This is a genomic window from Streptomyces sp. NBC_00090 (assembly GCF_045160815.1).
Lineage (GTDB): Bacteria > Actinomycetota > Actinomycetes > Streptomycetales > Streptomycetaceae > Streptomyces.
In genome coordinates, this window is the sequence record NZ_CP108224.1 from 227470 (window position 1) to 455268 (window position 227799).

The following is a 227799-nucleotide window of genomic DNA, read 5'->3' on the forward strand; positions in this document are numbered from 1 at the left end:
GTACGGCGCAGGTGGAGCGCGCGCTCGGGCAGACCCGGGACTTCCTCACCGCGTCCAACCTGGACCCGGGGGTACTGCGGGGTGAGCACCCGGCGCGCGCGATCGCGCTGATCAATCCTCATCAGAAGGACGTCCAGGGCTTCCTGGCGACCGCGTTCCGCGCACCGAGCGAGGACGACGATCCCCTGCTGCTCTTCAGCCGGTTCGACGCGTCGCACGCGCGGCTCGTCGGAGACGTCGTCAAGACCCGGGGCCGGATCACGTACCGGGAGGGCGAGCGCGGCGCCCTGCGGGTGACCGCCGACGTGACGTACGTGTATCCGGTCGTGCGGGCGGGCGCGGGCGGCGACGAGGTCACGCGCACGATCGTGCGGCGCGAGACGGTGCTGAACTGGGACGACCCCTCGAAGGTGATCACCGAGCCCGGGACGTTCTCGCTCGTCTCGTACAAGGTCGACATGACGAACGGCGGCTGCGACGGCCACACCGGCTACCTCACCCCGGAGTTCGGCAGCGGACAGGAGCCGTCCACCGGCGAGACCGTCGACCCCTACGACCGCAGCACCTCGATGCCGGACGGGACACAGACCGCCGACGGAGGCTGCCGGACGGCGACGCGGTCGTAGAGGACCGCCGCGGCGTCGCCGGTACGACGCCGGCGCCGATCCGCCGCGCGTGTCCGGGGGCAGCGACTGAGAGGAGATCTCCGACGTGACGGAGGACGGGGTGTCAGGAGTGGGTTCGGACGGCGACGCGGCCGCCCGTGACTGGAGCAGGCGGTTGGGCTGGGCGTTCGGCCTCGTCGCGGACGATCCCGCTGTGCGGGCGGCGGCGCTGGCGCGTCTGGGCAGGGCGAGTCGCAATGCCGAGGACGCTCTCGACCGGTGGAACGAGCTGTGGCAGCTGACGTTGCCGCTGGGCCCGCAGGAGCAGTATCAGGAGCCGGCCTTCCGGCGTGCGCGTGACGTGTACTCGGTGGCCTGCGGGCACTGCCTCCCCCAGGGGTTGTGGAGCACGCACCCGGGCGTCGACATCACGGCCTGGCCGGGCCTGCCGTACGGGCTCCTCTTCCTGGAGTGGGAAGCGCGCTACCCGCGGGAGTGGACCCGGCATGCCAAGGCCTGGAGTGCGAAGCAGTCACTCATCCGCAAACTGGCGGTCCCCGGCCACGACGAGACGGTCAGGACGAAGCTCACCGACCTCGTCGAGCTCGTCGTCCTGCGGGCGTACCGCTGCAAGGACCGCGAGTACGTCCGGGTGGCTCGGGCGGTCGACGGCGAGGATCTGCGTCGCAGGCTCGGCGCGGCAGCCGAAGCGACGGATCCCTGGGCGCGGGTCCACGCCGGCTACGTCCTCTGGCTGCTCGACCGGCCAGAGGTGCCGAACACCCGCCATGTCTGGCGGACATGGCTCGCGGCGGGCCCGCATTGATGGCCTGAACTGGACGCGTCCGCCGCCGGGCAGCGGGGAACGATCACCGACATGCGTCGAGGGAGGGGTACGTGAGGCGATCGACCTCGGAAGAGGCCTGGGGTTGCGTGGAGGAGTTCGTCGCCCTGTCCTCGGCACTCAGCGGTTTCGGCGTGACCGAGCTGGAGAAGACGGGCATGGCCGACGCGTACGCGGATTTCGTCGCGGCCCGGGTGGGAGCCGGTCCGTGCCGTGCTCTGCTCACCGCGCCGGTCACCGCAGGGGATCTGCCCGAGAGACTCTCCGAGGAGCTCCTGGAACTCGCCAGATCGATCACCCAGCTCTGGTACACGGGCAGTTGGACGGAGTCCGCGGGCTCCGCGCCCACGGTGGTCTCCGCCCGCGCCTACGCCGAGGGGCTGGTGTGGCGGACCCTCGGCGGGCACGCGCCCGGCACCGGCCGGCCCGGCTACGGCAGCTGGTCCGAGCCGCCCGACGGAGAAGCCGTAGGGCCCGTCGCAGGAACCGTCCTATCCGTCCCAGGACCAGTCCGAGGACCCGTCCCAGGCCCAATCCGAGGACCCGTCCCACGAGCCGTCCGATGAGTACCCGGGACGGGTCCGCCGCGCACCCGCCGTACGACGTGATCGTCGTCGGCGCCGGCATCGCCGGTTCGCTCGTCGCCCGCCGGCTGGGTGAGCAGGGGCGGCGGGTGCTCGTCCTGGAGGCCGGGCCCGCGGCGACCGACCCCGAGGCCGGGCACCGGGAAGCGCTGCACACGTACCTCACCGCCGGGGCCAAGGTGCCCGGCTCCCCGTACGTCCCGAGCCCCGAGGCGGCCTGGCCCGAGGTCACCGACCTGACCGGCCTCTCCTCGGGCGGGTTCGCGGCCGAGGGCCACCTGATCCAGCGGGGCCCCCTCCCGTACGCCAGCGGGTACGTACGCGTCAACGGCGGCACCGGGAACGTGTGGACGGGCCTGACGCCGAGAATGCACCCGGAGGACTTCCGCACGGCGGAGTTCGGCTACGGCCGCAGCTGGCCGATCGGCTACCAGGAACTGGAGCCCCACTACCGGGCCGCCGAGTACGAGATCGGGGTCGCGGCCGACGTCGACGAACAGCGCGAGCACGTCGGGCTGCCGTTCCCCGAGGAGTACGCCTTTCCCATGCGGGCGCTGCCCGCCAGCCACCTCGACAGGGTCCTCGCGGCTCGTCTGGACGGGCGCCGGCTCTCCGACCCTGCCACCGGGGATCCGGTCGTGCTCCGCGTCACCGGCACTCCGCACGGCCGCAACAGCGCGCCCGACCCCCGGTACGACGGCGGCGCCGGGTTCGTCCCGGTGGGCGCGTACGGCCGGCCCGATCCCGACAGCCGCTGCCGGGGCAGCGCCAGCTGCATCCCCCTCTGTCCCAGCCACGCCAAGTACACCCCGCTGAAGACCCAGGCCCGCTGGAGCGACACGGTGACGCTGGTCGACCGGGCCGTGGTCCACCGCGTGCTCGTCGACGGCAACGGCCGTGCCACCGGGGTCGAGTACCTCGCCTGGAGCACCGGCTCCGGGACCGGGTCCACGTCCGGCTCCCGCCCCGTGACCCGGCACACGGTCTCCGCCGACGTCGTCGTCCTCGCCGCGCACGCCGTCGAGAACGCCCGGCTGCTGCTCATGTCCGGCCTCGCCAACCGCAGCGACCAGGTCGGCCGCAATCTGATGGACCATCCGGTGCTGCTCACCTGGGGGCTCCTGCCCGAGCCGGTCGGCCCGTACCGGGGCCCCGGCTCGACCTCCGGGCTCGAAGGGTTCCGCTTCGGCCCCGCCCGGCGCGCCCGCGCCCCGTTCCGCGTCGAGATCGGCAACTGGGGCTGGGTGTGGGCCAGAGGGCCCGTCGACGGGGATGTCGCCGAGCTCCTCCGCACCGGGGGCGAGCGCGGCCGGGGCCTCTTCGGTACGGCGCTGCGGACCGCCGTCCGGGACCGGGTCGGCCGTCAGTTCGCCCTCCAGTTCGAGATGGAGCAGGAGGCGGATCCGTCCAACCGCATCACCCTCGACCCACACCGCCGCGACGCGCTCGGACTCCCCCGCCCGGTGGTCTCGTACGACCTCTCGACCCACGTCAAGGAGGGCATGGCCGCCGCGAGGCAGGTCTCCGAGCGGATCTTCGCCCTCCTCGGCGCCGAGGACCACACCGATCACCCGGCCGGTCCGGCGTGGCCGGGCCGCTTCGAGCACCGGGGCACGAGCTACGCCTACCGGGGAGCAGGCCACGGCGCCGGCACCCACATCATGGGCGACTCCCCCGCCACCTCCGTCGTCGACTCCGACCAGCGCTGCTGGGACCACCCGGGTCTGTACGCCGTGGGCTGCGGCAGCATGCCCTCGGTCGCCACCTCCAACCCGACCCTGACCATGGCCGCCCTGGCGCTGCGCAGCGCCGGGGCCATCGTCCGCGAGCTGACCGCCCGTGACAGGCCCGCCGTCATCACCCCTGGAGCCGCCCCGTGACCCCGCTGCCACTGCCGCCCGTCCCCGCGCCGTACCAACTGCCCTTCCATTACGGGGCGCTGCACCAGATCGGGGTGGACTACCTCGTGGAGCCCGAGCCGGTTCGGGACCTGCTGGCCAAGCACCATCCGGCCCTCAGAGCGGCCGAGTTCGACGGACGGGCCGTCGTGTCCCTCAACTACCAGCTCTACTTCGCCCAGTACGCCTTCGGCGGCGGCATGACCCAGGAGATCGAGTTCAACGTCATCGCCCACCCTGCGTCGGAGGCCCACCGGCTGCCCCGGCTCTCCTACGAGGAGTACGCGCACGGGTTCGACCAGACGCGGCTCCTGGGCATCGCCCGCATCCACGTCCTGTGCGACAACCCGCTCGCCATCGACGCGGGGCGGCGGCTCTTCGCCGAGCCCAAGCACCCCGGCTGGTTCGAGACGACGATGCCCTCCCCCAACGGCCCGCCCGGTGACTCCTGGTCCGTCCGCTGCCGCAGGGCGACGGCGGGTCCGGAGGCCTCGGACTCCGTGGTCCGTCACGACGCGGACGTCTTCACCCTCACCGCGGATCTCACCGGCCTGCCCTCGGCCCCGGCCAACAACGCCCCGGTCACCGGCTACGGCACCGACGCCGAGGGGCGCGCCCTGGCCGGGCCGATGAACCTCTACCAGCCCTACCGCCACCACACGCTCGACACCGCCGCCGACGCCGGCCGGATCCGTCTCACCGTCCACGACGACACGACGGACCTCGGACAGGATCTGACCGCCCTGGTCGGCACCCGCCCCGCGGCCGGTGCCTGGACCTTCCAGTCCCCGCCGGTGGCCGCCCACAACCGCCCCTACTACCTGCCGGGACCGCGCTGAGGAGCCGCCGGGTCGCGCGACTTCAGGTCAGCAGGCTGTTCGGGTGCGAGGATCGGCGCGCCGTCGAGAGGAGGGCGTGGATCCGGGGACCGGCCTCGTCCATGCCCGTGACGGGGGTGGGGAAGGGCAGTCGGACGTCCCGGTGGCCCACGGGGTATTCGAGGCGCAGGGTGATTCCGTAGCGGTCCATGGCGACCGGGAGGGCGCGGACCATCCGCCGGTCGGGGCGCGGCCGGACGAGGCGCAGCAGCAGGGGCACGAGTTCGCTGTGGCTGTCGACGAGGTGGGTCAGCATGCCCGCCTCACCGGTGGCGATGGGGTCGACGTCCGCCGCGTGGAGCTCGTCCAGGGTGATGTACGTGCGCCCGTCGGCGTCTTCGAGCAGTGCCTGGCCGAACTCCATGCAGGTGGATTCGGCGGCGTCGTGGGTGTAGCCCGCGCCCAGCAGCCCGGTCAGCGTGACGCGCGCCCGCAGTCGTTCGCGTACGGCGGTGGGGGCGATGTCGGTGAGTTCCAGGCGCACGGGGATGCGCGCGCCCTGTCCGCCGTGGACGCCCTCGGACGGGTCGTGCAGGTGGATGTGGCCCATGGGCCCGGTTCCGTCAAGGAGATGGACCTCCCGGCGGTGTCCGTCGGTCACGACCGTCATCGAGTGGGCCGAGGCCAGGATCGATCGCACGCGGTCCGCGGGCGTGGGCTGTGTGACGTGGGTGCTGAAGGGGCGCATCCGAGCTCTCCAGGGACGGGGGAAGGAGATACCCAAGTCGCTACTTAGGCAAGCCTAACCTAACCCATTCGGAGAGTCCTTGGAAGCCGGAGGGCCGGGCCCGTCGGGTGACGGGCCCGGCCCCCTCGGGTGGCACGGTCGGTCGGACGCGGCCGGTCAGACGCGGTCGGCCGCGATCAGGAGGTACTGGAAGGAGCCGTCCTTGTACGACTCGATGAACGCCTCCTCGATGCCGGTGACCAGGGACGAGGTGGCCCGCAGCTCCCAGTAGGGCAGGGTCGCGGCCGTCAGGTCGACGACGGCCTGCGGGACGAGACGGTTGTCGGCCATGGCGCGCAGGTACTCGCGGCGGGAGTGGATGTTGCACTCGAAGTGCGCGTTGATCTGCGAGACCCACTTCGAGGGCTGGCCGTACTTCGGGTTCCAGCAGCCGGTGATGGTCACGTAGCGGCCGCCGACCTCGAGGAAGCGGGAGTGCTCGGCGAAGAGGTCGTCCAGGTCGACGTACATGCTCGACTCGTTGTTCCACGAGGCGGCGATGCTGCCCTTCTCGAACGGGGTGTCGAGCATGTTGCAGACGCGGGCGCGGACGTGGTCGTCGATGCCGAGCTCCTTCGCGCGCCTGTTGCCGAACTCGGCCTGCGTGGAGGAGAGGGTGACGCCCTCGACCTTGCAGCCGAAGCGCTGGTGGGCCATGACGCTCGAACCGCCTCGGCCGCAGCCCGCGTCGACGAGGGTGTCGTCCTGCCCGATGGGGCCGAGGTGGTCGAGGAGGACCTCGGCCTGCGCCGACTCGAGGCGGTGGAGCTCGGCGATCAGCTTCTTCTCGTACTCGCTGTCCTCGGTGTCACCGAGGGACGCGTGGTCGACCTCGCCGATGCCGTAGTGGTGGTGGTAGAGCCCGTCGACGTCGCCGAGGCGCAGGTTCACGGGCCTGGCCTCCTGGTTCCAGTAGCGGGCGATGTCGCTCTGGTAGGGCGACGCCGGAGCCGGAACGAACGCGGAGGTGGCGGTGGTGAGCTCGGTGCTGGTCACAGTGTGGTCCATTTCTTACCAGAAATCGGGCAGGCTGTAGCGGTAGGTGTTGGTCTGGTGCCAGTAGTGGTTGCCGTCGACCCACACGGCCACTCCCCGCAGGAAGCGCAGCACGCTGGGGACGGGACAGGCCTCGGCCAGGGCGGCGGCTTCGGCCTCGAAGTCGCGCATGAGGTCGTTGTGGACCTCGACCGCCTTGAGGTAGGCGTCCTTCTCGGAGAGCTTCTCCCGTTCGGCGATCACCACGGGCAGGTTCAAGTGCCGGCCGGGGCTGGCGAGTTCCTTGGTGTACGAGTACAGGTCGTTGACGATGGTGCTGGCGTTCCCGGCGAGCGCGAGCACCCGCTGCATGGCGGGCTGGGCATGCAGGTCCGTCGGCAGTTCGTAGCCGCCGACGGTGTCGGTAATGGTGGGACACGGCCGGAAGTTGTTGTACTGCCGCATCACCAGGTACTCCCACACCTCGGGCGTGTGGTCGGTCTGGGCCCAGGCGGCCTCCGCGAGATAGCCCATGTGGAGACGGGCCATGTCGTGGCGGAACCGGTCGGCCTGGGAGGGGGTGGACTGCCGGACGAAGTACTCCATGGCCGAGCGGTACGCGCGCCGCGGGGCGTCCTCGTGGAGCGACTCCGCCCACCGCGGCTGGTACTCCGTCGTCGTGTGCACGGGGTCCAGGGCGGTGTGTGCGAGGAGAAGACGCCCGCCGAGGCCGATGGGCGACCCCCCGTGGTCCTCGCAGTAGATGTCGTCGACCGCGTTCTCGGCGACCATCAGCCGCGTGGCGACCATCAGATGGTCGACGGTCGGGGCGTCCGGGTGGCAGGCCACCATGTAGCGCCCGACGGAGAAGCCGTCGAACTGCCCCTCCCAGTCCTCGGGGAAGAGGTCGACCTCGTCCACCGCCCAGTCCTTGATCCGGCGGCTGACCTCCTCCACGCGCACCGGGTCGGGCTCCGGCACCGGGTGGTAGTGGAGACCCGGGATGTGCAGCGCCTCGGCCGGTGCCTCCGCCGGCGCCTCGGGCGCCGTGACGACGGGCGGTTCCGCGCGCCGGACCAGACTCAGCCCCGCTGTGCCGAGGCCGCTGGGGCCGCTCAGGATCCGGCCGAGGTCGGGCCCCGGCTCCCCCGCCGCGGCGGGGGCGGGGACGGTGGACGGCGCGGTGTCGGCGGCTTCGACGCCGACGGCGCCGGCCTGGGCGAGGACGTGGGCCCCGAAGTGGGCCGCTGCGGTGGGCAGGCTCGACTGCAGAGGGGAAAGCCCGGGCTCGGGCATCCGTGGCTCCTTGAAGGGGGTGGGGTGGTCCGTCCCGGATCCTGGGCGCGCTCGCCCGGCCCGGGAGGTTCCGGGCTGTCGTGTCGGCCGGTCGGGGGCGGCTCCGGTGGGAGTCAGCCGCGCCTGCGGGCGATCTGGACGTTCTCCAGTACGCCGAGCGCGTTGGGCACCAGGATGGCGGCGGAGTAGTACGTGGTGACCAGGTACGACATGATCGCCTGCTCGCTGATGCCCATGAAGCGGACGGAGAGGCCCGGTTCGTACTCCTCCGGCAGACCGGTCTGGCGGAGCCCGATGACGCCCTGGTTGTCCTCGCCGATGCGCATGGCAAGGATCGAGCTGGTGTTCTCCTTGCTGATGGGGATCTTGTTGCAGGGCAGGATCGGGACCCCGCGCCAGGCCGGGACCTGGTGCCCGTCGAGCTCGACCGTGTCCGGGTAGAGCCCGTGGGCGTTCCACTCGCGGCCGATCGCGGCGATCGTCCGGGGGTGGGCCAGGAAGAGCTTGGTGCCGCGACGGCGGCAGAGCAGCTCGTCGAGGTCGTCCGGGGTGGGCGGACCCGAGTGGGTCTGGATCCGCTGCTTGAAGTCGGCGTTGTGGAGGAGGCCGAACTCCCGGTTGTTGATCAGCTCGTGCTCCTGGCGCTCGCGCAGCGCCTCGATGGTGAGCCTGAGCTGTTCCTCCGTCTGGTTCATCGGCCCGTTGTAGAGGTCGGCGACCCGGGTGTGGACCTTCAGGACGGTCTGCGCGACGGAGAGTTCGTACTCTCGCGGCTTGAGCTCGTAGTCGACGAAGGCGCCGGGCAGGTCGACCTCGCCGGTGTGGCCGGCCGACATCGCGATCTCGGCCTCACCGTGACGGTTCTGCCGCTGCAGGGGCAGCGAGCTGAACTCCTCGATGTGCGCCTGGAGGCTCGGCGCCGCGGACAGCACGGAGGCGAAGTCGGCGCGGGACAGGGTGAGGAGGGTGCCGGAGGTCTCGGCTGTGGCGGTGTAGTCCCACCTGGCGTCGGCGTCCAGAAGGGCATTCTCGCCGAAGCGGTCACCGTCGGCGAGAACGGCGACGGCGACCTCGTCGCCGTACTTGCCGACGGAGGTCTGGTTGATCCGGCCGTGGGCGATCAGATGGATCTGCTCGGCGGGGGCACCGCGGTCGACCAGCACCTCACCGGCGCGGAAGTCGCGCTGGACGCACCTGTCGGCGATCGCGGTGAGCACCTCGTCGTCCTCGAAGCCGCGGAGCAGGGCCAGTTCGCCGAGCTCGCGGGGGATCACGCGGACGCGGGAACCGTCCTGGACGAAGTCGACGCGGCCGTCGCCGACGGTGTAGCTCAGTCGGCGGTTCACCCGATAGGCGCCACCCTTCGTCTCCACCCAGGGGAGCATCCGGAGGAGCCAGCGGGAGCTGATCTCCTGCATCTGCGGGGTGGACTTGGTCGTGGTGGCGAGGTTGCGGGCAGCCGCGGTGCTCAGGCTGGACTGCCTGGGCGGCGCCACCTGCGCTTCCGGGCCGGTCTCAACGGTCATCGGGCGGGCTCTCCTTCGCGTGGAGGGCGATCGGCGTACGGATGACCGACCGCCGAAAGCGGGAAAAGAGGGTGAATCTCCTGGAATTCGTCCAGATCCCGGGGAACAGTAACGGTCGGTAAGACCAGCTCACCGCATGAGTTCGGAGGCATTACCTCGAAGCAGTGATCTTGCTTCGCGCGGGGTTTAGCGGGGCGACCGACGACATTCGCGCCATCCGTCGGCGCGCGCACCCGGCGCGTGGTGCGACGGTGCCGCCGCCTCCATACGTATCCGGCCAAGTTCGCCGCGGAACGCGAAGGCCCTCCGGCTCCGGGTGGTCGGAGCTGGAGGGCGGGGAGGGAGTACGGGGGCGGGGTTTACGCGCGGCCGGCGGCCAGGTCCATCAGGCGGGCGAGGACGCGGCCGCCCGAGGCGACGACGCCGTCGTGCTCCCACTCGTTGGTGACCCAGACGCGGGCGGCGCCGATCCGGCGCGCCGTGCGCAGGGAGATGCCCGCGTCGACGTACATGTCGTCGTGGTAGACGATCGCGGCGAGCGGGACCTCGTTGGCCGCGAGGCGGCTCGGGTCGTACAGGGGCGGCCAGTCGACGCGCGCGGCCAGCAGGTCGGCGGCGTCCGCGAAGGGGCGCAGCCCCGCGATCTCCCGGAACATCCAGGGGTACATCATCTCCCCGGTGAGCAGGAGGGGGTCGGCGTCCTCGGCGAACTCGGGGAAGGCGGCCAGGGCGCGGGCGGCCGCCCAGTCGGTCGGGCCGGACCCCTGCCCGTACAGGGTCTCCTGCATGACGGCGAAGAGCGGGTTGTCGGTGAAGCCGGTCAGGTTCATCACCTGGTGGAGGAAGGTGTCGCTCAACTCGCCGTCCGCGTCGAGCGATTCGTCGAGGAGCCAGTGGACGCGCTCGAAGCCGTCGCCCATGCCGAGCGCGAGTCCGAGCGTGCGCAGGCGGTGCGGGGTGAGCCGGTCGCCGTTCGGGAGGCGGACGTCGCCGGCCGCGAGGAGGTCGGCGATCTTCCGCAGGCGCGGGGCGTCCTCGGGGTAGCGGGCGTAGAGGTCGAGGACCCGGTCGCGGACGCGGGGGTAGGTGTGGGCGTACACGTCGTCGGCGGTGGCGTCGAGGCCGGGCAGGCCGCCGGTGACGTAGCAGGCCCGCAGGCCTTCGGGGGCTCGGGAGAGGTAGGTGAGGGTGATGAAGCCGCCGTAGCTCTGCCCGAGGGTCTCCCAGGGGGTGTCGCCGCAGAGTTGACGGCGTATCAGTTCCGCGTCGGCGACGATCGCGTCGGCCCGGAAGTGGGCGAGGTATCCGGCGAGACGGTCGGGCGAGGCGAACCGGGCGGCGGAGCGGGCGGTGACGGGGGTGGAGCGGCCGGTGCCGCGCTGGTCGAGGAGCAGCACCCGGTGGGTCGTGAGCGCCTGGGCCAGCCAGCCGGGTGAACCGGCCGAGGGGCGGGGCGACTTGCCGCCGGGTCCGCCCTGGAGGTAGAGCAGCCAGGGGAGTTCCTCGCCCGCGCGGGACGGGTCGGCGACCTCGCGGGCGAAGAGCTCGATGGTGGGGCCGTCGGGTGCCCGGTGGTCCAGGGGGACGGTGAAGGTGTGGTCGACGGTCGCGTACGCGGGGTTCATGGGTTCCTTCCACGGCCGCGGACGGCCGGTCGGATGTGACATTGCATCGATGGGTGGCCGTCGTCCGCCCGTCGAGAGGAGCCCACACCCGTCGGCCGGTGCTACTTCTCCCCGGCGGACCTGTCGCCCTTGGCCCACAGGGAGCGGACGTGGCCCAGGTGGCGGGTCATGCACTTCTCCGCGCCCTTGGCGTCGCCGGCGAGCATCAGGTCGAGCAGTTCCAGGTGCTCCTCGGCCGACGGGATGAGGTTGCCGCTCCGGTCCAGGGCGGTGAGCCCGTAGAGGCGGGAGCGCTTGCGCAGGTCGCCGACGGTCTCGACGAGGCGTTCGTTGCCCGCGAGGCCGAGCAGGGTGAGGTGGAACAGCCGGTCCGCCTCCAGGTAGCCGATGAGGTCGTGCTCGCGGGCCGCGCGCACGATGGACTCGGCGACCGGCCGCAGCGCTTCGAGGTCCTCGCGGGCGGCGATGCGGGTGACCCTGCCGACCATCGGGATCTCGATGAGCGCGCGGATCTCGGTGTACTGGTCGAGGTCGCGCTCGTCGACCTCGGTGACCCGGAACCCCTTGTTGCGGACGGGCTCGACCAGTCCCTCGCGGGCCAGGTCGAGCATCGCCTCGCGGACCGGGGTGGCCGAGATGCCGAAGTCCTCGGCGAGGGTCGGCGCCGAGTACACCACCCCGGGCCGCAGCTCGCCCGAAATCAGGGCGGCTCGCAGGGCATGGGCGACCTGGTCGCGCAGCCGCTCCCGGGAGGCGTTGAGGTCGCGGTGGGTCAGGTGCCCCATGACGGTGGTGATCCCTTCGTTCCGGTTGACATCACCACCGTACGATGTCACGCCCCGGAGCCCGCGGGTGCCAGGGTGTACGTCCGGCCGGACGTGTAGAACTCCAGGGCGGCCCTGCCCTGCTCGCGGGGCCCGTGGCTGGACTGCTTGGAGCCGCCGAACGGCAGGTGGAAGTCGACGCCGGTGGACGGGGCGTTGATCCGGATCATGCCGGTGTCGAGCAGGTCGAGGCCGTTGAGCGCCGTGTTCAGGTCGGCCGTGTGGACCGAGGTGACCAGACCGTACGGGACGGAGTTGGTGATCCGGATCGCGTGGGCGAGGTCGTCGGCCGCGAGCAGGGACGCGACGGGGCCGAAGACCTCTTCGCGCAGCAGCCGGTGCCCCGGGGCGACCTTCTCGACCAGGGTCGGGGCCGCGTACCAGCCGGACCTGTCGGGCGCGGTGCCGCCCGCGAGGACGGACAGTCCCCGGCAGGCCTCGGCGACCTGGTCCCTGGCGTACTCGTGGATGAGCGGCCCGCAGACGGTGGACGGGTCGGCGGGGTCGCCGACGGGGACGGCCCGCAGCGCTTCGGAGAGCGCCTCGCGCAGCGGGTCGATCGCGGCGCCGACCGCGACGACGCGGCTGGTGGCGGTGCACTTCTGACCCGCGAACCCGGCGATGGAGGCGGCGATGTGGGCCGCCGCCTGCGCGATGTCGGCGTCCGGCAGGACGAGGGCCGCGTTGAGGCCGCCCATCTCGGCCTGTACGGGAATGCCCCGGGCGGTCGCGGCCCGGGCCACGGCCCTGCCGACGGGGGTGGAGCCGGTGAAGGAGACGACGTCGACGGCGGAGACGAGCGCGTTGCCCTCGGTCGCGCCGCCGGGCAGGACGGTGAACACCGACTCGGGGAGGGCCTGCCGCACGATCTCCGCCAGGCGCAGGGCGCAGGCGGTGGCCTCGGGGGCCGGCTTGAGGACGACGGTGTTTCCCGCCGCGAGGGCCGGGGCGGCCTTCCAGGTCGGGATGGCGAAGGGGAAGTTCCAGGGCGTGACGAGCCCGGCCACGCCGTGCGGGCGGCGCCGGGTCAGGAGCAGCCCGGGACCCGCCGCGGTCTCGTGGACGGTGCCGGTGGCCTCGAACGGCGCCTGGGCGTAGTAGCGCCAGATCGCGACGGTGCGGGCCACCTCGGCCCTGGCCTCGGCGAGCGGCTTGCCGACCTCGCGTACGGCGAGCGCGGCCAGTTCGTCGGCGGCGGCCTCGATGCCGGTGGCGACGGTGCCCAGGGCGGCCGAGCGGGTGGCGGCTCCGGCGAGCAGCCAGCCGGGCTGGGCGGCGCGGGCCCGCTCGACGGTGTCGACGGCGGCGAAGGCACCGGGGGCCGGGATCCGCAGGAGTTCGTCGGCCGGGTCGGCCGGGTTGTGGGAGGTGACGGTGGGAAGGACGTCGGTCACAGGAGGAAGCCTCCGGGGAAGGGGTCGTGCGGGTCGAGGAAGTACTGCGCGGTGCCGGTGAGCCAGGCGCGGCCGGTGACCGTCGGGACGACGGCGGGGAAGCCGCCGACCTCCGTCTCGGCGGTGAGCCGGCCGGTGAAGCGGGTCCCGATGAAGGACTCGTTGACGAAGTCGCGGCCGAGCGGGAGCTCGCCCCTGGCGTGCAGTTGGGCCATGCGGGCCGAGGTGCCGGTGCCGCACGGGGAGCGGTCGAACCAGCCGGGGTGGATGGCCATCGCGTGCCGCGAGGAGAGGGCGTCGGAGCCCGGTGCGGCGAGGTAGACGTGCTTGAGGCCCGCGATCTCCGGCCGCGTGGGGTGCACGGGCCGGTCGGGCGAGGCGTTGACGGCGTCCATGACGGCGAGTCCGGCGGCGAGCAGTTCGTCCTTGCGGTCGCGGTCGAACGGCAGCCCCAGGTCGTCGAGGGAGACGAAGGCGTAGAAGTTGCCGCCGAAGGCCAGGTCGTAGGTGACCGTGCCGTGTCCGGGGACGCCCACCTTGCGGTCGAGGCCCACGCTGAAGGAGGGCACGTTGGTGAGCGTGACCGCCTTCGCGGCGCCGTCCTCCACCTGGACGTCGACGCTGACGAGTCCGGCCGGGGTGTCGAGGCGGACGGTGGTGACGGGTTCGACGACCGGCACCATGCCGGTCTCGACGAGGACGGTGGCGACGCCGATGGTGCCGTGTCCGCACATCGGCAGCAGCCCGGACACCTCGATGTAGAGGACTCCGTAGTCGGCGTCGGGTCGGGTGGGCGGCTGGAGGATGGCGCCGCTCATCGCCGCGTGGCCGCGCGGCTCGAACATCAGGAGCGTACGGAGGTGGTCCAGGTGCTCGATGAAGTGCAGCCGCCGCTCGGCCATCGTGGCACCGGGGATGACCCCGACGCCGCCGGTGATCACCCGGGTGGGCATGCCCTCGGTGTGCGAGTCGACGGCGTGGAAGACATGACGCGTACGCACGGAGTTCCTTTCGGTGGACGGGGTGGACGGGTGGGATGACCGTCGGCGGTCGCCGTCAGCGGTGGCCGTCGGGTGTCGGCGTCGACGGTGACCGTCAGCGGTGGGCGGGGGACCTCGCCGTCAGCGGTGGCCGTTGGCGACGGCCTTCTCGGTGGCGGTGCGCACTCCGGCCTCGATCGCTCCGGTGAGCGGGTGGCGCGGCGGACGGGTCGGGCCGCCCTGACGGCCGGCGATGGCCATGGAGAGCTTGATGGACTGGACGAACTCGGTCTTCGAGTCCCAGCGCAGCAGCGAGTGCAGGGACTTGTACAGCGGCACGGCGGTGTCCAGGTCTCCCGCGACGGCGGCGTGGTAGAGCTCGGCGCAGCTGGCGGGGAAGGCGTTGGGGTAGCCGGCGATCCAGCCGACAGCGCCTGCCAGGGCCAGCTCGAGGAGGACGTCGTCGGCGCCGATGAGCAGGTCCAGCTCCGGGGCGAGTTCGGCGATCTCGTACGCCCTGCGGACGTCCCCGCTGAACTCCTTGACGGCGACGATGCTGCCGTCGCCGTGCAGGCGCGCCAGCAGGTCGGGGGTGAGGTCGACCTTGGTGTCGATCGGGTTGTTGTAGGCGACGATCGGGATTCCGGCGCCGGCAACCTCCGCGTAGTGGGCGCGTACGGCCTCCGGGTCGGCGCGGTAGGCGTTGGGCGGCAGCAGCAGGACCGAGCCGCAGCCCGCCTCGGCCGCCTGCTCCGCCCAGCGGCGGGACTCGGCGCTCCCGTACGCGGCGACGCCCGGCATGACCCTCGCGCCGTCGCCGGCTGCCGCGACGGCGGTACGGACGACCTGGGCACGCTCCTCGTCGGTGAGGGTCTGGTACTCGCCGAGGGAGCCGTTCGGCACGACGCCGTCGCAGCCGTTGGCGACCAGCCAGGCCACGTGCTCGGCGTACGCGTCGTAGTCGACGGACAGGTCGTCGCGGAAGGGGAGGGTGGTGGCGACCATGATGCCGCGCCAGGGGCGGTCGGTGTTCCAGGTGGTGGTCATGTCGACGAACCTTTCAATAGTGTGTGACATTTTACAGAGTCCCGAGAAGAGAGGCCCTCCTGGGCCTCTCCCCCGTAACGGCGTTCGGAACTAGGGGACTTCGGGGTGCGATTCGATCGAGTCGATCGAATCGTCCGGCTCGCCGAGCGCGGCGAGTGTCGAGAGCGGGACGGGCACGGCGAACGGGCGCCGCTCCGCGGGCGGTTCGGCCGCGCCGTCGCGGGCCGCGAGGCAGGCCACGGCCGTCCCGCACATCCGCCCCTGACACCACCCCATGCCGGCCCGCGTGAGGAGCTTGACGGTCCGGGCGTCGCGCGCCCCGAGCTCGGCGGCCGCCTCGCGCACACGCCCCGCGGACACCTCCTCGCAGCGGCACACGTCCGTCTCGTCGTCCAGCCACGCGGGCCATCCGGGGCCCGGGGCGTGCGCCGCGGACATCACGTCGGCGAAGGCGCGCATCCGGTCCCGGCGGCGCCGGAGCTCGACGACCCGCCCCGCACCCGCGGTGCGGCCGAGGAGCCGATCGGCGATCGCCCGCCCGGCCAGCTCCCCTTCGGTACGGGCGAGTTCGGCGCCTCCCACACCGCCGGTCTCACCCGCCGCCCACAGCCCGGCCACCGAGGTCTCCTGGAGGTCGTCCAGGGCGAGCCCGAGGGTTCCGTCGGGCAGCGCACGGGTGGCGCAGCCGACGGCGGTGGCCAGCTCGATCTGCGGGACGAGACCGTGCCCGACGGCCAGCGCGTCGCAGACGATCCTGCGTCCCGTCCCCCGCACGGGCCGCCACTCGCCGTCCAGGCGGCTGACGGTGACGGCCTCCACCCGGTCGGTGCCGTGCACCGCGGTGACCGCGCTGCGCGGCAGCACCCGCACACGGTGCCTGAGCAGCGCGGCCCCGTGCACCAGGGCCTCGACCGCCTTCGCCGGGTTGGTCACGAGCGCGCGGGGGCTGCGGGCGTACCGCAGATAGCCGGCCGCCTCGACCACGGCGGGTACCCGCGCACCGGCCGCGGCGAGGGACGAGGCGACGGCGAGCAGCAGGGGGCCGCTGCCGGCCACGACGATGCGGCGGCCGGGCAGCACGAGCCCGGACTTGAGCATCGCCTGCGCTCCCCCGGCGCCGACGACGCCGGGCAGGGTCCAGCCGGGAAAGGGCAGCTGGCGCTCGTACGCGCCGGTGGCGAGCAGCAGCGCCCGGGCCCTGATCCGGGCGGGCCGCTCCGTGGTTCCGTCGGCGCCGGTGACCGCGTGCACGGTCCAGGTCCCGTCGGCCTCCCGCACGGTGGACCACACGTGGTGCCCGGACAGGTGGGTTACGGCGCTCGCGCCCAGCCGCCGACGCAGGTCGGAGAAGGCCGACCAGTCGTGGTGCAGGGCTTCGGGCCGTACCGCCCCGAGGGTGGGCGCCGGGTGCCGGTAGAACTGCCCGCCGGACTGGGTGGAGGAGTCCAGCAGCGCGACGGAGAGTCCGAGTTCGGAGGCGATGACGGCGCCGGCGAGCCCGGCGGAGCCCGCACCCACGACCGCGAGGTCGTACGGCTCGCTCGATCCGCGCGAGCCGTGCGCTCCGTGCGAGCCCTGCGAGCCCTGCGAGCCCTGCGCTCCGCGCGCTCCGTCGGCCTCAGACGGCGAGACGGTCATGGCCGTGTCCCTCCTGGGTGGTGATCGCGTCGCCGGGGCGGGCGGGGACCAGACAGGCGCGGCGGTTGGGCTCGCCGTTGACGGTGGCGAGGCAGTCGTAGCACTGGCCGATGCCGCAGAACGCGCCGCGCGGCCGCCCTCCTTCACGGGTGGTGCGCCAGGCCAGGATGCCGGCGCCCCAGAGGGCGGCGGCGACGGTCTGGCCGGGCAGGGCGGTGACGCTCCGGCCGTCGAAGGTGATCTCGAACGGCGGATCGGGCTGTGCCCCGACCAGGCCGGCGGGGGTGCGGGCCACGGGCCCTCCTCTCATGACGGTGACGGTACTGGGCACGCCTCAGCGCGCGGGCTCGGCGGGCCGGTCGGGCGCGGCGAACCGGTCGGGTCGGAACGGGGCGATGTCTAGGGGGAGTTCACCGCCGGACAGACAGGCGGCGATGATCAGCCCCGTCACCGGCGCGAGGCCGATCCCCGCTCCTTCGTGGCCGCAGGCGTGCAGCAGCCCGTGGACGCGCGGGTCGGGTCCGATCGCGGGCAAATGGTCCGGCAGGTACGGGCGGAAGCCGAGGTAGGTGCGCATGGCCCGTACGGTGCCGAGGACCGGGAACAGGGTGGTGGCTCCGGCGGCGAGGCGGCGCAGGACCTCGATGGAGAGGGTCCGGTCGAAGCCGACCCGTTCCCGGCTGGCGCCGATCAGGACCGGCCCGGCCGGGGTGCCCTCGACGACCGCCGAGGTCTGGAGCGCGGCGGAGCCGCTGGCCACGTCGGCCACGTAGTCGGCGGCGTACACCTTGTGGCGCACCACGCGCGGCAGCGGTTCGGTGACGAGGACGAAGCCCCTGCGGGGCAGCACGGGCAGGTGTACGCCCGCGAGTTCGGCGAGTGCGCCGCCCCAGGTTCCGGCGGCGTTGACGACGTACGGCGCGTGGAGTTCGCCCTTCGCGGTCCGCACGCCGCGGATCTCCCCGGCCGCGCCGATGAGCAGGCCGGTGACCTCCTCGCCCAGGCGCAGCCGGACGCGGTCGCCGCCGGCGCGCAGGAGCTGCGCGGCGGCGTGGGCGGGCATCACCTGGGCGTCCTGGGGGTAGCGGTAGCCACCCGCCAGTTCCGGAGCGAGGTGGGGCTCCAGGTCGTGGAGCCGGTCCCCGGGGACCTCCTGGGCGGTGACGCCCGCCTTCTCCTGCCGGGCCGCGAACTCCCGCAGGGCCCGCATCCCGGCCTCGTTCGCCGCGACGACGAGGCCGCCCTTGGCTTCGTACTCGACCTGCGGTGGGAGCACATCGGCGAGTTCCCGCCACAACGAGGTGGCATGCAGGGCGAGTTCGAGCTCGGGTCCCGGTTCCTTGTCGGAGACCAGGAGGTTTCCCTCGCCGGCTCCCGTCGTTCCGCCTGCGACGGAACCGCGGTCGACGACGGTGACGGTGAGGCCGGCAAGGGCGGCGTAGTAGGCGCAGGCCGCGCCGACGACGCCGGCGCCGACGACGATGACATCCGAGGGTTTTCTCGTGGGCACGGCAGTAATATTTCACATGGCACTGCGCTTGCCAAGACCACGAAACGGAGCATTTCACTCACTCTGCGCTCCTCCGAGCATCGCCCGGACACGGATGAGTAACGGAGTCCCCGATGGGTTGTCAGTGCAATTTCACATTACTATGTTACAGGTCACATTCCAGCCATCGGGCTGTCCGACCGCTCTCTCGGAGTGACCTTCATGAACAAGCGCACGTACACCCTGGCCACCGCTCTGGTGACGGCCCTCGCCCTCGGTGCGACCGGCTGTGCCGACGGCAAGAAGTCCGACGGCGGCCGGGAGCGCGGCAAGAACCCCGCGATCGCCAACAACGGCGCGATCGTCGGCGGCACCCCGCAGAAGGGCGGCACTCTGACCATCCTCTCCAACCAGGACTTCACCCACCTCGACCCGGCCCGCAACTGGGTGGTGGGCGACATGGACTTCGGCACGCGCCTGCTCTACCGCACCCTCCTCACGTACAAGGCCGAGCCCGGCGCGAAGGGCGGGGAGCTCACGACCGACCTCGCCGAGGACCTCGGCGTCTCCTCCAACGGCGCCAAGACCTGGACCTTCAAGCTGAAGCCCGGCCTGAAGTACGAGGACGGCACCCCGATCACCGCCCAGGACGTCAAGTACAACGTCGAGCGGTCCTTCTCCCCCGACCTGCCCGGCGGCCCCGACTACGCGGCCCGCTACCTCGTCGGCGCCGAGGGCTACCAGGGCCCCGCGCAGGGTAAGCACCTCGCCTCCGTGAAGACCCCGGACGACCGCACGATCGTCTTCGAGCTCCGCAAGCCCTTCGCCGAGTTCCCCTACGCGACCGCGCTGCCCACCTTCAGCCCCGTGCCCCGGTCCCAGGACAAGGGCCCGCAGTACGACAACCGGCCCTTCTCCTCCGGCCCGTACAAGATCGAGTCGTACGCCCGGGACAAGCAGATGGTCCTCGTGCGCAACACCCACTGGAGCGCCGCCACGGACACCGTGCGCAAGGCCTACCCGGACCGGATCGTCGTCACCATGGGCCTCAAGGCCAACCAGGTCGACGACCGCCTCATCGCCTCCGCCGGCGCCGACGCCTCCTCCGTCGCCTGGGCCTCGCTCCGCCCCGAGTCCACGCCCAAGGTGCTCACCAAGCCGGACGTCAGGGCACGTCTCCTCGCCGAGTCGACCAGCTGTACCGAGATGGTCCAGATGCACACCGGCCGCGCGCCGTTCGACAACGTCAAGGTGCGCCAGGCCGTGCAGTACGCCCTCGACCGCGAGGCACTCGTCACCGCCACCGGCGGCCCCGCGCTCAACGACCCGGCCACCGCGCTCATGCCCGGCCTGCTCTTCCCCGGCGGCAAGCAGCCCGACACCCTGAAGATCCCGCTCACCGGCGACGTCGAGAAGGCGAAGCAGCTCCTCAAGGAGGCGGGCAAGGCCGGCGGCTTCTCCACCAGCGTCACCGTCTCCACCGGCGACAAGGCCATCGGCGAGGCGATCCAGCAGTCCCTGGGCCGCGCCGGGATCAAGGTCACCATCGAGACCGTCGACCCGTCCGCCTTCTACGACACGATCGGCGACACCAAGAACCGCACGGACCTCGCCTACACCGGCTGGTGCCCGGACTTCCCCTCCGGCTCGACCTTCCTGCCCTTCGTCTTCGACGGCCGCTACATCAAGGAGAAGGGCAACTCCGGCAACCACTCCCTCTTCCGTGACGACGCCACGATGAAGCGCATGGACGAGATCGCCGCGATGACCGACGCCCAGCAGTCGAACAAGGCGTGGCAGGACCTCGACGCCCAGATCCTCATCAAGGCCCCCACCGCTCCCGCCGTCATCGAGCGCAAGCCGCTGCTGATCGGCACCAACGTCGCCGGCGCCTTCGGCCACACCTCCTTCGGCGGACAGATCGACTACGCGACGGTCGGCCTCAAGTCCCCCGCGAAGAGCGCGAACTGAAGGAAGCCGCTCCGATGAACACCGCACCCACCGCTTCCCCTCCGAGCACCACCTCGCCTCCGGCCGCCGCGGCCCCCGCCGTACGGTCGGGCAGCGGTCCCTGGCAGCTGGTCCGCGCGGAACTGCGCCGCCGTACGTCCGTGAAACTCTCGCTCGTCGTGGTCGCGTTCTTCGCGCTCATGACCGTGGCCGCCCCGCTGATCGGCTCGCTGGGCGGCTGGGGACCCGAGGAGTTCGACAAGAGCGCCGTCGATCCGTACCTGGGCGGCCTGCCCATCGGACCGCTCGGCGGCGTCTCGGCCGAGCACTGGCTCGGCGTCGAACCCGTCACCGGCCGCGACCTGTTCGCCAGGGTCGTGCACGGCGCCCAGGTCTCCCTGCTCATCGCCTTCTCGGCGACCGCGATCGTCGTCGTCGCCGGGACGGCGGCCGGCATCGCCGCCGGCTACTTCGGCGGCCGCACCGACACGGTGCTGTCCCGGCTGATGGACCTCACCATGTCCTTCCCCTCCCTCATCTTCATGATCGCGATGATGTCGGTGGCCAGGGACGTCAACCGGATCGTGCTGATGACGGCCGTCATCGGGCTCTTCGGCTGGCCCGGCATCGCCCGGGTCGTCCGCGGCCAGACCCTGTCGCTCAAACACCGCGAGTACGTCGACGCCGCCCGCGTCGGCGGCTCCGGCCCCTGGCGGATCCTCGCCCGCGACATCCTGCCGGGCGTCGCCGGGCCGGTCATCGCGTACACCACGCTCATCGTCCCGGGGATGATCGCCACCGAGGCGGCCCTCAGCTATCTGGGCGTCGGCGTCCGCCCGCCCACCCCGTCCTGGGGCCAGATGATCGCCGAGAGCGTCGCCTACTACGACACGGATCCCATGTACTTCGCCGTCCCGAGCCTCTGTCTCTTCCTCACCGTGCTCGCGTTCACCCTGCTCGGCGACGCGCTGCGCGACATCCTCGACCCGAGAGGCAGCGGTACGTGATCCTCTTCCTCGGCCGCCGGCTCCTCGGCGTGCTCGGCGTGCTCCTCGCCATCGCCGCCGTCACCTTCACCATCTTCTACGTCCTTCCCTCCGACCCCGCCGCCGCGGCCTGCGGCAAGTCGTGCAGCGCCGACCGGCTGGAGGCGATCCGCGCCAACATGGGCCTCGACGCCCCGCTGTGGCGGCAGTTCACCGACTTCGTCACCGGCATCTTCACCGGCCGCACGATGGGCACCGGCCAGTACGCCCTCCAGTGCGACTTCCCGTGCCTGGGCTACTCGTACGAGAACAGCCAGAGCGTCTGGGACCTGCTCGTGGACCGGCTGCCCGTCTCCGCCTCGCTCGCCCTGGGCGCCGCCGCCATCTGGCTGGTCCTCGGGCTCTCCGCGGGGGTCACCGCAGCCCTCCACAAGGACACCCTCACCGACCGCGCCCTGATGGTCGGCGCGGTCGCCGCCGCCTCACTGCCCGTCTACTTCACGTCGGTGCTGCTGATCTTCGGACTGATCCGGGTCTCCGGGCTCCTGCCCTACCCGCAGTACGTGCCCTTCGGCGACGACCCGCTCTCCTGGGCCACCAACCTGCTGCTCCCCTGGCTCGCGCTCGCGATCCTGTACGCCGCGATGTACGCGCGGCAGAGCCGCAGCTCGATGATCGAGTCCATGGCGGAGCCGTACATCCGCACCGCCCGCGCCAAGGGCCTGCCGCGCCGCACGGTCGTCGTCAAGCACGGCCTGCGCGCGGGCATGACCCCCATCCTGACCATCTTCGGGATGGACCTCGGCGGGCTGCTCGCCGGCGCCGTGATCACCGAGTCCATCTTCGGCCTTCCCGGCATCGGACGCCTCTTCTACGGCGCCCTGTCCACCGGGGACCAGCCGGTCATCCTCGGGGTCACCCTGCTCGCCGCCACCTTCATCGTCGTCGCCAACCTGGCCGTCGACCTGCTGTACGCCGTCGTCGACCCGCGAGTGAGGTACTGATGGCCGTCTCCACCCCAGGCCCCGCCTCCCTGCTTTCGGTACGCGACCTCACGGTCACCTTCCCGACGAAGCGCGGCCCCGTCCGGGCCGTCGACTCCCTCGCCTTCGACGTGCTGCCCGGCCGGACCCTCGGCATCGTCGGCGAGTCCGGCTCCGGCAAGTCCGTGACCTCGCTCGCCGTCATGGGCCTGCACACCGGCGCCGAGGTCACCGGCTCCGTCACCCTCGACGGACGCGAGCTGATCGGCCTCTCCGACCGCGAGCTCAACGGGCTGCGCGGCCGGCGGATGGCCATGATCTTCCAGGACCCGCTCTCCAGCCTGCACCCCTACTACACCGTCGGGGAGCAGATCGCCGAGCACCACCGGGTCCACTTCGGCTCCCGCCGCTCGGCCGCCCGCGAACGGGCCGTCGAGGCCCTCGGCGAGGTCGGCATCCCCGAACCGCGCCGCCGGGCCGGCGAGTACCCCCACCAGTTCTCCGGCGGCATGCGCCAGCGGGTGATGATCGCGATGGCGCTGTCCTGCGAACCCGACCTCCTCATCGCCGACGAACCCACCACCGCGCTCGACGTCACCGTCCAGGCCCAGATCCTGGAGCTGATCGCCCGGATCCAGCAGGAGCGCGGACTCGCCGTCGTCATGATCACGCACGATCTGGGCGTGGTCGCCCGGGTGGCCCACGACGTCCTGGTCATGTACGGCGGGCGGGCCGCCGAACACGCCACGGTGGACGCCCTCTTCGCGTCCCCGGCCCACCCCTACACCCGGGGCCTGCTGGACTCGCTGCCCCGGCTCGACGACGAGGACGACGCCCCGCTGCGCGCGATACCGGGCAGCCCGCCGTCCCTGCTCGAACCGGCACCGGGCTGCGCCTTCGCACCCCGCTGCCCCCGCGCGGCCGCCGGCTCCGAGGAGGAGCGGGCGCGCTGCGCGGGCGAACGCCCGCTGCTCATCGGCCCGGAGGGGCACCCGGCCGCCTGCCACTTCCCCGCGTACGAAGGCGTCGCCTCATGACCACGACCACCACCGCGACCTCGGGCACGGGCACGGGCACGAGTCCGACGTCCCCACCTCTCCTCCGCGTGCGGGACCTCACGATGACCTTCCCGGGGCGCCGGGCCCGCTCGGCACCCGTCCGGGCCGTCGACGGCATCGGCTTCGACGTGGCGGCCGGCGAGACCCTGGGCCTCGTCGGCGAGTCCGGCTGCGGCAAGTCCACCACCGGCCGCATGATCGTCCGGCTCCTGGAGCCGACCGCCGGCTCCGTCTCGTACGACGGACGCGACATCAGCCATCTGTCCCAGCGGGAGCTCAAGCCGCTCCGCCGCGATCTGCAGATGGTCTTCCAGGACCCGCATTCCTCGCTGAACCCCCGGCAGACGGTGGCCAGGATCATCTCCGACCCGCTGTTGGTACAGGGGAGTTCGGCGTCCGACGCCCGCAAGCGGGCCGTGGAGCTGATGGACCTGGTCGGGCTCATCCCGGAGCACATCGACCGCTATCCGCACGAGTTCTCCGGCGGTCAGGCGCAGCGCATCGGCATCGCCCGCTCCCTGGCCACCAGCCCCCGGCTCGTCGTCGCCGACGAACCCGTCTCCGCGCTCGACGTCTCCGTCCAGGCGCAGATCGTCAATCTGATGGAGCGGCTCCAGCGCGAACTGGGGCTCGCCTACCTCTTCATCGCCCACGACCTGTCGGTCGTCAAGCGGGTCTGCGACCGGGTCGCCGTGATGTACCTCGGCCGGATCGTGGAGATCGGTGTGAAGGAGCGGGTGTACGCGGCGCCCGCTCACCCCTACACGCGGGCGCTGCTGTCGGCCGTACCGCTGCCCGATCCGGCGGCCGAGCGGGCCCGGGAGCGGATCACGCTGCTCGGTGACCCACCGAGCCCGGCCGCTCCCCCGCCGGGCTGCACCTTCCACCCGCGCTGTCCCAAGGCGCAGGAGATCTGCCGGACGGAGGCACCGCTGCTGCGGATCGCCGCCCCGGGCGAGGCCGGTGAGGTCGCCTGCCACTTCCCCGAGGTCGCCTGAGCATGCCGAACGCCCCGGTCCCGCGTGTGCGGGGCCGGGGCGTTCGGCGTGTTCAGAGGGCGAGGGCGGCCGTGTACAGGGCGCCAGCGACGGCGAGGTCCTCCCAGGCCATGCCCACGCTCTTGAAGAAGCGCGGGCGCTCGGGCGAGGGCGTGCGGAGGCCGTTGACCAGCTCGGCGAGGTTGCCCGCGATGTGGTCCTCCTCGATGGCTCCCTCGGCCGTCGGGACGAGCAGGTCGCCGGCCTCGCGCAGCGCGGCGGCGCGTGCCTCGACGTACACCTCGGCCCGGGCCACGAGCGCGGTGTCGGTCTCACGGGCCTCCGGCTCGTGGGAGCCGACCGCGACGACGGTGGCGCAGGGAGCCACGAGGGTTCCGTCGAAGAGCGGTTCACGGGCCGTGGTGCAGCAGACGACGAGGTCGGCCCCGGCCACGTCGTCGGGGGTGCCGGTGCGGGCGAGGGCGCCGAGCGTCCGCGCGTATCCGGCGAGTGCGCGCGCGCCGACCTGGTTCCGCCCGACGACGACCACCTCGGAGAGCTCGCGTACGGCGAGGACGGCCTCCAGATGTCCGTACGCCTGGGGTCCGGTGCCGAAGAGGACCAGGCGCAGCCGCCTGTCGTCCGGCGTGAGGTGGCGTACGGCGAGCGCGGAGACGGCCGGCGTGCGCAGCTCGGTGAGGGCCGCGCCGTCGAGCAGGGCGAGCGGCCGCAGGTCCGCGCCGTCGAGCAGCAGGTAGGAGCCGGTGATGCGGGGCAGGCCGGCGGCCGGGTTGCCGGGGGCGACGCCGGCGATCTTCACGCCGACGTGGGAGCCGGTGGCCGCGGGCATGAGGAGGAGTTCACCGGCCGGGACGGGGAGGGCGGTGCGGGGCGGTCCGGCCTCGGGGTCGAGCCCTTCGCGCAGGACCTCGGAGAGGACGTCGGTCGCCGCCGCCGGGCCGAGCAGGCGGGCCATGGTGGCGGCGTCGATCTGGAGCAGCCCGGTCACAGGAGGAACCCCGTCCCCAGGTCGTCGTGGGGGTCGAGGAGGAAGGTGTGCGTGCCGGTGCGGTACGCCGGGCCGGTGACCTCGGTGATCCCCCCGGGCAGCAGACGGCCGGTGAACACGGTGCCGGCCACGGACTCGTGCGTCAGGGTGTCCCCCGGGGCGAGGCGTCCGTCCGCGGCGAGCAGGGTGAGACGTGCGGAGGTGCCGGACCCGCAGGGCGAGCGGTCGATCTGCCCGTCGGCGAAGACGGTGACGTTGCGCTGGCGGGGGCCGGCGGAGGTGCCGGGGCCGCTCGCGGGGCCCGCGATGTCTGGGCAGGTCGCGGTGCCGGCGATGTCTGGGCCGGCCGCGGCATCGGGGTCGTCGGTGTCGGGGTCGTCGGTGTCGGGCAGGTCCTCGTACAGGATGACCCCGTACACGCCGGAGAGGCGCGGGTCGCCGGCGTGCCGGGTCGCCGGGTGCCCGGCGAGGGCGGCGCGGATCTCCTGTCCGGCGCGGACGAGCGCGGGGAGGGAAGCCTTGGTGGTGTCGAGGCCGAGGTCGCGGGCGGCGACGGAGGCGTAGCAGGCGCCGGAGTGGGCGAGGTCGACCTCGACGGCTCCGAAGGAGGTCGTGACCGGGACCTTGCGCGCGCTGATGTGGGTCGGGATGTTGCGGAAGGTGACGCCGGTGGTACGGCCGCCGGCGCGGTGCACGGTCGCGGTGACGCGCCCCGAGGGCACGTCGATCCGGACGACGGCGTCGCCGTCGTGGGGGGCCGGGACGCGTCCGGTGTCGACGGCCCAGGCGCCGAGCGCCATGGTGCCGTGGCCGCACGCGGTGGAGTACCCGTCCTTGTGCCAGAAGAGCACGCCGAAGTGGGCGCCGTCGTCGTCGGGCGGTACGACGAAGCCGCCGTACATGCCCGCGTGTCCACGGGGTTCCTGGACGAGGAGGCGGCGCAGGTCGTCGAGCGGTCCCGGGCGCGGGTCCATGGCCGTACCGCCGGGGCCGAGGGCGGTGGCACGGCGTTCGGAGACGGTGTCGCCGGGGATCGGGGGAAGGTCCGCGTCGACGATCCTGAAGGGTTCGCCCGCGGCGTGGTAGTCGGTGGTGCGGACGGAGTGCGGGGTGGTGCTCACGAAGTACGGCCTCCGGTAAACGGGTTCGGGGGAACGTGCGGTGACGGCCTCCGGGGAGGACCGCCGGGAAACGGAAGCCGGGCCGGCCCCTCCCCCGTGGGTGAGGCCGGCCCGGACAACGGGGGGATCAGGTGCGCAGGGGGCCCTCACAGCTGAAGCTCGACGTGCCCGCGACCTTGCTGGACCAGATCTCGATCGGTCCGAAGGAACAGTTCATGTCGGCCAGGTTGTTCGAGGCGGCGCCCGCGCGGTCGAGGATGAAGTAGTCGACCGTCTCGGACATGTCCTTGAAGTTCTGGTCCTCGCTGGCCCAGTTGGACAGGTTGGCGGTGATCCGGCCGGTGCAGGTGAACCGGCGCTTGCCCGGGTCGCCGTTCTCGACGCAGTCGGGGGTGTTGTAGGTGGCGGCGGCGAAGGTGGACTTCACGTTCGCGAGCGCCGAGTCGCGCAGCTGCGCGTTGGGCGTGTAGACGGTGTTCGGCACGAAGAGCTGGTCGACCTTGGCGATCTGCGTGTCGAGGAAGCGGTCGTACTCGCGCTGGATGTTGGCGTCGGAGCCCATCCGGACGCGCCACGCGTCGTACGCCTGGACGTCGTTGGCCCGCAGGTGCCGGTACATCTCGCGGAGGAAGGAGGGCCGCTCGGTCCAGAGGTACTCGAAGAAGGTGCCCGCGTAGCTGTAGAAGCGGAAACCGTCGCCCGCGTAGGTGGCGTTGACGATCTGGCTGACGTTCATGCGGGGGCCGCCGCCGGCGGTGTCGCTGATGACGCTGCGGACGAGCGACTTGCGGACGGCGATGCCGTTGTCGCGGGTGGCTCCGTCGAAGAACTCGGCCGTGCCCTCGTCCATGAAGGTGGTGCGGTCGTTCTGGTACCACGGGCCCTCGCCGAAGGAGCCGTGGACGGCGTAGCGGCCGTTGAGGTAGTGGGTGTACTCGTGGCGGAAGAGCTCCTCGAGGGTGAGGGAGGAGTCCTGCGGGACGCGCCGCTGGTAGGTGTAGAAGGTGGCGCCGCGCTCGATGTAGATGCCGCCGTTGTTGGTGTCCATCCCGGTCAGGACCGGGTGGTAGTTCTCGTAGTCGGCGCGGGAGGCGTAGAGCACGATGTTCAGGGTGGTGTTGGCGTCGCCGGTGAGCGGCTGCTCGGTGCCGAGGACGCGGTGGAACTGCGCCTTGACGAGCTTGCTCGCGTAGTAGAGCTGGTCGACGGTGGCCCGGTCGAGCCCGGTGCGGACCTTGATGGCCCCGTTGTCGTAGGTGTAGGTGTACGGGAAGATCTGCTTCTCGATGTCCTCCTTGCACACGCCGTACGGCTTGCACGCCTCGTAGAAGTTGAGCCACGAGACGACCTTCGCCCACTGCGGGCTGCCGCTGCCGAAGGTGCTCACGACCGTGCCGAACACGCCGCCGAGTTCGGCGACGATCTCCGTCTTGAGGGCCTCGACCTGGCCGAAGCGGCCGTACTCGCTGAGGGCGTCACGGGCCACCCAGGCGTTCGCGGTCCCCTTCAGGTGCCCGTAGCCGGCGAAGGCCTTGAAGGCCGCGCGGTACGAGGGGTCGGCGGCGACGGCCGCGTGGAAGCCGGAGTCCTGGTTGCCCGGGTAGACGCCGAGGTAGTTCACGGAGAGTGCGGCGAGCGCGGCCCCGGCCCAGGCGGCGTCCTGGTTGGTGGCGGTGTGGGACGGGTCCATGGTGGCGAGGACCCGCTTGATCAGGCCGAGCTGGTGCTGGCGGAGGCCGGGGCCGCTCGCGGCGTAGAGGGCCTCGCGCAGGGTGTTCGCGTTGCTCTTCGTGACGTCGAAGGTGCGCGCGGCGTTGCCGAAGGCGGTGACGGCCTGGGTCATCGCGTTCACGGTGGGCGCGTCGGTGACGTCGATCTCACCGCGCGAGAAGTCGTGGTACACGACGGCGTGCAGGTAGGTGAACATCTCCTCCAGGTGGGAGGAGTTACGGCCGTCGTGGGAGGCGGCCAGGCTCGATATGCGACGGGCGACGGCCTGGACGTGGGCGTCGGACATGACGGGCGTGAGCCGGGCGTCCCAGGTCCAGATGAGGCCGTTCAGACAGCCCTCGGCGGTGACCGCGGGGTCGGCGAGGAAGTCGGCGAACTGCTCGGGAGCGAGACCCCTGATCCCGTCGAGCGTGCAGGGCACTCCCGCGGCGGTGGTGCCGGCGGCCGCGGAGAAGGTCCGCGCGGTGGCGGTGGTGGCTGCGGCCTTGGTCTTGGCCTTGCCTGCGACGCGGCCGGCGGCGAGACCGCCCGGGGCCGGCGCGGGGCCGAAGGTCTTGCCGGGAGCGGTGGCGAGGTGCTCGACCTCGTCGAAGGGATTGACCGCGGTCTCGGCCTGCGGGCCTGCCGCGCCGAGCACCGGCGGCGCCGGGGCGGGCTGGTTGTCGGCACCCGCGGCGGAGACGGCGGACTGGCCGGCGGAGGCCAGGAGGGTCACCGCGACCGCGGAGGCAAGCAGGGACGAGCGCACACGCCTGTGGAGAGACAACAGAACTCCTGCTGGTGAGGGGGGTCAGTGCGGGGATGGGGACAGGAACTGCCGTGGTTCGCACGGCGTATGACCGAGGTTCATCAGGCCGTGTGCGCTGTAACATAGTAATGTGAAATTGCACTGACAACCCCTCTGGCACCACCACTTCACCCGCGGGCCCTGATCGCCTCGCGTAAGTAGGGCAATCACCAGCAATCAGGGCGGGCTTCCGCCCCGCCGCCCTGCCTCACCGGGGAATGACGTCGGCTCGCCTACTGAATGCTGAGCCTGTGAGGGTGGGCCGGGTCGGCTGGGCATGTGAAGACATGGAGGGTGCCCCAGCGGCCCACCGTCACGTGAGTGGGAGTACAGGCACCCTCGGCGTCCATGGTCGCCCGGTCCTCCGCCGGGGCCCAGCTCCGATTACCGCCGTCCCACTCGGAGCTCGCGACGGCGAGCAGCGGCTCGCCCCCGCTTCAGCGACTTCAGCACCTCGTGCTCCGCTTCCGTCGGCCCCGGGCGTTCCCCGGGTGCCGTCGTGCGTCCCCACGCCTCGGCCAGGATCCGTCGCCGCAGCCGGACATCCTCAACCCGCTCGCCGCTCCGCCGCTTGTGGGGCTCCGCGCACATCGGCCACGGCTCGTCCGCCGGCCACAGCAACGGCCCCTCCGACGGAACTGTCCAGCACGCCGGGAGACCCGGGCCGGGGGTGCAGGCGCGTGGCCGTCGACCGGTACCCGGCCAGTTCGGGGAAGAGCGCCTCCATGTCGACGGGACGTCGAGGCGTCGTACGCGGCATTCACGTCCTCTGGAGGTCGGGAAGGGTACCCGCGACGACACCGTCGCGAAGGCTTCGGGAACTTCAGGAGGGAGCGCCCTGGACGCTGCGTCCCGTGGCGGAGCCGAAGCCCAGCCAGGTGTGCCGGTTGCCCCACCAGCACCAGCCGATCTTGGGGGCGTTGCGCCGCTCGCGGCCGTCGCGCCCCGTGCCGTTGCTGATCCAGATCGCCGGGGTGCGCGCGTCCAGGGCGCCGTTCGCCTTGCGCAGCCGGGAGCCGATGGTCATGAAGCAGCGGTTGCGCTCCAGGGCGGCCGGCTGCTGGAGCACCCAGTGGATGCCCTCGGTGAGGATCAGCGGGGTGCGGTCCTCCTTGGTGAGGGCGGGCAGGGCCTCGTCCGGGCTCCAGTTGGCCATGTGGTCGCCGCGGTCGATGCCGGTGACGACGTACAGCGGGGCGTCGGGCAGCTCGACGGCGCGGGGCGCGAACTCGTCGACGTCCGGCATGTCGACGACGACGAAGCCGGGCTTGCCGTCGCGGCGGAGCAGCGGCGCGAGGGCCGACGCGGGGACGCGGTCCGGGTGGACGGCGAGCAGAGCGTCGCCGTGGCCGTCTCCGTCGCCTTCTCCGCTGCCACTCCCGCTGGCGATGCCCTCGGCGAAGGCGCGGAGTTCCTCGGCGGTCAACCCCGCGAGCTCGTGCACCCCGAGCTCGATCAGGCGTTCCGCCTGAGCGGCGAGCGACGGCAGGGGGGCCACGGTGGGGGTGGACGACGTGTCGGTCAAGGCACTCCTCGGTACGCGGGATGGGTCGGTGATCAGAAGGCCCAACGGGAGGACCTGCCGTTATGTTCCCGGCGGGCCGGCTCCGCTGCCCGGCTCGCTCCGGTACGCCGGTACGCCGGTACGCCGGTGAAGTCCACGACACTCGCACCGTCCGCTCGACATCACGGTGCTCGTCCCGGAGCGGTGGGCGTACGCCTGTACGGCGGCCCGGTCGCAGCCACGTCCGGGCGCGCCGGGACCGCCGTCAGGTACCGGTGTCAGGGAAGGGTGGCGGCCAGGGCGAGGCGAGTGGCGCGCTGGACGCGGTACGCGGCGAGGTCGTCGGCGACCTCTGCGGCGACCCGCTCCTGGTAGGCCGTCTCGATCGCGGCCTTGAAGCCCACCAGGTTCACTCGTTGCTTGCAGGCGACGTCCCGAACGGCGGCGGCGATCGCCTCGGGTCCTCCGAGGTCGTCACCGAGGCCGAGCTTCTCCACCACCAGGTACGGGGTGGCGATGCCCGGGTAGCCCGCGTACGTCATGCAGCGCGACCACTGGCGATCGACCCACTGCGTCCGGGAGTCCGCCTTGGAGCGGGCATGCGCCTCCGAAGCGAGCTCGAACGGGAACAGGGGGTCGATACTCGTCCGCTTCGGGACGTAGAGCGTGCGGTAGCCCTCGCCGAGACAGCCGCCGACGGGGACACTCCGGCCGCCGACCGGGACTCCGCTGTCCTGTTCCCGGGCCTCCTCCTCGGAAAGCGGATCCAGCATCGGGGGCGTGTCGGCGGGCCGGTGGCCGTACAGGGCGGTGAACGCGTCCTCGCTCAGCTCCGGCTCCTCCGGGCGCGGCGGTCGGGGCGTGCCCGCGGTCGAGTCGTAGCCGTGCGCGGCGGCGAAGGCCGGGTCGGCGAGGCCGAAGAGATAGCGGTGCCGGTCCTCGGGGCCGGAGACCGCGGGCGGATCCTGCGGTGCGTACGTCACGCCGTAGCGGGCCATGCACTGCGTGGTCAGCCGGTTCTGGGCGACGGCGGTCAGGCGGCGCTCGGCGTCCGAGTCCGTCACGCCGTCGAAGGGGAGCTCCAGGGAGGCCGTGGGCGGATTGACGAGGATCGCCCCGAGGGCGGGCTCGTCGCGGTGACCGCCGGCGGGCGTACCGCCGCCGTCCCGGGCGACGGCGGGGGCGGCCGGCAGCCAGGCCAGTAACGCGGCTGTCAGTACACCGGTCATGGCTGCCGCCGCGCGGCGGTGTCGGGCGGAATGCATGGTGTGCTCCTCGTCGTGGGTGTGGGTGCGTCGCGCCGTCGGACGGGAGTCTTCGGATCATGTGCGGGGCGGGCAAGCCCATATGGGGCGTTCCGACGAGCTGTGACAGAACGGACTCACTGGGCACCCGGCGTCGGCTCGACGCTTTCGTGCGGCGTGGCACGATGAGTCGCATGACTCCCCTGACCGCCTCCGCCGCTCCGAAGGGCGACCGGCGACCCGTCCGATGAAGTGGCTCGACGAAGCCGTGGCCGCCGGCCATGCCACGACGCCCGCCCATCCCTCCCGTATCGCGATCCTCGACGCGCTACGCGCCGACCGCGTCGGCCCCGTCGCCCTCCGCCTGCTGCGACTCGCTCACGCCGACGACGTGTTCGTACGCCGTGAGGTCATGGACCTCCTGTCGCCCGCCTGGGGAACGCCTCCCTGGCCCGAGGCCGCCGAGGCCGCGCTCGCCCGGCTCGCCGACTCCGACGAGGAGGTGCGGCGCCGGGCCGCATGGCTCGTCGTACGTGGCGGAGGCCGTGCTGTGGCGCTCACCGCCCTCGGTGAGCTCACCGACCCCTTCGTGCGCACCGCGCTGGCCGGCCTGCTCGGCGGCTCCTTGGCCCACCTGCGCGACGACCCCCTGGCGTCCGTGCGGTTCCTGGCCCACCTGGATGCCCTGAAGGACGCACCGGTCGCGCGGTGGGCGGCGCTCGACGGGGCGCTGTTCGCCGACAGCCGGGAGGCGGCGCGTCATCTGGACGACGTCGGACGGCGTTGGGGCGAGGTCCTGTTCGCGCTGGGGCGTGAGCGTCACGTGTACGCCGTGGTGGCGCGGCTCCTGGGTGACCCCGGGACCCGGGACGTCGGCGCGGACCTGGCCCGGGAGGCGTGTCACGGCTGGCGGGCGGCCCCGGTGGAGCTCCTGCCGCTGCTCGTCCGGCATGGTGGAGCGGAGTCGAGCCCGGCCCTGGCCGCGGCCCTCACGACCGCCTCCCTCTCGGAGGCGGCCCGGCGCACGCACGGTGCGCTCGTGGCCGGGCACTCCCCCACGCCCGGTCGCGTGACCCGTCGGTCCTCCTCGGCTGCGAGCCCGCCGTCGTACGACAGCGCCACCGCCGCGGCGGTCCTGCGCGCCAGGCCCGTGGACACGGGCCGCCTTCGCCAGGCACCGCAACTGTTCGGCGCACTGCTGGACGCGGGCCCGTTGACCTTCCGTCAGGCCGCCCAGCTGTACAACCTCACCTTCAAACGGCCAGGGATCATGCAGGCGGCATGCGCCCCGCAGTGGCTGCGGCACGCCGGTCCCACCGCTCTCCCCCGGCTCCTCGCCCTCATGACACCGCATCTCGACGACTACACGATGGGCGAGTACTACGCGCAGGGCCTGGCCCGGATGGGCCGCCACGCGCTGCCCGCGATGCCGGCGCTGACAGCGGTGATCGACCGCCGCACCCGGATCCCCGTGCACGACTCCACCCGGGACGCCGAGACGATGCTGGACGAGCGGCTGCTCGCGGCCGCGATCGCCGCCCGCCGCACCATCCTCACGGATGCGGCCGCACTGCCCCCGGACGCGACGGCACCGGCGTCACGGTGATGGTCACGGTCGTGGCGCGGGGTCAGTCGGTGGGAGTGGACCAGACGGTGGGCGTGCGTCAGACGGTGGGAGTGGGTCAGTCGGTGGGAGTGGGCCAGGGGACGTCGGTTTCGACGGCGGCGGTGTAGTCGAAGCCGGGGACGGAGAAGCCGTAGAGGCGGCGGACCTCGTCACTGAACCAACCGAGGTCGGCGAGTTCGGTGATGGTGTCGCTGGTGGCGGTGGACCAGCGTTCGGCCACGGCGTCCTGCACGGCGGGGTCGAGTTCCCAGGTGTCGAGACGGACCCGGCCCTCGTCGTCGAGGTCGAGGGGGCGGGCACCGGTCAGCTGGTCCCACAGCTCCACCAGTTGACCGATCGGGGCCACCATGGCGTCGCCGAGCACGCCCCGCAGCAGCCCGACGTACAGGGCGATGCCGGGGATGGCGGTGGAGGACTGCGTGACGGCAGCGGCGTTGACCGAGGTCACGGCCCGGCCGCCAAGGGTCTTGCCGAGGCGCTCGTCCAACGTGCGTGCCGTGGCTTCCAGATGGGACTTCGCGGCGCCGATGGTGCCCTGCCGGTAGATCGCGGCGGTGAGCGGCGAGCCGATGTAGGACAGGGCGGCGGTGGTGAAGCCGTCCGCGAGCAGCGACCGGTCGGCCAGGAACGTGATCCACCGTTCCCAGTCGGTGCCGCCCATCACCGCCACGGTCTGATCGATGTCGTCGCCCTCGGCCGGCGCGGTGGTGACCTCCTTCACCTCCGGGGCACCGTGCTCGTCGAAGACGAGGGTCTTGGTGGTGTACGGCGAGCCGATCGGCTTGAGGACCGAGGCGTACACGTCGCCGGTGTCCGGGTCGGTGCGGCGAGGCGCGGCCACCGAGTAGATCAGGTAGTCGAGTCGTCCCCCGAACCGCTCGGCGAGGAGGTCGGCGACCTGCTCCTTCACCGTGTCGCTGAACGCGTCGCCGTTGAGGAACACCATGTCCCGCCCGTGCTGTCGGGCGAGCCGGGCGGTGGCGGCGGTGCGGTACCAGCCGGCCGTTCCGGTGCGCCGCGCGGGTGCCTTCTCGAAGCACACGCCGATGCCACGGATACCGACACGGGCCAGGCCCGCGATCGTAGCGGCCAGGCCGTACCCGGAGGACGAGCCGATGACGAGAGCCACCGGCCCTTCGTCACCGGCGGTGGCCGGGGCGGGGGCAGGGACAGCGAGCGGGGCGGGGACGGCCTGCCACATCTCGTCCACCAGCTGTCGGCAGCCGCCGGGGTGGGAGTCGAGGAAGAGGAAGCCCCGGTTCTTGGGCGCGATGACGCGTTCGCTCACGGTGTGGTGCCCCAGATGTCGTCACGGACAAGGACGCGGTGGCCGCCTCGGCCACCGCGTCCTGCAAGTCTGCGGCCGCGCGGATGATCAAGGTAATCCTGACCGGCACAACGATGCCCGGCCGGGCTTGGAGGGTTCCCACTGTTCTGTCCGGCCGATCACGTGCGGAGCCGGAGGAGGGTTGCGGCCACGGTCGCGGTTGCGTTCTACGCGGCACGGCCCCTCCTCGGACACGTCCTTAGGAGACGAAGCCCACGACGCCGAAGCCGGGGCGCGCCTCGACGTGGCGGAGCCAGCCCATGACGTCCATGACGGCGTCGACCACCTCGGGCTCCAGCGGCGGGGCGTGGCCCGCGCGCTTGGTCTGTTCGAACTGGCCCAGGGCCTCCAGGCACCGGTCGTGCGTCCACTCGCCGCAGCGCGGCAGGTCGGAGTACGGGACGGAATCGGGGAAGCCGCCGTAGTAGCCGAACTCGGCCACCGAGACCGCGGTGATGCGGAGCGCGCGCAGACCCTCGTCGACCAGCTCGAGCCAGTCGCCCCGGAACGGGCTGAAGCAGGAGTTGTCGAGGAAGGAACCGGTCAGCGAGCACAGGCGCTTGTAGGCGTAGGCGTACTGGAAGGCGTACTGGCCGTTCTCGGGGAACGGGCCGCCGTACACCACCGTCCGGAGCGCCTCGAAGGCGGTGGGGGCGCCCTTCTCTATCTCGGAGGAGAACCAACTGTCGTCGGAAGCCAGGTCGTCGCCGAAGCTGTCGCGGATCACCTGGAGGAGCTGGTCGTCGCACGAACCGACGAAGTCGCGCGCGGCCTTGGGGTCGAGCAGGTACACACTCAGGGAGGAACTCATGTGATCACGTTAACCAGCGGCACTGACAGTCGTGATCAAGGGCTCGGGCTCGGGGCTCAGGGCTCGGGCTCTGGGCCGGGGCTCGGGGCGGTTCGCTCCGGCGGTAGCCCGTGGGTGTAGCCCCACGGGTGTACCGGCGGTCGATCGGCTTGCAGCCGGGGGCCGATGGCAGGGCGTGCGGTGATCCGTAGCGTTCGGGGTGTCGGGGTCGCGGCAAGTCCGGTCGCGACCAGGCATCACGAAGAGAGAAGTCGATGAAGCGCATACTCCTCGCCGGTTTAGCGGTCGCCGTCTCCCTGACCGTCGGCGTCAGCGTCGGTACCGCACAGGCGGAACCACCGACCTCGCGAGCGACCGCGTCCTCCCTTTCGCTGCCCGAGCCCACGGGCCGGCACCCCGTCGGGCTGACCACGTTGCACCTGAGGGACGAGAGCCGGGCCGACCCGTGGGTGCCCTCGGTGGACCGGGAGTTGATGGTCTCTCTCTGGTACCCGGCCGCGAAGCCGTCGGCCGCCCCCGCGCCGTACATGACCGCCGCGGAGTCCGCCGAGTACACCGCGTCCACGGGGCTCGGCCTGCCGCCGGACCTCTTCACCACCGTCACGACCCACGCGACCCTCGGGGCCGAGCCGGTCCGGTTGCGGGGCGGGCTGCCTCTCGTCGTCCTGTCACCGGGTTTCGGCATGCCGCGCGCCACGTTGAGCGGGCTCGCCGAGGAACTCGCCAGCCGCGGCTACACCGTCGCGGGAATCGGGCACAACTACGAGGCCCATGGCATCGGTTTCCCCGACGGCCGCACGACCCCGTGCGTGGCGTGCGAGAACCCCGACTTCCCGAGGGTCGGGGCCGTACGCGCCGAGGACGTCTCCTTCGTGCTCGACGAGCTCACCGGGAAGTTCACCGGGGAGCCCCCGGCCGGCAGGACTCCGGGGAAGCGCGGTCCGCTCATCGACGAGCGCCGCATCGCCATGGTCGGGCACTCGGCCGGCGGTTTCAGCACGATCCCGGCCATGCTGGGCGATGCCCGCATCAGGGCCGCGGTGAACATGGACGGCAACTTCCGCTTCCCCAACGACACTCCGCTGAACCGACCGGTGCTCATGCTCGGCAAGCCCAGTCACGTACCCGGCGGGCAGGACCCGTCGTGGGACGAGACCTGGAGCGAGCTCACCGGGTGGAAGCGCTGGCTGAGCGTCGACGGCACCGATCACCTCTCCTTCACCGATCTCGCGCCCCTCGCCAAGCAGCTCGGCAGGCCGCTCCAGGAGCTCGACGGCGACCGGGTCGACACGCTCACGCGCGCGTACGTCGGCGCCTTCGTCGACACGCACCTGCGGGGCCGCGACGCCCGGCTGCTGGACGGACCGTCCGCACGCTTCCCGGAAGTCCGTTTCCATCAGCCGTAGCGGCGAGGGGCGGAGAGATCCGGGATGCGGCCGGTACCGGCCTCCGGCACCATGAGCCGGATGGAACGCTCTCTCCACGTGCCCGAACTCACCGCCGACGGCGGGTTCGGGCTCCGGCCCTGGCGCCTCTCGGACATCCACCTCGTCCGTGAGGCGTCGGAGGACGACTACATCCCGCTGACCACGACGGTGCCCAGTCCGTGGTCCGAAGCGGCGGCGGTCGCGTTCGTGGAGCGTCAGTGGGGCCGGGCGAGCACGGGGGCCGGGTATCCGTTCGTCATCGTGGACGCCGACGGACGGCCCGTCGGCAACGTGGGGCTGTGGCTCAAGGACCTGGCGCAGGGCCGCGCCTCCCTGGGCTACTGGGTCGTCGGCTCGGCGCGCGGCCGGGGTGCCGCCGCGTTCGCGGTGCGGGCCGTGGCCGGCTGGGCCCTGAGGGACCTGGGGATCCCCCGGCTCGAACTGTACGTCGAGCCGTGGAACACGGCTTCCGTGCGCACCGCCGAGCGGGCGGGCTTCCAGCGGGAGGGGCTGCTGCGGGGATGGCAGGCGGTCGGGACCGAGCGCCGGGACATGTTCATGTACGCGCTGCTGAGCGGCGATCTGTGATCGCGCGGGTACGTGAGCCCGGCCTGATCGGCAAGACACCCCCTATGCGGTTTCTTCAAATGATCCTGCCTGGTGCTCGCCCCGGGGAGTCCATGACGAACGACCACGGCGTTATCGGCCGTCCAGGAAGCCGCGTCGGTCGCGGCGCCGTAGAGGTACCCGGCTCCGCGCGGGTTCTCCGTGCGCTTGAGCAGGCCGTTGGGTCCGAGCGTCAGGACGTAGTCCCCGGCCGGGTTGACGTCGGGGTTCATGGTCTCCCCCACGATCACCGGGCGGCCGGAGCCGTCGAAGGCGATGTCGAACAATTGGCCCGTCTCGGCGGGCGTGCGGACGGTGGACCAGGCGCGGCCGTCGAAACGCACGACGACGGGACGGCGCCACAGGTTCTCGTCCCGCATGTGACCGACGGCCCAGATGTCGTTCGCCGACCGCCGCTCGATGCCGTCGAACATGGCGCCGTCGAGCCCGCTCGGCAGCTTCTGCTTCGTCCACGACGTGCCGTCGAACCGCGAGACGCCGTCGCCGATGGCGAGGGCGACAGCGGTGGCCGCACGGGGCAGGGAAAGGCTCATGACGGGATTCCTCGCAGGGAGTTGGCTTCCTGGTCCTCTTCACGGAGCCGTCCGGGCGCGTGCGCTTGCCGGGTGCCGTCTGCCGAGCCGGGGCGCGGCCCGTGTCCGTCGGCTCGGCCGGTGCCCCGACGGCCTCACCGCCGCTCTGGCTACGGGCAGTTCTCGCCGAACTTGACGGCCATGAGTTCGACGGGCTGTCCGTTCAGCGCGGCGCGTCGTGCGACGTGAGCCCGTGGAAGCCGAGCTCCTGCGCCCTGTCCTGCGCGGACCGCAGTCCCATGCCCACGAAGTTCGGCACGCTCGCCTGGTCCGTGTCGGGTCGCCCGGTGCCCGGTCCGGACGACGCGGGCCCCCTCGTCGGCGTGCCGGTGGCGGGCCCCTCCGAGTCGTCGGCCGGCTGACATGCGACGGCTCCGCCGAGCAGAGCGCAGAGCAGGGTCGCGGTGAGAACGCGGGTACGCAGGTCCCCCAGGGCTGCCGGGTACGGGCCGGTCACGCCAGCCGCACCGAGAACACCGCGTGAACGGTTCGCGCCAGACCGTGACGGGGTCGAACCGCGCGGCGGGCGATCCCCGATGAACCGGTACGGGCTTGAGTCCGCCGCCCCGACCCGCTCCAGGGCGCGGGGGCGGCGACCGCACGTCCCCTTGGCCCGTCAGCGCGCAGGGGGCGGCGCGCCGGCCCAGGTGGCCGACGCGCCGCCCCCGTCGTCCTCTTCCCGCCGGTCAGCGGGTGCGGAGGTCCTGGCGGAGGGCGTCCAGGACCTCGGCCGCCTCGGGGTGGCCCGCCCGGTGGCAGCGGGCCGAGGCCGCGGTCAGACGGGTGATGGCCTCGGCGGCGCGGTCGAGGCCGTTGCCCTCGATCAGGGCTGCGATGCGGACCGCCTCGGCCCGCGGGAGTTCGCCCCGTTCGCCGCCCTCGTCGTGCGCGGCGATCGCGGCCTCGGCCTCCGGGAGTGCCTCGTCGAAGCGGTCCGCCTCGGCGAGGACCCGGGCGCGGCGGTAGTGGTTCTCGCCGCGTTCGTACCAGACGGCGAAGTCCTCCTCGCCGGAGGGCAGGGCGGCGAGGACCGCGTCGGCGCGGGCCAGGTGCTCCAGCGCCGTGTCGGTGCCCTCGCTGTCGCGGGTCTGGAGGGTGAGGCGGGCGAACTCCCGCATCATCAGGGTGATGAGCGGGGGGTTGGGCGCCTCGGCGTGGGCGGCGAGGGCGCGTTCGTACGCGGTGTCCGCCGCCTCCCAGCGCTCGGCGAGGGCGAGGGTGGTCGCCGCCTCGGCCGCCACCAGGGTGAGGACGCCGCCCCGGTCCTCCTCGGGCCAGCCCGCGACGGTGTCGGCGAGGCGGAGCAGCTCCTCGGCTGCCGGGAGGTACTCCTCCAGGTCGCGCAGGCCGCGGCCGAGGGTCAGGCGCCCCTGGGCGAGCATGCGTCCGTCGACGGTGGGCGGCGCGTCGACGAGGGCGGACTCGAGGACGGCGACCGCGTCGGCCTGCCGGCCGGACCGGGCGAGGACGTCGGCGAGCTGGAGGCGCGCCTCGATGGCGCTTCCGGCGTCGTCCGCCTGGTCGAAGCGGGCCGCGGCCTCGGAGAGGTGGCGTACGGCTCCGTTGGCGTCGTCGAGGTGCGTGGCGGCGTGGCCGAGCAGCAGGTACGTCGGGCCGAGCGGGAAGGTCGGGTCGTCGTGGGCGACGGCGTCCGCGATCGCGGAGTGGAGCAGGTCCGTCGCCTCCTGCGGCCGGTCCTGGGCGAGCAGCAGCTGAGCGAGATGGAGGGACGGGCGCGGCCGGCGCCAGGGCCGGTCGGCGGATTCGATCTCCTGGAGCGCTGCGCGGAGTTCCTGTTCGGCGTCGGCCAGGGCGCCGCGGCGGGCCAGCAGCTCGGCGCGGAACTGGCGGGCGTTGGCGGCCTGGTGGGAGTAGCCGAGGCGGGCCGCCTCGGAGCAGAGGGTGTCGACGCTGCGCTCGAACCGAACGGTGAGGGTGTCGACGTCGCCCGTCCCCTCCTGGTCCTCCTGGCCCTCCTGGCCCTCCTGGTCCTCCTCCATGCGGGAGAGAGCGGCGTACAGCTCCTGGTGGGCGGTAAAGGCCACCGAGTAGTGGAGGGAGAGATAGCTGAGGATGCGCTCGGCGCGCAGGTCGGTGCCGAAGGCTGCCTCCGCCTCTCCGAGGGGCTCGCTGTCGAAGGGGGTCGCGGCGAGCAGCTTGTCCGCCTCGCGGAGCATCTCGTCGAGCTCGGTCCGGATCGAGGTGCGGTCGGGTGCGGTCCCGTCGGCGTCGCCGTCGCGGGAGCCCGGGGCTGCCGTCCACGCCCGGGAGCGGGCCTTCGCCGCGAGCGCGTGCCAGGGCATGTCCAGTTGCGTGAAGTGCCGCACGGCCGTGTCGAGTTCGGCGGTACCGTCGATGTGGCGGTCCTTGAACCAGAGCTGCTGCGCTCTGTGTTCGGCGAGTTCCGCGGCCAGGAGGTCTTCGGGGCCGAGGGTGTCGTCGTACGCCTCGGTGGCGTCGGCGAGCCGTTCGGCGATGCGTGTCCAGAGCCTGTCGTCGCCGGGGTGGCCGTCACGTGCCAGGCGGCGGGCCTCGCGCACCAGGGTGGCGAAGTCGTCGGGGATGCCGGTCCGTGCGGGAGCCGGGGTGGCGGGCGCGGCGCCGGCCGACGCGGTGCGGGCCACGGTCGCGCGCAGGCCGAGCGGGAGGGGCTCGTCGAGCAGCGGGGCGAGGGCGAGCCGGGCCCGGCGACGATCGCCGACGGCCGTGGTGCCGTTGCGGGTGTCGAAGGCGGCGGCGAGGGGTTCGGCCTCGGCGCGCACGTGCGTGAGGAGTTCGGCGGCGGTCCAGGCTCGGCCCGGCGGGCCGGCGACGGCGGTGTCGTCATGTCCGGAATCGACGAGCCGGGCGAGGAACACCTCCGTGCCGGTGAGGAAGTGCAGGTGGTCGAGCGGGGCGCCCTTCGCCTCGAAGAGGGGGCGGTTCTCCGCCAGGATCTCCAGGCCGCGGCCCTCGTTGCGGGAGTGGGCGCAGAATTCCAGGTGGTAGCCGACCTCGGCCTGCATGCCGGTGGTGCCGCGCACCTTGCGGTAGCCGGTGAGGTGGTGGGAGCGCGCCTCGTCGGCGCGTCCCGCGCGCAGCAGCGGGAGCAGCGCCCGCGCCTGGCTCATCTGGGGTTCCTCGCTGCATCCCTGCTCGCGGTCGAGGACCGGCTGCCAGACGGCGAGGGCGGCGGTGTCGTCGCCCTCGGCCAGGTGGTGCCAGGCGTGGTGCCGGGTCTCGCAGGCCTCGCAGTCGCTGAGTTCGGTGCGGGAGCGGGTGGCCCAGAGGTCGTAAGCGTCCACGACGCCGGTGCCGGTGTGGTGCGCGAGGTGGTAACGCATGGCCGCCACGGGCTGCACGGCGTGGTCGGCGGCCTCATACCGGCTGCGCATCTGGTCGATCCAGCCGCCGATCGATGCCAGGGGCATCTCGGGCACCTGGAGGAGCGAGGTGGTCACCCACTTGAAGCGCCAGAAGACCTGGTGGGCCTCGTAAGGGCTGAAGGACTCGGGGGTGGTGTCCCACAGCTTGAGGATGCGGGCGAAGACGACGGGCGACTTGCGGTGCTCGCCGGTGAACTCGTAGGCCGTCATGAGTTCCAGGAGCGCGGTGACGAGCACATCGGGCTTCTCGAAGGCCTCAGCGGTCTCGACGAGTTCCTCGGCGGTGACGGTGCGCGCCAGTCCGTGGGGGCGCTCGTGGTTCTCGCGGAGCGCCTCGACGACGGCCTCGGGGGTGTCCAGCATCTACATTTCCTTCCGGGGCTCGGAGCCGGGGGCCGTCTCGCCGGGCTGGTGCATGGCGTGGGTGAGCAGGCCGATGAAGGCCCGGTTGAGCAGGGCGCTCTCGCTGGCGCGCAGGGGGCGTCGGCTGAGCAGTAGCGCCTGGCCGTAGAGGGCTTCGGCGGTGGTGACCGCGAGTCCGCGTTCGGCGATGGTGAGGGCCTGGCGGACCAGCGGGTTGAGGTGGTTCAGGACGAGCTGGGCGCGCGGGGTCTCCTCGCGGAGGGAGCCGAGGATGTCGGCCCACAGGCCGTCGCTGTCGGCGGCGAGGCTCGACCGGGTGCGTTCGTGCCGGGCGTCGCGGTTGTCGAGCAGCAGGGCGGGGGCGGTGACGGGCTGGAAGTCGCGCAGGACGACGTCGCAGTCGTGGACGCCGATGGTCTCGCGGGCGATCGCGAGGAAGGCGGCGGCCCGCAGTTCGGCGCCGGGATCGACGGCGTCGAGGTGGGCGGTGACGGTGGTCGGGTCGAGGTCGGTCACCGTGGTGCCGGGCCTGATCTCGGGGAGGCGGTGGACGAGGTCGCGGTCGTAGGTGTAGCCGCCGTTGACGACCCCGAGTCCGGCGGCCGAGGCGATCGGCGCGACCTGACGGAACTCCTCGACGCTTCGGGTCACGAGGAGCGTGGGGTGGGTCCGCGCGAACTCCTCCAGGGTGACGTTCCCGTCGGTGGTCTCGAACGGCAGCCAGGGCAGCACGATACGCAGCAGCTCGTCGTCGTGGCGGGCGAGCGCCTTGACCGCGAGGTGGTGGGTGTCGATGAAGCGGTGCAGGAGAGCGGGGTCACGGGCCGCGAGTCCGGTGAGCCACTCGCGGATCCGGTCGCCGAGGGCGTCCCGTACGGCGGACAGCGTGCCGTCCTCGTACAGCGACTCGCGAGAGGCGGTCGGCCGCAGGCTGGTGGTGTCGACGACACAGCGGACGAAGAACGCCCATTCGGGGAGCAGTTCGGGAGCCTGGTCGGTGAGGAGCATGCCCTTGAGGTGGACGCGGTGCCCGGCGCGCTGAGCCGGGCTGACCGCCGTCGGCAGGACGTAGGCGACACCGCGTAGTCCGGCGGCCGGCAGGTCCAGCTCGATGGTGTCGAGCGGGGCGAAGTCGAAGAGCTCGCGGCAGTACGCGGTGTACGCCTCCCGCTTGGCGAGCGGGGAGCGGTGCGTCTGCTCCCACGGCGGCGCCGCGTTGATCCGGTGGCTCTCGCCGCGCGGGTCGATGACGGTGACGTCGTGGCGCAGGAGTCCGCCGTAGTGCCGGGCGAGGGAGACGACCTGCTGGGGGCTGGTCCATTCGGCGTTGTCGGCACGCGGGACGAGCTTCACGGTCGTGCCGGGCTCGGGGAGCGTCGCGGACGGCAGGGTGCGGATGGTGTACCGGCCGTCGGAGTGGCCGCGCCATTCAACGGTGGGCGCGGCCGGGTCGGCGGCGGAGCGGCTCAGTACGGTGATCTCGTCGGCGACGACGAAGCAGGCCAGCAGGCCGATGCCGAACTGGCCGATGAACTCGCCGCGGGCCGCGTCGAGGCCCGCGCCGTCGAGAGCGCCGCCGACGGTCCGCTTGGAGCTGCGTCCGATGGTGGCGAGGAACCGGTGCACGTCGGCCTCGGACAGGCCGATGCCGGTGTCCGTGATGGTCAGCGTCTCTCCGGTGCGCACGGTGATCGCGCCGGCGGCGCCGGGCGTGAGGGCCTGCCGGGCGGTGATGGCGTCGACGGCGTTCTGCAGCAGCTCGCGCAGATAGACGCGGGGGCTGGAGTAGAGGTGGTGGGAGAGCAGGTCGACCAGGCCCCGCAGATCCACTTGGAAGGTGTGGTCGGTCGGGGAGGTCTCGGGAGTCTGGGACTGGGACACCTGGGGCGGTCCTTCGGTGCGTGCCCGCCCGCTCCTGGGAGTGGGTGGGGCGTGATCGGGTGTGTCGGAGGGGCGGGTGGAGCGGCGGGGCGGGCTTGAGGGGTGGGGTGGGCGCGGCTCGGGGTTCGGGCCGTGGATGATCCGGACCTCGTCTGGTACGCGGCTGGGGACCGTTGCTCGGGACGGGCCGGACTCGGACCGTGCCCGGTTTCCGGATTCGACCCGTGCGTGGGTCGCGACCCCGTGCGTGGGTCCGGACTCGCCCCGTGCGTGGGTCCCGACCCCGTGCGTGGGTCCGGACTCGACCCGTGCTCGGGTCTGGACTCGGCCCGTGGGTGGATCCGGACGCGGCCGGTGCCCCGCGCGGGAGCGTCGTACCCGAACGGCGTGCGTGGCGAGGGTCCGTGGACGGGCCCCGGGCTTCCGGACAACGGGCCGTGGGAGGGCTGACATCCGCCGCACCCGGCCTCTGTCCCGGTCCCGACAGGTCCCTGCCAGTCCCGAGGTCCGTGCCGGTCCCGCTCCGGTCAGCCTCCGGTGTAGGCGCGGTACTCCTTGAACGCCTTCGCCGGGTCGGAGCCGTTGAGGTAGTTCCAGGGGAACTCGGTGACCCGCCCCTCCGTGGCCCGGAAGCACTCTCGCGCGGAGGCGACGTCGCCTGCCAGCGAGAACGCCATGGCGAAGGTGTTGTAGACCTGGAGCCAGCCGCGTCCCCGTACGAAGTCCGGGTGGCGGATCGAGTGGTCTGCGGCCTCGCGGAGCGAGGCGACCACCTCGGGGCGCCCGATGTAGCGGGAGTCGGGGCCGGAGTCGAGGGCGAGCCAGTGCTCCAGGTGCGCGACCGCGACCAGCTGACCGAGGAGCGTCCCCCCGGGCGCGGCGAACGCCGACGCACGGGCGAACGCGTGCATCTCCTCGTGGGAGCCGCCCCACTTCTCGCAGACCTGCTGCAACCGCTGCTGGTGCGCGCCCAGGTGGTGGGGGTCGCGGCGGACGGCCGCCTCGAAGCGACGCCGTGCCACGTCCCGCTCGACCTGGAGTCCCCGGCCCGTGACCTGGAGGGCATACCAGGGCGAGGTCCAGCCGGGTTGGCGCTCGGCGACCTCGTAGAGCCAGGTCTCGGCCGTGGCCAGCCGGTCGTGGAAGAGCTGGAACTGCTCGCGGGACACGTGCGAGGCACGGGCGCCGGTCCTGGCCTCCCACGCCCAGCTGATGTGGCGGACGGCCGCCACGAGCCGCGGCAGCGCGGCCTGGGGCTCCGCCGCCACGACGTCGGCGATCCACCGTTCCGTGCCGACGACGTCACCGACGGCCCACAGAAGGCCCGTACGGTCCTCGCTCTCGGGCCGCGCGTCGAGCACGTCCCGTACGGTCTCCCAGTCCCCGGCCTCGGCTGCCTCACGGACACGCCGAGCGTCCGGATCGCCGGAGTCCTTGTCGACGCGCGCGACGGGCCTGCCCGTCCATCGTCCCAGCGTGTTCCCCAAGTCCCGGAGCAACGCCATATCCCCACCCCTTGCTGTAGCGCACGGGTGGTTGATCATCGTCCCACCCGTGGGTGTAGTGACTATCACGCGCGGCCGACAATCGCACACCTGTATTGGTGCGCCGAGGGGTGCGCTGAAGCCGTCATGATCCGGACGTCCGCGAGGCGCGCCCGAACGCGGGCTGCCCGCCCTGGTGGCAGGCGGCGGGAGCGCGGGCGGCGGGCAGCCGGAGCGCGGACCGAGACCGCGCGCGGACCGCGGGAGGAGGGGGGCCGAGACCGCGCTCGAACTGAGGGTGGAGTGGGGGCCAGGATCGCGCTCGGCCGTGGGAGGAGTGGGGCCCGGGCGGCGTGATGCGCTCGCTCACGGTCACCGTGCGCTCGGCGGCCAGGGAGGGCGGTTGGCCGCTCCGGCTCTGACCTCACCTTTTCGTTGGCCTGAAGTATTGCGGAGAGTGACCGGGTCGGGAATGATCTCCCGCCGTGACACTCTTCCTCGGAGCCTTGCTCGCAGTGCTTCTCGTCGGGCTCTACCGCCTCCTGATCAGCCCCCGACACGCCACCACCTGGGTCGCGGATCACTTCGTCGCCACCGATCACGGCCTTCCGCCGCGCGAGGCACTCGACTCCCGACGCCCCGGCCCTCCCCCGGCGACGCACCGTCAGGAGGAGCGGCAGGCCGTCGTCGACGCCGCCCGGCGGGGGAACTGGAAGACCGCAGCGCGGTACGTCGGCGAAGCGGGCGAGGACTGGGACGAGCGCTGGACCCGGCTCGCTCTCCTCCAGCACGTCGCCGAGGAGGACGACGCCTGGCTCGACGCCTGGCGCACCGCCGAGCCGGACGACTGCGACGCCGCGACCCTCAACGCGAGCCTGATGGTCCACCGCGCGTGGGCGATCCGGGGCAGCGGGTACGCCCACGAGGTCATGACCTCGGACATGGAGCGTTTCAAGGCACTGCTCCCGGCCGCCATCGAGGAAGCCCGGAAGGCAGCGCTGCTCGACCCCGCGAACCCGGGCCCGTGGGTCGTCATGATCACGGCGTCTCGAGGTGCACAGTACCCTCGGGCGGCGTTCAGGCCACTCTGGGACGGGCTCGTCGCCCGCGCGCCGCACCACTACGAGGGACACTGGCAGGCCCTCCAGTACTGGTGCGCCAAGTGGTTCGGCAGCGACCGGCGCATGCTGCGGTTCGCGCGCCAGGCGGTGCGCAAGGCTCCGTCCGGCAGCCCGCTCGCCGGGATCTACCTGCACGCGCTCGACGAACTCACCGAGCGGTCCTCCTTCGACACCGCTCCCGTCACCCCGCTGTCCAGGAACACGCTCAAGCGGGTCGCCGCCTCGTTCGAGCAGGTCCCGCCGGACGACGAGCGTCTGCCGCTCCTGCGGCACCTGCTGGCCCACCACATGCTGAGGTCGATGCTGTACGCGGGCGCCCTGGAGCAGTTCCGCCAGATCGGACCGTGGTGCGGCGCCCCGCCCTGGCGGAAGGACGGCAACGCGGTGGCGGCCTTCGAGAACGCCCGCGGAACCGCCGCGAGACTCTCCCGCGCCCGCCCCGCATCGGTCCCCCAGACCCACGGCATCGTCCGCTGACACGACCAGGGGCGGGACGGGTACGGCGGCTGTCGGCCGGGGGCGGTTCGGGCGGGACCCGTCGTCCCGTTCCGCTCTCGGCGCGTGGCCCGCTCACGATCCCGGTCTATCGCTCCGCGCGGTCGCCTGAGCCCGGCCCGGGGCCTCGGGTCCGGCGCCCGGACCGGTGAAGGATCTTGCGGGTGTACCCCACGGCGGCGAAGGCCGTGGCGACAGCCGCCGCGCCCGGAGCGGCCCACCACCAGTCGTCCGTCATCCCGGCCAGCGTGAGGCTGACCCCGCCTGCTCGCCCACGGGTCAGACCCCGATGAGGTCTTCAGCAACATGACGCTGCTGACGCACGCGATCGATACCGAAGGGGATAGCACCCTGCAGAGTGGCCGGCCGTTGACTGTGCACACCACTGCCGTGCTGCTGGCCTTCGGTGCGGATCCGGAACTCGCAGATCCAGACGGTCACCCCCCTGGACATGACCACTCTCTATGACCATGACCTGGCGGTTCAGCTTCTGCGCACCCACATCAGCAGGCGAGTCTGCGGTAGCAGATGAGGGTGCAGGCAATACTGGTGGCCGTCGCTCCCGATGGTCCGAACGACACGGATGGCAACTGCTGCCACGTGCAGCCCGACGTGGCCACGAACACGATCGCGGCCAGCACCTCCCGGTCGCCATGCCGACGCCGGCCACCACCCTGAGGCCGCGAAGGAGCCTCCGGCACCACCCGCTGGAACAGCTCCCACAACTCGTCCGGTACCAGCCGCTCAACAATCCCCACCACGGCCCGCAGCCTACCGACCGGCCAAATGAGAGGACCTCTAAGGGCGTCGCTCCCACGCGGTGCGGGTGAGCTCGTACTCGACCTCACCGTGCTCGGAGCCTTCGATCGCCTCGGGCCAGTCACCGGTGAAGCTCCGGAGGAAGGACAGGCCCGCCTTCTCCATCACGCGCCGGGATCCCGCGTTGACCGCCATGGTGTTCGCGGTCACCCGCTCCACACCGAGGTCCGTGAACCCCTTGCGGATCAGGGCCCGTGATCCTTCCGTGGCGTATCCGCTGCCCCAGGCCGCCCTGTTCAGTCGGTAGCCGAGCTCGACCACCGCAGGGCTGCCGTCGTCCAGGGGCCGGAACTCGAACCAGCCCAGGAACCCTCCGGTGGCCTTCTCCTCCGCGGCCCAGTAGCCGCGGGTCCCCGTGCACGGGTGCTCGTGGAGGAGCCGGGGCAGGACCCGCGTCCGGACCGCCTCGCGGCTCGTCGGCCGACCGCCGTTGATGAAGCGCATGACGTCGGGATCGCTGTCCAGCGCGAACAGATGCTCGGCGTCGGCGTCGGTGAACGGGCGCAGCACGAGCCGTTCGGTCTCCAGGAAGGTGCTCATCCCTCGATCCTCGCCCCGGGGCGGACCGGGCCACCACCGAATTGTCGGGGTGAGGGACGAGGGAGGGAGGGGGCGGCGGCGCCGCCTGTGCGCCCCGGCGTCGCGCGGCACCGGGGCGGACAGACGAAGGACGAAGGACGAAGGACGGAGGACGGAGGTAGGTCGTTCCCGTCAGGCGTAGGGGTCGAAGGCGATGCCGGACGGCTTGGCCTTCGCCAGGTGGGCGTTGAAGTTGCCGTCCTTGAGTCCGAAGACCGCGCTGCCGAAGTCGGCCTGCGTGAGCTTGTCGCGCAGGCCCGCGGGGTAGCCGTTCCAGCCGACCAGGCTCGGGAACTGCCAGGAGTGCTGGTGGTTCTCGGGCGGCTCGTCGTTGGAGTTCGCGGGGCGGAAGCAGTGTGTGCTGATGCCGTCCTTGTGATAGACGATCTTGGGGTGGGTTCCGTCCCAGCGGATCCGGTCGCGTCCGTACACGGAGAAGCCTCCGTGGGCGGAGGTGGAGACGTACTGTGCCTGGTTGTTCTGGACCCACACCACGACGTGCTCCCAGTCGTGGCGGTGTCCTCCGAGTCCGCTGCCGGCCACGGCCTGGTCCTTCTCGAAGTACAGGCCGTAGATGATCGCGCACCAGCCGTTGTTGCACTTGTAGCGCGCATAGCCGTTGGTGTTGGTGAGATCCCATGAGTCGCGGCACTGGCCGTTGAGGGCGCCGGAGGGGTTGAGCCCGCCGTTGATCGTGCCGTCGGCGCCGATGGCGGGCGTGGGGTAGCAGCCGTCCGTGTCGTAGTCGTACGCCGGCTGGAACGTCTGCTCCAGTCCGTCCGCGTTCGCGGGGAGAGCCGGGGGCGGGGCGGCGAAGGCGCTGCCCGGCAGGGCGACGAGCAACGCGAGAGAACTGCCGAGGGTGAGTGCCCCCTTGACGAGGTGGCGCGTGATCCTCACTCCAACTCCCTGTCCTGGAATCGACGGTGCGCGGTGCGCATGGTGCGCACGGTACACACGGGCGCCAGTGACATGCCCATTCCAAGAGGTGGGGAATCACGCGCCGCCGGAGGACCTCGACAGGGGCACTCGGTCGTCGCTCAGCCCACGCCACGCGGACGGAACTGGACGCTGACGCGGGGCCCGACGGCGCGGCTCGTCTTGGGGATCGCGTGCTCCCAGGTGCGCTGGCACGAGCCGCCCATCACGACCAGGTCGCCGTGGCCCAGGGGGAGTCGGAGGGCGACGGGCCCGCCGCCGCGGGGGCGGAGGGCGAGGTCCCGGGGGTGCCCGAGGGAGAGGATGGCGACCATCGTGTCCTGCGTGGCGGAGCGGCCGCTCCGATCGCCGTGCCAGGCGACGCTGTCGCGGCCGTCGCGGTAGAGGCAGAGTCCGGCGGTGACGAAGGGCTCGCCGAGCTCGGCCGCGTAGTGGGCCCCGAGCGCGTCACGCGCTTCGACGAGAGCCGGGTGCGGGAGGGGGGCGCCCTCGCGGTAGTACGCGAGGAGGCGCGGCACGGCGACGACGTGGTCGTACATCCTGCGCTCCTCGGCCTGCCACGGCACGCGCACGGTCAGCTCCTCGAACAGGGCGTCGGCACCGCGGAGCCAGCCCGGCAGGTGGTCGACCCAGGCGCCGCCGTCGAGCGGCGTCCGCCGGACGCCGTCCAGCGGGCCGGGCCCGATGTCGGAGGTCTGGTCGAACAGGGACGCCTGGAAGCCGGGGAGGCCCGGGCGGCCCGGTCGTCGTGCGGTCATGGTTCCAGCATAGGCATAGATTCGAACGTATGAGCTAATCGATCGCCTGTCGGTGGTGTGCGCCAGACTGGCGATCATGTTCACGGGGATCGACGACGTCGACTGGGCGTCCATGGGTCATGCGTACGGCGACGCCTCCGACGTGCCGGGGCTCCTGCGGGGGCTCGCCTCGCCGGACCCGGCCGAGCGGGAGATCGCGCTCGACGGGATGTACGGCGCGGTGCACCACCAGGGGGACGTGTACGACAGCACCGTGGCGTGTGTCCCGTTCCTCTTCCAGCTGGTCGCGACGGCCGGGCTGCCGGGACGGGGTGAGATCGTCGAGCTGTTGCGCAGCATCGACGGCGACGGCCGGGACCCCGAGGAGATGGACTTCTGGTCCGACGACGAGGAGGAGTACGCCGCCTGGGCGGCGACCCTGGCCCGGGCCGAGTCCGACACCAGGGCACGCAGCGGGATGCTCCTCGGCCTCCTCGGCGACCCCGACGCGGGCCTGCGGTGCGCGGTGCCGGGTGCGCTGGTGCAGCTGCACGACGATCCGGGCGCGGTGCTGGCCGCGCTGCACGAGCGGCTCGCGGTGGAACGGGACGGGGGCGCGCTGCGGGCCCTGGCGGCGGCCGTCGGTGAACTGGGCATCAGGAAGCCGGAGTTCGCCGAGCGGTCGGGCACCGCTCTGGCAGCCCTCCTCACCCGTGGGGACGGCCCGGGTGACCCGGGGCTGCGGCTGTCGGCTCTCGTACAGCTGGCCCGCTGTGCGCCCGGGCTGCTGCCGGAGCGGTCTGCGGAGCTCGCCGTCGAGGTGATGCGCGAAGCCCGGGAGGCGGCGGAGGAGGCGGACGAGGCGGAAGCGGGTTCGGCTGACGCCGCGGGCGCGGCGTCCGGGTGGGAGACGCCGACGATGATCTCTTACCTGCGCCGGCTCAGAGCGTCGCAGCGCGGTTCGGTGAAGGCTCCCTGGGCGACGGAGCTGCTCGGGGAGCTCCATCGCGCCCTGGGCGACCGGGTGGGCGACCGTTTCACGCTCCTCGAGGACCAGTTGCGCAGCCCCGACTGGGGCCAGCGGCGCGAGGCGATCGACATGAGCGGGCTGCTGCTGACGGGCTGGCGGGGCCCGTACGAGGAGTCCGTACGACTCCTGGGCGAGCAGCTCCGGGAGGCCGACCACCGCATCGTCCGGTGGGCGGCCTCGGAGCTGGAGCGGCTGTACGCGATCGGCGGCCCGGCCGCCGGCGCGCTGGCGGAGCGGGTGGCGGCCGGCCCGGAGTTCCCGCCGCAGGCCCGGTGGCACGAGACGTCCTACGGGGCGGCGCTCCGCGCGCTCGCCGCGCAGGGGGACGCGCGGTCCGTGCCCGGGCTCGTCCAGGTGCTGCGGTTCGGTCATGTGCCGGAGGACCTCGGCGACTGGATCGAGCGGTTGGACCCGGAGGCGGCCGCTGCGCTGGTGCCCGTCCTGGTCGGGCGACTGGCCCGGATCACCCCCGGGAGGGGGCCGGGTCGTACGGAGCACCTGCTGAAGGCCGCCGCCGCCACCGGGTCCGCCGAGGCGGTGGAGCCCGCCCTGCGCCTCCTGCGGGCTTCCGGGGACGTCGCCCGGCAGGCGCGGGTTCCCGCGCTGCGGGCGCTGGCCCGGCTCGGCGGGACGGCCCGCGAGGCCTTGCCGGAGCTGCGGGCTCTGGCCGTGGACGGCGAGCCGCACCACCGCGTCGACGCGGCCGCCGCCCTCTGGGCGGTCGGGGGCGGGGCGGAGGCCGTGCTTCCCGCGCTGTCCTCGGGCCTCGCGGCGGAGCACTGGCCCCAGCGGTACGACGCGCTGCGACTGATCGCCCGCATGGGGACCGGGGCCGCGACGCTGCTGCCCGTGCTGCGTCGGCTCGTCGCCTCGCCCGAGGAGAACGGCGGCTGGGTCGAGGGCGCCCTCGCGGTGGCCCTGTGGCAGGCCGGCCGGGACACCGAGGAGTCCCTGCCCGTGCTGCTGCGCGCCTGGTCGGCACATCCCGACAACCGCCCGGACGTCGCGGGCGTGTGGGCGCGCATGGGCCCTGCGGCCGGTTCCGCCGTCCCACTGGTCCGCGAGGAGCTCGCCGCCGCGCGCCGTCACAACAACACGGGCGGAACGGGCCGCGTCCGCTACCGCTGCGCCGACGACGAACGTCTGCTGCGGCACGGCCGGGCCCTGCTGGAGGCCTGTGGCGGTTGAGGCCTGGGGCGGTTGAGGCCTGTGACGGCTGAGGCCCTCAGGGCGTGGTTCTGGCGGAGGTCCAACCCTGGCCGTGGAGGCGCTCGATGCCGTCCAGGAGGAGGTCGAGGGCGAACTCGAACTCGAACTGGTCGTCGCAGCCGCCGCCGACCGCCGAGTCCGGGTCGTGGGCGGCCGCGGCCGCGATCTCCGCGACACGCGGATAGGCCTCTGCCATCCGCGCGGCTCGGCCGGGATCGGCGGACTCATGCGCGATGGAGACCGGCTCGGTGGAGTCCGGCTTGTCGGACCCCGGCGCGGCAGGCCCCTGTTCGGCCTCGCCGTTGGTGAACAGTTCGCGGGAGAAGCCCAGTAGGCGACTGCCCAGCGCGTGCATCGCGTGGTGGGTGAGGTCCGCCGAGAGTCCGCCGTCCCTGAAGGTGCCGATAACGGAGTCGAGATGGCCGAGCACGGCAGGGGTCGGGGCGGTGCGTGACTCGATGACGCGCGCGGCCCAGCGGTGGTGCAGCAGCACGCGCCGGGCGGAGAGGACCTGTTCGCGTACGGCCGTCTTCCACGGTGCGCCGGGAGCCGGCGGGGCGATGTCGCCGACCACCAGGTCGACCATGCCGTCGAGCAGCTCCTCCTTGTTCGCCACGTGCTTGTAGAGCGCCATCGGGACCACCCCGAGCTCCTGGGCCAGGCGGCGCATGCTGAACGCCTCGGCCCCCGTCTCGTCGGCCAGCGCGACCGCGGCGCGCAGGACCCGCTGCCTGCTCAGGGGGGCGCGGTCGCCGGTCCCGCGTTGCTGAGTCATCTGCCCTGCTCCCGTTCCCTCGTGGGGGACGGTGACCTGCCGCCCTTGACGAGTGTACGCCGTACACCTAGGGTGACCGCCACAAGGTGGGTGTACGCCGTACACCTCAGGAGTCGGGGAGAGTCCGTGGACGCAGCCAGAAGGACCGCGGCGGTGACCGGAGCACTGTTCCTGGTCACCGAAGTCGCCGCGATAGCAGGGCTCGCCCTGTACCGCCCCGCGCTCGACGGCGCCGCGTACGTGGCCGGTTCGGGCCCGGACGCACGCGTCCTCGCCGGGGCGCTGAGCGAGATGGTGCTGATCGTCGCCGTGATCGGCACCGGGGTCGCTCTGTACCCGACCATCAGGCGCCGGCACGAGGCCCTGGCCGTCGGCTACGTGTGCGGCCGTCTGCTCGAAGCGGCGGTGATCGCCGTCGGCATCGTCAGCCTGCTGGCGGTGGTGTCCCTGCGTCAGGACCTCGCGCAGGGTTCCCCGGCCACCGACACGGGCGCCTTCGAGGCCGCCGCGACGGCGCTGGCCGCGGTGCACGACTGGACGTTCCTGCTCGGCCCCAACGTGTTCCTGGGCGCGAACACCCTGGTCCTGGCGTACGTCATGCTCCGAACCGGGCTGGTGCCGAGGCCGATCGCCCTCCTCGGGCTCGCGGGTGGCACGCTCATCTGCGCCTCGGCGGTCGCCGTGCTCTTCGGTCTGTACGCGCAGCTGTCCGCCGTGGGAACCCTCGCCGCGCTCCCGGTGTTCGCCTGGGAGGTGACCCTCGCCGTCCGGTTGCTGACCCGCGGCTTCGAACCGGCCAGGCCCGTCCGGGCCGGCACACCCGAGGGGCCCGTCCGGGCCGGCTCGCCCGGGGCGTGACGCTCCCGGTCCCCCGGCCCTCGCGGAGGGTGCGCCGGGTCAGGACGCGGCGTGGGCGGCGACCGGCCGCCCGGCCACCGGCTTCTTGCGGCGCGTCATGCCCACGCCGACGAGCACGATCACCATGCCGACGAATCCACGCGGACTGAACGGCTCGTCGAGGACGACGAATCCGAGGACCAGCGACACCACGGGCAGCAGATAGCCGACGGTGGCGGCGTTGGTCGCGCCTTCGTCGGCGATGATCCGATACGTGAGGTGGAAGGTGATTCCGGTGGCGAAGATCCCCAGGACGGCCACCACGACGACGCCGGTCAGAGGAATGTGGACCGGGACCGAACCGCCGAACGGCAGGGCGATGCCGGTCAGCGCCGCGGCGGCGAGCAGCTGGGCCGAGGACAGGGAGAGGGTCGCGAAACCGCGACCGACGAGATGGCGCCCCATGTAGGCGAAGCCGATCGCGTAGCTCGCCGCCGCGGCGACGATCGCGAAGGCGCCCCAGCCGATCCGTCCGGTTCCCTGCCAGGGGGCGAAGATCACCACCACTCCGACGAAGCCGAGCAGCAGGCCGCCGATCCGTACCGGGCTCGGGCCCCGCTCCGTGCCGATGGCGAGGCCGAGCAGGAGGGACCAGAGCGGGGTCGTCGCGTTCAGCACACCGGCCAGTCCGGAGCCGACCGTCTGCTGGCCGACGCTGAACAGCGCGAACGGCAGGGCGTTGCACCAGAAGGCCGCCACGAGGACACGGCCCCAGACGGCAGGGCCACGGGGCAGCCCCCGCCCGGTGACGAGACACAGGGCGAGGAGGGTCCCGGCGCCGAGGAGACAGCGGGCGACGGTGACCTGGACCGGGGACAGGACACGCAGGGCCAGCTCGATCCAGAGGAAGGTCGATCCCCACAGCAGGGCGAGTACGCCCATCCGGACACCGGCCCGCGCTCCACCCGCAGCATTCTTCACGCCCGGCTCCTCCCTGAAGAATCCGCTGAGGAGAGCCACGATGCCGCGAGAGGACTCATCAGCACAATCACACGATCCTTCATCACTGTTAAGGTCCGCTACATGCTTGATGTGAGGCGGATGCAGATCCTGCGGGCCGTGGTCGACAGCGGATCGGTGACGGCCGCGGCGGCGGAGCTGGGGTACACGCCCTCCGCGGTGAGTCAGCAGGTGGCGGTGTTGGAGAAGGAGGCCGGGATCGCCCTGCTCGAACGGGTCGGCCGGGGCGTCCGGCCGACGGCGGCGGGCCTGCTCCTCACCCGGCACGCTGCGGTCATCAGCCGGAACCTCGCCGAGGCCGAGGCCGCGCTCGCCGACCTGCGCGCAGGGCGGACCGGCCGGCTGGCCATCCGCTACTTCGGCTCGGTCGGTCCCCTGCTGGTCGCGCCCGCGGTGGCGCGGCTCCGCGGCGAGCATCCCGGCGTACGGCTCGACCTCACCCTCCTCGATCCCCAGGACGCGCTGTCCGAGGTGTCACGGGGCGACGCGGACGTGGCGATCGTGGTCCGGCCGCGCGACGACAGGATCCCGGGCATCCGCCTCGTCCACCTGCTCGACGACGAGTACCTCGTCGCGCTGCCGCCGGGGCACCCGCTGACCGCGCGGCGCGTCCTCGATCTGGCCGATCTCGCGGACGAGCCGTGGATCGGGAGCGAACCCCAGGGGCCCTGCCTCGACGTGATGCTCGGTGCGTGTGCCGCGGCGGGATTCAGCCCCGGCTTCGTGGCGCGGAGCGAGGACTACGCGACCGCGCTGGGGTTCGTCGCCGCCGGTCTCGGAGTCACCCTCGTCCCCCGGCTCGGAGTCGGTCTCGGCCCCCGGGTCGGCGCGGGCCTCGGTCCGCGCCCCGGCGCGGGCGGCCGCCGTACGGACATCACCCTGCGCAGGGTACGGAACCCCCGCCCGGCGCGGACGGTGCACGCGGCCGTCCGGGAGGGCGTACCCCTCCATCCCGCCCTCACCACGCTGCTCCTGGCCCTGGGGGACGCGGCGCGGCAGCCTTCCTGAGAAGCCCCCTGCCGACACGGTCGGTGTGGGCTCCGGTCAGCTCGGGCGGTCGACGCGGTAGACGTAGTGCGCCCTGTCGTCGACGGGGTTGTCGGGTTCGAGCGAGGCCTCCGCGACACGGTGCAGTCCGGCCTTCTCCAGCGCCCGCCAGGACGCCCGGTTGGCCGCGTGGACGGGGACGACGATCGCCGTGGCGTCCGGATGGTCGGTCCAGGTCGCCCCGACGATCGCGCGGATCATCCGTGCGCCGTGGCCCTGGCCGACCATCCGGGGATCGCCGATCAGGTAGTCGATGCTCATCGCCCCGTCCGGCACCTCGACGTCGGCATCCGCCAGTTCGGCGACGTACTCCGGGTAGTCGGCGAACTGGCAGCGCTGCACGAGGCCGATCGGTCGGCCGTCGACCATGACGAGCAGGTCCTCCGACGGCTCCTCGCCCCGGGCGGCGGGGCCGAAGTCGCGCGCGACGGCCTCGGGAGAGGTCTCGTGGTTCCACCAGCGTGCGACATGCGGCTCCGCCAGCCACCGCCCCACCCGGGGGAAGTCGGGTTCGCCGAGTCGGCGCCAGGTGATCATCGGGACTCCTCCGTGGTCGGCGAGGGCGTACGCGACGAAGCGTAGGGCGCGGGAGGGGCGGTGCGAAGCGAGCCGTTCGGTGGATCACTCCACGACGGGGGTCCAGTCGCCGAGCCAGTCCGCGATCTCCTGGTCCGCGGCCTGGGCGTCCGTCAGCTGCGGGCGGTCACCGCTCGCCGTGCCCGCGCCGGGTCCGGTGTTGCGGTACTCGGCGAAGCGGTCGCCCTTCCAGGAGAAGCCGCCCATGTCCGACCAGGGGGTGGCCCTGACGGCGCCGCTCAGGGAGCTGTCGCGGACCGTGGTCTGCGGGTCGAGGGTGGCGTCCCCGCCCGCGTGCCAGGGGCGGCCGAGGAAGAAACTGCCGGTGGCGACGGAGCCGTTGAACGTCGAGCGGGTGATGAGGAAGCCCTTGCGGCCCGCGGGAGTGCTCGGCGCCGTGACGTATCCGGCCGAGGTGCCGTCCCAGCGCTTCTTCAGGGTGATGACGGACCTGTCGATCACCGCTGTCGCCCGGCCGAAGACGAAGTCGACGTTGCCGATGACGTAGGAGTTGGTGACCCGGACCCGGCCCGTCCTGTCGCGGGCCGCCGTGTCGAGGAGGAGGGTGTCCTGGTCGCCGCTGACGATGACGCCGTCGAGGACGATCCGGTCGGCGGCGGTGCGCAGGGCCACCGCCTGGTGGCCGTTCACGTGCTGGTTCCGGGACTCGTCGAAGTCGTTGGAGACGGTGAGGTTGTGGGCCTGGAAGTCGTCGGCCTCGACGGCGACGGTGGCGCTGCCTCCGGTGCCGTACGTGCCCGACCCGTCCGGCTTGGTCATGCCGGCGGCGTGGCCCTCGACGAGGACGGTGTCCTTGCGGCCGGCGCCGGTGCCCCGGATGGTGACGTGGGGCTTGTTCGCCGGCACCTTGACGGTCTCGCGGTAGACGCCCGGCTTCACCTGGATCACGACCCGGGAGGTGTTGCCGGCGGGTACGGCGTCGACGGCCTTCTGCACGCTGGTGTACTGACCGCTGCCGTCCTTGGCCACGGTCAGGGTCGTGGGGGCGGCGGCCGCACCGGTCGTGGCCGCGGCCGTCGTACCGATGGAACTGCGGGGTCCGGCGCCGGACTTGAGAAGCGCGGGCACCGCGACCGCCGGGTCGAGGGTGTAGTCGTAGTACGTCTTCGGGTCGAAGGCCGTGCCGCCGCTCTCGTTGCGGCCGCTCGTGCCGGAGAAGACGTTCCCGCGCTGTACGAGGCCGGCGGTGGCGTCCTTGATCACGGGGTTGTTCAGGCCCTGGAAGTAGCTGTTCTCCAGCACCATCCTCGTACCGCCGCGGGCGTAGTTGCCGTAGGCCGAGGTCACACCCGTGCCGGTCTCGTCCTGGAGGTAGTTGTTGTAGAGGTGGGCGTGGGCCACGTTGTCGGTGGACGGGTTGCGCTGTTCCGTCTCGTGGAACCAGTTGTGGTGGATCGTCAGGTCGGCGGTGACGTTGGGTGTCCAGCCGATGCCGAAGGTCTTGTTGTTGTTCCGCAGCCGGTTCCAGGACACCGTGACGTAGGTGGTGTCCTTGCGGCTGTCGATCAGGCCGTCGGCCATGTGCCGCAGGTCGTTGTGGTCGATCCACACGTGGTGCGCGCCGTCCATCTGGACCGCGTCGAAGTCGTGCTCCTTGTCGTTCCAGACGCCTTCGTACGAGTCCCGGATCGTGAGGTTCCGGATGATGACGTTGTGGACGCCCTGACCGAGGAAGAAGCCGCCGCCGACTATGTGGCCGGAGGTGCCCGAGCCCACGATCGTCTTGTCGGAGGCGACCTTGATCTCCCTGCCCTTGGGGTTCACGGTGATCGTCCCGGCGACGACGATGACGTACGGCTCGGGCGCCGTCGCGTACTTCTCCAGGTCGGCGAGGTTCCGCACGGTGACCGTCCGGCCGTCGCGTCCGCCGTACGTCCCGTTCTGCCCCAGCGCGTCGACCGACGCGAAGCCGTCGGCGACGGCCCGCGCCCACGCCGGAGCTGCGGCCGCCGCGGCCCTGGGCCGCGCGTCCTCGCCGAACGCCCCGAAGGCCGTGCCGTACGCCAGAACCCCCGCCGCGGCGACGGCCGCCGGGACCCCTGCCACCAGCGCCGTCCTGCGCCTGCGGTGCCTCGCCCTGCTACGGGTCTCACTCACGTCGTACTTCCTTCCGTGGGGGTGCCCGGTCCCGGAAAGGCGGGCGGAGAGGTAGTCGCCGCCGCCCCGGGAAAGGTTGCCGGTGGGCGTACGACGACGGCGGCGGGTCCGGACCTGCGCCGAGGTGGAGCGCCGTGGAAAAGGTGTGTCGTACCGGGTGATCGCGCCCTACTGTGGCGCGGTGGCGACTCAGATGATCATTCTCAACGGTGGTTCCAGCTCGGGGAAGTCCGGGATCGTTCGGTGCCTCCAGGCCGTACTGCCCGATCCGTGGCTGGCCTTCGGGTGCGACTCCTTCGTCGACGCCCTGCCCGCCAGGATGCAGGCGTCGGACGGCGGGATCGTCTTCGCGGCGGACGGCGGGGTGAGTGTCGGCGAGGACTTCCGGACACTGGAGGCGGCCTGGACGGAAGGCATCGTGGCGATGGCCCGCGCGGGCGCGCGGATCATCATCGACGACGTCTTCCTCGGCGGAGCCGCCTCCCAGCAGCGCTGGCGGACGGCTCTCGGCGAGCTCCCGGTGCTCTGGGTCGGCGTGCGGTGCGACAGCGCGACCGCCGCGGGCCGTGAGGTCGCGCGCGGGGACCGGACCGAGGGAATGGCCGCGTCGCAGGCGGAGACGGTCCACCGGGGCGTGTCCTACGACCTGGAGGTCGACACGACGCGGACCGAGTCCCTGGTCTGTGCGCGGGCCATCGCCGCCCGGGTCAGTCCTCCGGTGCGATGACCACGACCTCGTCGTCGGGGTGCCAGTGCCGGACGTGGGCCTTCGGGGGGTTGAGCCGTACCCCGTGGTGCGGGGCGGTCAGGGAACGGGCGTAGGAGCGGTAGCCGATGGCCCGCGCCCCCTGGCGGGCCGCCGACGCGACCACGTCGGCGAAGGCGGTCGCGCGTCCCGTCATGACGTACCGGTCGGCCGGGTGGAGGTGGAGGGTGTTGCCCTCCGCGGCGAAGAGCTCTTCGAACACGGCGGTCAGGTGCGGGTTCTGGGAGATCTGGGTCATCAGGAGACCGATCGTCCTGCCGCTGACGACGAAGTCGGCTCCGGGGGTCACGGGGGCGATCAGCCGGTTGCGGTCGTCGGTCATCTCGGTGACGACGGGGACGCGTCGTCCGCTCGCCCGCTCCCGCGCCCGCACCTGGAGGAGGGTGACGAGGGTCCGGTCGTCCGGGTCGTCGTGGCCCTGGCGGCGATCGGGGCCGAGCACGATCACGGCGTCGTACGGGGTGAGGTCCAGGGAGTCCATCGTCTCCGCCAGGGTCGGGTCGCCGAGGCGGTGGAGGACGGAGAGGCGGTGTCCGACCGCTTCGCCGACGGCCCGGATGCCGGTGACCGTCGCGGCGCGCGGCTCGGCGACGACGTCGAGCTCCGACCCGGGGGGTGTACGGCGCGCCAGCTGGTCGGCGATCCGGGGCGCCCTGCGGTTCCATCCCAGGAGGAGGAGCCGTTCCGGCGGGGCGGCCGGCGGGGCTGCCGGGGCTCTTGTGGTCGCGGGTGTTGCCGGGCCTGCCGACGTTCCGTGCGGCACCGGGGGCGCGGGAGCGGTAGTCGGCCCCACCGGTGGCGCGGGAGCGGTCGCCGTCCGGTCGTCCGGCGCGGGCCCGTCGGTGAGGTGGGTCGTCTCCGCGTCCTCGGCGACCACGAGCAGGCTGTCACCGACGTGGATCCGCGTGTCCACGGGCGGGTTGAGCTCCACGCCGCCGTCACCGCGGACGATGCCGACGGCGCTCGCCTCCGGGCAGGCGTCCGACGCCTCCCCGAAGGTCCGGCCGGGCAGCCCCGGTTCCGTCACCGTGTGGAACTCCTGCCCGGCGAAGTCCAGTAGCTCCTGGTGGACGAGGGAGAGGCCGGGTTCGCGTGCGCACTGCGCGAGGAGCCGCGCGGAGATGTCGTCCATGTCCAGGACCGTGGCCCCGGCCCCGCCGGCGAGCCGGGCCGCCGTGAGACAGCGGTCGTCGCGTACGGCGGCCACGACGCGCACCGGGTTGTCCTCCCCCACCGTGGCCGAGAGGGCCAGCAGGGTCTTCACGACCTCGGCGTCCTCGTGCGCACTGTCGCGGGGCAGGACGAGGACGCAGTCGGCCGTGCCCGGGCTCACCCGCGCGAGCGCGACGGGATCGGACGGTCGGCCGCTGCGGCAGATGATCCGGGTGCGGCCGGTGGCGCCGACGGTGGCCCGCAGCTCCTCCTCCATGTCGGCCATGGCGCGGTCGGCGAGCACCGCGATGACGCTGTCGCGCCGGTGGGTGTGGGCGGCGACGAGTTCGGTGACGACGGTCGGGATCTGTTCGGACCAGCCGAGTACGACGACGTGGCCGCGCTCCAGGACCGTGGAGTGCCCCCGGTTGAGGGCGATCAGCTTGTCGGTGAGGCCCGTGGTGATGAGGCTGACCAGGGTGGAGACGTAGACCAGCGCGATGAGGGCGAGGAGTACGGAGAGGGCGACGCGCAGTGGCGGGCCGACCTCGCCGCCCAGTCGGAGCGTCTGGCCGGTGTTCCGCCACACGGCCGCGACGCGCGAGCCGAGGGAGGCGGGGGTGCGGTGGTCGGTCCACACCAGCAGGGAGCTGACGGGCACCACGAGCACCAGGCAGGCGAGCGCCAGCCAGCCGACGAGTGCGGGTGTTCCGCGCGTCAGCGTGGTGTCGAACCAGTAGCGGAACCGGGCCCCGAGGGGGTCGGTCGGGTAGCGGCGGATGCCGCGGGGGACGGGTGTTCCGGCGGCCCGGTGCGGTGCCGCGGCCCGGCCGCCACCGCGGCCCGGTGCGGCGCCCCGCTGGGCGGGAACGACCCTGTTGCCTTCTTTGCGCACGTCAGCAGCGTGGCGCCCCGCCGTGACCGGTGGGGCGCCATCGCGGCATATTCATCCCTTCGTGATCGTCAGCGCCGAGGCGGGCGGCGGCGCGGGCGGCGGCGCCTCACTGCAGTCGCCACTTCTGGTTGGCCGCCCCCGTGCAGGACCAGATCTGCGCCCGGGTGCCGTCGGCCGAGGTGTTGCCGGTGGCGTCGAGGCACTTGTCCGCGGGGACGTTCACCAGGTCGGCCGAGGTGGACTCGTGGCGCCAGCGCTGCGCGCCCGATCCGTTGCAGGTGTGGAGCTGGACCTTGGCGCCGTCGGAGGTCGCTCCTGCGCTGACGTCCAGGCACTTGCCGAGGGCCTGGACGGATCCGTCCGTGCGGAGCGTCCAGCGCTGTGCGGCGGAGCCGTTGCACCCCCAGAGCTGGACGGGCGTGCCGTCCGCTGCGGAGCCGCCGGCCACGTCGAGGCACTTGCCGTCGAGGCCCCGCAGGGTGCCGGTGCGGTCCTGGCCCTCCGAGGGGCTGCCCGCCCAGGTGAAGGTGGCGGAGGTCTTGCCGGGCAGGGAGTACGTGTAGCGCTGTCCGCCCCAGTTGACGGTCATCGTCTGCGCGTTCGCGGAGTCGTTGTAGGCGAGGAGGGCCTTGGAGCCGTCGGGGTTGCGCCAGGCCACGTTCGGCACGGCCGTGGTGGCGGTGGAGGCGATCCGCTGGGCTCCGGGCTTCACGAACTTGGTGAGGTGGCCCATCGTGTAGTACTCGACGGTGTAGTCGACCTGGCCGTGGCGGGAGTCGCCGTTGTGGACGGTGATCAGGCCGTCGCAGGTGCCGCAGCCGCCGTTGTGCGGGCCCCGGTTCTGGTCGACCGCGAGGGACCACTTGGTGACCGACTTCGCCCAGTTCCGGGTGTAGTCGATGATGTTCAGCATGTCCTCGCGCTGCTGGTTGGCGATCCAGGTGCCGCCGGAGTGCTCGGTCTGGAAGGCGTCGAGCTGCGGGTAGCGCTGGTGGATCTCGGTCTGCTTGGCGATGTCGCCGCCGTAGCCGTGCCAGGCGACTCCGCCGAAGTTCGGGTGGCTGCGGACCGCCGCGTCGTCGACGGTCGGGGCGGCGTAGACGTCGTACGTGTCCCAGTTCCAGTCGTGGGCCAGCACCTTGGTGGGCAGTCCGGCGGCCTGGAGCCTGGGCAGCAGTTCGTTCTTGGTGAAGTACGCGAGTCCCGAGCCGTTCCAGCTCATGGACGGGTAGCCGGAGCAGCAGGTCGGTTCGTTCTGGGCGGTGACGTAGTCGACGGGGACGCCTTGGTCTCGCCAGGCCTGGAGGTACTTCACGAAGTAGTCGGCGTACGTGCCGTAGTGCTCGGCCTTCAGCCAGCCGCCGTTGAGCTGCCCGCCGTCCTTCATCCAGGCGGGTGCCGTCCAGGGCGAGGCGACCAGGGTGAGCTGCGGGTTCAGCTGCCTGGCCTGGCGGGTGAGGGGCAGGACGTCCTGGAGGTCGTGCGCGAGCGAGAACCTCGTGAGCGCGGGGTCGGTCTGACCGGCCGGCAGGTCGTCGTAGGTGTAGCCGAAGCGGGCCAGGTCCGAGCCGCCCATCGGGTTGCGGACGAAGGAGAGGCCGATGCCCTCGGTCGGCGAGAAGAGCTTCTTCATCGTCGCGTCCCGGGTCGCCTGGGTGAGGGCGCCCGAGCCCTTCATCAGCCATGCGGCGGTGTCGGTGAAGGAGGCTCCGCCGCCGGTGAAGGTCTGGTAGCGGGTGCTCTCGTCGACGGTGATGTTCGTGCCGCCACCGCCGTTCCCGTCCTGGAAGGTGAGCGGGGTCTGCTGCTGGAGGCCGCGTGTGACGTGGCGGCCGCCCGCGTCGTCGGTGGTGGTGAGCCAGATGTTGACCTGTTCGCCGGCGGCCTGGGCGGGGGCGGCGGCGGGTCCCGCGAGGCCGGCCGTGGCGAGGGCTCCCGCGAGGAGTGCTCCTGCGAGTCGGCCGGGGCGCGGTGTCCTGTGCGTCGAACGGAGCATGGTGGTGCCCTTCTCGGCGGTGTGGGTGGGGGGGGTCGGCGAACCGAATGACCGAGTGACCGAGTGACGTTTCCGAGGCGTGAGTGAAGTGCCGGAGGGGGCGCTCCGTCAAGACTCCGCGCATTCAGAACCTGAACACACAACTGCCCTTGCCATGCTTCGAGTTGAATTCCGGCCGGTGATGTCGTGAAGTCTTGACGGCAGTTCCCTCGGGCTGTTGACTCTGCGCACGGCGCCGGAACCGGTTCCGGAAGCGGTTCCGACAGCGATGTCGTGCCCGGACGCGGAGGCCCCCGATGCGTGTCACGATCGCCGACGTCGCACGTGAGGCGAGGGTCAGCAAGACGACCGTCTCCCGGGTCCTCAACACCGGGGCCGAGGTGGACCCCGCCACCGCCGCCCGCGTTCGTGAAGTGATCGATTCGCTGGGGTACGTGCCCAGCTCGGGCGCCGTCGGCCTGGCCCGTGGCGCGAGCCGTACGGTCGGCATGCTGACGCCCTCGCTCACCTGGCCCTGGATGGGCGAGGTGCTCCAGGGCGTCGCCGACACGGTCGAGGCCGCCGGGTACGGCCTCCTCCTGTACACCTGCCACCGAGGGGCGGACTCGGTGCGCCACTTCACCGATCAGGTCTCCGCCCGCGCCTTCGACGGACTGCTCGTCGTCGAGCCCGAGAACACCCTCGACACCCTCACGGCCCTGCACCGCCGCGGTCTGCCCGTCGTCCTCGTCGACGACCGCGGCCACCGCCCGGAGTTCCCCTCCGTGGCGACCACGAACCGCCGCGGCGGCGCCTCGGCAGCCGCGCACCTCCTCGGCTCGGGCCGCTCCAGGCCGCTCGTCGTCACCGGCCGCCGGGACTTCGGCTGCGTACGGGAGAGGCTGGAGGGGTTCCTCGACGTCCTGCCCACCGATCTCGTGGTCGCGGGCGAGTTCACGGCGGCGACCGGGCGGGCGGCCGTCGAGCGGACGCTCGCCTCGGGGCGCGGCTTCGACTGCGTCTTCGCGCACAACGACCTGATCGCCGCGGGCGCGCTCCGGTCCCTGCGGGAGGCGGGCCTGAGCGTCCCCGACGACGTCGCCGTCGTCGGCTTCGACGACCTCCCCATGGCCCGGCACACCGAGCCGCCGCTCACCACGGTCCGTCAGCCGATGCGGGAGATGGGGCGCGCCGCCGCCCGGATGCTGCTGGCCGGGCTCGCGGGCGGAACGATCCCCGACGAGCCGTTGGTCCTCCCCACCGAACTGGTCGTCCGCGGCTCCGCGCCCGCGGCCTGAGTTCGGCCACGCCTCGCCCGCGGCCTGAGTCGGTCACGCCGCGCCCGTAGCCTGAGTTCGGTCACGCCGCGCCCGCGGCCCGAGTCGGTCACGCCGCGCCCGTAGCCTGAGTTCGGTCACGCCGCGCCCGCGGCCCGAGTTCGAGCATCCGTCTCGTACGAAGTCGACGCGGACGCGCGGACCGCCCCGGCGTAGGCTTCGCCCCAACAAGGACGAGACGGGGGGCGGAGAGCCGATGACGGCTGAGTCGACACGACGGTGGGGGTCCACCCTCGATGCGGTCGTGGTGTACGCGCAGGGTGCGGTCTGCCGCCGTCTGGCCCGGGGCAGTGTGCCGCCCGACGGACGCGTGCGGGTGACGGGTCTGCCCCGCACCCTCGACCCGGGCTCGCTGCGGGCCCGTGTCCTGGGCTCCTCCGGGGTGCGCGTCACCGAGGCCCGGGTGGAGGTCGAGGCCGAGCCGGTAGGTCCGGACGCGCCCCAGGGGCTGCGGCACGAGGTCGAGCGGCTGCGCGACGCGTACGAGGCGGCGGAGGGACGCCGGGACCGGCAGTTGAGCCTGATCCGTGAGGTCACGGCGCTCCATCCGGTCCCGCCCGCGCGCAAGCGTGAGGACCCGCACCGCCGTACGGCGGTCGACGCGTGGCTGGAGCTCGCCGACTTCGTCGACGAGCGGCTGACGGGACTGCACACGCGTCTCGTCGAGCTGGAGGCGGCGCTGCGCACCCTCGAACACGAGCTCACCGTCGCCTCCGACAGGCTCGCCCGTGCCTCGACCGACGCTCGGTCGGCGCACGTGGAGACCACGGTCTGCGCAGCCCTGACCCTCGACGGAGCGGGCGTCGGCTCCGGTGACCCGGAGGTCACGGGCGCCGATGCAGGTGCCCCGGAGGTCGAACTGGAGCTGGAGTACGGGGTACCGGGCGCCGTCTGGGTGCCCGCCTACCGGCTCGCCCACCGCCAGGGCGACGGCAGCGGCCGTCTGGTGCTGCGCGCCTCGGTCGCCCAGCGGACCGGCGAGGACTGGACCGGCGTGCGCATCGCCCTGGCCACCGCCGACCTGCGGCGCCGCACCGACCTGCCGAGGCTCCGCTCGCTCCGGATCGGACGCCGCCAGGCCGCGCCCGCGCCTTCCGGCTGGCGCGAGCCCCCGGCGGGGCTCGCCGACCTCTTCTCCTCCTACGACACGGCAGGCCCACGCCCCGCTCCGGCGGGCCCGCACGCGGTTGCCGCGGGCGGCTCCGCCCCCGGTTCCGCGCCCGGCTCCGCCCCAGGTTCCGCGCCCGGCTTCGTACCGTCACCGCCCCCTCCCCCGCCGCAGGCCTACGGCGGCGCCCCCCAAGGCTTCGGCGGGGCGCCCGCGCCCACGGGCCCGCCGCCCGTCGGCGGGTCCTACGCGGGCCCCCCGGCCGCCCCCATGGCGCCCATGGCCCGCATGGCACCGCCGGCACCCGCGGCTCCCGGCGCTCCCGGCGCTGTCGCGCCGCCGCCTCCCGCGCCGGTGCCCGGTCCGCCGCAGCCGAGCGGCGCCGAACTCGACTACGCCGCCCTGGTCCTGAGCGGCGCCGACGAGCGGGGAGGGCGCCGGGGCCGGCTGTTCCCCGACGCCCCGTTCGACACGGTGGCGACCGAGTACCGCCGCCGCGCCGAGGCGGTGGCGGCGCTGCCGCTGCCCGGCCGGGCGGTACGGCCGCGCGAGTCGGCGGGCTCCTTCGACCACCGGTTCGACGCCACCGCCCGCGCCGACATTCCGTCGGACGGCACCTGGCACACCGTCACCGTCGGCGAGATCCCGGTCGGTCTGCGCACCGAGTACCTCTGCGCGCCGTCCGTGGAGCAGACCGTGTACGCGACGCTGGTGCTCTCCAACGCCACCGACCAGGCGCTGCTCGCCGGCCCGGTGGAGGTCACCGTCGACGACGAGTTCCTGCTGACGGCCGCGCTGCCCACGCTCGCTCCCGGCGGTGTCCGCCGGGTGGGGCTCGGGCCGGCCGAGGGGATCCGGGTCACCCGCCGTACGAACCTGCACGAGTCGACGGCGGGCCTGCGCAACAACACCACCGTGCTCGACCACCGGGTCCACGTGGAGCTGGCCAACCGGCTCGCGAGGCCCGTCACCGTCGAGGTCCGTGAGCGGGTGCCGGTCACCTCCGACCCGGACGTCCGGATCGAGGAACGGGCCGACTGGACGGCGCCCCCGGAAGGAACAGGTCCCGATCGCCACGCGCCGGGCACCCGCGTCTGGCGGCTCGACCTGCCCGCGGGCGCCACCGCCGCACTCGACGGCCGCTACGAGATCCGCATCCCGACCGGCAAGGCCCTGGTCGGCGGCAACCGCAGGAGCTGACACACGCCATGTCCACGGCCCCCAACCCGGCCCCGGCCCCGCAGCCGATCGCTCTCCCCGTCACCGCCGTCACCTGTCTGGAGGACCGCGCCCACGTCGAACGATCCACCGTGCTCGACCTGGAGGCCGGGATCCAGCGGCTCCGCCTCGGGCCGGTCAGCGCGCTCGCCGTCGACCGGACCCTCCACGCCGAGCTGACCGGCGAGCACCCCGCGACCGTGCTCGACGTGCGGATCGTCCGCACCTGGACACCCCGGGGGCCGTCGCCGGCCACCGACGAGGACTCCGTCCTCCGGCGGCGCGTCAAGGCCGTCGAAGAGGAACAGACGACCGTGGAGCGGAGCCGCGACCGGCTGCGCACCCGCCTCGACCTGCTCGGCCGGCTCGCCACCGATCTGCTCCGGGAGATCGGTGAGGGAACCGGCTCCGGGGAGTCCGAGCGGTCCCGCTGGGCCCGCGAACTGGACCGGGTGGACCAGGAGCGCGACGAGTACGGCGAGCGTCTCCGGGCCGCGGAGGCCCGGCTGACGGCTCTCGCGGCCGAACTCCGCGCCACCGAGCGGGCCATGGACCTCTCCGAGGAGGAGCCCGCGGAACTGCTCGGCCACGTCGAGCTCACCGTGGAGTCCGCGGCCGCCGGGCGGGTCGGGCTGCGCCTGAGCCATCTCACCCCGTGCGCACTGTGGCGGCCCGCCTACCGGGCCGTGCTCGACGGGGACTCCCTGACGCTGGAGACCGAGGCCATGGTCTGGCAGCGCACCGGTGAGGACTGGTCGGACGTACGGCTGACCCTGTCGACGGCCCGCTCGGCGCTGGCCACCGACCCGCCGCGACTGGGCGAGGACCGGCTGACGCTCAAGGACCGCTCCGCGGCGGAGCGTCGTACCGTCGACGTCGAGCTCCGCGAGGAGGAGATCGGGGTTCTCGGCCCGACGCCGGTGCTCGGTCTGCCGGGGGTGGACGACGGCGGCGAGACGCGGGTGCTGAGAGCCCCCGCGCCGGTCTCGGTGCCCGGCGACGGCCGCGCCCACCGGGTGCCGCTCTCCGCGTTCACCACGGCCGCGCACAGCGAGTACGCCTGCTCACCCGAGTTGTCCCCGCTGGTCACGCAGGCGGTCCGGTTCGACAACCTGTCCGGACACGTGCTCCTCGCGGGCCCCGTGGACCTGGTGCGCGGCAGCGGATTCAGCGGGCGGGGCACGCTCGACTTCACCGCCCTCGGCGCCCCCGTCGAGCTGGCCTTCGGCAGTTGTGACGACCACGGTGTCGTCCGGCAGGCCGAGGAGACCCGGGACACCACCGGAATCACCCAGCGGACCGTGGTCACCCGTACGGTCCGGCTGCACCTGTCCCGGTTCTCCGCCCCCGGGGAGCGTGGCGAGCGGGTGGTCGCCCTGCGGGAACGGATCCCGGTCTCCGAGGTCTCGGCGGTGGAGGTGCGCCTGCTCAAGGACGCGTGCTCCCCGGCGCCCGACGTGGTCGACGCCGAGGGGATCGCCCGCTGGGACGTCGCGCTCCCGCCCGGCGGCCGGCGCACGGTCACGCTGGTCTACGAGCTGTCGGCGAGTTCCAAGGTCACCGGGCTCTGACTCCGGCGGGCCTCGGCGTCGGCAACTCGGCGCCCCACCCCCGTACCGACCCAGGCCCTCGTGCCAACCCGGCCCCGCCCTCGCCCGCCCTCGCCGCGCCCGTTCGCGACGAGGGCGGCGCGCTGTGTCCGTGCGATCTTCGCGATCAAACGAGTAGACGATACGTATCGTCTCGCTTATGGTGGAGGGCATGACCACTGCCTCCCCCGCACACATCGCCATGTTCTCCATCGCCGCCCACGGACACGTGAACCCGAGCCTGGAGGTCATCCGCGAGCTCGTCGCGCGCGGCCACCGCGTCAGTTACGCCATCCCCGCCTCCTTCGCCGAGAAGGTCGCGGCGACCGGGGCCACGCCCGTCGTCTACAGTTCGACCCTGCCGACCGACGACGACCCCGACGCCTGGGGAACGGAGCTGATCGACAACATCGAACCGTTCCTCGCCGACGCCGTGCAGGCGCTGCCGCAGCTCGCCGAGGCCTTCGCGCAGGACCGGCCCGACCTCGTGCTCCACGACATCACGGCCTATCCGGCCCCCGTCCTCGCCCACACCTGGGGCGTGCCCGCGCTCTCGCTGTGGCCGAACCTCGTCCCGTGGGAGGGGTACGAGGAGGAGGTCGCCGAGCCGATGTTCGCCGAGCTCAAGGCCTCGCCGCGCGGCAAGGCGTACTACGCGCGGTTCGAGGCGTGGCTCGCCGAGCACGGGGTCGACACCCACCCGGACCGGCTGATCGCGCGGCCGCGACGCGCGGTCGTGCTCATCCCCCGGGCGCTCCAGCCGAACGCCGACCGGGTCGACGAGTCCGTCTACACCTTCGTCGGCGCCTGCCAGGGCGAGCGCGCCGAGCAGGGCGAGTGGCAGCGGCCGGCGGGCGCGGGGAAGGTGGCCCTGGTCTCGCTGGGCTCGGCCTTCACCAAGCAGCCCGACTTCTACCGGGCCTGCGTCGAGGCGTTCCGCACCCTGCCGGAGTGGCACCTCGTCCTGCAGATCGGGAAGTTCGTCGACCCGGCCGAGCTCGGCGAACTGCCGGACAACGTCGAAGTGCACTCCTGGGTACCCCAGTTGGCGATCCTGCGGCAGGCCGACGCCTTCATCACCCACGCCGGCGCGGGCGGCAGCCAGGAGGGTCTGGCGACCGGCACCCCGATGGTCGCCGTCCCGCTCGCCACCGACCAGTTCGGGAACGCCGACATGCTCCAGTCGCTGGGGGTCGCACGGCACCTGCCACTGGAGGAGGTCACTCCCGAGCGGTTGCGCGAGGCCGTCCTCAACCTCGTCGGCGACCCCGAGGTGGCCCGCAGGGCCGCCGTGATCCGGGAGGGCATGGCCAGGGAGGGCGGTACGCGGCGCGCGGCGGACCTCGTCGAGGCCGAACTCGACCGGGGCGGGCGCACCGCCACCCCTTAATGAAAACGATTGTCATGATGCTAGGGTCAGGGGCCCCGCACGCCACTCCCACGAGGACCCCTGTGTCTCCCTGCCCGAGAACCCCCGTCACCGCTCCCGTCACCGCCCCCTCTCCGTCCTCGCCGGCTCCACTGTCCCCGTCGACTCCGCCGACTCCCCCCGCCCTGGCGGCCCTGTCGGTCCTGCTCCGAAGGAAGGTCCGGTCCCTTGCCGCCCGTAGCCGCGTCGCATGAACCCCTGCTCCACGTCGAGGACCTACGGGTCGGCTTCCCCGGCGGCGCCCCCGCGTCCGCGGGGTCGGTTTCGACGTGTACGCCGGTGAGGTGCTCGCCCTGGTCGGCGAGTCCGGCGCGGGCACGTCGCTGACGGCGCGGGCGGTCCTCGGCCTGACACCGCGTGGGGCGGCGGTCTCCGGCCGGGGGGCGCTGCGCGGGGCGCCGGTCACGGCGGCCGATCTGGGCCGGTGGCTCGCGTGGATCCCGCAGGACGCGATGTCGGCCCTCTCCCCCGTCCACCGCGTCGACAGACAGCTCGCCCTCGCCGTACGGTCCGAGGCTTCGGCGACACCCGGGGCGCGCCTGCGGCGGGGCGAGGCGCGGGCGGTCGCGCGGCGGGCCCTGGCGGACGTCGGCCTCTCCGGGAGGGCGGCGTCGGCGTATCCGTACGCGCTGTCGGGCGGCATGCGCCAACGCGCCGTGATCGCGATGGGATTGGTCAACCGGCCGGAGCTGGTCGTGGCGGACGAGCCGACCACCGCGCTCGACCCGGCGCGACGCGAGCAGGTGCTCGGGCTCCTGCGGGAGCGGTGCGCGGCGACGGGGGCCGCGCTCCTGCTCGTCAGCCACGACCTGGCGGCGGTCCGGCGGCACGCCGACCGGGTGGCCGTGATGTACGCGGGGCGCCTGGTCGAGACGGGCCCCGCCGCGCAGGTCCTCGGGCAGCCCCTCGCCCCGTACACACGGGGTCTGCTGGCCTCACTGACGGCGCCCGGGCTGCCGCGCCGCTCCCGGCTTCCCGCGCCCGACGGGGTTCAGCCGCCTCCTGGGTCGGTGGGCCGGGGCTGTGCCTTCGCTCCGCGCTGTGCGCACACCACCGCCGTCTGCCGGGGCGAGGAGCCCGGGCCGCGGCCCGTCGACGGGCGTCTGATCGCCTGCCACCACCCGCCGGACTGACCCGCCGGGGAGGCCGGGAAAGCCGGGCACGTCAGGGAGCCCTGGCGCGTCGGGGAGGTCGCGTGAGCACGCTCCTCGACGTCCGGGAGCTCGCCGTGCGGCGTGGTGGTCGCACCGTCCTCGACGGTGTGACGTTCACGGTCGCCGCCGGGGAGACGGTCGGCCTCGTCGGCCCCTCGGGCTGCGGCAAGTCGGCGACGGCCGCCGCCGTGCTGCGGCTGCTGCGTCCCGACTCCGGCTCGGTGCGCTTCGCCGGAGTCGAGCTGACGACGCTGCCGGAGCGGCGGCTGCGCGCGCTGCGGCCCCGCTTCCAGCCGGTGTTCCAGGACCCGTACGGTGCGCTCGCCCCGCGGCGCCGGATCCGCGACCAGATCGCCGAGCCGCTGCGGGTGCACGGGCTGTGGTCGCGCGCGGACGGGCCCGCGCGGGTCCGGGAGTTCCTCGGCCTCGCGGGTCTGGAGGAGGCCCTCGGGGACCGGCTCCCCCCACGGACTGTCCGGCGGTCAGTGCCAGGGGGTGGGGATCGCCCGCGCCCTGGCCATCCGGCCGGAGCTGCTCGTCCTGGACGAACCCACGTCGGCGCTCGACCCCTCGGTGCGGGCGGGGATCCTCAATCTGCTGATGGATCTTCAGGACACCCTGGGCATCGCCTCCCTGTCCATCTCCCACGACCTGCCGACCGTGCGGCACGTCTGCGATCGCGTCCTGACCCCGCGCGACGGCCGGCTCCTGCCGTCGGCCCGGTGAACGGGCGTACCGCCCGGCTCGCGGCGGCCCGTCGCCCTTCCCGTACGGGAGGCCGACAGGTCGCCGCGGGCGCGGTCGGACGGTCAGACCACGGCGCCCGAGCGCTCGCGGCCCGAGCCGGCCCGCTGCCTCGGGGTGGCTTCGCCCCGGGGCGCCGGGGCGGGATGGCGGGCCTCCAGGGCGACCGCCAGCGGCATCGCGGTGAAGACGGTGGACGCCATGCCGATCACCACGCCGGCGAGCAGGGCGACGGAGAAGTCCGTGAGCGAGTCGCCGCCCAGGACGGCGAGCGCGACGAGGACGAAGAGCGCCCCCATCCCGGTGTTGACCGTGCGCGGGAGGGTCTGGGCGACGGCCCGGTCGGCGAGGTCGGGGAGCGGGACTCCGCCGCCCCTGCGCCGCAGTTCCCGCAGTCGGTCGAGGACGACGACGGAGTCGTTGACCGAGTAGCCGACGACGGTCAGCAGCGCGGCCAGGAAGACGCTGTCGACCGGCTTGCCCAGCCAGGCGAACAACCCGACGACCAGCAGCACGTCCTGGGCCATGGCCGCGACCGCGGCCGTCGCGTAGGTCCAGCGGAACCGTACGGTCAGGTAGAGGAGTTGCGCCGCCACGGCCAGGCCGAGGGCGATGAGGGCGTGGGTGCGCAGCTCCCCGCCGAGGCTCGGTCCGACGAGGTCGTCGCGCTCCACCGCCACCGGGCCGGCGACCCGGGTGAGCGCCTCCCGGATCTCCCTCTGCTCGCCGTCCCCGGTCTCCCGGGTGCGTACCGAGACGTCGTTGTCGCCGGTCGTCTGCACGACGGCGTCGGAGAAGCCCGCGCCGACGACGGCCGCGCGAGCCGTGTCGGCGTCCACCGGGCGTTCGGCCGTGTACTGGACGACCCGGCCGCCGGTGAACTCGACGCCGAGCTCCACGCCCCGGACACCGATCCCGACGAGCGCGACCATCAGGAGCGCGGCGCAGCCGGTGAGCCAGCGCCGGCGACGCGCCATCAGGCGGGGCACGCGGCGGTTGAGCCGCTTCCGCAGCCGGCCGAGGCCGGCGATGCCGGTGACCGCGGGCCGCCGGCGGACGGCCGGCAGGCGCAGCGCCCACTCGGCGAGGAGCCGGGTGATGACCATCGCGGTGAGCATCGAGGCCACGACGCCGATCGCGAGCGTCACGCCGAAGCCCTTGACCGGGCCCGAGGCGAAGACGAACAGCAGGCCCGCCGCGAGCAGGGTCGTGACGTTGGAGTCCGCGACCGCGCTCCATGCCTTGCCGAACGCCGTCGCCACCGGACGGCGCGGATCGCGCTCGGCGGCCGGGCGGCCGAGGGCGGCGTACTCCTCCCTGGCCCGTTCGAAGACCAGGACGTTGGCGTCGACGGCGATGCCGACGGCCAGGACGAAGCCCGCGAGTCCGGGCAGGGTGAGGGTGGCCCCGAGAGCGACCACGGCGGCGTACGAGATCAGCCCGTACAGCAGGAGGGCGGCGGTGGCGAGGAGGCCGAGGAGCCGGTAGACCGCGATGACGAAGACTCCGGTGCAGGCCAGGCCGATCACGGCGGCGAGGGCGCTGGCTCGGATGGCGTCGGCGCCGAGCGTCGGGCCCACGGTGCTCTGTTCGACGGTCGTGACCGGGACGGGCAGTGCGCCGCCCTGGACGAGCGCCGCGAGATCGCGCGCCTCCTGTGCGGAGAAGCCTCCGGTGATCTGCGCGGAGCCTCCGCCGATGCCCGCCCCGCAGGGGACGCCGGCCTGCATGCCGGGGGCGGAGACGATCCGGTCGTCGAGGACGATCGCGACCCTGCGGGCGGGATCCCCAGGCGCCGCGCAGGCGGCGTCGCCGGTGAGCCGGGCCCAGGTGCCCGCGGCCCCGTCGCGGAAGGTGAGGTCGACCGTCCAGCCGCGGCCGTTCACGGTGTCGAGCACGGCCTCGGCCTCCTCGACACCGTCTCCGGTGAGCGCGGGTGCGGCCAGTTCGAGGAAGCGTCCCGGTGCGTCCGGGTCGGCGAGGACGCGGGTCCCGTCACGGTCCGCGGCTCCGGCCGGGCCTTCGGCGGCGCCGGTGACGGAGTGGAGGGTGAGTTGCGCCGTACGGCCGATGACCTCGGCGGCCTGGCGCGGGTCGCGCAGTCCGGGGAGTTCGACGACGATGCGCCGCTCGCCGGAGCGGGCGAGCGAGGGCTCCGCGACGCCGAGGCCGTCGACGCGCTTGCGGAGCACTTCCAGGGCGCGGTCGGTGGCCGCCGCGTCGGCTCGGACGGTGGGCGTGTCCTGGGTCTCCAGGACGATGCGGGTCCCGCCGCGGAGGTCGAGGCCGAGGCGGGGCGGGGTGGTCAGGGTGATCCAGAGGGAGAGCGCGACGACGGCGAGCGCGAGGAGCGCGCGCCAGAGCACGGCACGAGAGGACATGGGTGACTCCACGGGCGGCGCACGGCGGCGGGCGACCCGATGCCGGGTCGTCCCTGCCGTCCGTGCCGGACGAACGGTCGGATACGCGCCGAAGACGGACCGGTCCGGGGCATGCCTGTGGCCCGGACGGCGGGCGCGGGAGAACGTCAGCTGTGCCGGGGAGAGGGAGGGCCGCGGGGATCCCGCGGGTGGTGGCGGTCGCCGGGCGGCGCGCGCTCACGGCGGGGATCGCCCGCGAGGACGCCGCGGGCGGGTACGGAGAGGTCGACCGCCGCGGCGGTCGGCGCTCCGGGTGGCGCGGGGAACCGTACGGAGTGCTCTACCGCGGCCGGGAGCCGGACGACGGCGACGGGCGCGAGGTGCGGTTCCGGCGGCGCGGCGAGGTGCCTGGCGCCGGGGGCGGAGCCCGGTGACGCGGTGAGGTGCGCCGGGGAGGACGTGAGGGGCGCCTGGGATGCCGTGGGGGGCGTCGGGCCGGGGGCCGGGGACGCCGTGACCGCGGGGGTGGGCGCGGCCTGGGCGCCCGGTGCCTGGAGCAGGAGGAGGGACCAGAGCACGCAGAGGAGTACCGGCAGGAGGGCGGTCAGTCGCCGCGCGGCACGTGCCACCGGTCACACCCCTCCCCGTACCCCGTTGTTCCGCTGTCCCGTTGTCCGATGAACCGCCGCCCACCGGACCGCTGTCCGTCGGACGACCGTCCTGCCGGCCTGCCGTCCCGTGGGCCTGCCGTCCCGTGGGCCTGCCGACCGGTTCCTTCGGGCCTCAGCGTAGACGGGGCGGAAATGGAGCCGGGCACCGCCTCGCTCGATGGGAGTGCTGCTACGCACCCCGGTTGAGTACGCGTGCTCATGCCGGCGCCGCGGGGCCTCGGGACGATGGGTCCTGTCACCGCTTCGTCCTCGGATCCAGGGGGCCCGCCCGTGCTCAGCCGTATCGCAGCGAACCTCGTCCCGTTCTTCGGGCGACTCACCGTCACCACCGACCCCGGTGCCCGCCTCGAACCCGGCAGCATCCTCGTCGTCAACCACACCTCGCTCGCCGACCCGGCGCTGGTGCTCGCCGCGCTCCGCGGGCGGTTGGCCGTCGAGCCCGTCCTGCTGGCGGCCGCCGGGCTGTGGCGGGTCCCGGTCCTCGGCCGGGCCCTGGCCCGCGAGGGTCACGTGCCCGTCCACCGGAACTCCGCCCGGGCCGCCGCCGCCCTCGACCACGCGGCGGTCGCGCTGGCCTCGGGGCGGCACGTGATGCTGTACGCGGAGGGCCGCATCCCGCCCCGCCGGGACGCCGCGGAGAACCCGCCGGAACTGTTCCGCACCGGGCTCGCGCGGCTGGCGCGGGCGACCGGCGCTCCGGTCGTCCCGATCGGTCAGGCCGGGGCCCGCCGGATCACCTCGGGAGGACGGACGAAGCAGATCGCCGGTGTCCTCACGGCACCCGTCCGCAGGCCGGGGCTCCACGTCCACATCGGTACGCCGATCCGGCTGCCCGAGGACGTGGCGGCGGCGACCGCCCTGGCCCACGGCGCCGTGACCGAGGCCTGGCGGACGGCGGCGGGCGCCCTCGGCGAGCCCGCGGCCCTCGGCCACGAGCAGGGGCCCGTCACGCCGTCGCGACGGGGTCGGCGCTGGTCGGCACGACGCCGGGGCTGACACGATCCCTGTGGCTCACACGGCAGCCGTGGCAGACGCGACCGCTGTGGCTGACACGGCCGCCGGGATCGAGGCATGTGCCGGCGCCGCCGGTCAGGCGGTCGCACTCCCGGCACCCGGCGAGGCCGGGTGGGCCTTCTCCTCCGCGTCCGCCAGCCAGAACAGCAGGGGGGAGAGGGCCAGTTCGAGGGCGGCGAGCCCCACCTGGAAGCCGTGGGGCCACCCTTCCACGGCGAGCGAGAGGACGCGCCCCACGGCTCCCAGCAGGAACACGGCGGTGAGCCATCGGACGGCCGCCGCGGGGATGGGCCGCCGCCTGGCCGTCCAGAGCCAGGCGAGGCCGTACCCGGCGAAGATCGCCCCGAAGAACCGGCCCAGGCTGTCGATCGTCGGGCCGGCGGACTCGGCGCCGGGGATCGAGGCGTTGCCCAGCACGACGTGGACGAGTCCGATCGCCACGCACGCGTACCCCATCGTCAGAACGAGCCCCCGAAGCACCTTGGCTCTGGTCATGTCCACAACCCCCGTCAACTAGACACGTGTCGAGTAGCGTACGGCCCCTTACTGGATACATGTCAAGTAGAGTGACGGGGTGCCTCCTCGCCGACGCCTCAGCCCCGCCGACCGCCGCACCCAACTCCTCGGCGTCGCCGCGCGGCTCTTCGCGGCGCATCCGTACGACCTCGTACGGATGGAGGACGTGGCCGAGCAGGCCGGGGTCTCCCGCGCGCTGCTCTACCAGCACTTTCCCAACAAACGCGACCTCTTCGCGGCCCTGTACCGGGAGGTCTCCGAGCAACTGCTCGCCAAGACGCGGCTCGACCCCGCCGACACCCTGGTCGAGCAGCTCGTCGAGGGCCTGGACGCCCATATCGAGTACTTCGCCGAGAACCGCAACACCGTCCTCGCGGCGAACCGCGTCCTCGCCGGGGACCTCCTCGTCCAGACGATCATCGCCGACGAACTCGACGCCCTGCGCGAGCGCCTGCTCGGCGTCCTGCCGCTCACCGACGCGCGGGCCAGGGAGGCCGTGTCCGGCGTGCTGAAGAGCTGGCTGGTCTTCGTGCAGGTGCTGTGCCTCGACTGGCTGACCCACGAGACCTGCACCCGCACCGAACTGCGCGACGTGTGCGTCGGCGCGGTCCTGGGCGCGCTCCGGCCCCTGCTCGACGAGGACCCGGCCCCCGACTGGCCCCGCTGACAGGGGGCGGCGGTCGGCCGGTCGACGGGCTACGCGGGCGGAAGCGTTCCCGCCAGGCCGAGGTCGCCGCCCGGCGGGGGCGCGAAGAAGCGGGTGAGGTCCGCGGCCGAGACCTCGGGGAGGGTCGGCGGCGTCCAGTGGGGGTCGCGGTCCTTGTCGACGACCTGGGCGCGGATGCCCTCGACGAGGTCGGGGGTGGTCAGCGCCGCGCAGGAGACGCGGAACTCCAGGTCCAGGACCTCCTCCAGGGTCCCGAGGGCGCGGGAGCGGCGGAGGGTGGCCAGGGTGGCCTTGAGCGCGGTCGGGGACTTCGCGAGGAGGGTGGTGGCCGTCTCCTTGGCGGCGGGGACGCCGGTGTCGAAGAGGCGCTCGACGATCGCCTCGACCGTCTCGGCCCGGTAGCAGGCGTCGATCCACTCCCGCTGCTCGGCCAGGACGCCCGGCGGGGGCGTCACCGTGTGGCGGGAGACGGCCTCGTCGGCGGGCAGCCGGGTCAGATCCCCGGCCAGGGCGGGCAGTTCGGCGGAGGGGACGACATGGTCGGCGAGGCCGGTGAGGAGGGCGTCGGCGGCGCCGATGGGGCTGCCGGTGAGGGCGAGGTGGGTGCCGAGTTCGCCGGGGGCGCGGCCGAGGAGGTACGTGCCGCCGACGTCCGGGACGAAGCCGATGCCGGTCTCGGGCATGGCCACCCGGGAGCGTTCCGTGACGACACGGACGGAGCCGTGCGCGGAGACGCCGACCCCGCCGCCCATGACGATGCCGTCCATGAGGGCGACGCAGGGCTTCGGATAGCGGGCGATGCGGGCGTTGAGCCGGTACTCGTCCCGCCAGAAGGCCGCGGACGCCGTGCCGGCGGCGCGGGCGTCGTCGTGGATGGCCCGGATGTCGCCGCCCGCGCAGAGGCCGCGTTCCCCGGCGCCCTCGATGACGACCGTGGTGACGGCCGGGTCGTGTTCCCACGCGGTGAGTGCCCGGTCGACGGCGAGGACCATGGTGTGGGTGAGCGCGTTGATGACGCGGGGGCGGTTCAGGGTGACGAACCCGGCCCGGCCCTCCGTGCGGAGGAGTACGTCGGGCGTTCCGCTCTCCACGATCACTCGGTCCCTTCCCTCGGCGATTCGCTGTCCCGGCCACCGTACCGGGCCGATGTCGGCGGCCGGCGAGGGGTGCGGCTCGATCTGATCGAACAGCGGGGGCGGGCTGTTGTACTGCGGGCATGGCGGATCAGAGGCAGTGCACGGTGGTTCGTACCGGCTCGTACGAGGGGGTCCAGGGGGGCGTGTTCGGGGCGGGTGTCAGCGCGCAGTCGGCGGGGGCGGAGGGGCTGTGCCTGCACCGGCTGGTGATGCCGGCGGGGACGCGGGGGCGGCCTCACCTGCACGAGGGCCACGAATCAGCCATCTACATCGCGTCGGGGCAGGTCGAGGTCTGGCACGGGCCGGGGCTCGCCGAGCACGTGGTGCTCGCGGCGGGCGACTATCTCCACATCCCGGCGGACACTCCGCACATGCCGGTGAACAGCGCCGACCAGGACATGGTGTGCCTGGTCGCCCGCACCGACCCGGACGAGCAGGAGGGTGTACGACTCCTGGACCTGCCCATCTGGCTGGAGTCGCGGGTGGGACCGCTGCCCGTCGGGGCCGGCTGAGCGTCGGGGGCGGCGAGGGCGGAGGGGCCGGTGCCGGCTGAGCGTCCGGGGCGCCGGATGCCCTCAGCCGCCGAAGAGGAGAGAGTCGAGGCCCCGGCGGACGCCCGGGGCCTCGTGCGCGTGGCGGGCGGCCAGGAGCGTGCCCGTGACGTACGGGTCGGGGTCGTGGCGCATGACGAGGCGCTCGCCGGGACCGCCGAAGACGATCTCGGTGGTGACCGAGTAGCTGGGCAGCCGGACGGAGTGGACGCGGGTGCCGGCGATCTCGGCGCCGCGCGCCTCGACCGGGCCGTGCAGGTCCTGGAGCGGGACGGCGGGTGTGGGGGTGCGGACGGCGCCGAGGGTCTCGGCCAGTTCCCGGGCGGTGCCGCTCGGTACGTCGGGCTTGGTGGCGCTCGCGTAGTCGATGATCTCCCAGTGGTCGAGGTGCTCGGCGGCGAGGGCGGCGGAGCGGCGCAGGAGCGCGGCCATGACGGAGAAGTTGCCCGCGGCGATGACGCCGGCGCCGTGGGCGCGGGCGAGGGCGTCGAGCTCCTCGTAGTCGTCGGCGGTCAGGCCGCTGGAGCCGACGACGGCGTGGACACCGGCCCGGACGGCGGTCCAGACGTTGTCCTTGACGGCGGCGGCGCTGGTGTAGTCGATGAGGACGTCGACGGGCGCGGAGTCCAGGGCCTCGGCCACCGTGGCGTAGACCCTGCCGTCGGCCGACGAGCCGACGGCGTCCGCGAGGGTCCGGCCGGCCGCCGAGCGGGAGACGCCGGCGGTGAGGGTGAGGTCGTCGGCCGCGTCGAGGGCGGCGACGAGTGGAGGCGCGGTCCAGCCGGTGATGCCGGCGAAGCAGACGTGGATCATGCCCGTCACTGTAGGCACCGGGAGTGTGTGTGAGGGCGGGAAGGACTCATCCGCTTCTCGCGGATCCTGATTGCACGGTGCACGGTCAGACATCAACCGCTACCCCGCGTCCTCCATGTTGAGTCCTTCCCGTCCCTTCCATGGAACCACCGCTCCGCGGAGGGCGCGAGCGCCCGCCCGAGCGGTGGTTCCGGGAGGGTCAGGCCGGGAGCAGGTCCTGGGGGACGCGCACCTGGCGGGGAGTCGCCATGCGGAGTTCGACGATGTCGCGGACCGTGGGCCACTCCTCGTCGAGGATCGAGTAGAACGCCGTGTCACGGACCGCGCCGTCGAGGCCGCGGGAGTGGGCGCGGCGGACACCTTCGCAGGTGGCGCCGAGGCGTTCGATCGCGATCCGGGAGCGGGTGTTGCGGGCGTCGGCGCGCATCGTGATGCGCCGGACGCCCCAGGCTTCGAAGGCGTGCCGGAACATCAGGTACTTGGCCTCGGTGTTGATGCCGGTGCCCCGGGCGTCGCCGGCGATCCAGGTGTTCCCGATCTCGACCGCGTCCGGGACGGCGGTCAGGGGATCGCCGTGGGGCAGGCCGGGAACGGGGGGCCAGATCAGGGGGCCCCGCCAGTAGTCGAGTTCGAGGAAGCGGGTCGAGCCGATGACTCGTTCGTCGTCCGTACTGATCAGGGCGAAGGGCAGGCACCGGCCTGCCGCCTGATCGGTGAGGGCACGAGCGATGTAGTCGAGGGCCGATTCCAGGCCATCGGGGACGGGGGTGAAGGCGTAGGCCGATCGGTCCGCCCCGCCGGCCCGGGCGAGGGCTTCGGCGTGCCGCATCGCCAGCGGCTCCAGGCGCACGGAGCGCCCGGTCAGGAGAACAGGTACTGGCACGGAACCTCGGGTCTTTCACGGGCAGGGAAAGCTCCCGCTGCGGGGTGGCCGCAGCGGCAGCAGGAGGGAGGTTCTCGCCGGGTGCCGATCACGTCAAGAGCGACAAACAAGCAGGTAAAACGGTTCGTCACCGCTGCGAGGAGGACAGTATGCAGCCACAACCGCTCGGAGAACAGAACCCGGAACGAACCCGGGCGCACGCGTGGGTGAAGCCTGTCGCGCGCCCTGGTTCGTCGGTCTCACGGGACGGACGAAGCCTCCCGCCAGTCGGACGCCCGGCCCGCTCAGACGCAGGTGGGATGGCCCCAGCCGTCGGCGTTCTTCGCGATGGTCTCGCCCTTGTCGTACGCCTTGCCGCAGCGGCAGCGGCCGGGGAATTTGGCCTTGAGCGTGCCGCCGTTCGGGCGACTCCGACGGGCGGAGGAGGAGCCCGAGCGGGCCGGGGACGCACCGGACGAACCGGAGGGCGTGGAGGAGCGCGTACGGGGCGCGGAGGAGCGCGTCGCGGGTTCGGGCGGGGGCAGCGGGGCGCCGGCGGCGGAGCCGATGGGCTCCTGCGTACGGGCCGAGTGGCTGGCCGCGCGGTCGGCGGCGTCGTTCAGCGGGTCGCCGTCCACCTGGTGGGCCGGGACGTAGACGAAGTGGACGTCCCGGCCGGTGAGCAGCGCGTCGATACTGACGACGAGCTCCTTGTTGGCGACGGGGGTGCCGGCCGCCGTCTTCCAGCCCTTGCGCCGCCATCCCGGGAGCCAGGTCGTGACCGCCTTCATCGCGTACTGCGAGTCCATGCGGACCTCGGCCGGCACCGCCGGATCGAGGTGTTCGAGCAGTCTTTGCAGGGCCGTGAGTTCGGCGACGTTGTTCGTCGCGCGGCCGAGGGGCCCGGCCTCCCAGCGGTCGACCGCTCCGTCGGCGCCACCGATGACCCAGGCCCAGGCCGCGGGGCCGGGGTTTCCCTTCGACGCGCCGTCGCACGCCGCGATGATCTTTTCCACCATCCCACGATCCTGACACGGCGGCGGGGGTGGGCGGTCCCACCCCCGCACCGCCGGTCCGCGGGCAGGCCCTGGCGGGCGGCCGCCGGTCAGAAGTTGCCGTAGTTGACCTGCCAGGTGGGCAGGCCCATGTGGCGCCAGAGGGCGACGACGCGGTCGCGGTCGTCCAGGGAGACGCGGACGGCGTAGCGGTGGCGTACGTGGGCGTCGAAGAGCTCCGCCTTCACGATGTCGTCGCCGCGGCCGTCGTCGGAGGCGCGCATCCACAGCTCGTCGTAGGGCACGCCGTGGCGGGCGAGCCAGGCCTCGGTGATCTCGCGGTGGTCCTCGCTGCGCCCGGACAGCAGGACGATCCGGTCTCTCTCGGCGTCCCGGAAGGCGCGCAGGGCGTCGCGGACGGAGCCGTTCAGGAGGTCGAGGTCGCAGCGCGTGAAGTCGTACGGGCCGCGGTCGCCGCGCAGCGCGAGCGTGCCGTCGATGTCGCACATGACGGCCGACGGGAGGGCCGGGTCGGGGACGTAGAGCGTACCGACGGGCGTGCCGCCGAGCCACTCCGCGGTGAGGCGCCAGCCGCCTCGGGTGGCCTTGGCGTGCTTGTCGGCGAGGATCCGGATGATCTCCTCGCCGACGGGCCGCTCGCGGGCCGCGTCGCGGCGGACGCACTCGTCGACCGGCACGTCGGTGAAGTCGTGGACGACGAAGGTGACGGGCCGGCCGGCGACGGCGGCCTTGAGCCGCTTGGGGATGTGCGGGGTCAGGTGGGTGTTGTCGATGACGACGTCGAACCCGTCGTCGACGGCGGCCCGGACGGCGGCGTCCTGGATGTCGAGCACGGTCCGCTCGTGGGCGTGCGAGCGGCCGCGCTCGGGGGCGGGCACGTCGAGCATGGTCCGGAGGTCGTCGAGGTTGACGCGGCGTACGCGCCCCTCGGCGGCGGCCTGGAGGGCGCGGGCGGCCGTCGTCTTCCCGGAGGCCGGGAGGCCGGTCATGACATGGACGACAGGCACGGTCAGTTCTCCTCGTCGCGAGTGAAGGGGTCGGTGGCCTCGGGGCGCAGCTGGCGCCAGACGAGGAGGTCGGTGGAGCGGTCGTCGAGGCGCAGGAAGAGCAGGGCGCGCAGGGCCCGGTCGGACACACCCGCGGCGGCGCGGGCGAAGGCGGCGCGGTCGCCCGCGAGGTGGGCCAGCTGCCCGTACGTCTCGTCGAGGGCGCGCTCGCGGCGGGCGGCGGCCGCCTCGAGACCGCCGATCACCTCACGCACCCAGGCGTCGAACTCGTCGGGTACCTGGTCGAGGAGGGCGTCGAGCGGCTTACCGCCGGAGGCCTCGACATCGGAGACGGAGCAGCCGAGGCCCTTGGCCAGTCGGCCGGCGGGCAGGCCGGCGAAGCGCTGGATGCCGTGACCGCGCCAGATGTCCCGCTCGGTGACGCCGGTGAGCACCTTGTGGAGGCGTACGTACTCGGCGAGCTTGGCCTTGGCGCGGACGCCGGAGGCGAAGCGGAGGACGAAGCCCTCGGCGTCGGTGCCGGTGGCCGGGGCGCCGCCCGGGAGGGTGTTGGACTCCGTCAGGGCGACCAGCTCGTCCACGGTCATGGCGGGCCAGACGCGGACGACGGAGCCGATGGGTCCCCAGGCTCCCGCGGCCTCGTCGAGGGGTGTCTCGGTGCCGTCCGGCCCGAAGGCGGCGAGCAGGACGAGGTCCCGGCGGTCGCCGTAGTTCACGACGATGCGGTTCTGCGGGTAGAGGATCTCGGCGAGGTAGGTGACGCCGGGGGTCAGGCCCGTGGTGTCGGCGGCGTCCAGGTGGCGCTGCGCCCAGGTGGCCTGGGTGCTGGTGAAGGAGCCCTTGGAGGCGACGCGCCAGCGGCCGGCGTAGTGGAAGACGACGGCGAGGCTGCCGTCGACCTTGTCGTACACCTCGAAGGGCTCGTCGGGCAGCGGCGGCGCGTAGGGGCGGCCGGCGGCGTGCTCGGAGAGGTTGAAGAACTTGGGGAGGGGCAGCGCGACGATCCGCCCGGTGGTGTCGTCGGCGACGAGTCCGCGGCAGCGGGTGGTGGCCCGGTTCCAGCGCTGTTCGTACTGGCACGCGCGCGTGTACGTGTAGATCGACAGCGGCAGCTCCGGGTGGCGCTTGCGGGTGATGTGCCCGGCCGTGAGAGCGTCGTCGAGCTCTTCGGGCGCCATCAGGTCGTGCAGAGTCAGGGTCGCCTGGCTCATGGGGTCCCTCCCTTTAGGTCCGATGATCCATTCTCGGGGCGGGGCGGGCCGGAGGACACCGAATATCCCCGTCGAGGGCCGAGCGGGGCCGGGATCGGGCACTCCGGCGGGCTCCCCGATCCCGGGCGTGTCGGTGGTGCCCCGTAGACTCGCCGTCTCCCCGTCGGTGACGGAACCGGCGCAGTCGAAGGAAGCGAGCCCCATGAACCACGCGGACGGCACGGCACCGATCTACGCCGAGCTCATACGGGAGCGGGGGGATGTTCCGGGTGACGTCCGCCAGGTCGCCGAGGAGGTGCTGCGGGACCTCAGCCGGGTGATCCAGCTTCCGCCGCAGGGCGTCCAGGGACCGCAGGGAGGCGTCGCGCACGCCGGTGTCGGCGGGCCGATGGGCCCCGGCGGACACCCGGGCGCGCCGATGGGACAGCAGGGTGGCATGCAGCAGGGTGGCATGGGGCAGCCGGGTGGCATGCAGCAGGGTGGCATGGGGCAGCCGGGCCCGATGGGCCAGCAGGGCTCGATGGGCCAGCAGGGTTCGATGGGGCAGGCCGGCGCCATGGGCACCGCCGCCGCCATGGTGCAGGCGGGCGCCGTCGTGCCGCACCGCCCGATGCGCTGACCGAGCACACCCAGAGCCGCACACCCCCCGAGCCGCACACCCCACGCCCGATCCCGGGCCGCCTTCGGCGGGCCCGGGCGTTGTCAGTGGCGTAGGTCATGCTGCCTCCTGTGACGGCCCGTGCCACCACGGACGGGCCCCGTACGGTGACAAGGGGATGACGACATGGCCGAGGTTCTGCTCTTCCATCACGCGCTCGGGCTGACGCAGGGGGTCGGCGCGTTCGCCGACGAGCTGCGGCGGGCCGGTCACACGGTGCACGTGCCCGACCTGTACGAGGGGCGTACCTTCGACGACCTGGCGGCCGGGCTCGCCCACGCCCAGGAGGTCGGCTTCGACACCTTCGTGGAGCGGGGCGAGCGCGCCGCCGAGCAGCTGCCGGCAGAAGTGGTGTACGCCGGATTCTCGCTCGGCGTGCTGCCCGCGCAGAAGCTGGCGCAGACCCGGGCCGGGGCGCTCGGCGCCCTGCTGTTCAGCGCCTGCGTGCCGGTGAGCGCGTTCGGCCCGGCCTGGCCGGAAGGCGTCCCCGCGCAGGTGCACGGGATGGCCGGGGACCCGTACCTGGTCGACGACGGGGACCTGGCGGCGGCGCGCGAGCTCGTCGCGGACGCCGGGGACCGTGAGCTGTTCCTGTACCCGGGGACCTCCCACCTGTTCGCGGAGCGCGGCGCGGCGTCCTACGTGCCGGAGGCGGCCGGACCGTGTGTCGAACGGGTCCTCGGCTTCCTGGCCGGCCTCAAGGTCTGAGACCGCGTACGGAGCCGGGGCGGGGCGGTGTCCGGCGAGGTGGGGTCAGCCGATCGGCCGACGCCGGTGTCGTCCGTCCCGCTCTCCACCGGAGGCCGGGCGGCGGACCGTACGGGAACGGGAGCGGACGGAGGATCGGGGCAGGCGCGGAGACCGCCTCCCGGGTGGTGCCCTCCGCGTGTGTCCCGTACCGAGGAGTCCGACATGACGAAGTTCCGCCGCGCGTACCGTTCCGCCCGGTTCCTCGTGCCCGGCGCGGTGGCCGTCGCCCTGCTCGCGGGCTGCGCGCAGGGGTCCGGCGGGGCGGCTGCGGCCTCCGGCACACCGCAGAGCGCCCCTCCCACCGCCGGAGCGGCCGACGCCGCCAGGCCGGCCGACCCCACCAAACCGTCCGTCACCGTCACCCCGGCCCCTTCCGACGCCTCGGCCTCCTCCGCTCCGGCCGGACGGGCCGCTCCCGGCACCCTGCTCGTGACCGACTTCGGCTCCGACACCGTCACCTTCGTCGACCCCGCGCGCGGCGCCACGGGCTCCGTGAAGGTCGGCACCGCTCCGTACGGTCTGGTCGTGGGTGCCGACGGGCGGGCCTGGGTGGCCACCGCCGAGGGGGTGGCGGTCGTGGACACGGAGCGCCGGGAGCGGCTGGCCCTCGTCCCGTACCGCACGGGAACCGGTCCCGTGACCACGGGCGAGTACCGGGGCGGCGGCATGGGCATCGCGCTCTCGCCGGACGGGCGCCGGGTGTACGTCGGGGTCAACGTGCCCGGCGGCAACGGCACCCTTGAGGTCGTCGACACGGCGGCCCTGCGGGTCACGGAGACGGTGCCGGTGGGCCGGCGCCCCTTCGACGTGGACGTGTCCCGGGACGGCGCGGAGGTGTACGTGACGAACCACGACTCCTTCGACGTCACCGTCGTCGCGGCCGGGACTCTGAGCCCCCGGCGCGTGGAGGTCGCCCCGTACGGGACGGAGGGCGGGCTCGGTTCGTGGCTCAAGCCGCACTACGCGGCGGTACGCCCCTCGGACGGCAGGCTGCTGCTGCCCTTCGAGGGCGAGCGGCTCGCGGTCGTCGATCCCCGCACGGGCCGGACGACGATCGAACCGATGACGGCCGACACCCACCAGCACGGCGCCACGGTCACCGCCGACGGGACGCTGCTCACCGTGGGCACGGGGCCGATCGACCCGGACGTGGACAAGGGGCCCTCGCTCACCGTGCGGACGCCCGGCGGGGCCGAGCGGGTCTACCCGCTGGAGGGACCCCATGAGAGCGTGGCCGTGTCCCGGGACGGGCGCACGGCCTATGTGACCGGGGGATTCACCCGGGACGGGTACTGGGACGGTCTGACCGTCGTCGACCTCGACTCGGGTGACACCCGCCGTCTCCCGGCGGGCTCGCGTCCGCTGGGAATCGTGGTCCTCTGAGCCGGTGATTCCCTAGGGGGACACCCCTAGCGCGGGGGCAGGACGGTGAGGACCCGCTCGATGAAGGCCTTGAAGTCGGCCATGAAGTCGGCCAGGAACTGCTGGGTCGTCGGGTCGGTGACCTCGCCGTCCTCGGTGAAGAGTCCCGGGACGAACTGGATGTACGCCTCCGGGGCGTTCATCTGCGGGGAGTTGCAGAAGCTCAGCACCGAGCGGAGGCTCTGCTGGGCCACGGCGGTGCCGATCTTGCCGGGCGAGGCGCCGATGACGGCGGACGGCTTGTGGGTGAACGAGTTGGTGCCCCAGGGGCGGCTGGCCCAGTCGATGGCGTTCTTCAGACCGCCGGGGATGGACCGGTTGTACTCGGGCGTGACGAAGAGGACGGCGTCGACGGAGGCGATGGCGTCCTTGAGCGCCTGGCCCTCGCGCGGGTAGTCCGAGTCGAAGTCGTGGTTGTAGAGCGGGAGGTCCTTGATGGGGATCTCCTGGAACTCCATGCCCGGCGGGGCGACGCGGATGAGTGCCCTGGAGAGGATCCGGTTGATGGACTTCGCCGACAGGCTGCCGACGAAGTAACCGACCTTGTACGTGGTCATGCGCGCTCTTCCGCCTTCCGTGAAGCCGTGAGAATCCCCGGGCAACGTAACCCGGTCACCGCGGCCCGGCGACCGGGACCGCCGAAGAGCGATCCCGCCGCAATGGCGATAAAAAGGATGAACCACGGATAGTCAGCGAAACATTGCCATACGGGCTGCTTACCCAGCCATGTCCGAGGGCATTTTGCACGCTCATACGAAAGGGCGGACAGCGTGACTCGACCGAGGATTCTCGTGGTGGGCGCCGGATTCGCCGGAGTGGCCTGCGTACGACGGCTCGAACGGCGCCTGACGGACCGGGAGGCGCTGATCACGCTGCTGTCGCCGTTCTCGTACCAGCTGTACCTGCCGCTGCTCCCCCAGGTGGCTTCGGGGGTGCTCACCCCGCAGTCGGTCGCGCTGTCGCTGCGACGCAGCGAGCGGCACCGGACGCGGATCGTCCCGGGCGGGGCGGTCGGGGTGGACATGGAGGCGAAGGTCTGCGTGGTGCGGACCATCTCCGGTGAGTTCGTGACGGAGCCGTACGACCACCTCGTGCTCGCTCCGGGCAGCGTGACCCGCAGCTTCGACATCCCCGGTCTCGCCGAACACGCGCGCGGGATGAAGACCCTCGCCGAGGCCGTGTACATCCGGGACCACGTCATCGCCCAGCTGGACCTCGCGGACGCGAGCACCGACGAGGCCGAGCGGGCCGCGCGGCTCTGCTTCGTGGTGGTCGGCGGCGGTTACGCGGGGACGGAGACGGCGGCCTGCCTCCAGCTCCTCACCCACAACGCGGTCAAGCGCTATCCGCGGATCGACCCACGGCTGATCAAGTGGCATCTGGTGGACATCGCGCCGAAGCTCATGCCCGAGCTGGGCGACAAGCTGGGCACCGCCGCGATGAACATCCTGACCGGCCGGGGCATCGAGGTGTCGCTCGGCGTGTCGGTGGCCTCGGTGGACGAGGAGGCGGTGACCCTCACGGACGGGCGCGTCCTGCCGAGCCGGACGCTGATCTGGACGGCCGGAGTCGCCGCGAGCCCGCTGATCGGGACCCTCGGCGCAGAGACCCTCCGGGGGCGGCTCGTCGTCACCCCCGAGATGCGCGTACCGGGGCTGGACGGGGTGTGGGCGCTCGGGGACGCGGCGGCGGTGCCCGATCTCGCCAAGGGCGAGAAGGGTGCGATCTGCCCGCCTACCGCGCAGCACGCGATGCGGCAGGGCAAGGCGCTCGCCGACAACGTGGTGGCGACGCTGCGCGGGGAGCAGACCCATCCGTACGTCCACAAGGATCTGGGGCTCGTCGTCGACCTCGGCGGGATGGACGGGGTGTCGAAGCCCCTCGGCGTGGAGCTGCACGGGATGCCGGCGCAGGCCGTGGCCCGCGCCTACCACTGGTCAGCGCTGCGGACGAACGTGGCCAAGACCCGGGTGATGACGAACTGGCTGCTCAACGCCGTCGCTGGGGACGACTTCGTACGGACCGGGTTCCTGGCGTCGAAGTCGGGGACGCTGCGGGACTTCGAGCGCACGGACGTCTATCTGACGCCGGAGCAGGTACGGCTCCACACGGCCTCGTTCCGCGGCGGGGTGGTCGGCGCCGGATGAGCAGTGGGGCCGGAGGGCCGCCGTAGGGCGTCGGCCCTCCCCCGGCCCCCGGCCCCCAGGAGGTCCCCGAGCCCCCGGCTCGCGCGCGAGGTCGCCCTTCACCCTCAGCGTGCGAGTTCGGGGGCCGGTCCCATGACCACGACGGGTTCGCGGGCCGGGTCGAGGGCGACGAGGAGCTCGCGCAGGGTGCCGCGCTCCAGGGCGACGCAGGCCTGCGTGGGTCCGCCGTGGTCGACGTGGATCCAGACGCCGCCGCCCTTCTCGGCGCCGAGCGGCCGCTCCTTGTCGAGGGGTGTCCGGCCGGGCACCCGGTTGTAGTCGATGGCGATGACGTGGTCGAAGGAGCCTTCGAGGGGCTCGCCGGAGAATCCGGTGCCGCTGATGGCGAACTCCTCGTCCTGGTCGTACGGGACGCGGGCGCCCGGGTCGGGCAGCCGTCCGCCGGCGTCGCCGATCCGGAAGACCCCGATCGGGGTGCGCAGGTCGCCCGCGGAGTGGTCCGCGGTCCAGCCCCGGAGCGCGTTGTGGGCGGGCCACGGTCCGGCGGCCTCGGTCCACCGCCCCGCCGGATCCCGCTCGTAGAGGACCGTCATCGCCGTATTGCTGTCCACCGTGGCGCCGGTGACGACGAAGGCCTGGGTGGTGCCGTCGGGGATACGGGCCTGGGTGGCCGGACCGATGCCGGGGATCCGCGCCGCGCGCTCGGGGCGCGCGCCGCCCGCGGCGGGGGCGGCGGGGGCGGCGGGGGCGGGAGCGGCCGCCGGGGGCTTGGGGGTGGACAGTGCGGGGGCGGGCGGGGCGGGGCGCGCGCAGCCGGTGAGCAGCAGGGCCGCGCACAGTGTGCCGGCGCTCAGCAGCGCGGGGGCACCCTTGCGGACGGGCATGGGACGGCATCCTCCTGGCCGGGGGCGGTGCGGCGATCCGTACCCGTTCGGTGGTCGGCACTGCCACCGGGCCCGCGCCCCCACCCGTTCGGAGTACGTCCCGGTCCGCGTCGGGAAAGAGGTTGACCGGCCGTGCCGGGCGCGGTTTCCTGCCCGCATGAACGATCTTCGTATCGAACGGGCGCGAAGCGAGGCACAGCTCGCCGACTGGTGGGCCGTCCACAACGCGATCATCCCCACCGCCGTCCTCTCCCTCGAAGAGGTGAGGGAGAGGACGGGCCGGAACCGGCTGGACGTCGCGTACCTCGGGGAGGTCGCGGTCGGCTGTTCGACGGTGCGGCCGCCGGACGAGGAGACCGCGGCGGCGACCGTCATCGCCCGGACGCTGCCCGGGTTCCGGGGGCGGGGGTTCGGGACCGCGCTGTACGAGCGGGGGCTCGCGCACGCGCGGACGCTGAGCGACGACGGGGTCGAGACGGTGGTCCTCGCCTCCAACGAGGAGGGGCTGCGGTTCGCGCTGGCGCGCGGCTTCGAGGAGGTGGAGCGGTACGTCCTGCCGGGCGACACCGTGCCGTTCGTGGCGCTCCGGCTTGCCTGACGGGCCGCATGACGGGCCGCATGACGGACCACCGACGGACTGCCCGACGAGCCCTGATCTGACGATTCGTCAGATGATCCCGTCACGGGTATGGGAACCTTCGGGGCCCGGCGCTACCCTCCGCGCATGATTCGGACAGTGGTGTGGGGTACCGGAAATGTCGGGCGCGCGGCCATCCGTGCCGTGGACGCCCACCCAGGCCTCGAACTCGTGGCCGTCCTCGTCTCCGACCCGGCGAAGGTCGGCCGCGACGCGGGCCGCCTCGCGGGGCTCGGGTGCGACCTCGGGGTGGCGGCCGTCGACGACGTCGGCGCGGTGCTCGGCGAGCGGCCGGGGGCGGTGGTGTACGCGGCCTCCGGCGACACCCGGCCCGACGGGGCGCTCGCCGACGTGGCACGGGCGGTCGCGGCGGGCGCGGTGGTGGTCACCCCCGCGCTGTATCCGCTGTACGACCAGCGCAACGCACCGCCCGAGTTCCGGGATCCGGTGCTCGCGGCGGTCGCCGAGGGCGGCGGTTCGCTCTTCGTGTCGGGCGTGGATCCGGGCTGGGGCAACGACGTGCTGCCGCTGCTCGTGAGCGGGCTCGGTGCCACGGTGGACGTGATCCGCTGCCAGGAGATCTTCGACTACTCGACGTACGAGCAGGAGGAGTCGGTCCGGGAGCTGGTGGGGATGGGCCGGCCGATGGAGTACGAGCCGCCGATGCTGTGGCCCTCGGTACCGACCATGATCTGGGGCGGGCAGGTGCGGCTGATGGCGCGCGCCCTGGGCGCCGAGCTCGACGAGATCCGCGAGACGGTGGACCGGCGCCCGCTGGAGTCCACGGTGAAGACGCGGACGATGGGCGTCTTCGAGGCGGGGACGCAGGGCGCGATCCGCTTCGAGGTGCAGGGGATCGTCGGCGGGGAACCCCGGATCGTGATCGAGCACGTCACCCGGATCCACCCGTCGTGCGCGCCGGACTGGCCGGTGCCGCCGGACGGGGCGGGCGCGCACCGGGTGATCGTCGAGGGCAGCCCCCGGATCGAGGTGACGGTGGCGGCGACCGACGAGGGCGAGAACCGCTCGGCGGGCGGCAACGCCACGGCGGTGGGCCGGCTCGTCGGGGCGATCGACTGGCTGGTGGCGGCGGAGCCCGGACTGTACGACGCGTTGGACGTACCGCTGAGGCCGGCGGTCGGGAAGCTCGGAAGGAGACCACGGTGATCATCGACATTCCCGAGGGCCAGGAGCCGATCGGGTACGTGTGGGGCGACATGGTTCCGGAGATCGGGACGGCGGCGGCGAACTTCTCGCTGTCGGTGTACGCCCACACGACCCTGGGACTGCGCGAGTTCGAGGCGGCCAGACTGCGGATCGCGCAGATCAACGGCTGCGGGTTCTGTCTGGACTGGCGCACGGACCGGGACGGCGTGAAGGTCGAGGAGGGGTTCGACGACGTCGTCGCGGCCTGGCGGGAGACGGAGGTCTCGGAGGCCTTCGACGAGCGGACACGGCTCGCGGCCGAGTACGCGGAGCGGTACGCGCTGGACCACCACGGTCTGGACGAGGAGTTCTGGGCGCGGATGACGGCGCGGTACAGCCAGGCGGAGATCGTGGAGCTGACGATGAGTCTGGGCTCGTGGCTGGCGTTCGGGCGGCTCAACCGGGTGCTCGGCCTCGACACGGTGTGCGTGCTGCCGACGCACTGAGGACGTGACGCATGGGCGTCACGTACGGGCGTCACGTACGGAAGGGCCGGCCGGGGTCACCGGCCGGCCCTTCCTCGTCCTCCCGTCAGAAGTCCTCGGCCACGATCCGCTCGATGTTGCGTTCGGCGAGGGCCGTGATGGTGACGAACGGGTTGACGCTCGCGTTTCCGGGGATCAGGGCGCCGTCGATGACGTACAGGCCCTGGTAGCCGTGGAGGCGGCCGTGGTTGTCGGTCGCCTTGCCCAGGACGGCGCCGCCGAGCGGGTGGTAGGTGAGGTGGTCGCCCCAGATCTTGTACACGCCGAAGAGGTCGGTGCGGTAGATCGTGCCCTCCTTCGCGTTGATCTTGTCGAAGATCGTCTTCGCCGCGTCGATGGAGGTCTGCTTCCAGGCCTGCTGCCAGGAGAGGTCGACCTTGCCGGTGGCGGGGTTCCAGGTGAACTCGGCCCGGTGGGGCGTCTTGGTGATGGAGAGGTAGAAGGAGGCGTACGTCTCGATGCCGGTCGGCAGCGGGGCGACCTCGGCGAAGGCGCCGCCCGCGTCCCAGTTGTCGATGCCCGCGGTGGGCATGGCCGACTGGAGCTTGCCGGTCGGGTCCCACATGTGGTTGGCGCGGCCGCACATGACGTTGCCGTTGTCGCCCCAGCCCTTGCCGATCTGGTCGTTGAGGGAGGGCAGGGCGCCGGTGGCCTTGAGCCGGGTGAGGAGCTTGCTGGTGCCGACGCTCCCCGCGGCGAAGAAGACCTTGTCGGCGGTGACCGTCTTGCTCGTGAGGGTGACTCCGGTGGTGTCGATCTGGTCGATGGCGACGGTGTAGCCGCCGCCGGACCTCGGCGTGACGGAGGTGACCTTGTGAAGCGCCGAGACGGTGACCCGGCCGGTGGCCGCGGCCTGGGCGAGGTAGGTCTTCTGGAGGGTCTTCTTGCCGTGGTTGTTGCCGTAGATGACCTCGCCGTCGAGGGCCGACTTCGGTACGGCGCCGGCGGCCTCCTGTTTCATGTACTCCCAGTCGTAGACGTTCGGCACGAAGACGAACGGGAAGCCGGAGCGCTGGGCGTGCTTGCGGCCGACGCGGGCGTACTGGTAGCAGGCGGCGCTCTCCCACCAGGCCGGGTCCACGGCAGTGACGCCGAGCCCGGCGTTGGCGCGCGGGTAGTACGTCGCGTACATCTCCTGCGCGTCGACGGTCGGGAGGATGGCGGCGAAGTTCTCACGGCGCGGGGTGACGGCCATGCCGCCGTTGACGAGGGAGCCGCCGCCGACGCCCCGGCCCTGGTAGACGGTGATGCCGGCGAAGTCCTCGGCGTCGAGGATGCCCGTGTGACAGGGGACGTCCTTGTCGAGGGGGAAGCCGAGGAAGTTGCTCAGGGGCTGCTTGGTGCGGCTGCGCAGCCAGAAGGAGCGGTAGTCGGGTTTGGTGGTGTTGGCGAAGATCCGGCCGTCGGGTCCCGGGGTGTCCCAGGCCATGCCCATCTCGACCATGTGGACGTTGACGCCCGCGGCGGCGAGGCGGAGGGCGGCGACGGAGCCTCCGTAGCCGGTGCCGATGACGAGGGCGGGGACGTGGGCGCCTGTGGGGATGGGGGTGTTGACGAGGCGGGTCTCGGCGTGGGCCGGGGCCGCGTGGCCGACGAGGGCCGCGGCACCCAGAAGGGAACCTGTTCCCGCGAGGAATCGGCGGCGGCTCACACCGCCGATTCCCTTGCCGGACAAGGGGTGTTCACTCATGTGACGTTCCTCACTCGTGAGCGAATGGGAACATGTTCTACTGTCGCCAATCGGGGAAGTCACGAGAAACCGACGGGTAACTTCAGTCCGGACGCACCTATCGAACGGCCTCGCGCCGCGCCGGGTCAGACGGCGGAGGCGCGCGGGGCGCCCGTGAGGCGCTCGGGGGTGAGCAGTTCGGCGAGCCGGTGGGCGGGCAGCAGGCCCTTCTCCAGGGTGAGTTCGGCGACGCCCCGGCCGGTCGCGAGCGCCTCCTGGGCGATGGCCGTGGCGGCGGTGTAGCCGAGGTGCGGGTTGAGGGCCGTCGCGAGGCCGATGGAGTTCTCGACGGCCTCGCGCAGGGCCTCGGTGTTGGCCGTGATGCCGTTGACGCAGCGCTCGGCGAGGGTGAGGCAGGCGGCCCGGAGCGAGAGGAGGCTCTTCGAGAGGGCGTGGAAGATGACCGGCTCGAAGGCGTTGAGCTGGAGCTGTCCGCCCTCGGCGGCCATGGTGATGGTGATGTCGTTGCCGATCACCTCGAAGGCGACCTGGTTCACGACCTCGGGGATGACCGGGTTGACCTTGCCGGGCATGATGCTCGAACCGGCCTGCACCGGCGGCAGGTTGATCTCGCCGAAACCGGCGCGCGGCCCGGAGGAGAGCAGACGCAGGTCGTTGCAGGTCTTGGAGAGCTTGACGGCGATGCGCTTGAGGACCCCGGAGAGCTGGACGAAGGCACCGCAGTCCTGGGTGGCCTCGATCAGGTTGACTGAGGTCACGAGGGGCAGGCCGGTCAGCTCGGCGAGGTTGCGGCGGGCGGTCTCCGCGTAGCCGGGGGCGGCGTTGAGACCCGTACCGATGGCGGTGGCGCCGAGGTTGATCTCGTGGATGAGCTCGACGGCCTCGGCGAGGCGCCCGCGGTCCTCCTCCAGCATCACGGCGTACGTGGAGAACTCCTGGCCGAGGGTCATGGGCACCGCGTCCTGGAGCTGGGTGCGGCCCATCTTCACGACCTCGCGGAACTCCAGGGCCTTGGCGGCGAAGGCGTCCTGGAGCACGGCCATCGCGAGGAGCAGCTCGCGGGCCGCACCGATCGCCGCGATGCGGATGGCGGTCGGGTAGACGTCGTTGGTGGACTGGCCGAGGTTGACGTCCTCGTTGGGGTGGAGGCGGGCGTAGTCGCCCTTCGCGTGGCCGAGGAGCTCCAGGGCCCGGTTGGCGACGACCTCGTTGGCGTTCATGTTGGTGGAGGTGCCGGCGCCGCCCTGGACCACGTCGACGACGAACTGGTCGTGCAGGTGTCCGGACCGGATCTCGCGGCAGGCACCGGCGATGGCGGCGGCCTTGTCGGCGGGGAGCAGCCCGAGTTCCTCGTTGGCCCGGGCCGCGGCCTCCTTCACCGAGGCGAGCGCGTCGATCAGCAGGGGGTAGACCGAGATCGGCATGCCGGTGATGGCGAAGTTCTCGGTGGCGCGCAGGGTGTGCACACCCCAGTAGGCGTCGGCGGGGACGTCCCGGTCGCCGAGGAGATCGTGCTCGCGGCGGACGGGAGTGGGGTGCGGGGCGGGTGCGGGAACCATGGGTGGCGTCCTTGGGGGAAGCGGTGTGCGGGCGGGGAGGGCCGACGCCCGGGCACGGCTCCGCGACGGCCCGGCGGGTGGCGGTCGCGGGGCCGTACGGCAGCGGGGGCGGTCGGAGAAGGTTGGCGCCGGCTCGCGGGCGGGGGGTGGGGAACACCCCGCCCGCGAGCCGGTGGATTGGGGGCCCGGGTCAGGGGCCGGTGGGACGGAGCGTGCGCCGGTGGGGCGGGGGCTCCAGTGGTCCCGGGCACCGGTGGGACGGGGGCTCCAGTGGTCCCGGGCGCCGGTGGTTCGGGGCTCCTGCTCCGGTCGTTCGGAGCCCGGTGTGACGCAAGGCGCCGGTCGTTCGGGGCGTCGCCCCGGTCAGGGGCGCGTCGCGACCGCCGAGGCCGACCGGGAGCCGCCGGTGGCGAGGGCCGGTTCGGCGCGGACGGGTCCGTCGAGGAGGCGGCGCAGGAGGGCGGTGCGGCGGGCGGGGTCCGCGCCCGTGGCGCCGTCCCCCTCGGCGAGGAGTGCGGAGAGGACGGCGATCCGCGCCTGGCCGGCCCGGAGCGTACCGGTGAGCAGCGCTCCGGCGGCGACGAGGTCGACCGCTCCGCCGCCGGTGTAGATCTCGGCGAGCGGCCCGGCGGGAACCCGGGTGGTGACGGCGACGAGGAGGCCCAGGGCGACCGCGTCGGCGACGGCGGCGGCGATCTCGGGCGTGGCGTTGCCCGCGCCGGTCGCTTCCAGGACGATGCCCCGGGCGCCGGCGGCTATGGCCGCGTTGAGGAGGAGCGGGTCGCCGTCGGAGTGGTGCGTGACGATGTCGACCCGGGGCAGCGGGGTCGCGTCGGGGCCGGTGGCACCGGGGGTCGCGGTCCGGGCGGCGGCGGGGAGCGGCAGCGGGGCCGGGCGCTCCGGGAGGCGCTCGATGTCGACGCGGGAGAAGCCGACGCGGCCGAGGCGGTCGGTGGAGGGGTCCGAGAAGGCGTCGGCGGCGAGGGTCTGGGTCTTGACGGTGCCGCGCGCCGCGTGGACACGACCGTCGAAGACGACGAGGACGCCGAGCTCACGGACGGAGGCGGCGACCTGGAGCGCGTCGTACAGGTTCCCGGGGCCGTCGCCGTCACCCGTGCCGAAGGGGCGCTGGGCGCCGGTGAGGACGACCGGGCGGGCGTCGGTGTGGTGGAGGTCCAGCAGGAAGGCGGTCTCCTCCAGGGTGTCGGTGCCGTGGGTGACCACGATGCCGTCGACGCCTGGGTCGGCGAAGGTCTCCTGGACGGTCCGCAGGAGGGCGAGCTGATGGGCCGAGGTCATGCGCGAGCTGTTGACGTTGAACAGGTCGACGACCTCGACGGTGACGCCCTCGGGAAGCGGGGCGGTGGCCAGGACGTCGCTGCCGGAGGCGTCGGCCGCGTAGCCAGTGCCCTGCCAGCGGCTGGCGATCGTGCCACCGGTGCTGATGACGACGATCCGGCGCGGTTCTCCGTCGTTCGTCCGCTTCATGGCTGCCCGCCCTCACTCCGTACCGAATGTCCGCAGCGCCCGCTTGTGCCCTGCGATCGCAACGATAGAGCAGGAGGCGCGCAAGGCGATTGCCAATTCAGCCCAGGAGGCGCTCATCCTTGGTGGATAATTGCGCCATGGACCGAATCGATCTCCAAATCTTGCGCGAGCTTCAGAACGACGGCCGACTGAGCAACCAGGAGCTGGCCCAGCGGGTCGGGCTCAGCCCCTCCCCCTGCATGCGCCGGGTCCGCCAGCTGGAGCAGGACGGGGTGATCCAGGGCTATCGGGCGATCATCGACCCGGAGGCGGTGGGGCGGGGCTTCGAGGTGCTCGTCTCGGTGGAGGTGCGCCGGGACCGCGAGACGGTGGAGGCCTTCGAGGAGGCCCTCCAGGACGTGCCGGACGTCATCGAGGCGTACCGGCTGTTCGGGAGCCCCGGCTGCCTGCTGCGCATCGCGGTGGCCGATCTCGCGGCGTACGAGCGGCTGTGGATCGAGCGGCTGACGACGCTGGCCGGGGTCACCGAGGTGAACTCGCAGATCATCATGAAGCGGATCAAGGAGCCGAAGGGGATGCCGGTGGACGTACGGGGCATCTGACAGCCGGGGGTGCCGGGGGCGCGGGCGGGACGATCTCCCGTCAGGCCAAGGGATCCGCGACGGGCGGACGCTGATGGGCGGTCAGCGGTTCCGGTGTATGCGAGAACGTCATGGAAAAGTCCCCTCGCGGTTACACGACAGGCCCCTCCCCCGTGCCACGCTCCCGGCTGTCAGCAGTCAACACGCGTAGATCGCGGCGCCCATGAGCCGGGCGCCGCGCTTCTCAGCGTGCCGTCCCCGGGAAAGGGCCCCCCATGTCCGTTGCGCAGACAGGCAGATGGAAGGTGTGGGCGGCAGCGATATCCGCCGTCCTCGTCGCCCTCACGCTTCCGGCGGTCACCGCGACTCCCGCGAGCGCCACGACCACCGCCTACGACAGCACCTACTACAAGAACGCGATCGGCAAGACCGGCACGAGCCTCAAGTCCTCGCTGCACACGATCATCAGCAGCCAGAGCAAGATCTCGTACGACGCGGTCTGGAACGCGCTGAAGGTCACCGACCAGGATCCCAACAACACCGGCAACGTGATCCTGCTGTACAGCGGGGTCTCGCGCAGCAAGTCCCTCAACGGCGGTGACGTGGGCGACTGGAACCGCGAGCACGTGTGGGCGCAGTCCCACGGCAGCTTCGGCACCTCGGCCGGCCCCGGCACCGACCTGCACCACCTGCGCGCCTGCGACGTCCAGGTCAACAGCACCCGCGGGAACAAGGACTGGGACACCGGCGGCAGCCCGGTCAGCGGCGCCTCCGGCAGCTACACGGACTCCAACTCCTTCGAGCCGCGCAACGCGGACAAGGGGGACGTGGCCCGCATGATCCTGTACATGGCCGTCCGCTACGAGGGCGACGACGCCTGGGCCGACCTGGAGCCCAACGAGTCGACCTCCAACGGCAGCGTCCCGTACCACGGCCGTCTCGCGATCCTGAAGCAGTGGAACGAGCAGGACCCGCCGAGCACCTTCGAGGAACGCCGCAACGACATCATCTTCGGCACCTACCAGGGCAACCGCAACCCGTTCATCGACCACCCCGAGTGGGTCGAGGCGATCTGGTAGACCGGTCACCCGACCGGAGCCGGCGTCTCCGCGCCACCCCCGGGCCCTCATGCGTTCGGTCGCACCGAGTGGCCCGGGGCCGCGGGGACGCACAGGCTGGGGGTGGTCCCGGGAGGGGCCTCCCCCGGAGCGAGGAGACGCCGATGGCCGTGCCCGAATCCCCCCGGTACCGGTACGACGACCTCAGCGCGCATTGGAGCCAGCGGGTTCCTGGGGACCGAGCTGGTACGGCAGGCAATCTCCGCAGGCCGCCCGGCAGCCGCGACCTTCAACTCCCGACCCGGCGAAGCCCCTGGCGTCTCGTGGCACCGCTTGGACCTCCGCGAGGGGCGGCGACCGCGCAGTCATTGACCCGGGCGGGACACACGGTGGCGGTGTCCGGGCGCCGACCCGAGCCGCTGGGGCTGGTCGCCCGTCACGGCCGAGGCGACTGGTCACGTTCAACCGATCGGCCACCCCGCACGGACGGGACGGCCAGCGGCGCGCCGCTGGTGGCGAAGTCGGCCACGTTGAGTGACGGCTGACCTTGGATTTTGCCCAGGCAGGCGCCCATCGGTCGCGTCGGCCAGCGCGAGAAGGATTACGCGGCGCAACTCCCAGTTGCTCCCACTGTCATCCCACTCTTGACCAGCTCTTCCGGTCTATTTCCGGTCCAAGTCCGGTCCGGCTGAGGGGGTGGCACCCCGACTCACGCGATCCCGTTCCTCCATGGACTGCTCGATCAGACGGAGCGGCGGCCACGGGGATGCGGAGCCTGCTTCATCTCGTTCGACGCCGGCCCACGGCCGTCCGACTCCCCGGGCCTTGGAGCAGTCCTCGGGCCCACGACCGGACGTCGATCCCGCATGGGCGTCTGGTCAGCTGCCACCCAGTACACATGGGAAGGGCCCCACCCCGGGGCGAACCGGGGTGGGGCCCTTCCTGTTTGTGCTGCTCGTTCAGGCTACTCCTGGACGGTGCGGCGACGCCGCATCCACCACACCAGGGCCGCGCCGGTGGCGGCGATCGCCGCGGCGATGCCGGAGATCAGGCCGATCGGGGTGTCCGATCCGGTGTCGGCGAGGCCGCCGTCCGGGTCCGGCCGGTTCGCCGGAGGCGTCGCGCCACCACTGCCGCCGGTGTCACCGTTGCCAGGCTTGGTCGGGTCCGGGCCCGGCGACGTGGGCGGATCGGTCGGGTCGGTCGGGTCGGTCGGCGTCGGCGTCGGCGTCGGCGTCGGCGTCGGCGTCGGCGTCGGCGTCGGGTCGGGCTTCCCGTCATCCGTCAGGGCGGCGCCGTTGCCACCCAGGAACGCGGTGTCGCTGTCGCGGGCGGAGGTCTCCGTGCGGACGGAGTCCTTCGTCGTGCGAGGCAGTTCACGGTGCTGGGCGTTGAACTCGACGCCTGTGATGTTCCGCTTCGGGGCCTTGGCGAAGTCGACGCCGCCGACGAAGAACGTGTAGATCCTGCCGTCGCCGAGGGGCCATTCGTAGGTGAACTCGCCCTTGGTGAAGGACTTCACCATCTCCTGCCACACGGTCCGCTTGTCCCAGTCGGCGTTCTCACCGCGCAGCGGCCACCGCTTCAGGTTGTTGCTGTTGATGATGGGGCGGAAGTCGGTGGCCTTCTTCGCGTCCTGCTGGCGGATCCACTCGGCCGCGACGCGGGACTTGTAGACGCGGCGCAGGTCGGCGTATTTGGGCTCGGTGTTGATCTGCTTCTCGACGTGGGGGACGAGGTAGCGGGTGATCAGCCGGTGGCTGCGCTCCTTCTCCTCCTTGCTGAGCTTCTTCGAGCAGTCCTCTCCCTGCACGGGCGTGTCGAAGTCCATCGCCGCGTGGTTGACCTCCAGCGGGGCGTCGAGGATGTAGATCCCGCCGTCCTGCTCGCGGACCTTCGCCAGGCCGGGAACGATCCAGTTGCGTCCCGATCCCCAGCACGGCACCCCGTCGACCTTGGGGGCGGCGTTCATGAACTCCTTGCCGGGGGACTTCTTGGGGTCCATGGCGCGGGAGAAGTCCCGCTTCATCTCCATGTCGGCCACGAGGAGGACACGGCCGGCGTCGGTTTCACCGAACGCCTTGTCCATGATGGTGTCGGGCTGGTCGGGGTTGAGGTTCACCCACTGCCGGTCCGGGGTGAGCGCAAGCCACGTGAACAGGGCATCGGAGGCCAGTTCGACCTTCGCCTGTCCGCCCCAGCCCGGGTCGTTGTCCTCATCGGGCATGAGGTCGGCCTTCATGGAGTAGTCCAGGGCCTTGCCCTTGACCGGGTCGCCGACGTACTGGAGCTCCAGAGTGGAGAAGTCCACCCCGCCCGGGCCCCGGCCGAGCGCGGACCGGGCGTTGTTCGCCAGGTACTGGTTCTGCAACTGCCGGGCCTGGGCAGGGTTCTGTCCCGACCCGTAGGCCATCGAGGCTCCCGGGCCCTGGGTGCCGCGGTTCGGCAGCGGGTTGAACACGTTGTACGTCTTCGTGTACTTCGTCTGCGGCCACAGGCCCTTCGCGGTCGCCCGGCGCTCCGCGATCCGGATCGGATTGTTCCCCGTCCCCCGCTCCGCCCGCAGCTTGTCGTTCTCGGCCTTGTAGTCGCGGAGGGTGGCCCCGTTCGGCTTCTCCGACGTGAACATCGTCAGGCGGTGCCGGGTGAAGTCGTGCTTCGCGTCCTTGTGCCGCAGGATGATCCTGTCGGCCCGGAGCTGGGCCGGCTTGCGCTTCCCGTCGGACTTGAACTCCCCCAGGTCACCGGTGCGCTGGTTGTAGGAGTCGTACCGCCGGGAGGCGATCTTCTTGCCGTCCTTGTCGAAGATCTCGATCGTGACCTCGCACAGCCAGTCAGGGCCGACCATGTTGAAGTCCTGAACCGCCTTGACCTCGAACACGCCCCCCTTCTGCTTGCTGACCTGCGCGCTGATCAGGTTGACCTTCCAGCTGCCGAACGGCTTGGGGTTGTTCGACTCGTTCCGATGCCGCTGATAGCGGGAGTAGATCGCTTTGCGCATGTCCTCCGGGTCCTTGGAGGCCGCATATGCCTTGTCCCACTTGTCGATGTCCGCGCGGCTGCCGGTGACCTGCCCCAGCTCGGCCGCAGTGGGCGCGGGAACGTTCTCGAAACCCTTGAACGCGTTGTTGTAGTAGTACTCCTCGTCCGGCCCGGACTTCGTCCAGTGGTGCTGACCCGTCGGCGCACCCGAGTTGTTCGGCGTGCGCGGGATGGTCCTCTTCAGGTGCATCTGATCGCACCGCTTACCGCCGGTGATCTTCGCGTAGTCCCCGGGCGCGGCCGACGCCACGGACGGCAGGCCGACCAGCAGCACCGCCGCCGAGGAGACGACCGCCAGCGCGGCAGAGAGGCGCCTTTTCAGGCGCTGTCGTATGGATGTGCTCACGTAGTGTCCCTGGTCGTGGGGGCCACGGGACTCAAGACTGCGAGGGCAGGGCCGGACAAGGGCCCCCGTATCGTGCCCGCTCCTGCCGACCCACCACACTAGTGATCTGGTTTTGAGGTCGTGGGTCGCCACGTGAGGCGTCCCCTGTTTCAGATTGCGGTGTTCGCCTGCGGCAGGTCGCGCGTTCGCGCTGTCCTGTGGGCATGGGTGATACCCGGCTGGAACCTGTCGTGCTGTCGGAGGCCGAGCGGCTGACGCTGGAGAACTGGGCCAAGCGCCGCTCGACCGCGCAGGGGCTGGCCGTTCGCGCACGGATCGTGCTGGCGTGCGCGAACGGCTGGAACAACACCGTGGTCGCCGCGCGACTCGATGTCGGCAGAGGCACCGTGCGCCGCTGGCGCACACGGTTCGTGGCCCAGCGCCTGGACGGACTCGCGGACGAGCCGCGGCCCGGGGTGCCGCGGACCATTACCGACGCCCAGGTGGAAGAGGTCGTGGTCCGCACCCTGGAGCAGACTCCCCCGGGCGGGACGCACTGGTCGAAGCGGGAGCTGGCCAAGGTCGTGGGAATCTCCCCGGCGAGCGTGCTGAGGATCTGGCACGCTTTCGGCCTCCAGCCCTGGCGCACGGAGACCTTCAAGATCTCCCCGGACCCGTTCCTGATCGACAAGGTCCGTGACGTCGTCGGCCTCTACCTCGCTCCGCCGGCCAACGCGGTGGTCTTCGCGGTGGACGAGAAGCCGCAGATCCAGGCCCTTCAGCGGACCGCGCCGGTCCTGCCGATGGTCCCGGGAGTGCCCGAGCGGCGGAGTTTCGACTACGTCCGGCACGGCACCGTCGACCTGTTCGCCGCCCTGAACACGGCGACGGGCAAGGTGATCACGAAACTGTCCGCGCAGCACCGGGCGGTGGACTTCCGTGACTTCCTCGACGAGATCGACCGCCAGACCGACAAGCACCTGGCGGTCCACGTGATCTGCGACAACCTCTCCGCCCACAAGGCGCCGGTGGTGCACAAGTGGCTCCTGGCGCATCCCCGCTTCCAGCTCCACTTCACCCCGACCTACTCGTCGTGGATCAACCAGGTCGAGCGGTGGTTCGCCGAGTTGGAACGGCGCTGCCTTGAACGCGGCGTGTTCTGTTCCCTCGACGACCTCAAGGCCGCACTCGAAAACTGGATCAAGGTCTGGAACGACGAAGCCCGGCCCTTCAAGTGGACCAAGACCGCCGACCAGATCCTCGACCGGATCTGCCGCTACTGCGACAGGATCTCCGAACCAGATCACTAGGTGCTGTCAACTCCTCATGTGCAACGGGTTGTTGACGTGTCATGTGATGACTCCGCGAAGATCCTGCGCGGGTGTCGGCGCCGTTCGGTAGGTTCTGGCCATGACCACACCCCACTCCGACTACGACTCCACCCGCCACCCCGACCTCCTGACCTGGCTCACCGAACGACAGGCCGCCTTCGAACGCTGGGCCCGGGAAGCCGGCGGCGTCGACCGGTTCGACTTCTCCGACGCCTCGCTCGGTGCCCTGGAAGACCTCGTCAAGGAGACATTCGCCGAGCCGGAGGAGATCACCGCACAGCGCCGCTCCCCCTTCGTCCAAGGTGCCGTGTGGTACATCGGCGAGACCCTGCGCCGACGGCGCGAGGGCTGGGTATGGAGGTTCGAACCGGACGTTACCTTCGGTCTGCTCCCGGCGTTCTATCCGGCGGTCCCGGACCCCGCGTACCTGGACACCCCCTGCGTCGGCGCACCGGACGCCAAGCCCGGCGAACACTGGTACCCCCTGAACACGCTGCGCCGACTCCTCGCCACCGAAGACGAGTTCGACAACCCGATCGACGAACGGCTCGTCGGCATGATCGAAGGCTGGTACGACGAAGACGAGGAGGACGACGAGTAACTGGCGCCCGCAGTGCGGGCGCCAGGCCATGTCTGATGAATTGATCTCGTGGTGGGTCGTGGTGAGCTGACGGCTCGGCCTCGCCGAGGGGGACCTGCGCGTCCGTACCGTGTACAAGTCCCTCGCCGACGGGCGGCCCGTGCAGTTGTCGACGAGCTCGGAACCGTACGGCCTCACGGGCGGCACCCTCGTCGTCCTGCCCGACGGCGGGCCGCACGCTGGTGCTGGCGTCGCGAACCGCGTGGGCCGAGATCGGCATCATGGTCAGTCATGCCGTCGAACAGCCCGAGCCCACCTGTAGGCCCGCCCCACGTTGGTGCGCCGACTCGCCGCCGCCACGGGCAATCGGTCAGGGGCCCACCCTGTGCCGACCAAGATCCGGGCCACACGCGGACCAGCCGCCTGCAGCTTGGCCGAATCGTGGCCGTTTCCGCTGGTCAGCGGGCCGCGCGAGGCGTGTACCACCGGCACTCGAAGAACCTGCTGGTGACCAAATCACCGAAGCAACTCGGCGTCTTCTGGGCGTCTTCGGCGAGGTGTACCAGGAAAAGCTGCGCGGGGTGACCGCGATGAGGGCCCGCCCTGGTAGATGGCGTAGCCGCGAGTCACGCCGATGCAGAGCAGGGCGCCAACGACGCCGCCCGGGGCGGAAGCGGAAGGACTCGCAGAGGAACTGATTGCGGATCTGGCCGCGGGTGGCGCCAAGGGAACGGCGCAGACCGATTTCGGCGCGGCGTTCCAGCACGGAGACGGCTACGGCGTCGGCGATGCCAACGCGCGGCGACTGCCACAGGCAGGGGCGAAGCATCCCCTGATCCTGCATCGACTCGGGAGAGAAAACCCCAGGTCAGCAACCCCGCCCCCGGACCTTCAGCTGGGTCGCCGGGACTTCCGGGGCGTCCAGGCGGTCGCCGTCGCACCCCTTGACCTCGCCGAAGCGGGAGCCGGGCATCCAGTCCCCCCTCGCCTGGCGGATCCCCTCGGCGTGCGGCCCACGAAGTTCCACCACAACGCGGGAAGTCGCGTTGGCGATCCCATGGATGGACTGCCGGCCAGAGCTGCTGGCCAAATAGGCTGCCAGAGTGTTCTGCCGATCTGATTCGGCGATACATGTCATGGCTGTGAGGCCACGCGGGTGATTGGGTGGGCGACTTCGTCAGCACTGGCGTGGCGTTCGGTCATTCCGTCCAACGAGGCGAGAGAGTAGGCGGGATTTTCGGCCGGCCCAACCCGGAGCCCCATCGACGTCGGCAACCGGGCGTGTTTCGCCGCCCGACCCGCCCGACCCGCCCACTCGCCCACTCGCCCACTCGCCCGCAGGGGAACGCATCCATGACCGACACTGGCACGTCCTACCGTGGTCTCCGCGCCCTGGTGATCAATTGCACGCTCAAGCGTTCGCCGGAGCGCAGCCACACTCAGGGGCTGATCGACATCAGTAGCGGGATCATGGAGCGCCAGGGCGTCGAGGTTGAGGTGCTGCGAGCGGTGGACATCGACATCGCGACCGGTGTGTGGCCCGACATGACGGAGCACGGCTGGGAGACCGACGAGTGGCCCGTCATCTACTCGAAGGTCATGGCCGCGGACATCCTTACCTTGGCTGGACCTGTGTGGCTGGGAGATAACTCTTCGGTCATGAAGAAGGTGATCGAGCGTCTGTACGCCTGCTCGTCGATCCTCAACGAGCGCGGCCAGTACGCCTACTACGGTCGTGTGGGCGGCTGCCTGATCACCGGCAACGAGGACGGCGCCAAGCACTGCGCGATGAACGTCCTCTACAGCCTCCAGCACCTCGGATACGTCATTCCGCCGCAGGCGGACGCGGGCTGGGTCGGCGAGGCCGGCCCGGGCCCGTCGTACCTCGACCCCGGCTCCGGCGGGCCGGACAACGACTTCACGAACCGCAACGCGACCTTCATGACCTGGAACCAGCTCCACCTGGCGAGGATGCTCAAGGACACCGGCGGCATCCCCGCCCACGGAAACCAGCGCTCCGAGTGGGACGCCGGCTGCCGGTTCGACTTCGAGAACCCCGAGCACCGCTGAGTGCGGGCCGGAACGGTCGGAGGTCCGGTGGAAGTCAGCTCCGGATGAACCAGGTCCTTCGTGCGGCCTGGCCCACCTTCACCGGACAGGTCCTCCATGCACGGGATCGCCCTGGTGGCCGCGGTGAACGCCCTCCTCGTCGGCCTCGCCCTGTGGGCTTCTGGGCGTACCGCCGCCGACGCCACTCGCGCCCTGGAGTTCGTCGCCTCCTTCGTCCCACTCCTCTGCTCGACAAGACCCGCGCCACGGAGCACTGCTGTGACGAGATCCGCCGCGTCAAGACAACCACCGGCACCCGCGGACTCGGTTTCCCCCACGCGATCCAGGCCGTGCAGATCGTGCGCAGTCGCCGGAACGCGTCTACGTGGTCAGCGATCTGACGGTGTCGTGGCGCCAGGGCGTCAGATGAGGTCGCGGTGGCGGCCCACCTTGGTGGAGAAGAGGTAGAGCGGGGGCAGGAGGGCGGCGGCGCAGACGGTCCAGAGCGCGGTGTGGGCGCCGAGGTGGGTGGCGAGGAGGCCGGCGGTGAGCGCGCCGAGCGGCATCGCGCCCCAGGAGACGAAGCGGACCGTGGCCATCACGCGGGACAGCAGTTCCGGGGGCGACTGCGTCTGCCGGTAGGTGCGGGTGGTGATCGAGCCGATGACGGTGCCGAAGGCGAAGCCGGCGTTGCCCAGGGCGAACCAGTACGCGTCCCCCGCCGACGTGGTCAGCGGGGCGAGGAGAAGCAGCGCGCCGCCGGCCAGATCGGCCACGATGACGCCCCGCGCGGTGCCGAGGCGCGTGGTCACGCGGACCGCGACGGCGGCGCCGGCGAGCGCGCCGACCCCGTCCATGGCGAGGACGAGACCGAGCTGTACGGAGTCGAGGCCGGCCCCGCGGACCAGGTAGAGGGGGGTGAGGGCGACGAGGGCCGCGTTGAGGAAGTTGGCGGCGGTCGCCCAGATCATGCAGGGGCGCATGACCGGGTGCTTGGTGACGTACCTCCATCCCTCGCGCATCAGCCGCAGCGCGCTCTCGCTGGTGCGGGGCGCGGGGCGGCTCTCGGGGAGGGTGCGCAGGAGCACGGCGGAGGCCAGGTAGCTGGCGGCGTCCACGACGAGCGCGCCGACCGGGCCCGTCGCGCCGATCAGGACGCCGCCGAGGGAGGGGCCGCCGGTGTCGGTGACGGCGTGCGTGCCCGACATGACGCTGTTGCGGGCGGCCAGCTGCTGGGCCGGGACGACGGCGGGCAGGAAGGTCGAGTTTCCGATGTCGAACAGCACGGTCGCCGAGCCGGTGACGAGCGCCGCGAACAGCAGGTGCGGATACGTGAGCGTGCCGATCCACCAGGCGAGCGGCAGCGATCCGAGCGCCGCGAACCGTACGAGGTCGAGCGTGACCTGGAGTCGGCGCAGCGGCACGCGCTGCGCGAGGACGCCCGCCGGGAGGCTGAGCAGCAGCCACGAGACCTGCCCGGCGGCGGCGAGCAGGGCGACCTCGAAGGCGGTGGCGTCGAGGACGGTGAGGGCGACGAGCGGCAGGGCGAGGACGGTGACGGCGGTGCCCGCACCGCTGACGGTGGCGGCGGCCCAGAAGCGCCAGAAGACGCCCGGCGATGAGGTCTCCCGTTCGTCGTCGCGTCGGTCGTGTTCCTGGATCGCTTGTGTTCCGCTCATACGGCGCCCACCCCCGGGTCTTGTTAGTCTCTTTTGGGAACTCACTCGTTCCAGGTGAGTTTCTATCCGGAACCGACCTCATGGCGCAAGATGGTCCCGACGAGCGGCCGCCGTGCGCGCAGAAGTGGAGACGCAGTGATGAGGTCGGTTCCCGAGCGGGACGCCGCCTGCGCGATCGCGCAGGCCGCGTCGGTGGTCGGCGACTGGTGGAGCCTGCTCCTGATCCGGGAGACCGCCCGAGGGCACCACAGGTTCGACGCGCTCCAGGAGGAGCTGGGCATCTCCCGGAAGGTGCTCACCGAGCGCCTGGCGCACCTGGTGGAGACGGGGGTGCTGGAGAAGTTCCCGTACCAGGAGCGGCCGACGCGGCACGAGTACCGGCTGACCGAGAGCGGCCGGGGGCTGCTGCCGGTCCTGCTGTCGATGCAGGACTGGGCCGACCGCTGGCTCCTCGGCGACGGCTCGCTCAGCGGCACCGCCGACGAGACGAGCGCGGAGGCACGGCGCGTCGCGGACCTGACGGGCCGGCGACTGCCGCGCCTGCGGTTGCCCGGTCACCGGGACGGTGCGCCGGTCGACCCGGTGGCCGGCGCAGTGGCCACCGTCCTGTTCTGCTATCCGGCGACCGGGAGCCCCAGCCCCCTGCCGGAGGGCTGGTCACACATCCCCGGCACCGTCGGCTGCACGCTGGAGAACCGGCTCTTCCGGGACGCCTACGAGGACTTCCGCGCCGCGGGCGCGGAGGTGCACGGCGTCAGCACCCAACGCCCCGACGAACAGCGCGTGTTCGCGAGCCAGGAGGACATCCCCTTCACCCTCCTCTCCGACGTCGACCTCCGCCTCGCCGCCGCCCTGCGCCTGCCCACCTTCCGCGCCGGACAACTGCTGCGACTGAAACGGACCGTGCTGGTCATCGACCGTGACGGCACGGTGCGGCACGCGCGCTTCCCGGTGACGGACATCCCGGCAGCGGTGAGCGAGGCGCTGGCCGAGGTACGGCGCCTGGCCGCGGAGGACTGACACCTACGGGATTCCCGAGAGAAGACCGCTCGCGGACCTCCGTAGACCGTGGAAAGCGCGCGCAGGGGCGCCGGTGCGGCAACAGGTGGGACGGCTGATGTCCCTCGCCCCGGAGGCGAGCGAAACCCTGCGGGTCGTGGCGCACTTCGACGGGCTCCTCACCCGGGCGCCGGACTCGATGGGACCCTGCGCGGCACCGCAGCGCCCTCCGGGGCCGTAGCCGGCGCCGGGATCCGCGGGCGGGTGCGTCGGCGGCCCTGCACCAGGCGCAGGGCACGCTCGTGACCCGATGGGCCGGCCTGGTGGAGACGATGACCTCGGTGGTGACCGGTGCGAGCAAGCACCTCCTCCCGACGAAAGCCGTGAAGCGCGAGGTCAGCGTTCTCGCCCGCCGGCACCTTTGGTGCTGGTGGGAACCAGCAGATGATGAGGGTGGAACTGCCCATTGCCGGGTCGGGCGCCGTGGAGTCGAAGACGCCGACTTAAGCCACCCATGGCAGCACCTCAACGGGACCGAAGGCGTCGGCGGTCTCGTCCGGGTACTCGCGGGAGGGCGGAACGAACTGGACGTCCGCACCTCAGAGCCCCTCGGGAACCTCGATGCCGTGAATGTCCAAGTACTGCTCCATGCGCGCCCTGAGCCCCTGTCGGCGCTTACTCTTCACCGCCATGGCGTATGCCGACTTCTCAAAGGCGCCGATCATCAGCAGGTCGAGATCGCCTCGCGCGAACAGCACGTCGTAGAACGGCGCGAGCGCCTCATCGGTGTACGCGAACTGACTCATGAGCAGCTGCAACGGCGTGCCGTAGCCCTTTGCCACGGCGTTGACGTCGGCGCCATCGTTGAGCAATCGCCGGAGCAGCGGCGCCTCAAGCTCGGGAGCGAGCCGAGCGCTGCCGAGCAGCGCATGCAGCGCGTTCACGCCGCCATTGGCCGTCGTCGCATCAGCGCCGTCGTCGAGCAGGCGGGTCGCGATCGCACTGCGCGCACTCGGATCCACGTTCGTCAATGCACCCATCAGGGCGCTGCGACCGTTCACCTCCGCGTTCGCCTGCGAAGGGTCGTACGCATCGAGGAACTCCTCGAGGGAGCCCGCCTGCGCGGCGTACACGATGTCCATCCCACTCCCTCTCGACCTCATCAGGCCAGCGGCGCCCCACCGCAGTCTCACTTGCTGAAGATCGTGTTCAGCTCTGCCGCGCGTCGTCCCGCTGGAAGCAGCGCAGGTCGAACCTTGGTGTCAGCAGCTGTTCTCCTGTTGTGATTCTGGCAGCTGACAGCGTCATCGTGGCGATCGTGCTGGGCATTATCGGCGTCGTCGCCGAAGGACTGCTCTACATGCTCCTCATCGGCATCGTGGTGCTCGTCGCGGCCCTGTTCTACCTCGCTCTGCACCTACGGCACGGTGCCGACCCGGCAGCTGCGATCCGGGGACAGGACAAGGAGTCCCAGGAGGTGTCCATGCTCCCGCTTTACCTGCTCCAGTCCGCTCGGCTCGGGTCCATGACGAGGGTTGGACGGCGGGTTGGCCGGGCACAGTCGACTGGCGAGGGGCCGACGTGATCCCCCTTCAGAGCCCAGACGCGCGACCCGTCCACGGAGCAGTCGTCCAGGTCCAGCAGGTCGGCGTGGCGAAGTTCGGTCGCCGTTCGACGTGGACGAGGTAGTCGCAGGCGATTGCCGTCCGCACCACCTGCCCGATTTCCTCGATCGCCTGATGGGCGGGGTGCTTGGGGCCGCTGTGGGTGGGACGGCGCAGGACCTGTTCGGCCTCGGAGGTACCCAGGCTCAGGGCGGCAGTTGCCCGTCGGCTGAAGGCGATCTGAGGAGGGTTCCGGCCCGCTCCGAGCGGTCGCGGCCTTCGTGCTACCGGGCGATGACGCGTACGAACAGCCCAGGCCGCGGGCTGGTGGGGCGGCCGAACCGGGGCCGGACCACGGTGACGGTCCCGCAGCCCGGGAGCGACCGCGGCAGCGGACTGTCCGGGTGGTCAGGGTCAGGACGCGTCGGCCAGCAGGCGGCCTTCGGCCGGGGTGTGCGGGCCGACGCGGTCGGCGTATGCGGACTCGACCCGGAGCCGTTCGGTCGTGTCGGGGACGGAGTTCTTGCAGCTGGAACCGGCGCTGGAGCCCGACATCAACTGGGAGCACGGCCCGGGCTTGGTGTCCGGCAGGCCGAGGTTGTGGCCGATCTCGTGGGCAGCGATCCGGTTCTTGTCGTAGCCCTCGGTGACTGCCAGGCTGCCGAGTTCCACCCGGGCCTGGCCGCCCGGGCGGACCGGTCCCAGCGTGGCCTGGGGCCAGCCGTCGGTGGCGACGATCTGGATCTCTGCGCGGGTGCCGGGCCGGGCCTTCGCCAGCTTCACGTTGCTGGTGTTCGCGTTCCAGGAGGCGACTCCGGCCGCGACGGCGTTCTGCCATCCGCCGGCCCGGGTGTCGTCGTAGTAGAGGGTGGTCACCGCGGAGGCCCTCATCGGTGCGGCCGTCTCGGGCGTGGACACGGCCTGCGCCGCAGGCGCCATGATCGTGGTGATGGCCGCGACGGTACCTACTGCTGCGAACCACTTCGGGTGGGGCATGGCTGTCCTTTCGTGGAGATGGTCTGCCGTAAGAGGAGGAGAGGAGCGGTGGCACGAGCGGCGGGCATCGTCGCCGCGGAGAAGAAGCAGGCCCGGTTCTGGCGGTGTGCCGCCATGAGGAGCACGCGGGCGCCGTTTCGGCCGCCACCCCATGGCAGCTGGTCACAGCTGCCGAGGATCGGGCCAAGGGGCCGGGCGGAATCAGTGGAGTCCCTCCCCCCTCGGGAGTGTCAGCCCGGTTTGACGCAACGGGTGTCGAAGGCGCCCCGGGCGAGGTCGAGGAGCAGGGTCCGGGCGCCGGTGAGGGGCGATTCGCGGTGCATGGCCAGCAGGTGCCTTCCGAGGAGCGGGTCGCCGGTGAGTCTGCGCATGACCACGCCCTCACGGGCTCTGGCCGACCCTTGCGCCAGAGTGATGCCGACGCCTTGGGCGACCAGGTCGCACTGGATGCTTGTGTCCCCGATTCGGTGTGGTGAGACTCGCGGTGCGAATCCCGCGGCCCCGCAGGCATCGGCCAGCGCTCCGTAGTCGTCGCAGCCGGTGTCGTTGGACGCGAGGATCCAGGTCTCGTCGGCGAGTGCCGCGAGGTCGACCCGCCGTTCCCGGGTCAGGGGGTGTCCGGCCGGCAGAATCACTACGAGGGGTTCTCGTCCGATGACGTCGACAACCACTTCGTCGGGCGGTGTTGTACCGAAGCCGTCCAGATCGACCAGACACCCTGCGGCGATGGACTGGTCACCGACCCGGCTCATGGCCTCCCCCGTAGCTGCGAACTGCAGGAAGCTCACAGGGTTGCTCAGCACGGCCGGGAGGTGGAGCGTCAGATGACTCAGGATCGGTCCCGAGCAGCCGCCCACCGTCACCGGGTCCAGACCGGCCGCCGACCGGAGCCGGCAGTTGCGGATCCGGTCGGCACTGGTCACCGCGTCACGAGCGTGTGAGATCACAAGTTCACCGGCTCGTGTGGGTACGACCCCGCGAGCCGAGCGCTCGAAAAGGGGCTGACCGATTGAGGCTTCAATGCGGCGGAGTTGGGTGGTCATGGCCGGCTGAGAGAGCAGCAGAGCGGACGCCGCCCTGGTCAGGCTTCCTGCTTCGGCTATCGCCAGCAGAATGCGGAGGTGCCGCAGTTCCAGGTCCATGGCTGGTCGAGGCTAGTCCACTTGGTCATGTCATGTCCATGGATGGCCTCGTGCCGGACGGCAGTGGACCGGACATGACGGCCTGTCACCTTCAGGCGATGGAACGCGGCCGGAGCAAGGCCTCGCGGGCTGGCCCGGCCGCGATCCGGTGGCCCCGTCCCCAGGTGGAACCGGCGCCTCAGAAGGCGACGGCTCAGAGGGCGCCGGTGTACTGCTGGATCCAGGGCCGCCAGTAAGCCAGGTCCGTGTAGATGGCGCCGCCGACCCCGCAGGTGTCGCTGTCGGCGCCGCTGCGGCTCGTGGCGCCGGCCAGTTCGAGGCGGCCGTTCCGGTTGATCAAGGCCGGTCCGCCTGAGTCGCCGTAGCAGGCGGTGTTCGCGGTGGTGCCCGCGATGCACAGCTCACGGCTGTTCACCATGCCGGTGCAGGAGCTGTCGGGCAGCACCTTGGTGTCGAGCTGCTTGAGGTAACGGGGTGCGGAGGTGGAGCATCCGCTCTGCGGACAGGTCTGCCCCCAGCCGAGCAGACGGGTGGCTGAGTCGTCGGGCGGGGTGGTGGCGGCGATCGGCACGGGCGTGTCGGCGACCTGGGTGTTGAGACGGAGCAGCGCTATGTCCTGACCGGGCATGCTCTGGTTGTTCGAGGAGCGGACGATCTGCGAGACACCGGCCAGGGTGCCGCCGCTGAGACGGTCGTTGGAGCCTATCCGGACACGCAGGGCCGAGGCCGGGAGGGCTCCGTTGTTGCCGTACGTGCAGTGCAGGGCCGTGACCATCCACTCGGGCGAGATGAGCGAGGCGCCACAGTAGTGGCTGCCGTTGACTTGGATGGATCCCATGAACGAGTAGGTGGAGGTGGCCTGTTGGCCTCCGACGATCGGGGCCGGAGCAGCCGTGGCGGTGCTGCTGAAGGCCGGTGCCGCGATGGCCAGGCCGAGGACGATCCCCGCGGCGTGCAGGGGCAGGGAAAGGCGCATGAGGGTTCCTTCGTCTGAGAGGTGCGGGAGGCACGGAGGTGGAGAGCCGGTCCTACTCGCGGTCTTGTTGTTCGTGGCCCGTCAACCTGCCGTCCACAGGAGTATGTAAGCGGCCACACCGCCTCCGCTAATGTCGGCGTCCCATAACATTCAGGGGTACTGGAAGGTAGCCTTCAGTTCGCCATGCGACCGCCGGTGCACGTCGGGGGTTCCGTCCACGGCATCATTCCTCCTGCGGCCGGCCGCTTCCCGGCCGCTCTGGAGGGCCTCGCCGGGCTTGTGGTGTTCGCCGCCTCACAGCGCGAAACGCCGGCGGACCTCACCGCAGGCCGAGCCAGGGCAACCCCTCCGAGCGAGGCCCGCGGATCGAGCTCCAACGCCTGGACTCCCGCTTCGCCGCCTACAGGACGACATCGGGCTGGGAGTGAGTTCCAGATGCCACTCCAGACCAGCTGCCGATGACGCCTGTGCAAGCCGACGGCCTCCCGCGGCCTGTTCGGTACTGGCCGCGGGTGAAGGTGACCCTGCCGCCCTCGGCGAGGGCCGAAGCCCCGACTCCACTTCGGCCCCGCAGGGAAACCCCGGGTCAGCGCACCCGACCCTGCGCCTTCAGCTGGGTCGCCGGGACCGCCGGTGCGACCAGCCCCTGCCAGAGCTGCCGGCCAGGTAGGTTGCCAGAGCATTCCGCCGATCTGGCTCGGCGACAACAGCTCCGTGATGAAGCGGGTGATCGAGCGGCTCTACGCCTGTTCGAGCATCCTCAACAGCGCCGGGCAGTACGCCTACTACGGCCGGGTCGGCGGCTGCCTCATCACCGGGAACGAGGACGGCGTGAAGCACTGCGCCATGAGCGTCCTCTACAGCCTCCAGCATCTGGGGTACTCGGTGCCGCCCCAGGCGGACGCGGGCTGGATCGGGGAGGCCGGCCCCGGCCCCTCGTACCTGGAACCGGGATCGGGCGGACCCGAGAACGACTTCACCAACCGCAACACCTCCTTCATGGCGTGGAACCTGATGCATCTGGCCGGGCTGCTCAAGCGGGCCGGCGGCATCCCGGCGCACGGCAACCAGCGCTCGGCGTGGGACGCCGGCTGCAAGCCGGAGTTCCCCAACCCCGAACACCGCTGACCGAAACCCCGAGCACCGCTGAGCGACCGACGGAGGCCTCGGAGGCCTCCGACCCGGCCCTCGTTTTGGATTGTCGGAGGATCATCAATACGATCCGGCGATGATCACGAGAAAACGGCTGGCGACCGGGGCCTGCGCGCTGCTCGCCGCCCTGACCGCCGCGCTCCTGCCGACGAGCGCGGCCGCCGACGAGCCGGTGGCGAAGGAATCCCCCAAGGTCGAGCTGGTGCTCGACGTCAGCGGCTCCATGCGGGCCAAGGACATCGACGGCAAGTCCCGCATGTCCGCGGCCAAGCAGGCCTTCAACGAGGTCCTCGACGCGGTGCCCGAGGAGGTCCAGCTCGGCATCCGCACCCTGGGCGCCGACTACCCCGGCCCCGACCGCAAGCAGGGCTGCAAGGACACCCGGCAGCTCTACCCGGTCGGCCCGCTCGACCGCACCGAGGCCAAGACCGCGGTGGCCACCCTGGCCCCGACGGGGTGGACACCGATCGGACCCGCGCTGCTCGGCGCGGCCGAGGACCTGGAGGGCGGCGACGCCACCCGCAGGATCGTGCTCATCACGGACGGCGAGGACACCTGCGCCCCGCTTGACCCCTGCCAGGTGGCGCGGGAGATCGCGGCGAAGGGCATACACCTCGTCATCGACACCCTGGGCCTGGTGCCGGACGCCAAGACCCGGCAGCAGCTGACCTGCATCGCGGAGGCGACCGGAGGCACGTACACCTCGGTCCACCGCACCGACGAACTCTCGCGCAGAGTCAAGCAGTTGGTCGATCGCGCCGCCGACCCCGTCGTGACCCCCGTGGGCACGAAGGGCGCGGCGCGGTGCGTGGACGCGCCGCAGCTCAAGGCCGGTCTGTACACCGACCGCGAGACCTTCGGGGAGCACCGCTGGTACCGGGTGGACCTGCTGCCCGGCCAGGAGCTGCGCGCCTCCGTCAGCGTGTCGGCCGACCGTGCCGTCAACAACGACTACGGCGTACTGCTGCGCGCGGTCACGCTGCACGGCCGGGAGATCGTCCGCGGCTCCGAGGCGGGCGACGGGCGTACGGACGTGATCTCGACCGGCCTCCGCTATCCGAAGCCGGACCTCGACGACGGCCCCGGCGACGCCAAGCCGGCCGCCGAGACCGTCTGCCTCCAGGTCAGCAACTCCTTCTCCGCTCCCCCGTCGGTCAAGACGACGCCGGGCATGCCGATCGAGCTGACCGTCGACGTCGTCGACGGACCGTCGGCCGCCTCGGACGTGGCCGCCTTCGGTCTCGGCCGTGGCTGGTGGCTGCTCGGCGGGCTCGTGCTCGCCGGTTTCCTGGCCGGTCTGCTCTGGGGCTGGGTGTCCCGCTGGCGCGTCGCTGTCTGGAGGACCAACTGATGCGTACCGTACGCATACTCGCCACGGCCGCCCTCGCGGGCGCCGCGCTCCTCGGTCTCACGGGGCCGGCCGCGGTGGCCGACTCCCCCTCCGCCACGGCGAGCCCTGGCACGGACACCGCGTCGGAGGCCGGGCCGACGGAGGCCGGGACGACGTTCCGCACCGCCGCCCGCTTCCTCCCGGGGCAGCAGGCCACCGCGCAGGCCGCCACGGGTGACTACCTGTACTGGGTGTTCCCCGCCGACACGGGGCAGCGGCCGACGGTCAACGCCACGGTCACGCTGCCCGACGCGGCCCTGCGGCACGGCCCCACCACATGGCGGGTCGATGTGTACGACGGGCTGCGGCGGCGGCAGCCGTGCATGTACGGGACCCAGTCCCGTACGGCGGCGAAGGAGACCGCGTCGGTGGAGCTGGCCTGTGTGCTGCGGCCGGTCCGCGCCTCGGCCGACGCCTGGGCGAACGACCCGCTGCCCGGCAGCTACTACGTCCGGCTGACCGTCACCGGGCTTCCGGACGAGGACCTCGGCCAGCCGTTCACGGCCCGGATCGGGGTGACCACCCTCGACAAGGGCGGCGCCTACGCCACGGACGGCTCGCTCGCCGCGCCGCTCGTGCCCGGGGCGACGACCGCCGACCAGGCGGAGGCGGACGCCGACGCCGGCCGCCCGTCCGCCGTGGAGGCCGCCGCACCGGAGGACGGCTGGTCCTCCGGCTGGTGGTCCGACCGCTGGATCTGGACCGCGGCCGGCGGGGTCCTCGCGGCTCTCGCGGGCATCGGCGGCCACGCCCTGACGCGCGGCTCGGGCCGCCAGCCCCGGGTCCCGCCGGCCGTCTGAGCCACCCCGCACGCAGCGCCGAAGGCCCCCACCGCCACGTCGCGGTGGGGGCCTTCGCGCGTCAGGCTTTTTCCTGGCCCAGGCTGATCGCCGCCTCGATATGGGCGAGCTGAGCGGCCAGGAGCTCTTCGAACGCGGCACGGCGATCCGCCCCGAGGGGGCGGACGTCACGGGCGAAGTGGGTCAGGGCGGGGAAGCGTTCGGGATCGGCGCCGAGTACCGCGACGCGGAACAGCTCCATGCCCTGCTCCTTCTCTTCGGGAGTGATGGTGCTGACCCCGGCCTCGGAGGCGATCAGCGCGGCGATGAGGACCGCCAGCCGGTGGTAGCGCGCCGGGATCTCCTCGTCGGGCAGCCCCGACGCGCGCAGAGCCTGCAGCACCTCTTCCACGATCAGCCGGGAACCGGCGCCACCCGACGCGTAGCGTCCCCAGACCGCGGCGAGCTGGGGCTGCTGCCCGAAGGCCTCTCTCAGACGCAGGGCCAGGGACGTGATGCGCTGCTTCCAGTCGCCCTCGGGGCGATAGTCGTCCATCGCGGCCACGAGGATCCGGTCGGCGAGCGCGCGCAGCAGTTCGGTCTTGCTGCGGAAGTGTCTGTAGAGGCTGGAGGAATCGGTCCCGAGGACCGCGGCCAGCTTGCGCACACTGAACGAATCCGCGTCGCTCGTGCGCAGCATCTCCGCCGCCGTATCCAGGATCTCATCGGTCGACCAACGCCTTCGGCCTGCCATCTTGCTCCTCTCGCAGGACCTCATCCTATGTGTGCACTTGGCGTTGCACGCACCGCGTGCATAATGAGGACACGAGCATCACCCGGGAACACGAAAGGGCGCTTGACGTGAAGAACGCACTGGATTCAGCGGCGCTGAACGACGCCATCGAGAAGGTCCACCGCGCCGGGATGCCGGGCCTGTTCGCCGAGGTGCGGGACGGCGACCAGGTCTGGCGCGGCGCCGCCGGGGTCGCCGATGTCGCCACCGGCCGACCCGTCACCGCCGACATGCGCCACCGCGTCGGCAGCATCACCAAGACCTTCACCGCCGCCGCGGTTCTCCAACAGGTCGAGAGTGGTCGGATCGGTCTCGACACGCCGATCGGCCGGTACCTTCCGAAGCTGGTTCCCGGAGTACGCGGTGACGCGATCACGGTCCGGATGCTGATCAACCACACCAGTGGCCTCGCCGAGTATCTCCCGTACGCCTACCCCTCCCTCAAGGGGATGCCCGTCATCGCGGAAACCGGGCCCCAGAGTCTGGACGACCACCGGTTCACACAGTTCGCCCCCACCGAACTGATCGAGATGGGGGTCACCGCACCTGCCGTCAGCGCCCCGGGCGGTGCTCCCGGGGTGTACTCCAACACCAACTACCTGCTCCTCGGCGAACTCCTGGCACACGTGACCGGAACCACGGCCGAGCAGTACATCACCCGGAACGTCATCGAGCGCGCCGGGCTCCGGGACACCGAACTCCCCACCGGACCGTACGTCGACGGGCCGCACTCGCAGCTCTACGAGGCGTGGTTCGGCATGATCGACCCGCCGCGCGACTACAGCGTCTACGACATGTCATGGGCGATTCCGGCGGGCTCGCTCATATCGACCGTCGCGGACCTCAACCGCTTCTACGGCATGCTGCTGGCCGGAGAGATCGTCAGTCTGTCGTCGCTGGCGCAGATGCAACACACCGGCCCGGTCATCTCCCAAGAGGGAAAGACGATCGACTACGGCCTCGGCCTGCACCCGATGGAGGGTCCCGGCCAGGGCACCTTCTGGGGCCATGGCGGCACGGTCTGGGGTGGTGGAGCACTGGCCATGACCCGTGCCGACGGCAAGCGGCAGATGGCGGTCGCGGTGAACATGCAGAGGTGGAACAGGCTCGACTCCTCGGGCACGCCGCAGCCCCATCCCATCGACGACGCGCTGGCGACCCTGTACCGCGTGGCGATGTACGGCTGACGGGGCCGCACGAAGCCGGCCGACCCGTGATCGTCAGGCGGGTCGCCGGTGGACGGGGAAGCCGTGGGCGCGGGCGCCCGCCACGACCGCGACGACCGGGACCAGCAGGAGCAGGACGCTCCAGGGGAGGGCTCCCGCGCCGAGGAGGTCGAGGAGCAGGCCGCCCGCGAGGCCGCCGGCCGCCATGGCCGCGTTCCAGAGACTGACCAGCATCGTCTGGGCGGTGTCGGCCGCGTCCCCGCCGGCGTCGGCGACGGCCGTCTGGAGCAGCGTGGGCGCTCCGCCCCAGCCCAGGCCCCAGAGCGCGGCGGCCACCAGGACCAGCGCGGTACTTCCGGCCGGTACGGCGAGGGCGGCGGCCCCGACGGCGACGAGGACCGTCCCGGCGAGGGTCAGGACCCGGAGCCTGCGGTCGATGTGACGGCCGGTGAGCCAGATCCCGGCCAGCGAGGCGGCGCCGAAGACGAGCAGGACGAGTCCGGTGGAGCCGCCCGTGCCGAGGTGGTCGAGGTAGGCGGCGACGTAGGTGTAGAGGACGGTGTGGGCCAGGACGAGGGCGAAGGTGACGGAGAGGACCGGCAGGACGCCCGGGACCTTCAGCGTGCGGGCGGCCGGGGCCCGTCCGCCGCGCGGTTCGCCCGGCAGGTCCGGGACGGCGAGCGCGATCCAGCCGAGGAGCCCGGCGGCGATGACGGTCATCGCGGCGAAGGCGACCCGCCAGCCGACGGCGGCGCCGAGGAAGGTGCCCGCGGGGACGCCGAGCGAGAGGGCGAGCGGGATGCCGGTCATCGCGACGGCGACGGCCCGGCCCTGGAGGTGCGGCGGGGCGAGGCGGCGGGCGTAACCGGCGAGCAGGGCCCAGGCCACGCCCGCGGCGACCCCGGCGAGGAAGCGGGCGCCCATGGTGAGGGCGTACGAGGAGGAGACGGCGGTGACCGTGTTGGCGGCGGCGAATCCCGCGACCGAGGTGAGCAGCAGGTGCTTGCGGCGCCAGCCGGCGGTACGGGCGGCGAGGGGGACGGCGGTGAGGGCGGTGCCGAGGGCGTAGACGGTGACCGACTGCCCCGCGGCGGCCTCGCCGACGGCGAGGTCGGCGCTCATGGCGGGCAGGACGCCGGCGGGGAGCGTCTCGGTCAGGCTGGTGACGAAGACGGCGGTGGCGAGGGCGAGCAGGGCGGGGAGGGGCAGTCGGCCTGCGGGCTTCGGAGGACCGGACTCCGGAGGACCGGACTCCGGAGAGGCGGAGGTGGTCGTGGCGTGGGTGGTCGCGGCGGAACCGGCCGCCGCTGTCGCGTGGTTGCTCATGGGCCTATGCTCAAACCCTCACATTGATGTGAAGGTCAAGCGAGTCCCGGGAGGGGGCGTCCCATGCGCATCGGGGAGCTGTCGGAGCGCACCGGCACACCGCGCAGACTGCTGCGCTACTACGAGGAACAGGGCCTCATCGTCGCGGACCGGCTGCCCAACGGCTACCGCGTCTACGACGAGTCGAACCTGGACCGGGTGGTCCAGATCCGGGGACTGCTCGACGCCGGTCTGCCGACCCGGATCATCAAGCAGATCCTGCCGTGCCTGAACAAGCCGAGGATCATCCACTTCCCGGACGCCACCCCGGAGATGCTGGCGACGCTTGAGGAGGAGCGGGACCGCATGACCGAGCGGATCAGGTTCCTGACCCGGAACAGGGACGCGGTGGCGGAGTATCTGGACGCCGTACGGGAGAAGTTGGCGGCAGGCTCGCCCTGACGCGGGGATCCTGTGCTCGGATCCCGCGCGGAGATCCGCGCGGGGCTCAGGCCGGGTCGACGAAGACGACGGGTACCGCGTTGTCCCGCACGACCCGGCCGAGCAGATCGGCCAGCTGCTCGCGCTCGGGTGCGTCGAGCCCCGAGGGCAGCAGATCGATCCGCCGGCAGGTCTCCGCGTAGAAGTCCTCCGCGTACACCGCGTTCACGAGAAAGGCGCCGCGCACCAGCGCGGTCACCACGCCGATCTTCCCACCCTCGTCCTTCGCCATTCGCACAGATTACCTTCGTGGTGCGAACCACCGCTCACTCCATACGGCCGGCGCCCTCCAGGACGGCCTGCCGGATGCGGTGGTACGTGCCGCACCGGCAGATGTTGCGGATCGTGTCGAGGTCGGCCTCGGTGATCTCCCGCCCCGCCTCCCGCGCCCGGCGGACCGTCGCCACCGCCGCCATGATCTGGCCCGGCTGGCAGAAGCCGCACTGGGCGACGTCGAGGTCGAGCCAGGCCTCCTGCATCGGATGGAGCTCGCTCCCGACCGTGTCGGGGAGCCCCTCGATGGTGGTGACCTCGTCGGTGGGGGCGAGGTCCTCGACGGGCACGGCGCAGGGCGTGATGGCCTTGCCGTTGAGGTGGCTCGTACAGGCCCGGCAGACGCCGACCCCGCAGCCGTACTTGGGTCCGGTGACGCCGAGGACGTCCCTGAGGACCCACAGGAGCCGGACGTCGCCCTCGACGTCGGCGGTGACGGCCTTGCCGTTGAGGATGAAGGTGTGCTGCGGCACGGGTACTCCAGTACTCCAGGTCTGCGAATCCGCGAAGAGCTCTGCGCGGAACGGGGTGGTCAGAAGGCGCGGTCGCGGCCGTCGACGGGCGAGGCGGGCACGGGCGGGACGGTCGGCAGAGGGGTGAAGGCAAGCGGCTCCGCGTGGTTCACGGGGAAGACCGTCGGCATCGTGCCGGTGGCCCGGCCGTAGGCGCAGGCGACCGCGGCCATGGCTCCGGCGACCGCCAACTCCCCTGCTCCGCCCGGCTTTTCGCCGTTCCGGGGCATCACGATGATCTCCAGCTCGGGCGGGGTGTTCCACTGCCGGGTGTAGAAGTACTGGTCCCAGCTGCCTTCGAGGAAGTGTCCGTCGCGCAGGTGGAGGCCGGAGGTGAGGGTGATGGCGATGCCGTCGGCGATGCCGCCCATCATCTGGGCCTCCAGGCCTCGCGGGTTGACGGCGAGGCCGACGTCGACGGCGCAGACGACCTTGGTCACGCGTGGTCCGGTGTACGCGTTCGGGATCTTCCGCCCGGTGGTCTCCGGGCGGCAGTCGATCTCGGCGAGGACGGCGACGAAGGAGTGGTACTCGGCGTGGACCGCGATGCCCTGGGCCGTGCCGGGCGCCATCGTCCGGCCCCACTCCCCCACCTCGGCGGCCTTGTCGAGGACGGCACGGGCCCGCGGGTCCTTCATGAGCCCGCGTCGCAGCGCGTACGCGTCCTTGCCCATGCGGCGGGCCAGCTCGTCCATGACGAGTTCCTGGGCGCAGCGCACGTTGGGCGAGTAGATGCCGCGCATGGACCCGGTGTTGAAGCCCTTGTCGGTCTCGGAGAGCAGCTGGGTGGTGACGCCGAGGTGGTAGGGGCTCACCTGGGTGAGCTGGAACATCGTCTCGGAGAAGGCGAGGTCGGCGACGGGGAGCCGGGCCACCTCCGCGGTGAGGAGCTCGCCGATGCCGTGCCCGAAGTCGGTGGCCACGGAGGTGTGGCGCTGCTCGTACGAGAGGACCTCGCCCAGCGAGTACGTGGCGCGGACCCGCGAGGTGGACATCGGGTGCGTACGGCCCTGGCGGAAGTCGTCGGTGCGGTGCCACATCAGCTTGACGGGCTTGCCGAGGGCGCGGGAGACCTCGGCGGCCTCGTGGGCCGCGTCGTGGAAGAGCTTGCGGCCGAAGGAGCCGCCGCCCTCGGTGACATGGACGCGGACGGCGGTGGGCGGCAGGCCGAGCTTGAGCGCGATCTGTTCCTGGGCGACGATCGGGGCCTTGAGCGAGGCCCAGATCTCCGCGGAGTCCTCCCGTACGTCCGCGATGGCGCAGTTCGTCTCCACGGCGGCGTTGCTGGAGAAGTGGAAGGTGAAGCGGGCGTCGACCGCCTTGGTGAGGAGCGGCAGCGGCGGTACCACCAGGGGGAGTTCGGCCTGGCGGAGCTTCGCCAGGACGGTGGCGTCGGAGGCGCCCTCGGCGGTGCCGGGGTCCCAGTCGACGTCGAGGGCCCGGACGGCGTCGACGCACTGGCCGAAGGTGCGGCCGCGGACGGCGACGCCGGTGGAGACGGTGACGACGTCGGTGATGCCCGGCATGGCGCGGACCTCGGCGAGGTTGGCCACGGAGCGGACGGTGCCGTTGATGGTGGGCGGGCGGCAGATCATCGTGGGCAGGGCGTCGGGGACCTGGAGGTCCATCGCGAACTTCTTGCGGCCGGTGACGGCGTCGAGGGCGTCGAGTCTGCGCTGTGCGGTGCCGATGACGCGGAAGTCGGAGCGGTGCTTGAGCTCCACCTCCACCGCCGTGTCGGTGAGGGCGGCGGCCTTCGCGGCGAGTTCGCCGTAGCCGAGCAGCGCGCCGGCCGGGGAGACCACGGCGCCGGCCTTCGTGGTGAGGGTGCCGACGGCCTCGCCGAGGACGAGGGAGGCGGCGCGGAGCAGACGGCCCCGGGCGACGGCGGCGGCGACCCGGATGGGGGTGTACGTGGAGTAGGTGGTGTTGGAGCCACCGGTCAGCTGGTTGAAGAGGAGCTCGGGCCGGGCGTCGGCGAGGGTCACCTTCACCTTGTCCAGGGGCAGGTCGAGCTCCTCCGCGACGATCATGGCGCTGGAGGTGGTGACGCCCTGGCCCACTTCGGCGCGGGGCAGGGCGAAGTGGGCCGTGCCGTCGCTGTCGAGGCGGATCGTGATGAGGTTGCTGGTGGGCAGGGCCGCGAGCGTGAGCAGCTCGTTGAGGTCGAGGAGTTCGGCCGGGCCGGGCAGCGAGGGGACGAGTGCCGGGGCCGCAGCGGCGGCCTGCCGGGGAGCGAGGGCCTCGGCGCCGAGCTGGGCGGCGACGGTGAGGGTGGGCGCGGCGAGGACGTACCCGAGGAACCGCCGCCGGGCCATGCCCGCCGGCCGGCCGTCGGCGGGGTCCGCGGAGAGGTTCGCGGCGGGGTCCGAGGGGGCCGTGGAGGGCGCGCCGCCGTCCCCGGTGCCGCTCGTGTACTCGTCCCGCCGGGGGTGCCGCCGCGCCATTCGGTGTGCCTTTCGATCGACAGGGCCCCGGCCCTGTGCCGCCGGGACTTCTCAGATGCGGTGATCATCGCTCATCTGGAGTCCCTTCGGGGAGGGTTCGGGCCGCCGCACGTGGTCACGAGGTCGCGCTCGACGTGTACCGCCGGTCGCCCGACCGCGTCGCGGAGCTCCTGTCGAAGGCCGGCCTGGTGGAGTCGGCCCGCCTGGTGCGGGAGCCGGAACCGGTGGAGAACACGCCCCAGGCCTTCCTGCCGGCCCGCAAACCGTGCGCCTGAGCCCGGCCGCCGCAGGAGCGGAGCTGCGCCCGGGAGATCCGGGCGCGCTGGCCACCGCCCGCGATGAGGGCGTTGACGGAGGCCATCGGGTCGCCGCCGGCCGACCGCACGAGCAGGGCGCCGAGCACCACGGGGCCGAGCGCGAGCGCGATGGCCGTGCCGGTGGTGGTGACGTGCTGGAGGGGGCGGGTGCGCAGGGCGTCGGAGGTCATGCTCCGATTCCAGCAGCGCGCGGCGGGCGGCGTATCGGTCGACGTACTCAGCCGCAGCGGCCTGGGCTACTCACCTGACGGGGGGAGGTCCCCAGGAGTCACCTGCGCGAGGAGCGGAGGAGGACGCCGGTCCCGGCCACGTCGGTGAGCATCTCGTACCGGGCCGTTCGATCCGGGCCGGTCGCCGAGGGCCGGACGCCGAAGGCCAGTCGCTGAGGGCAGGTCGCTCAGGGCCAGTCGATGAGGGCGAGGGGCAGCGTGACGACGGTGGCGGCGGTCGGGGCGATCCAGGCGCGCGGGGCGCGCTCGTCGGCGACGGGGGTACGGTCGGGCATGGCTCCGTCCCACCGGACGTGCGGTGGCGGCGCATGAGCGCGGATACTCACGTACGGCGTGGGTGCGCAGCCACCCGATCCCCACCACCGCTCGGCCGCCGACTCGGCAGGCCCGACCGGCGCGTCCGCTTGTCGGGGCGATTACCGTGGGGTTGCGTGAGCGGGCGACCGCACCGCACGACTGCGAAGGAGCTCCCCCGCCATGGCCGACTACCGGATCGAAACCGTCCGCACCGGGTACCGGAACTGGACCGCCCGCAACGACCGGGGCGCGGAGGTCCGCATGGCCGCCGCCGACGACGCGGACGCGCAGCCCTCTTTCACGCCCGTCGAGTTGCTGCTCGCGGCGATGGGCGGCTGCGGTGGCCTGGTCGTCGACCGGACCGCCCGCGCGGTGGACCACGACGACCTGCGGATCGTGGTCGAGTCGGTCTCGGGGCCCGAGGACGACGGCCGGGTGGGCCGGATCAGGGTCAGTTACGAGTTCGAGCTGCCGGACAACAACCCGCGGGCGGCCGAGGTGTTCGCCCGCGGGGTGCGTCTGACGCACGAGAAGTTCTGCACGGTGAGCCGGACCGTGGAGCACGGCGCGCGGGTCGAGGCGATCCTGCCGGACGGCACGGTCGGCTTCGAGGGCTGAGACCCCGGCCCCCGCGCACGACCGCTACCCGACCGTGACGTGCGCCAGGGCCCAGGACGTGTGGTCGAAGGACGTCCTGGCGTTGGCGTCGGCCACCTCCAGGCGCAGCACACGGACTCCCCGGACGTCCACGTCCACCGGTACGGGGCCGGTGGCGGCCGTCAGGGTGGGCGTGGTGACGAGGACGCGGTCGTCGCCGTAGACGGTGGCGCGGGTGGCGCCGACGGAGCTCTGGGCGGCCGAGAAGTCGTCGATGCCGACGAGCGCGGTGAACCGGTCCCCCGCGCCGCCCAGGTGGAAGGCCACGTCGCTGTACGCGTGGGCGCCGAGGCCCTTGGCGTACGTGGTGCCGCCGAAGGCGATCGGGGTGCCGTCGCCGGCCGCGTTCCTGCCGTTGGAGCGGTCGCGCTCGACCGGGCCCCAGCCGTTGACGGCGTGGATCCACGGCAGGTCGGAGAGGTAGCCGTCCCGGGTGGGTGCCGGCGGCGGGGTGGTGACGACGCCGTCGGCGGCGTACCGGACGGCACCTCCGGGCGCGAGGGCGGTGCCCTCGGCGGTCAGCGTCCACGGGGTGGCCGAGGGGGTGCCGGTGGGCGGGGTGACCTGCCAGGCGGCGGCGAGCCGCGCACCGGGGGCGAGCTGCGCGACGGCGGTGGGCGTGGTGGCCCGTACGGTCCAGCCGGCGGGGGCGCGCAGGGTGACGGCCGCCGAGTTCCAGGCCCGTGCCGAGCCGTTGGAGAGGGTGGCGGTGACGGCGAACGTCTGCCCGGGCACGGCGAGCGGGGGCACCGTGAGCGCCGTCCCGAAGGCGGTACGGGGGTACTCGTCCCGCCAGGAGGAGCGCATCAGCGCGACGAGTTCGGCGACCCGGGCCGGGTATCTGGCCGCGAGGTCGGAGGTCTCGCCGAGGTCGGTGGCGAGGTCGTACAGCTCGACCTGCCACTGGTCGTCGGGGAGGGCGTGGTCGCGGACCGGGGCGAAGCGGACGGCCTTCCACCGGTCCTTGCGGAGCCCCTCGGCGAGCCACGTGGAGCGTTTCCGGTCCTGGGCGTCGGCGCGGCTCGTGACGCCCCGCTCGTCCCTGAACCAGTAGAGGTGGTCGTGGCGGGCCGCGTTGCCACCCCCGGTGAGGAGCGGCGCGGCCGAGAGGCCGTCCACGTCGGAGGGTGCGGGCGCGCCGCCGAGTTCGGCGAGGGTGGGGAGGAGGTCGGTGAGCGGGGTCGGCCGGTCGCTCGTGCCGGGCAGGACCCGGCCGGGACCCCAGGCGACGAGCGGGACGCGTACACCGCCTTCGTACAGGTTGCGCTTGTATCCGCGCAGCGGCCCGTTGGCGTCGAACAGGTCGGGGTTGACCCCGCCCTCCTCGTGGGGGCCGTTGTCGCTGGTGACGAGGAGGACGGTGTCGTCCGCCAGTCCGAGGGCGTACAGCCGGTCGACGACGTCGCCGACGAGGGAGTCGAAGAGACCGACCTGCGCGGCGTGGCCCTTGTTGGCGGTGGTCCAGGGGCGGGAGGCGTAGGCGCCGGTGTCGGGGATGTCGCTGGGGGCGTGCGGCACGGTCGGGGTCAGCAGGAGGAGGAACGGTTCGGCGGCGTGGCGGTCGAGGAAGTCGAGGGCCCGCTGCCGCAGCAGGTCCGGGGCGTACGCGCCTTTGGCGCCGTCGGCGTTGGCGGGGACGGGTTCCTTGGCGCCGTTGTGCCAGAGGTAGGCGGGGTAGTACTGGTGGGCGTGGCCGTGGTCGATGTAGCCGTGGAACTCCTCGAATCCCCGGGCGTTGGGGTGGCTGTCCTGGTCGGCGCTCTCCGGCCCGAAGCCCCACTTGCCGATCACGCCGGTGCGGTAGCCGCGCGCCCTGAGCAACTGGGCGAAGGTGGTGTCGGCGGCGGTCAGGGAACCCTGGGCTCCGGACGGGTTGGCGCGTACCGTCGCGTGGCCGGTGTGCAGACCGGTGAGGAGCGAGCAGCGGGACGGGGCGCAGACGGCCGCCGTCGAGTAGGCGTCCGTGAACCGCAGCCCGTCGGCGGCGAGTTCGTCGATGCGCGGGGTGGAGATGAGCTTCTGGCCGTACGCGCCGAGCTCGCCGTATCCGAGGTCGTCGGCGAGTACGACGATCAGGTTGGGCGGGCGGGTCGTGTCCTCCGGCACGGCAGCCGCTGCCGGCCCGGCGGCGGCTGCCACGGCACCGGCCGCCGCCCCGACGGCACCGGTCGCGGGCAGGGCGCCGAGGCCGAGGGTGGCAGTGGAGCCGGCGAGGAATCGGCGGCGGCTGGGCATGGCGGGGGCTCCTTCGACGGGGCGACGGGCGTGCTGACGGAAGGTCAGAACACCTCCGGAGCCCCGGTGGTGCTGCTCGGGGCCCACCGTCGATCATCGAGGCGCCCGCCCCTGGCGGACCATGCACAGCGCATGAAGAACGTGTGACACGGCCTCCGGGGACGGCTGCCGCACCCGGTCCCAGCAGGCACCTCCCCTGCCCCAGCAGCTACCTCCCCCTATCCCGGCAACTGCCTCACCCAGCCCCCGGCGGCCGCCCCGCCCGGTCTCAGTCGAGCCAGATCGCGCGGACTCCGCTCAGGGGGTCCTCGGCGATCCGGGGCTCGGCGTCCCAGATCATCGTGGCGCGCCCGCCGGACGTGTAGCGCGGCCAGTCGGCGCCCGGGTCCTGGTGCGTCACGAAGGCGACCCAGGCCCGGTGCACGGCGTCGGCGAGAGCGCGCGGCGGCGTGTCCCCGGCGACGGGCGCGACACCTTCGGCATCGAGGACGTCGAAGGCGAAGGGCAGGTCCAGACAGTGGAAGGAGAGCCCGAGGAGCGGCGAGCGCCAGGTGAACTCGTAGAGCCAGGTGGGTCGTTCCCGCGCGGCGCGGGCGTCCGCGACGGCGAGGTTCGGGGCGCGGAAGGTCGCGTCGGTCAGCGCCTGACCGAAGAGGAGGGCCTCTCCGCCTTCCTCGTACGCCTTGGTGAAGGCCTCGGTCCGGCCGACGTCGAGGCCGAGGCCGCCGAGCAGGACGGGCAGCGGCGGCCCCTCGGGGCCCGGCGCGGGGATCATCGTGAACTCGTGCTCGGTGAAGCCGAGCATCAGCGGCACGTCGGCTCCCGCCTCCCCCGACGTGAGGGCGTCCTGCACGGGTACGGGGATCAGTTCGCCGTCCGCGAAGGGGGCGAGGGCCAGCAGCGCCGGCACCCCCTCGCGGTCCGGGCCCTGCTCGGCCAGCCGGTCCTGGAGGGCGAGGATCTCGTCGTCGCCGAGGTCGCGCAGGGCGGCCACGGTGGCGGGGACGCCGGTGCGGGAGGTGAGGAGCCGGGAGACGGCACGGGCGACCTCGGGGCCGTCGGGCCGCAGGGCCGCGCCCGAGACGGAGATCGCGGCGCGGAACAGGCCCTGCGCCGAGGGCACCGCGAGAAGGGTCTGGACGGCGCCGCCGCCCGCCGACTGCCCGGCGACGGTGACCTTGGCCGGGTCGCCGCCGAAGGCCGCGATGTTGTCGCGGACCCACTCCAGGGCGGCGATCCAGTCCCGTACGCCACGGTTGTCGGGGGCGTCCTCCAGGTGGAGGAAGCCCTCGATGCCGAGCCGGTAGCCGAGCGAGACGACGATGACGCCGTCGCGGTTGAAGGCGGCGCCGTCGTACCAGGGGCTGGCGGCCGAACCGGCGACGTAGCCGCCGCCGTGGATCCAGACGAGGACCGGAAGCCCTGCCTCGGGGTCGGCGTCGGGGGTGAAGACGTTGAGGTTGAGGACACCGTCGCCCGGGATCGTGGGCTCGGGAATGATGACGACCTCGCCGAAGGGGCGGCGCTGGGCGGTCGGGCCGTACGCGGTGGCGTCGAGCGGCTCCGTCCACGGCTCCGGCGGCACGGGCGCGGCGAACCGCAGGTCGCCCACCGGGGGCTGCGCGTAGGGGATGCCCAGGAAGCGGAGGCTGCCGTCTGCGCGCCGCTCGCCGCGGACGGGCCCTCGGGCGGTGGTGACAGTGGTGCTCATGCGGTGCTGCTCCTTCTGCGCGGGGGCGACACGGGGCCGGGGAAGGAGCGTGCCACCGAGCACTTACACGTGTCAATCCCGTGAGCGGGACGAGCAGCGGCACCACGGACGCCGACATCCGGACACCCTCCTGGGCACGCCCCCGGGAGCGGCGTCCCCACCTCTAGACTTGGAACGACCTGCACGTGGAGGGGGAAGGCGGCGTGCGATGAGGTGGGACCCGGATGCCGTGGTCGGGCTGCTCGTCGTGCTGTTCGGCGCGGGGCTCATCACGGCGGGTGTCGTCTGGAAGGGGCGCGCCGTGCGGCCGTTCGCCGCTTCCCGGGCGCGGTCCGTCGCCCAGCGGGAGTACGCCCGCGATCTGCAGCGGGCGGCCGACCAGGTGATCACGACGGCCCGCCGCTCGGCCGGCGAGGGCGAACCGGCGATCGTCACCGTCGAGGCCGTGGTGCGGGTGACGCGCGAACGCTACGGCTACACCGGGGTGGAGCGCCGGCACGCGGCCGCTGCGCTGCGGAGACGGTTCGAGTACGGGCGGTGCGCCGTCGACTGCGTCACGGACGCCTACGGGTAGGGGGCCCGGCGCACTCCGGTCGGCCGGGCAAGGGGGCAGGTGCGGTGCGCGGGGGGGGCGATTCCGGCCGGGCCGGGGTCGACCGGCCCGGTGCGCGCGGCTCCGAACGAGTGGACTCGCCGGAGCGCGTGACGCACGGGGCGCCGTCCCCGGGACGCGAGTGGTGATGTTGCCGTCCGCTCCCCGACCTGAAGAGGCGCCCCCACATGCGACGCTCCCCCACCCGACGTCTGTTCGCCGCGGCGCTGCTCGTGGCGTCCGTGCTGGCCCCGATGGCCGTGGCTCCCGCTCCGGCGGTCCACGCCGCCGGCGTCGGCCTGCACGACAAGGACGACTGCCCGCCGGGCGGCCTCGGCCCCGAGGTGAACGCCCGGCTGGACAAGGTCATCGAGGACATCCGCAAGCAGGCCGGGATTCCCGGCGTCGTGGCCGGACTCTGGATGCCGGGCAAGGGGAGCTACGTCCGCGCGACCGGCGTCGCCGACACCGTGACCCGTGAGCCGATGGCCGCCGACTCGTACATCCGGATCGGCAGCGAGACCAAGACGTTCACGGTGACCGCGCTGCTCAAGCTCGTCGACGACGGCCGGATCGGGCTGGACGACCCGATCGCCGACTACATCCCCGGCGTGCGCAACGGTCACCGGATCACGCTCCGTCATCTCGCGGAGATGCGCAGCGGCCTGTTCCCGTACACCTCCGACGCGGACTTCGATCACGACCTGCTGAGCGACCCGTACCGTTCCTTCACCCCGGAGGAACTGCTCGCGTACGGCATGAAGCACAAGAACACCTTCAAGCAGGGCACGCAGTTCGAGTACTCCAACTCCAACCTGATCCTGCTCGGGCTGGTGGTCGAGAAGGTGAGCGGCCAGAAGCTCTCCGACTTCATCCGCAACCGGGTGCTCCGACCGGCGCACCTGCGCGACACACTGTTCCCGGAGGGAACCGAGTTCCCGGAGCCCCACTCGCACGGCTACACCGACCAGACGCTGAGCGGCGAGATCGAGGACGCCACGGACTGGAACCCCAGCTGGGCCTGGGCGGCCGGGGCGATGATCTCCAACCTGCACGACCTGCGCCACTGGGCCGAGGTCGTGGCCACCGGGAAGCTGCTCAGCCCCGAGACGCAGGCGCAGCGGCTCAAGACGCTGCCGACCGGCTTCCCCGGCACCAGCTACGGCCTCGGCATCTTCGAGACCGAAGGATGGATCGGGCACAACGGCTCCCTGCCGGGGTACGAGACCGTGACCGTCTACCTGCCCTCGCAGAAGGCCACGCTGGTCCTCATGCTCAACACGGACGCCCGCCGCGTCGACAACCAGGAGCCGTCCACGCTGCTCGCCCGAGCGATCACCGAGGTCGTCACCCCGGACAACGTCTACGCCGGCGGGATCACCCCGCGCTAGGGCGTGTGTCGAAAGTAGCGCCGTCTGCCCGAAGGGCAGGCCCGGCGGTGTCCGGTGCGTGCGATCGCAAGGCGGAGGGTCGCCCCGATACTGGATGTATCGGGGCGATCCCGACAACGCGGCGAGCGTGCGTGCCGGGCGCCGCCGGGCAGGCGGGACTTTCGACACACGCCCTAGGACTTGTCCGGTCGATCACGGCACCCTTCCCGACAGAGTCGGAGACGGCACGGGACCATCCCCGCGAGTGCGGGGGCCCGGGTCGGGGACATGAAGGGGCCGGGGAGCGGCGGTGATCCGCTCCCCGGCCCTTGTCTCACGTCACCGGAGGTGACATGACCTCAGCTCACGGCGTGAGGCTGACCTGGTCGATGGTCCAGAAGTAGCTGTTGGTTCCGGTGTAGCGGAACCGCAGGCGGGCGTTGGTGGCGCCGGCCGGGACGTTGACGGTGAACTTCTCGACGGTGTTGTGGTCCGTGCGGTAGGACTTCAGCAGCTGCGGGGTGCCGCCGTTGTAGGAGATGTAGACGTCGCCGGTCTGCGGGCCGTCCACCTTGTAGTGCGTGGCGTAGGAGACGGTGGCCTGGGCGCCGCCGGTCACGGCGAAGGCCGGGCTGATCAGGGTGGAGTCGAACTGGCCGGGGTTGTGGGTCTTGTCGTCCCACTCGTCGGAGTCGGCGACGGCGAAGACGTCACGGGCGCGGACGTTGGTCTCGCGCTGCTGGCCGAGTGAGACGTTGGTCCAGAACTCGTCGGTGGCGAAGGACCAGCCGCGCCACTCGGTCACACCGCCGGCCGGCATGGCGGAGTTGTCGATGCTCCAGCCCGAGGGCGCGGTGGTCGTCCAGCCCTTGACGGTGGAGGGTATGCCCGTCTCGTCGACCCGGGTGTTCAGGGAGGGGCGCAGGGAGTCGAAGGCGTCGGGGGTCAGGGCGGAGACCGCCTTGCCGTCCAGGTTCCACGCCGGGTTGGCGGTGACGCCGAGGTGGGCCAGGACGGTGGGGGCGATGTCGCTGACCTTGACGTCGTAGCGGGTCGAGCCCGCTGCGAAGCCGGTGCCCTTGGCGATGACGAAGGTCTGCCGCTCCTGCGGGGTGTTGCCGCCGTGACCGCCGCCGTCGGTGTGGCCGTGGTCGGCGGTGATGATGATCTGCCAGTCCTCGTCGGCGTAGGTGGCGCGGGAGGTGACGGCGTTGAGTATCTGGCCCACCTGGGCGTCGGCGGTGTTCAGGGCGGCCAGGTACTGGGAGGACGCGGCGCCGTAGCTGTGGCCGGCGCCGTCGACGTCGTCGAGGTGGACGAAGGTGGCGTCGGGGTCGGTGGTGGACAGCTTGTTGACGGCCGTCGTGGTGGTGTTGGCGTCGCTGACGCCCCCGAGACGGGTGTCGACGGCGGAGCCGAAGACCTTGGTGGGGATCGGGCTCCAGGTGCCGACGACCAGGGTGTTCAGCGCCGGGTTCGCGGCCTCCAGACGGGTGGCGTAGTCCGGGTACTGCCCGAAGTTCGGGGAGGTGAAGTTGTTGTCCAGGACGTTGTGCTTGTCGGGCCACACGCCGGTGGCGATCGTGGACCAGCCCGGGCCGGAGTAGGTGGGGGCCATCGGGTTGGCGTACAGGTTGCTGGTGGCGGTCATGCCCGCGGCCATCAGGCCCTTGACGTTGGGCATGCTCGCCGGTGCGAACTTGGCGAAGGTCGCGCCGTCGATTCCGATCACCAGCGACTTCGCCCGCTTGACGGTCACGGCGGCGTCGGCGTGCGTTGCCGCGGCAAGCGGCAGGGCAGTGAGCACCACTGTGGCGGCCAGGGCGGTGCGCAAGGAACGGGGCAGATGCACGAGTTCTCCCTCAGGAGTGGGGTGTGAGGACGACCGGTTCACGTCCGGACGAGACGGAGCCTGTGCCGAGCCGGCGAGCGCCATGCTGACGTAACCCGCCCTGGAGGTGAACAGCACCCGCACTTTCGGTTCAGACCCGTTATGTGTTCGTGATACCGACGGCACCTGCCGCAGGCAACAACGAATCCAGCACCGACCACTGCCCATCAGAAAGATCCCCACGCGCCACACCGTGATCATCACGGCAGGAGACGGGAACCGGAACCCGACCTAGAACACGCCTTTTGATGCGGTAGGCGGTGGGGACTTTCGGGCGCCGGCCGCGTGGTGATGGGCACGGATCGAGGTGGAATCAACCGAGACGTCCCAGTCGATCTCACCCGCGGCATCGGCCTGGGTCTGCACCTGCTGGAGAAACTGTTCCCAAGTTCCGTCGGCCGACCGGGTCGATGGCGCTCGTAGATGGTCTTCCACGGCCCGTAGCGTTCAGGCAGGTCACGCCACTGCACTCCGGTCCGCCAGTCACACAAGAGCCAACGAACCAGTGGGCGACATGGGTGCGGTCAACACCTGCGATGCCACCAAGCCAACCCCGGCTCTGCCGTTGGCTCGTGATGCGTGCGCCCGAGGAGCATCGCGTCCAGGCGCTCTACCTGCGCCCGGAGTTCGCCGGCGGCCCTCGGTGGAAGCATGAACAGAGCCTCTTGCAGCTTGTCCCGGGCCCAACCCTCACCGCAGCACGGGCAGGTGAATTCAGCCTCCCACTGCCTCCACCGGCGCTTCGTGCCGTGAACACGCACGGACCACACGCTCAGCGCCACTGCCACGATGCCCGGAGACAATCGTTCCCGTTCGAGCACACGGACGGCAGCATTCGCCGCTCCCGACAGACCTGGGATATCGCGATACCGCACCCAGGGGCTTCCCCAGCCGCGTGTCCGCGACCGAAGCAAGGCTGGTGTTCTACGAGGCACGGCCCCTTCGGATGCAAGTCATGGACGACATCCTTCCACAGCCCATGATCGGCCGGACAGGTCCTGGTCGGAAACGTCGGAAACTCCTAGGGGGTGTCGGGTACGGGCGTTCCCTGGTGGTAGTACATCCGCAGGCCGCCCATGCCGCCTCCACCGCCGTCCGCACGGCCCCCGCCGTCCGCACGGCCCTCGCCGTCCGCCGTCCCCGGACCGCGCCGCCACAGTGAGCTGCGCCGGGCCCGGTGGCCGTCGCGGACGGTCTCGTACGTGAGGTGGACGAGTCCGGGGGCGAGCAGGACGCCCGTGAAGGCGGCGGGTTCGTAGCGCGGGCCGTCCTCGGCGCTTCCGGCCATCTCGGGGAGCGCCGCGAGCATCTCCTCGTACGTCCAGCGTCGACCGGAGGCTCCGACCTCGACGAACTCGGGGTCGAGGAGTTCGGCGGCGAGGGCGCGGGAGAGACGTACGGCCGGGTCCAGGAGGCGCAGTTCGCCCGCCACGGCCTCGGCGATCTCGGGGTCCCGGGAGTCGGTCGCGTCGGCGCCGGTGCGGGGCGCGGGCTTCCGTCGGTCTTGGGTCATGAGGGCATTGTGGCCGGTCGGGTGGGGGCAGGCCCGGGAATTTCCCCCCGACCCCGGCCCCGGCCCCCGCCCCGGCCCACCCCCGTTCCGTCACTCGAAGGCCGCCGCCGCCTCCTTCAGCGCCGCCGCGACCGCCTCGGGCGCGTCGGGGCCAGGGGCTCCGGGCCGGTAGGTGACGGAGCGGAGCCGGCCGGTGAAGCGGAAGGAGCGGTGGCGTTCGAAGAGCGGCCACGAGACGGGGGACTTGCGGTCGATTCCCACGCTGATGCCCTGGAAGGGGGCCATCCCGACGAGCTGGTGGACGCTGTCGGCCGCGGCCCGCCGCTCGCCGTCCACGGCGACGGTGAACCGCCAGCGGAGTCCCTCCTCGGCCGTGGCGGTGAGCAGGATCTCGTGCGGGCCCCCGGTCAGCGGGCCCGCGTCGGTCTCGTGGAGGCGGCCGTACTCGTTGTACGCGAAGGTCAGGCGGCCGTTCTCGACGTACAGGCTGTAGCCGCCGCCCTGGTCGCCGTGGGAGACGAGGACCCCGTCCCCGGTCTCGTCGACGGCCACGGCGATCTCGAAGGAGCGCAGGGAGACGAGCCGGGAGGAGCGGTAGCGCTCCAGTTCCGGGGTGCCGGGCAGCAGGGTGAGAGGGCGGGAGAGGCGTTCTTCGGCGGGGTGGCGGCGGGCGAGGGCACCGCTGTGGTCGGGCAGCGGGAAGACGCCGTTGCGCCAGGCGGCCTCCTCCCAGGCGGCTGACAACTCCTTGACGAGTTGGGGCTGTTCGGCGGCGAGGTCGTGGATCTCGGTGGGGTCCGCGCGGATGTCGTACAGGGCCCATTCGGCGTCGTCGTAGGGGGCGCCGGGCCGGTGGAGGGTGACGAGTTTGCGGCCGTCGCGGTAGTGGCTGCGGTTGCCGGTCATCTCGCAGTACTGCTCGGGGTGGGTCGACGCGTGGGCGGGGTCGGCGAGGACGGGGGTGAAGCTGGTGCCGTCGAGCTCCTGGAGGGGGACGCCGCGTCGGCTCTCGGGCCGCGCGAGGCCGGCGAGTTCGAGGAGGGTGGGCGCGATGTCGGTGACGTACTGGTACTGGGTGCGCGGTCCGGTGGCGAGCCTGCCGTCGCGGGTCCCCTCGGGCCAGGAGAGGACGAAGGGCACACGGACGCCGCCCGCGTAGGTGTGGCCCTTGTAGAGGCGGAAGGGGGTGTTGGAGGCCATGCCCCAGCCGCGCGGGTAGTGGACGAGGCTGCGGGGGCCGCCGATGAGCTCGGGGTCGCGGTCGACGTCGGGGTCCCAGTCCCCGGGGAGGCGGGGGTGGTGGACGAAGCGGCTGAAGTAGGAGCGGGTGCCCTCCGCGCCGCCCTCGCCGGTGCCGCCGTTGTCGGAGGTGAAGACGACGATGGTGTTGTCGAGTTCGCCGAGGGCGGCGAGGGTCTCGGTGAGGCGTCCGAGGTTCTGGTCGATGTTGTCGACGAGGGCGGCGTAGACCTCCATGTAGCGTGCGTAGAGCCGCTGCTGATCCTCCGTCAGGGAGTCCCAGGCGGGTACGTCGAGTCCGGCCTCGCTGTTGCGGGCGGGGAGTTCGGTGCCGGGCGGGAAGAGGCCGGCGGCGAGCTGGGCGGCGAAGCGGCGCTCGCGCAGGGTGTCCCAGCCCTCGTCGTAGCGGCCGCGGTGGCGGGCGATGTCCTCGGCCTTGGCCTGGAGGGGGCCGTGGACGGCGTTGTGGGCGAGGTAGAGGAAGAAGGGCTTGTCGGGGTCGTGGGCGCGCAGCGACTTCACCATGGAGATCGCCCGGTCGGTGATGTCGTCGGTGTAGTAGTAGTCGTCGGGGAACTCGTCGATGTCGAGGGGGCTGTTGTCCCGGACGAGCTGGTGCGGGTGGAAGAGGCTGGTGAGGCCTTCCAGGACGCCGTAGTACTGGTCGAAGCCCTTCTGGAGCGGCCAGTTGGCGCGGTCGTCGGCGGCGTTGGAGGCGGAGTCGCGGACGAGGTGCCACTTGCCGACGGCGTAGGTGGCGTATCCGGCGTCGTGGAGGAGTTCGGCGAGGGTGGGGATGTCCTCGGCGATCTCCATGCCGTAGCCGGGGAATCCGGGGTCCGCGTTGGCGACCATGGCGTAGCCGACGCGGTGCGGGTTGAGGCCGGTGAGCAGGGCGGCGCGGGCCGGTGAGCAGAGCGGCATCGTGTGGTAGTTGGTGAGCTGTACACCGCCGTCGGCCAGCCCGTCGAGGACCGGTGTGGGGATCTCGGAGCCGAAGGGTCCGATGTCGCTGAAGCCCATGTCGTCGACGAGGACGACGACGATGTTCGGGGCCTTGGCGGGCGGGGTCGTACGGGTGGGCCAGGCGGGTTCGGAGTCGGCGAAGGTGCGGCCGACCCGGCCCGGGAAGCCCTCGTAGGGGTCGCGGCGGGGAGCGGTGCTCATCGGGGTGCGGGTCCTTCCGGGAAGAGCGTGCGGGCGGTGCGGAATCCGCCGTGGCCCGTCGAGGAGTCGGGGGTGTTGTGGGAGCGGGCGGCGACCCGGTAGCGGTTGCAGTAGGAGGCGTGGCAGAGGTAGGAGCCGCCCCGGATGACGCGCTCGGCCGGACGGGCGGAGGCGCTCGGGCCGAAGGCGTCGGCGCACCACTCCCAGACGTTGCCGGAGGTGTTGTACAGGCCGTGGCCGTTGGGGGCGTACGCGGTGACGGGCACGGTGCCGACGCGTCCGCCGGGGCGTTCGGAGCGGTGCGGGAAGGTGCCGATCCAGGTGTTGCACATCTCCCGGCCGCCGGGGGTGAGGTCGTCGCCCCAGGGGTAGCGGGCGCCGTCGAGGCCGCCGCGGGCCGCGTACTCCCACTCGGCCTCGGTGGGCAGCCGGACGCCCGCCCAGGTGCAGTAGGCGAGGGCGTCGTCGTGACTGATGTGAACGACGGGATGGTCGGCCCGGTCTTCGAGGCCGGAGCCGGGGCCCTCGGGGGCGTGCCAGGCGGCCCCGGTGACGCCGAGCCACCAGGGGGCCTGCGGGACCCTGCCGAGGACGTGACCCTCGGCGGCGGGGTGGAGCAGGAGGTGGAAGACGAAGGAGGAGCCGAAGCGTTCGGCGTCGGTGCGGTATCCGGTGGCCTTGACGAACTCCGCGAACCGGGCGTTGGTGACGGCGGTGGCGTCGATCGCGAAGGCGGCGACCGTGACCTCCCGTACGGGTCCCTCGCGGTCGGCGCGGTACCCCTCGCCGAAGGCGTCGCCCATGCGGAAGGTCCCGCCGGGCAGCTCCACCATGGGACCGGGCGGCGGGGCGGTCCGTACCGTCGGCGGCGGGAGCAGGTCGACGGCCCGAGCGGCGCCGGCCGCTCCCGTACAGCCGCGTCCCGGGGTGCAGCAGGCGCTCACGCGGACACCGCCCCGGCGGGGACCGGCACTGACGCGGCTCCGGATGCGGACGCGGATGCCGATGCGGACACGGGCACGGGTACGGGTTCGGGCGCGGCGGCCAGCAGCGCGCGGGTGTACGGGTCGCGGGGGTTCTCGCACAGCTCGTCGGCGCCGCCGGTCTCGACGATCCGGCCCTCGTGCATGACGGCGATGCGGTGGCTGACCTGGCGGACGACGGCCAGGTCGTGGGCGATGAAGACGAGGGCGAGTCCCAGATCGCGCTGGAGGTCGGTGAGGAGCCCGACGATCTGCGCCTGGACGGAGACGTCGAGCGCCGAGACGGGTTCGTCGCAGATGAGGACGGTGGGTTCGGGGGCGAGGGCGCGGGCGATGCCGACGCGCTGACGCTGGCCGCCCGAGAAGGAGCGCGGGTGCCGGTCGGCCGCGGCGGGGTCGAGGCCGACGAGCCGCAGGAGTTCCGCGACGCGCCCGGCGCGCTCGCCCGGGGTTCCGATGCCGAAGGCGCGCAGCGGTTCGGCGACGATCTCCCCCACGGTCATACGGGGGTTGAGCGAGGCGTACGGGTCCTGGAAGACCATCTGGACCCGGCGGCGTACGGAGTGCAGTTCGGCCCGGCCGGGGCGGGTGATGTCCCGGCCGTCGAGGAGGATCCGGCCGTCGTCGGCGGGATCGGCGTGGGCGAGGACCCGCGCGAGGGTGGATTTGCCGGAGCCCGACTCACCGACGACACCGAGGGTCTCGCCCGCCGCGAGGGTGAGGGAGACGCCGTCGAGCGCGGTGAGGCGGCGGCCTCGTGCCCCGCGTCCCCGGTAGGTCTTGACGATGCCCTCGGCGGCGAGCACGACGGCGCCGGGCGCGGGCCGGTCGATCCGTACGGGCGGCGGGGGTGGCGGCAGCGGTTCGGTGCGTTCGGCGGCGGGGAGGCAGGCGGCGCGGACGGTGTCGGTGACAGCGGTGAGCGGCGGGGCGCCGGTGCGGCAGCGGTCCTCCACGAGGGCGCAGCGGGCGGCGAAGGCGCATCCGACGAGAGGCAGGCTGAGGTCGGGCGGGGTCCCCGGGATGCCGGTGAGCCGGGTGCCGGAGGGGGCGGAGAGGCGGGGCACGGCGGCGAGCAGACCGGCGGTGTAGGGGTGTCGGGGGCGGGACAGGACCTCGGCGGTGGGGCCGTCCTCGACGACGGTGCCGCCGTACATGACGAGGACGCGGTCGCAGGCGCGGGCGACGACGCCCATGTTGTGGGTGATGAGGACGAGTGCGGTGCCGGTGGTGCGGGTGAGTTCGCCGAGGAGGGTGAGGATCTGGTCCTGGACGGTGGCGTCGAGGGCGGTGGTGGGTTCGTCGGCGAGGAGGATGTCGGGTTCGCCGGCGAGGGCCATGGCGATGAGGACGCGCTGGCGCTGGCCGCCGGAAAACTGGTGCGGGTGGTCGTCGAGGCGGCGTTCGGCGTCGGGGATGCCGACGAGGCGGAGGAGTTCGACGGCGCGGGCGCGGCGGGCGGCCTTGCCCCGACGGGGGGCCTTGTCGCGGCGGACGGTGCCGTCCGGGCGAGGGGCCTCCTCGCGGCGGACGGTGCTGTCGCCGCGGGGGGCCTCGTCCCGGCGGACCGTGCTCTCGCCGCGGCTCGCGGCCGTGGTGCGTCCGTCGTGGGCGCGGAGGACCTCGTCGAGGTGGCGGCCGACGGTGAGGACGGGGTTGAGGGCCGTCATCGGGTCCTGGAAGACCATGCCGATCCGGGCTCCGCGTACGGCCCTCAGCTCGGACTCGTCGGCGGTGGCGAGGTCCTGCCCGTCGAGTCGGACGGAGCCGCCGCTGATCCGGCCGGTGCCGGGGAGCATCCGGAGCAGCGCGAGTGCCGTGGTGGACTTGCCGGAGCCCGACTCGCCGACGACGGCAAGCGTCTCTCCCCGGCGGAGCGTGAAGGACACGTCGCGGACGGCGTGCAGCGACCCTCCGTCGGGGGTGGTGAACTCGACGTCCAGTCCCTGGACTTCGAGGAGCGGCGGGGTGGTCATCGGCGTATCTCCCGGTTCAGTGCCTCGGCGGTCAGGGAGAGGCCGAGGACGAGCACGGTCACGGTCACGAGCGGTCCCGCGGCGAAGTGCGGGGCCTGGGCGAGATAGGGCATCGACTGGCTGAGGACCGCGCCCAGGGTGGGTTCGGGGGGCCGGACGCCGACGCCGAGGAAGCTCATGGCGCCTTCGATGAAGACGGCGACGGTGAGGGAGACGGCGATCTGGACGACGAGCGGGTCGGCGGCGTTGGGCAGGACGTGCCGGGTGAGGATCCGGCCGCCGGAGGTGCCGCCGACGCGGGCGGCCGTGACGTACTCCCTGCTCCGCTGGACGAGGATGCCGGTGCGGAGCAGCCGTCCGAAGACGGGGATCTCGGCGAGGGCGATGACGAGGATCACGGGCAGCCGGCCCGGGCCGAGGATCGCGGTGACGGCGAGCGCAAGGATGAGTCCGGGGAAGGCGAGGACCAGGTCGAAGGCGCGCTGGACGACGGTGTCGGCGATCGGGTGGGCGGCCGCGGCCAGCGCGAGGAGGCAGCCGAGGACGGCGCCGAGCGGGACGGCGACGGCGATGATGCCGAGGTCCGCGCGGATGCCGTGGAGGAGGCGGGCGAGGAGGTCGCGGCCGAGGTCGTCGGTGCCGAGCGGGTGGCCGGGGGTGCCTGGTCCGGCGAGCGCGAGGGCGCTCTGGTCGGTGGGGCCGTGGCCGGCGAGGAGCGGGGCGAGGAGCCCGGCGAGGACGACCAGGCCGACGAGGGCGAGGCCGGTGCGGCCGCGGGCGGTGGCGAGGGCGGCCCGGTAGGGGTGGAGAGTCCTACGGGCCCGGGCCGTTTCCACGGTGGCTGGGGACGGTGTGAGAGCGCGGGTTGCCATGGTCACTTCCACCTGATCCGGGGGTCGAGCCGGGCGTGGACGAGGTCCGTGAGGAGCTGGACGAGGACGAAGACGGCGACGAGGAGCAGCAGGAGGTCCTGGACGACCGGGTAGTCGCGGCGGACCAGGGCCTGTTCGGCGAGTTGGCCGAGGCCCGGCCAGGCGAAGATCGCCTCGACGAGTACGGCGCCGCCGAGGAGGTGGCCGGTCTGCATGCCGAGGAGGGTGACGACGGGCGGGAGGGCGTTGGGCAGGGCGTGGTGCCAGAGCAGGCGGCGGGGGGCGATGCCCGCCGCGGTGGCGGTGCGGACGTAGTCCTCGGCGAGCGCGCGTTCGATGCTGTCCTTGAGGTAGCGGCCGAGGACGGCGGCGCTGGGCAGGGCGAGGCAGAGGGCGGGCAGCAGCAGGTACTGGACGCCGAGGTCGGGTGCGGTGAGGAGCGGGACGCGTCCGCCCGGGGGCAGGACGCCGAGGAGGACGGCGAAGAGGAGGACGAGGAGCACGCCGGTGACGAAGGGCGGTACGGCGAGCGCTCCCGTGGTGAGGACCCGAACGGTGCCGCGCAGCCAGCGGTTGCGGGAGGTCGCGCCGACGATGCCGAAGACACCGCCGAGGACGACGACGAACAGCAGGGCGCCGAGGGTGAGTTCGACGGTGGCGCCGATGCCGTCGCCGATCAGGTCGGCGGTCTCGCCGCCGATCGCGTAGGAGGGGCCGAGGTCGCCGGTGAGGAGGCCGCCGATCCACCGCGCGTACTGGGCGGGCAGGGGATCGTCGAGGCCCAGCCGGGCCCGGATGGCCGCCTCGGTCTCGGCGCTCGCGTCGGGTCCGGCGAGGACGGCCGCGGGGTCGCCGGGGACGAGCCGGAGGACGGCGAAGGCGAGGAAGGAGGCGAGGAGGAGGACGAGGAGGGCGGAGGGGAGCCTCCGCAGCAGGTAGCCGCGCATCTCAGCCCGCCAGGTAGGCGTTGTCGAGGTTGAGATAGGAGAACTTGTTGAGCGTGACGCCGTGGAGCTTCCTGGCGGAGACCTGGACGGCGCCGCGGATGGCGAGGTCGATGATGAACGCCTCGTCGAGGAGGGTGTCGGTGATCCGCTGCCGGAGGGTGTTGGCGCGGGCGCCGTCGGCGGACGTGGTCCAGGCCTCGCGGACGACCTTCGTGTAGGCGGCGGAGCGGTACTTGGAGGTGTTCTTGGCCTCGTTGAAGGGGTAGGCGCTGACGGCGAGGGTGGACGGCTGGACCTGGGCGAAGCCGTGGCTCATCGTCCAGAGGCCGGGCATGTTCTGGGAGATGAGGTTCTTCTGGGCGGTGGCCGGGTCGGTGGGCCGGAGGGTGACGTGGACGCCGATCTGCTTGAGGTCGTACTGGACGGCCTCGGCCACCGCCGTATCGCCGGGCAGGTTGATGTGGAGGAGCGGCAGGTCGAGGCGGGTGTGTCCGGCGGACCTCAGGAGCTCGCGGGCCTTGCCGGGGTTGTGGGTGTAGTGGGTGCGGCCGGCTTCGGTGAAGGCGGGCGAGGACTTGGGCCAGGGGGTGGCGGAGGCGAGTCCGTAGCCGCCGAGGACCTGCTTGAGGATCCGTTCGCGGTCGATGGCCCAGGCGAGGGCCTGGCGTACGGTCTTGTCGTTCAGCGGGGCGACGGTGGTGTTGACGCCGAGGTACACGGCTCCGCCGCCCGTGGAGTACTCGCTGATCGCGAGCTCGGGCGTGGCGGCGACGACGGCGAGGTTCTTGCCGGGGACGCTGAAGGAGAGCTGTGACTGCCCGGTGCGGAGGGAGGAGAGGAGCGCGTCGGCCTGGGGCACGACGCGGAGTTCGACGCCGTCGAGGTAGGGGCGGCCGGGCTGCCAGTACGACTCGTTCCTGGTGAGGCTGAGGCCGGAGCCGGGGCTCCACTCGGTCAGCCGGAAGGGGCCGGTGCCGTTGAGCTTCTTGCCGGTGACGGCGGACTCGACGCTGCCCGGATCGGTGATGATCATGAACTCGAAGAGGTCGAAGAGGTTGTTCACCGGGTGGGAGAGCTTCAGGACGAGCTGGTGGTCACCCCGCTTCTCGAATCCGGTGACGGCGGCGGCCGTGGCCCTCAACTGGGCTGCCCTGAGCGGGTTCTGAAGGTTCTTGACCGCGAATATCACATCGTCCGCGGTGAAGGGCCGGCCGTCGTGGAAGGTGACGCCGGTGCGCAGGGTGAGGCTGATGCTGCGGCCGTCCTTCGCGTACTCCCACGAGGTGGCGAGTTCCGGCTGAGGATTCAGCCCCTCGTCGTAGCGGGTGAGCGTGTTGTAGATCAGCCGGTGCTGGAGGGACTGGCCGCTCTGGGCGAAGAGCAGGCTGGGCGTGAAGTCCGTGTTGACGGCCACGGTGAGGGTGCCGCCGCGCCGGGGCTCCGCGCCCGCCCCGCCCGCCGGGGCCCCGTCCGCCGAGGCTCCGGACTCGGAGACCGCCGAGCGGCAGCCCGCGAGGCCGAGCCCGAGGAGCAGGGCGCCGCCGCCCGCGGCACGCAGGGTGGTGCGCCGGGAGGGAGCGGTGGACGTGGAGGGGTACGACTCGGTCATCGTTGCCTGCCTGTGAAAGGGATCGGAGGCCCGCGGGTCGCGGCTATTACTTCCGCTGCGGGAGGAATGAGGAGCGCCGGACGCGCGGGGAAGGACGGAGACGCGGTACGGGGCGGGAACGGCGACGCCGGGTGCGGCGACACTGGGTGCGGCGATTCGGAGTGCGGCGATTCGAGGATGCGTTGCCGGGTACGGCGGAACGGCCGCCCGGCGGCCGGGACGACAGGGTGCGCCGATCGTCGACGGGGTGCGCCGATCGTCGACGGGTGACGGCGGAGTGACGGCGGGCGGCCCGAGAACGACGGGTCGGACGCGGCCGGAAGGTCAGCGGCGCCGGGCGGCGTTCAGCGGAGGCCGGCCGCTGCGGGCGGACCGACGCGGCGAACCGCTCGGCCGCCGGCGCGAGGGATCAGACGCGGACGGCACAGACCGCGCTGGCCTGTCGACAGAGGTCGACGTGCCTGCGGGAGATGAGGCGCATGTCCGGATTCACGGGAGCAATATGACAGCGGCTGCGCGGGACGGTCAACCGGCCATGCCCGCATTCTGAGACGACATCAGCTCCGACCCTTCTGGGTAAGCAGCTCTCCGACGACCTCAAGAGGCCTCCTGAACAGGTGATTCAAGAGAACCGTGCCCGCCGCGACAGGCAGGGTGGCCGGTCCGGCATGTGGACTGACGATGCGTTCGGGGTCGTCGCAGACGTGCGAGAGGTCGATCGCGGCACCGCGGATCTCCTCCAGGTACTCCGGTTCGAGCACGCTGGAGTGCTCGGTCACGACGACCAGATCGGGGTTGAGGACGTCGAGCAGGAGGGCGGTGGCACGGCCCACCGCACGCGCCCGCTCCCGCAGCAGCCGGTCGGCGCGCCGGTCCCCCGCCGCCGCCGCGTCCACCACGAGGAACGCGTCGGGCTCGGGAACGATCCCCCGGCGCACGGCGGTGAGGCCGAGCGCGGTGTTGGAGGCGGTCGCCTCCAGGCAGCCCGTACGCCCGCACGGGCAGGGGACCGTGGAGTCCGGCACCGGCAGGTGCGCCACGTCCCCCGCCGCCGAACCCGGGCCCTGGTGCACGACCCCCGCGAGCCCGACGGCCGCGTCGACGACGTTGCCGATGAAGAGATGGACGAGGCTCCGTCGCGCGGCGGGCCGCCCGAAGAGGATCTCCGACTGGGCGATGGAACGGGCGTGGTTGTCCAGTCGTACGGCGCCTCCGCCGAGGCCCCTCTCCAGCTCGGCGGCGAGCGGCCGCCTGCGCCAGCCGAAGGCGTCGTGGCGGACGACCACGCCCTCCGCGGGGTCCACCCAGCCGCCGACCGCGGCGCCGACGCCGAGCAGCGGGCGCCCCCGGGTGTGCTCGTCGAGGAAGCCGCGCAGCTCGCGGCCGACCGCTGCGGGCAGCTCGTCCGGGGCGATGCCGTCGTGCGCGTGGGAGTGGCGGGCGAGGACCCGCCCGCGCAGGTCGACCAGGCCGAAGGTCGAGCTGGGGACGCCGAGATGGACGCCTCCGACGACCGGTCCGCCGGAGGCGCCGATGTGCAGGTCGACGGGGATCTGCGGGCGCCCCACTCCCCCGCCGCCGGCCGGTTCGGGCAGCTCGCGCAGGAGGCCGAGCCGGGTGAGGTCGGTGGCCTGGCGCGAGACGGCGGCGGGGCTGAGCCCGGAGAGCCGGGCGACGGTACTGCGGGCGACCGGACCGTGGTCGAGGACGGTCCGCAGGACGGTGGCGGCGTTGGCCTCACGCCGGCCGTCGCCCGCCATCCGGGAACCGTGCGGGGTGGTCGTCATGGATGTCTCTCCGGATCACTGTTGCGGGGGTGTGAAATCCCGGGCCCACCGGCGGTGTACCCACCCCGGCTCCGCCGCACGCGGGCCGACCTCACCCACGAGCGGCGGGAAACCGCTGGTCAGCGAAGGTTCTACGGGGTTCGGCCGGCCGGGGCGGTGGCGCCGGGCAGGCGCCGATTCAACCACCGGGAGCGGCGGTTCGGGGCCCGGTCGGCCGCTTGACGTCCCGCGGCGGCCACTGCGAGGCTCCGGGACATGTTCGCGACCTCCACCTGTACCGCCGGCTCCGGCGCCTGACTCTCGCGACCCCCTCGCGTGACCGGTTCCGCCGCTCCCGCGCTCGTACACGCCGCCGCTCCGTGCACCCCGGTCTCCCGTTGACCCGCCACGCCGTGCACCCCTGGTCCCCTGCACCCCTGCACCAGGGCCCCCGCGGCTTCTCGCCCCCTCATTACTTCCGCTCCGAGATTAATTCCGGAGCGCGTCCGGAACTCCGAAAGGACCACCCACCATGTCGACCGCCACCGCCACCGCAACGACCACCGCCTCCGTCACCGTCACCGTCCAGAAGGTCGGCGGGCGCCTCGGCGCCGTGATCTCCGGCGTCCGCCTCGGCGGCGACCTCCCCGCCGCAACCGTCGCCGAGATCCGCGCCGCGCTCCTCGCGCACAAGGTCGTCTTCTTCCGCGGCCAGGACCACCTGGACGAGGAGGCCCACGAGGCCTTCGGCAAGCTCCTCGGCACACCCGTCTCCCACCCCACCGTCCCCTCCGCCGACGGCCGTTACTCCTTCCCGATCGACTCCGACTACGGCGCCCGGGCCAACCAGTGGCACACCGACGTGACCTTCGTGCCGGCCTATCCCGCCTTCTCCATCCTGCGCGCGGTGACCATCCCGCCCTACGGCGGCAACACCCTGTGGGCCAACACCGCGACCGCGTACGCACATCTCCCCGAGCCGCTGCGCGCCCTCGCCGACGGGCTGCGCGCCGTGCACTCCAACGACTACGACTACGCGGCCCTGCGCCCCGGCGTCCTTCCCGAGCAGCTCGCCCGCTTCCGCGAGGTCTTCGCCTCGACGAAGTACCTGACCGAGCACCCGGTGGTACGGGTCCACCCGGAGACCGGCGAACGGACCCTGCTGCTGGGCAACTTCGTGCAGCGGATCAGCGGTCTGACGGGCGCCGACTCCCGCGCGCTGCTCGCCCTCTTCCAGTCGCACATCGAGCGCCCCGAGAACACCGTGCGCTGGCAGTGGCAGGTCGGCGACGTGGCGATCTGGGACAACCGCGCCACCCAGCACTACGGCGTGGACGACTCCGACGAGCACGAGCGCAAGCTCCGCCGGGTGACGATCGACGGTGACGTGCCGGTCGGCGTGGACGGCAGCTCCTCGGTACTCCTCGCCCCCGAGTCCGTCCCGGACCCGGCGTTCGGCATCGCCTCCGGCGCGTCGACTGCGGAGCCCGCCACGCCCGCCGCCGCCGTATGACCGCGGAGGAGCCCGCGCAAGGAGCCTGACGGTCGCGCCAGGAGCCTGACGGGTGGGTGCGTCAGGAGCCGGACGGTCGGGCGTAGTCGGCGAAGCCCGTCCAGTCCAGCGCCATGCAGGGCTCGTCCCCGAGCACCCACGCGTCGTGTCCGGGCTTGACCGCCATGAAGTCGCCGGCGCCGAACTCCACCGACTCGCCGTCATCCATGACGACCTTCATCCGGCCGCTCACGATGTACCCGACGTGCGAGGCCTGACAGCTGTCGGTGCCGGCGATCGGCTTCACGTGCTTGGACCACTGCCAGCCCGGTTCGAACACGGCGCGGCCGACCGCACCGCCCTCGATGTTGACCAGGTCGAGCCTGCCCTTCTCTTCCGTGAAGGGACGGGTCTCGTCCGCTGAATCGAAGCTCTTCCGTACGATGCCGGCCATCACACTCTCCCGGCGGTGCATGGGTGGACCCCGAGTCCGCTTCCAGGCTACGCCGGAACGGGCCGGGGCACCCCGAGCACCGAAAGGTGCCGGGGCCTCGGCCTTTCCCTGGATCTTTGTCGGGAATCTCCGGGTTTTTGGTGGCTCCCGGCATATCCACGGCTCAATTTCTGTGCGCTTCCCCCATGGGACAGACCTACACATAAAGACCATATAAGAGCACAATGGAGCAGCGGCAGGATTGCCGCGAACGCGGTCAGACACGCATGACGCCAGAAGGAGGCGAGTCGTATGGCCGACGTCTCTCACCGTCACGGTGATATCGCGGGACACCCCGATGCGTCGGAAATGCGGGAACGCTATTCCCGTGTGCTCCAGACCCGAGGTGTCGCGGCGGTCGAGGAACTCGTGATCCTCGCCGGAATCTACGCCGCGATCTCCGCGTGGACGGTTCACTTCTCCGCCGCCCGACCGGAACTCGCCATCAGCAACCTGGTCGTCGGCATCACCATCGCGGCCCTCGGCCTCTGTATGTCGATGGCGCCCGAGCGGTCGCAGGACCTGAACTTCGTCGTACTGCTCCTGGGTGCGTGGCTCATCGTCGCCCCCTGGGTGGTCACGCGGAACCCCGACACCGGCATGATCCTGAGCAACGTGATCACCGGCGCGTGCGTCTGCCTGTTCTCCCTGACGGCCGGCGGACTGCTCATGACCAAGAGGAGGACGTGACGTTCATGACCGAGTGCAGGACGTGACGTTCTGATCCCTCCCGCAACGGCGGCACCCCCATTCCCGGAGGTGCCGCCGTACGTATTTCCGGGGGCCTTCCGCGTCCCGCCCCGCACGCAGCGCATAGAGCCGGTACGGAGCGTTTGCCCGCACCGGCTTGTGCACGGCGGCGCACGACCGGGGTCCACGGCCGCGCCTAGCCTCGCCGCAAAGGCACCAACGAGGGGCGGTACCACCGGTGAACTGGCACATTCACGACTACCGCGAGAGCGATCTCGCCGCCGTCGTCCATCTGATCGACACCACGGCCGAGCTCGGGCAGGAGTCCGTCTTCTCGCTGGCCGAGTGCATCGGAGCCCTCACCTCCCGGCAGCCGGCCGTGGTCGCCGTCCACCAGGGCGCGCCGATCGGTGCCGCGCTCGCCTGCGTCTCCGGCGAGCGGGCCTGGGTGATGCGGATCGCGATCTCATCGGCCTGGCGCGGCCTGGGGCTGGCCAGTGCCCTGCTCGTGGAGCTGGAGCGGCGGCTCGTGGCCGCCCGGGTCGGGCGGATCGCGTACGTCCTGCCGGAGGAGGAGCTCCTCGGCGAGGGGCTGCTGAACGCCGGGTACACGCGTCAGCCGGCCGTCGCCTACTTCGAGAAGGTCGAGCCCCTGCACGGGCCGGCCGCGGGGCTCCTCGACGACCTCGGCGGCCGGCTGCTCCCCGGCGACCTGTGGGCCAAGGTCGCCGGGATGGAGCGCGAGAAGGACCTGATCGAGCGCCGGGTCGTGCTGCCGCTCGCCGAGCCGGAGCGGGCCACCCGGCACGGGGTGCGGCCGCCGCGCGCGGTCTGCCTCTTCGGTCCGCCCGGCACCGGCAAGACCACCTTCGCCCGGGGGATCGCCTCCCGGCTCGGCTGGCCCTTCGTGGAGATCCTGCCGTCCCGCCTCGCCGACGAGGGGAACCTGGCCGCCGCCCTGCGGTCGGCGTTCGCGCGGATCGCCGAGCTGGAGCGGGTCCTCGTCTTCATCGACGAGGTCGAGGAGATCGCCCCGGTCCGCTCCGAGCCCGCGCAGCCAGGCGGGATGCACGGTGTGACGAACGAACTCCTCAAGCTGATACCGGGCTTCCGGGAGCGGGACGAGCGGCTGCTTGTCTGCGCCACCAACTCGATCCGCTCCCTCGACCCGGCGTTCCTGCGCCCCGGCCGCTTCGACTACCTCATCCCGATCGGTACGCCGGACAAGGTGGCGCGCGCGGCGATCTGGGCCCGCTACACGGACGGCCGGGCTGACGTCGACATCGACGAACTCGTCCTGGCGAGCGACCTGTTCACCCCGGCCGACATCGAGCACGCGGCGCGGATCGCCGCCCAGGCCTCCTTCGAGCGGGACCTGGTCGCGGTCGGCGGCCGGGGCGCGGACGGCCCTGCGCCCGGGGCGAGCACGGCGGACTATCTGGAGGCCATCGGGCAGTGCCGGCCGACGGTCACTCCGGAGATGGTCGGGCAGTTCGCCTCGGACATCACGACGCACGCCCGGATCTGAGGGCGAACTCCGCCCGTGCGGCGTCCAGTTCGGTCCGGTCGGGCGGCTGGGCGCCGGCCCTGGAGACGGTCACGGCAGCCGCCGTGCCGGCCCGGGCGAGCAGCCCCGTGAGCTCCTCCGCTGAGAGTGCGCCGAGCGCCGCCCGGCCCTGCCCGGCGAGGGTGTCGAGGACGGCGGACATGAAGGAGTCGCCCGCGCCGACGGTGTCGACGACGGTGACCGGCGGGGCCTCGACGGCGACGGTGTGGCGCCGGGTGACGGCGAGCGAGCCGTCAGCGCCCCGGGTGACCAGGACGACGGCCGGGCCGAGGGCCAGCCAGCGGGCCGCGACCGCGTGCGGGTCCTCGCCCGGGTACAGCCAGGCGAGGTCCTCGTCGCTCGCCTTGACGAGGTCGCCGAGGGCGACGCAGCGCTCCACCCGGGCGACGGCCGCCTCGTGCTCGCCCATCAGCCCCGGGCGGACGTTCGGGTCGTAGCTGACCGTGGCCCGGCCGCGGAGCCGTTCGGTCTCGGCGAGCACGGCGTCCGCGCCGGGGGCGGTGACGGCGGCGATCGAGCCGATGTGCACATGGGCGGGTGCGGCGGCGGCCGCTTCCCCCGACTCCAGGGTCCAGGCGATGTCGAAGGTGTACGTGGCCCGGCCCCGGTCGTCGAGGCCCACCGCCGCCGACGGGGTGCGCGCGGGAGTGCCGCCGAGGGCCATCCGTACGCCCGCGCCCTTCAGATGGTCCGCGATCAGCCGGCCGGAGGGGTCGTCGGCGAGCTGGGTGAGCAGGGTGACGTCCCGGCCCAGCCGGGCGAGGCCGTAGGCGACGTTGGCGGGGCTGCCGCCGGGGTGGACGCGGTCGGCGGCGCCGGACCCGGCGGGGGCGCGGACGATGTCGGCGACGCATTCGCCGATCACCAGGAAGGACATGGGTCAGAGCTCCTTGGCATGGATCCGGTTCCCGTCGAGGAGGACCTGGACGCGGGCGCCCTGGTGGACGATCCGGAGATGGTACGTCGCCCCCTGCCGTACCCGGGCGGGAGGCGGGCCGGTGAGCCGGCAGGTGGAGGCGAGCCGGTGGAGGGCGAGTTCGGCGATCCGGACTGTGCCGCCCTCGGGGTCGAGGTCGGGCAGGATGGATCACGAAGGACCGTCGGCGGACTCGCCGGCGGTGTCGGCGGTGTTGGGAGGGGTCTTCCGGTGGAGACGGTCGAGGGGCTGGCGGTCATGGCGTTCGACGACGGGAAGGAGCTGGAGGCCTGGCTGGAGAACCACCACGCGGACACCCCGGGTATCTGGCTGCTGCTCGCGAAGAAGGACTCGGGCCTTCCCTCCCCGACCGCGGAGGAGATCCTCGACGGCACGCTCGTCTACGGCTGGATCACCGGCAAACGCATGGCGCGCGACGAGCGGACGTACCTCCAGAAGATCACCCCGCGCCGGCCGCGCAGTCTCTGGTCCCAGGTCAACGTGCGGCAGGTCGAGGCGCTCACCGCCGCCGGCCGGATGCGCGAACCGGGCCTCGCCGAGGTGCGGGCGGCGCGGGCCGACGGCCGGTGGGAGGCCGCGTACCCCTCCCAGAAGGACGCGACCGTCCCGGACGACCTGGCGGCGGCCCTCGCGGCGGACCCGACGGCCGCGGCGGCCTTCGACGCCCTGGGGAAGACCGACCGCTACCTGGTGATCGTGAGCCTCTGGCAGGCGCGCACCGCGAAGACAAGGGTGGCGCGCCTCGAACGGGCGGTGGCCGCGCTCGCGGCGGGCGAGCGCCCGCGCTGACGGCGGGGGCGCCCACGCCTTCGGCGCTGCACTGCCTGCTGACGGCGCGGTGTCAGGCCCGGCGCCGTCGGTACAGCACCTGACGGGCGTCCCACTCCACGAACGAGTCCACGTGCTCCAGGCCGACGGCCTCCAGGAGCCGGCGCGAACGGTGGTTCGCCTCCTGGGTCACCGCGACCACGCTCGGCGCGGTCTCCAGGACCCTCGCGACGGCCGCGCCCACCGCCTCCCGGGCGTAGCCCCTCCCCCAGTGCTCGGGCAGGAACTGGTACGACACCTCCGTCTCCCCGTTCCGCGCGCCCGGCTCCACCGTGACCAGCCCCAGCAGGACCCCGTCCTCGACCCGGATCACGGCATGGAATCCGGACGCACCGACGATCCGCCGCTGCCGGATACGGATGACGGGCTCGGTCACGGGGCCGCCGAGGTGCTGCCGTACCTCGGGATCGGTCCACAGCCGGGTCACGGCCGGGAGATCGCCGGTGCGGACGGGCCGCAGCAGCAGCCGGTCGGTGGCGAGGGGCGCGGTCGGGGCCGGGACCGGGGAGGGAACCGGGGACGGGGTCGGGGACGGAGATACGGGCATGGCTCGATCATCCCAGCCCGCCACGGGGGACTCCAGTGGCCTCGTCCGTTTCACGGACTCCGCGGCCCGCGCACGAGCCCCCTGTGCGAGGCTCCTGGGACCAACTGAGCGGGGAGGGCACGTGGGGATGATCGTGCGGCTGTGGGCCGCCGGGGAGATGCCGTTCCGTGACGCGCTGTACCGGCCGGACGACACCGGTCTGGAGGTGCTGGTGGAGGGCCCCGGCGCCTATCACCCGGACGCGGGCCGGCCGATCCCCTTCCGCCTCGGGGAGCCCGTCGACGTGGCCCGTGCCGTCGAGGAGGACGGCACGAACGAGGTGGACTGCTGGTTCGAGAGTCCGCTGCCGGACGGCTCGGGACGGATGAGCGGCGGTGGCAGCGGCATGGGGAACGTCGGCTACCTCGCCCGCCTCGACGCGGCGGGCGCCTTGCGCTGGGTGGCCGTCATGAACCGCTCCAACCCCTTCCTGGGCGTGCGCTTCGAGGGATCGACCGCGGTCTTCACCAACGACTGGAGAAACGAACTCCGCCTCGACCTCACCGACCCCGCGCTCGCCTGACCCTCCCCGGCCCGTCCCCGGCCGGTGGTCCGATGCTGAAACCCGAGGCCCGCCCCCGGAAGGGGACGGGCCTCGCGCTCCGATCCGGCGCGTCGGCCTGTCAGGGCGGCGTCAGCACCGTCTCAGTGGGTGATTCAGTTGTGGATGGTGAAGGCGGTGTCGTCGAGCAGGAAGTAGGTCGGGGCGGCCAGGTCCTCCTTGGCCGCGAACTTCAGGGTGACGTACTGGCCGGCGACCGGGGCGAGGTCGATCGTCTTCTGCACGTAGCCGGTGCTCTTGTTCAGGTTGGAGTACGTGTCCAGGGTGGTGCCGTTGGCCGAAACAGTCAGCTTGTCGTACGGGATGGTCGTGGTGCCCTCGTTGGTGACGACGCGCAGCCAGAAGCTGACGGTGGCCTTGCATCCGTAGGGGACGTAGAGGGTCTGCGATATCGCGTCGTTGTACCAGGAGTTTCCGTTGCCGGCCAGGAGCGTCTTCCAGGTGCCGGTGCGTGCCGGCAGCCAGGAGTTGTCGTTGGTGATCAGCTGGGGGTCGTTCGCGGTCCACACGGTGTTGCCGGACTCGAAGCCGGGGTTGCCGAACAGCTGCGTCGTGGTACAGGTGCCCAGGGTCCAGGTGAGCCAGGAGAACGACACGATGTCGAGGGCGTTGGTGGAGTCCTTGACGGTGAGCGTGATGTCGTAGTTGCCGGCCGTGGTGGGCGTGCCGGTGATCTTGCCGGTGGAGGCGTTGAGGGTCAGGCCGGGAGGCAGGCCGGTGGCCGTGTAGGTCAGCGACGCTCCCGCGTTGCTGGTGACGGCCTGGATCTGCAGGCTCAGCGCGATGCCGGTCTGGGAGACCTGGTTGCCGGGGTTGGTCAGGGTGACGCCCTGGACCATGCGCGGGCCGACGTTGACCGCGGCCCAGGCGTTGCCGACGTTGTTGTAGATGACGCCGTTCGCCCCGTACAGGTCGGCGGCGGCCTGGAGGGTGGCGGTGCGGGCGCCGGCGTAGTTGGTGTTGCTGGTCATGTACGTGCTGAGCGCGCGGTACCAGATCTTGGCGGCGGCGTCACGGCCGACCGGGTTGACCGGCTTGTTGTCGTAGGTCGGGGAGTTGTAGCTGACGCCGTTGACGAGCTTGGCGCCGCTGCCCTCGGAGGCCAGGTAGAACCAGTGGTTGGCCGGGCCGGAAGAGTAGTGGACGTCGAGGGAGCCGAGGTTGGAGTTCCAGGAGTCCGCGGAGGCGCCGTCCTTGGAGGGCTTGTCCATGTAGCGCAGCGGCGTGCCGTCGCCGTTGATGTCGATCTTCTCACCCTCGAGGTAGTCCCCGGGGTCGGAGGCGTTGTTCGCCCAGAACTCCACGGCGGCGCCGAAGATGTCGGAGGTGGCCTCGTTCAGGCCGCCGGACTCGTTGTTGTAGATGAGGTTGGCGGTGGCGGAGGTGATGCCGTGGCCCATCTCGTGCGCGGCGACGTCGATCGAGGTGAGCGGCTTGGTGTTGCCGTCGCCGTCGCCGTAGGTCATGCAGAAGCAGGTGTCCCACCAGTACGCGTTGACGTAGGTGTTGCCGTAGTGGACGCGGCTGTTGGCGGCCACGCCGTCGTTGCGGATGCCGGTGCGGCCGTGGACGTTCTTGAAGTAGTCCCAGGTCAGCTGGGCGCCGTAGTGTGCGTCCACGGCGGCCGTCTGGTTGTGGGACGGGTTCCCGGTGCCCCAGGTGTCGTCGGTGTCGGTGAACAGCGTGCCGGTCGCCCAGTCGTCGTCCGAGTGGCCCAGGTCGTAGGTCTTGCCGCCACCACGGGTGTTGTCCGTCAGGGTGTAGCTGCTGCCGGACCCGGAGGTGCCGAGGGTGACCTGACCGGCGTACTGGCTGTTGCCGACGCCGTTCTTGACGCCCTGGTACTCGAACAGCTTCTTGCCGGTGGCGGCGTCGGTGATGACGTGCAGCTCGGAGGGGGTGTCGTCGTGCTGCAGGCCACCGACCACGGACTCCCAGGCCAGCACCGGGCTGCCGGAGGCGGCCCAGACCACCTTGCGCACCGACTCGGCCGTCGGGGCCTTCGCACCCTCGGCCTTGGCGCGGCCGAGTGCGAAGGTCTTCGCCGAGTCGGAGGTCTTGGCGGCGTTGGTGGAGGCGACCTTGACGGTGGCCTTGGTGGCCTTGGTGACGCTCTTCACGGCGCCCTTGGCATCCGCGTGGACGACCAGGTCACCACCGAGGACCGGCAGGCCGGCGAAGGTGCGCTCGTAGCGGGTGTGCAGCGTGCCGTCGGCGTCCTTCAGGACGGACTTCGGCCGCAGCTCCTCCTTCGCGCCCAGGCCCAGGGCCTTTGCGGTGGTGGCGCGGTGCGCCTGCGCGTCGGCCAGCAGCGCAGCGTTCTGAGCCGGGGTGAGCTTGGCCGCCAGGGCGCCGGCTCGGGGCGCCGGGCTGACGGAGGCGGCCTGGGCCGGTGCCTGGGTGCCGGCGGTGCCCGTGGTGCCGGCGGTGGCGGTGGTAGCGGGCAGCGCGACGGCGACCATCGCGGCACTGGCTATCAGGGCACCCGCGGCGACAGCCTTGCGGGGGGAACGTCTCACAGTGAACTCCTAAGACGGCGGCCGAGGGGCTCGGCCTTGAGACCGGACGGACGGGTGGAGCCGCCCGGGCAGGACTGACCAAGGAGCTGCACAACCAACCACCATGCACTGCATGCGCATTGATGCTTCGTCAGCTGCTCCGAGTTGCGCGTAAGGCTGCCCTGTTTGCGTGAACATGTCATTCCGTCTGCGCAGATTGGCTTGAAGTCGACGCTCGGGGACCTCGGGTGCGCCCGTTCATGGCTACGCATCGCGCCCGGCGCTCCACCCGGGCGGGCCGGACCCGGCTGGAATTGTTCGGACGGGCCCTAGGACGAGAGGTCGAGGCGGGTACGGTCCTCCGGCCGAGGCGGCGGTGGTCCCGGCGACGCCAGGATGACGCCATGCGTATCGGAATTCTCGGAACAGGCAATGTAGGACGGGCTCTCGCCGCGGGCTGGTTGCGGGCGGGACACGACGTCGCCCTCGGGTCACGGCGGCCCGGGGACGAGGAGCTCCTCGCGGAGCTCAAGGAACTCCTTCAGGCGGGGTTACGGGTCGAGGACCCCGCCGGGACCGCCGCGCACGCGGAGGTCCTGGTGAACGCGACCCCGGGCACCGCCTCGGTGGCGCTGCTCGGTTCGATCGGGGCCCCGGCGCTCGCCGGGAAGGTCCTGCTCGACGTCGCCGTCGGCTTCCTGGAGGACGAGTCGCTCTCGCACCAGGTCCTCAGCCTCGGCGAGGAGATCCAGCAGGCGTTCCCCGACACACGCGTGGTGAAGACCCTCTGCACGATCGACCGCGATGTGATGGTCGCGCCGGACTCCCTGGAGGGGCCCAGCACGCTCTTCCTCTCCGGTGAGGACGCGGAGGCCAAGCGGGTGGTGAGCGGTCTCCTCGCCGACCTCGGCTGGCCGGCCGAGTCGCTGCTCGACCTCGGCGGGATCGTCACCGCGCGGGGGCAGGAGCACTTCGCCCTGCTCTTCGTGGGGATCGCGCTGTCGACGGGCACCTTCAAGTTCAACATCCGGTTCGTACCCCCTGCGCCGGGCCGGACCGACACACCGTAGCGGGCGCCCCGCGGATCGGGGCCCGACCGGGAGCGGCCGTCACGTGGACGGCCGCTCCTCCCGGGCCGCCGTCAGGGCGGCCCTGATCGGCTCCCAGTCCGGGGCCGTCGGCTCGTACGTGTCCCTGGCCGTGGAGACGTCCTTGTAGCCGCTGGACGTGACCACGCACACCACCGGCCCGTCGGTCTCGCGCGGGCCGTGGGCCCGCAGCCCTGCGAGACCGGCCGCCGCGGAGGTCTCGCACCAGAGCCCCTGGTCCGCCAACTCGGCTTGTGCCGAGGTCATCTGATCGTCCGTCACCGTGCGGGCCGCACCCCCGGTCGTACGGACGGCTACGACGCCGCGGTAGCTGGTCATCTCGCAGTCGATGGCGTACGCGAGGGTCAGCCCGACGGGGACCCGGGCGGCCGGGCGGCCGGTGCGGAGGGCCTCCGTCAGAGCGCCCGCGGCGGCGGGTTCGGTGGCGTACATCCGGGGGACGGAATCGGTCACGCCCAGCCGGGCGAGCTCCTGGAAGCCCTTGGCCACACCGAAGAGCAACTCGCCGTATCCGGTGGGGAGATGAACCGCCGCCGGAGCCCTCCCGAGGTCGAGGGCGATCTCGTACGCGAGGGTCTTGTACCCCTCGGGCCCGAAGGGGTGTCCGGTGTGGGCGGTGTCCGTGACGCTGCTGACGGACTGGAAGCCGAGTTCCCCGACGATCCGGCGCATGAGCGGGCGGACCGACTCGTACGGGACGGTCAGGACCGTCGCCCCGTAGGCGCGGAGGTGGGAGGCGACGGCCGGCGGCGCGTACGGGGAGGTGAAGACGGCGCAGGGAAGCCCGGCGCGGGCCGCGTAGGCGGCGGCCGCCGCCGCGTGGTTGCCGGAGGAGGAGACGACGATCCCCTGCGCGCCGGAGGCGACTGCGGCGCTGACGGCGACCCGGTTGAGCCGGTCCTTGTGGCTCCATGTGGGGTTCCTGGACTCGTCCTTGATCCAGACGCCGTCGGGGAGCGCGACGAGCGGCGTGTTGCCCTCGCCCAGGCCGGGCGCGGCGAGCGGCGGGAGCAGCGGGGCCCACCGGTCGAGGCCGTGGGCGGCCGGGCGCGTGAACAGGTCGGCGGGGACCTCGTCGTAGGCGTAGTCGATGTCGAGGGGGTACGCGATCTCGTCGGTGGAGGTGACGGGGCAGCCGGCCGTGAGCGGCGGCCAGAGCGGGTGCCGCACGGAGGGGTCGGCGAGCGAACGCTGGGCGGTGGCGAGCGAACGCTGCGCCGGGGCGGTCGAGGTCACGCGGGGGCCTTTCGGGGTGGGTGCCGGGCGGTGTCGGGCGGCGCCCGCCGGTGTCGGGCGGCGCCGGGCTCCTGGCGACGCCCGGCCTTCGGTGCGCGGGCCCGCCGTACCCGTGGGCCCGCGCTTCGGGCGTCAGCCCATGCGACGTCGCAGTGCGGCCAGGGCGCCGGGCCGGCGGCCGGGCACCCTCTCGCGCAGCGCGACGAGCGTGGGGCCGAGGGCGCGCGCCCTGGCGGGGTCGCCGATCCGCTCCCACTGGTGGTGGGCCCGGTCCACGGCTCCCTCGACGTCGGGGTCGTCCGCCCGCTGCCCCAGGGCCAGCAGGGACTCGGCGGCGGTGAGCCACAGTTCGCAGCTGCGGGCCGGTTCGCCCGCGAGGCGCGCGAGGTCGGCCCGTACCTCCAGCCAGTGCACGGCCTCGACGGATCGGGGCCCGTGGCGGCGCAGGGCGTCGCTCTCCCAGGCTGCCGCGACCGCCGCCGCCTCGCCGTGCCGCCCGGCCGTCGCCGCGGCGAGGATCGCGGGGTGCGGGTCCTCGACCACGCCGGGCGGAGGACCGGCGGGTGCGGGGACGGTGGGTGCGGGGACTGCCCGCATGGGGACGGCGGTCGCGGGGAGCGCAGTCGTTCGGCCTGCGGGCGTTCGGTTCGCGGTCGTTCGGCCTGCGGGCGCGGGGACGGCAGGGATCGGAGCCGCCGGCAGAGGGCCCGTCGGCAGGGGGCCGGCCGGCATCGAACCGGCGGGAGCGGGCGTCGGCGCGGGGGTCAGCAGGAATGCCTCCGGCGCGGTCGCGCGGGCCGCCGCGCGTGCGGCGGCCTCGGCGTGCAGCGCGGGGAGCGGCGGTCGGGCGCCTGAGCGCCAGAGTTCCGCCCAGGCGCGCAGGTAGTCGGGGGTCGAGGGCTCGCCCCGGCGCGGGGCGGGGGTCACCCGTCCGTAGAGGAGCGGTCCGGGGCCCAGGTGCAGCAGGTCCGGTGCGGCGGCGAGCCGTAGCCAGACGTCGGGGTCCGCCGCGAGGTCGGCGACGACGGTCGTGGTGCCGGGCGGCCGGACGCCGAGTTCGCCGGCGAGCCAGTGCCAGGGGAGCGCGGTGTAGCGCAGGGTCGCGGGGGTGGTGCGGGCGAGGGCGAGATGGGGCAGGTGCTGCCGCTTGTCGAGGTGGAGTTGGCCCGCGAGGAAGACGACGAGCGGGCCGGGGCTCGCCGCCGCCGCGCGCAGGCGTGTGAGGACCGTCTGCGGGTCCAGCGGGTCGGCGAGTTCGACGACGCTGGCCGTCGCGGTACCGGTGAGGACGGCGGGCGGCACGGCGGCGAGGGCCGGCAGCACGGAGGCGGCGTCCATGGCACGGCCCCGTCCGGCGGGTGCGGCCGCGAGGAGCACCGCCGTTCCGGCAGCGCCCACACTCGCGCCCGCGGACCTTCCCGCGTCCGCTCCCGCGACCGCGCCCGCACGTATGTCCGCACCCGCGTGCGCGCCCGGCCGCGCATTCGTACGCGCGCTCGTTCCCCGCACTCGCATGCCTGCCGCGTGCGTGCTCACCGTGCTGTTTCCGTCGTCGCTCACCACCCCCGCACCGTAACGCGTCGCGCCCTGGCCGAAATTCGTCGGGCCGTTGACATATGCCAGAAGCACCACCGGATCGAGTGTTGCCAAATCCCTTACGAGCTGTCCCGGGCTGTGCAACAGTCGTATTCGGGCCTCCTTTTCCCACCTGGCCGCGCCGCGCCTGTATCGGAGTACGACATGCCGTCCCATCTGTTCGCGGATCGTCCCGCCCAGCCGCCGGAGCCGGGCGCGGTGGACGCGCTGATCTCGCAGACCCGTCGCCTCCGCGGCGAGGTGGACGCGGTCCGCCGGGACGCCGTGACGAACGACGACGACCCCCAGCAGCGTTGGCAGCGCGCCCTGTGCGACCTCGCCGTGCACCAACTGGACGATCTCGGCGCGCAGTTGGGGCAGCTCCGGGTCGGCGTTCCCGAGGGGGTCGCGACCGGGACCGACGGCGGACCCGACACCGGCACCGGCGTCGAGGTCGACGCCGTCCTCGACACGGCCCTGGCCACCGAGCCCGGCACCGCCTACGGCGAAGCCGCCCCGGCCCGCACCGGCTCGCTCCTCTCCCGCGTCGGCAGCGCCGAGTGGAACCTCCTCACCGACGAGGTCAGTTGGTCCGAGGAGCTGTACCAGATCTTCGGCCGCGACCGTGAGAACGGCCCCATGTCGCTGGACGAGATGCCGTCGATGGTCTTCGCCGAGGACCAGCCCGTCCTCCAGGGGATGGTGACGGACTGTCTGATCGACGGGAAGCCGATCGACGGCGAGTTCCGGATCGTACGGACGGACGGCCGCGTGCGCACCGTGCACATGACCGGCGAGCCCGTTCTCGACGCCGACGGCTGCACCGCCTCCATGTGGGCGGTGCTACGGGACGTCAGCGAGCTGCGGCGCAGCCAGCGGGCCGTCCGCGAAAGCCGGGACAGCCTGGAGCGCAGCCGCCAGATCGAGCGCACCGAGCGACGGGTCGCCGTCGAGCTCCAGGAAGCGGTGCTCCCGCCCTGGCGCGGCTCGCTCCGCTTCGCCCACGACGGTCCCGCCCCGCTCGACGTGGCGGCCCACTACCTGCCGGCGGCGAGCACCGGGCTGATCGGCGGGGACTGGTACGACGCGCTGGCGCTGCCGGACGGTGACGCGCTGCTGACCGTCGGGGACCTCACGGGCCACGGGGTCGCCGCGACCTCCTCGATGGCCATGCTCCTCGGCGCGCTGCGCGGCATGGCCGTGGCCGGGATCCGCCCCGGGGCCTTGATGGGCCACCTCAACCAGCTTCTGGAGACCTCCGTCCAGCCCGCGCTGGGCAGTGCGATGTGCTGCCGTTACGACCCGGTCGCCCAGACGCTGACCTGGGCGCAGGCGGGCCACCCCGCCCCGCTGCTGTTCCGCGACGGGACGGGGCACGCCCTCCGGAGGCCCGAGGGCGTCCTGCTCGGAGCGACGACCGGCGGCAGGTACGGCGAGACCGAGACCAGACTCTTCCCCGGCGACCTGCTGGTGCTGCACACGGACGGACTGACCCGGGGCAGCGGGGCGCAGGACGACACGGGCACGCGGCGACTGCTCGCCCTCGGCCCCCGGCTCACCGGTGCGCGGGACTCACAGGAGTGCGTGCGCGCGGTGGTCGAGGAGTTCGGCGAGGAGCCTCGCGAGGACGACGCCTGCGTGATGGTCGTGCGGGTCGGCCGCTGACGCGTACGGAGTCGTCGACCGGCCCCTTCGCGCAGGTCGGCCGCTGACGCGTACGGAGTCGTCGACGGGCCCGGGGGCGGCCGACGGAACCGGGATCGACGAGTCGACCGACCCGGGATCCGGGTCGTCCCTGCCCCAGCCCCAACCCCTCCCAAGGGCTCAGGCCTGCCCCGTCCTCGGCCGGTTGACCGGCGACTTGGGAAGGGCCAGCTCGATCTCCTCGCGCAGGTCCTCGATCTTGGAGTACCCCGCGTACTGCCCGGTGAGCCGGTACATCTCCCGCAGCCGGTGCCAGGTCCGGTGGGATGACGTCTCTCCCATGGAGATCAGGGCGAGCCGGGCGTAACGGTCGGCCTGTTCCGGGTCGTCGGCGATGAAGCAGGCCGAGGCCATCGAGATGAAGTCGAAGAGCTTCGAGCGGTTGTGCCCGTTCCGTCGCAGCTCCAGGGCGAGCCTGGCGTGCCGCTGCGCGGGGACCGCGGCGGAGGCGTCGTGATCCGCGAGGGTCCGGTAGGCGAGGGCCTGCATGCCGTGCATGTCGGCCTCGTCGAAGTTCTGCATCCAGCTCGGCGGTTCGACGTCCGCCCGGTCGGAGACGAAGAGCTCCTCGGCCTCGCCGAGGGTGCGCTTCATGGCCTGACCGCGCCCCATGGAGGCCTGCGCCCAGGCCTCGATGGTGTGCAGCATGGCCTGCGTCCGGGGCAGCACCTGCTCGCCCGCGCCGGTCTTGGCCAGCTTCATCAGGTCGAGGGCGTCGTCGGGCCGGCCCAGGTGCACCATCTGGCGGGCCGCCCGGGACAGGGCCTCGCCCGCCCGGGGGCGGTCGCCGCCCTCGCGGGCCGCGTGGGCGGCGATCACGAAGTACTTCTGGGCGGTGGGTTCGAGGCCCACGTCGTGGGACATCCAGCCCGCCAGGACTGCGAGGTTGGCGGCGACGCCCCACAGGCGCCGCTGGAGGTGGTCGGCGTGGCGGTAGGCGAGCATGCCTCCCACCTCGTTGAGCTGGCCCACGACGGCCTTCCGCTGGAGGCCGCCGCCCCGGGAGGCGTCCCAGGCACGGAACACCTCCACCGAACGCTCCAGGGCCTCGATCTCCTCCGACCCGATGGGGGCGGCCTCGTAGCGGTCGAACCCGGCGGGGTCGGCGTGGAGGGGATCGTTGGCCCGCTGAGCGGACGTCTTCTGTGCGGGGTCGGTCTGCAGCCAGTCGTACATGCTGCTGCTGAGTGCGGAGCCGGCGACGAGCGCCGCTCCCGCGCCCACCAGGCCGCGTCGGTTGAGCATGAGGTCCATTCCCGTGAATTCGGTGAGGACCGCAGCCGTACGATCGGGTGGCCAGGGCAGGTTGTCAGGGTTGTCGTTGTTCCTGACGTCCTGCCGCTTTCCGGCGCGCCCGTGTCGTTCGAACCCGAGGTCCTCGATGGTCACGACACGGCCGAGTCGCTCGGTGAACAGTGCTGCCAGCACCCGGGGGACGGGATCTCGCGGGGTCTCGCCCCGGTCGATCCACCGCCGCACCCGCGAGGTGTCGGTCGCCAGCTGGGGGTGGCCCATGGCCGCCGCCTGCCGGTTGACGAGTCTCGCGAGTTCGCCCTTGGACCAGCCGGCCAGGCCGAACAGGTCTGCCAGGCGGGTGTTGGTTTGTCCGGTCACGTCTAAGCCCCCAGGTTCTCGGCTGAGTTGACAGTAGCCCGCTGTCATAGGGCTGGCGACTATTCGCCAGGGTTCGCCAGGGTGCGCCCGATGTTCCGCCACCCGCGCCCGGGTGTCAGGTAGGAACGCGCCACCCCGCCCCGCCGACCGGCCCTCATTCCCCAGGGTGCGGACCCGGGGGCGGGCGGGGCGACGCACGCAACTCGTCGGACCACGAAGGGATCTGTCACCTCCATGTACACAGCATCGTCCTCCGTGTCCGCCCCGCCCCGGCCGCAGCACCGCATCGTCCCGGCCGGTGCCGGGCCGTACCTCGCCCCCGCGCCCCAGGCCGTTCGGCCCCGGCGCTGGACGGGCGGCACCGGCACGCAGCCGGTGAGCGGAAGAATCGATCTGTCCGGCCCGCAAGGGGCGCAGCTGAAGATGGCGATCGCCGCGGTCCACCGCATCTGTCCGGAGTTCAATCCGGTCCAGGTGCTGCGGCGCAGCGGCCGCTCCGTCCTCATCGTCGGGACGACCGGGCGGACCACGGTGGTCGCGAAGTGTTTACTGGACCACTCCCCCGCGTGGGCCGAGCGGTTCCGGCACGAAATAGCTTCCTACCGCTCCTTCGTCCGCCACCGCCCGCCGGTGCGGGCGCCCCGGCTCATCGCCGCGGACCCGGAGAACTGCACGCTGGTGATCGAGCGGATGCCCGGGCGGGCGGCAGCGCTCTCGCGCCACCCCGTCGAGGCCCCGCCGCGCGCCGACGTGCGGGCGGTGCTCGGCGCGGTGGCCCGGCTCAACGCCTGGCGGCCGCCGGCCGGGACCTTCGACGCCCCGCTGGACTACGGGACGCGGATCGCGCGCTACCACGAGCTCGGTCTCTTCACCGACCGGGACCGGGACGACCTGCAGAAGCTGCTGCACGGCCTGGCGCACGCGGGCGGCCGTCAGGGCATGGGCCAGTTCTGCCACGGTGACGCCCTGCTCTCCAACATCCTGCTCTCCCCCGCCGGCCCGGTCCTCGTCGACTGGGAGCACGCGGGCTGGTACCTGCCCGGCTACGACCTGGCGACCCTGTGGGCGGTGCTCGGTGACGCGCCGCTGGCCCGGCGCCAGATCAGTCAGCTCGCCCAGCAGGCGGGCCCGGCCTCCCGGGATGCCTTCCTGGTGAACCTGATGATCGTGCTGACGCGGGAGATCCGTACCTACGAGACGGCGGTGCAGCGCACCATCAAGGAGGCCCCGCCGGCCGGTACCGTCCCGATGCCCTCGGGGGCGCTCTCGGCCGGCGAGGAACAGCGGCTGCTGCTCAGGCGGCTGCACGACGACTGCGCCATGGCACGGCGGGCCGTGCGCGCGGCGGTCGGGACGCGCTGAAGGGGCGGGTCCGACCGACGACACGGGGGTGGTACGCCGTGCGCCCGGTGCCGACACACCGGGACGCGGCGCACCGTTTCCGTCCGCGACCGGGGCGCATCCGGAATCTCCCGGACGCCCCTCCCATTGGTCCACTCCACTGACGCGTCCCAGGCCCGGGACCCGTCTCCGCGAAACTCCGCCGAACGGCCTCCATTCCCGCTCTGACGTGGGAACTTCCGTGTGCGCAGGCGTGATTGACGGATCGTCCGGGAGCCGATACCCCTGTACGGGTTCGGTCCCGCACGCCCCCGCGTCACCCCCCGCCCCTGGAGGCTGCCTTGCTCCGTTCCGCGTCGCCCAGACGTGTGTCCCCCCGTCGTGTACCGAGGGCGGTGGGCGCCGTGGCGTCCGCCGCCCTCCTGCTTCCGCTGCTCTCCGCCGCACCGTCCGCCGTCGCCGGGGTGCCCGAGGCCGGCACGCTCCAAGGACAGTTCGCGCGGGCCGCCGCGCGCCACGGCGTACCCGAGAGCGTGCTGCTCGCCGTCTCGTACCTCCAGTCGCGATGGGACACCCACGGGGGTGCGCCGAGCGTGACCGGCGGCTACGGGCCGATGCACCTGACGGACGCCGTGACGGCGCTCGCCACGGCCGCCCCGCACCACTCGGAGGGCGAGGAGGACGCGCGGGGCGACTCCTCGCGTGCGGTCCGGACCGCGACGGAGGCTCCGTCGCCCGCGCCCGGGGCACTGCCCGGCCGGCTGCGGACCCTGGAGCGGGCGGCCGCACTGTCCGGGATCCCGGCCGAGGAGCTGCGTACCGCCACGGCCGCGAACATCGAGGGCGGGGCGGCGCTGCTCGCCGCGGCCCAGCGGGATGCCGGGCTGCCCGCGAGTCCGGACCCCGCCGACTGGTACGGGGCGGTGGCACGTTACTCCGGTGCCGACGACTCGGCGACGGCGGCGACGTACGCGAACGACGTCTTCGACGTGATCCGGACCGGGGAGTCCCGGACGACGGACAGCGGCCAGCTGGTGACGCTCCCGGCCGTCCCGGCGGTGGCGCCCGCCACGGAACAGGTCGACGCCCTCGGTCTGCGCCGGCCCGCCGGCGGTCCGGTCGAGTGCCCGCGCTCGGTGGCCTGCGAGTGGATCCCGGCGCCGTACGAGGAGTTCGGCGACGGTGACTACGGCAACCACGACAAGGCGAACCGGCCCTCGTCCCAGTCGATCGACTACATCGTCATCCACGACACCGAAGCGGTCTGGGACGTCACGCTGAAGCTGGTGCAGGACCCGACGTACGTGTCGTGGCAGTACTCCCTGCGCTCCTCCGACGGGCACATCGCGCAGCACCTCCCTCTCAAGGACGTCGGCTGGCACGCGGGCAACTGGTTCGTGAACGCCAAGTCGGTGGGGCTCGAGCACGAGGGCTTCCTCACCTCGCCGGACTCCTGGTACACGGAGGCGATGTACCGGACCTCGGCACGGCTCGTGCGCCATCTCGCCCAGCGGTACGACATCCCGCTGGACCGGCAGCACATCCTGGGCCACGACAACGTGCCGGGCACGGTGACCTCGACGATCCGGGGCATGCACACGGACCCGGGCCCGTACTGGGACTGGGCGCACTACTTCCAGCTGCTCGGCCGCCCCATCACGCCGAGCGCCGGTCCGTCCGCCGGGGTGGTGACGATCCGGCCCGAGTACAGCGCCCATCAGCCGGTCTACACGGGGTGCGTGAAGGCGGGCGAGGTCTGCGCGCCGCACGGGAGCGGGGCGGTGCGCCTGCACACCGCGCCGAGCGCCGACGCGCCCCTCGTGAAGGACATCGGGCTGCGGCCGGGCGGGCAGGACTCGACCACCGGGGTGAACGACACCGGGGCGCGCGCCTCGACGGGGCAGAGCTTCGCCGTGGCGGACCGGCTGGGGGACTGGACGGCGATCTGGTACCTCGGGCAGAAGGCGTGGTTCCACAACCCGCGGAACGAAGCGACGGCGGTGAACGCGCGGGGGCTCGTCCTGACGCCCCGGGAGGGGCTCGCGGAGGTGCCGGTCTACGGGCGGGCCTATCCGGAGGCCTCGGCGTATCCGGCGGGGGTGCCGGTGCAGGCGGTGTCCCCGCTGCCGTACAAGTTGCTCGCGGGGCAGCGGTACGTGGTGGGCGACCGCACCCCGGGCGAGTACTACTTCGCGCCGGTGTTCGACAGCAGCGGGCACACGGTCGTCCGGGGCCAGGAGGAGTACTACCAGATCCAGTTCGGCCATCGAGTGGCCTTCGTGAAGGCGGCTGACGTGCAGGTTTCCCGGGCCTGACCGAAGGGTGACCGAAAGGCGAGGGGTGGTGCCGGAGAAACACTCCGGCACCACCCCGTCACCGTTCATACGACTATTCGGAAGATCGCGTGCGCCGTCCGGGCGACGGGTAACTCTGGGCCGGTCACCGCACATGCTCACCGGAAGGCCCCTCAGGAAATGCCTCAGCCCTTCGTTATGCCGGACTTCTATGTTCCGTATCCGGCCCGGCTCAACCCCCATGTGGAGACCGCCCGCACACACACCCGGGAATGGGCGCGGGAGATGGGGATGCTGGAGGGCTCCGGCGTCTGGGAGGAGCACGACCTCGACTCCCACGACTACGCGCTGCTCTGCTCGTACACCCATCCCGACTGCGACGCGGAGGCCCTCGACCTCGTCACGGACTGGTACACGTGGGTCTTCTTCTTCGACGACCACTTCCTGGAGATCTTCAAGCGCACCCAGGACCGGGCGGGCAGCAAGGCCTATCTGGACCGGCTGCCGATGTTCATGCCGGCGGACCCGGCGACGGGCATGCCCGAACCGACCAACCCCGTCGAGGCCGGCCTCGCGGACCTCTGGCGGCGGACCATCCCGTCGATGTCCGACGCCTGGCGGGTGCGGTTCGCGGAGGCGACCGAGCACCTGCTCTACGAGTCGCTCTGGGAGCTCGACAACATCAACGAGGGGCGGATCGCCAACCCCGTCGAGTACATCGAGATGCGCCGCAAGGTGGGCGGCGCGCCCTGGTCGGCCGGGCTCGTCGAGTACGCGGCGGGCGCCGAGGTCCCGGACCGGGTGGCGTGCTCCCGGCCGCTGCGCGTGCTGAGGGACGCCTTCTCGGACGCCGTGCACCTGCGCAACGACCTCTTCTCGTACCAGCGCGAGGTGGAGGACGAGGGGGAGAACAGCAACGGCGTCCTCGTCCTGGAGAAGTTCCTCGGCTGCACGACGCAGGAGGCGGCGAACGCCGTCAACGACCTGCTGACCTCACGGCTCCAGCAGTTCGAGAACACGGCCCTGACCGAGGTGCCGGTGCTCGCCGCCGAGCAGGGCCTGAGCCCGGCGGAGTGCGCGGCGGTGGCGGCGTACGCGAAGGGGCTCCAGGACTGGCAGTCCGGCGGCCACGAGTGGCACATGCGCTCCAGCCGGTACATGAACGAGGGCATGGTCGGCGGCCCCTCCCGGTTCGACGGGGTGCTCGGCACCTCCGCCCTCGACATCCGAACGCTCTTCGGGCGCCCGGCCGCGTCCCGGCTGCGCACGCTGACGCACCAGCCGCACCAGCACGTCGGGCCGTCGCTGCTCCCGGAGTTCGACCTGCCCTACCCGCTCACGCTCAGCCCGCACCACCGGGAGGCGCTGCGGCTCTCGGTGGACTGGGCCGAGCGCATGGGGCTCCTGAACGACATCTGGGACCGGCCCATGCTGGAGGGCTTCGACTTCGCGCTCTGCTCGGCGGGGCTCGACCCGGACGCCACCCTGGAGGAGCTGGAGCTCAGCGCCGAGTGGCTGACGTGGGGGACGTACGGGGACGACTACTACCCGCTCGTCTTCGGCCGGCCGCGCGACCTGACCGGCGCGAAGCGGTTCACCGACGGGCTCAGGTCCTTGATGCCGGTGGAGGATCCGACGGCCGGAGCGGCGCTCGCCTCGCACCCGCTGGAGGTCTCCCTCGCCGATCTGTGGGCACGCACGGCCGGCCCGATGGCTCCGGAGGCTCGGGCCCAGCTCAGGACGGCCCTGGAGGCGATGCTGGACAGCTGGCTCTGGGAGCTGCACAACCAGGCACAGCATCGCGTGCCCGACCCCGTCGACTACATCGAGATGCGCCGGACCACCTTCGGCTCCGAGCTGACGATGCTGCTGTGCCGGCTGCGGCACACCGAGGCGCTGCCCCCCGAGATCTACCGGACGGGCACCGTGCGCGCCCTGGAGAACTCGGTCGCCGACTACGCGACGCTCGTCAACGACCTCTTCTCCTACCAGAAGGAGATCGAGGTCGAGGGCGAGGTGCACAACGGCGTGCTCGTCCTGCAGAAGTTCTTCGACTGCGACTACCCGACCGGGGTGGCGATGGTCGACGACCTGATGCGGGGCAGGCTGCGTCAGTACGAGCACCTCAAGAAGAACGAAGTCCCGCTGCTGTACGAGGACTTCGGCCTGGGCAAGGAGGGGCGAGCGGCCTTCGAGGCGTATCTGCGGGAGCTGGAGGACTGGCTCGCGGGCATCCTCAACTGGCACCAGCGCGTACGGCGTTACGGGGCCGAGGACGTCCATGTGGGCAGCGGCACCCCGCTGGTGGGCCGGGGGCCGACGGGGCTCGGCACCTCGGCCGCGCGGGTGGCCGCACTGATCGTCTCCGCTCCGCGCTGATCCGATCGGCTCCGCTCCGTGCTGATCGGCTCCGCCACGCGCTGATCCGATCGGCTCGGCTCCGCTCTCTGATCGGCTCCGCCGCGTGCCGAAACCACTGAGGGCCGCCTCCGGGAGTCTCCCGGGGGCGGCCCTCGGCACCCACGTGCCGGGATGTCTCAGGCGCGTCGGCCGCGCAGGTCGTCGATCTCTCGGCGCTCCCGCTTGGTGGGGCGACCGGCGCCCCGGTCGCGCACCGCCGCGACCGCCACGTGCTCGCGCGGCGGCGGGGGCGGGCTGTTGTCCACGTACGCCTCGACGGCGACGGGCGGGCCGACCCGCTTGGTGTGGAGCTCCTTGACCTCGACGATCCGCTCCCGGCCGCCGTGGAAGAGCCGGATCTCGTCACCGGGCTTCACCGACTGGGCGGGCTTGGCCCGTTCGCCGTTGACCTTCACGTGCCCGGCCCGGCAGGCCGCGGCGGACTGGGCACGTGTCTTGGTGAGACGGACCGCCCAGATCCAGGCGTCGACGCGCGCGCTCATCGGCCCCCGCTCCCGTCAGCCCTGCTGGAACAGCTCGGCGGGCAGCGGCTTGAGCAGCGCGTACAGATCGTCGGTGATCGGCCGGTCCCAACTGGCGATCGTGACGAGGACGTTGTCGCTGCGGTCGAACTGGACGCAGGAGATACGGCTCTCGGAGAGCTTGAGGCGGCGCACGATGAGGAGGTTGTCGCCCTGCATCACGGGGACGTCCTCGGTGTCGAGCACCTCGACCGGCTCGTCGTTCTCCAGGGCGGCCAGGAGCTGCGCCACCTCGAAGGGGATCTGCGCGTCGGCGAGCTCGCGTGCCGGGGAGCCCTCGGGCAGATTGCCGATGATCATCGCGGGGCCGCGGCCACCGAACAGGTCGTACCGGAGGAACACGCCCTGGCAGGTGCCGTCGGGCGCGGGCAGCAGACCGGCACCGAGATTACCGGGCCAGTCCCCCGGGTCCATGGCCAGGACGTCGAAGTCCGGACCCGCGGGTGTGGCGGCGCTGCGGCGGCGGAGGAAGGACATACGGCAATGGTACGTGCCCCGGCGCGCGATGCCGCGCGCCGGGCGGCCACCTCTCGTCAGCCCTGCCCGCCGGGGCGGCCCGTGTTCCGCAGGGCCTGGGCGAGGCCCGTGCGATCGGTGCCCAGTTTCCGGTAGACGGCCGAAAGGAGCCGGCTGACGGTGGTCGCGTCGACGCCGAGGTGGAGGGCCACGTCCCGGTCGCGGACGGTGAGATCGGCGGCCTGCCGCTCACGGGCGGTGAGCGTGTCCGTGCCGGCCGAGTGGAGCGCCCGGGGGCGCAGCCCGGCCGCCCCGAGCTCGGCCCGCGCCTGGTCGACCAGACCGTCGGCGCCGCAGTCCTGGGCGGCCTCCAGGCCCCGGTAGAGGTGATCGGCGGCCTCCCCTGCCCGCTCGGTGCGGCGGAGGGCGGCACCGAGGGCGACGAGGGAGCGGGCGAGCTCGTACGCGGCGGGCGACTGGTCGAGCCAGTCGACGGACTCCTCCAGGAGCTTTACCCGCTCGGAGGGCTCCGAGACCTCGGCGAGCACCCGGAGCGCCGAGCCGATCGCGGAGGGTGCCCCGTACTGCCGGGCCCTGGCGACCGCCTCCTGGGCGGTCCGGCGGGCCCTGGCGGGGGTCGTGACGGCCTCCGCGACGGCGAGGTGGAGCTGCCAGGGGCACCAGGCGGGGTTGCGCATGCCCCGCGGGTCGAGGCGGCGGCCGACGGCGGCCAGCTCGGCGGCGGCCTCGTCCGTGCGTCCCCGGGCGAGGAGCAGTTCGGCGTGGACGGTCTGGGAGTCGGGGAAGGTGACCGCGGCCGGGAAGGGCTCGCCGAAGTCGTGGGCGCGGGCGATGCGGTCTGCCTCCTCGACCCGGCCCCGGGCGAGCAGGACCTCGATGGTGACGCCGACGGCGTACCACTGGGCGGGGGTGCGCGGGCCGACGCGCTCCGCCAGGCGCAGTCCGGCCCGGACGAAGTCCTCGGCCTCGACGAGGCGGCCGCGCCGGTAGCGGATGTAGCCGAGCAGGGTGTACGCGAAGGAGAGGTGCGCGCCGCGCCAGCCCTGGCGCTCGAACTCGGCGGTGCCGGCGGCGAAGAGCTCCTCCGCGCGGCCGGGGCGGTCGGCGTAGAGGAAGGTCAGGGCCACGAGGACCGGGACCTCGAAGCCGCGGCTCTCGTCGGCCCAGCTGAGGCCGCCTTCGAGGGCGCGCTCGGCGTGCCCCACGGCGACGCCGGAGGGTTCCGCGCGCAGGGTGGCGTCCCAGGCGCGCAGGCCGATGACGTACCGCTCGGTGAGGTCGCGGCCGGTGAGCCGGTCGGCGAGGGCGGTGAGGCGGCGGGAGCGGGCGGGCGACTCGGGTTCGTCGGCGCGGAAGGCGTCCCACATGAACTTCTCGGCCTGCATGCGCAGGCGGCTGCGGGCGTCGGTGGTCTGCCGGGCCTCGCGGCCGAGGAGTTCGGAGGCCTCGACGAGCCGGTCGCTGTGGGCGAGGACCTGGGAGAGGCGGTAGACGATGCCGTGGCGGAGCGCCGGGTCGGCGATGGGCTCCTCCAGGGCGGCGCGCAGGTGGTTGACGGTGGTGGCGGGTTCGGTGAGGAGGGAGGAGCAGCCGAGCTCGAAGAGGACGGCGGCCCGGTCGTCGGCGGCGGGCGGCTCGCGCAGGGCGCGGGCGAGGAAGCGGCGCGCCGCGTCGGGGGCGCCGGCGCGGAGGTTCTCGCGGGCCGCCGCGCGCAGATGGCCGACGGCCCACGAGTCGCCCTCGGGGTGGGTCTCCAGGAGGTGGCGCGCGGCCGCGGTGGAGCCGAGGCCGGCGTCGACGACGCACCAGGCGGCCTGACCGTGCAGGGCGACGCGGGTGGCGGCGGGGATGGAGCGGTAGACGGTGGTGGCGATCAGGGGGTGGACGAATTCGAGGGGCTCGTCGGGGTCGTCGGTCTCGGCGAGCACCCGGGCCTCGCGCAGCCGATCGGCGCAGTCGGCGACGGACTCCCCGCCGAGGCCCGCGACGGCCCCGGCGAGCTGGGGCGAGATCTCGGTGCCGAGGACGGCGCACGCCCAGGCGAGGCGGACGGTGGCGGGGCCGAGGCGTTCGAGGCGGGTGACGAGGCCGCTGCCCTTGAGGGCGGCGGCGAGGTCGCGGAGCTCGTGCGCGCCGCCGGCGGTGGGTTCGAGACCGTGGTCGCGGACCTTCGCGGCGAGTTCGACGGCCTCGAAGGGGTTGCCCGAGGTGACGGTCCAGCATTCGCGGCAGAAGGCGTCGTCGGCGTGGGCTCCGACGCGGTCGCGGACGAGTCGGGCGATGGCGTCGGAGGTGAGCGGGTCGAGGCCGAGGGGCCGCTGCCCCGACCGGCGCCCGGTGAACTCGGCTCCCTCGTCGGGGAGTTCGTCCGGACGGTAGGCGACGACGAGGAGCATGGGCAGCTCCTCGGCGCGCGGGGCGAAGGCGGCGAGCCAGCCGAGGGACTCCGGGTCGGCCCAGTGGGCGTCGTCGAGGACGACGACGAGCGGGGCGCGCCGGACGGCGAGATGGGTGAGGACCCAGTCGAGTCCGTCGCGCAGGCCCTGCGGGTCGGGCGGGGAGCCCGCGCCGGTGGCGCGCAGCCCGAGGGCGGGGCCGACGATGTCGTACCAGGAGCCGAGCCGCTCGCGGAGTTCGCTGTCGGAGGCGTGGGCCAGTTGGGGCTGGAGGAGTTGCCGGGCGACGTGGAAGGCGACCCGCTGCTCCTGGTCGCCGCCGCGCGCGGAGAGCACGGTGCAGCCCCGGGAGGCGGCGAGCCGCCGTATCTCGGCGAGCAGGGTGGTCTTGCCGAGCCCGGCGGGGGCGGCGTAGGCGAGGATGCCGCCGCGCCGGGTGGGGCGGGGGCGGGCGGTCTCTTCGACGGCGTCAGGCAGGCCGGGGAGGTCGGTGGGACCTGGGAGGCCGGCGTGGCCGGCGGGACCGGGGAGGTCGGTCGGGCCGGCTGAGCCCGGGTGGGCCGCGGGGGCGGGCCCGGCGCCCGGGGCGGACCCCGAGCGAGGGGCGGGGACCGCTACGAGATGAGGACCTCGGGCCGCGGGGACGCGGTCGGGCCGGGCAGGGGGCTCATCGGCGAGGCCGGTCAGGAGGTCGAGTGCCTCCTCGGCCGCCGTGAGCGCCGCCTCACGTTCGAAGAGGCCGAAACCCTGGCGGGCCGGCCGGCCGTTCTCATGTACCACGTTCCACCCCCACACCGGGGGCGCACGCCCGGCGCACAGTGAGGGAAGCCGGGCGGGTGGGCCCCGCGAAAACCCCAGCGTACGCCGGATGGCGCGCCCTGTGACCGTCAATCGCCCAAGCTCCCCGACCGCTCCGCGAGGCCGTTCAGGACGGCCAACGCCTGCTCGGCCCGGGCGTGTTCGACGAAGAGGTGGTCGTGGTGGAATCCGGCCACGACGTTGCAGCTCATGCCCACGTCGGCGAGGGCGCCCGCGACGGCGGCCGTCAGCCCGACGGCGTCGAGCGCGGAGTGGATCCGCAGGGTGATCCAGCCCGCCACGTAGTCGTAGGCGAGGGCCGCCGCGTCCGCCTCCTCCTGGCGTACGACGAGGGTGAGCCCCTCCCGCTCGGCGACGGTGACCACGGGGGCGACGCCCGCCGGGACGGCGGGGCCGGCCACCGTGGTGAAGACGTACCGCCCGGGGGCGAGTTCCGGCCGCATCCCGGCGAGGAGCCGGGTCAGATCACGTTCCGCGTTCATGCGCGCCAGCGTAGGCGGGTCCCGTACCCGGGCTCACGAGGTGGGCGGGGTGTCTCCCACGAGCCACATGGAGAAGAACTGCGCGCCGCCCCCGTAGGCGTGGCCGAGCGCCCGGCGCGCGCCCTCCACCTGGTGCTCGCCCGCCTCGCCGCGCACCTGGAGCGCTGCCTCGGCGAAGCGGATCATCCCGGAGGCTCCGATGGGGTTGGTGGAGAGCACCCCGCCCGAGGGGTTCACGGGCAGGTCGCCGTCGAGTTCGGTGACGCCGGCCTCGGTGAGCTTCCACCCCTCGCCCTCCTCGGCGAAGCCGAGGTTCTCCAGCCACATCGGCTCGTACCAGGAGAACGGCACGTACATCTCGACGGCGTCGATCTCCCGTCGGGGGTCGGTGACGCCGGCCTGCCGGTAGACGTCGGCTGCGCAGTCCCGGCCCGCCTGCGGCGAGACGAAGTCCTTGCCCGCGAAGAGGGTGGGCTCGCTGCGCATCGCGCCGCCGTGCACCCAGGCGGGCGGGCGCGGCGAACGGGCGGCGCCCGCACGGTCGGTGAGCACCATGGCGCAGGCGCCGTCCGAGGACGGGCAGGTCTCGGAGTAGCGGATGGGGTCCCAGAGCATCGGGGAGGCCTGCACCTTCTCCAGGGTGAGGTCGTGCTCGTGGAGGTGGGCGTACGGGTTCTTGAGCGCGTTGCGCCGGTCCTTGTACGCGACGAGGGAGCCGATGGTGTCGGGGGCGCCGGTGCGGCGCATGTAGGCCCGGACGTGCGGGGCGAAGAAGCCCCCGGCACCGGCGAGCAGCGGCTGCTGGAAGGGGACGGGCAGGGAGAGGCCCCACATGGCGTTGGACTCGGACTGCTTCTCGAAGGCGAGGGTGAGGACCGTCCGGTGGACGCGGGCCGCGACGAGGTTGGCGGCGACGAGCGCGGTGGAGCCGCCGACCGAACCGGCCGTGTGCACCCGGAGCATGGGTTTGCCGACGGCGCCGAGCGCGTCGGCGAGGTACAGCTCCGGCATCATCACGCCCTCGAAGAAGTCGGGGGCCTTGCCGATGACGACGGCGTCGATGTCCGCCCAGGTGAGTCCGGCGTCCTCCAGGGCGCGGACGGCGGCCTCGCGGACGAGTCCGGCGATGGAGACGTCCCGGCGGGCGGCGACGTGCTTGGTCTGGCCGATGCCGACGACGGCGACGGGCTCCTTCGATGTCAGGGCCTCAGGCACGGGGGTCCCCTTCCAGGACGGCGACCAGGTTCTGCTGGAGGCAGGGCCCGGAGGTGGCGTGGGCGAGGGCGCGGTCGGACGCGCCCCGGTGGATGCGGGCGGCGGCCTCGCCCAGGCGGACGAGGCCCGCGGCCATGACGGGGTTGGCGGCGAGGGCGCCGCCGGAGGGGTTGATGCGGACGGTGTCGTCGAGGCCGAGCGCCCTGGCGAGGACGACCTCCTGCGAGGTGAAGGGCGCGTGGAGTTCGGCGGTGTCGACGGGTCGCTCGAAGGCGCCCGCGCGCTCGGCGGCGAGGCGGGTGGAGGGTGAGTCGGTGAGGTCGCGGACCCCGAGGGAGTGGGCCTCGATCCGGTGGTCCATGCCCCGGATCCAGGCGGGCCGCGCGCAGAGTTCGCGGGCGCGGTCGCCTGCGGCGAGGATCACGGCGGCGACGCCGTCGCCGATGGGCGGGCAGTCGCCGGTGCGGAGGGGCTGGACGACGTACTCGCCCTGGGGGCGGGCGCCGGGCAGTTGGGCGTGCGGGTTCGCCGCCGCGTCCGCTCGGCTCCGGCCGGCGATCGCCGCGAGGGCGGGTTCGTCGGTGTGGCCGGCGTCGACGAGGGCCTGGGCCTGGAGCGCGGCGAGGGCGACGGAGTCGGGCCAGAGCGGGGCGAGGTAGTAGGGGTCGAGCTGGCGGGTGAGGACGTCGCGTACGGATCCCGGTGAGGACTTCCCGTAGGCGTAGACGAGTGCGGTGTCGGCCTCCCCGGTGAGGAGCTTCACCCAGGCCTCGTAGAGGGCCCAGGCGCCGTCCGTCTCGACGTGGGACTCGGAGATCGGCGGCCAGGCGCCGACGCCGTCGAGGGCCATGGTGAAGGAGAAGGCGCGTCCGGCCAGGTAGTCGGAGGAGCCCGAGCAGGTGAAGCCGATGTCGGAGGTCTTGAGCCCGGTCTGCCGGAGCACCTCGTGGAGGACGGGCATCACCATCTCCACCTCGGAGAGCTCGTCGGTGCGCCGACGGTGGTCGCTCTGCGCGAAGGCGACGATCGCCACCTCTCGTTCCGGCCGGTGCGGCGTCACAGCAGCTCCTTGTAGGTGTCGTAGTCGGCGTCGGGCTCGCCGCTGGGGCGGTAGTGGTCGGGGTAGCGGCCGTCCTCGCTCCACACGGGTTCGACGCGCAGGCCCATGCGGACCTGGTCGTACGGGATGCCGGCGATACGGCCGTGGAGGGCGAGCCCGGCGCCGTCGAGGGCGATGTGGGCGTAGACGTACGGCACCTCGATGGCCAGATTCCTGGCCTTGATGTTGACGATGCAGTAGGTGGTGACGGTGCCGCGGGGGCCGACCTCGACCTGGTCGGTGGTGGCGATTCCGCAGGTGGGGCAGGCACCGCGGGGCGGTACGTACACCTTGGCGCAGGAGGGGCAGCGTTCGCCGACGGTCCGGCGCTCGGCGAGCCCGTGGAGGTAGCGGCTCTGGGCGCGGCCGGGGCTGTAGGTGTAGTCGAGGCGGGCGGGGGCGACGATGCCGGTGACCGGGTCGTCGCCGAACTGTCCGTCGTGCGGGGCGGTTTCGGCCGCCGGCTCGCTCTCGTACGGCTCGAAGCAGGCGATGTCGGTGATGGCGCCCGCACGTTCGGCGGCCCAGCGGATCCGGACCCGCAGTCCGGTGCGGACGGCCTCGGGACCAGGGGCGTCGAGGGCGTGCAGGAGGGCGGTGTCGGCGCCGTCGAGGCGGACGAGGACCCAGGCGAAGGGCGTCGCGAGGGGCTGGCCTGGGCGTGGCTCGGGGTTCCAGGCCCAGGTGGTGACGGTGCCGGTGGCACCGACCTCGACGAGCTCCCGGAGCTCGGCGGCGGTGACGGGGTCGTACTCGACGGGCGGGACGAGCACCGCTCCGGCTTCGGTACGCACGCCGAGCACGGTCCGCTCGCGCAGCCCGGTGAGGAAGGCGGACTGGACGGGGCCGAGGGAGCGGGTGAAGGGGAACTCGACGACGAGGGGAGCGCGGAGCGCCTCCGGCGGGGAGGCGGGGGTGGGTGTCATGGGGCGGGCTCCTTGGTTGGGGGCGGAGCGACATTCAGCCCCGCCGGCGTTCGAGGCGCGGGGGTCCGGGGCGGAGCCCCCGGTCACGGGAAGGGGCGGGGTGGGGAGACGTCACTCCCGCCGGTACACCGGCGCCCGCTTCTCCGCGAACGCCCTCGCCCCCTCCTTCGCGTCCGCCGTGTCGAAGACCGGCCAGCCGCGTTTCAGCTCGGCGGCCAGCCCTTCGGTCTCGGTCATCTCGGCCGTCTCGTACACGGACGCCTTCACCGCCTCGACCGCCAACGGGCCGCAGGCGTTGATCCGTTCGGCGATGTCCAGGGCCGCGTCCAGCGCCGTGCCGTCGGGGACGACGCGCCCGACGAGTCCGATGCGGGCGGCCTCCTCCGCGGTGTAGGGGCGGCCGGTGAGCAGCATTTCCAGGGCGTGGGTGCGGGCGATCTGGCGGGGCAGGCGCACGGTGGAGCCGCCGATGGGGAAGAGGCCCCGCCGGACCTCGAAGAGGCCGAAGGTGGCGGAGGCGCCGGCGATCCGGATGTCGGTGCCCTGGAGGATCTCGGTGCCGCCGGCGACGCAGTACCCCTCGACGGCGGCGATGACGGGCTTGCGGGGGCGGTGGTGGCGGAGCATCGCCTTCCAGTGCAGGTCGGGGTCGGCCTTCAGCCGGTCCCGGTACTGCTCGCCCTCCATGCCCTTGCCGGCCAGCGCCTTGAGGTCCATGCCGGCGCAGAAGGCCCCGCCCGCTCCGGTCAGGACGATCGAGCGGATGCCGTCGTCGGCGTCGGCCTCCAGCCAGCCGTCGTAGAGGCCGACGAGCATCGGCAGCGAGAAGGCGTTCTTGGCCTCGGGCCGGTTCAAGGTGAGTACGAGCGTGGCGCCTTCGCGCCGCACGCCGAGATGTTCGGTGCCACCCATGGGGTCTCCCGTCTCCAGTTCTGGAACAGGTTGCAGGAGTGCGGGAGTCAGTTCAATAGTTTTCTGACACTCAGTCAGATTCTTCTGCGCACCCTCTTCCCCCCGTCGCCGGTCGGCGCTCTAATGACCGCCGAGCCAGTGCGCACCCGTACGAGTCAGCACGAGCCGGGGTCAGGAGGAACGGTGGAGTACAACCTTGCCGACCTGTTCGAATCGGTCGTCGACGTGGTCCCTGACCGCGAGGCACTGGTGTACGTCGATCACCCGGGCACGGGAGAGGAGCGCCGGCTCACCTACGCCGAGCTGGACGCCGCCGCCAACCGCATCGCCCACCACCTGATCGACGCGGGCATCGGGCCCGGCGAACACCTCGGCCTCCACCTGTACAACGGCGTCGAGTACCTGCAGACCGTCCTCGCCTGTCTCAAGGCGAGGATCGTGCCGGTCAACGTGAACTACCGGTACGTGGAGGAGGAGCTCGTCTACCTCTACCGGGACGCCGACCTGGCCGCACTCGTCTTCGACGCCGAGTTCACGGACCGGGTGGCGGCGGCGCTGCCGCAGACGGAGAAGCTGCGGCACCTCGTGCGGGTGGGGACCCCGCCCGAGGGGGCGCCGGCGCTCGACTGCGTGCCGTACACCGCGGCGGAGGCCGCCGGCTCCCCGGCGCGCGGCTTCGGCACACGCTCCGGGGACGACCTCTTCATCATCTACACCGGCGGCACGACCGGGATGCCGAAGGGCGTCCTGTGGCGCCAGGAGGACCTGTTCTTCGCGGGCCTGTTCGGCGGCGAACCCTCCGGCGAGCCCGTGAAGCGCCCCGAGGAGCTGGCCGAGCGGGTCGCGGCCGGCGGCGCCGGCATCACGTTCTTCCCCGCACCGCCGCTGATGCACGGCACCTCGACCCTCACGGCGTTCATCGCCTTCAACTACGGCCAGCGGGTCGTCCTGCACCGCAAGTACGTGCCGGAGGAGGTCCTGCGCACCCTGGAGAAGGAGAAGGTCTCCAGCATCTCCCTGGTGGGGGACGCGATGCTGCGCCCGCTGGTCGACGCCCTGCGCGGACCGCTCAGGGGCACGGACCTGTCGGCGCTCTTCAGCCTCTCCTCGTCCGGGGCGATCATGTCCGACACGGTGCGGGCCCAGCTCCAGGAGCTCATGCCGAACGTGCTGCTCCTCAACAACTTCGGCTCCACGGAATCCGGTTCCAACGGCCGCGCCACGGAGGACTCCGGCCCCGCGAAGGGCTTCCGGCTCCACGTCAACGAACGCACCCAGGTGGTCGACCCGACGACCCACGAGCCCGTCACGGGGGGCGAGACCGGCCGCCTGGCCCAGCGCGGCCACGTCCCGCTCGGCTACTACAACGACCCGGCCAAGACCGCCGAGACCTTCTTCGAGAAGGACGGCGTGCGGTGGGTGCTCCTCGGCGACATGGCGACCGTCGACGAGCAGGGGGTCGTCACCGTCCTGGGGCGCGGCTCCCAGTGCATCAACACGGGCGGCGAGAAGGTCTACCCGGAGGAGGTGGAGCAGGCCCTGAAGTCCCACCCCGACGTGTACGACGCACTGGTCGCCGGAGTCCCCGACGCCCGCTGGGGCAACCACGTCGCCGCGGTCGTCCAGCTCCGGGCGGACGCCCCGCCGCTGGACCTGGAATCCGTGCAGAACCACTGCCGGCCGCGCCTGGCGGGGTACAAGGTCCCCCGCCAGCTGGTCCTCACCGACCGGATCCAGCGCTCCCCGAGCGGCAAGGCGGACTACCGCTGGGCCCGTTCGGTCGCCGTGGACGCGGACGCGGAGGAGCGCGCCTGACGCTCCCCGCGCCCTCTAAGTCACCCTCACTGACCCTCATTCGCCGTCACTCGCCGTCACTCGCCGTCACTCGCCCGGAGCCCGAACTCCCTCAGTGCGGCGAGGAATTCCTCCGGTCGGGAGGCGTGGACGAGGTGCCCCGCCTCGATCGTGACGAGGCGGGCTCCGGGGATCCGTCCGGCCAGCCGCTCCAGGTGCTCCTGGGGTACGTGGCTGGACGGGCCGCCGGCGAGTACGAGCGTGGGGGCCGTGATCGTGGCGAGGCCCTCGCGCCAGGCGGGGTCGGGGGAGTTCAGCTGGGCGTCGGTGGTCGTGACGATCTCCCAGTCGAAGGCGAGCGGGCCGTCGGGGCGCTCGGCCACCGGGCGCGGCGGGTCGAGCGGAAGGAAGGCGGGCGGCTCCTCCAGGACGAGACGGCCGATCAGGCCGGGTTCCCGCTGGGCGAGGAGGCAGGCGGCGCCGCCGCCCATCGAGTGGGCGACGACGGTGGCCCCGGCGAGGCCGAGGGCGCGCAGGAAGCCGCCGAGTTCGTCGCGGAAGTCCTCGAAGCCGTAGCCGCCGTGGCCGTCGCTCAGTCCGTGGCCGCCCGGGCGGTCGCTCAGTCCGTGGCCGCGGAGGTCGGGTGCGTACACCCGGTGGTCGGCGGCGAGCTCCCGGGCGATCCCGTTCCAGTCGGTGCCGTTCTCGCCGCGCCCGTGGACGAGGACGACGGGCGGGGCGCCCTCGGGGCCCCGTACCCGGTAGGCGAGGCGTACGCCGTCCACGGTGACCGTGCGCACCTCCGGGTCGAGGAAGGCGACGACGGAGCGGACGAAGGCTTCCGCGTCGTCCACCCAGGGGTAGTGTCCGGCGCCCGCCTGGACGACGAGTTCGGCGTCCGGGAAGCAGGCCGCCGCCTCGGCCGCCTTGGCCGGGGTGGGACCGGCGTCGTACTCCCCCGCCAGCATCAGGACCGGGGCCGCGAGGCCGGTGAGCGCGCGCCGGGTCGTCTCCGGGTCGTAGGCGCCCTCGCCGTGGTAGGCGGAGGCGGCCTCCCAGCGGATCTCGCGTTCCGCGGCCGCCGCGTGCTCCTGGGCGGCGGCGTCCCAGCGGCCGTACGCGAAGGGCGACACGATCTCCAGGAGGCGGGGCAGCGGGGTGTCGGGCCCGATCGTGGAGAGGGCGGCCCGTGACTCCGGGTACCACGGCCGCTCGGCGAAGACCTCGACGGCCTTGTCCCACTCCTCGTCGGTGGTGTCGACGCCGACTGCCCGTCCGGCGGCGGTGACGAGGACCAGGGAGCGGATCCGCTCGGGGTGGGCGGCGGCGTACAGGGTCGCCAGGGCCCCGGACGCCGAGTGGCCGAGGAGGTCCATCCGCTCCAGGCCGAGATGGGCACGGAGGGCCTCGACGTCGCCGACCTGACGGTCGCACCGGTACGTGCCGGGGTCGGCCGGCTCGGCGCTCGCCCCGGTACCGCGGGCGTCGAGCAGGATCAGGGTGCGGTGGGCGGCGAGTCCGCCGAGGTCGCCGAGGTAGTCGGCGTTCCGCATGGGCCCGCCCGGCAGACAGACCAGCGGCTCCCCCTCCCCCTGCGTCCGGTAGGCGAGTTCGGTCCCGTCGTACGTCGTGAACTTCGGCATGCAGTGATCATCGGACGCCGTTGATGATCTTCGCAACGGGTTTCGCCCAGGGCGCGATACGGTGGGCGGATCCGCCCCCCTGACATGCGAAGGAACCGTTTCACCGTGCCCGAGATCCGGGAATCCGCGCTGCGCGGCGACTGTGCCAACTGCTTCGGGCTGTGCTGTGTGGCGCTCCCCTTCGCGAAGTCGGCCGACTTCGCCGTGAACAAGTCGTCCGGTGAGCCCTGCCGCAACCTCCAGGAGGACTTCCGCTGCGGCATCCACACCCGGCTGCGGAGCAGCGGTTTCCAGGGCTGCACGGTGTACGACTGCTTCGGCGCCGGCCAGCGGGTCTCCCAGGTGACCTTCGGCGGCGTGTCCTGGCGCGAGGCACCGGAGACGGCCCGCCGGATGTACGAGGTGTTCCCGGTCGTACGCCAGCTGCACGAGCTGCTGCGCTACCTCGCCGAGGCCCTGGAGCTGCGGGCCGCCCGCCCGCTCCACGACCGGCTGCGGGCGGCGCTCGCGCGCGTCGAGGAGCTGGCCGGAGGTACGCCGGACGAGCTGGAGAAGCTCGACGTGGCGGCCGTACGGGCCGAGGTGAACCCACTGCTCCTGCGGACGAGCGAGCTCGTCCGGGCGACCGCCGGCGGCAAGCCGAAGAGCCGTCGCGGGGCCGACCTGATCGGCAAGCGGCTGCGCGGGGCGAAGCTGCGGGGGACGGACCTGCGCGGGGCGCTCCTGATCGCCGCCGATCTGACGGGGGCCGACCTGACGCTCGCCGATCTCATCGGCGTCGACCTGCGGGACGCCGACCTGTCGGGGGCGGATCTGACCGGTGCCCTCTTCCTCACGCAGCCGCAGCTGAACTCGGCGCGCGGGGACGCGGCGACCCGCCTTCCGGAGGGATTCGAGCGCCCCGCGCACTGGACGTCCTGACGGACCCCCCGGCGGCCCCGTCGCCGGCCACGGTCGCGGGTCAGTGGGGCACGGTCACGACGATCTTGCCGACCTGGTGACCGGCCTCCATGGCCCGGTGCGCCGCGACGATCTCGTCGAGCGCGAAGGTCCGGTCCACGTACGGCCCGATCGTCCCGGCGCTCAGCCCGGAGAGGACGAAGGCCCTGGCCCGGCGCAGCCGCTCCGGATCCCGTGCCGTCTCCAGCATGGTGTACGTGCGGATGCCGACGGCGGGCATGCCGAGGTCGAAGCCGGGGTACGGGGTCGGCAGCCCGCTCACGGCTCCGTAGAGCAGCACCGTGCCGCCGGGGGCGACGGCCCTGACGAGGTCGGCGACGCGCGAACCGCTCCGCCGTCCACCTCACCCAAGCGCAAGGTTCGACACCTGTCAAACTTCTACGACCATCGAACTTCCATCTCCATCAAACTTTGACCGCTGTCGTACGATGCCCCCGGAGGTCCACACGACGATGCCCACACCACGCGCCACCGGCGGGGACCGCGTCCCGCCCCACCCCGACATCCGCGCGATCGACCTGCAACAGGTCCTGGAGGCCCTGGTCGACCCGGTCAGGCGGCAGATCGTCGCCGAGCTGTACGCGGCGGGCGAGGACCTGGCGTGCGGTGCGATCGCGCTCCCGGTCAGCAAGTCCACGGCCACCCACCACTTCCACGTACTCCGCGACGCCGGCCTCATCCGGCAGCACTACGCCGGCACGTCCCGCATGAACAGCCTGCGCGGCGAGGAGTTCGACGCACGGTTCCCGGGCCTGCTCCTCGCCGTGGTGACCGCCCACGGCCGCGACGGCCGCGGCACCGACGCCGAGAAACGCGGTGAGTGACCGCCGAGGGGACGACGACAGCGCCTACCGGGAGGCGGTCCAGGCCGCCGAGCGAGCCACCCGGTGGGGATGGGCCGCGATCGGCGTCGTCTCGTGCCTGCTCGTCACGGCCCTGATCGCCCTGGTGGTACTGGCCGTGCTCGCCCTCGCGTACGGGGCGGTCTCCGTGAACTAGACGTACGTGTACGGGGTCGTGGTGGAGAGGGTCAGGAAGCCGAGGCGCTGGAGGATCGGGCGGCTCGTGGCCGCCGCGTCGACCTGGACGTAGCGGTGGCCGCGGGACGCGGCGATGTGGGCGCGGTGCGCGACCAGCGCCCGGTAGAGGCCCCGGCCGCGCCAGCCCTCGACGGTGCCGCCGCCCCAGAGTCCGGCGAAGTCGGTGCCCGGGCAGAGTTCGAGGCGGGCCGCGCTGACGGGTTCGCCGGCCGCCACGGCGACGACGGCGGTGACCGTGTCCGGGTCGGCCGCGAGCCGGTCCAGGAGCTGGCGGCCGATGTGGGAGCTGTCGGTGCCGAAGGCCCGCTCGTGGACCTCGACCACCTGGCGGACCCCGGCCTCGTCGGTGACCGCACGCAGCTCGACGCCCTCGGGAAGCGGCACCTCCCGGGGCAGCGCGGCCGCCTCGGTGGCCATCAGGGTCTCGGGGTCCTCGGCGGTGAAGCCCGCGGCGATGAGCCGGTCCGCGAGGTCGGCGGGGCCGTCGTGCCCGTACAGCTTCCACTCGAAGGGCAGGCCGGCGGCGCGGTAGTGGTCGATCTGCGCGGCGATGGCGGCGTCGGCCCCGGTGGCGTCCAGGTCGGACCAGAGCACGCCGTTCCAGGCGTGCGCCGGTCCGGTCTGCCGGACGACGGGTCCGACGCGCTCGACACGGCACCCAGGCCCGTCGGGGCGCGCGTCCCGGCGCAGCTGACGGTCGTACAGGTCACGGAGGTGTCGGGGGTCCACGCGGGTCTGGTCCATGCGGGTCACTCCAGCACCTGCGTCCGGGTCCCGGCAACGGGATTACCCAGGTCAGGAGGGTGGTGCCGCCGGGGCCACCCCCGCTTCGTGGCGGCCCGCATCGTGGCGGAGCGGGGTGATCTGCTCGATGTCGCAGCGGAGGCGGAGCCGCTCGGCGGCTGCGTGGTCGACCTCGCCGCCCGCTCCTCTCACCAGGTGACGGGCAGGGTCTCGGGGCCCCGGATGAGGGCGCCGCGCTGCCAGCGGATCTGCTCCTCGGGGACGGCGAGGCGCAGGTTCGGGAAGCGGGTCCAGAGGGAGTCGAGGAGGATCTCCGACTCGATGCGGGCCAGGTCGGAGCCCGGGCAGTAGTGCGGTCCGTGGCCGAAGGCGACGTGCGGGTTGTATCCGCGGTCGAAGTCGAGCCGCTCGGGCTCGGGGAAGACCGCCGGGTCGCGGTTGGCCGTCAGGTAGGAGACGTAGACCGGTTCCCCGGCCGGGATCGTGACGCCGCCGACCTCGACGTCCTCCAGGGCGATCCGGGAGAGGCCGACCGCGTTGCGGTGGGGGATGTAGCGGAGGAGCTCGTCGACGGCCTGCGGGACCAGTTCGGGCTCGGCGCGCAGCCGGGCGAGGTGCTCGGGGTGGGTGAGCAGCGCGTACACCATGTTGGCGCTGTTGTTGCGGACGGCGTGGGCACCGCCGATCTGGATGAGTACGGCGAGCCCGACGGCCTCGTGCTCGGTGAGGACGTCCTCGTCGACGGCGTCGGCGAGGACGGCGGCGAGGGTCTCCTTGCCGGTGCCGTGGCTGCGGCCGACGAGTTCGGTGAAGTACCGGCTCAGCTCGGCCTTGGCCTGCTCGCCGGCCTCCCGCCCGGCGCCGGCGGAGAGGATCGTGTCGGACCAGCGGGCCATGAGCGGCTGGTCGCCCTCGGGTACGCCCATGAGTTCGCTGACCACGGCGAGCGGGAAGGGGCGGTTGACGAGCTCCATGAGGTCGGCGGGGGCGCCGTGCTCCTCGACCCGGTCCAGGAGCCGGTCCATGACCTCCTGGGCGTGGTCGCGCAGCGCGCGCAGGGCGCGCTCGCTGAAAGCGCGGGCGACGACGCGCCGCATCCGGGTGTGGTCCGGCGGGTCGGCGAAGCCGACGGCCCCTTCCAACGGGACGAAGTGCGGGGCGACGCGGGTGACGGAGCGTCCCCACACGGCCTGGCGGCTGAAGCGGGGGTCGACGGAGACGAACTTGACGTCCTCGTAGCGGGTGACGAGCCAGGCGTGGCCGTCGCCGTGGGGAAGCCGCACCCGGGTGACGGGGTCCTCGTGCAGCAGTCTGGCGAGCAGCGGGTCGAAGTCGAGGCCGGTGAGGTCGGGCACCGCCCAGAAGTGGACCTGGGGGGTGTCGGCGGTGTCGGTGGTGGTCACGGGGTCACCCCCGCCGTGGTGCCGGGGACGTGTGTGTCGAGCGTGAACAGGGCAGGCATGACGTTCACTTTTCCCCGGTGTGCCCCCTGATCGCCCCACCTCACCCGAAAGCACCCCAAGGTGTGATTCCGGGGTGAACCGCCTGCCCGGTGGGAGTGAACGCGTCCCACCCCTTGCCAACCCCCCGGCCTCGGTGGTTTTACTGGCCCGGAAAGGATCTACCGAATGATCGGTAGTCCGTTTTACGACAGCGTGGACGACGGTACGGGTGAAGGAGCGGCACATGCCGGATCTGACGGGACTGCTCGACAGCGGCGAACGGCTCGGGCGCGAGGAGCTGGCGGCACTGCAGCTGGAGCGGTTGCGCGCGACCCTGCGGCACGCGTACGAGAACGTGCCCTTCTACCGGGAGTCCTTCGACGCGGCCGGACTGTCGCCCGACGACTGCCGCACCCTCGCCGACCTGACCCGCTTCCCCTTCACCGCCAAGTCCGACCTGCGCGATCACTATCCCTTCGGCATGTTCGCCGTCGACCAGTCCCGGATCCGGCGCGTCCACGCCTCCAGCGGCACCACCGGCCGGCCGACCGTCGTCGGCTACACCGACCGGGACCTGGACACCTGGGCGGACGTGGTGGCCCGGTCCCTGCGCGCCGCGGGGGCTCGTCCGGGGCACAAGGTCCATGTGGCGTACGGATACGGCCTGTTCACCGGCGGTCTCGGCGCGCACTACGGGGCGGAGCGCCTCGGGTGCACGGTGATCCCGGCCTCGGGCGGCATGACGGCCCGGCAGGTGCAGCTCATCCAGGACTTCCGCCCCGAGATCATCATGGTGACCCCCTCGTACATGCTCACGCTGCTCGACGAGTTCGAGCGGCAGGGCGTGGACCCGCGGTCGACCTCGCTGAAGGTGGGCGTGTTCGGCGCCGAGCCGTGGACGGAGGCGATGCGGAAGGAGATCGAGGAGCGGTTCGCCATCGACGCGGTCGACATATACGGCCTGTCGGAGGTCATCGGCCCCGGCGTGGCCCAGGAGTGCGTGGAGACGAAGGACGGTCTGCACATCTGGGAGGACCACTTCTACCCGGAGATCGTGGACCCGTTCACGGGCGAGGTGCTGCCGGACGGCGAGGAGGGGGAGCTCGTCTTCACCTCGCTCACGAAGGAGGCCATGCCGGTGATCCGCTACCGGACGCGTGACCTGACCCGGCTGCTGCCGGGGACCGCGCGGGTGTTCCGGCGGATGGAGAAGGTCACGGGACGCAGCGACGACATGATCATCCTGCGCGGGGTGAACCTCTTCCCCACCCAGATCGAGGAGATCCTGCTCCGCACCCCGGCCGTGGCCCCGCACTTCCAGCTCCGGCTGACCCGGGAGGGACGGCTCGACGCCCTGACGGTACGGGCCGAGGCCCGGGCGGGGGCGACGGGTGAGGAGCGCGCGGAGGCGGCCAGGGCGATCGCGGCGGCGGTCAAGGACGGGGTCGGCGTCTCGGTCGGCGTCGAGGTGGTCGACCCCGAGACGCTGGAGCGGTCGGTGGGCAAGATCAAGCGGATCGTGGACCTGCGGGGGCAGGGGGTCTGACGGGACCCGGGGTTCGAGGCCGGCGACGCCCCGGGATTCCCCGCGCCTCAGGACTTCCCGGAGCCGCCGGAACTGCCGAAGTTGCCGGAGTCGCCGGAATCGCCGGAATCGCCGGAGTCGCCGAAGCGGTCCCGCAGCTCCCGCTTGAGGATCTTGCCGCTCGCGTTGCGGGGCAGTTCCGGTGTGAAGTGGATCCGCTTCGGCGCCTTGAAGTGCGCGAGCTTCTCCCGGGCGTGCGCGAGGAGTTCACCCTCCGTGACCTCGCCGCGCGGGACGACCACCGCCGTGACCGCCTCGATCCAGCGCTCGTCGGGGAGGCCGATCACGGCCACCTCGGCGACGCCCGGGTGGGTGTACAGGGCGTCCTCGACCTGGCGCGAGGCGACGAGCACTCCCCCGGAGTTGATGACGTCCTTCACCCGGTCGACGATGGTGAGATAGCCCTCGGAATCGCGGACGGCGAGGTCGCCCGAGTGGAACCAGCCGCCCCGGAAGGCCGCCTTGGTCTCCTCGTGCTTGCGCCAGTAGCCGTCGCAGAGCTGCGGGGAGCGGTAGACGATCTCGCCGGGGGTGCCGTCGGGCACGTCCTCGCCGTCCTCGTCGACGACCCGGGCCTCGACGTGGCGGACGGGGCGGCCGCAGGAGTCCATCCGGCCCTCGTGCTCGTCGGGTCCGAGGACGGTGGCGAGCGGGCCGATCTCCGACTGGCCGAAGCAGTTGTAGAAGCGCAGTCCGGGGAGGCGTGCCCGCAGACGTTCGAGGACCGGTACGGGCATGATCGAGGCCCCGTAGTAGGCCTTGCGCAGCGTCGAGAGGTCCCGGCCGGCGAAGTCGGGATGGTTGGCGAGCCCGATCCAGACGGTCGGCGGGGCGAAGAAGCTGTCCGCGCGGCCCGCCTCGATCAGGTCGAAGAGGACGGCCGGGTCGGGTCCGTCGACGATCGTGTTCTCGGCGCCGACGGCGAGGTAGGGCAGCAGGAAGACGTGCATCTGCGCCGAGTGGTACAGCGGCAGCGCGTGCACCGGCCGGTCGTCCTCGCGCAGGTCGAGGGCCTCGATGGCGCTCGCGTACTCGTGGACGAGCGCGCGGTGGGTCATCATCGCGCCCTTGGGGAGGGCGGTGGTGCCCGAGGTGTAGAGCAGCTGGACGACCTCCCGGGCGTCGTGGTCGGTGAGGTGCTCCTCCGGTACGGCGACCGCGTCGAGGAGTGAACCCGGCGCGTCCCGGAGCGGCTTGACGGCGAAGCCGTCCGGGACGCGGTCCACGAGGGCCGGGTCGGCGAGGACGAGCGAGCTCTCCGACTGCTCCAGGAGGTACGCGAGGTCGTCGCCGGTCAGGTGGTGGTTGACCGGCACGTGGATCAGGCCCGCCCGCGCGCAGGCCAGGAACGCGATGAGGTAGGCGTCCGAGTTGTGGCCGTAGGTCGCGACCCTGGCCTGGTCGGGCAGGCCGTGGCCGTGGTGCGGCTCCCGCAGGACGGCGGCCGCGGTGGTGACGGCCGCGTCCAGCTCGGCGTACGTCCAGGTCCGGTCGGCGTACCGGACGGCGATGCGGTCCGGGACGCGCTGGGCGCTCATGCGCAGGACGCCGTCGACGGTGCGGCTGAGGAGTCGTTCCATGCCGTGATCCTCGGCGTGCGGCGGGCGGAAGGTCAAGTACCGTGCGGCGCGCCGTACATCCTCCGAACCTCCCCCCGACCTCGGATACCGAACGGGATGTTGACAAGGGTCCACCCAACTGCGTGCATGGTCCAACCCGCAGTGCTCATCCATCCGTTGGGAGGCACCTTGCACCTCCGCACTCGCCTGAAACGCCTGAAGCACCTGAAGCACCTGGCACTCACCGGCGCGGCGCTCGCCGTCGTCACCGCCACGCTGCCCGGCGCGGCGGCGGCCGACTCCGGGGACCGGGGCCACCGGCCGTCCGACCGGGGCCTGTCGGCCGTCATCCGGTACACCGAGTACGGCATCCCGCACATCGTGGCGAAGGACTACGCGAACCTGGGCTTCGGTACGGGCTGGGCGCAGGCCGCCGACCAGGTCTGCGTCCTCGCCGACGGCTTCCTGACCGTGAACGGTGAACGCTCCCGGCACTTCGGTCCGGACGCCGCCCCGGACGGCTCGCTGTCCTCGGCCGCCACCAACCTCTCCAGCGATCTGTACTTCCGCGGCGTGAAGGACGCCGGGACGGTCGAGGAGCTGCTCCGGACCCCCGCGCCGGCCGGGCCGAGCGGCGACCTCAAGGAGCTGATGCGCGGCTGGGCGGCCGGCTACAACGCCTGGTTGCGGAAGAACCGGATCACGGATCCCGCCTGCGCGGGGGCCGACCGGGTCCGTCCGGTGAGCGCGCTCGACGTCGCACGGCGCGGTTTCGCCGTGTCGGTGCTCGGTGGGCAGGGCCGGGCCGTCGACGGCATCACCGCCGTGCGGCCGCCCGCCGCTCCCCCGGCAGGAACGGCGGGGACCGCACCCGATCCGGCGCGCGCCGCCGAGGCGGCCCGTGCGCTGTTCGCCGCCGAGAACGCCACCATGGGCTCCAACGCCGTCGCGTTCTCCGGGGCCACGACGGCCAACGGGCGCGGGCTGCTCCTGGGCAATCCGCACTACCCCTGGCAGGGCGGTCGCCGCTTCTGGCAGTCCCAGCAGACCATCCCGGGCGAGCTGAACGTCTCGGGCGCCTCGCTCCTCGGCACGACGGTCGTGAACATCGGCTTCAACGACAAGGTGGCCTGGAGCCACACCGTCGCCACCGGAGTCCCCCTCAACCTGCACCAGTTGACGCTCGCCCCGGGCGACCCGACCTCCTACCTGGTGGACGGCCGGCCCGAGCGGATGACCCCGCGCACGGTGACCGTGCCGGTCAAGGACGGCGCCCCCGTCACCCGTACCCAGTGGTGGACCCGGTACGGCCCGGTCGTCGGCGGGCTCGGCGCACAGCTCCCGCTGCCGTGGACGGCCACGACGGCGTACGCGCTCAACGACCCCAACGCGACCAACCTGCGCGGCTCCGACACCGCGCTCGGCTTCGGCAAGGCACGCTCGACGCGGGACGTCGCCGACACCCTGCGGCGCACCCAGGGCCTGCCGTGGGTCAACACGATCGCGGCCGACTCGGCGGGGCACTCCTACTTCAGTCAGTCCCAGGTGCTTCCCCGGATCACCGACGAGCTCGCCCAGCGCTGCTCCACCCCGCTCGGCCGCGCCACGTACCCGGCCTCGGGTGTCGCGGTGCTCGACGGCTCGCGCTCCGACTGCGCGCCCGGCTCCGACCCGGACGCGGTCCAGCCGGGGATCTTCGGTCCGGCGCGGATGCCGGTGCTGCACGACACCGCGTACGTCGAGAACTCCAACGACAGCGCCTGGCTGACCAACGCCGACCGGCCGCTCACCGGCTACGAGCGGGTCTTCGGCACCGTCGCCACCCAGCGCTCGCTGCGCACCCGGGGCGGTGTCGAGGACGTGGCGGCGATGGCGGACCGGGGGCGGCTCACGGTGGCCGACCTCCAGCGCCAGCAGTTCGCCAACCGGGCCCCGGCCGGTGACCTGGCGGCGGCCGACGTGGCCGCTGCCTGCCCGGCGGCGCTGCCGGACGATCCCGAGGCCTGCCGGGTGATCGGGGCCTGGGACCGGACGGTGAACGCGGAGAGCCGGGGCGCGCTGTTCTTCGACCGGTTCTGGCGGAAGTTCACCGGTTCGGTGCCGTCGGCCGAGCAGTGGAAGGTGCCGTTCTCGGCGGCCGACCCGGTCCGTACGCCGAACACGGTGAACACGGCGGTGCCGGGCTTCGCCAAGGCCCTGCGGGACGCGGCGGCGGAGCTGCGGGCGGCGGGGATCCCGCTGGACGCGCCGCTCGGCTCCCACCAGTTCGTCGTACGGAACGGGGAGCGGATCCCGGTGAGCGGCGGGACCGAGTCGCTGGGTGTCTGGAACAAGACCGAGCCTGTGTGGAACGCGGCGGGCGGCGGCTATGTGGAGGTCGCGCACGGGACCAGCCACGTACAGGCGGTGGGCTGGGACGGGGGCCGGTGCCCGGTGGCCCGCACCCTGCTCTCGTACTCCCAGTCCTCGAACCCGGCGTCGCCGCACTACAGCGACCAGACCCGGCTGTACGCGGGCGAGCGCTGGGTGACCTCCCGGTTCTGCGAGAAGGACATCCTGCGCTCGCCGGCGCTGCGGGTGGTGGTCGTCAGGGGCTGAACGAGCCGTCAAGGGCTGAAGGAGCCCTCAGGGGCTGAACGAGAGGAACACGAAGGCGGCGAAGATCACGAGATGGACGCCGCCCTGAAGGAGTGTGGCCCGTCCGGGCACCACGGTCAGCGCGCTCACCACACCGGTGAGGGTGAGCAGGACCAGATGGAGCGGGCCGAGGCCCAGCACCAGGGGCCCGGACAGCCAGATCGAGGCGAGCGCGATCGCCGGAATCGTCAGACCGATGCTGGCGATCGCGGAGCCGTAGGCGAGGTTGAGGCTGGTCTGCATGCGGTCCCGGCGGGCCGCGCGGACGGCTGCGAGGGTCTCGGGGAGCAGCACCATCAGGGCGATGACGACACCGACGACCGCCTTGGGCAGACCCGCCGACTGGACGCCGTCCTCGATGGTCGGCGAGATCAGCTTGGCGTTGCCGACGACCGCGACGAGGGCGACGACGAGCAGGCCGAGGCTGGCCATGGTCTCGGGCCTGCCCGGCGGGTCGGCGTGCTCGTCCGCCGAATCCTGTCCCGGCCGTGGCACGGGGAGGAAGTAGTCGCGGTGCCGGACCGTCTGCACGGTGACGAACACGCCGTACAGACAGAGGGAGGCGACGGCGGCGAAGGCGAGCTGGGCGGGGGAGAACTCGGGGCCGGGCTGGCTCGTGGTGAAGGTCGGCAGGACCAGCGTCATGGTGGCGAGGGTGCAGACGGTCGCGAGCGCGCCGCCGGAGCCCTCGGCGTTGAAGACCGCGACGCGGTTGCGGAGTGCGCCGACGAGGAGGGAGAGACCGACGATGCCGTTGCAGGTGATCATGACGGCGGCGAAGACCGTGTCGCGGGCGTAGGTCGAGGTCTTCTCTCCGCCTCCCACCATGAGGGAGACGATGAGGCCGACCTCGATGACGGTGACGGCGACGGCGAGCACGAGCGAACCGTAGGGTTCGCCGACGCGGTGGGCGACGACCTCCGCATGGTGGACAGCGGCGAGGACGGCGGCGAAGAGGCAGAGCGCGATGAGCGCGACGGCGAAGCCGGGGAGGTCGCGCCCCCAGGCCACGCCGAGCGCAAGCGCCGCCACCACCGGCCCCCAGGTGGTCCACTGCCGTGCCATTGACGCCGTACTCGAACTCATGATCCGCATCCTGCCACAAAGGAGGCTTTCGCCCGTTTCGTTCAGTCGTCGTGGTCGGTGAGGCCGCGCTCGTACGCGGCGAGGGTCTCGACGAACATCCGCCGCTCGGCCGGACCGAGCGGCGCGAGGGCCGCGCGCCAGGCGCCGGCGCTGCGACCGAGCCAGCCGTCGATGGCCGCGCGGTGCCCCTCGGCGATCGAGACGATCTTGCGCCTGCGATCCGCGGGGTCCTCGACCCGCTCCAGGACACCCTTCTTCGCCAGGTCCCCGACCATCAGGCTCACCGTGGTGGGGGCGACCTCCAGGCGGGCCGCGAGCTCGTTGACGCTCAGCGGTCCGTCGAACAGGAGGTAGGCGAGCAGGGAGAGGTGGCGGGGCGCGAGCGTGAGCGACTGCAGCTCGTCGGGGATCCTGATGCGCTTGACCCGCCCGACCATCCGGGGCATGAGCAGCAGCAGCGTACGGACGGCCTCGTCCACGTCCGGGCCGTCGGCGGCCCCGCTCCCCTGGCGCGCGCTTGACACCCTGCACCCTCCCTTTTAGCTTTGCTTTCAAAGCAAATAGATCTGTCGTGATCGATGCTACCGGAGGGCACTGCCATGTCCGCTTTCAACCAGCAGGTCATCGAGGAGTTCCGCGCCAACGGCGGGCGCGTGGGCGGGATGTTCGCGGGGGCTTCCCTGCTGCTGCTCACCACGACGGGCGCCCGCAGCGGCCGCCCGCACACCACTCCGGCCGTGTACGTGCACGACGGGGCACGACTGTTGGTCTTCGCCTCGAACGCCGGCGGGCCGAAGCACCCGGCCTGGTTCCACAACCTCCGCGCCGACGCGCACGTGAGCGTCGAGATCGGCACGGCGGAGGGGGCCGTCGAACGCTTCAGGGCGACGGCGGTCGTGATCGAGGGCGAGGAGCGGGACCGGTTGTACGCGGAGCAGTGCCGGCGGGATCCGGCGTTCTCCGCCTACGAGGCGGGGACGGACCGGATCATCCCCGTCGTCGCCCTGCACCGCGTCGACCTCACGGATCCGGCCCGGCGCCGGGCCGTCGCGGCCCACCTGGTCAAGGTCCACGACGAGCTGCGCGCCGAACTCGCCGCCCTCCGCGAGGGCCTGGGGTCCCCGAAGCCGGTGCTCGGCCGGCAGCTCGCCCGCCACTGCCTGGCCTTCTGCGGCGCGCTGCACGCCCACCACCACAACGAGGACGGCGTCTTCGACCTCCTGGAGGGGCAGTTCCCCGAGCTCGCGGAGGCCCTGGACCGGATGCGCGAGGAGCACCGGGTGGTCGCCCGCACGGTGGAGGAACTGGAGGCCCTGCTCGCCTCCGGGGCCGCTCCGGCGACCCTGCGGACCGAGGTGGACCGACTGGCGTCGCGCCTCGAAGAGCACTTCGCCTACGAGGAGGCGCAGCTGCTCCCCGCGCTGGCACCGGAATAGCCAGGGGGTGCCTTGTCGATCAGGCCGGAGCCGCGAGCCCGGCCTGATCGACAAGGCACCCCTAGAGCGGGCGTTCGTGGCCCTCCCAGTACGGGTCGCGGAGGCGGCGCTTGTACAGCTTGCCGTTGGGGTCGCGGGGCATGGTGGTGACGAAGTCGACCGACTTGGGGCGCTTGAAGCCGGCGAGGCGGTCCGCGCAGTGGGTCAGGATCTCGTCGGCGAGCACGGGCCCCGCCTCGTACCCCTCGGCCGCCTCGACGACCGCCTTGACCTCCTCCCCCCAGTCGGCGTGCGGGATGCCGAAGGCGGCCGCGTCCGCGACGGCGGGGTGGGTGAGGAGCGCGGCCTCGATCTCGGCCGGGTAGATGTTGACCCCGCCCGAGATGATCATGTCGATCTTGCGGTCGCGGAGGAAGAGATAGCCGTCCGCGTCGAGGACGCCGAGGTCGCCGACGGTGAAGAAGTCGCCGATGCGGTTCTTCGCCGTCTTCGCCTCGTCCTTGTGGTACTGGAATCCGCCGCTGCTCATCTTCAGGTACACGGTGCCGAGTTCGCCGGGCGGCAGGCGCTTCCCGTCGTCGTCGAAGACGGCGAGCTCGCTGATGGGCCAGGCCCGCCCCACCGTGCCGGGCTTCTTCAGCCACTCCTCGGCGGTGGCGAAGGCGCCGCCGCCCTCGCTGGCCGCGTAGTACTCCTCGACGCACCGGCCCCACCAGTCGATCATCGCCCGCTTGACGTGCTCGGGGCAGGGCGCGGCGCCGTGGATGGCGTGGCGCATGGAGGAGACGTCGTACCGCTCGCGCACCTCCTCGGGGAGGGAGAGCAGGCGGTGGAACTGGGTGGGGACCATGTGCGTGTGGGTGCACGCGTACCGGTCGATCAGCCGCAGCATCTCCTCCGGCGTCCACCGGTCCATGAGGACGAGCGGGTGCCCGATGTGGAGGGCGGCGGAGGCGAACTGGAGGACGGCGGTGTGGTAGAGCGGCGAGCAGACGAGGTGGACGTTTCCGTCGGCGGGCCGGATGCCGAAGATGCCGAGGAAGCCGCCGAGCGGGGTCTCCTCGGGGAGCCTTCCGGGCAGCGGGCGGCGGATGCCCCGGGGCCGTCCGGTGGTCCCCGAGGTGTAGTTCATGACCCAGCCGAGGGTGCGGTCGGCGGGCGCGGAGCCGTCCTGCCCGTCGAGGAGTTCGGCGTACGGGCGGAAGCCGGGGACCGTGCCGACGGCGTAGCGGTGGGTGGGGGCGAGCCCGGCCTCGTCGGCGGCGAGGGTCGCCGCCTCGGCGAACCGCTCGTGGGTCAGCAGGACCTTGGCGCCGGAGTCGGCGACGATCCAGGCGATCTCGGGGCCGACGAAGTGGTGGTTGACGGGGACGAGGTAGAACCCGGCCTGGGTGGCGGCGAGATGCGCGGTGAAGAACTCGGGGCCGTTGGGCAGGACGACGGCGAAGGAGTCTCCGCGTTCGAGTCCGGCGGCGCGCAGCCCGTGGACGAGCCGGTTGGCCTCGGTGTGCAGCCGGCCGGCGGTCCACTCCTCGCCGTCGGGGGCGACGAGCACCGTACGGCCGGGGTCGGCGGCGGCCTGGGCCCAGAAGCCGGCGGGGCCGATCGCGGTGCCCTGGCTCACTGTTCGCTCCGTCCTGCGATGCGGTTGATGCGGTCGACGGCCTTCTCGAAGCCCCTGGTGAGCTCGTCGACGACCTGTTGGACGCTGCGCTCGGAGTTCATCCGGCCGACGATCTGCCCGACGGGTGTTCCGAGCAGCGGATCGACCTCGTACTTCTGGATACGGGAGACGGCCTCGGCGACCAGGAGTCCCTGGAGCGGCATGGGGAGCGGGCCGGGGCCCGACGGGTCGTCCCAGGCGTCGGTCCACTCGGTGCGGAGCTGGCGCGCGGGCTTGCCGGTCAGGGCGCGGGAGCGGACGGTGTCGCCGGAGCCGGCGGCGAGGAGCTTGGCGGTCAGGGCGCGCGAGTGGAGATCGGCCTCGGTGGTGGTGAGCCAGATCGATCCGAGCCAGACGCCCTGGGCGCCGAGGGCGAGTCCGGCGGCGATCTGCTCTCCGCTGCCGATGCCTCCGGCGGCGAGCACCGGGAGCGGGGAGACCGCTTCGACGACCTCGGGCGTGAGGACCATGGAGGCGATCTCGCCGGTGTGGCCGCCGGCCTCGTACCCCTGGGCGACGACGACGTCGATGCCGGCGTCGGCGTGGTGGCGGGCATGGCGGGCGCTGCCGGCCAGGGCGGCGACGAGGACCCCGTGGTGGTGGGCGCGGGCGACGACGTCCGGGGGCGGGGAGCCGAGGGCGTTGGCGAGCAGTTTGATCGGGTAGTCGAAGGCGACGTCGAGCTGGCCGCGGGCGACCTGCTCCATCCAGCCGGTGATGCGCCACCCGGAGGCCTCGCCCTCGGCGAGTTCGGGCACGCCGTGCTTGGCGAGGGTCGCGCGGACGAACGCGCGGTGCTCCTCGGGGATCATGGCCTCGACGTCCGCCTCGCTCAGTGTCTGATTTTCCGGGGCCTCGATCTTCTTGGCGGGCATCACCACGTCGAGTCCGTAGGGCAGGCCGTCGGTGTGCTCCTGCATCCAGTCGAGGTCGCGGGCGAGGTCGTCGGGCGCGGTGTAGCGGACCGCGCCGAGGACTCCGAATCCGCCGGCTCTGGTGAGTGCGGCGGCCACCGCGGGGAAGGGCGTGAAGCCGAAGATGGCGTGCTCGATCCCCAGTGTGCGACTCAGCTCCGTCTTCATGGGCGGCAGGATGCCGCAGCGGCGCGACGGAGGGAAGAGATTTTCTGATGCTGCGTCAGATTCTTTCGGGACGGCACCTGCCGACGCGCTTCATCCTTCCTCCGAGGCGTCGACGGCCGGCGCAGCGTCCTGTAGCGCGCGGCGTGCTGTCCGCTGTGCCTGCAGTGCGGCCCTCGCCGCAGCGACCTCCCGCTCGATCTGCTCCGTCAGCAGACGTATCCGAGCTTCTCGCTCCGCACCGGTCAAGCCCGTAAGGCCCAGTCTGGCGTCACGTTCCTCCTGGGACACGGCGTCCCTCCTCTCCACAGTCGACCCCATCGTCCCCAGCCCGCATCCGGCTGTGAAGGGTCTGCCACGAAGACGAAGCGAACCATGCGCGTCCTGGCCGTCGTCGCCCCGGGGCCAGGGCGACGACGGCCGGCGCGCCGTTCTGACCTTGACGCGCCACGGGGCCCCGGCAGGGCCCCGTGGATTCCACCACTGCCGGCCGATTCAGCTGATGATGTGCTCGTCGAGGAGCTCCTGGAACAGACCGCCGTCCGCCTCGGTGAGGCCGAAGTCGCCCCAGGTGCGTCCGGCGTCGGCGAGCATCTGCGCGGCGGTCGCCCGGCCCGGGAATCGGGCTTCGAGGCGTTCCAGCTCGGGGAAGGCTTCCTCGATCCGCACCAGCGAGTCCAGGTGGGCCTGGCTGTCGGCCACCTCGGCCACCGCCTGGGCGTGCTCGGCCTTCATCTGGGCCAGGGTGAACAGCGCTTCGTGCCGGTTGCCCTTCAGGACGTCGCGGGCGATCTGGACGACCTCGGGGATGTCGAGGTCGGGACGCTCGGCGTGCACGATACGCGCCTGGGTCTCGATCAGGTCGACCGCGTCCCGGGGGAGCACATCGCCCAGCTCGGTGAGGAGGGACGTGAAGAGGGTCTCGAAGTCAGTGGCGTTTCTCATGACTTGGTAACGAGGCTCGCGATCGACGGTGACCGGCCGGCGGGTACGTGCGTCGTTCCGTACGTCGTTCCGTACGTCGTTCCGTACGTCGTTCCGTACGTCGTTCCGTACGTCGTTCCGTACGTCGATACGGCGGCTGCGCATCCGTCGCGCGGCGCGGCACATCGCTCGTACGGCGGCGGCACGTCGACGTTTCGCCGCGGCCCCTCGTGGGAGAGGGTGGGCATGACGGAGGATGCGGCACGAGACGGAGTTCTGAGTCGGCGCGCGTTCGGCGGCGGCGTACTGGCCCTGGGAGGCGCGGTGATGATCGGTGCTGTGCCCGGGGCATCGGCAGTCCCCGGCCCCGAGGGGACGGGACCCGGCGCCGCCCTCGGGGCGGGCTCCGGGGCTGCGGCGACGGCGCGGCGGACCACGCTGCGGCGCGGGTCGGCCGAGCGGGCCGGGCTGCTCTCCGAGCACCTGGACCGGCTGGTCTCGGATGCCGAGGCCTTCCTCGCCCCCTCCCCCACGCACCCCTGGTACGCGGGAGCCGTCCTGCTCGCCGGGCGCGGCGGAACGGTCGCCCTCCACCGGCCGATCGGCTCCGCCGTGCGGTACTCCGCGTACGACGAGAAGACGGACACGGGAGTCGAGCTGCCGCCCGGGGAACGGCTCCCGATGACCGAGGACACGGTCTTCGACCTGGCGTCCGTCTCCAAGCTGTTCACCTCGATCCTGGCGGTGCAGCAGATCGAGCGCGGCGCCCTGGAGCTGGAGGCGAAGGTCACCGCGTACCTCCCTGAGTTCGGGGGCGGCGGGAAGCAGGACATCACGGTCCGTCAGCTGCTCACGCACACCTCGGGGTTCCGGTCCTGGATCCCGCTGTACCGGGAGCCGACGCGGGAGGGGAAGCTGCGGCTGCTCTGGAACGAGGTCCCGGCGAACCCACCGGGCTCCGCGTACCTCTACTCCGACCTGAACCTGATCTCGCTCCAGCTGATCCTGGAGGAGATCACCGCTCGCGGTCTCGACACCCTGCTCCACGACGAGATCAGCGCTCCGCTGGGGATGCACCGCACTCGTTTCAACCCCCCGCTCTCGTGGCGGCCGGAGATCGCGGCGACCGAGGACGCCCGGCGACCCTGGTCGGGGCTCGACCGGGGCATGGTGTGGGGCGAGGTCCACGACGAGAACGCCTTCGCTCTCGGCGGGGTCGCGGGTCACGCCGGAGTCTTCTCGCGCGCCTGGGACCTCGCGATCCTGGCCCGCACCCTGCTCAACGGCGGGGCGTACGGCCGTGCCCGCATCCTCTCCCCCGAATCCGTGGCGCTGATGTTCACCGACTTCAACACCGCCTTCCCCGGCGATGAACACGGGCTCGGCTTCGAGCTCCACCAGCACTGGTACATGGGCGCGATGGCCACCCCGCACACGGCCGGCCACACCGGGTTCACCGGCACCAGTCTCGTCCTGGACCCGACGACCGACGCCTTCCTGATCGTCCTCGGCAACTCCGTACACCCGGTGCGCTCCTGGCGGTCCGGCTCGGCACCCCGGGTCGCCGCGGCGAACAACCTGGCCCGCGCCGTCCCCGTCCGCCCCACCCGTGGCCGTACCTCCTGGTTCTCCGGAATGGCGAGCGCCACTACCGCCACCCTGACGCTCCCTCATGTGGTGGGCTCCGCACGCCTGGCGTGCGCGCTGTGGTGGGACACCGAGCCGGGTGCCGACCCGGTCGCCCTTGAGGCCTCGGCCGACGGCGGCACGACCTGGCAGTCGGTGCCCTTCACCACCGACGGCCGCACCGAGCACCCGACGGGCACGGTCGGCGGCTGGTCAGGACGCGTCTGGCACACCGTGTCCGCGCCGCTGCCCGGGACGGACACGCTCCTGCGCTGGCGGTACACCACGGACCCGCGGTACGTGGGTCGAGGCGTGTACGTGGACGGGCTGCGGCTTCTCGACAGGGCGGGGCGCACGGTGTTCGACGAGGCGCGGCCGGCTGACGGGGCACGGATCGAGGCGAACGGCTGGACCAGATCGGCCGATTGAGAACGCCGGCGGCGAACCACCGGGGCGCCCGGCCATCCGCCCGGCGGACGGGGGGTCAGTCGCCGGATTCCGACGCCGTGCGCAGGGCGGTCAGTACGGGGCTGATCAGAGGGTGCTCCTCCGCACCGCGCCGGACGGCGGCGAAGACCCTGCGGGTCGGGGCGACGCCGTCGATCGGGCGGACCTCCACGCCCGTGAGTTCCATGCCGCGCAGGGCCGAACGCGGCACGAGCGCCACTCCGGCGGAGGCCGCGGCGAGGGCGACGACCGCGCGGAAGTCGTCGGACGAGTGCTCCAGGCTCAGCGTGAACCCGGCGTACTCGCAGGCCAGGACGGTCACGTCATGACAGGGATTGCCGGCGGACTGGCCGATCCAGGCGTCCTTGGCGAGGTCGCCGAGCGCGACCCGCTCGCCGGCCGCCAGTGGATGGCCGGGCGGCAGGACCGCGTCGAAGGGTTCCGCGTAGAGCGGGACCCGGGTGAGCCGGGCGTCGTCCTCGCCGGGGGCGCCGCGGTACTCGACGGCGACCGCCACGTCCACCTGCCGGTCCAGGACCATCAGGAGGCTCTCGTCGCCCTCGGCGTCCCGGACCCGGACCCGGATGCCGGGCGCGGTGCCGGCCAGCGCCCTGATCGCGGGGGCCACCACCAGCCCGATGCCGGTGGCGAAGGCGGCGACCGTGACCGTACCGGCCTCGCCCGAACCGTAGGCGGCGAGCTCGGACTCGGCTCGCTCCAGCTGGGCGAGGACGGCGTTGGCGTGGCTGAGCAGGATCTCGCCGGCCGGGGTGAGTCGCGCGCCGCGGGCGCTGCGGTCCACCAGGCGGTGACCGGTCTCCTGCTCCAGGGCGGCGAGCTGCTGGGAGACCGCGGAGGGGGTGAGATAGAGCGCGGCGGCCGCCGCCGTGACCGTACGGTGGTCCGCCACCGCACGGAGGATGTGCAACCGCCGCGCTTCGATCATGTCCCCAGTCTCGCAGGCCGCGGGGCCTGCGCCCGCCACAGCCCTACAGGGCCGCGCGGGCCTCGACGAACGCGTCCACGGCCCGGTTCACGTCCTCCATGGAGTGCGCGGCGGAGAGCTGCACGCGGATACGGGCCTGGCCCTGCGGCACGACCGGGTACGAGAAGCCGATCACGTACACGCCGCGCTCCAGGAGCAGCTCGGCCATCCGGCCGGCCACGGCGGCGTCGCCGATCATCACGGGGGCGATGGCGTGGTCGCCGGGGAGGATGTCGAAGCCCTCCTCGGTCATGCGGGAGCGGAAGAGCGCCGTGTTGGCGTTCAGCCGGTCGCGCAGGTCACCCGCGGACTCCAGCAGGTCGAGGACCTTGAGGGAGGCGGCGGCGATGACCGGCGCGAGGGTGTTGGAGAAGAGGTACGGGCGGGAGCGCTGGCGCAGCAGGGCGACGATCTCGGCGCGGGCCGCGACGTAGCCGCCGGAGGCGCCGCCGAGGGCCTTGCCGAGGGTGCCGGTGATGATGTCGACGCGGTCCATGACGCCGTGCAGCTCGGGGGTGCCGCGGCCGCCGGGGCCGACGAAGCCGACCGCGTGCGAGTCGTCGACCATCACCATGGCGTCGTAGCGCTCGGCCAGGTCACAGATCTCGGCGAGCGGGGCGACGTAGCCGTCCATCGAGAAGACGCCGTCGGTGACGATCAGCTTGCGCCGGGCGCCGCCCTCGCCGGCCTCCTTGAGCTGCTGCTCCAGGTCGGACATGTCGCGGTTGGCGTAGCGGAAGCGGCGGGCCTTGGAGAGGCGGATGCCGTCGATGATCGAGGCGTGGTTGAGGGCGTCGGAGATGACGGCGTCCTCGGGGCCGAGGATCGTCTCGAAGACTCCGCCGTTGGCGTCGAAGCAGGAGGAGTAGAGGATCGTGTCCTCCTGGCCGAGGAAGGCCGAGAGGCGCGCCTCCAGCTCCTTGTGCACCTCCTGCGTGCCGCAGATGAAGCGGACGGAGGCCATGCCGTAGCCCCAGCGGTCGAGCGCCGCGTGGGCGGCGGTGACGACCTCGGGGTGGTCGGCCAGGCCGAGGTAGTTGTTGGCGCAGAAGTTGAGGACCTCGCCGGGGCGGCCGCCCGCGGTGACGGCGACGGTGGCCGACTGGGGGGTGCCGATCACGCGCTCGGGCTTGTGGAGCCCGGCCTGGCGGATCTCTTCGAGGGTGGCACGGATGTCGTCGCGTACGGAATCGAACATGGGTCAGGCTCCCGCAGTCCAGTCGAGGATGATCTTGCCGCTCTTGCCGGAGGCCGCGTCGTCGAAGGCGGCCTCGTAGTCGGAGTACGCGTACCGGCCGGTGACGACGGGGGCGAGGTCGAGACCGCCCTCCAGGAGCACCGACATCGCGTACCAGGTCTCGAACATCTCGCGGCCGTAGATGCCCTTGACCGTGATCATGGAGGTGACGATCTTCGCCCAGTCGACGGCGAAGTCCTCGCTGGGCAGGCCCAGCATGGCGATCTTGCCGCCGTTGGTCATGTTGGCGACCATGTCGCGCATCGCGTGCGGGTTGCCCGACATCTCCAGGCCGACGTCGAAGCCCTCCTTGAGCCCGAGGGTGCGCTGGCCGTCGGCGATGGTCTGCTCGGCGACGTTGAGCGCGAGGGTGACGCCCGTCTTGCGCGCCAGGGCGAGGCGCTCCTCGCTGACGTCGGTGATGACGACGTTGCGGGCGCCGGCGTGCTTGGCGACGGCGGCGGCCATGATGCCGATCGGGCCCGCGCCGGTGACGAGGACGTCCTCGCCGACGAGCGGGAACGAGAGGGCCGTGTGCACGGCGTTGCCGAAGGGGTCGAAGATCGCGGCGATGTCGAGGTCGACGGAGACGCGGTGCACCCACACGTTGGAGGCGGGCAGCGCCACGTACTCGGCGAAGGCGCCGTCCCGGCCGACGCCGAGGCCGACGGTGGCGCGGCAGAGGTGGCGGCGGCCGGCCAGACAGTTGCGGCACTTGCCGCAGACGAGGTGGCCCTCGCCGCTGACCACGTCGCCGACGGCGATGTCGGCGACGTCACGGCCGACGGAGACGACCTCGCCGACGAACTCGTGGCCGATCGTCAGCGGCGTGGCGATCGTCTTCTGCGCCCAGCCGTCCCAGGAGCGGATGTGGAGGTCGGTCCCGCAGATACCGGTCCGCAGGACCTTGATCAGTACGTCCCCGGGGCCGGTCTCCGGCTCGGGCACGTCCGTGAGCCAGAGTCCCGGCTCCGCCTTCAGCTTGACCAGCGCCTTCAATGCAACGGCTCCCGACTTGCGTGTCCTGTGATGTGGGGGTGCGGGCACGGCTGAGCGCCCAAGATCCCTGGAAGAGAATCTTCCTTATACGGGGCTCGGGGTCCATCGAGGATTTCTTAAGCGCGCTCGCAGGTCAGCTTCACGCCCCAGGCGGGGCGGGCCGGTCGTCAACGATCGCGTCAACGTTCCGCGGTGCGCCGTCACCGTTCCGCGGCGCGGGCGTCACCGCTCCGTGGGTGCGCGCGTCACCGCTCCATGGGTGCGCGCGTCACCGCTCCATGGGTGCGCGCGTCACCGCTCCGTGGGTGCGCGTCACCGTCCGAGGGCGGCCATCGCCGCGTTGTGTCCGGGGATGCCGCTGACTCCCCCGCCCCGGATCGCGCCCGCCCCGCAGAGCAGCACGTTGGCGTGGTGGGTCTCGACGCCCCAGCGGCCGGCGCCCTCCTCCCCGTACGGGAAGGAGAGGTCGCGGTGGAAGATGTGGCCGCCGGGCAGGCGCAGTTCGCGTTCGAGGTCGAGCGGGGTCTTCGCCTCGATACAGGGGCGGCCGTCCTCGTCGAGGGCGAGGCAGTCGGCGATCGGCTCGTCGAGGTGGGCGTCGAGCTGGGCGAGGGTCGCCTTGAGGAGCGCGGCGCGGGTGCCGTCGTTGTCGGCGGCGAACAGGCGGGCGGGCGTGTGCAGTCCGAAGAGGGTGAGGGTCTGGTGGCCCCGGGCGGCGAGTTCGGGGCCGAGGATCGTCGGGTCGGTCAGCGAGTGGCAGTAGATCTCGGAGGGCGGGGCGGTGGGGAGGTGGCCCGCGGCGGCCTCGGCGTGGGCGGTGGCCAGCTGCCCGTACCCCTCGGCGATGTGGAAGGTCCCGCCGAAGGCCTCGCGCGGGTCGACGGAGCGGTCGCGGAGCCTCGGCAGCCGGGTGAGCAGCATGTTGACCTTGAGCTGGGCGCCTTCCGGGGGCGCAGGGGGCGCCTCGCCGAGCAGGGCCGCGAGCTCCTGCGGGGAGGCGTTGACGAGCACCTGCCCCGCCTCGACGGTGGCCTCGCCGTCGGCCGTGCGGTAGGTGATCGTGGCGCGGCGGCCGTCGGTCTCGACCCGGGTGGCCTCGTGCCCGGTGAGGATGCGGGCCCCCGCCGAACGGGCCGCGTCCGCGAGGGCGTCGGTGAGGGCCCCCATGCCGCCGACGGGCACGTCCCAGTCGCCGGTGCCGCCGCCGACGACGTGGTAGAGGAAGCAGCGGTTCTGGAGCAGCGTGGGGTCGTGGGCGTCGGCGAAGGTCCCGATGAGGGCGTCGGTGAGGACGACTCCGCGTACGAGGTCGTCGGCGAAGTTCCGTTCGACGGTGACGCCGAGGGGTTCCTCGAAGAGCATCCGCCAGGTCTCGGCGTCGTCGACGCGGGCCCGGAGCTCGGCGCGGGTGGGGAGGGGTTCGGTGAGGGTCGGGAAGATGCGGCGGGCGGCCCGGCCGGTGCGGCCGTAGAAGGCCTGCCAGGCCTCGTACTCACGGTCGTCGCCGGTGAGCGCGGCGAAGGAGGCCCGGGTGCGCTCGGGCCCTCCGCCGACGAGGAGGCCGCCGTCGCCCTTCGGGGTGTACGAGGAGACGGAGCGCTTCCGTACGGCGAAGCGCAGCCCCAGCTCCCGCACGATCTTGTCGGGGAGGAGCGAGACGAGGTACGAGTACCGGGAGAGCCTGGCGTCGACCCCGGCGAAGGGCCGGGTGGAGACGGCGGCCCCACCGGTGGACCCGAGCCGCTCCAGGACGAGGACGGTCCGGCCGGCGCGGGCCAGATAGGCGGCGGCGACGAGGCCGTTGTGGCCTGCCCCGACGACGACGGCGTCGTACGCGCGGGGTGCGGCGGAGGCGCCGGGGAACGGGTCACGGGCGGTCATGGCTCATGCTCACACGTCTCCCGCGCACCGGGGAAGACACGCGGCCGGTCGGCTCGGCGGTCGGCCGGTCGGCTCAACGGTCGGCCGGTCGGCTCGACGGTCGGCGGTCGGCGGTCGTCGCGGCGGTCGGCCCACAGCCTCGCGGCACGCCGCTCACTCGGTGGGTCGGCGCCGCCCCCTCGGCGGGGGGCGACGCCGGACCCTCGGCGGGGGGCGACGCCGGGCCCTCCGTGCGGCGGTGGCCGGGTTCAGTGTGGCGGGTGGCCGGCTGCTCTGCGGTGGAGGGCCGCGGCCTCCGTGTGGCGGCCGAGGCGTTCCAGGCAGTGGGCCTCGTCCTCGAGCGCGGTGAGCGTGTCCGGGTGGCCGGGGCCGAGGGCCCGGGTACGGGTGGCGGCGACCGCCCGGTACGCCTCCAGGGCCTCCTCCCAGCGGCCGAGCCGCCCGAGGGCGACGCCGGTCTCGCGGCGGCTCAGGAGGGTGTCGGGGTGGTCGGGGCCCAGGACCCGTTCACGGGCCACGCGGACGCTCTCGGACTCGGCGAGGGCTTCCGCCCACCGCCCGAGCCTGCCGAGGTTGACGGCGAGGGCGTGGCGGGCCCGCAGGGTCTCGGACCCGTCGGCGCCCTGCGCACGGGTGCGGGCGGCGACGACGTCGCGGACGACGTCCAGGGCGTCCGCCGCCTGGCCGAGCCGGCCGAGGCAGACCCCGGTCTCGTAGCGGGCCGCGAGGGTGTCCGGATGGTCGTCGCCGAGGGCGGCCGCGCGCGCGTCGGCCACCGCCCGGTACTGGGCGAGCGCCTCCCGGCCGCGCCCCAGCCGCCCGAGGGTGTACGCCACTTCGTGGCGGGTCACCAGGGTGTCGGGGTGGCCCTCGCCGAGCAGTCGGGCCCGGGCCTCCGCGACCTCGTTCGCCGTGCGGTACGACTCCTCGAGGCGGCCCAGGCGGCCGAGGGTGAAGGCGAGGTTGTGGCGGCAGCGCAGGGTGTCGGGGTGGTCGGGGCCGACGGTGCGCTCGCGGGCGGCGAGCACCGCGACGTACAGCTCGTACGCCTCGGTGTGCCGGCCGAGGCGGCCCAGCGCGTACGCCCGCTCCTGGCGGGCCGCCAGCGTGTCGGGGTGGTCGTCGCCGAGGACCCTCGCGCGGGTGGCGGCGACCCGGTCGAAGACGTCCAGGGCGTCGGCGGGGCGGTCGAGCCTGGCGAGGGCGAAGCCGACCTCGTAGCGGCTGGCCAGGGTGTCGGGGTGCTCGTCGCCGAGGGCCTGGGCGCGGTGCTCGGCGACGGACCGGTGCACGGTCTCGGCCTCGTCCCAGCGGCCGAGCCGGCCGAGGCCCATGCCCGCCCGGTAGCGGCCGGCGAGCACGGCGAGCAGCTCCTCCGAGGGTGCGGCGGGGGTGGCCGGCTCCTCCGCGAGCGAGGTCGCGTCCGAGGCGTGGGCGGCGGTGGTCCACTCCGTGGTGAGCACGGCCGCGGCGGGGTCGTGCGGGACCGGGCGGGGCTCGGCGACGGCAGCGGCCGGCCGGTGTCCGACGGTCATGTCCCGGGCCCACGCGGGCGTGGGCGTGGACATGGGCGGGGGCGGGAACGGGGACATGGGCGCGGGCGCGCCGGGTCCCGGAAGGCCCTGGACCGGGTACGGGGCGGTCGCGGCGGTCTCCGGAGCGCCGACCGGAGCGGGGGCCTGGACCGGGACGGGGGCCGTGAACAGGGAGACCCGGCCCGAGACGATCCGGCGGCGCAGGTCGCCCGCGTCGGCCGGCCGCTCCTCGGGGACCTTGGCGAGCAGGTCGACGACGATCCGGTCGAAGTAGGGCGGCAGCTCGGCGCGGTGCGTGCGCGGCGGGCGCGGCACCGTGTCCCGGTGGCCGATGAGGATCGCCCACGAGTCGCCCAGGTCGAAGGGCGGGGCGCCGGTGGCCAGCTCGTACAGCACGCACCCCAGCGAGTAGAGGTCGCTGCGGTGGTCGACCTCGCCGCCGCCGATCTGCTCCGGGGACATGTAGTGGGGCGTCCCCATCGCGATACCGGTCCCGGTGAGCTTGGAGGTGAAGCCCATGTCGGTGCCGAGTCGCGCTATCCCGAAGTCGCAGATCTTCACCGTCCCGTCCGCGAGCCGCATGATGTTCGCGGGCTTCAGGTCGCGGTGGACGATCCCCTGCCGGTGGGTGTAGGCGAGGGCGTCGGCGACCTGGTCGGCGATCTCGACGACGTCGTGGACGGGCAGCGGGTGCTGGGCGTTGGCCGCGAGGAGCTGGCTGAGGTTCCGCCCCTCCAGGAGCTCCATGACGAGGAAGAGCACGCCGTCGTACTCGCCGAAGTCGTGCACCACGGTGATGCCCCGGTGCTGGAGCGCGGCGGCGACGCGGGCCTCGCGCCGGAAGCGCTCGCGCACCACGGTGAGGACCTGCGGGTCCTGCTGCGGGCCGAGCGGTTTGAGGCACTTCACGGCGACGCCCCGGCCGAGTGCCTCGTCCGTGGCACGCCAGACCTCGCCCATCCCCCCGCGGCCGATGACCTCGTGCAGGCGGTACCGGCCCTGGATCAGTCTGGATTCCCCCATCGTGCGCTGCTGCCCCCGTCGTTTCCGTGCACCCTCCGCGGCATGTCCAGTATGGCCGCAGCCTCGGACAGTGGGTACGGGTAGGGCACGTGTCAGGGATCCGGCCGGGTGTCGGGACCGGGGCTCGTGGGGTGATCGGGGCGGAAGTCGGGGGCGAGGAGCGCGTACGGATCGGGGCGGGCGTCCCGGCCGAGGCGGTCCATGGCCCGGAGGATGTGCCGGGGCGGCAGCCGCCAGCGCAGGCGGTCGGGGACGCAGCGGAGGAGGTTGGCCGTCGCGACGAGCCGTCGGGTGACGGTCTCGGCCGCCGGCGCGGGCCTGCCGTAGAGCGCGTGGGCGTAGGGAGGCAGGGTGTCGTACGCGAGCGCTGTCACGCGCCGCCAGATCACCTCGCGCGCCGGGACCAGGACGGGTTTGACGGGCGGACGGCGCAGGAAGTCCTCGACGGTCCGGGCGTCCGGGCCGGCGGCGAGCCGCGGGAGCATCGCCTCGAAGTAGCGGGCGAACTCGGCGGCGGATCCCGGGACGGTCTCCGGGTCGAGACCGACGAGACGGGCCGAGACCCGGTGCTCGTCGAGGTAGCGGTCGGCCTGGGCGTCGCTGAGCGGGATGCCGGAGCGGCGCGCCACGGAGAGGTACGAGTCGACCTCGGCGCAGTGCACCCACAGCAGGAGTTCGGGGTCGTCCACGCCGAGCCGCCGGTGGATCCGGCGGACGCGGGCGCCGGCCGCCTCCGCCGCCTCCGTGGTCCCGTAGCTCAGGGTGCCGACGAAGTTCGCGGTCCGCATGAGACGGCCCCAGGGGTCCTCCCGGAAGCTGCTGTTGATCATGACGCCGCGGACGGCGACCGGATGCAGCGCCTGGAGCCAGAGGGCGCGGACACCGGCGATCCACATCACCGGGTCGCCGTGCAGCTGCCAGGTCACGGAACGGGGGCCGAAGAGCCCGGGGTCGGCGTCCTGCCTCATGGCGCTCAGGCTACGCCGGAACCGGGCCCGGTGACCCCGTCAGGTCACTTCGGCGGGTCACCCCGGCAGGTCTCCTCGTCAGGTCTCCTCGTCAGGTCACCTCGTCAGGTCACCTGGTCAGGTCACCCCGTCAGGTCTCCTCCTCCGTGGCGAGCACACGCGTGACGGGCGTGCCGATCAGGGCCGGGGCCCGCTCGGGACTCGCCCACACGCGCGTGCGGAGGAATTCCAGGAAGCCGTCGGCCCGCTCGGCGGTGGCGAAGGACAGGTCGACGAGGACGTAGGCGGGGTCGTCGACGGGGCGGCTCACCCGGTACCGGAGGACTCCGGCGTCCCGGCGGGCGTCGGCGAAACGGTCGAACGCCTGCTTCCACACGGTGTAGTCGGTGATCGGGTGCTCGATGTGCAGGGTGATCACGGCTCCTCCTTCCAAGGCGGGGGAACGGTTCCAGGGTGGGCGACGGCGCCGGGTCACGTACATCCCAGATGTCTGGGGTATCGGCCCGTACGCTCCGCCCATGGCTCTGCCCGCCTCCCACGCCCGCTCCCGCGAGCGCGTCCTGCGGATCTGCGCGACCGGTGGGGACGCCCACGCCCTGCGGGTCCGCCTGCTCCGGGAGTTCCGGGGGCTGCTCGGCGTCGAGGCCTTCGCGTTCCTGCTGACCGACCCGGTGACCTCGGTGGGGTGCGCGCCGGTGGCCCGGGTCCCCTTCCTGCCGGAGCTGCCCCGGCTGATCCGCCTCAAGTACCTGACCTCCGCCGACCGCTGGACCTCCCTGACGGGTGCCGCGGCGCTGAGCGCTCTGCCGGAGGGCGACAGGGGGCCGCTGTGGACGGAGATGCTCCGCCCCGCCGGGGTGCGGGACGTGGCGTCGACGGTGTTCCGCGACCGCTTCGGCTGCTGGGGGTTCCTCGACCTGTGGCGGTACGGGGAGGAGTTCGGCGCCGCGGACCTCGCCTATCTGGACTCGGTCGCCGGGGCGGTCACCGAGGCTCTCCGGCGCGCCCAGGCAGCGGCCTTCCCGGCCCGCCCGCCGGGTGCCGGGCGTCCGGGACCGCTGGTGCTGCTGCTCTCTCCGGACCTGCGCGTGCGCGGCCAGACGCCCGAGGCCCCGGTCTATCTGGCGGGCCTGATCCCGCCGGAGGAGGGCCGGGCGCCGATCCCGGCGGCCGCGTACAACGTGGCCGCGCAGCTCCTCGCCGGCGAGGCGGGGATCGATCCGCACCCGCCACGCGCGCGCGTGCACCTCGCCGAGGGGCTGTGGCTGACGCTGCGCGCGGCCCGGATCGACGACGGCCCGGGCTCCGGGGTGCCGCGGTCCGAGCGGGAGATCGCCGTGACGATCGAGGAGACCACCCCCGCCGACCGCCTGGACGTGTTCTGCCGGGCCCACGGGCTGACGGGACGTGAGACGGAACTCCTCGGCCTCCTCGCGGAGGGTGCCGACACCGGCGTGGCGGCGGACGCGATGTCCCTGTCCGCGCACACGGTCCAGGACCATCTCAAGTCGGTCTTCGCGAAGACGGGCACGCACCACCGCCGTGGGCTCCTGGCGCGGGCGCTGGGGTCCTGACCCGGGGCCTCTCCGAGCGACGGGGCTACCCGATGTCCACCACCCGCGCCCATGCGGGCGGCGGGTCCGGCACGTGGTCGGGGTCGTCCTCGTCCCAGCTCCGGGCCGCGTACGGGCGGGAGAACAGGCCCACCACCGTCCGGCAGGGCGGCCGTTCACCGGGCCAGGGTGTCTGTCCGTCGGTCAGGGCCACGATCACGTCCGGCCGGGGCCGTACGGCGAGCGCGGCGGCGAAGCCGGACCGCAGATCCGTACCCCCGCCGCCGATCAGCGGGATCCCCTCGGCGCGGCACAGCGGGTGCGCGATCCGGGCCGCCGCGTCGCACGCCACCACCGTGACGAGGTCGCGGCGGCCACCCACCGCCCGGGAGATCGCCGCGACTTCGAGGAGCGCGCTGCCGAGCTCGGTGTCGCTGACCGAGCCCGAGGTGTCGATGACCACGGAGACCCGGGGCGGTCTGCGCCGCAGGCTCGGCAGTACGGCACCGGGCACCGCGGCCGAGCGTCGCGAGGGCCGGCCGTATGTGTGGTCCTCGCCCGCGCCCGGTCCGGTGGCCGCCGAGCGGACCGCCGCGCCGAGCAGGTCCCGCCACGGCTGGGGCGGATGGAACGCCTCCTCCGCCCACCGTCGCCACCCCCGCGGGGTGTCCCCCGGCCGGCCGGTGATGCCCTGGGCCACCCGGAACCTGACGGCGTCCTGCTCCTGCTCGCTGAGGCCGTGCGCACCGTCCGGCCCCAGGTCCCAGGGGCGTTCGAGGCCGTCGGCGCCGCTGCCGCAGTCGAGCCAGGTCACGCCCTCCGTGAGCGGACCCAGCCGGAACTGCCGCAGGTAGTCCTCCATGAGCTCCCCCTCGGGCAGCCCGAGGGACCGCGGATCGACGGCGCCCTCGGGGCGGGCCAGCCCGTCGCCGAACACGTCGTCGTTGATCTCGCAGTCCGCGGCGATGTTCATCCGCAGCCGCTCGCCCGGGCCGGTCAGCCCGCGTTCCCGCGCGACCCGGTCACCACGACCGTGGTGGTCGCGGAGCAGGTGCGACACCTCGTGGACCCACACCCCGGCCAGCTCCTCGACGGGTGTCCGGTCCACGAAGGCCGGGGAGACGTAACAGCGCCAGTACCGGTCGACGGCCATCGTCGGCACGTGCCGTGACTCCACGGTGTGGAGGGCGAAGAGAGCGGTCGCGAGGTACGGGCGCGCGCGGACGGCCTGCAGCCGGGCGGCGAAGAGCTTGTCCCGATCGAGCGCCTTCGGGGGTACGGCCGGTGCGGTCGGTGCGCCCGGCGTGGTCGGTGCGCCCGGTGCACTCGGCGTGGTCGGTGCGGCTTCTGTGGCCGGTGCGGCCGGCGTACGCCCGGTCATCGGGCCGCCTGCTCCGTCACCGCGACCCGGGCCGCCGCGCGATCGGCCCGCCGGCCCAGGGACACGACTCCGGCGAGTCGCTCGATCGACGCCGGAACGTCCCAGTCCTCCCGCCGCAGCGCGGCCAGGGTGGTCGCGGGGACGACGACCAGGTCGGGGGCTCCGGTCTCCAACGCCCGGGCCAGGACGGCCCACGCCGCGTCCCAGCGGGACTTCTCCGGGCGCGACCGGACCGCAGCCACGACTCCGTCCAGTACGGCCTGGCGTCGATCGCCCCGCTCGGGCAGTTCGGCGCTCTCGGGGTCGGCGAGCAGCGTCTCGGGGTCCGGGAGGTCCATCCGGTCCAGCGAGGCCAGCAGTTCAAGGCCCGGGCCGTCTCCCACCGTTCCCCTGACCAGCGACGCCAGCACTTCGCGCGAGGCGCCGGCCGCGGTCGCGAAGGCGATCAGCCGCAGGGTCATCTCCCAGCTCCGGGGCGACGGCCAGGCGCCGCCGCGGCGCGTTTCGCCGCTCGGCAGTCGGTGGACGAGCGCGGGGCGGGCGGAGAGGAGCCCGCAGACCGCGCGGCGGGCGAAGTCCACGGACTCCGGCAGCTTCGCCGGGTCGAGGCGTGGCAGGGTGGCCCGCGGCCAGGTTCCGCCGAGGCCGCGCACGACGACGTCGTGTTCGTGCGTCCACTGGAGGTGCACGAACCGGTTGGCGAGCGGCGGGCTCAGCTCCCAGCCGTCGGCGGCCGAGGCGCGCGGATTCGCGGCGGCGACGATCCGTACGCCGGACGGCAACCGCAGCGCTCCGACCCGCCGTTCGAGTACGAGACGGAGGAGGGCGGCCTGCACGGCCGGTGTCGCGGTGGACAGCTCGTCCAGGAACAGCAGTCCCCGCCCGGCCCGTACCAGGCGCACGGCCCAGTCCGGCGGCGCCATCGGAACGCCCTGCTCCGCGGGGTCGTCGCCGATGACGGGGAGGCCCGAGAAGTCCGAGGGCTCGTGCACGCTGGCGATGACCGTGGTCAGCGGAAGGCCGAGGGACTCGGCCAGCTGGGTCAGGGCCGCGGTCTTGCCGATCCCGGGTTCGCCCCACAGGAGCACGGGCAGGTCGGCGGCTACGGCCAGGGTCAGGGCCTCCAGCTGGGAGTTGGGGCGCGGCTCGGTACGCGCGTCCCGCAACAGGGCCAGCAGCTCACCGGCGACGTCGAGTTGATCGAGCTGGTCGAGCTGGTCGGGCTGGACGGGCTGATGGGGCTGATGGGGCTGATGGGAACGTCCGAGCTGGTCGAGCGGGTCGGTGGACGCGGCGGTAGGGGCGTACGACATCTCTGCGGGCATGAGTGATCACCTGGGGGTTCGGGGCGGCCGAGGCGGCGCGGAGGGAGGGAGGGAGCGGAAGAGGAACGGGGGCTTCCCCGGTCAGCGTCGGGTGACGTCGCGGGGGTGTGAACGCCGGTCACGGGGACGGCGGATGCCGGGGAGGAGGCGGTCGGGTGCGGGGCCGATCAGACCCGCCCTGTACAGGCCGTAGGTGATCCGCCGGTGCGCGGCCGCCTCCAGCTCGTCGCGCAGGGCGCCGCCGCGCAGCAGTGCGTCGGGGCCGAGGAGACCCTCGACGACGGCGAGGGCGCCGGCGATGTCCCCGTGGTCCAGGCGTTCGCGGACGCCGGTGAGACAGTCCGGGCGGCGGTGGGCCTCGTCGACGGCCCGCAGGCAGGGCAGCGGCGTGCCGGTCAGCGCGGCGAGGAGTTCCTCCCGCCGGATCTCGGCCGGGTCGTGGTCGAGCGGGGCCAGCACCCCGTCGACCAGCCCGATCCGGTGCCGGGCGCCACGGCACTCGACGACGCGGGGCTGCCCCGCCGGATCCGGGGGCCGGACGGGACGGTCGGGTGGTGGCCTGCGGTCCGGTTCGAGCGCGGCGGCGACGAGCGGGTGCAGGCGATCGCTCTCCACGAGGCCGGCGCGGAGGAGTTCGAGGTCGGGCAGGACCCAGGTGGCCGCGTCGGGCAGGACGGGCAGGGTGGCGGCGGAGTTCTCCGGGGTCTCCGGAGCGATCCGTACGGCGGGCGGCCCGCCTTGGCACCCTTCCCGGTACCCGTACTCGTCCCGGTACGCGTACCCGTCCCCGTACTCGTCCCGGTACGCGTACCCGTCCCCGTACTCGTCCCGGTCCCCGTACCCGTACCCGTACTCGTCCCGGTCCCCGTACCCGTACCCGTACCCGTACTCGTCCGGGTGCGGTTCCAGGAGCAGCCGCCGACGGGCCCCGAACCGCACCACGACGGTGCCGCCCGGACGTCCCTCGGCACGGTTCAGGATCTCGGCCTCGGCCGCCCACCGGTCGACCGCGCAGCTGAGCCCGGGAGGCAGGAGTCCCGTCGGATCGGGGACGGTCGCACCCGCCCCGGACCGGATGCGCAGTTCGTCGGCCCTGCGGGCGTCCCACAGGTGGCGGTGCAGGTCGAAGCGGAACCGCCGGCTGGGGTGGGGGTGCGGATGGCGGGCGGCGGCGGCACCGCAGGACCCGGCGGGGGATCCGTCCCACAGGGCGAGGCTGATCCGCTGTCCGGCGTCCGCCCAGGCGGGCGGAGTCCGCACCACGAGGTGCGGTACCGGCCCCACGCCGCCGCCCGGGGAGTACGGGCCGGCCGACGGGTCCGGGGCGTACCGGGCCAGTGCCACGGTCAGCCCCGGTCGCAGCAGTCCGTCCGGAGCGATCCGTGGCATGTGCCAGCGCAGCAGGTCGGGGGCCAGATGGCGCAGGTCGTCCCGGACGCGGCCGGCGAGTTCCCGGCCATGGGCGCGCGCCACGGAGCGGAGGTCGAGGTCGACATCGATCCCGGCGGCGGCACAGGCCCCCGCCCAGTCGCCGTGGAAGCGGCGGGCGGACGCGGTCTCGATCATGGAGGGCGGCACGGCGAACTCGCGCACGCGCAGCCAGAGGGTGAGGCGGGAAGCCCCGTTCGCGGTCGAGGTGGGCATCAGCACTCACCTTGTGCGGACGGGTCCCCCAATCTGTGAACAGAGTGAGTCGTCATCCCGATGATCGTATCGACGCCCGTGACGACCCGCCACGAGTTTTCCCGAGGGTCGTCAGGCGGCCTCGCTCCGGGGCGCGCCTCCGGCGTCGGCCGTGCCGTTCTCGGACGCGCCCTTGCGGATCAGGCAGTGGAGCGAGTCGTCCACGATGTCGGCGACGATCGTGTCGCCGGGCCCGGCCTCGCCGCCGAGCAGCAGGGAGGCGACACGGTTGTCGAGCTCCCGCTGGATCGTGCGGCGCAGCGGGCGGGCGCCGAACGCCGGCTGGTAGCCGTGGGCGACGAGCAGTTTCTTCGCCGCTTCGGTGACTTCGAGCGTCATGCCCTGCGCGTGGACGCGGTGCTTGCTCCGGTCCAGGAGGTGCTCCAGGATCTCCGACAGGTCGCCCTCGGTGAGGCTGTGGAAGACGATGATGTCGTCGATACGGTTGAGGAACTCGGGCAGGAACTTCTCCCGCAGGTCCTGCATCAGCTCGTCCTTGAGCTCGGCCGCGTCTCCCTCGTGGGCGAGGATGCGGTGGGCGCCGATGTTCGACGTCATGATGACGACACAGTGCCGGAAGTCGACCGTGCGGCCCTGTCCGTCCGTGAGGCGGCCGTCGTCGAGGATCTGGAGCAGCGTGTTGAAGACGTCGGGGTGCCCCTTCTCCACCTCGTCGAACAGGACGACGCTGTACGGCCGGCGCCGGACCTTCTCGGTGAGCTGGCCGGCCTCCTCGTAGCCGACGTAGCCGGGAGGCGCGCCGACGAGCCGGGCCACGGTGTGCTTCTCCTGGAACTCGCTCATGTCGAACCGGATCATGCGGTCCTCGTCGCCGAAGAGCAGCTCGGCGAGCGTCTTGGCGAGTTCGGTCTTGCCCACGCCCGTCGGCCCGAGGAAGAGGAACGAACCCACGGGACGGTTCGGGTCGCCCATGCCCGCGCGGTTGCGGCGCACGGCCTCGGAGACCGCGGTGACCGCCTCGCCCTGGCCGACGATCCTGGCGTGCATCGCCTCCTCCAGCTTCAGGAGCCTCTCCTTCTCGCTGGCGGTGAGCTGGGCGACCGGGATGCCCGTGCGGCGGGAGACGATGTCGGCGATGTCGGCGGCCGTGACCGAGACCACGCCCTCGCGGCGCTCCTCGATGCCCGCGAGCTCGCCCTCCACCTCGGCGATCTGCCGCTTCAGCTCCGAGGCCTTCTCGAACTCCTCGCCCGCGACGGCCTGGTCCTTCTCGCGCCGCAGCTTCGCGAGGCGGTCCTCGCGGCCGACGACCTCGGTGGAGCGGCCTGCGCTGCGGAGCCGTACGCGCGCACCGGCCTGGTCCATCAGGTCGATGGCCTTGTCGGGGAGGAAGCGGTCGCTGATGTAGCGGTCGGACAGCTCCGCGGCCGCCGCCAGCGCCCCGTCGGCGAAGCGGACCTGGTGGTGGGCCTCGTACGCGTCACGGAGTCCTTCGAGGATCTGTACCGCCTCCTCGACCGTGGGCTCGGGGATGAGGACGGGCTGGAAGCGGCGTTCGAGGGCGGCGTCCTTCTCGACGTACTTGCGGTACTCGTCGATCGTCGTCGCTCCCACGACGTGGAGCTCGCCGCGCGCGAGGGCGGGCTTGAGCATGTTGCCCGCGTCCATCGAGCTGTCGCCCGTCGCGCCCGCGCCGACGACCGTGTGGAGTTCGTCGATGAAGAGGATGATGTCGCCGCTCGCGTCCTGGACGTCCTCGATGACCTTCTTCAGCCGCTCCTCGAACTGGCCGCGGTACTGCGCGCCGGCGACCATGGAGGACATGTCGAGGGAGACGACCCGCTTGTCCTTGAGGGTGTCGGGCACCTCTCCCGCCACGATGCGCTGGGCCAGTCCCTCGACGATCGCGGTCTTCCCGACGCCGGGCTCGCCGATGAGCACGGGGTTGTTCTTGGAGCGCCGCGACAGGATCTCGACGGTCTGCTCGATCTCGTCGGAGCGGCCGACGACGGGATCGAGCCTGCCGGCCCGCGCCTCCTCGGTCAGGTCCCTGCCGAACTCGTCCAGGGTCGTGGCCGGCTGCTGTTCCCGCGCGCCCGCCCTGCCCTGTCTGCCGGCGGCGGGAGCGCCGTCGGCGCGTGCCGCCTGCTCGGCGAGGCCGCGTACCTTCCGTACGTCCACGTCCTCGGCGCTCAGGAACCGGGAGGCGCCCGAGTCGGCGTCGCTCAGGAGCGCGCCGAGGATGTGCTCGGGGCCGATGTAGGAGACCCCTGACGCCTGTGACGTGGCGTGCGCGAGGGCGAGGGTGCGCTTGGCCGCGGGGGTGAGCCCGGGCTCGGAGGACGGTTCCGCGGACTCCTGGGGAAGCACCTCGTCGATCTCCGCCGCGAGCGCCTCGGGGTCCACTCCGGCCTGGGCGAGCAGCCGTCGTGAGGGGTCGACCTGGGTGGTCGCCCACAGGAGGTGCTCCGTGTCGAGGTCGGACGTGCCGTCCTCGGCGGCCTTGCGCGCGGCCAGGTGGAGGAGTTCGCGCGACGACTCCGTCAGCAGCCGACCGATCGGTACGCGCTGCACGGCCGGGGGCGACGATGCGGGCGACATACCGAAGAATCGGTTCAGCAGGTCGCTGAACTGGTCGGACGAACCGAACGGTGAACCGAACGCCATCGACATGCCTGGCTCCTGATGCGCAAGGGGGGTGATCCTCCTCCCACACCCAAACCCGATGTCGATCCATCCGCAAACGGAAGACGGTGGTGGACGGCGGTGGGCGGGGGTGGGCGGCGGTGGGCGGGGGTGGGCGGCGGTGGGCGGGGGTGGGCGGCGGTGGGCGGCGGTGGGCGGGGGTGGGCGGCGGTGGGCGGGGGTGGGCGGCGGTGGGCGGGGGTGGGCGGCGGTGGGCGAATCCAGCAGCATGCCCGCCCCGAAATCCGCGTGCCCGGGGTGCCGTCGCCTTGCGATACTGCTCCGATGATCAACGTCCCTACCACTGCGCTGGATTCGTTGCACGGGCTCGCCTTCGGTGACGCCTTCGGTGACCGTTGGTTCCGCATCCTGCGCCGGGAGGGTCCGGCGGCCTTGGAGGCGCGGACGTTGCCCCCGGAGCCGCTGTGGCGGTGGAGTGACGACACCGCCCAGGCACTCGTTCTCGTCCGGGAACTCGCCGAGGGCGGCGGCACCGTCGACCAGGGCCGCCTCGCCCTGCGCTTCGCGGCGGCCTACGCCGACGACACGCACCGCGGCTACGGAGCCTCGATGCACGACGTGCTCCGTCGGATCGGTGCGGGCGAGCCCTGGCGGGAGGTGGTCGCCGGACAGTTCGGCGGCCAGGGCTCCTGGGGCAACGGCGCGGCCATGCGTGCCGCCCCGCTCGGCGCCTGGCACGCCGACGACCTCGACGCGGTCACCGAGCAGGCCGCCCGCCAGAGCGTGGTGTCGCACCACCACCCGGAGGCGGGCGCCGCGGCCGTGGCGGTAGCCCTCGCGGCGGCGCTGGCGACGCGCAGTCGGGGCGGGCCCGCCCCGGCACGGCCGGACTTCCTCCGGGCGGTCGCCGAGCGACTCCCCGACAGCGACGTCCGGTCGGGAGTGCGGGTCGCGGCCCGGATGCCGGAGCGTACGTCGGTTCGGCACGCCGCGGAGGTGCTGGGCTCCGGCTTCAGGATGTCCGGGCCCGACACCGTCCCCTACGCCCTGTGGTGCGCGGCGGGGCACCTCGACGACCTGCACGAGGGCCTGTGGTGCACCGTCGCCGGGCGCGGCGACATCGACACCACCTGCGCCATCGCGGGCGGGGTGATCGCCGCTCGCACGGGCGTCGCCGCCCTCCCGCCCGCCTGGCACGCAGCCCGTGAACCGCTGCCTCCGGTCGTGCCGGAGTAGAAAGTGCTTGTCGCATCGGCTGGGAAATCGCTGTCCTGACGTCGGAGCACGGTGATAGACGGCCGGAGTGGACAAGACTCTGGAGTTCCGCGATCTGCTGCGGCTGATCGACGAACGATCGACCGTCTTCCGGGCTGTGGTCGCCTCCGCGCCCAGCCTCGACGTGCGGGTACCGACCTGCCCCGAGTGGACGCTGTTCGATCTGATGCGGCATCTGGGGGTGGGGCGCCGCTCCTGGGCGGCCACCGTCGCCGCAGGGCCCGGCGCCACGGCCAAGTCGACGTCGGGGGCGCCCCGGCCGCGCCCCGGGAGCGCGAGGCCCTGGCCTGGTCGGCCGCAGCGACGCGGGAACTCCTCGACGCACTGCGGGAAGCGGGCCCGGATCGCGGTTGCTGGACGTGGTGGAGTACGTCGCAGTCGCCGCAGACCTGCGGTGCCGTCGCCCGGCACCAGCTCCAGGAGATCGCGGTGCACACCTACGACGCCCAGGTCACCCTGGGCGCCCCGCAACCGCTGCCGGACGAGGTGGCGTTCGACGGTGTCGACGAGTTCCTGTCCACCTGCAGTGCGACGACGAGCGCCTGGCCGTACGAGCCCGCCGCCGTCGACGTCCACGCCACCGAGGGCCTCTCCTGGCGTCTCTCGCTCTCCGCCGACGGCGCACGGGCCTCCCGTCTGATGATCACGCCCGGTACGAGGCCGGCCCCCGCTGCCGGCGAGGGCCCGGACGCGGCCTACGCCTCCCTCCGGGGCACGGCCGGTGACCTGGTTCTGGCCCTGTACGGCCGTATTCCGGTGGAATCCCTGAAGCTCGACGGCGACCGACGTCTGCTCGACCTGCTCTGGGCCTGGGACCCGAGTCAGTAGGAAGCGCCGATGCGCCACCCCGCCCGCCCGAGGGCACGCTCCCCAACCAACGGCGTGGAGCCGCGACCGGTCCCCTGTTCCGGTCGCGGCTCCACGGGTGTGAAGGTCGGTCGTCGCGAGATCAGCAGCAGCCGCCGGCGGTGACCGGTTGGCTCGCATCGTTCTCGGCGGTGGTGGCCGCCGTGGTGGAGCAGCAGGTGCTGCCCTGTTGCCTGGTCAGGGTGTCGGCGTCGGCTTTGACGACGTACACCTCCCACGGTTCGCGGCCGGGGCCGTGCACCCACACCTTGTCCTGGACGGCGTAGCAACAGCTGGTGTCGTTCTCCTCCGTCGTCGAGAGGCCTTCCTTGCCCAGTCGGGCGGTGGCGGCGTGGACCGCTTCGGTGGTGTCGACCTCCACGCCGAGGTGGTCCATGCGGGTGTCCTCGTGCTCGGAGCCTTCGATGAGGACGAGCTTGAGCGGCGGTTCCGCGATGGCGAAGTTGGCGTAGCCGTCACGGAGTTTGGCCGGCTCGGTGCCGAACAGTTTCGTGTAGAAGGCGACGGATGCCGCCAGGTCGGGAACGCGCAGGGCGAGCTGTACGCGGGACATCATGATCCTCCGGCTGTGAGTGGATGGGTCGGGGTCAGCAGCCGCCGGAGGCGGCCAGGGCGCCGACGCCGATACCGACGCCGATCTGGAGCGCGGTCGGGGCCGCGCAGCAGCCACCGCCGTCGGTCGCGGTGTCGGCGGGCTCGTCGAAGAGGCCCGCGCCGCCGCAGACGCCGGTCTCGGGGAGCACGAGCTCGACGCGCTCGGCGGACGCGCGGTCGCCGGCGATCGCGGCGACGACCGAGCGGACCTGCTCGTAGCCGGTGAGCGCGAGGAAGGACGGAGCGCGGCCGTAGGACTTCATGCCGACCAGGTACACCCCCGGCTCGGGGTGGGACAGCTCGTTCACGCCGTGCGGGTAGACCGTGCCGCAGGAGTGCTGGTTCGGGTCGATGAGCGGCGCCAGCTCGACGGGGGCCTGGAGCCGCTCGTCGAGACCCAGGCGCAGTTCGTCGAGGAAGGTCAGGTCGGGGCGGAAGCCGGTCAGGACGATCACCTCGTCGACCGGGTCGAGCCGGCGGCCGTCCTCGGCGACCAGGACCAGCCGCTCACCGTCGCGCTCGATCGCGTCCGTACGGAAGCCGGTGACGGCGTCCGCGTATCCCTCGTCCACGGCCGCCTTCGCGGCGAGACCGAGCGCGCCACGGGCGGGGAGCTGGTCGGCGGCGCCCCCGCCGAAGGTGGCGCCCGAGATGCTCCGGCGCAGAATCCAGGCGGCGCGCGTGCCGCTTCCGTCCTCGGACGTGGCCAGCGCGGCGAGCGAGGCGAGCGCGGTGAAGGCGGAGGCGCCGGAGCCGATGACGGCGGTGCGCCTGCCCGCGTAACGGGCGCGCACGGCGGGGTTCTTGAGGTCGGGGACGCGGTACGAGATCCGGTCGGCCGCCGCACGTTCGCCGAGGGCCGGGAGGCCGTCGCCGCCGGCGGGGCTCGGGGTGGACCACGTACCGGAGGCGTCGATCACGGCCTGGGCGAGGATTCGCTCCTCGCGTCCGTCGCCGTACCGGATGTGGACGGTGAAGGGCTGCTGCTCGCGCTCGGCGTCGACGACGCGGTCGCGGCCGGTACGGGAGACGCCGGTGACGCGGGCGTCGAGCCTGATCCTGTCGCCGAGGACGTCCGCGAGCGGCTGGAGGTAGTCGTCCGCCCAGTCCCCGCCGGTGGGGTACGTGCTCGTGTCGGGCTTCACCCAGCCGGTCGGGGCGAGCAGCTTCTCGGCGACCGGGTCGACGACCTCGCCCCAGGCGGAGAAGAGCCGCACGTGGGACCACTCCTGTACGGCCGCGCCCGCCCGGGTGCCGGCCTCCAGGACCAGCGGCTCCAGGCCCCGGTCGACGAGGTGCGCGGCAGCTGCCAGACCGGCGGGCCCGGCCCCTACGACCACGACGGGCAGCTGGTCGGTGGCGGTGACGTTCACGGCGGTACCCCTTTGTTGATTCGACGTTCGTCGATCTCTTACGCCCTCAGCATGGCACTTGATTCGACGGTCGTCAACATAGACATTCATCGAATCCAGGGGTTCGGCGCAGGCTCATCCAGCGACCTTGGTTCGACATGTGTCAACATAGATACATGTCGAATGTGAAGGTGCTGCCGGTACTGGAGCCCGAGATAGCCCCCTGCTGCCCGCCGCTGAACGAACGGCCACTGACCGCCGAGGAGGCGGAGCGGACCGCCGTCATGTTCAAGGCGCTGGGCGATCCGGTCCGACTGCGGCTCTTCTCCTCCGTCGCCTCGCACGAGGGCGGCGAGGCGTGCGTCTGCGACATCTCCGACGTCGGCGTCTCCCAGCCGACGGTCTCCCACCACCTGAAGAAGCTGAAGGAGGCCGGGCTCCTCTCCTCGGAACGGCGCGGCACCTGGGTCTACTACCGCGTCGAGCCCGCCGTCCTCGCGGCCATGGGAGCACTCCTCACCAAGGCCGCATCGGCCTGACCCCGGCCCGGCGGCCCGGGCAGCGGGGAGCACGGCCGGGACCGCCGGCAGGCCGATCCCGGGTCGCACGGCCATCGCCCTCCCTCCGGGGAGCGCGCAGGTGCTCATGGTCGACGCTCTCCATGGGGCTGTTCCGCCGCTCGGGTCCCGGTCTGGGAGACTCCGCCCCATGACCGGATCAGCCACCCGCGCCATCACCGTCGCACCGCTCACGGCCGAGCACGCCGACGACGTCGTCGCGATCTATCAGGCGGGCATCGACGAGGGCAACGCCACCTTCGAGACCACCGCCCCGGCCTGGGAGCAGTTCGACGCGGCCAAACTGGCCGAGCACCGCTTCGTCGCGCTCGACGAGGACGGTCGGGTGCTCGGGTGGGTGGCCGCCACGAAGGTCTCCGACCGGTGCGCGTACGCCGGTGTCGTCGAGCACTCGGTGTACGTGCACCCCGGCGCGCGGGGGCGCGGCGTCGCCTCCGCACTGCTCACGGCGCTCATCGAGTCCACCGAGGCGGCGGGGATCTGGACCATCCAGTCAGGCATCTTCCCCGAGAACTCCGCCAGCCTCGCCGTCCACGCCCGCGCGGGCTTCCGGGTCATCGGCACGCGTGAGCGCGTCGGTCGCCACCACGGCGTCTGGCGCGACACCGTCCTCGTCGAACGCCGCAGCCCGCACATCGACTGACCCGGACAAGGCCCCCCGACGGCGCCTGCGCCCCGGGTGCCGGGGGCGGCAGCGGACGTCAGGAGACCTGGGCCTGCAGCGGCACTTCTCCCGTACCGGCCTTCTCGGTGTCAGCGAGAAAGGCGCCCAGCGAGGCCAGGATGCCGGGCGCCGGGCGGTAGTACACCCACGTGCCGCGCCGCTCGGAGGTGAGCAGGCCCGCCTCCCGGAGCTTCTTCAGGTGGTGGCTGACCGTGGGCTGGGAAACGCCCACGTCGGCTATGTCGCAGACGCATGCCTCGCCGCTGGGGTGTGAGGCCACTCTGGACAGGAGGCGGAGCCGGACGGGGTCGGCCAGCGCCTTGAACATCGCCGCCATGACCTCGGCGTCCCCTTCGGACAGCGCCGCGGTCACGAGGGGCGGGCAGCAGGCAGCGGCCGGCGCGCCGGATATGTGAGAGGTCGGCTCGGCCAAGGGTCCGGACCTCACGCGGAGGCCGCGGGGCGGCCCATGACGGCGTCGGCGGCGCTGGGGAAGCAGGCCACGCAGGCGACGTTGATGGAGTAGAGCATCGACGTCCCCTGGCGCTCGCGCAGGACGAATCGCACGTCGGCGAGCAGCTTCAGGTGGTGGGACACCGTCGACTGTCCGACGCCCATACGGTCCACGATCTCTCCGACACTCATCGGTCCCGTCGCGAGCGCGAGGAGATTGAGGATCTGCACGCGAGTGGGATCGGAGAGGGCCTTGAACCAGGTTGCGTAGGACTCGGCCGTGCTTCGGTCGATCAGCTGGGCATTCATCGTACCGCTCATGATCCATCGATGTTATTCGATGACCACCCGCGACGGCAAGGTTCGTTCCGTGTGGAGGGGGCCTACGGAGGGTCAACGCAGGCTTGTCGGTGCCCCACACACGTCCGACACCACCGGCACGAGCGGCCGCGCAGACGCCACACAGAGGTCATCCACACCGGCGCGACCTGGGCACACTCCCCACATCCCGGTGGCCGCCCCACCCCGGGGCGGGGCGGAGCCCTTCGGCGCCGTGAGTGACCTCGATCCCCATTGCCGCCGCTCCCTTTAATCGTCTATCATCGATATTCGATAAAAGGGGATGCCGCTCGAGCCTCCCCGCGCGGCTCGCCACGGCTCCCGTACGTCCCCTCACGGCGCCGCTCCCCTCATGTGTCACCGTCTCAGAGAGGTTCACCTGTGGACGAATTGCGGGCCCTTGGCCTGTTCATCCTGTTCGAGGTGCTGCACTATCTCCCGTGGTTCCTGGTCGCCATCGTCCTCGGGATCGCCGTACAGCGTCTGTCGATCGACGTGGTCGCACGCCGCAGCTTCGCCCACGGACGCAAGGGGGTTCTGGGCATCGCCATCGTCACGGCCATCGGAGCGTTCAGCCCCTTCTGCTCCTTCACCGTGATCCCGCTGATCCGCCGCTTCCTGATAGCCGGCGTCCCGCTCTCGGCGGTGATGTCGTTCTGGATCGCCTCCCCCTCCATGGACCCGGAGATCTACGCGCTCTCCGCCGCCCAGCTCGGTTTCCCCATCGCCACCGCCCGTCTCATCGGTGCCCTGGTGCTGAGCTTCGGCGCGGGCCTCATCGTGCTCGCCCTCGAACGGCGCGGCCGGTTCGCGGACCCGCTGATCGCCTCCACCGAGGAGAAGGCGCCCGCGAAGAGCTGCTCGCAGGAGACGGTGACCGTGCCCGAGACCGCGTGCTCCGCGGCGAAGGCGACCGTGCCCGAGACCGTGACCGTCGGAGCCGGCAGCGGTAGCGGTAGCGGTAGCGGTAGCGGTAGCGGTAGCGGTAGCGGTAGCGGCGGCAGCGCTGCGGGCGGGTGTGGCGGCACCACCCAGGAGTCCGAGCCCGCTCCCGCGGCCGGCGGCTGCTCCACCGCCGCACGGAACGACGCGGACGACGACGGCACCCCGTGGCGCGTGCTCGTCCGGCGCGACATCAAGAACCTCCACGCCGGCGAGATCCTCAAGGAGATCGTCAGCGACTCGCTGATCCTGGGCAAGTGGCTGCTCCTGGCCATCGTCCTCGAAGCCCTGATCGTCCGCTACGTACCGACCGACGTCGTCTCGGGCATCCTGGGCACGGACGGCGTCCTCTCCGTCCTGGTCGCCGGACTCATCAGTGTCCCGCTCTACCTCAACGGCGTCGGTGCCATCCCGGTCGTCGAGGGCCTCCTCGACCAGGGCATGGTCGCCGCTGCGGGCGTCACCTTCCTCCTCGGCGGTGCCATCACCACGATCCCGGCGATGGTGGCGGTCAAGAGCGTCGTCAAGACGAAGGTCTTCGCGTTCTACCTCGGCGTCGGCCTCCTCGGCAGCGTGGCTATCGGCCTCGTCGCGCTGCCCCTGCTCTGACCCGGTACTCCTCTCCACCCCCCACCCACGCTCCTGCGGCGGCCCCCGACGCCGCAGGAGCGTCGCCGTACCCGCTGACGGACACCGTGCGCGTCCCGCCCCCGGGAGCGCACCGAGGCAAGGAGCACGCATGCCCACGCCCCCGCACCCGGGAGTCACCCTGGTCGCGATGACCGACGACCACGCGCCGGCCGTCATGGCGATCTACCAGCAGGGCATCGACGAGGGCAACGCCACGTTCGAGACGTCCGCTCCGCCGTGGAGCGCCTTCGACACCGCCAAGCTCGCGGCACACCGGCTCGTGGCGCTGGATCAGCAGGGGCGGGTGGTCGGCTGGACCGCGGTGTCACGTGTCTCGGCCCGGCCCGCGTACGCGGGGGTCGTCGAGCACTCCGTGTACGTCTGCCCCACCGCGCGCGGAGCCGGCGTGGGGCGCACGCTCCTGGAGGCGTTGATCGTCTCCACGGAGAAGGCGGGGATCTGGACGATCCAGGCGGGCATCTTTCCCGAGAACACGGCGAGCCTCTCCCTGCACGAGTCCACCGGGTTCCGTGTCCTCGGCCGTCGGGAACGCGTCGCCCGCCACCACGGCGTCTGGCGCGACGTCCTGCTCGTGGAGCGTCGCAGCCCGGTCGTGGAATGACGATGCCGGTCACCGTGGTGACCGGCATCGGGCCGCAGGTTCGTGGTCGGCGCGGATCGTGCCCGCACCGGCCACATGTCGGCCAGGCGGGCCGCGTCAGGGGAGCTCGAAAGGCAGGTCCATCCCGTCGAGCGCCTCTCCGCAGCCACAACGCCTCTCGCGGTCCAGGACGGAGACCGTCTGCAGGACCAGGTCCTTCAGCCGTTCCACGTTCGCCGCGAACACCCGGAAGACCTCGTCCTGCGACACCCCTTCCCCGCGCTCCACTCCGGCGTCGTAGTCGGTCACCAGCGCGATGGAGGTGTAGCAGAGGGCGAGTTCGCGCGCGAGGACGGCCTCGGGGTGCCCCGTCATGTTGATCAGGGACCAGCCGGCCGACGCGTACCACTGGGACTCCGCGCGGGTGGAGAACCGGGGCCCCTCGACGACGACCATCACTCCGCCGTCGTGGACGTCGGCTCCGGCCCCGCCCGCGGCCTTGAGCACAGCCGCTCGCCCGGCGGCGCAGTACGGGTCGGCGAAGGAGACGTGTGTCGCGCCGTGGTCGTAGTACGTCTGGACACGGCCCGCGGTGCGGTCGACGAGCTGGTCGGGGAGGACCACACTGCCGGGGCCGAGGGCGCGGCGCAGCGAGCCGACGGCACAGGGCGCGAGGACCTGCCGTACCCCCAGCGAGCGCAGCGCCCACATGTTGGCGCGGTAGTTGATGCGGTGCGGGGGAAGCTCGTGGCGGCTGCCGTGGCGTGGCAGGAAGGCCACTCTGCGGTCGCCGACGGTTCCCACGGACACCGCGTCGGACGGCGGTCCGTACGGGGTGGTGACCTCGACGCGCCGTACCGATTCGAGGAGTTCGTAGAAGCCGCTGCCGCCGATCACGGCGATGTCCGCCGCCGGTGACTCCTCGGATGGATCACTCATCGTTCCGGTCCTCCTGCGTGTGCGTACGGGTCGGCCGTGGACCGCTCGGGCCCGGCCGGGGACAAGGGGGTGAGGGAGGCGACGGCCTCGTGCCCGCGTACGACCGGCCGGTCGTCGTCCGGGCGCCGGACGGCCACGGTCCGCCAGCCGGCCTCGGCGGCGGCGTCGAGCTCGGCGCCGACGTCGCTGACGAACAGCAGGCAGTCCGGTGTGTGCCCCAGCTGCTCGGCGATCGCGTCGTAGGACGCGGCGGACGCCTTGGAGCCCGCCGTCGTCAGGTCGAAGTAGCCGTCGAGCAGGGGACGCAGGTCGCCGTGCTCGGTGTGGCCGAACCAGTCCCGCTGGGCGGCGACGGACCCGGACGAGTAGATGAACCGGCCCACACCCCGGGCCTTCCAGCGCTCCAGTGCCGGTGGTACGTCCGGGTACACGTGCCCGTGCAGCTCACCCGCCGCGTACCCCCGGGCCCAGATCAGCCCCTGCAGCGTCTTCAGCGGCGCCGCCTTCACATCGGCGTCGGCCCACTGCTCCAGGAGCGCGAGGGCGTCCGCCTCGTCGTGAGCCGTCCCGGTGTGGGCGGTGACCGCGTCGAGGATCCGCTGCCCCTGGGCGGTGCCGCGGTGCGCGGTGAACCAGGGAGCGAGCCGCGCCCTGGCATAGGGGAACAGGACGTCCCGCACATGGCTGAGGGAGCCGGTCGTTCCCTCGATGTCGAGGACGACCGCGCGGATCCCCGACCGGAGTGCCCGGTCCTGTCGGCCGCCGGTCATCAGCTGTCCCGGAGCAGGGCGTCGAGCCGGGGAAAGCCCCCGGCGACGGGCTCCTGGGTGAAGTCCCCCACCCAGCCGTCCTCCTTCTCGAAGAAGCGGATGGCGCAGAAGTCCGGCACGGGTCCCATGTCGAACCAGTGCCGGGTGCCGGCGGGCACGGACAGCAGGTCACCCGCCTCGCACACCACGGCGTAGACGCGGTCGTCGAGGTGCAGGTAGAAGCAGCCCGTGCCCTGGGCGAAGAACCTGACCTCGTCCTCGGCGTGCCGGTGCTCGTCGAGGAACGTCGACCGGGCCTTCGCCGCCCGCTCCTGCCATTCCGCCCCTTCCTCGGGGTGAAGACGGGCGACGTCGACGAGCCTCAGCCCCTGGCGGGCGCAGAGCTCGTCGACCTCGTGCCGGTAGGCGTCGAGCAGCTCGTCGGACGACGTCCGCGCCGTCACTTGGGTGCGCAGCGGCCAGCGGGTGAAGGAGACCGACCGTTCGCGCAGGGCCTGCGCGATGGCCTCCTCGTCGCGGGTGCGGAGCAGGACGGTGTCCGGTGCGTCGTCCGGCATGATCTGCAGCAGTGTCATAGCTCGGTCCTCCTGTCGTCGGGTGCCTGCGCGGCACGGGAGACCTGCGGCTCGGCCCGGGAGAGCTCGGCCCGGGAGAGTACGAGCAGTTGGCAGAGCGACTCCAGGCATTCGAGCCGGTTCTTGGCCTGGCCCAGCGAGTCGCCCCAGGTCGTGATGCCGTGATCGGCCAGGAGCAGCCCGGGAGGGCCTTCCCGGTTCGCCGCGAGGTGGGCGGCCACGTCGTCGGCGATCCGCTCGACCTGGGGCCAGTTGGGGAACACCGGCAGGTCCGTGGAGGCCGGGTCCTTCAGGCCCAGGCCCTTGAGCAGCTCGAAGCGTTCCAGCCGTACCGAGGAGACGGTGTCCAGGGCGGCGGCCCGGTGGGCGACGACGGTGGCGTACGGAGCGTGGACGTGGATGACGGCGCGGGCGCCGGTGGCGCGGTAGACCGCCGCGTGGATGGAGGTCTCCGCCGAGGGGCGGACCTGGCCGGGGCGGGACGCCTCGCCGGTGCGGGCGTCGACCTCCACCACGTCCCGGGCGGTCAGTTCGCCCTTGTCCAGGCCGCTCGCCGTGATCAGGGCCCGGTCGGAGTCGTCGGGCAGCCGCATGGACACGTTGCCGGAGGTGCCCGGCATCCAGCCGCGCTCGTAGAGGGTGCGGGAGATACCGGCCAGCTGCTGGGCGGTCTGCTTGCCGACGGCGGTGGCCGGCGCGTAGCTCATGTGCTCACCTCGGAGGTGTGGTGGACACCGTGCTCGGAGACGATGGCGGTGATCAGGGAGGCGGGGGTGACGTCGAAGGCCGGGTTGTAGGCGCGGGTGTGCGGCGGGGTGGTGCGGACTCCGCCGTAGGAGGTCACCTCGTCGGCGTCGCGCTCTTCGATGACGATGGATCCTCCGTCGGTCAGGGATCTGTCCCAGGTCGATTCGGGTGCGACGACGATGAACGGGATGGCGTGGTGGGCGGCGGCGATCGCCAGCCCGTAGGTGCCGATCTTGTTGGCGACGTCCCCGCTCGCGGTGATGCGGTCGGCTCCGACCAGGACGCAGTCGACGAGCCCCCGGCTCATGGCCGCGGCGGCGGCGCTGTCGACGCACACCCGGTGCGGTACGCCGGCCTCGGCCAGCTCCCAGGCGGTCAGTCGGGCGCCCTGCATCAGCGGCCGGGTCTCGTCGACGAGGACCTCGGTGACCCTTCCGGCCTCCGCGAGGGCGAGGATCGTGCCCAGGGCGGTGCCCACGGCGGCGGTCGCAAGACGGCCGGTGTTGCAGTGGGTCAGGAGCCGGAGGGAGCGCTGGGGGCAGCGGTCGAGTACGGCCCGTGCCGCGTGCTCGACCATCCGGCGGTTGACCGTCCTGTCTTCCTCGATCATGGCGGTGGCTTCGGCCAGGACGGCGTCGGGGCCGTCGGAGAGCCGCCCGACGACCCTGTCCACGGCCCAGGCCAGGTTGACGGCCGTGGGGCGGGCGGCGGCGATCCGTCGCGCGTCGGCGCGTACGGCCTCCCTCCCCCGGGCATCGGTCCCGGACGGGCAGTGGGTGTACGCGGAGAGCGCGACGCCCAGGGCGCCCGCGAGACCGATGGAGGGGGCGCCCCGTACCGCGAGCGTCGAGATGGCGTCGATGACGCGGTCCACGGTGTCCAGCCGCAGCAGCCGCCGTTCGTGGGGCAGCGCCCGCTGGTCGAGCGTGACGATCGCGTCGCCGTCCCAGCGCAGTGACGGCTGGTCCGAGGGCTTGCTCACGGGCGGCGGCTCCTTCTGGCTGCGGGAACGGAAGGGTGAACGGGGTCAGTCGGCCGTCGGGCGGGACCGCAGTTCGACGAGGGTGGGCGCGGCCTCCACGTCGGCGGTGACCTGGTCGTGGTCGTCGCCGACGGCGATGACGTACCCGTACCGGTTCATGTACGCCCTGGGCGGGAGGGCCAGCCGGGTGCCGGGGCCGGCGGTGGCGACCGCGCTGTGC

General features: G+C 72.6%; 189 protein-coding genes and 13 pseudogenes (2 of these 202 cut by a window edge). 79 read left to right on the top strand and 123 right to left on the bottom strand.

Features of this window, described 5'->3' with window-relative positions:
• The 5 genes from OG361_RS01105 to OG361_RS01125 all read left to right on the top strand — a co-directional run.
• Positions 1 to 626, top strand: partial view of a hypothetical protein gene (locus OG361_RS01105; RefSeq protein WP_405851365.1) — the 3' portion only. Its footprint begins 472 nt before the window's first position; only the last 626 of its 1098 coding nucleotides appear in the window; the start codon falls outside the window, past its left edge; its stop codon occupies positions 624 to 626.
• Between the two features lie 85 nt (positions 627 to 711).
• The gene (locus OG361_RS01110; protein WP_405851366.1) at positions 712 to 1431 is read left to right on the top strand and encodes a hypothetical protein; all 720 of its coding nucleotides are present in this window, start codon (positions 712 to 714) and stop codon (positions 1429 to 1431) included.
• A gap of 71 nt (positions 1432 to 1502) precedes the next feature.
• Positions 1503 to 2015: a hypothetical protein gene (locus OG361_RS01115; protein WP_405851367.1), complete on the top strand. Its 513-nt coding sequence runs from the start codon at positions 1503 to 1505 to the stop codon at positions 2013 to 2015.
• A complete protein-coding gene (locus OG361_RS01120; protein ID WP_405851368.1) occupies positions 2012 to 3913 on the top strand; it encodes a GMC family oxidoreductase in 1902 nt (633 codons plus the stop codon). The genes OG361_RS01115 and OG361_RS01120 overlap by 4 nt, the downstream gene beginning before the upstream one ends.
• A complete protein-coding gene (locus tag OG361_RS01125) occupies positions 3910 to 4770 on the top strand; it encodes a hypothetical protein (RefSeq protein WP_405851369.1) in 861 nt (286 codons plus the stop codon). Before OG361_RS01120 ends, OG361_RS01125 begins: the two co-directional genes overlap by 4 nt.
• Positions 4771 to 4792: 22 nt before the next feature.
• On the opposite strand, the gene OG361_RS01130 is transcribed toward OG361_RS01125, so the two are convergent.
• The 12 genes from OG361_RS01130 to OG361_RS01185 form a co-directional block, all read right to left on the bottom strand.
• Positions 4793 to 5497: a DUF2470 domain-containing protein gene (locus OG361_RS01130; protein ID WP_405851371.1), complete on the bottom strand. Its 705-nt coding sequence runs from the start codon at positions 5495 to 5497 to the stop codon at positions 4793 to 4795.
• Between the two features lie 156 nt (positions 5498 to 5653).
• Complete coding sequence (locus OG361_RS01135; RefSeq protein WP_405851372.1) at positions 5654 to 6544, bottom strand: geranyl diphosphate 2-C-methyltransferase; 891 nt, start codon at positions 6542 to 6544, stop codon at positions 5654 to 5656.
• Between the two features lie 3 nt (positions 6545 to 6547).
• A complete protein-coding gene (locus tag OG361_RS01140; RefSeq protein WP_405851373.1) occupies positions 6548 to 7807 on the bottom strand; it encodes a family 2 encapsulin nanocompartment cargo protein terpene cyclase in 1260 nt (419 codons plus the stop codon).
• Positions 7808 to 7920: 113 nt separating this feature from the next.
• Positions 7921 to 9333 carry a family 2B encapsulin nanocompartment shell protein gene (locus OG361_RS01145; RefSeq protein WP_405851374.1) on the bottom strand — a complete coding sequence of 471 codons (1413 nt, stop codon included), beginning with the start codon at positions 9331 to 9333 and terminating at the stop codon, positions 7921 to 7923.
• 359 nt (positions 9334 to 9692) lie between these two features.
• Positions 9693 to 10958, bottom strand: a complete 1266-nt coding sequence (locus tag OG361_RS01150) for an alpha/beta fold hydrolase (protein WP_405851375.1) — start codon at positions 10956 to 10958, stop codon at positions 9693 to 9695.
• Between the two features lie 101 nt (positions 10959 to 11059).
• Positions 11060 to 11743 carry a GntR family transcriptional regulator gene (locus OG361_RS01155; RefSeq protein ID WP_384576915.1) on the bottom strand — a complete coding sequence of 228 codons (684 nt, stop codon included), beginning with the start codon at positions 11741 to 11743 and terminating at the stop codon, positions 11060 to 11062.
• Positions 11744 to 11790: 47 nt separating this feature from the next.
• The gene (locus OG361_RS01160; protein ID WP_405851376.1) at positions 11791 to 13176 is read right to left on the bottom strand and encodes an aldehyde dehydrogenase family protein; all 1386 of its coding nucleotides are present in this window, start codon (positions 13174 to 13176) and stop codon (positions 11791 to 11793) included.
• Complete coding sequence (locus OG361_RS01165) at positions 13173 to 14177, bottom strand: proline racemase family protein (RefSeq protein ID WP_405851377.1); 1005 nt, start codon at positions 14175 to 14177, stop codon at positions 13173 to 13175. Before OG361_RS01165 ends, OG361_RS01160 begins: the two co-directional genes overlap by 4 nt.
• A gap of 120 nt (positions 14178 to 14297) precedes the next feature.
• Complete coding sequence (locus tag OG361_RS01170; RefSeq protein WP_405851378.1) at positions 14298 to 15203, bottom strand: dihydrodipicolinate synthase family protein; 906 nt, start codon at positions 15201 to 15203, stop codon at positions 14298 to 14300.
• 90 nt (positions 15204 to 15293) lie between these two features.
• Positions 15294 to 16841, bottom strand: a complete 1548-nt coding sequence (locus OG361_RS01175) for an FAD-dependent oxidoreductase (RefSeq protein ID WP_405851379.1) — start codon at positions 16839 to 16841, stop codon at positions 15294 to 15296.
• Positions 16822 to 17136, bottom strand: a complete 315-nt coding sequence (locus tag OG361_RS01180; RefSeq protein ID WP_384574214.1) for a (2Fe-2S)-binding protein — start codon at positions 17134 to 17136, stop codon at positions 16822 to 16824. The genes OG361_RS01175 and OG361_RS01180 overlap by 20 nt, the downstream gene beginning before the upstream one ends.
• Positions 17137 to 17175: 39 nt before the next feature.
• A complete protein-coding gene (locus OG361_RS01185; RefSeq protein ID WP_405851380.1) occupies positions 17176 to 18351 on the bottom strand; it encodes an NAD(P)/FAD-dependent oxidoreductase in 1176 nt (391 codons plus the stop codon).
• Between the two features lie 201 nt (positions 18352 to 18552).
• On the opposite strand from OG361_RS01185, the gene OG361_RS01190 reads away from it, so the two are divergent.
• The 5 genes from OG361_RS01190 to OG361_RS01210 are packed head-to-tail and all read left to right on the top strand — an operon-like array spanning position 18553 to position 24305.
• Entirely contained in the window at positions 18553 to 20301 is a 1749-nt protein-coding gene (locus OG361_RS01190) for an ABC transporter substrate-binding protein (RefSeq protein WP_405851382.1), read from the top strand.
• 14 nt (positions 20302 to 20315) lie between these two features.
• A complete protein-coding gene (locus OG361_RS01195) occupies positions 20316 to 21287 on the top strand; it encodes an ABC transporter permease (protein ID WP_405851383.1) in 972 nt (323 codons plus the stop codon).
• The gene (locus OG361_RS01200) at positions 21284 to 22270 is read left to right on the top strand and encodes an ABC transporter permease (RefSeq protein ID WP_405851384.1); all 987 of its coding nucleotides are present in this window, start codon (positions 21284 to 21286) and stop codon (positions 22268 to 22270) included. The genes OG361_RS01195 and OG361_RS01200 overlap by 4 nt, the downstream gene beginning before the upstream one ends.
• Complete coding sequence (locus OG361_RS01205) at positions 22270 to 23286, top strand: ABC transporter ATP-binding protein (protein WP_405851385.1); 1017 nt, start codon at positions 22270 to 22272, stop codon at positions 23284 to 23286. The genes OG361_RS01200 and OG361_RS01205 overlap by 1 nt, the downstream gene beginning before the upstream one ends.
• Entirely contained in the window at positions 23283 to 24305 is a 1023-nt protein-coding gene (locus tag OG361_RS01210; RefSeq protein WP_405851386.1) for an ABC transporter ATP-binding protein, read from the top strand. Before OG361_RS01205 ends, OG361_RS01210 begins: the two co-directional genes overlap by 4 nt.
• Positions 24306 to 24357: 52 nt before the next feature.
• Here the strand turns inward: OG361_RS01210 and OG361_RS01215 are convergent, their stop codons facing one another.
• The 5 genes from OG361_RS01215 to OG361_RS01235 all read right to left on the bottom strand — a co-directional run bounded on the left by OG361_RS01215 (position 24358) and on the right by OG361_RS01235 (position 31701).
• The gene (locus OG361_RS01215; protein WP_405851387.1) at positions 24358 to 25293 is read right to left on the bottom strand and encodes an ornithine cyclodeaminase family protein; all 936 of its coding nucleotides are present in this window, start codon (positions 25291 to 25293) and stop codon (positions 24358 to 24360) included.
• Positions 25290 to 26414 (bottom strand): proline racemase family protein, encoded by a 1125-nt coding sequence (locus tag OG361_RS01220; protein ID WP_405851388.1) that lies wholly within the window; start codon positions 26412 to 26414, stop codon positions 25290 to 25292. Before OG361_RS01220 ends, OG361_RS01215 begins: the two co-directional genes overlap by 4 nt.
• Before the next feature lie 127 nt (positions 26415 to 26541).
• Entirely contained in the window at positions 26542 to 28911 is a 2370-nt protein-coding gene (locus OG361_RS01225; protein WP_405851389.1) for a collagenase, read from the bottom strand.
• Positions 28912 to 29755: 844 nt separating this feature from the next.
• The gene (locus OG361_RS01230) at positions 29756 to 30457 is read right to left on the bottom strand and encodes a DUF5701 family protein (protein WP_405851390.1); all 702 of its coding nucleotides are present in this window, start codon (positions 30455 to 30457) and stop codon (positions 29756 to 29758) included.
• Between the two features lie 257 nt (positions 30458 to 30714).
• Positions 30715 to 31701 carry a hypothetical protein gene (locus OG361_RS01235; protein WP_405851391.1) on the bottom strand — a complete coding sequence of 329 codons (987 nt, stop codon included), beginning with the start codon at positions 31699 to 31701 and terminating at the stop codon, positions 30715 to 30717.
• A 226-nt stretch (positions 31702 to 31927) separates the two neighbouring features.
• On the opposite strand from OG361_RS01235, the gene OG361_RS01240 reads away from it, so the two are divergent.
• Entirely contained in the window at positions 31928 to 33286 is a 1359-nt protein-coding gene (locus OG361_RS01240; protein ID WP_405851392.1) for a hypothetical protein, read from the top strand.
• A gap of 76 nt (positions 33287 to 33362) precedes the next feature.
• Here OG361_RS01240 and fabV read toward each other — a convergent pair whose 3' ends face one another.
• Together fabV and OG361_RS01250 are read right to left on the bottom strand one after the other, a co-directional pair.
• The gene (gene fabV / locus OG361_RS01245) at positions 33363 to 34595 is read right to left on the bottom strand and encodes an enoyl-[acyl-carrier-protein] reductase FabV (RefSeq protein ID WP_405851393.1); all 1233 of its coding nucleotides are present in this window, start codon (positions 34593 to 34595) and stop codon (positions 33363 to 33365) included.
• 238 nt (positions 34596 to 34833) lie between these two features.
• Entirely contained in the window at positions 34834 to 35445 is a 612-nt protein-coding gene (locus OG361_RS01250; RefSeq protein ID WP_405851394.1) for a hypothetical protein, read from the bottom strand.
• Between the two features lie 254 nt (positions 35446 to 35699).
• On the opposite strand from OG361_RS01250, the gene OG361_RS01255 reads away from it, so the two are divergent.
• Positions 35700 to 36851: an alpha/beta hydrolase family protein gene (locus tag OG361_RS01255; RefSeq protein WP_405851395.1), complete on the top strand. Its 1152-nt coding sequence runs from the start codon at positions 35700 to 35702 to the stop codon at positions 36849 to 36851.
• A 60-nt stretch (positions 36852 to 36911) separates the two neighbouring features.
• A complete protein-coding gene (locus tag OG361_RS01260; protein ID WP_405851396.1) occupies positions 36912 to 37460 on the top strand; it encodes a GNAT family N-acetyltransferase in 549 nt (182 codons plus the stop codon).
• A gap of 774 nt (positions 37461 to 38234) precedes the next feature.
• On the opposite strand, the gene OG361_RS01265 is transcribed toward OG361_RS01260, so the two are convergent.
• The 4 genes from OG361_RS01265 to OG361_RS01280 all read right to left on the bottom strand — a co-directional run bounded on the left by OG361_RS01265 (position 38235) and on the right by OG361_RS01280 (position 45185).
• A complete protein-coding gene (locus OG361_RS01265; protein ID WP_405851397.1) occupies positions 38235 to 38528 on the bottom strand; it encodes a hypothetical protein in 294 nt (97 codons plus the stop codon).
• 229 nt (positions 38529 to 38757) lie between these two features.
• The gene (locus OG361_RS01270) at positions 38758 to 41799 is read right to left on the bottom strand and encodes a hypothetical protein (protein WP_405851398.1); all 3042 of its coding nucleotides are present in this window, start codon (positions 41797 to 41799) and stop codon (positions 38758 to 38760) included.
• On the bottom strand, positions 41800 to 43680 hold the full coding sequence (locus OG361_RS01275) for an HSP90 family protein (RefSeq protein ID WP_405851399.1): 1881 nt from the start codon (positions 43678 to 43680) through the stop codon (positions 41800 to 41802).
• A gap of 527 nt (positions 43681 to 44207) precedes the next feature.
• A complete protein-coding gene (locus OG361_RS01280; protein WP_405851400.1) occupies positions 44208 to 45185 on the bottom strand; it encodes a hypothetical protein in 978 nt (325 codons plus the stop codon).
• Positions 45186 to 45679: 494 nt separating this feature from the next.
• Between OG361_RS01280 and OG361_RS01285 the strand changes: the two genes are divergently transcribed.
• A complete protein-coding gene (locus OG361_RS01285; protein WP_405861989.1) occupies positions 45680 to 46762 on the top strand; it encodes a hypothetical protein in 1083 nt (360 codons plus the stop codon).
• A gap of 279 nt (positions 46763 to 47041) precedes the next feature.
• A pseudogene (locus OG361_RS01290) lies at positions 47042 to 47312 on the top strand (ankyrin repeat domain-containing protein); the annotation flags it as partial.
• 19 nt (positions 47313 to 47331) lie between these two features.
• Here the strand turns inward: OG361_RS01290 and OG361_RS01295 are convergent.
• The 4 genes and pseudogenes from OG361_RS01295 to OG361_RS01310 form a co-directional block, all read right to left on the bottom strand.
• Positions 47332 to 47541, bottom strand: a pseudogene (locus OG361_RS01295) (transposase); the annotation flags it as partial.
• Between the two features lie 37 nt (positions 47542 to 47578).
• On the bottom strand, positions 47579 to 48139 hold the full coding sequence (locus tag OG361_RS01300; RefSeq protein ID WP_405851401.1) for a GNAT family N-acetyltransferase: 561 nt from the start codon (positions 48137 to 48139) through the stop codon (positions 47579 to 47581).
• Positions 48140 to 48310: 171 nt separating this feature from the next.
• Positions 48311 to 49072 carry an NPP1 family protein gene (locus OG361_RS01305; RefSeq protein WP_405861991.1) on the bottom strand — a complete coding sequence of 254 codons (762 nt, stop codon included), beginning with the start codon at positions 49070 to 49072 and terminating at the stop codon, positions 48311 to 48313.
• Positions 49073 to 49218: 146 nt separating this feature from the next.
• Complete coding sequence (locus OG361_RS01310) at positions 49219 to 49875, bottom strand: alpha-ketoglutarate-dependent dioxygenase AlkB (RefSeq protein WP_405851403.1); 657 nt, start codon at positions 49873 to 49875, stop codon at positions 49219 to 49221.
• Between the two features lie 76 nt (positions 49876 to 49951).
• Here OG361_RS01310 and OG361_RS01315 point away from each other — a divergent pair, with 76 nt between their 5' ends.
• Positions 49952 to 52072 carry a hypothetical protein gene (locus tag OG361_RS01315; protein ID WP_405851404.1) on the top strand — a complete coding sequence of 707 codons (2121 nt, stop codon included), beginning with the start codon at positions 49952 to 49954 and terminating at the stop codon, positions 52070 to 52072.
• A gap of 37 nt (positions 52073 to 52109) precedes the next feature.
• On the opposite strand, the gene OG361_RS01320 is transcribed toward OG361_RS01315, so the two are convergent.
• Positions 52110 to 52868: a TetR/AcrR family transcriptional regulator C-terminal domain-containing protein gene (locus tag OG361_RS01320; RefSeq protein ID WP_405851405.1), complete on the bottom strand. Its 759-nt coding sequence runs from the start codon at positions 52866 to 52868 to the stop codon at positions 52110 to 52112.
• Positions 52869 to 52994: 126 nt separating this feature from the next.
• Here OG361_RS01320 and OG361_RS01325 point away from each other — a divergent pair, with 126 nt between their 5' ends.
• Positions 52995 to 53726: a DUF4386 domain-containing protein gene (locus OG361_RS01325; protein ID WP_405851406.1), complete on the top strand. Its 732-nt coding sequence runs from the start codon at positions 52995 to 52997 to the stop codon at positions 53724 to 53726.
• A 39-nt stretch (positions 53727 to 53765) separates the two neighbouring features.
• Here the strand turns inward: OG361_RS01325 and OG361_RS01330 are convergent, their stop codons facing one another.
• The gene (locus OG361_RS01330) at positions 53766 to 54686 is read right to left on the bottom strand and encodes a DMT family transporter (RefSeq protein WP_405851407.1); all 921 of its coding nucleotides are present in this window, start codon (positions 54684 to 54686) and stop codon (positions 53766 to 53768) included.
• 102 nt (positions 54687 to 54788) lie between these two features.
• Here OG361_RS01330 and OG361_RS01335 point away from each other — a divergent pair, with 102 nt between their 5' ends.
• Entirely contained in the window at positions 54789 to 55733 is a 945-nt protein-coding gene (locus tag OG361_RS01335) for a LysR family transcriptional regulator (RefSeq protein ID WP_405851408.1), read from the top strand.
• A gap of 36 nt (positions 55734 to 55769) precedes the next feature.
• On the opposite strand, the gene OG361_RS01340 is transcribed toward OG361_RS01335, so the two are convergent.
• A complete protein-coding gene (locus OG361_RS01340; RefSeq protein WP_405851409.1) occupies positions 55770 to 56309 on the bottom strand; it encodes a GNAT family N-acetyltransferase in 540 nt (179 codons plus the stop codon).
• Between the two features lie 84 nt (positions 56310 to 56393).
• Positions 56394 to 58466, bottom strand: coding sequence for a pectinesterase family protein (locus OG361_RS01345; protein ID WP_405851410.1), 2073 nt, complete (start codon positions 58464 to 58466; stop codon positions 56394 to 56396).
• A 193-nt stretch (positions 58467 to 58659) separates the two neighbouring features.
• Between OG361_RS01345 and cpt the strand changes: the two genes are divergently transcribed.
• The gene (cpt, locus tag OG361_RS01350) at positions 58660 to 59193 is read left to right on the top strand and encodes a chloramphenicol phosphotransferase CPT (protein WP_405861993.1); all 534 of its coding nucleotides are present in this window, start codon (positions 58660 to 58662) and stop codon (positions 59191 to 59193) included.
• On the opposite strand, the gene OG361_RS01355 is transcribed toward cpt, so the two are convergent.
• On the bottom strand, positions 59174 to 61165 hold the full coding sequence (locus tag OG361_RS01355; protein WP_405861995.1) for a CASTOR/POLLUX-related putative ion channel: 1992 nt from the start codon (positions 61163 to 61165) through the stop codon (positions 59174 to 59176). The two genes, cpt and OG361_RS01355, sit on opposite strands and share 20 nt — an antisense overlap.
• Positions 61166 to 61385: 220 nt before the next feature.
• Entirely contained in the window at positions 61386 to 63275 is a 1890-nt protein-coding gene (locus tag OG361_RS01360) for a ricin-type beta-trefoil lectin domain protein (RefSeq protein WP_405851412.1), read from the bottom strand.
• Between the two features lie 296 nt (positions 63276 to 63571).
• Here OG361_RS01360 and OG361_RS01365 point away from each other — a divergent pair, with 296 nt between their 5' ends.
• From OG361_RS01365 to OG361_RS01395, 7 genes and pseudogenes are all read left to right on the top strand, one after another.
• Entirely contained in the window at positions 63572 to 64552 is a 981-nt protein-coding gene (locus OG361_RS01365; protein WP_405851413.1) for a LacI family DNA-binding transcriptional regulator, read from the top strand.
• 235 nt (positions 64553 to 64787) lie between these two features.
• Entirely contained in the window at positions 64788 to 66899 is a 2112-nt protein-coding gene (locus tag OG361_RS01370; RefSeq protein ID WP_405851415.1) for a DUF4139 domain-containing protein, read from the top strand.
• An 8-nt stretch (positions 66900 to 66907) separates the two neighbouring features.
• The gene (locus OG361_RS01375; RefSeq protein ID WP_405851416.1) at positions 66908 to 68488 is read left to right on the top strand and encodes a mucoidy inhibitor MuiA family protein; all 1581 of its coding nucleotides are present in this window, start codon (positions 66908 to 66910) and stop codon (positions 68486 to 68488) included.
• Between the two features lie 144 nt (positions 68489 to 68632).
• Positions 68633 to 69896 (top strand): annotated as a pseudogene (mgt, locus tag OG361_RS01380) (macrolide-inactivating glycosyltransferase).
• Positions 69897 to 70204: 308 nt separating this feature from the next.
• A complete protein-coding gene (locus OG361_RS01385; RefSeq protein WP_405851417.1) occupies positions 70205 to 71068 on the top strand; it encodes an ABC transporter ATP-binding protein in 864 nt (287 codons plus the stop codon).
• Positions 71069 to 71196: 128 nt separating this feature from the next.
• Positions 71197 to 71472 (top strand): annotated as a pseudogene (locus tag OG361_RS01390) (ATP-binding cassette domain-containing protein); the annotation flags it as partial.
• A gap of 112 nt (positions 71473 to 71584) precedes the next feature.
• Entirely contained in the window at positions 71585 to 71815 is a 231-nt protein-coding gene (locus OG361_RS01395) for a hypothetical protein (RefSeq protein ID WP_405851418.1), read from the top strand.
• Between the two features lie 83 nt (positions 71816 to 71898).
• Here OG361_RS01395 and secD read toward each other — a convergent pair whose 3' ends face one another.
• Positions 71899 to 74214 (bottom strand): protein translocase subunit SecD, encoded by a 2316-nt coding sequence (secD, locus tag OG361_RS01400; RefSeq protein ID WP_405851419.1) that lies wholly within the window; start codon positions 74212 to 74214, stop codon positions 71899 to 71901.
• A 146-nt stretch (positions 74215 to 74360) separates the two neighbouring features.
• Positions 74361 to 74822, bottom strand: coding sequence for a hypothetical protein (locus OG361_RS01405; RefSeq protein WP_405851420.1), 462 nt, complete (start codon positions 74820 to 74822; stop codon positions 74361 to 74363).
• Positions 74823 to 75134: 312 nt separating this feature from the next.
• Here OG361_RS01405 and OG361_RS01410 point away from each other — a divergent pair, with 312 nt between their 5' ends.
• On the top strand, positions 75135 to 75860 hold the full coding sequence (locus tag OG361_RS01410) for a lysophospholipid acyltransferase family protein (RefSeq protein ID WP_405851421.1): 726 nt from the start codon (positions 75135 to 75137) through the stop codon (positions 75858 to 75860).
• A 93-nt stretch (positions 75861 to 75953) separates the two neighbouring features.
• On the opposite strand, the gene OG361_RS01415 is transcribed toward OG361_RS01410, so the two are convergent.
• The gene (locus OG361_RS01415; RefSeq protein WP_405851422.1) at positions 75954 to 76373 is read right to left on the bottom strand and encodes a DUF4345 domain-containing protein; all 420 of its coding nucleotides are present in this window, start codon (positions 76371 to 76373) and stop codon (positions 75954 to 75956) included.
• A 79-nt stretch (positions 76374 to 76452) separates the two neighbouring features.
• On the opposite strand from OG361_RS01415, the gene OG361_RS01420 reads away from it, so the two are divergent.
• Positions 76453 to 77061, top strand: coding sequence for a TetR/AcrR family transcriptional regulator (locus tag OG361_RS01420; RefSeq protein ID WP_405851423.1), 609 nt, complete (start codon positions 76453 to 76455; stop codon positions 77059 to 77061).
• A 29-nt stretch (positions 77062 to 77090) separates the two neighbouring features.
• Here the strand turns inward: OG361_RS01420 and OG361_RS01425 are convergent, their stop codons facing one another.
• A complete protein-coding gene (locus OG361_RS01425; RefSeq protein ID WP_405861997.1) occupies positions 77091 to 78152 on the bottom strand; it encodes an enoyl-CoA hydratase/isomerase family protein in 1062 nt (353 codons plus the stop codon).
• A gap of 125 nt (positions 78153 to 78277) precedes the next feature.
• On the opposite strand from OG361_RS01425, the gene OG361_RS01430 reads away from it, so the two are divergent.
• Positions 78278 to 78709 carry a cupin domain-containing protein gene (locus OG361_RS01430; RefSeq protein ID WP_405851424.1) on the top strand — a complete coding sequence of 144 codons (432 nt, stop codon included), beginning with the start codon at positions 78278 to 78280 and terminating at the stop codon, positions 78707 to 78709.
• Between the two features lie 63 nt (positions 78710 to 78772).
• Here the strand turns inward: OG361_RS01430 and OG361_RS01435 are convergent, their stop codons facing one another.
• The 5 genes from OG361_RS01435 to OG361_RS01455 form a co-directional block, all read right to left on the bottom strand.
• Positions 78773 to 79561 carry a 4-hydroxy-tetrahydrodipicolinate reductase gene (locus tag OG361_RS01435; protein ID WP_405851425.1) on the bottom strand — a complete coding sequence of 263 codons (789 nt, stop codon included), beginning with the start codon at positions 79559 to 79561 and terminating at the stop codon, positions 78773 to 78775.
• A 199-nt stretch (positions 79562 to 79760) separates the two neighbouring features.
• The gene (locus tag OG361_RS01440; RefSeq protein ID WP_405851426.1) at positions 79761 to 80444 is read right to left on the bottom strand and encodes a GNAT family N-acetyltransferase; all 684 of its coding nucleotides are present in this window, start codon (positions 80442 to 80444) and stop codon (positions 79761 to 79763) included.
• Between the two features lie 284 nt (positions 80445 to 80728).
• The gene (locus tag OG361_RS01445) at positions 80729 to 81442 is read right to left on the bottom strand and encodes a ribonuclease H (protein WP_384574109.1); all 714 of its coding nucleotides are present in this window, start codon (positions 81440 to 81442) and stop codon (positions 80729 to 80731) included.
• Between the two features lie 86 nt (positions 81443 to 81528).
• Positions 81529 to 82446: an AAA family ATPase gene (locus OG361_RS01450; protein WP_405851427.1), complete on the bottom strand. Its 918-nt coding sequence runs from the start codon at positions 82444 to 82446 to the stop codon at positions 81529 to 81531.
• A 2-nt stretch (positions 82447 to 82448) separates the two neighbouring features.
• Positions 82449 to 83657, bottom strand: coding sequence for an RNA ligase (locus OG361_RS01455; protein ID WP_405851428.1), 1209 nt, complete (start codon positions 83655 to 83657; stop codon positions 82449 to 82451).
• 202 nt (positions 83658 to 83859) lie between these two features.
• Between OG361_RS01455 and OG361_RS01460 the strand changes: the two genes are divergently transcribed.
• From OG361_RS01460 to OG361_RS01470, 3 genes are all read left to right on the top strand, one after another.
• Positions 83860 to 84276, top strand: coding sequence for a hypothetical protein (locus tag OG361_RS01460; RefSeq protein ID WP_405851429.1), 417 nt, complete (start codon positions 83860 to 83862; stop codon positions 84274 to 84276).
• Positions 84277 to 84441: 165 nt separating this feature from the next.
• Positions 84442 to 85023, top strand: a complete 582-nt coding sequence (locus OG361_RS01465; protein ID WP_384574097.1) for a dienelactone hydrolase family protein — start codon at positions 84442 to 84444, stop codon at positions 85021 to 85023.
• 204 nt (positions 85024 to 85227) lie between these two features.
• Complete coding sequence (locus tag OG361_RS01470) at positions 85228 to 86448, top strand: YncE family protein (protein ID WP_405851430.1); 1221 nt, start codon at positions 85228 to 85230, stop codon at positions 86446 to 86448.
• Positions 86449 to 86474: 26 nt separating this feature from the next.
• Here OG361_RS01470 and OG361_RS01475 read toward each other — a convergent pair whose 3' ends face one another.
• Positions 86475 to 87044, bottom strand: a complete 570-nt coding sequence (locus tag OG361_RS01475; protein ID WP_384577687.1) for an NADPH-dependent FMN reductase — start codon at positions 87042 to 87044, stop codon at positions 86475 to 86477.
• Between the two features lie 213 nt (positions 87045 to 87257).
• On the opposite strand from OG361_RS01475, the gene OG361_RS01480 reads away from it, so the two are divergent.
• A complete protein-coding gene (locus OG361_RS01480; protein WP_405851432.1) occupies positions 87258 to 88634 on the top strand; it encodes an NAD(P)/FAD-dependent oxidoreductase in 1377 nt (458 codons plus the stop codon).
• Positions 88635 to 88738: 104 nt separating this feature from the next.
• Here OG361_RS01480 and OG361_RS01485 read toward each other — a convergent pair whose 3' ends face one another.
• Positions 88739 to 89518, bottom strand: coding sequence for a hypothetical protein (locus OG361_RS01485; protein ID WP_405851433.1), 780 nt, complete (start codon positions 89516 to 89518; stop codon positions 88739 to 88741).
• 157 nt (positions 89519 to 89675) lie between these two features.
• Here OG361_RS01485 and OG361_RS01490 point away from each other — a divergent pair, with 157 nt between their 5' ends.
• The 3 genes from OG361_RS01490 to OG361_RS01500 all read left to right on the top strand — a co-directional run bounded on the left by OG361_RS01490 (position 89676) and on the right by OG361_RS01500 (position 91807).
• Positions 89676 to 90116 (top strand): GNAT family N-acetyltransferase, encoded by a 441-nt coding sequence (locus OG361_RS01490; protein WP_405851434.1) that lies wholly within the window; start codon positions 89676 to 89678, stop codon positions 90114 to 90116.
• A 126-nt stretch (positions 90117 to 90242) separates the two neighbouring features.
• Positions 90243 to 91322, top strand: coding sequence for a dihydrodipicolinate reductase (locus tag OG361_RS01495; RefSeq protein ID WP_405851436.1), 1080 nt, complete (start codon positions 90243 to 90245; stop codon positions 91320 to 91322).
• Positions 91319 to 91807, top strand: a complete 489-nt coding sequence (locus OG361_RS01500; protein ID WP_384577677.1) for a carboxymuconolactone decarboxylase family protein — start codon at positions 91319 to 91321, stop codon at positions 91805 to 91807. The genes OG361_RS01495 and OG361_RS01500 overlap by 4 nt, the downstream gene beginning before the upstream one ends.
• An 85-nt stretch (positions 91808 to 91892) precedes the next feature.
• Here OG361_RS01500 and OG361_RS01505 read toward each other — a convergent pair whose 3' ends face one another.
• The 3 genes from OG361_RS01505 to OG361_RS01515 form a co-directional block, all read right to left on the bottom strand.
• A complete protein-coding gene (locus OG361_RS01505) occupies positions 91893 to 93536 on the bottom strand; it encodes a GMC oxidoreductase (protein WP_384577663.1) in 1644 nt (547 codons plus the stop codon).
• A gap of 125 nt (positions 93537 to 93661) precedes the next feature.
• Complete coding sequence (locus OG361_RS01510) at positions 93662 to 95095, bottom strand: aspartate ammonia-lyase (protein ID WP_405851437.1); 1434 nt, start codon at positions 95093 to 95095, stop codon at positions 93662 to 93664.
• 363 nt (positions 95096 to 95458) lie between these two features.
• Positions 95459 to 96583 (bottom strand): asparaginase, encoded by a 1125-nt coding sequence (locus OG361_RS01515; RefSeq protein ID WP_405851438.1) that lies wholly within the window; start codon positions 96581 to 96583, stop codon positions 95459 to 95461.
• Positions 96584 to 96720: 137 nt separating this feature from the next.
• On the opposite strand from OG361_RS01515, the gene OG361_RS01520 reads away from it, so the two are divergent.
• Positions 96721 to 97185 (top strand): Lrp/AsnC family transcriptional regulator, encoded by a 465-nt coding sequence (locus tag OG361_RS01520; RefSeq protein WP_405851439.1) that lies wholly within the window; start codon positions 96721 to 96723, stop codon positions 97183 to 97185.
• A gap of 254 nt (positions 97186 to 97439) precedes the next feature.
• Complete coding sequence (locus OG361_RS01525; protein ID WP_405851440.1) at positions 97440 to 98243, top strand: endonuclease I family protein; 804 nt, start codon at positions 97440 to 97442, stop codon at positions 98241 to 98243.
• 943 nt (positions 98244 to 99186) lie between these two features.
• On the opposite strand, the gene OG361_RS01530 is transcribed toward OG361_RS01525, so the two are convergent.
• Positions 99187 to 101610: a hypothetical protein gene (locus OG361_RS01530; RefSeq protein ID WP_405851441.1), complete on the bottom strand. Its 2424-nt coding sequence runs from the start codon at positions 101608 to 101610 to the stop codon at positions 99187 to 99189.
• A 203-nt stretch (positions 101611 to 101813) separates the two neighbouring features.
• On the opposite strand from OG361_RS01530, the gene OG361_RS01535 reads away from it, so the two are divergent.
• From OG361_RS01535 to OG361_RS01545, 3 genes and pseudogenes are all read left to right on the top strand, one after another.
• Positions 101814 to 102899, top strand: a complete 1086-nt coding sequence (locus OG361_RS01535) for an IS630 family transposase (RefSeq protein ID WP_405851442.1) — start codon at positions 101814 to 101816, stop codon at positions 102897 to 102899.
• A 100-nt stretch (positions 102900 to 102999) separates the two neighbouring features.
• Positions 103000 to 103521 (top strand): hypothetical protein, encoded by a 522-nt coding sequence (locus OG361_RS01540; protein WP_405851443.1) that lies wholly within the window; start codon positions 103000 to 103002, stop codon positions 103519 to 103521.
• A gap of 70 nt (positions 103522 to 103591) precedes the next feature.
• Positions 103592 to 103814: pseudogene (locus tag OG361_RS01545) on the top strand (GntR family transcriptional regulator); the annotation flags it as partial.
• A gap of 277 nt (positions 103815 to 104091) precedes the next feature.
• Here OG361_RS01545 and OG361_RS01550 read toward each other — a convergent pair.
• Positions 104092 to 104296: pseudogene (locus OG361_RS01550) on the bottom strand (ABC transporter permease); the annotation flags it as partial.
• Positions 104297 to 104853: 557 nt separating this feature from the next.
• On the opposite strand from OG361_RS01550, the gene OG361_RS01555 reads away from it, so the two are divergent.
• On the top strand, positions 104854 to 105570 hold the full coding sequence (locus OG361_RS01555) for a flavodoxin family protein (protein ID WP_399220893.1): 717 nt from the start codon (positions 104854 to 104856) through the stop codon (positions 105568 to 105570).
• Positions 105571 to 105971: 401 nt separating this feature from the next.
• Here OG361_RS01555 and OG361_RS01560 read toward each other — a convergent pair whose 3' ends face one another.
• Complete coding sequence (locus OG361_RS01560; protein WP_405851444.1) at positions 105972 to 107228, bottom strand: MFS transporter; 1257 nt, start codon at positions 107226 to 107228, stop codon at positions 105972 to 105974.
• Between the two features lie 138 nt (positions 107229 to 107366).
• Between OG361_RS01560 and OG361_RS01565 the strand changes: the two genes are divergently transcribed.
• Together OG361_RS01565 and OG361_RS01570 are read left to right on the top strand one after the other, a co-directional pair.
• A complete protein-coding gene (locus tag OG361_RS01565; RefSeq protein WP_405851445.1) occupies positions 107367 to 108248 on the top strand; it encodes a winged helix-turn-helix transcriptional regulator in 882 nt (293 codons plus the stop codon).
• Between the two features lie 97 nt (positions 108249 to 108345).
• Entirely contained in the window at positions 108346 to 108468 is a 123-nt protein-coding gene (locus OG361_RS01570) for a hypothetical protein (protein WP_405851446.1), read from the top strand.
• Positions 108469 to 108826: 358 nt separating this feature from the next.
• On the opposite strand, the gene OG361_RS01575 is transcribed toward OG361_RS01570, so the two are convergent.
• Positions 108827 to 109369, bottom strand: coding sequence for a hypothetical protein (locus OG361_RS01575; protein ID WP_405851447.1), 543 nt, complete (start codon positions 109367 to 109369; stop codon positions 108827 to 108829).
• Between the two features lie 167 nt (positions 109370 to 109536).
• On the opposite strand from OG361_RS01575, the gene OG361_RS01580 reads away from it, so the two are divergent.
• Entirely contained in the window at positions 109537 to 109812 is a 276-nt protein-coding gene (locus OG361_RS01580; RefSeq protein WP_405851448.1) for a hypothetical protein, read from the top strand.
• On the opposite strand, the pseudogene OG361_RS01585 reads toward OG361_RS01580, so the two are convergent.
• The 6 genes and pseudogenes from OG361_RS01585 to OG361_RS01610 form a co-directional block, all read right to left on the bottom strand.
• A pseudogene (locus OG361_RS01585) lies at positions 109749 to 109892 on the bottom strand (IS5/IS1182 family transposase); the annotation flags it as partial. The gene OG361_RS01580 and the pseudogene OG361_RS01585 overlap by 64 nt on opposite strands.
• A 59-nt stretch (positions 109893 to 109951) precedes the next feature.
• Positions 109952 to 110203, bottom strand: a pseudogene (locus OG361_RS01590) (hypothetical protein); the annotation flags it as partial.
• Positions 110204 to 110245: 42 nt separating this feature from the next.
• The gene (locus tag OG361_RS01595) at positions 110246 to 110827 is read right to left on the bottom strand and encodes a snapalysin family zinc-dependent metalloprotease (RefSeq protein ID WP_405851449.1); all 582 of its coding nucleotides are present in this window, start codon (positions 110825 to 110827) and stop codon (positions 110246 to 110248) included.
• 230 nt (positions 110828 to 111057) lie between these two features.
• The gene (locus tag OG361_RS01600; RefSeq protein ID WP_405861999.1) at positions 111058 to 111750 is read right to left on the bottom strand and encodes a LysR family substrate-binding domain-containing protein; all 693 of its coding nucleotides are present in this window, start codon (positions 111748 to 111750) and stop codon (positions 111058 to 111060) included.
• 39 nt (positions 111751 to 111789) lie between these two features.
• Positions 111790 to 111969, bottom strand: a pseudogene (locus OG361_RS01605) (LysR family transcriptional regulator); the annotation flags it as partial.
• A gap of 193 nt (positions 111970 to 112162) precedes the next feature.
• A complete protein-coding gene (locus OG361_RS01610) occupies positions 112163 to 112945 on the bottom strand; it encodes a S1 family peptidase (RefSeq protein ID WP_405851450.1) in 783 nt (260 codons plus the stop codon).
• A gap of 687 nt (positions 112946 to 113632) precedes the next feature.
• On the opposite strand from OG361_RS01610, the pseudogene OG361_RS01615 reads away from it, so the two are divergent.
• From OG361_RS01615 to OG361_RS01625, 3 genes and pseudogenes are all read left to right on the top strand, one after another.
• Positions 113633 to 114073 (top strand): annotated as a pseudogene (locus tag OG361_RS01615) (flavodoxin family protein); the annotation flags it as partial.
• A gap of 100 nt (positions 114074 to 114173) precedes the next feature.
• Complete coding sequence (locus tag OG361_RS01620) at positions 114174 to 115448, top strand: VWA domain-containing protein (RefSeq protein WP_405851452.1); 1275 nt, start codon at positions 114174 to 114176, stop codon at positions 115446 to 115448.
• Entirely contained in the window at positions 115448 to 116287 is an 840-nt protein-coding gene (locus OG361_RS01625) for a hypothetical protein (RefSeq protein WP_405851453.1), read from the top strand. The genes OG361_RS01620 and OG361_RS01625 overlap by 1 nt, the downstream gene beginning before the upstream one ends.
• A gap of 61 nt (positions 116288 to 116348) precedes the next feature.
• Here OG361_RS01625 and OG361_RS01630 read toward each other — a convergent pair whose 3' ends face one another.
• Complete coding sequence (locus tag OG361_RS01630) at positions 116349 to 117020, bottom strand: TetR/AcrR family transcriptional regulator (protein WP_405851454.1); 672 nt, start codon at positions 117018 to 117020, stop codon at positions 116349 to 116351.
• A 107-nt stretch (positions 117021 to 117127) separates the two neighbouring features.
• Here OG361_RS01630 and OG361_RS01635 point away from each other — a divergent pair, with 107 nt between their 5' ends.
• A complete protein-coding gene (locus OG361_RS01635) occupies positions 117128 to 118246 on the top strand; it encodes a serine hydrolase domain-containing protein (protein WP_405851455.1) in 1119 nt (372 codons plus the stop codon).
• A 33-nt stretch (positions 118247 to 118279) separates the two neighbouring features.
• Here the strand turns inward: OG361_RS01635 and OG361_RS01640 are convergent, their stop codons facing one another.
• Complete coding sequence (locus OG361_RS01640) at positions 118280 to 119551, bottom strand: MFS transporter (protein WP_405851456.1); 1272 nt, start codon at positions 119549 to 119551, stop codon at positions 118280 to 118282.
• A 63-nt stretch (positions 119552 to 119614) separates the two neighbouring features.
• On the opposite strand from OG361_RS01640, the gene OG361_RS01645 reads away from it, so the two are divergent.
• Positions 119615 to 119992, top strand: coding sequence for a MerR family transcriptional regulator (locus tag OG361_RS01645; RefSeq protein ID WP_405851457.1), 378 nt, complete (start codon positions 119615 to 119617; stop codon positions 119990 to 119992).
• A gap of 46 nt (positions 119993 to 120038) precedes the next feature.
• Here OG361_RS01645 and OG361_RS01650 read toward each other — a convergent pair whose 3' ends face one another.
• The 4 genes from OG361_RS01650 to OG361_RS01665 form a co-directional block, all read right to left on the bottom strand.
• Positions 120039 to 120263, bottom strand: a complete 225-nt coding sequence (locus OG361_RS01650; RefSeq protein ID WP_405851459.1) for a hypothetical protein — start codon at positions 120261 to 120263, stop codon at positions 120039 to 120041.
• A 34-nt stretch (positions 120264 to 120297) separates the two neighbouring features.
• The gene (locus OG361_RS01655) at positions 120298 to 120777 is read right to left on the bottom strand and encodes a (2Fe-2S)-binding protein (RefSeq protein ID WP_405851460.1); all 480 of its coding nucleotides are present in this window, start codon (positions 120775 to 120777) and stop codon (positions 120298 to 120300) included.
• Positions 120778 to 120836: 59 nt separating this feature from the next.
• Positions 120837 to 123134 carry a molybdopterin cofactor-binding domain-containing protein gene (locus OG361_RS01660; RefSeq protein WP_405862001.1) on the bottom strand — a complete coding sequence of 766 codons (2298 nt, stop codon included), beginning with the start codon at positions 123132 to 123134 and terminating at the stop codon, positions 120837 to 120839.
• 244 nt (positions 123135 to 123378) lie between these two features.
• Positions 123379 to 123750, bottom strand: coding sequence for a hypothetical protein (locus OG361_RS01665; protein WP_405851462.1), 372 nt, complete (start codon positions 123748 to 123750; stop codon positions 123379 to 123381).
• A 537-nt stretch (positions 123751 to 124287) separates the two neighbouring features.
• Between OG361_RS01665 and OG361_RS01670 the strand changes: the two genes are divergently transcribed.
• Positions 124288 to 124725: an OsmC family protein gene (locus tag OG361_RS01670; protein WP_351214321.1), complete on the top strand. Its 438-nt coding sequence runs from the start codon at positions 124288 to 124290 to the stop codon at positions 124723 to 124725.
• A gap of 24 nt (positions 124726 to 124749) precedes the next feature.
• Here OG361_RS01670 and OG361_RS01675 read toward each other — a convergent pair whose 3' ends face one another.
• Positions 124750 to 126999, bottom strand: coding sequence for a sulfatase-like hydrolase/transferase (locus OG361_RS01675; protein WP_405851463.1), 2250 nt, complete (start codon positions 126997 to 126999; stop codon positions 124750 to 124752).
• A gap of 268 nt (positions 127000 to 127267) precedes the next feature.
• Positions 127268 to 128710: a carboxylesterase/lipase family protein gene (locus OG361_RS01680; protein ID WP_405851464.1), complete on the bottom strand. Its 1443-nt coding sequence runs from the start codon at positions 128708 to 128710 to the stop codon at positions 127268 to 127270.
• Positions 128711 to 128918: 208 nt separating this feature from the next.
• On the opposite strand from OG361_RS01680, the gene OG361_RS01685 reads away from it, so the two are divergent.
• A complete protein-coding gene (locus OG361_RS01685; protein ID WP_384574291.1) occupies positions 128919 to 129284 on the top strand; it encodes a hypothetical protein in 366 nt (121 codons plus the stop codon).
• A gap of 206 nt (positions 129285 to 129490) precedes the next feature.
• On the top strand, positions 129491 to 130693 hold the full coding sequence (locus tag OG361_RS01690) for a serine hydrolase domain-containing protein (RefSeq protein WP_405851465.1): 1203 nt from the start codon (positions 129491 to 129493) through the stop codon (positions 130691 to 130693).
• Between the two features lie 343 nt (positions 130694 to 131036).
• On the opposite strand, the gene OG361_RS01695 is transcribed toward OG361_RS01690, so the two are convergent.
• From OG361_RS01695 to OG361_RS01745, 11 genes and pseudogenes are all read right to left on the bottom strand, one after another.
• Complete coding sequence (locus OG361_RS01695) at positions 131037 to 132524, bottom strand: alkaline phosphatase family protein (RefSeq protein WP_405851466.1); 1488 nt, start codon at positions 132522 to 132524, stop codon at positions 131037 to 131039.
• Positions 132525 to 132806: 282 nt separating this feature from the next.
• Positions 132807 to 133048: pseudogene (locus tag OG361_RS01700) on the bottom strand (transposase); the annotation flags it as partial.
• A 536-nt stretch (positions 133049 to 133584) separates the two neighbouring features.
• The gene (locus tag OG361_RS01705; protein WP_405851467.1) at positions 133585 to 134076 is read right to left on the bottom strand and encodes a DUF4440 domain-containing protein; all 492 of its coding nucleotides are present in this window, start codon (positions 134074 to 134076) and stop codon (positions 133585 to 133587) included.
• A 90-nt stretch (positions 134077 to 134166) separates the two neighbouring features.
• Complete coding sequence (locus OG361_RS01710; RefSeq protein WP_405851468.1) at positions 134167 to 136482, bottom strand: arylsulfatase; 2316 nt, start codon at positions 136480 to 136482, stop codon at positions 134167 to 134169.
• The gene (locus tag OG361_RS01715) at positions 136479 to 137426 is read right to left on the bottom strand and encodes a formylglycine-generating enzyme family protein (protein WP_405851470.1); all 948 of its coding nucleotides are present in this window, start codon (positions 137424 to 137426) and stop codon (positions 136479 to 136481) included. Before OG361_RS01715 ends, OG361_RS01710 begins: the two co-directional genes overlap by 4 nt.
• On the bottom strand, positions 137423 to 139441 hold the full coding sequence (locus OG361_RS01720) for a dipeptide ABC transporter ATP-binding protein (RefSeq protein ID WP_405851471.1): 2019 nt from the start codon (positions 139439 to 139441) through the stop codon (positions 137423 to 137425). Before OG361_RS01720 ends, OG361_RS01715 begins: the two co-directional genes overlap by 4 nt.
• On the bottom strand, positions 139438 to 140313 hold the full coding sequence (locus OG361_RS01725; protein ID WP_405851472.1) for an ABC transporter permease: 876 nt from the start codon (positions 140311 to 140313) through the stop codon (positions 139438 to 139440). The genes OG361_RS01720 and OG361_RS01725 overlap by 4 nt, the downstream gene beginning before the upstream one ends.
• A gap of 2 nt (positions 140314 to 140315) precedes the next feature.
• The gene (locus tag OG361_RS01730; protein ID WP_405851473.1) at positions 140316 to 141260 is read right to left on the bottom strand and encodes an ABC transporter permease; all 945 of its coding nucleotides are present in this window, start codon (positions 141258 to 141260) and stop codon (positions 140316 to 140318) included.
• A 1-nt stretch (position 141261) separates the two neighbouring features.
• Positions 141262 to 142869, bottom strand: coding sequence for an ABC transporter substrate-binding protein (locus OG361_RS01735; RefSeq protein WP_405851474.1), 1608 nt, complete (start codon positions 142867 to 142869; stop codon positions 141262 to 141264).
• A 409-nt stretch (positions 142870 to 143278) separates the two neighbouring features.
• A complete protein-coding gene (locus tag OG361_RS01740) occupies positions 143279 to 143350 on the bottom strand; it encodes a putative leader peptide (protein ID WP_329625827.1) in 72 nt (23 codons plus the stop codon).
• 76 nt (positions 143351 to 143426) lie between these two features.
• Complete coding sequence (locus tag OG361_RS01745; protein ID WP_405851475.1) at positions 143427 to 144656, bottom strand: ROK family protein; 1230 nt, start codon at positions 144654 to 144656, stop codon at positions 143427 to 143429.
• A gap of 511 nt (positions 144657 to 145167) precedes the next feature.
• On the opposite strand from OG361_RS01745, the gene OG361_RS01750 reads away from it, so the two are divergent.
• On the top strand, positions 145168 to 146148 hold the full coding sequence (locus OG361_RS01750) for a TauD/TfdA dioxygenase family protein (protein ID WP_405851476.1): 981 nt from the start codon (positions 145168 to 145170) through the stop codon (positions 146146 to 146148).
• A 61-nt stretch (positions 146149 to 146209) separates the two neighbouring features.
• On the opposite strand, the gene OG361_RS01755 is transcribed toward OG361_RS01750, so the two are convergent.
• Positions 146210 to 146581, bottom strand: coding sequence for a cupin domain-containing protein (locus OG361_RS01755; protein ID WP_405851477.1), 372 nt, complete (start codon positions 146579 to 146581; stop codon positions 146210 to 146212).
• A 369-nt stretch (positions 146582 to 146950) separates the two neighbouring features.
• On the opposite strand from OG361_RS01755, the gene OG361_RS01760 reads away from it, so the two are divergent.
• Positions 146951 to 147310: an SPW repeat protein gene (locus tag OG361_RS01760; protein ID WP_384574313.1), complete on the top strand. Its 360-nt coding sequence runs from the start codon at positions 146951 to 146953 to the stop codon at positions 147308 to 147310.
• A gap of 238 nt (positions 147311 to 147548) precedes the next feature.
• Positions 147549 to 148838: an ATP-binding protein gene (locus OG361_RS01765; protein ID WP_405851478.1), complete on the top strand. Its 1290-nt coding sequence runs from the start codon at positions 147549 to 147551 to the stop codon at positions 148836 to 148838.
• Here the strand turns inward: OG361_RS01765 and OG361_RS01770 are convergent.
• Positions 148816 to 149754 (bottom strand): carbohydrate kinase, encoded by a 939-nt coding sequence (locus OG361_RS01770; protein WP_405851479.1) that lies wholly within the window; start codon positions 149752 to 149754, stop codon positions 148816 to 148818. The genes OG361_RS01765 and OG361_RS01770 overlap by 23 nt on opposite strands.
• Before the next feature lie 297 nt (positions 149755 to 150051).
• Here OG361_RS01770 and OG361_RS01775 point away from each other — a divergent pair, with 297 nt between their 5' ends.
• Positions 150052 to 150603 (top strand): YdeI family protein, encoded by a 552-nt coding sequence (locus OG361_RS01775; RefSeq protein WP_405862003.1) that lies wholly within the window; start codon positions 150052 to 150054, stop codon positions 150601 to 150603.
• Positions 150604 to 150655: 52 nt separating this feature from the next.
• Here the strand turns inward: OG361_RS01775 and OG361_RS01780 are convergent, their stop codons facing one another.
• Positions 150656 to 151189, bottom strand: a complete 534-nt coding sequence (locus OG361_RS01780; RefSeq protein WP_405851480.1) for a GNAT family N-acetyltransferase — start codon at positions 151187 to 151189, stop codon at positions 150656 to 150658.
• A gap of 127 nt (positions 151190 to 151316) precedes the next feature.
• On the opposite strand from OG361_RS01780, the gene OG361_RS01785 reads away from it, so the two are divergent.
• On the top strand, positions 151317 to 151751 hold the full coding sequence (locus OG361_RS01785) for a hypothetical protein (protein ID WP_405862005.1): 435 nt from the start codon (positions 151317 to 151319) through the stop codon (positions 151749 to 151751).
• 134 nt (positions 151752 to 151885) lie between these two features.
• Here the strand turns inward: OG361_RS01785 and OG361_RS01790 are convergent, their stop codons facing one another.
• Positions 151886 to 154309: a M4 family metallopeptidase gene (locus tag OG361_RS01790; protein ID WP_405851481.1), complete on the bottom strand. Its 2424-nt coding sequence runs from the start codon at positions 154307 to 154309 to the stop codon at positions 151886 to 151888.
• A gap of 383 nt (positions 154310 to 154692) precedes the next feature.
• Here OG361_RS01790 and OG361_RS01795 point away from each other — a divergent pair, with 383 nt between their 5' ends.
• Positions 154693 to 155358 (top strand): NADPH-dependent F420 reductase, encoded by a 666-nt coding sequence (locus OG361_RS01795; RefSeq protein ID WP_405851482.1) that lies wholly within the window; start codon positions 154693 to 154695, stop codon positions 155356 to 155358.
• Positions 155359 to 155397: 39 nt separating this feature from the next.
• Here OG361_RS01795 and OG361_RS01800 read toward each other — a convergent pair whose 3' ends face one another.
• The gene (locus tag OG361_RS01800; protein ID WP_405851483.1) at positions 155398 to 156633 is read right to left on the bottom strand and encodes a pyridoxal-phosphate dependent enzyme; all 1236 of its coding nucleotides are present in this window, start codon (positions 156631 to 156633) and stop codon (positions 155398 to 155400) included.
• A gap of 132 nt (positions 156634 to 156765) precedes the next feature.
• Entirely contained in the window at positions 156766 to 158031 is a 1266-nt protein-coding gene (locus OG361_RS01805; protein ID WP_405851485.1) for a hypothetical protein, read from the bottom strand.
• A 342-nt stretch (positions 158032 to 158373) separates the two neighbouring features.
• On the opposite strand from OG361_RS01805, the gene OG361_RS01810 reads away from it, so the two are divergent.
• A complete protein-coding gene (locus tag OG361_RS01810) occupies positions 158374 to 159873 on the top strand; it encodes a PP2C family protein-serine/threonine phosphatase (RefSeq protein ID WP_405851486.1) in 1500 nt (499 codons plus the stop codon).
• A gap of 159 nt (positions 159874 to 160032) precedes the next feature.
• Here the strand turns inward: OG361_RS01810 and OG361_RS01815 are convergent, their stop codons facing one another.
• On the bottom strand, positions 160033 to 161526 hold the full coding sequence (locus OG361_RS01815) for a hypothetical protein (RefSeq protein ID WP_405851487.1): 1494 nt from the start codon (positions 161524 to 161526) through the stop codon (positions 160033 to 160035).
• A 234-nt stretch (positions 161527 to 161760) separates the two neighbouring features.
• Between OG361_RS01815 and OG361_RS01820 the strand changes: the two genes are divergently transcribed.
• From OG361_RS01820 to OG361_RS01830, 3 genes are all read left to right on the top strand, one after another.
• Entirely contained in the window at positions 161761 to 162888 is a 1128-nt protein-coding gene (locus tag OG361_RS01820; protein ID WP_405851488.1) for an aminoglycoside phosphotransferase family protein, read from the top strand.
• Between the two features lie 374 nt (positions 162889 to 163262).
• A complete protein-coding gene (locus tag OG361_RS01825; RefSeq protein WP_405851489.1) occupies positions 163263 to 165182 on the top strand; it encodes an N-acetylmuramoyl-L-alanine amidase in 1920 nt (639 codons plus the stop codon).
• Positions 165183 to 165341: 159 nt separating this feature from the next.
• Positions 165342 to 167540: a germacradienol/geosmin synthase gene (locus OG361_RS01830; RefSeq protein WP_405851490.1), complete on the top strand. Its 2199-nt coding sequence runs from the start codon at positions 165342 to 165344 to the stop codon at positions 167538 to 167540.
• 158 nt (positions 167541 to 167698) lie between these two features.
• Here the strand turns inward: OG361_RS01830 and OG361_RS01835 are convergent, their stop codons facing one another.
• The 8 genes from OG361_RS01835 to OG361_RS01870 all read right to left on the bottom strand — a co-directional run bounded on the left by OG361_RS01835 (position 167699) and on the right by OG361_RS01870 (position 176429).
• A complete protein-coding gene (locus OG361_RS01835) occupies positions 167699 to 168064 on the bottom strand; it encodes an RNA-binding S4 domain-containing protein (RefSeq protein ID WP_405851491.1) in 366 nt (121 codons plus the stop codon).
• A 15-nt stretch (positions 168065 to 168079) separates the two neighbouring features.
• Positions 168080 to 168580, bottom strand: a complete 501-nt coding sequence (locus tag OG361_RS01840) for a hypothetical protein (protein ID WP_405851492.1) — start codon at positions 168578 to 168580, stop codon at positions 168080 to 168082.
• A gap of 56 nt (positions 168581 to 168636) precedes the next feature.
• The gene (locus OG361_RS01845) at positions 168637 to 171453 is read right to left on the bottom strand and encodes an AAA family ATPase (protein WP_405862007.1); all 2817 of its coding nucleotides are present in this window, start codon (positions 171451 to 171453) and stop codon (positions 168637 to 168639) included.
• Between the two features lie 410 nt (positions 171454 to 171863).
• Positions 171864 to 172277, bottom strand: coding sequence for an ACT domain-containing protein (locus tag OG361_RS01850; protein ID WP_405851494.1), 414 nt, complete (start codon positions 172275 to 172277; stop codon positions 171864 to 171866).
• Between the two features lie 33 nt (positions 172278 to 172310).
• Positions 172311 to 173492 (bottom strand): thiolase domain-containing protein, encoded by a 1182-nt coding sequence (locus tag OG361_RS01855; RefSeq protein ID WP_405851495.1) that lies wholly within the window; start codon positions 173490 to 173492, stop codon positions 172311 to 172313.
• Entirely contained in the window at positions 173485 to 174552 is a 1068-nt protein-coding gene (locus OG361_RS01860) for a thiolase domain-containing protein (RefSeq protein ID WP_405851496.1), read from the bottom strand. Before OG361_RS01860 ends, OG361_RS01855 begins: the two co-directional genes overlap by 8 nt.
• Positions 174549 to 175517 (bottom strand): Zn-ribbon domain-containing OB-fold protein, encoded by a 969-nt coding sequence (locus tag OG361_RS01865; RefSeq protein ID WP_405851498.1) that lies wholly within the window; start codon positions 175515 to 175517, stop codon positions 174549 to 174551. Before OG361_RS01865 ends, OG361_RS01860 begins: the two co-directional genes overlap by 4 nt.
• Positions 175518 to 175628: 111 nt before the next feature.
• Positions 175629 to 176429, bottom strand: coding sequence for a crotonase/enoyl-CoA hydratase family protein (locus OG361_RS01870; RefSeq protein ID WP_405851499.1), 801 nt, complete (start codon positions 176427 to 176429; stop codon positions 175629 to 175631).
• A 183-nt stretch (positions 176430 to 176612) separates the two neighbouring features.
• On the opposite strand from OG361_RS01870, the gene OG361_RS01875 reads away from it, so the two are divergent.
• Positions 176613 to 178244 (top strand): acyl-CoA synthetase, encoded by a 1632-nt coding sequence (locus tag OG361_RS01875; RefSeq protein WP_405851500.1) that lies wholly within the window; start codon positions 176613 to 176615, stop codon positions 178242 to 178244.
• A 56-nt stretch (positions 178245 to 178300) separates the two neighbouring features.
• Here the strand turns inward: OG361_RS01875 and OG361_RS01880 are convergent, their stop codons facing one another.
• Positions 178301 to 179866, bottom strand: coding sequence for an alpha/beta fold hydrolase (locus OG361_RS01880; RefSeq protein ID WP_405851502.1), 1566 nt, complete (start codon positions 179864 to 179866; stop codon positions 178301 to 178303).
• An 84-nt stretch (positions 179867 to 179950) separates the two neighbouring features.
• Here OG361_RS01880 and OG361_RS01885 point away from each other — a divergent pair, with 84 nt between their 5' ends.
• Positions 179951 to 180787: a pentapeptide repeat-containing protein gene (locus OG361_RS01885; protein ID WP_405851503.1), complete on the top strand. Its 837-nt coding sequence runs from the start codon at positions 179951 to 179953 to the stop codon at positions 180785 to 180787.
• 40 nt (positions 180788 to 180827) lie between these two features.
• Here the strand turns inward: OG361_RS01885 and OG361_RS01890 are convergent.
• Positions 180828 to 181130, bottom strand: a pseudogene (locus OG361_RS01890) (zinc-binding dehydrogenase); the annotation flags it as partial.
• 148 nt (positions 181131 to 181278) lie between these two features.
• Between OG361_RS01890 and OG361_RS01895 the strand changes: the two are divergent.
• Together OG361_RS01895 and OG361_RS01900 are read left to right on the top strand one after the other, a co-directional pair.
• On the top strand, positions 181279 to 181650 hold the full coding sequence (locus OG361_RS01895) for an ArsR/SmtB family transcription factor (RefSeq protein ID WP_405851504.1): 372 nt from the start codon (positions 181279 to 181281) through the stop codon (positions 181648 to 181650).
• Positions 181643 to 181825, top strand: a complete 183-nt coding sequence (locus tag OG361_RS01900) for a hypothetical protein (RefSeq protein ID WP_405851505.1) — start codon at positions 181643 to 181645, stop codon at positions 181823 to 181825. The genes OG361_RS01895 and OG361_RS01900 overlap by 8 nt, the downstream gene beginning before the upstream one ends.
• On the opposite strand, the gene OG361_RS01905 is transcribed toward OG361_RS01900, so the two are convergent.
• Genes OG361_RS01905 through OG361_RS01915 form a run of 3 tightly spaced genes read right to left on the bottom strand, consistent with a single transcriptional unit; the run spans position 181822 to position 184013 of the window.
• Positions 181822 to 182610 carry a GNAT family N-acetyltransferase gene (locus tag OG361_RS01905; RefSeq protein WP_405851507.1) on the bottom strand — a complete coding sequence of 263 codons (789 nt, stop codon included), beginning with the start codon at positions 182608 to 182610 and terminating at the stop codon, positions 181822 to 181824. The genes OG361_RS01900 and OG361_RS01905 overlap by 4 nt on opposite strands.
• 51 nt (positions 182611 to 182661) lie before the next feature.
• Entirely contained in the window at positions 182662 to 182802 is a 141-nt protein-coding gene (locus OG361_RS01910; RefSeq protein ID WP_405851508.1) for a hypothetical protein, read from the bottom strand.
• Positions 182799 to 184013, bottom strand: a complete 1215-nt coding sequence (locus OG361_RS01915) for a cytochrome P450 (protein WP_405851509.1) — start codon at positions 184011 to 184013, stop codon at positions 182799 to 182801. The genes OG361_RS01910 and OG361_RS01915 overlap by 4 nt, the downstream gene beginning before the upstream one ends.
• 292 nt (positions 184014 to 184305) lie before the next feature.
• Here OG361_RS01915 and paaK point away from each other — a divergent pair, with 292 nt between their 5' ends.
• Positions 184306 to 185598, top strand: a complete 1293-nt coding sequence (paaK, locus tag OG361_RS01920; RefSeq protein WP_405862009.1) for a phenylacetate--CoA ligase PaaK — start codon at positions 184306 to 184308, stop codon at positions 185596 to 185598.
• Between the two features lie 47 nt (positions 185599 to 185645).
• Here the strand turns inward: paaK and OG361_RS01925 are convergent, their stop codons facing one another.
• Entirely contained in the window at positions 185646 to 187217 is a 1572-nt protein-coding gene (locus tag OG361_RS01925; RefSeq protein WP_405851510.1) for a fatty acyl-CoA synthetase, read from the bottom strand.
• A gap of 126 nt (positions 187218 to 187343) precedes the next feature.
• On the opposite strand from OG361_RS01925, the gene OG361_RS01930 reads away from it, so the two are divergent.
• Positions 187344 to 189794 (top strand): penicillin acylase family protein, encoded by a 2451-nt coding sequence (locus OG361_RS01930; RefSeq protein WP_405851511.1) that lies wholly within the window; start codon positions 187344 to 187346, stop codon positions 189792 to 189794.
• Between the two features lie 27 nt (positions 189795 to 189821).
• Here OG361_RS01930 and OG361_RS01935 read toward each other — a convergent pair whose 3' ends face one another.
• Complete coding sequence (locus OG361_RS01935) at positions 189822 to 190919, bottom strand: calcium:proton antiporter (RefSeq protein ID WP_405851512.1); 1098 nt, start codon at positions 190917 to 190919, stop codon at positions 189822 to 189824.
• Positions 190920 to 190960: 41 nt separating this feature from the next.
• Positions 190961 to 191365: a MarR family winged helix-turn-helix transcriptional regulator gene (locus tag OG361_RS01940; protein WP_384559780.1), complete on the bottom strand. Its 405-nt coding sequence runs from the start codon at positions 191363 to 191365 to the stop codon at positions 190961 to 190963.
• A gap of 153 nt (positions 191366 to 191518) precedes the next feature.
• Here OG361_RS01940 and OG361_RS01945 point away from each other — a divergent pair, with 153 nt between their 5' ends.
• Entirely contained in the window at positions 191519 to 192355 is an 837-nt protein-coding gene (locus OG361_RS01945; protein ID WP_405851513.1) for a nitroreductase/quinone reductase family protein, read from the top strand.
• A gap of 61 nt (positions 192356 to 192416) precedes the next feature.
• On the opposite strand, the gene OG361_RS01950 is transcribed toward OG361_RS01945, so the two are convergent.
• The 3 genes from OG361_RS01950 to OG361_RS01960 form a co-directional block, all read right to left on the bottom strand.
• Positions 192417 to 193979, bottom strand: coding sequence for an acyl-CoA synthetase (locus OG361_RS01950; protein ID WP_405851514.1), 1563 nt, complete (start codon positions 193977 to 193979; stop codon positions 192417 to 192419).
• Positions 193976 to 195100, bottom strand: coding sequence for an NAD(P)H-dependent flavin oxidoreductase (locus OG361_RS01955; protein ID WP_405851515.1), 1125 nt, complete (start codon positions 195098 to 195100; stop codon positions 193976 to 193978). The genes OG361_RS01950 and OG361_RS01955 overlap by 4 nt, the downstream gene beginning before the upstream one ends.
• Positions 195101 to 195592: 492 nt before the next feature.
• A complete protein-coding gene (locus OG361_RS01960) occupies positions 195593 to 196042 on the bottom strand; it encodes a hypothetical protein (RefSeq protein WP_405851517.1) in 450 nt (149 codons plus the stop codon).
• A gap of 225 nt (positions 196043 to 196267) precedes the next feature.
• On the opposite strand from OG361_RS01960, the gene OG361_RS01965 reads away from it, so the two are divergent.
• Positions 196268 to 198076, top strand: coding sequence for a serine hydrolase (locus OG361_RS01965; protein ID WP_405851518.1), 1809 nt, complete (start codon positions 196268 to 196270; stop codon positions 198074 to 198076).
• Positions 198077 to 198131: 55 nt separating this feature from the next.
• On the opposite strand, the gene OG361_RS01970 is transcribed toward OG361_RS01965, so the two are convergent.
• The 7 genes from OG361_RS01970 to OG361_RS02000 all read right to left on the bottom strand — a co-directional run bounded on the left by OG361_RS01970 (position 198132) and on the right by OG361_RS02000 (position 207140).
• The gene (locus OG361_RS01970) at positions 198132 to 199040 is read right to left on the bottom strand and encodes a LysR family transcriptional regulator (RefSeq protein ID WP_405851519.1); all 909 of its coding nucleotides are present in this window, start codon (positions 199038 to 199040) and stop codon (positions 198132 to 198134) included.
• A 43-nt stretch (positions 199041 to 199083) separates the two neighbouring features.
• A complete protein-coding gene (locus OG361_RS01975) occupies positions 199084 to 200277 on the bottom strand; it encodes a glycine C-acetyltransferase (protein ID WP_405851520.1) in 1194 nt (397 codons plus the stop codon).
• Between the two features lie 3 nt (positions 200278 to 200280).
• Positions 200281 to 201315, bottom strand: coding sequence for an L-threonine 3-dehydrogenase (gene tdh, locus OG361_RS01980; RefSeq protein ID WP_405851521.1), 1035 nt, complete (start codon positions 201313 to 201315; stop codon positions 200281 to 200283).
• 312 nt (positions 201316 to 201627) lie between these two features.
• A complete protein-coding gene (locus OG361_RS01985) occupies positions 201628 to 203196 on the bottom strand; it encodes a phytoene desaturase family protein (protein WP_405851523.1) in 1569 nt (522 codons plus the stop codon).
• Between the two features lie 248 nt (positions 203197 to 203444).
• Positions 203445 to 205754, bottom strand: a complete 2310-nt coding sequence (locus OG361_RS01990) for a tetratricopeptide repeat protein (protein ID WP_405851524.1) — start codon at positions 205752 to 205754, stop codon at positions 203445 to 203447.
• 92 nt (positions 205755 to 205846) lie between these two features.
• Entirely contained in the window at positions 205847 to 206722 is an 876-nt protein-coding gene (locus OG361_RS01995) for an oxygenase MpaB family protein (protein WP_405851525.1), read from the bottom strand.
• Between the two features lie 130 nt (positions 206723 to 206852).
• Positions 206853 to 207140 (bottom strand): hypothetical protein, encoded by a 288-nt coding sequence (locus OG361_RS02000; protein ID WP_405851526.1) that lies wholly within the window; start codon positions 207138 to 207140, stop codon positions 206853 to 206855.
• Between the two features lie 100 nt (positions 207141 to 207240).
• On the opposite strand from OG361_RS02000, the gene OG361_RS02005 reads away from it, so the two are divergent.
• Positions 207241 to 208296: a LuxR C-terminal-related transcriptional regulator gene (locus OG361_RS02005; RefSeq protein ID WP_405851527.1), complete on the top strand. Its 1056-nt coding sequence runs from the start codon at positions 207241 to 207243 to the stop codon at positions 208294 to 208296.
• A 25-nt stretch (positions 208297 to 208321) separates the two neighbouring features.
• On the opposite strand, the gene OG361_RS02010 is transcribed toward OG361_RS02005, so the two are convergent.
• The 4 genes from OG361_RS02010 to OG361_RS02025 form a co-directional block, all read right to left on the bottom strand.
• Complete coding sequence (locus OG361_RS02010) at positions 208322 to 209656, bottom strand: DUF2201 family putative metallopeptidase (protein WP_405851528.1); 1335 nt, start codon at positions 209654 to 209656, stop codon at positions 208322 to 208324.
• Positions 209653 to 210981, bottom strand: coding sequence for an AAA family ATPase (locus OG361_RS02015; protein WP_405851529.1), 1329 nt, complete (start codon positions 210979 to 210981; stop codon positions 209653 to 209655). The genes OG361_RS02010 and OG361_RS02015 overlap by 4 nt, the downstream gene beginning before the upstream one ends.
• Before the next feature lie 81 nt (positions 210982 to 211062).
• The gene (locus OG361_RS02020; RefSeq protein WP_405851530.1) at positions 211063 to 212625 is read right to left on the bottom strand and encodes a hypothetical protein; all 1563 of its coding nucleotides are present in this window, start codon (positions 212623 to 212625) and stop codon (positions 211063 to 211065) included.
• 111 nt (positions 212626 to 212736) lie between these two features.
• Positions 212737 to 215298 (bottom strand): ATP-dependent Clp protease ATP-binding subunit, encoded by a 2562-nt coding sequence (locus OG361_RS02025; RefSeq protein ID WP_405851531.1) that lies wholly within the window; start codon positions 215296 to 215298, stop codon positions 212737 to 212739.
• Positions 215299 to 215595: 297 nt separating this feature from the next.
• On the opposite strand from OG361_RS02025, the gene OG361_RS02030 reads away from it, so the two are divergent.
• The 3 genes and pseudogenes from OG361_RS02030 (at position 215596) to OG361_RS02040 (ending at position 217374) form a co-directional block, all read left to right on the top strand.
• Positions 215596 to 216507 carry an ADP-ribosylglycohydrolase family protein gene (locus OG361_RS02030; RefSeq protein ID WP_405851532.1) on the top strand — a complete coding sequence of 304 codons (912 nt, stop codon included), beginning with the start codon at positions 215596 to 215598 and terminating at the stop codon, positions 216505 to 216507.
• 136 nt (positions 216508 to 216643) lie between these two features.
• Positions 216644 to 216936, top strand: a pseudogene (locus OG361_RS02035) (maleylpyruvate isomerase N-terminal domain-containing protein); the annotation flags it as partial.
• Positions 216937 to 217032: 96 nt separating this feature from the next.
• Positions 217033 to 217374 carry a hypothetical protein gene (locus OG361_RS02040; protein WP_405862012.1) on the top strand — a complete coding sequence of 114 codons (342 nt, stop codon included), beginning with the start codon at positions 217033 to 217035 and terminating at the stop codon, positions 217372 to 217374.
• A 121-nt stretch (positions 217375 to 217495) separates the two neighbouring features.
• Here OG361_RS02040 and OG361_RS02045 read toward each other — a convergent pair whose 3' ends face one another.
• A complete protein-coding gene (locus OG361_RS02045) occupies positions 217496 to 217966 on the bottom strand; it encodes an ArsI/CadI family heavy metal resistance metalloenzyme (RefSeq protein WP_405862014.1) in 471 nt (156 codons plus the stop codon).
• A gap of 34 nt (positions 217967 to 218000) precedes the next feature.
• Positions 218001 to 219380, bottom strand: a complete 1380-nt coding sequence (locus OG361_RS02050) for an NAD(P)-binding domain-containing protein (protein WP_405851533.1) — start codon at positions 219378 to 219380, stop codon at positions 218001 to 218003.
• Positions 219381 to 219535: 155 nt separating this feature from the next.
• On the opposite strand from OG361_RS02050, the gene OG361_RS02055 reads away from it, so the two are divergent.
• Complete coding sequence (locus tag OG361_RS02055; protein ID WP_384559215.1) at positions 219536 to 219898, top strand: ArsR/SmtB family transcription factor; 363 nt, start codon at positions 219536 to 219538, stop codon at positions 219896 to 219898.
• Between the two features lie 169 nt (positions 219899 to 220067).
• Positions 220068 to 220580, top strand: coding sequence for a GNAT family N-acetyltransferase (locus OG361_RS02060; protein ID WP_384559217.1), 513 nt, complete (start codon positions 220068 to 220070; stop codon positions 220578 to 220580).
• A gap of 58 nt (positions 220581 to 220638) precedes the next feature.
• Here the strand turns inward: OG361_RS02060 and OG361_RS02065 are convergent, their stop codons facing one another.
• Both OG361_RS02065 and OG361_RS02070 read right to left on the bottom strand, forming a co-directional pair.
• Entirely contained in the window at positions 220639 to 221049 is a 411-nt protein-coding gene (locus tag OG361_RS02065; protein WP_405851535.1) for an ArsR/SmtB family transcription factor, read from the bottom strand.
• Positions 221046 to 221375, bottom strand: coding sequence for a metalloregulator ArsR/SmtB family transcription factor (locus tag OG361_RS02070; RefSeq protein ID WP_229902042.1), 330 nt, complete (start codon positions 221373 to 221375; stop codon positions 221046 to 221048). Before OG361_RS02070 ends, OG361_RS02065 begins: the two co-directional genes overlap by 4 nt.
• Positions 221376 to 221774: 399 nt before the next feature.
• On the opposite strand from OG361_RS02070, the gene OG361_RS02075 reads away from it, so the two are divergent.
• Both OG361_RS02075 and OG361_RS02080 read left to right on the top strand, forming a co-directional pair.
• Positions 221775 to 222944, top strand: coding sequence for a permease (locus OG361_RS02075; protein ID WP_405851536.1), 1170 nt, complete (start codon positions 221775 to 221777; stop codon positions 222942 to 222944).
• Positions 222945 to 223074: 130 nt separating this feature from the next.
• On the top strand, positions 223075 to 223587 hold the full coding sequence (locus OG361_RS02080) for a GNAT family N-acetyltransferase (RefSeq protein WP_405851537.1): 513 nt from the start codon (positions 223075 to 223077) through the stop codon (positions 223585 to 223587).
• A gap of 96 nt (positions 223588 to 223683) precedes the next feature.
• On the opposite strand, the gene OG361_RS02085 is transcribed toward OG361_RS02080, so the two are convergent.
• The 6 genes in view from OG361_RS02085 to OG361_RS02110 are tightly spaced (at most 45 nt apart) and all read right to left on the bottom strand, a layout consistent with a single transcriptional unit that may run on beyond the window.
• Complete coding sequence (locus OG361_RS02085; RefSeq protein WP_405851538.1) at positions 223684 to 224505, bottom strand: S-methyl-5'-thioadenosine phosphorylase; 822 nt, start codon at positions 224503 to 224505, stop codon at positions 223684 to 223686.
• Complete coding sequence (gene mtnC / locus OG361_RS02090; protein WP_405851539.1) at positions 224502 to 225275, bottom strand: acireductone synthase; 774 nt, start codon at positions 225273 to 225275, stop codon at positions 224502 to 224504. The genes OG361_RS02085 and mtnC overlap by 4 nt, the downstream gene beginning before the upstream one ends.
• Entirely contained in the window at positions 225275 to 225850 is a 576-nt protein-coding gene (locus tag OG361_RS02095) for an acireductone dioxygenase (RefSeq protein ID WP_384559234.1), read from the bottom strand. Before OG361_RS02095 ends, mtnC begins: the two co-directional genes overlap by 1 nt.
• Positions 225847 to 226557 carry a methylthioribulose 1-phosphate dehydratase gene (gene mtnB, locus OG361_RS02100; protein WP_405851540.1) on the bottom strand — a complete coding sequence of 237 codons (711 nt, stop codon included), beginning with the start codon at positions 226555 to 226557 and terminating at the stop codon, positions 225847 to 225849. The genes OG361_RS02095 and mtnB overlap by 4 nt, the downstream gene beginning before the upstream one ends.
• A complete protein-coding gene (mtnA, locus tag OG361_RS02105) occupies positions 226554 to 227579 on the bottom strand; it encodes an S-methyl-5-thioribose-1-phosphate isomerase (RefSeq protein WP_405851541.1) in 1026 nt (341 codons plus the stop codon). Before mtnA ends, mtnB begins: the two co-directional genes overlap by 4 nt.
• A 45-nt stretch (positions 227580 to 227624) precedes the next feature.
• A protein-coding gene (locus OG361_RS02110) for an ATP-grasp domain-containing protein (protein ID WP_405851542.1) crosses the window boundary here: on the bottom strand, positions 227625 to 227799 show its 3' end. 1088 nt of this gene lie beyond the right edge of the window; 175 of the gene's 1263 nt are visible here — the last part of the coding sequence; the start codon falls outside the window, past its right edge; its stop codon occupies positions 227625 to 227627.

Excerpts from the sequence above, each read along its gene's own strand:
- OG361_RS01735 (WP_405851474.1), bottom strand. The coding sequence starts at position 142,869 with ATGACCGAGTCGTACCCCTCCACGTCCACCGCTCCCTCCCGGCGCACC.
- OG361_RS02005 (WP_405851527.1), top strand. The coding sequence starts at position 207,241 with ATGGCTCTGCCCGCCTCCCACGCCCGCTCCCGCGAGCGCGTCCTGCGG.
- OG361_RS01925 (WP_405851510.1), bottom strand. The coding sequence starts at position 187,217 with ATGGAACGACTCCTCAGCCGCACCGTCGACGGCGTCCTGCGCATGAGC.
- OG361_RS01710 (WP_405851468.1), bottom strand. The coding sequence starts at position 136,482 with ATGAGCACCGCTCCCCGCCGCGACCCCTACGAGGGCTTCCCGGGCCGG.
- OG361_RS01455 (WP_405851428.1), bottom strand. The coding sequence starts at position 83,657 with ATGAGCCAGGCGACCCTGACTCTGCACGACCTGATGGCGCCCGAAGAG.
- mtnB (WP_405851540.1), bottom strand. The coding sequence starts at position 226,557 with ATGAGCTACGCGCCGGCCACCGCCGTCGGCAAGCAGACCGCCCAGCAG.
- OG361_RS01770 (WP_405851479.1), bottom strand. The coding sequence starts at position 149,754 with ATGTCCTTCCTGGTGATCGGCGAATGCGTCGCCGACATCGTCCGCGCC.
- OG361_RS02055 (WP_384559215.1), top strand. The coding sequence starts at position 219,536 with ATGTCGAATGTGAAGGTGCTGCCGGTACTGGAGCCCGAGATAGCCCCC.
- OG361_RS01540 (WP_405851443.1), top strand. The coding sequence starts at position 103,000 with ATGACCACACCCCACTCCGACTACGACTCCACCCGCCACCCCGACCTC.
- OG361_RS01570 (WP_405851446.1), top strand. The coding sequence starts at position 108,346 with ATGTCCCTCGCCCCGGAGGCGAGCGAAACCCTGCGGGTCGTGGCGCAC.
- OG361_RS01730 (WP_405851473.1), bottom strand. The coding sequence starts at position 141,260 with ATGCGCGGCTACCTGCTGCGGAGGCTCCCCTCCGCCCTCCTCGTCCTC.
- OG361_RS01595 (WP_405851449.1), bottom strand. The coding sequence starts at position 110,827 with ATGCCCCACCCGAAGTGGTTCGCAGCAGTAGGTACCGTCGCGGCCATC.
- OG361_RS01130 (WP_405851371.1), bottom strand. The coding sequence starts at position 5,497 with ATGCGCCCCTTCAGCACCCACGTCACACAGCCCACGCCCGCGGACCGC.
- OG361_RS01575 (WP_405851447.1), bottom strand. The coding sequence starts at position 109,369 with ATGGACATCGTGTACGCCGCGCAGGCGGGCTCCCTCGAGGAGTTCCTC.
- OG361_RS01955 (WP_405851515.1), bottom strand. The coding sequence starts at position 195,100 with ATGAAGACGGAGCTGAGTCGCACACTGGGGATCGAGCACGCCATCTTC.
- OG361_RS02060 (WP_384559217.1), top strand. The coding sequence starts at position 220,068 with ATGACCGGATCAGCCACCCGCGCCATCACCGTCGCACCGCTCACGGCC.
- OG361_RS01775 (WP_405862003.1), top strand. The coding sequence starts at position 150,052 with ATGGCGTTCGACGACGGGAAGGAGCTGGAGGCCTGGCTGGAGAACCAC.
- OG361_RS01970 (WP_405851519.1), bottom strand. The coding sequence starts at position 199,040 with ATGATCGAAGCGCGGCGGTTGCACATCCTCCGTGCGGTGGCGGACCAC.
- OG361_RS01525 (WP_405851440.1), top strand. The coding sequence starts at position 97,440 with ATGTCCGTTGCGCAGACAGGCAGATGGAAGGTGTGGGCGGCAGCGATA.
- OG361_RS01430 (WP_405851424.1), top strand. The coding sequence starts at position 78,278 with ATGGCGGATCAGAGGCAGTGCACGGTGGTTCGTACCGGCTCGTACGAG.
- OG361_RS01470 (WP_405851430.1), top strand. The coding sequence starts at position 85,228 with ATGACGAAGTTCCGCCGCGCGTACCGTTCCGCCCGGTTCCTCGTGCCC.
- OG361_RS01960 (WP_405851517.1), bottom strand. The coding sequence starts at position 196,042 with ATGAGAAACGCCACTGACTTCGAGACCCTCTTCACGTCCCTCCTCACC.
- OG361_RS01135 (WP_405851372.1), bottom strand. The coding sequence starts at position 6,544 with ATGGACCACACTGTGACCAGCACCGAGCTCACCACCGCCACCTCCGCG.
- OG361_RS02070 (WP_229902042.1), bottom strand. The coding sequence starts at position 221,375 with ATGAGCGGTACGATGAATGCCCAGCTGATCGACCGAAGCACGGCCGAG.
- OG361_RS01310 (WP_405851403.1), bottom strand. The coding sequence starts at position 49,875 with ATGACCGCACGACGACCGGGCCGCCCGGGCCTCCCCGGCTTCCAGGCG.
- OG361_RS01520 (WP_405851439.1), top strand. The coding sequence starts at position 96,721 with ATGGACCGAATCGATCTCCAAATCTTGCGCGAGCTTCAGAACGACGGC.
- OG361_RS01665 (WP_405851462.1), bottom strand. The coding sequence starts at position 123,750 with ATGACCTCCGACGCCCTGCGCACCCGCCCCCTCCAGCACGTCACCACC.
- OG361_RS01465 (WP_384574097.1), top strand. The coding sequence starts at position 84,442 with ATGGCCGAGGTTCTGCTCTTCCATCACGCGCTCGGGCTGACGCAGGGG.
- OG361_RS02085 (WP_405851538.1), bottom strand. The coding sequence starts at position 224,505 with ATGAGTGATCCATCCGAGGAGTCACCGGCGGCGGACATCGCCGTGATC.
- OG361_RS01965 (WP_405851518.1), top strand. The coding sequence starts at position 196,268 with ATGACGGAGGATGCGGCACGAGACGGAGTTCTGAGTCGGCGCGCGTTC.
- OG361_RS01625 (WP_405851453.1), top strand. The coding sequence starts at position 115,448 with ATGCGTACCGTACGCATACTCGCCACGGCCGCCCTCGCGGGCGCCGCG.
- cpt (WP_405861993.1), top strand. The coding sequence starts at position 58,660 with ATGATCATTCTCAACGGTGGTTCCAGCTCGGGGAAGTCCGGGATCGTT.
- OG361_RS01660 (WP_405862001.1), bottom strand. The coding sequence starts at position 123,134 with ATGGCCCGGCGGCGGTTCCTCGGGTACGTCCTCGCCGCGCCCACCCTC.
- OG361_RS01810 (WP_405851486.1), top strand. The coding sequence starts at position 158,374 with ATGCCGTCCCATCTGTTCGCGGATCGTCCCGCCCAGCCGCCGGAGCCG.
- OG361_RS01250 (WP_405851394.1), bottom strand. The coding sequence starts at position 35,445 with ATGAGTTCCTCCCTGAGTGTGTACCTGCTCGACCCCAAGGCCGCGCGC.
- OG361_RS01750 (WP_405851476.1), top strand. The coding sequence starts at position 145,168 with ATGTCGACCGCCACCGCCACCGCAACGACCACCGCCTCCGTCACCGTC.
- OG361_RS02030 (WP_405851532.1), top strand. The coding sequence starts at position 215,596 with ATGATCAACGTCCCTACCACTGCGCTGGATTCGTTGCACGGGCTCGCC.
- OG361_RS01610 (WP_405851450.1), bottom strand. The coding sequence starts at position 112,945 with ATGCGCCTTTCCCTGCCCCTGCACGCCGCGGGGATCGTCCTCGGCCTG.
- OG361_RS01630 (WP_405851454.1), bottom strand. The coding sequence starts at position 117,020 with ATGGCAGGCCGAAGGCGTTGGTCGACCGATGAGATCCTGGATACGGCG.
- OG361_RS01280 (WP_405851400.1), bottom strand. The coding sequence starts at position 45,185 with ATGGCGTTGCTCCGGGACTTGGGGAACACGCTGGGACGATGGACGGGC.
- OG361_RS01235 (WP_405851391.1), bottom strand. The coding sequence starts at position 31,701 with ATGCATTCCGCCCGACACCGCCGCGCGGCGGCAGCCATGACCGGTGTA.
- OG361_RS01705 (WP_405851467.1), bottom strand. The coding sequence starts at position 134,076 with ATGACCCAAGACCGACGGAAGCCCGCGCCCCGCACCGGCGCCGACGCG.
- OG361_RS01315 (WP_405851404.1), top strand. The coding sequence starts at position 49,952 with ATGTTCACGGGGATCGACGACGTCGACTGGGCGTCCATGGGTCATGCG.
- OG361_RS01175 (WP_405851379.1), bottom strand. The coding sequence starts at position 16,841 with ATGACCGTCTCGCCGTCTGAGGCCGACGGAGCGCGCGGAGCGCAGGGC.
- OG361_RS01835 (WP_405851491.1), bottom strand. The coding sequence starts at position 168,064 with ATGAGCGCGCGCGTCGACGCCTGGATCTGGGCGGTCCGTCTCACCAAG.
- OG361_RS01150 (WP_405851375.1), bottom strand. The coding sequence starts at position 10,958 with ATGAACCCCGCGTACGCGACCGTCGACCACACCTTCACCGTCCCCCTG.
- OG361_RS01685 (WP_384574291.1), top strand. The coding sequence starts at position 128,919 with ATGAGGTGGGACCCGGATGCCGTGGTCGGGCTGCTCGTCGTGCTGTTC.
- OG361_RS01475 (WP_384577687.1), bottom strand. The coding sequence starts at position 87,044 with ATGACCACGTACAAGGTCGGTTACTTCGTCGGCAGCCTGTCGGCGAAG.
- OG361_RS01985 (WP_405851523.1), bottom strand. The coding sequence starts at position 203,196 with ATGACCGCCCGTGACCCGTTCCCCGGCGCCTCCGCCGCACCCCGCGCG.
- OG361_RS01515 (WP_405851438.1), bottom strand. The coding sequence starts at position 96,583 with ATGAAGCGGACGAACGACGGAGAACCGCGCCGGATCGTCGTCATCAGC.
- mtnC (WP_405851539.1), bottom strand. The coding sequence starts at position 225,275 with ATGACCGGCGGCCGACAGGACCGGGCACTCCGGTCGGGGATCCGCGCG.
- OG361_RS01535 (WP_405851442.1), top strand. The coding sequence starts at position 101,814 with ATGGGTGATACCCGGCTGGAACCTGTCGTGCTGTCGGAGGCCGAGCGG.
- OG361_RS01830 (WP_405851490.1), top strand. The coding sequence starts at position 165,342 with ATGCCTCAGCCCTTCGTTATGCCGGACTTCTATGTTCCGTATCCGGCC.
- OG361_RS01555 (WP_399220893.1), top strand. The coding sequence starts at position 104,854 with ATGACCGACACTGGCACGTCCTACCGTGGTCTCCGCGCCCTGGTGATC.
- OG361_RS01690 (WP_405851465.1), top strand. The coding sequence starts at position 129,491 with ATGCGACGCTCCCCCACCCGACGTCTGTTCGCCGCGGCGCTGCTCGTG.
- OG361_RS01680 (WP_405851464.1), bottom strand. The coding sequence starts at position 128,710 with ATGAGCACCACTGTCACCACCGCCCGAGGGCCCGTCCGCGGCGAGCGG.
- OG361_RS01255 (WP_405851395.1), top strand. The coding sequence starts at position 35,700 with ATGAAGCGCATACTCCTCGCCGGTTTAGCGGTCGCCGTCTCCCTGACC.
- OG361_RS01645 (WP_405851457.1), top strand. The coding sequence starts at position 119,615 with ATGCGCATCGGGGAGCTGTCGGAGCGCACCGGCACACCGCGCAGACTG.
- OG361_RS01485 (WP_405851433.1), bottom strand. The coding sequence starts at position 89,518 with ATGCCCGTCCGCAAGGGTGCCCCCGCGCTGCTGAGCGCCGGCACACTG.
- OG361_RS01885 (WP_405851503.1), top strand. The coding sequence starts at position 179,951 with ATGCGAAGGAACCGTTTCACCGTGCCCGAGATCCGGGAATCCGCGCTG.
- OG361_RS02015 (WP_405851529.1), bottom strand. The coding sequence starts at position 210,981 with ATGCCCGCAGAGATGTCGTACGCCCCTACCGCCGCGTCCACCGACCCG.
- OG361_RS01335 (WP_405851408.1), top strand. The coding sequence starts at position 54,789 with ATGCTTGATGTGAGGCGGATGCAGATCCTGCGGGCCGTGGTCGACAGC.
- OG361_RS01725 (WP_405851472.1), bottom strand. The coding sequence starts at position 140,313 with ATGGCAACCCGCGCTCTCACACCGTCCCCAGCCACCGTGGAAACGGCC.
- OG361_RS01435 (WP_405851425.1), bottom strand. The coding sequence starts at position 79,561 with ATGATCCACGTCTGCTTCGCCGGCATCACCGGCTGGACCGCGCCTCCA.
- OG361_RS01650 (WP_405851459.1), bottom strand. The coding sequence starts at position 120,263 with ATGGCGAAGGACGAGGGTGGGAAGATCGGCGTGGTGACCGCGCTGGTG.
- OG361_RS01445 (WP_384574109.1), bottom strand. The coding sequence starts at position 81,442 with ATGGTGGAAAAGATCATCGCGGCGTGCGACGGCGCGTCGAAGGGAAAC.
- OG361_RS01945 (WP_405851513.1), top strand. The coding sequence starts at position 191,519 with ATGTCCGCTTTCAACCAGCAGGTCATCGAGGAGTTCCGCGCCAACGGC.
- OG361_RS01745 (WP_405851475.1), bottom strand. The coding sequence starts at position 144,656 with ATGACGACCACCCCGCACGGTTCCCGGATGGCGGGCGACGGCCGGCGT.
- OG361_RS01375 (WP_405851416.1), top strand. The coding sequence starts at position 66,908 with ATGTCCACGGCCCCCAACCCGGCCCCGGCCCCGCAGCCGATCGCTCTC.
- OG361_RS01995 (WP_405851525.1), bottom strand. The coding sequence starts at position 206,722 with ATGAGGCAGGACGCCGACCCCGGGCTCTTCGGCCCCCGTTCCGTGACC.
- OG361_RS01260 (WP_405851396.1), top strand. The coding sequence starts at position 36,912 with ATGGAACGCTCTCTCCACGTGCCCGAACTCACCGCCGACGGCGGGTTC.
- OG361_RS01865 (WP_405851498.1), bottom strand. The coding sequence starts at position 175,517 with ATGACACCCACCCCCGCCTCCCCGCCGGAGGCGCTCCGCGCTCCCCTC.
- OG361_RS01155 (WP_384576915.1), bottom strand. The coding sequence starts at position 11,743 with ATGGGGCACCTGACCCACCGCGACCTCAACGCCTCCCGGGAGCGGCTG.
- OG361_RS01205 (WP_405851385.1), top strand. The coding sequence starts at position 22,270 with ATGGCCGTCTCCACCCCAGGCCCCGCCTCCCTGCTTTCGGTACGCGAC.
- OG361_RS01795 (WP_405851482.1), top strand. The coding sequence starts at position 154,693 with ATGCGTATCGGAATTCTCGGAACAGGCAATGTAGGACGGGCTCTCGCC.
- OG361_RS01755 (WP_405851477.1), bottom strand. The coding sequence starts at position 146,581 with ATGGCCGGCATCGTACGGAAGAGCTTCGATTCAGCGGACGAGACCCGT.
- OG361_RS01785 (WP_405862005.1), top strand. The coding sequence starts at position 151,317 with ATGATCGTGCGGCTGTGGGCCGCCGGGGAGATGCCGTTCCGTGACGCG.
- OG361_RS01145 (WP_405851374.1), bottom strand. The coding sequence starts at position 9,333 with ATGACCGTTGAGACCGGCCCGGAAGCGCAGGTGGCGCCGCCCAGGCAG.
- OG361_RS01270 (WP_405851398.1), bottom strand. The coding sequence starts at position 41,799 with ATGCTGGACACCCCCGAGGCCGTCGTCGAGGCGCTCCGCGAGAACCAC.
- OG361_RS01340 (WP_405851409.1), bottom strand. The coding sequence starts at position 56,309 with ATGATCACCTGGCGCCGACTCGGCGAACCCGACTTCCCCCGGGTGGGG.
- OG361_RS01670 (WP_351214321.1), top strand. The coding sequence starts at position 124,288 with ATGGCCGACTACCGGATCGAAACCGTCCGCACCGGGTACCGGAACTGG.
- OG361_RS01140 (WP_405851373.1), bottom strand. The coding sequence starts at position 7,807 with ATGCCCGAGCCCGGGCTTTCCCCTCTGCAGTCGAGCCTGCCCACCGCA.
- OG361_RS01820 (WP_405851488.1), top strand. The coding sequence starts at position 161,761 with ATGTACACAGCATCGTCCTCCGTGTCCGCCCCGCCCCGGCCGCAGCAC.
- OG361_RS01490 (WP_405851434.1), top strand. The coding sequence starts at position 89,676 with ATGAACGATCTTCGTATCGAACGGGCGCGAAGCGAGGCACAGCTCGCC.
- OG361_RS01935 (WP_405851512.1), bottom strand. The coding sequence starts at position 190,919 with ATGAGTTCGAGTACGGCGTCAATGGCACGGCAGTGGACCACCTGGGGG.
- OG361_RS02045 (WP_405862014.1), bottom strand. The coding sequence starts at position 217,966 with ATGTCCCGCGTACAGCTCGCCCTGCGCGTTCCCGACCTGGCGGCATCC.
- OG361_RS01880 (WP_405851502.1), bottom strand. The coding sequence starts at position 179,866 with ATGCCGAAGTTCACGACGTACGACGGGACCGAACTCGCCTACCGGACG.
- OG361_RS02020 (WP_405851530.1), bottom strand. The coding sequence starts at position 212,625 with ATGCCCACCTCGACCGCGAACGGGGCTTCCCGCCTCACCCTCTGGCTG.
- OG361_RS01905 (WP_405851507.1), bottom strand. The coding sequence starts at position 182,610 with ATGGACCAGACCCGCGTGGACCCCCGACACCTCCGTGACCTGTACGAC.
- OG361_RS01510 (WP_405851437.1), bottom strand. The coding sequence starts at position 95,095 with ATGGTTCCCGCACCCGCCCCGCACCCCACTCCCGTCCGCCGCGAGCAC.
- OG361_RS02080 (WP_405851537.1), top strand. The coding sequence starts at position 223,075 with ATGCCCACGCCCCCGCACCCGGGAGTCACCCTGGTCGCGATGACCGAC.
- OG361_RS01840 (WP_405851492.1), bottom strand. The coding sequence starts at position 168,580 with ATGTCCTTCCTCCGCCGCCGCAGCGCCGCCACACCCGCGGGTCCGGAC.
- OG361_RS01675 (WP_405851463.1), bottom strand. The coding sequence starts at position 126,999 with ATGCCCAGCCGCCGCCGATTCCTCGCCGGCTCCACTGCCACCCTCGGC.
- OG361_RS01120 (WP_405851368.1), top strand. The coding sequence starts at position 2,012 with ATGAGTACCCGGGACGGGTCCGCCGCGCACCCGCCGTACGACGTGATC.
- OG361_RS01190 (WP_405851382.1), top strand. The coding sequence starts at position 18,553 with ATGAACAAGCGCACGTACACCCTGGCCACCGCTCTGGTGACGGCCCTC.
- OG361_RS01720 (WP_405851471.1), bottom strand. The coding sequence starts at position 139,441 with ATGACCACCCCGCCGCTCCTCGAAGTCCAGGGACTGGACGTCGAGTTC.
- OG361_RS02095 (WP_384559234.1), bottom strand. The coding sequence starts at position 225,850 with ATGACACTGCTGCAGATCATGCCGGACGACGCACCGGACACCGTCCTG.
- OG361_RS01870 (WP_405851499.1), bottom strand. The coding sequence starts at position 176,429 with ATGGGTGGCACCGAACATCTCGGCGTGCGGCGCGAAGGCGCCACGCTC.
- OG361_RS01415 (WP_405851422.1), bottom strand. The coding sequence starts at position 76,373 with ATGACCAGAGCCAAGGTGCTTCGGGGGCTCGTTCTGACGATGGGGTAC.
- OG361_RS01940 (WP_384559780.1), bottom strand. The coding sequence starts at position 191,365 with ATGCCCCGGATGGTCGGGCGGGTCAAGCGCATCAGGATCCCCGACGAG.
- OG361_RS01460 (WP_405851429.1), top strand. The coding sequence starts at position 83,860 with ATGAACCACGCGGACGGCACGGCACCGATCTACGCCGAGCTCATACGG.
- OG361_RS01240 (WP_405851392.1), top strand. The coding sequence starts at position 31,928 with ATGAAGTGGCTCGACGAAGCCGTGGCCGCCGGCCATGCCACGACGCCC.
- OG361_RS01505 (WP_384577663.1), bottom strand. The coding sequence starts at position 93,536 with ATGAGTGAACACCCCTTGTCCGGCAAGGGAATCGGCGGTGTGAGCCGC.
- OG361_RS01365 (WP_405851413.1), top strand. The coding sequence starts at position 63,572 with ATGCGTGTCACGATCGCCGACGTCGCACGTGAGGCGAGGGTCAGCAAG.
- OG361_RS01495 (WP_405851436.1), top strand. The coding sequence starts at position 90,243 with ATGATTCGGACAGTGGTGTGGGGTACCGGAAATGTCGGGCGCGCGGCC.
- OG361_RS01930 (WP_405851511.1), top strand. The coding sequence starts at position 187,344 with ATGGTCCAACCCGCAGTGCTCATCCATCCGTTGGGAGGCACCTTGCAC.
- OG361_RS01560 (WP_405851444.1), bottom strand. The coding sequence starts at position 107,228 with ATGAGCGGAACACAAGCGATCCAGGAACACGACCGACGCGACGACGAA.
- OG361_RS01895 (WP_405851504.1), top strand. The coding sequence starts at position 181,279 with ATGCCCACACCACGCGCCACCGGCGGGGACCGCGTCCCGCCCCACCCC.
- OG361_RS01640 (WP_405851456.1), bottom strand. The coding sequence starts at position 119,551 with ATGAGCAACCACGCGACAGCGGCGGCCGGTTCCGCCGCGACCACCCAC.
- OG361_RS01300 (WP_405851401.1), bottom strand. The coding sequence starts at position 48,139 with ATGAGCACCTTCCTGGAGACCGAACGGCTCGTGCTGCGCCCGTTCACC.
- OG361_RS01990 (WP_405851524.1), bottom strand. The coding sequence starts at position 205,754 with ATGGGGGAATCCAGACTGATCCAGGGCCGGTACCGCCTGCACGAGGTC.
- OG361_RS02025 (WP_405851531.1), bottom strand. The coding sequence starts at position 215,298 with ATGTCGATGGCGTTCGGTTCACCGTTCGGTTCGTCCGACCAGTTCAGC.
- OG361_RS01170 (WP_405851378.1), bottom strand. The coding sequence starts at position 15,203 with ATGACCACCACCTGGAACACCGACCGCCCCTGGCGCGGCATCATGGTC.
- OG361_RS01360 (WP_405851412.1), bottom strand. The coding sequence starts at position 63,275 with ATGCTCCGTTCGACGCACAGGACACCGCGCCCCGGCCGACTCGCAGGA.
- OG361_RS02010 (WP_405851528.1), bottom strand. The coding sequence starts at position 209,656 with ATGACCGGGCGTACGCCGGCCGCACCGGCCACAGAAGCCGCACCGACC.
- OG361_RS01780 (WP_405851480.1), bottom strand. The coding sequence starts at position 151,189 with ATGCCCGTATCTCCGTCCCCGACCCCGTCCCCGGTTCCCTCCCCGGTC.
- OG361_RS01370 (WP_405851415.1), top strand. The coding sequence starts at position 64,788 with ATGACGGCTGAGTCGACACGACGGTGGGGGTCCACCCTCGATGCGGTC.
- OG361_RS01975 (WP_405851520.1), bottom strand. The coding sequence starts at position 200,277 with ATGTTCGATTCCGTACGCGACGACATCCGTGCCACCCTCGAAGAGATC.
- OG361_RS01210 (WP_405851386.1), top strand. The coding sequence starts at position 23,283 with ATGACCACGACCACCACCGCGACCTCGGGCACGGGCACGGGCACGAGT.
- OG361_RS01850 (WP_405851494.1), bottom strand. The coding sequence starts at position 172,277 with ATGAACGCGGAACGTGATCTGACCCGGCTCCTCGCCGGGATGCGGCCG.
- OG361_RS01620 (WP_405851452.1), top strand. The coding sequence starts at position 114,174 with ATGATCACGAGAAAACGGCTGGCGACCGGGGCCTGCGCGCTGCTCGCC.
- OG361_RS01565 (WP_405851445.1), top strand. The coding sequence starts at position 107,367 with ATGAGGTCGGTTCCCGAGCGGGACGCCGCCTGCGCGATCGCGCAGGCC.
- OG361_RS01195 (WP_405851383.1), top strand. The coding sequence starts at position 20,316 with ATGAACACCGCACCCACCGCTTCCCCTCCGAGCACCACCTCGCCTCCG.
- OG361_RS01320 (WP_405851405.1), bottom strand. The coding sequence starts at position 52,868 with ATGACTCAGCAACGCGGGACCGGCGACCGCGCCCCCCTGAGCAGGCAG.
- secD (WP_405851419.1), bottom strand. The coding sequence starts at position 74,214 with ATGTCCTCTCGTGCCGTGCTCTGGCGCGCGCTCCTCGCGCTCGCCGTC.